The organism is Marinobacter nitratireducens (assembly GCF_000708045.1).
GTDB classification, from domain to species: domain Bacteria; phylum Pseudomonadota; class Gammaproteobacteria; order Pseudomonadales; family Oleiphilaceae; genus Marinobacter; species Marinobacter nitratireducens.
The window spans coordinates 113,412-344,097 of sequence record NZ_ANIE01000005.1; the positions used below are offsets into that span (position 1 = coordinate 113,412).

Annotated in this window: 203 protein-coding genes and 2 pseudogenes (2 of these 205 only partly in view); 100 read left to right on the plus strand and 105 right to left on the minus strand. The window is 57.2% G+C overall.

All coding sequences use genetic code 11. The features are described from left to right. On the minus strand, positions 1 to 1,514 hold the 5' portion of the coding sequence (locus tag D777_RS07655; protein WP_036130240.1) for a LemA family protein. The gene continues 691 nt to the left of window position 1, outside the view; 1,514 of the gene's 2,205 nt are visible here — the first part of the coding sequence; its start codon is at positions 1,512 to 1,514; the stop codon falls past the left edge of the window. Positions 1,515 to 1,604: 90 nt separating this feature from the next. On the opposite strand from D777_RS07655, the gene D777_RS07660 reads away from it, so the two are divergent. The 3 genes from D777_RS07660 (at position 1,605) to D777_RS07670 (ending at position 4,042) form a co-directional block, all read left to right on the plus strand. Next, entirely contained in the window at positions 1,605 to 2,108 is a 504-nt protein-coding gene (locus tag D777_RS07660) for an acyl-CoA thioesterase (RefSeq protein WP_036130243.1), read from the plus strand. A 71-nt stretch (positions 2,109 to 2,179) separates the two neighbouring features. Then, positions 2,180 to 2,746: an elongation factor P-like protein EfpL gene (gene efpL / locus D777_RS07665; RefSeq protein WP_036130246.1), complete on the plus strand. Its 567-nt coding sequence runs from the start codon at positions 2,180 to 2,182 to the stop codon at positions 2,744 to 2,746. 177 nt (positions 2,747 to 2,923) lie between these two features. Beyond that, positions 2,924 to 4,042, plus strand: a complete 1,119-nt coding sequence (locus D777_RS07670) for an HD-GYP domain-containing protein (RefSeq protein ID WP_036130248.1) — start codon at positions 2,924 to 2,926, stop codon at positions 4,040 to 4,042. A gap of 51 nt (positions 4,043 to 4,093) precedes the next feature. Here the strand turns inward: D777_RS07670 and D777_RS07675 are convergent, their stop codons facing one another. Next, on the minus strand, positions 4,094 to 5,890 hold the full coding sequence (locus D777_RS07675; protein WP_036130251.1) for a flavin-containing monooxygenase: 1,797 nt from the start codon (positions 5,888 to 5,890) through the stop codon (positions 4,094 to 4,096). A 339-nt stretch (positions 5,891 to 6,229) separates the two neighbouring features. Between D777_RS07675 and D777_RS07680 the strand changes: the two genes are divergently transcribed. Beyond that, entirely contained in the window at positions 6,230 to 8,200 is a 1,971-nt protein-coding gene (locus D777_RS07680; protein ID WP_036130252.1) for a sigma-54-dependent Fis family transcriptional regulator, read from the plus strand. On the opposite strand, the gene D777_RS07685 is transcribed toward D777_RS07680, so the two are convergent. After that, the gene (locus tag D777_RS07685; protein ID WP_036130255.1) at positions 8,201 to 8,653 is read right to left on the minus strand and encodes a winged helix-turn-helix transcriptional regulator; all 453 of its coding nucleotides are present in this window, start codon (positions 8,651 to 8,653) and stop codon (positions 8,201 to 8,203) included. Between the two features lie 158 nt (positions 8,654 to 8,811). Here D777_RS07685 and D777_RS07690 point away from each other — a divergent pair, with 158 nt between their 5' ends. Both D777_RS07690 and putA read left to right on the plus strand, forming a co-directional pair. Continuing rightward, positions 8,812 to 12,327, plus strand: coding sequence for an NAD-glutamate dehydrogenase (locus tag D777_RS07690; protein WP_051669007.1), 3,516 nt, complete (start codon positions 8,812 to 8,814; stop codon positions 12,325 to 12,327). Between the two features lie 175 nt (positions 12,328 to 12,502). Further along, positions 12,503 to 16,132, plus strand: coding sequence for a bifunctional proline dehydrogenase/L-glutamate gamma-semialdehyde dehydrogenase PutA (putA, locus tag D777_RS07695; RefSeq protein WP_036130257.1), 3,630 nt, complete (start codon positions 12,503 to 12,505; stop codon positions 16,130 to 16,132). Between the two features lie 32 nt (positions 16,133 to 16,164). On the opposite strand, the gene D777_RS07700 is transcribed toward putA, so the two are convergent. From D777_RS07700 to D777_RS07710, 3 genes are all read right to left on the minus strand, one after another. Then, positions 16,165 to 16,863, minus strand: a complete 699-nt coding sequence (locus tag D777_RS07700) for a lytic transglycosylase domain-containing protein (protein WP_051669008.1) — start codon at positions 16,861 to 16,863, stop codon at positions 16,165 to 16,167. A 137-nt stretch (positions 16,864 to 17,000) separates the two neighbouring features. Next, positions 17,001 to 18,341: a dicarboxylate/amino acid:cation symporter gene (locus tag D777_RS07705; RefSeq protein WP_036130259.1), complete on the minus strand. Its 1,341-nt coding sequence runs from the start codon at positions 18,339 to 18,341 to the stop codon at positions 17,001 to 17,003. Positions 18,342 to 18,377: 36 nt separating this feature from the next. Beyond that, positions 18,378 to 19,103: a pseudouridine synthase gene (locus D777_RS07710; protein ID WP_036130262.1), complete on the minus strand. Its 726-nt coding sequence runs from the start codon at positions 19,101 to 19,103 to the stop codon at positions 18,378 to 18,380. Positions 19,104 to 19,156: 53 nt separating this feature from the next. On the opposite strand from D777_RS07710, the gene D777_RS07715 reads away from it, so the two are divergent. The 3 genes from D777_RS07715 to D777_RS07725 all read left to right on the plus strand — a co-directional run bounded on the left by D777_RS07715 (position 19,157) and on the right by D777_RS07725 (position 21,341). Continuing rightward, on the plus strand, positions 19,157 to 19,396 hold the full coding sequence (locus D777_RS07715; RefSeq protein WP_036130264.1) for a TIGR02647 family protein: 240 nt from the start codon (positions 19,157 to 19,159) through the stop codon (positions 19,394 to 19,396). Positions 19,397 to 19,542: 146 nt separating this feature from the next. Next, positions 19,543 to 20,430: a DMT family transporter gene (locus D777_RS07720; RefSeq protein ID WP_036130266.1), complete on the plus strand. Its 888-nt coding sequence runs from the start codon at positions 19,543 to 19,545 to the stop codon at positions 20,428 to 20,430. 128 nt (positions 20,431 to 20,558) lie between these two features. Continuing rightward, positions 20,559 to 21,341: a substrate-binding periplasmic protein gene (locus tag D777_RS07725; protein WP_036130268.1), complete on the plus strand. Its 783-nt coding sequence runs from the start codon at positions 20,559 to 20,561 to the stop codon at positions 21,339 to 21,341. Here D777_RS07725 and D777_RS07730 read toward each other — a convergent pair whose 3' ends face one another. From D777_RS07730 to D777_RS07745, 4 genes are all read right to left on the minus strand, one after another. Then, a complete protein-coding gene (locus D777_RS07730) occupies positions 21,342 to 22,370 on the minus strand; it encodes a sterol desaturase family protein (RefSeq protein ID WP_051669009.1) in 1,029 nt (342 codons plus the stop codon). It lies immediately after the preceding gene. Positions 22,371 to 22,468: 98 nt separating this feature from the next. Continuing rightward, entirely contained in the window at positions 22,469 to 22,981 is a 513-nt protein-coding gene (locus tag D777_RS07735; RefSeq protein WP_036130271.1) for a DUF2244 domain-containing protein, read from the minus strand. Positions 22,982 to 23,055: 74 nt separating this feature from the next. Then, entirely contained in the window at positions 23,056 to 23,742 is a 687-nt protein-coding gene (locus D777_RS07740) for a response regulator (protein WP_036130272.1), read from the minus strand. Continuing rightward, positions 23,739 to 25,355, minus strand: coding sequence for an ATP-binding protein (locus D777_RS07745; protein ID WP_454544841.1), 1,617 nt, complete (start codon positions 25,353 to 25,355; stop codon positions 23,739 to 23,741). Before D777_RS07745 ends, D777_RS07740 begins: the two co-directional genes overlap by 4 nt. Positions 25,356 to 25,592: 237 nt before the next feature. Here D777_RS07745 and D777_RS07750 point away from each other — a divergent pair, with 237 nt between their 5' ends. The 4 genes from D777_RS07750 (at position 25,593) to D777_RS07765 (ending at position 29,343) form a co-directional block, all read left to right on the plus strand. Continuing rightward, positions 25,593 to 26,570 carry a Bug family tripartite tricarboxylate transporter substrate binding protein gene (locus D777_RS07750; protein ID WP_036130274.1) on the plus strand — a complete coding sequence of 326 codons (978 nt, stop codon included), beginning with the start codon at positions 25,593 to 25,595 and terminating at the stop codon, positions 26,568 to 26,570. Then, on the plus strand, positions 26,567 to 27,013 hold the full coding sequence (locus D777_RS07755) for a tripartite tricarboxylate transporter TctB family protein (protein WP_036130277.1): 447 nt from the start codon (positions 26,567 to 26,569) through the stop codon (positions 27,011 to 27,013). Before D777_RS07750 ends, D777_RS07755 begins: the two co-directional genes overlap by 4 nt. Further along, positions 27,013 to 28,539 carry a tripartite tricarboxylate transporter permease gene (locus D777_RS07760; protein WP_036130278.1) on the plus strand — a complete coding sequence of 509 codons (1,527 nt, stop codon included), beginning with the start codon at positions 27,013 to 27,015 and terminating at the stop codon, positions 28,537 to 28,539. The genes D777_RS07755 and D777_RS07760 overlap by 1 nt, the downstream gene beginning before the upstream one ends. Before the next feature lie 132 nt (positions 28,540 to 28,671). Beyond that, positions 28,672 to 29,343, plus strand: coding sequence for a Rossmann-fold NAD(P)-binding domain-containing protein (locus tag D777_RS07765; protein WP_036130280.1), 672 nt, complete (start codon positions 28,672 to 28,674; stop codon positions 29,341 to 29,343). Positions 29,344 to 29,346: 3 nt separating this feature from the next. Here the strand turns inward: D777_RS07765 and D777_RS07770 are convergent, their stop codons facing one another. The 3 genes from D777_RS07770 to D777_RS07780 all read right to left on the minus strand — a co-directional run bounded on the left by D777_RS07770 (position 29,347) and on the right by D777_RS07780 (position 33,258). Next, a complete protein-coding gene (locus D777_RS07770) occupies positions 29,347 to 29,967 on the minus strand; it encodes a LysE family translocator (protein ID WP_036130282.1) in 621 nt (206 codons plus the stop codon). An 89-nt stretch (positions 29,968 to 30,056) separates the two neighbouring features. Beyond that, positions 30,057 to 31,730 carry a GMC family oxidoreductase gene (locus D777_RS07775; RefSeq protein ID WP_036130285.1) on the minus strand — a complete coding sequence of 558 codons (1,674 nt, stop codon included), beginning with the start codon at positions 31,728 to 31,730 and terminating at the stop codon, positions 30,057 to 30,059. 16 nt (positions 31,731 to 31,746) lie between these two features. Further along, positions 31,747 to 33,258 (minus strand): CoA-acylating methylmalonate-semialdehyde dehydrogenase, encoded by a 1,512-nt coding sequence (locus D777_RS07780; protein ID WP_036131185.1) that lies wholly within the window; start codon positions 33,256 to 33,258, stop codon positions 31,747 to 31,749. A 215-nt stretch (positions 33,259 to 33,473) separates the two neighbouring features. On the opposite strand from D777_RS07780, the gene D777_RS07785 reads away from it, so the two are divergent. Beyond that, positions 33,474 to 34,382 carry a LysR family transcriptional regulator gene (locus D777_RS07785; protein WP_036130288.1) on the plus strand — a complete coding sequence of 303 codons (909 nt, stop codon included), beginning with the start codon at positions 33,474 to 33,476 and terminating at the stop codon, positions 34,380 to 34,382. Between the two features lie 2 nt (positions 34,383 to 34,384). On the opposite strand, the gene D777_RS07790 is transcribed toward D777_RS07785, so the two are convergent. From D777_RS07790 to D777_RS07810, 5 genes are read right to left on the minus strand one after another with little or no spacing between them, the layout of a single operon-like run. Continuing rightward, positions 34,385 to 34,666 (minus strand): SelT/SelW/SelH family protein, encoded by a 282-nt coding sequence (locus D777_RS07790; RefSeq protein WP_036130291.1) that lies wholly within the window; start codon positions 34,664 to 34,666, stop codon positions 34,385 to 34,387. Beyond that, positions 34,663 to 35,607, minus strand: a complete 945-nt coding sequence (locus D777_RS07795) for an alpha/beta fold hydrolase (RefSeq protein WP_227501709.1) — start codon at positions 35,605 to 35,607, stop codon at positions 34,663 to 34,665. Before D777_RS07795 ends, D777_RS07790 begins: the two co-directional genes overlap by 4 nt. Positions 35,608 to 35,632: 25 nt before the next feature. Continuing rightward, positions 35,633 to 36,085, minus strand: a complete 453-nt coding sequence (locus D777_RS07800; RefSeq protein ID WP_036130292.1) for a hypothetical protein — start codon at positions 36,083 to 36,085, stop codon at positions 35,633 to 35,635. Between the two features lie 54 nt (positions 36,086 to 36,139). Next, positions 36,140 to 37,120, minus strand: a complete 981-nt coding sequence (locus D777_RS07805; protein ID WP_036130294.1) for a c-type cytochrome — start codon at positions 37,118 to 37,120, stop codon at positions 36,140 to 36,142. Positions 37,121 to 37,135: 15 nt separating this feature from the next. Next, positions 37,136 to 37,795: a c-type cytochrome gene (locus tag D777_RS07810; RefSeq protein ID WP_036130296.1), complete on the minus strand. Its 660-nt coding sequence runs from the start codon at positions 37,793 to 37,795 to the stop codon at positions 37,136 to 37,138. A 225-nt stretch (positions 37,796 to 38,020) separates the two neighbouring features. Between D777_RS07810 and D777_RS07815 the strand changes: the two genes are divergently transcribed. Beyond that, positions 38,021 to 38,806 (plus strand): TSUP family transporter, encoded by a 786-nt coding sequence (locus D777_RS07815; RefSeq protein WP_036130299.1) that lies wholly within the window; start codon positions 38,021 to 38,023, stop codon positions 38,804 to 38,806. 8 nt (positions 38,807 to 38,814) lie between these two features. Here D777_RS07815 and D777_RS07820 read toward each other — a convergent pair whose 3' ends face one another. Continuing rightward, positions 38,815 to 39,480: an AbiTii domain-containing protein gene (locus tag D777_RS07820; RefSeq protein ID WP_036130301.1), complete on the minus strand. Its 666-nt coding sequence runs from the start codon at positions 39,478 to 39,480 to the stop codon at positions 38,815 to 38,817. Between the two features lie 194 nt (positions 39,481 to 39,674). Here D777_RS07820 and D777_RS07825 point away from each other — a divergent pair, with 194 nt between their 5' ends. Beyond that, positions 39,675 to 40,328, plus strand: coding sequence for a protein-L-isoaspartate(D-aspartate) O-methyltransferase (locus tag D777_RS07825; RefSeq protein ID WP_036130303.1), 654 nt, complete (start codon positions 39,675 to 39,677; stop codon positions 40,326 to 40,328). A gap of 10 nt (positions 40,329 to 40,338) precedes the next feature. On the opposite strand, the gene D777_RS07830 is transcribed toward D777_RS07825, so the two are convergent. Both D777_RS07830 and astA read right to left on the minus strand, forming a co-directional pair. Next, a complete protein-coding gene (locus D777_RS07830; RefSeq protein WP_036130305.1) occupies positions 40,339 to 41,148 on the minus strand; it encodes a DUF1338 domain-containing protein in 810 nt (269 codons plus the stop codon). Next, positions 41,138 to 42,220: an arginine N-succinyltransferase gene (gene astA / locus D777_RS07835; protein ID WP_036130306.1), complete on the minus strand. Its 1,083-nt coding sequence runs from the start codon at positions 42,218 to 42,220 to the stop codon at positions 41,138 to 41,140. Before astA ends, D777_RS07830 begins: the two co-directional genes overlap by 11 nt. Before the next feature lie 156 nt (positions 42,221 to 42,376). Here astA and D777_RS07840 point away from each other — a divergent pair, with 156 nt between their 5' ends. Beyond that, positions 42,377 to 42,814, plus strand: a complete 438-nt coding sequence (locus D777_RS07840) for an Lrp/AsnC family transcriptional regulator (RefSeq protein ID WP_227501710.1) — start codon at positions 42,377 to 42,379, stop codon at positions 42,812 to 42,814. Here D777_RS07840 and D777_RS07845 read toward each other — a convergent pair. Further along, a complete protein-coding gene (locus D777_RS07845; RefSeq protein ID WP_036130307.1) occupies positions 42,811 to 43,722 on the minus strand; it encodes a glutathione S-transferase family protein in 912 nt (303 codons plus the stop codon). The genes D777_RS07840 and D777_RS07845 overlap by 4 nt on opposite strands. 434 nt (positions 43,723 to 44,156) lie before the next feature. Here D777_RS07845 and D777_RS07850 point away from each other — a divergent pair, with 434 nt between their 5' ends. Then, positions 44,157 to 45,839 carry an AMP-binding protein gene (locus D777_RS07850; protein ID WP_036130308.1) on the plus strand — a complete coding sequence of 561 codons (1,683 nt, stop codon included), beginning with the start codon at positions 44,157 to 44,159 and terminating at the stop codon, positions 45,837 to 45,839. Positions 45,840 to 45,963: 124 nt separating this feature from the next. On the opposite strand, the gene D777_RS07855 is transcribed toward D777_RS07850, so the two are convergent. Continuing rightward, positions 45,964 to 46,158, minus strand: coding sequence for a hypothetical protein (locus tag D777_RS07855; RefSeq protein ID WP_036130310.1), 195 nt, complete (start codon positions 46,156 to 46,158; stop codon positions 45,964 to 45,966). A 128-nt stretch (positions 46,159 to 46,286) separates the two neighbouring features. On the opposite strand from D777_RS07855, the gene D777_RS07860 reads away from it, so the two are divergent. Beyond that, positions 46,287 to 47,189, plus strand: coding sequence for a LysR family transcriptional regulator (locus D777_RS07860; protein ID WP_036130312.1), 903 nt, complete (start codon positions 46,287 to 46,289; stop codon positions 47,187 to 47,189). A gap of 12 nt (positions 47,190 to 47,201) precedes the next feature. Here the strand turns inward: D777_RS07860 and D777_RS07865 are convergent, their stop codons facing one another. Further along, entirely contained in the window at positions 47,202 to 47,873 is a 672-nt protein-coding gene (locus tag D777_RS07865) for a transglycosylase SLT domain-containing protein (RefSeq protein ID WP_051669010.1), read from the minus strand. Between the two features lie 89 nt (positions 47,874 to 47,962). Here D777_RS07865 and D777_RS07870 point away from each other — a divergent pair, with 89 nt between their 5' ends. Beyond that, positions 47,963 to 48,793 (plus strand): DUF2059 domain-containing protein, encoded by an 831-nt coding sequence (locus tag D777_RS07870; RefSeq protein ID WP_036130315.1) that lies wholly within the window; start codon positions 47,963 to 47,965, stop codon positions 48,791 to 48,793. On the opposite strand, the gene D777_RS07875 is transcribed toward D777_RS07870, so the two are convergent. After that, positions 48,720 to 49,841, minus strand: a complete 1,122-nt coding sequence (locus tag D777_RS07875; RefSeq protein WP_051669011.1) for an MBL fold metallo-hydrolase — start codon at positions 49,839 to 49,841, stop codon at positions 48,720 to 48,722. The genes D777_RS07870 and D777_RS07875 overlap by 74 nt on opposite strands. 110 nt (positions 49,842 to 49,951) lie before the next feature. On the opposite strand from D777_RS07875, the gene D777_RS07880 reads away from it, so the two are divergent. Then, positions 49,952 to 51,130 (plus strand): M24 family metallopeptidase, encoded by a 1,179-nt coding sequence (locus D777_RS07880; protein ID WP_036130318.1) that lies wholly within the window; start codon positions 49,952 to 49,954, stop codon positions 51,128 to 51,130. Between the two features lie 9 nt (positions 51,131 to 51,139). Here the strand turns inward: D777_RS07880 and D777_RS07885 are convergent, their stop codons facing one another. After that, positions 51,140 to 52,063, minus strand: coding sequence for a VanZ family protein (locus tag D777_RS07885; protein WP_036130321.1), 924 nt, complete (start codon positions 52,061 to 52,063; stop codon positions 51,140 to 51,142). Further along, a complete protein-coding gene (locus D777_RS07890; protein WP_036130324.1) occupies positions 52,063 to 52,341 on the minus strand; it encodes a peptidylprolyl isomerase in 279 nt (92 codons plus the stop codon). Before D777_RS07890 ends, D777_RS07885 begins: the two co-directional genes overlap by 1 nt. 313 nt (positions 52,342 to 52,654) lie before the next feature. Here D777_RS07890 and D777_RS07895 point away from each other — a divergent pair, with 313 nt between their 5' ends. Genes D777_RS07895 through D777_RS07905 form a run of 3 tightly spaced genes read left to right on the plus strand, consistent with a single transcriptional unit; the run spans position 52,655 to position 54,878 of the window. After that, entirely contained in the window at positions 52,655 to 53,206 is a 552-nt protein-coding gene (locus D777_RS07895) for a DUF1415 domain-containing protein (protein WP_036130327.1), read from the plus strand. A gap of 19 nt (positions 53,207 to 53,225) precedes the next feature. Further along, positions 53,226 to 53,957: a polyamine aminopropyltransferase gene (locus tag D777_RS07900; protein ID WP_036130328.1), complete on the plus strand. Its 732-nt coding sequence runs from the start codon at positions 53,226 to 53,228 to the stop codon at positions 53,955 to 53,957. 15 nt (positions 53,958 to 53,972) lie between these two features. Next, a complete protein-coding gene (locus D777_RS07905) occupies positions 53,973 to 54,878 on the plus strand; it encodes an NAD-dependent protein deacetylase (RefSeq protein ID WP_036130330.1) in 906 nt (301 codons plus the stop codon). Here the strand turns inward: D777_RS07905 and D777_RS07910 are convergent, their stop codons facing one another. From D777_RS07910 to D777_RS07925, 4 genes are all read right to left on the minus strand, one after another. After that, positions 54,879 to 55,706, minus strand: a complete 828-nt coding sequence (locus D777_RS07910) for a metal-dependent hydrolase (RefSeq protein WP_036130332.1) — start codon at positions 55,704 to 55,706, stop codon at positions 54,879 to 54,881. A gap of 173 nt (positions 55,707 to 55,879) precedes the next feature. Further along, the gene (locus D777_RS07915) at positions 55,880 to 57,292 is read right to left on the minus strand and encodes a sodium-dependent transporter (protein ID WP_036130334.1); all 1,413 of its coding nucleotides are present in this window, start codon (positions 57,290 to 57,292) and stop codon (positions 55,880 to 55,882) included. Between the two features lie 90 nt (positions 57,293 to 57,382). After that, a complete protein-coding gene (locus D777_RS07920) occupies positions 57,383 to 58,483 on the minus strand; it encodes a Glu/Leu/Phe/Val family dehydrogenase (RefSeq protein WP_036130337.1) in 1,101 nt (366 codons plus the stop codon). Between the two features lie 70 nt (positions 58,484 to 58,553). After that, on the minus strand, positions 58,554 to 62,036 hold the full coding sequence (locus tag D777_RS07925) for an indolepyruvate ferredoxin oxidoreductase family protein (protein ID WP_150112629.1): 3,483 nt from the start codon (positions 62,034 to 62,036) through the stop codon (positions 58,554 to 58,556). 548 nt (positions 62,037 to 62,584) lie between these two features. On the opposite strand from D777_RS07925, the gene D777_RS07930 reads away from it, so the two are divergent. The 3 genes from D777_RS07930 (at position 62,585) to D777_RS07940 (ending at position 65,037) form a co-directional block, all read left to right on the plus strand. Next, positions 62,585 to 63,325, plus strand: a complete 741-nt coding sequence (locus D777_RS07930; protein ID WP_036130339.1) for an AzlC family ABC transporter permease — start codon at positions 62,585 to 62,587, stop codon at positions 63,323 to 63,325. Continuing rightward, on the plus strand, positions 63,322 to 63,630 hold the full coding sequence (locus D777_RS07935) for an AzlD family protein (protein ID WP_036130341.1): 309 nt from the start codon (positions 63,322 to 63,324) through the stop codon (positions 63,628 to 63,630). Before D777_RS07930 ends, D777_RS07935 begins: the two co-directional genes overlap by 4 nt. A gap of 87 nt (positions 63,631 to 63,717) precedes the next feature. Then, positions 63,718 to 65,037: a hypothetical protein gene (locus tag D777_RS07940; protein WP_036130344.1), complete on the plus strand. Its 1,320-nt coding sequence runs from the start codon at positions 63,718 to 63,720 to the stop codon at positions 65,035 to 65,037. 143 nt (positions 65,038 to 65,180) lie between these two features. On the opposite strand, the gene D777_RS07945 is transcribed toward D777_RS07940, so the two are convergent. After that, complete coding sequence (locus tag D777_RS07945) at positions 65,181 to 65,945, minus strand: DUF3750 domain-containing protein (RefSeq protein WP_036131203.1); 765 nt, start codon at positions 65,943 to 65,945, stop codon at positions 65,181 to 65,183. Positions 65,946 to 66,017: 72 nt separating this feature from the next. On the opposite strand from D777_RS07945, the gene D777_RS07950 reads away from it, so the two are divergent. Then, positions 66,018 to 66,233, plus strand: a complete 216-nt coding sequence (locus D777_RS07950; protein ID WP_036130346.1) for a dodecin — start codon at positions 66,018 to 66,020, stop codon at positions 66,231 to 66,233. Here D777_RS07950 and D777_RS07955 read toward each other — a convergent pair. The 3 genes from D777_RS07955 to D777_RS07965 all read right to left on the minus strand — a co-directional run bounded on the left by D777_RS07955 (position 66,220) and on the right by D777_RS07965 (position 68,534). Further along, entirely contained in the window at positions 66,220 to 66,876 is a 657-nt protein-coding gene (locus tag D777_RS07955; RefSeq protein WP_051669012.1) for a hypothetical protein, read from the minus strand. The two genes, D777_RS07950 and D777_RS07955, sit on opposite strands and share 14 nt — an antisense overlap. 77 nt (positions 66,877 to 66,953) lie before the next feature. Next, positions 66,954 to 68,111, minus strand: coding sequence for a GNAT family N-acetyltransferase (locus tag D777_RS07960; protein ID WP_036130348.1), 1,158 nt, complete (start codon positions 68,109 to 68,111; stop codon positions 66,954 to 66,956). A gap of 57 nt (positions 68,112 to 68,168) precedes the next feature. Further along, positions 68,169 to 68,534 carry a hypothetical protein gene (locus D777_RS07965; protein ID WP_036131210.1) on the minus strand — a complete coding sequence of 122 codons (366 nt, stop codon included), beginning with the start codon at positions 68,532 to 68,534 and terminating at the stop codon, positions 68,169 to 68,171. Positions 68,535 to 68,713: 179 nt separating this feature from the next. Between D777_RS07965 and D777_RS07970 the strand changes: the two genes are divergently transcribed. Beyond that, complete coding sequence (locus tag D777_RS07970; protein ID WP_036130351.1) at positions 68,714 to 69,400, plus strand: response regulator transcription factor; 687 nt, start codon at positions 68,714 to 68,716, stop codon at positions 69,398 to 69,400. Then, positions 69,397 to 70,716 carry a sensor histidine kinase gene (locus tag D777_RS07975; protein ID WP_036130354.1) on the plus strand — a complete coding sequence of 440 codons (1,320 nt, stop codon included), beginning with the start codon at positions 69,397 to 69,399 and terminating at the stop codon, positions 70,714 to 70,716. Before D777_RS07970 ends, D777_RS07975 begins: the two co-directional genes overlap by 4 nt. Here the strand turns inward: D777_RS07975 and D777_RS07980 are convergent. Then, positions 70,675 to 70,884, minus strand: a complete 210-nt coding sequence (locus tag D777_RS07980; protein ID WP_036130356.1) for a hypothetical protein — start codon at positions 70,882 to 70,884, stop codon at positions 70,675 to 70,677. The genes D777_RS07975 and D777_RS07980 overlap by 42 nt on opposite strands. A gap of 15 nt (positions 70,885 to 70,899) precedes the next feature. Here D777_RS07980 and D777_RS07985 point away from each other — a divergent pair, with 15 nt between their 5' ends. From D777_RS07985 to D777_RS17645, 6 genes are all read left to right on the plus strand, one after another. Then, on the plus strand, positions 70,900 to 71,505 hold the full coding sequence (locus tag D777_RS07985; protein WP_036130357.1) for a YigZ family protein: 606 nt from the start codon (positions 70,900 to 70,902) through the stop codon (positions 71,503 to 71,505). Between the two features lie 76 nt (positions 71,506 to 71,581). Then, the gene (locus tag D777_RS07990) at positions 71,582 to 72,112 is read left to right on the plus strand and encodes a DUF4136 domain-containing protein (protein ID WP_036130359.1); all 531 of its coding nucleotides are present in this window, start codon (positions 71,582 to 71,584) and stop codon (positions 72,110 to 72,112) included. A 35-nt stretch (positions 72,113 to 72,147) separates the two neighbouring features. Continuing rightward, positions 72,148 to 72,504 carry a translation initiation factor Sui1 gene (locus D777_RS07995; protein ID WP_036130363.1) on the plus strand — a complete coding sequence of 119 codons (357 nt, stop codon included), beginning with the start codon at positions 72,148 to 72,150 and terminating at the stop codon, positions 72,502 to 72,504. Between the two features lie 138 nt (positions 72,505 to 72,642). Beyond that, complete coding sequence (locus D777_RS08000; RefSeq protein ID WP_036130366.1) at positions 72,643 to 73,896, plus strand: D-amino acid dehydrogenase; 1,254 nt, start codon at positions 72,643 to 72,645, stop codon at positions 73,894 to 73,896. 145 nt (positions 73,897 to 74,041) lie between these two features. Then, positions 74,042 to 75,772 carry an alkaline phosphatase D family protein gene (locus D777_RS08005; protein WP_036130369.1) on the plus strand — a complete coding sequence of 577 codons (1,731 nt, stop codon included), beginning with the start codon at positions 74,042 to 74,044 and terminating at the stop codon, positions 75,770 to 75,772. Between the two features lie 12 nt (positions 75,773 to 75,784). Continuing rightward, positions 75,785 to 77,212: an alkaline phosphatase PhoX gene (locus D777_RS17645; protein ID WP_051669013.1), complete on the plus strand. Its 1,428-nt coding sequence runs from the start codon at positions 75,785 to 75,787 to the stop codon at positions 77,210 to 77,212. 57 nt (positions 77,213 to 77,269) lie between these two features. Here the strand turns inward: D777_RS17645 and D777_RS08015 are convergent, their stop codons facing one another. The 8 genes from D777_RS08015 to D777_RS08050 all read right to left on the minus strand — a co-directional run bounded on the left by D777_RS08015 (position 77,270) and on the right by D777_RS08050 (position 85,271). Next, positions 77,270 to 78,913 (minus strand): fatty acid--CoA ligase, encoded by a 1,644-nt coding sequence (locus D777_RS08015; RefSeq protein ID WP_036130371.1) that lies wholly within the window; start codon positions 78,911 to 78,913, stop codon positions 77,270 to 77,272. Between the two features lie 155 nt (positions 78,914 to 79,068). Beyond that, entirely contained in the window at positions 79,069 to 79,350 is a 282-nt protein-coding gene (gene ppnP, locus D777_RS08020; RefSeq protein ID WP_036130373.1) for a pyrimidine/purine nucleoside phosphorylase, read from the minus strand. Between the two features lie 108 nt (positions 79,351 to 79,458). Beyond that, positions 79,459 to 79,791, minus strand: coding sequence for a Na+/H+ antiporter subunit G (locus tag D777_RS08025; protein ID WP_036130375.1), 333 nt, complete (start codon positions 79,789 to 79,791; stop codon positions 79,459 to 79,461). A gap of 39 nt (positions 79,792 to 79,830) precedes the next feature. Then, a complete protein-coding gene (locus D777_RS08030; RefSeq protein ID WP_036130378.1) occupies positions 79,831 to 80,100 on the minus strand; it encodes a K+/H+ antiporter subunit F in 270 nt (89 codons plus the stop codon). After that, positions 80,097 to 80,585: a Na+/H+ antiporter subunit E gene (locus D777_RS08035; protein ID WP_036130381.1), complete on the minus strand. Its 489-nt coding sequence runs from the start codon at positions 80,583 to 80,585 to the stop codon at positions 80,097 to 80,099. The genes D777_RS08030 and D777_RS08035 overlap by 4 nt, the downstream gene beginning before the upstream one ends. Continuing rightward, on the minus strand, positions 80,585 to 82,102 hold the full coding sequence (locus tag D777_RS08040; protein WP_036130383.1) for a monovalent cation/H+ antiporter subunit D: 1,518 nt from the start codon (positions 82,100 to 82,102) through the stop codon (positions 80,585 to 80,587). The genes D777_RS08035 and D777_RS08040 overlap by 1 nt, the downstream gene beginning before the upstream one ends. Beyond that, complete coding sequence (locus tag D777_RS08045; protein WP_036130386.1) at positions 82,099 to 82,470, minus strand: Na+/H+ antiporter subunit C; 372 nt, start codon at positions 82,468 to 82,470, stop codon at positions 82,099 to 82,101. The genes D777_RS08040 and D777_RS08045 overlap by 4 nt, the downstream gene beginning before the upstream one ends. Further along, positions 82,470 to 85,271 carry a monovalent cation/H+ antiporter subunit A gene (locus D777_RS08050; RefSeq protein WP_036130388.1) on the minus strand — a complete coding sequence of 934 codons (2,802 nt, stop codon included), beginning with the start codon at positions 85,269 to 85,271 and terminating at the stop codon, positions 82,470 to 82,472. Before D777_RS08050 ends, D777_RS08045 begins: the two co-directional genes overlap by 1 nt. A 353-nt stretch (positions 85,272 to 85,624) precedes the next feature. Here D777_RS08050 and D777_RS08055 point away from each other — a divergent pair, with 353 nt between their 5' ends. After that, a complete protein-coding gene (locus tag D777_RS08055) occupies positions 85,625 to 87,679 on the plus strand; it encodes an NADPH-dependent 2,4-dienoyl-CoA reductase (protein WP_036130391.1) in 2,055 nt (684 codons plus the stop codon). Between the two features lie 43 nt (positions 87,680 to 87,722). Here the strand turns inward: D777_RS08055 and D777_RS18070 are convergent, their stop codons facing one another. Then, positions 87,723 to 87,887, minus strand: coding sequence for a hypothetical protein (locus D777_RS18070; RefSeq protein ID WP_201443352.1), 165 nt, complete (start codon positions 87,885 to 87,887; stop codon positions 87,723 to 87,725). Positions 87,888 to 88,006: 119 nt separating this feature from the next. Further along, the gene (locus D777_RS08060) at positions 88,007 to 88,990 is read right to left on the minus strand and encodes a GlxA family transcriptional regulator (protein ID WP_036130394.1); all 984 of its coding nucleotides are present in this window, start codon (positions 88,988 to 88,990) and stop codon (positions 88,007 to 88,009) included. Between the two features lie 120 nt (positions 88,991 to 89,110). On the opposite strand from D777_RS08060, the gene D777_RS08065 reads away from it, so the two are divergent. After that, positions 89,111 to 90,913, plus strand: a complete 1,803-nt coding sequence (locus D777_RS08065) for an acyl-CoA dehydrogenase (protein ID WP_036130397.1) — start codon at positions 89,111 to 89,113, stop codon at positions 90,911 to 90,913. Then, positions 90,913 to 91,692 carry a crotonase/enoyl-CoA hydratase family protein gene (locus D777_RS08070; protein WP_036130401.1) on the plus strand — a complete coding sequence of 260 codons (780 nt, stop codon included), beginning with the start codon at positions 90,913 to 90,915 and terminating at the stop codon, positions 91,690 to 91,692. The genes D777_RS08065 and D777_RS08070 overlap by 1 nt, the downstream gene beginning before the upstream one ends. 154 nt (positions 91,693 to 91,846) lie before the next feature. Here D777_RS08070 and D777_RS08075 read toward each other — a convergent pair whose 3' ends face one another. Further along, positions 91,847 to 93,097 (minus strand): alkane 1-monooxygenase, encoded by a 1,251-nt coding sequence (locus D777_RS08075; RefSeq protein ID WP_051669014.1) that lies wholly within the window; start codon positions 93,095 to 93,097, stop codon positions 91,847 to 91,849. A 217-nt stretch (positions 93,098 to 93,314) separates the two neighbouring features. Between D777_RS08075 and D777_RS08080 the strand changes: the two genes are divergently transcribed. Together D777_RS08080 and D777_RS08085 are read left to right on the plus strand one after the other, a co-directional pair. After that, positions 93,315 to 93,572, plus strand: coding sequence for a hypothetical protein (locus D777_RS08080; RefSeq protein WP_036130406.1), 258 nt, complete (start codon positions 93,315 to 93,317; stop codon positions 93,570 to 93,572). A 91-nt stretch (positions 93,573 to 93,663) separates the two neighbouring features. After that, positions 93,664 to 93,957: a hypothetical protein gene (locus D777_RS08085; RefSeq protein WP_036131217.1), complete on the plus strand. Its 294-nt coding sequence runs from the start codon at positions 93,664 to 93,666 to the stop codon at positions 93,955 to 93,957. Positions 93,958 to 93,999: 42 nt separating this feature from the next. On the opposite strand, the gene D777_RS08090 is transcribed toward D777_RS08085, so the two are convergent. Then, positions 94,000 to 94,971, minus strand: coding sequence for a cation diffusion facilitator family transporter (locus D777_RS08090; protein ID WP_051669015.1), 972 nt, complete (start codon positions 94,969 to 94,971; stop codon positions 94,000 to 94,002). Between the two features lie 213 nt (positions 94,972 to 95,184). On the opposite strand from D777_RS08090, the gene D777_RS08095 reads away from it, so the two are divergent. The 4 genes from D777_RS08095 to D777_RS08110 all read left to right on the plus strand — a co-directional run bounded on the left by D777_RS08095 (position 95,185) and on the right by D777_RS08110 (position 100,905). Continuing rightward, positions 95,185 to 96,882, plus strand: coding sequence for a PhoX family protein (locus D777_RS08095; protein ID WP_036130408.1), 1,698 nt, complete (start codon positions 95,185 to 95,187; stop codon positions 96,880 to 96,882). Positions 96,883 to 96,954: 72 nt separating this feature from the next. After that, positions 96,955 to 98,592 carry a hypothetical protein gene (locus D777_RS08100; protein ID WP_036130411.1) on the plus strand — a complete coding sequence of 546 codons (1,638 nt, stop codon included), beginning with the start codon at positions 96,955 to 96,957 and terminating at the stop codon, positions 98,590 to 98,592. A gap of 236 nt (positions 98,593 to 98,828) precedes the next feature. Further along, positions 98,829 to 100,469, plus strand: coding sequence for a methyl-accepting chemotaxis protein (locus D777_RS08105; protein WP_036130414.1), 1,641 nt, complete (start codon positions 98,829 to 98,831; stop codon positions 100,467 to 100,469). A 109-nt stretch (positions 100,470 to 100,578) separates the two neighbouring features. Further along, positions 100,579 to 100,905, plus strand: a complete 327-nt coding sequence (locus D777_RS08110) for a DUF4870 family protein (RefSeq protein ID WP_406564771.1) — start codon at positions 100,579 to 100,581, stop codon at positions 100,903 to 100,905. 12 nt (positions 100,906 to 100,917) lie between these two features. Here the strand turns inward: D777_RS08110 and D777_RS08115 are convergent, their stop codons facing one another. Further along, positions 100,918 to 101,283 (minus strand): DUF6316 family protein, encoded by a 366-nt coding sequence (locus tag D777_RS08115; RefSeq protein WP_036130419.1) that lies wholly within the window; start codon positions 101,281 to 101,283, stop codon positions 100,918 to 100,920. A gap of 393 nt (positions 101,284 to 101,676) precedes the next feature. Between D777_RS08115 and D777_RS08120 the strand changes: the two genes are divergently transcribed. The 3 genes and pseudogenes from D777_RS08120 to D777_RS18360 all read left to right on the plus strand — a co-directional run. Further along, positions 101,677 to 102,744, plus strand: coding sequence for an OmpA family protein (locus D777_RS08120; RefSeq protein ID WP_051669016.1), 1,068 nt, complete (start codon positions 101,677 to 101,679; stop codon positions 102,742 to 102,744). A gap of 43 nt (positions 102,745 to 102,787) precedes the next feature. Then, positions 102,788 to 103,309, plus strand: a pseudogene (locus D777_RS18355) (thrombospondin type 3 repeat-containing protein); the annotation flags it as partial. 69 nt (positions 103,310 to 103,378) lie between these two features. Next, positions 103,379 to 103,702, plus strand: a pseudogene (locus D777_RS18360) (thrombospondin type 3 repeat-containing protein); the annotation flags it as partial. A gap of 802 nt (positions 103,703 to 104,504) precedes the next feature. On the opposite strand, the gene D777_RS08130 reads toward D777_RS18360, so the two are convergent. From D777_RS08130 to D777_RS08155, 6 genes are all read right to left on the minus strand, one after another. After that, positions 104,505 to 104,795, minus strand: coding sequence for a hypothetical protein (locus tag D777_RS08130; protein ID WP_036130422.1), 291 nt, complete (start codon positions 104,793 to 104,795; stop codon positions 104,505 to 104,507). A 137-nt stretch (positions 104,796 to 104,932) separates the two neighbouring features. After that, positions 104,933 to 106,249, minus strand: a complete 1,317-nt coding sequence (locus tag D777_RS08135; RefSeq protein WP_036131228.1) for a hypothetical protein — start codon at positions 106,247 to 106,249, stop codon at positions 104,933 to 104,935. Positions 106,250 to 106,323: 74 nt separating this feature from the next. Continuing rightward, positions 106,324 to 107,433, minus strand: coding sequence for a DUF1513 domain-containing protein (locus D777_RS08140; RefSeq protein ID WP_036130424.1), 1,110 nt, complete (start codon positions 107,431 to 107,433; stop codon positions 106,324 to 106,326). A gap of 14 nt (positions 107,434 to 107,447) precedes the next feature. Continuing rightward, complete coding sequence (locus tag D777_RS08145; RefSeq protein ID WP_036130426.1) at positions 107,448 to 108,488, minus strand: imelysin family protein; 1,041 nt, start codon at positions 108,486 to 108,488, stop codon at positions 107,448 to 107,450. Positions 108,489 to 108,497: 9 nt separating this feature from the next. After that, positions 108,498 to 109,901 (minus strand): di-heme oxidoreductase family protein, encoded by a 1,404-nt coding sequence (locus D777_RS08150; protein WP_036130429.1) that lies wholly within the window; start codon positions 109,899 to 109,901, stop codon positions 108,498 to 108,500. Between the two features lie 6 nt (positions 109,902 to 109,907). Beyond that, a complete protein-coding gene (locus D777_RS08155; RefSeq protein WP_201443353.1) occupies positions 109,908 to 111,203 on the minus strand; it encodes an imelysin family protein in 1,296 nt (431 codons plus the stop codon). Between the two features lie 358 nt (positions 111,204 to 111,561). Between D777_RS08155 and D777_RS08160 the strand changes: the two genes are divergently transcribed. From D777_RS08160 to D777_RS08180, 5 genes are read left to right on the plus strand one after another with little or no spacing between them, the layout of a single operon-like run. Next, on the plus strand, positions 111,562 to 112,401 hold the full coding sequence (locus tag D777_RS08160; RefSeq protein WP_036130432.1) for a 23S rRNA (adenine(2030)-N(6))-methyltransferase RlmJ: 840 nt from the start codon (positions 111,562 to 111,564) through the stop codon (positions 112,399 to 112,401). Between the two features lie 34 nt (positions 112,402 to 112,435). Continuing rightward, positions 112,436 to 113,695: a hypothetical protein gene (locus tag D777_RS08165; RefSeq protein WP_036130437.1), complete on the plus strand. Its 1,260-nt coding sequence runs from the start codon at positions 112,436 to 112,438 to the stop codon at positions 113,693 to 113,695. A gap of 11 nt (positions 113,696 to 113,706) precedes the next feature. Then, a complete protein-coding gene (locus D777_RS08170; protein WP_036130440.1) occupies positions 113,707 to 114,510 on the plus strand; it encodes a mechanosensitive ion channel family protein in 804 nt (267 codons plus the stop codon). Beyond that, complete coding sequence (locus tag D777_RS08175; RefSeq protein WP_036130441.1) at positions 114,510 to 115,418, plus strand: DMT family transporter; 909 nt, start codon at positions 114,510 to 114,512, stop codon at positions 115,416 to 115,418. The genes D777_RS08170 and D777_RS08175 overlap by 1 nt, the downstream gene beginning before the upstream one ends. Beyond that, positions 115,408 to 115,686, plus strand: a complete 279-nt coding sequence (locus tag D777_RS08180; RefSeq protein WP_036130444.1) for a GIY-YIG nuclease family protein — start codon at positions 115,408 to 115,410, stop codon at positions 115,684 to 115,686. The genes D777_RS08175 and D777_RS08180 overlap by 11 nt, the downstream gene beginning before the upstream one ends. Here D777_RS08180 and D777_RS08185 read toward each other — a convergent pair. After that, positions 115,664 to 116,557: an alpha/beta hydrolase gene (locus D777_RS08185; RefSeq protein ID WP_036130447.1), complete on the minus strand. Its 894-nt coding sequence runs from the start codon at positions 116,555 to 116,557 to the stop codon at positions 115,664 to 115,666. The genes D777_RS08180 and D777_RS08185 overlap by 23 nt on opposite strands. 79 nt (positions 116,558 to 116,636) lie before the next feature. Between D777_RS08185 and D777_RS08190 the strand changes: the two genes are divergently transcribed. Together D777_RS08190 and D777_RS08195 are read left to right on the plus strand one after the other, a co-directional pair. Then, complete coding sequence (locus tag D777_RS08190) at positions 116,637 to 117,686, plus strand: alpha/beta hydrolase (protein ID WP_036130450.1); 1,050 nt, start codon at positions 116,637 to 116,639, stop codon at positions 117,684 to 117,686. Next, a complete protein-coding gene (locus D777_RS08195) occupies positions 117,683 to 118,339 on the plus strand; it encodes an OmpA family protein (protein WP_036130454.1) in 657 nt (218 codons plus the stop codon). The genes D777_RS08190 and D777_RS08195 overlap by 4 nt, the downstream gene beginning before the upstream one ends. 92 nt (positions 118,340 to 118,431) lie before the next feature. On the opposite strand, the gene D777_RS08200 is transcribed toward D777_RS08195, so the two are convergent. Then, a complete protein-coding gene (locus D777_RS08200; RefSeq protein WP_036130457.1) occupies positions 118,432 to 118,716 on the minus strand; it encodes a sll1863 family stress response protein in 285 nt (94 codons plus the stop codon). Between the two features lie 236 nt (positions 118,717 to 118,952). On the opposite strand from D777_RS08200, the gene D777_RS08205 reads away from it, so the two are divergent. Then, positions 118,953 to 120,227: a S8 family peptidase gene (locus D777_RS08205; RefSeq protein ID WP_227501713.1), complete on the plus strand. Its 1,275-nt coding sequence runs from the start codon at positions 118,953 to 118,955 to the stop codon at positions 120,225 to 120,227. A gap of 62 nt (positions 120,228 to 120,289) precedes the next feature. Here D777_RS08205 and serA read toward each other — a convergent pair whose 3' ends face one another. Continuing rightward, positions 120,290 to 121,519, minus strand: a complete 1,230-nt coding sequence (gene serA, locus D777_RS08210; protein ID WP_036130460.1) for a phosphoglycerate dehydrogenase — start codon at positions 121,517 to 121,519, stop codon at positions 120,290 to 120,292. 189 nt (positions 121,520 to 121,708) lie between these two features. On the opposite strand from serA, the gene D777_RS08215 reads away from it, so the two are divergent. Both D777_RS08215 and D777_RS08220 read left to right on the plus strand, forming a co-directional pair. Further along, complete coding sequence (locus tag D777_RS08215; RefSeq protein WP_036130462.1) at positions 121,709 to 123,112, plus strand: FAD-binding oxidoreductase; 1,404 nt, start codon at positions 121,709 to 121,711, stop codon at positions 123,110 to 123,112. Further along, complete coding sequence (locus tag D777_RS08220) at positions 123,112 to 123,786, plus strand: SIR2 family NAD-dependent protein deacylase (protein ID WP_036130465.1); 675 nt, start codon at positions 123,112 to 123,114, stop codon at positions 123,784 to 123,786. The genes D777_RS08215 and D777_RS08220 overlap by 1 nt, the downstream gene beginning before the upstream one ends. Before the next feature lie 62 nt (positions 123,787 to 123,848). Here the strand turns inward: D777_RS08220 and D777_RS08225 are convergent, their stop codons facing one another. From D777_RS08225 to D777_RS18005, 7 genes are all read right to left on the minus strand, one after another. Then, positions 123,849 to 125,012 (minus strand): choice-of-anchor P family protein, encoded by a 1,164-nt coding sequence (locus tag D777_RS08225; protein ID WP_036130468.1) that lies wholly within the window; start codon positions 125,010 to 125,012, stop codon positions 123,849 to 123,851. A gap of 159 nt (positions 125,013 to 125,171) precedes the next feature. Further along, positions 125,172 to 126,479, minus strand: a complete 1,308-nt coding sequence (locus D777_RS08230) for an ABC1 kinase family protein (RefSeq protein WP_036130470.1) — start codon at positions 126,477 to 126,479, stop codon at positions 125,172 to 125,174. Positions 126,480 to 126,525: 46 nt separating this feature from the next. Continuing rightward, positions 126,526 to 127,188, minus strand: coding sequence for a fumarylacetoacetate hydrolase family protein (locus D777_RS08235; RefSeq protein ID WP_036130473.1), 663 nt, complete (start codon positions 127,186 to 127,188; stop codon positions 126,526 to 126,528). Positions 127,189 to 127,210: 22 nt separating this feature from the next. Beyond that, positions 127,211 to 127,753 (minus strand): adenine phosphoribosyltransferase, encoded by a 543-nt coding sequence (locus tag D777_RS08240; RefSeq protein ID WP_036130477.1) that lies wholly within the window; start codon positions 127,751 to 127,753, stop codon positions 127,211 to 127,213. 29 nt (positions 127,754 to 127,782) lie between these two features. Continuing rightward, on the minus strand, positions 127,783 to 129,081 hold the full coding sequence (locus D777_RS08245) for an NCS2 family permease (protein WP_036130480.1): 1,299 nt from the start codon (positions 129,079 to 129,081) through the stop codon (positions 127,783 to 127,785). 167 nt (positions 129,082 to 129,248) lie between these two features. After that, on the minus strand, positions 129,249 to 129,860 hold the full coding sequence (locus D777_RS08250; protein ID WP_036130481.1) for a trimeric intracellular cation channel family protein: 612 nt from the start codon (positions 129,858 to 129,860) through the stop codon (positions 129,249 to 129,251). A gap of 94 nt (positions 129,861 to 129,954) precedes the next feature. Beyond that, positions 129,955 to 130,128: a hypothetical protein gene (locus D777_RS18005; RefSeq protein WP_160171432.1), complete on the minus strand. Its 174-nt coding sequence runs from the start codon at positions 130,126 to 130,128 to the stop codon at positions 129,955 to 129,957. Here D777_RS18005 and D777_RS08255 point away from each other — a divergent pair. Continuing rightward, on the plus strand, positions 130,127 to 131,107 hold the full coding sequence (locus D777_RS08255; RefSeq protein ID WP_036130483.1) for an NADPH:quinone oxidoreductase family protein: 981 nt from the start codon (positions 130,127 to 130,129) through the stop codon (positions 131,105 to 131,107). The two genes, D777_RS18005 and D777_RS08255, sit on opposite strands and share 2 nt — an antisense overlap. Positions 131,108 to 131,471: 364 nt before the next feature. On the opposite strand, the gene D777_RS08260 is transcribed toward D777_RS08255, so the two are convergent. From D777_RS08260 to D777_RS08295, 8 genes are all read right to left on the minus strand, one after another. Continuing rightward, the gene (locus D777_RS08260) at positions 131,472 to 133,301 is read right to left on the minus strand and encodes a long-chain-acyl-CoA synthetase (RefSeq protein WP_036130485.1); all 1,830 of its coding nucleotides are present in this window, start codon (positions 133,299 to 133,301) and stop codon (positions 131,472 to 131,474) included. A gap of 69 nt (positions 133,302 to 133,370) precedes the next feature. Beyond that, positions 133,371 to 134,198 (minus strand): SDR family oxidoreductase, encoded by an 828-nt coding sequence (locus D777_RS08265; protein ID WP_036130486.1) that lies wholly within the window; start codon positions 134,196 to 134,198, stop codon positions 133,371 to 133,373. Then, positions 134,198 to 136,165, minus strand: a complete 1,968-nt coding sequence (locus D777_RS08270) for an acetyl/propionyl/methylcrotonyl-CoA carboxylase subunit alpha (protein ID WP_036130489.1) — start codon at positions 136,163 to 136,165, stop codon at positions 134,198 to 134,200. The genes D777_RS08265 and D777_RS08270 overlap by 1 nt, the downstream gene beginning before the upstream one ends. A gap of 153 nt (positions 136,166 to 136,318) precedes the next feature. Continuing rightward, on the minus strand, positions 136,319 to 137,140 hold the full coding sequence (locus D777_RS08275; protein WP_036130493.1) for an enoyl-CoA hydratase/isomerase family protein: 822 nt from the start codon (positions 137,138 to 137,140) through the stop codon (positions 136,319 to 136,321). 9 nt (positions 137,141 to 137,149) lie between these two features. Then, positions 137,150 to 138,310: a citronellyl-CoA dehydrogenase gene (atuD, locus tag D777_RS08280; protein WP_036130495.1), complete on the minus strand. Its 1,161-nt coding sequence runs from the start codon at positions 138,308 to 138,310 to the stop codon at positions 137,150 to 137,152. Positions 138,311 to 138,344: 34 nt separating this feature from the next. Next, the gene (locus tag D777_RS08285; RefSeq protein WP_036130498.1) at positions 138,345 to 139,961 is read right to left on the minus strand and encodes an acyl-CoA carboxylase subunit beta; all 1,617 of its coding nucleotides are present in this window, start codon (positions 139,959 to 139,961) and stop codon (positions 138,345 to 138,347) included. 11 nt (positions 139,962 to 139,972) lie between these two features. Next, positions 139,973 to 140,839, minus strand: coding sequence for an SDR family oxidoreductase (locus D777_RS08290; protein WP_036130501.1), 867 nt, complete (start codon positions 140,837 to 140,839; stop codon positions 139,973 to 139,975). After that, a complete protein-coding gene (locus D777_RS08295) occupies positions 140,836 to 142,656 on the minus strand; it encodes an acyclic terpene utilization AtuA family protein (RefSeq protein WP_036130504.1) in 1,821 nt (606 codons plus the stop codon). The genes D777_RS08290 and D777_RS08295 overlap by 4 nt, the downstream gene beginning before the upstream one ends. Positions 142,657 to 142,802: 146 nt before the next feature. Here D777_RS08295 and D777_RS08300 point away from each other — a divergent pair, with 146 nt between their 5' ends. Beyond that, positions 142,803 to 143,426: a TetR/AcrR family transcriptional regulator gene (locus D777_RS08300; protein WP_036130507.1), complete on the plus strand. Its 624-nt coding sequence runs from the start codon at positions 142,803 to 142,805 to the stop codon at positions 143,424 to 143,426. A 63-nt stretch (positions 143,427 to 143,489) separates the two neighbouring features. On the opposite strand, the gene D777_RS08305 is transcribed toward D777_RS08300, so the two are convergent. Beyond that, positions 143,490 to 145,979 (minus strand): penicillin acylase family protein, encoded by a 2,490-nt coding sequence (locus D777_RS08305; protein ID WP_051669018.1) that lies wholly within the window; start codon positions 145,977 to 145,979, stop codon positions 143,490 to 143,492. 373 nt (positions 145,980 to 146,352) lie between these two features. Here D777_RS08305 and D777_RS08310 point away from each other — a divergent pair, with 373 nt between their 5' ends. The 7 genes from D777_RS08310 to D777_RS08340 all read left to right on the plus strand — a co-directional run bounded on the left by D777_RS08310 (position 146,353) and on the right by D777_RS08340 (position 157,685). Beyond that, positions 146,353 to 147,417 (plus strand): hypothetical protein, encoded by a 1,065-nt coding sequence (locus tag D777_RS08310; RefSeq protein WP_051669019.1) that lies wholly within the window; start codon positions 146,353 to 146,355, stop codon positions 147,415 to 147,417. 53 nt (positions 147,418 to 147,470) lie between these two features. Then, positions 147,471 to 148,481, plus strand: a complete 1,011-nt coding sequence (locus D777_RS08315; protein ID WP_036130510.1) for a putative solute-binding protein — start codon at positions 147,471 to 147,473, stop codon at positions 148,479 to 148,481. A 17-nt stretch (positions 148,482 to 148,498) separates the two neighbouring features. Beyond that, a complete protein-coding gene (locus D777_RS08320; protein ID WP_036130512.1) occupies positions 148,499 to 150,550 on the plus strand; it encodes a TRAP transporter large permease subunit in 2,052 nt (683 codons plus the stop codon). Positions 150,551 to 150,702: 152 nt separating this feature from the next. Continuing rightward, on the plus strand, positions 150,703 to 153,339 hold the full coding sequence (locus D777_RS08325; RefSeq protein ID WP_051669020.1) for a S8 family serine peptidase: 2,637 nt from the start codon (positions 150,703 to 150,705) through the stop codon (positions 153,337 to 153,339). Next, on the plus strand, positions 153,336 to 153,818 hold the full coding sequence (locus tag D777_RS08330) for a protease complex subunit PrcB family protein (RefSeq protein WP_081849506.1): 483 nt from the start codon (positions 153,336 to 153,338) through the stop codon (positions 153,816 to 153,818). Before D777_RS08325 ends, D777_RS08330 begins: the two co-directional genes overlap by 4 nt. A 67-nt stretch (positions 153,819 to 153,885) precedes the next feature. Next, positions 153,886 to 155,781 carry a DNA topoisomerase IV subunit B gene (gene parE / locus D777_RS08335; RefSeq protein ID WP_036130515.1) on the plus strand — a complete coding sequence of 632 codons (1,896 nt, stop codon included), beginning with the start codon at positions 153,886 to 153,888 and terminating at the stop codon, positions 155,779 to 155,781. A gap of 131 nt (positions 155,782 to 155,912) precedes the next feature. Next, complete coding sequence (locus tag D777_RS08340) at positions 155,913 to 157,685, plus strand: SLC13 family permease (RefSeq protein ID WP_036130518.1); 1,773 nt, start codon at positions 155,913 to 155,915, stop codon at positions 157,683 to 157,685. A 6-nt stretch (positions 157,686 to 157,691) separates the two neighbouring features. On the opposite strand, the gene D777_RS08345 is transcribed toward D777_RS08340, so the two are convergent. Then, complete coding sequence (locus tag D777_RS08345) at positions 157,692 to 158,969, minus strand: EAL domain-containing protein (RefSeq protein WP_036130520.1); 1,278 nt, start codon at positions 158,967 to 158,969, stop codon at positions 157,692 to 157,694. A gap of 524 nt (positions 158,970 to 159,493) precedes the next feature. On the opposite strand from D777_RS08345, the gene D777_RS08350 reads away from it, so the two are divergent. Together D777_RS08350 and D777_RS08355 are read left to right on the plus strand one after the other, a co-directional pair. Continuing rightward, positions 159,494 to 160,039, plus strand: a complete 546-nt coding sequence (locus D777_RS08350) for a cytochrome b (RefSeq protein ID WP_036130523.1) — start codon at positions 159,494 to 159,496, stop codon at positions 160,037 to 160,039. A 55-nt stretch (positions 160,040 to 160,094) separates the two neighbouring features. Next, a complete protein-coding gene (locus D777_RS08355) occupies positions 160,095 to 160,679 on the plus strand; it encodes a YceI family protein (RefSeq protein WP_036130526.1) in 585 nt (194 codons plus the stop codon). A 29-nt stretch (positions 160,680 to 160,708) separates the two neighbouring features. On the opposite strand, the gene D777_RS08360 is transcribed toward D777_RS08355, so the two are convergent. Then, positions 160,709 to 162,346: a methyl-accepting chemotaxis protein gene (locus tag D777_RS08360; protein ID WP_036130529.1), complete on the minus strand. Its 1,638-nt coding sequence runs from the start codon at positions 162,344 to 162,346 to the stop codon at positions 160,709 to 160,711. Between the two features lie 592 nt (positions 162,347 to 162,938). On the opposite strand from D777_RS08360, the gene parC reads away from it, so the two are divergent. Both parC and serB read left to right on the plus strand, forming a co-directional pair. Then, positions 162,939 to 165,233 (plus strand): DNA topoisomerase IV subunit A, encoded by a 2,295-nt coding sequence (gene parC / locus D777_RS08370; RefSeq protein ID WP_036130537.1) that lies wholly within the window; start codon positions 162,939 to 162,941, stop codon positions 165,231 to 165,233. Continuing rightward, on the plus strand, positions 165,226 to 166,458 hold the full coding sequence (gene serB / locus D777_RS08375; protein WP_036130540.1) for a phosphoserine phosphatase SerB: 1,233 nt from the start codon (positions 165,226 to 165,228) through the stop codon (positions 166,456 to 166,458). Before parC ends, serB begins: the two co-directional genes overlap by 8 nt. A 71-nt stretch (positions 166,459 to 166,529) precedes the next feature. On the opposite strand, the gene D777_RS08380 is transcribed toward serB, so the two are convergent. From D777_RS08380 to epmB, 3 genes are all read right to left on the minus strand, one after another. Further along, on the minus strand, positions 166,530 to 168,614 hold the full coding sequence (locus D777_RS08380) for an EAL domain-containing response regulator (protein WP_036130544.1): 2,085 nt from the start codon (positions 168,612 to 168,614) through the stop codon (positions 166,530 to 166,532). Between the two features lie 115 nt (positions 168,615 to 168,729). After that, complete coding sequence (locus D777_RS08385) at positions 168,730 to 170,538, minus strand: hypothetical protein (protein WP_036130546.1); 1,809 nt, start codon at positions 170,536 to 170,538, stop codon at positions 168,730 to 168,732. 254 nt (positions 170,539 to 170,792) lie between these two features. Beyond that, a complete protein-coding gene (gene epmB, locus D777_RS08390) occupies positions 170,793 to 171,827 on the minus strand; it encodes an EF-P beta-lysylation protein EpmB (RefSeq protein WP_036130548.1) in 1,035 nt (344 codons plus the stop codon). Between the two features lie 45 nt (positions 171,828 to 171,872). Here epmB and efp point away from each other — a divergent pair, with 45 nt between their 5' ends. Continuing rightward, complete coding sequence (gene efp / locus D777_RS08395) at positions 171,873 to 172,448, plus strand: elongation factor P (RefSeq protein ID WP_036130550.1); 576 nt, start codon at positions 171,873 to 171,875, stop codon at positions 172,446 to 172,448. Positions 172,449 to 172,455: 7 nt separating this feature from the next. Beyond that, positions 172,456 to 173,421: an EF-P lysine aminoacylase EpmA gene (gene epmA, locus D777_RS08400; protein ID WP_036130553.1), complete on the plus strand. Its 966-nt coding sequence runs from the start codon at positions 172,456 to 172,458 to the stop codon at positions 173,419 to 173,421. 14 nt (positions 173,422 to 173,435) lie between these two features. On the opposite strand, the gene asd is transcribed toward epmA, so the two are convergent. Next, on the minus strand, positions 173,436 to 174,290 hold the full coding sequence (asd, locus tag D777_RS08405; RefSeq protein ID WP_036130555.1) for an archaetidylserine decarboxylase: 855 nt from the start codon (positions 174,288 to 174,290) through the stop codon (positions 173,436 to 173,438). 177 nt (positions 174,291 to 174,467) lie between these two features. On the opposite strand from asd, the gene motA reads away from it, so the two are divergent. Further along, entirely contained in the window at positions 174,468 to 175,319 is an 852-nt protein-coding gene (gene motA / locus D777_RS08410) for a flagellar motor stator protein MotA (RefSeq protein WP_036130557.1), read from the plus strand. A 26-nt stretch (positions 175,320 to 175,345) separates the two neighbouring features. Further along, positions 175,346 to 176,302: a flagellar motor protein MotB gene (gene motB / locus D777_RS08415; RefSeq protein ID WP_036130559.1), complete on the plus strand. Its 957-nt coding sequence runs from the start codon at positions 175,346 to 175,348 to the stop codon at positions 176,300 to 176,302. An 11-nt stretch (positions 176,303 to 176,313) separates the two neighbouring features. On the opposite strand, the gene rsgA is transcribed toward motB, so the two are convergent. Next, complete coding sequence (gene rsgA / locus D777_RS08420) at positions 176,314 to 177,369, minus strand: small ribosomal subunit biogenesis GTPase RsgA (protein WP_036130562.1); 1,056 nt, start codon at positions 177,367 to 177,369, stop codon at positions 176,314 to 176,316. 247 nt (positions 177,370 to 177,616) lie between these two features. Between rsgA and orn the strand changes: the two genes are divergently transcribed. Further along, positions 177,617 to 178,159: an oligoribonuclease gene (orn, locus tag D777_RS08425; protein WP_036130566.1), complete on the plus strand. Its 543-nt coding sequence runs from the start codon at positions 177,617 to 177,619 to the stop codon at positions 178,157 to 178,159. Positions 178,160 to 178,165: 6 nt separating this feature from the next. Here the strand turns inward: orn and queG are convergent, their stop codons facing one another. Next, a complete protein-coding gene (gene queG / locus D777_RS08430; RefSeq protein ID WP_036130569.1) occupies positions 178,166 to 179,248 on the minus strand; it encodes a tRNA epoxyqueuosine(34) reductase QueG in 1,083 nt (360 codons plus the stop codon). Positions 179,249 to 179,396: 148 nt separating this feature from the next. Here queG and D777_RS08435 point away from each other — a divergent pair, with 148 nt between their 5' ends. The 11 genes from D777_RS08435 (at position 179,397) to D777_RS08485 (ending at position 192,380) form a co-directional block, all read left to right on the plus strand. Next, complete coding sequence (locus D777_RS08435) at positions 179,397 to 180,926, plus strand: bifunctional ADP-dependent NAD(P)H-hydrate dehydratase/NAD(P)H-hydrate epimerase (RefSeq protein WP_051669022.1); 1,530 nt, start codon at positions 179,397 to 179,399, stop codon at positions 180,924 to 180,926. Beyond that, the gene (tsaE, locus tag D777_RS08440; protein WP_036130571.1) at positions 180,926 to 181,423 is read left to right on the plus strand and encodes a tRNA (adenosine(37)-N6)-threonylcarbamoyltransferase complex ATPase subunit type 1 TsaE; all 498 of its coding nucleotides are present in this window, start codon (positions 180,926 to 180,928) and stop codon (positions 181,421 to 181,423) included. Before D777_RS08435 ends, tsaE begins: the two co-directional genes overlap by 1 nt. Before the next feature lie 33 nt (positions 181,424 to 181,456). Then, positions 181,457 to 182,809 carry an N-acetylmuramoyl-L-alanine amidase gene (locus D777_RS08445; RefSeq protein WP_036130574.1) on the plus strand — a complete coding sequence of 451 codons (1,353 nt, stop codon included), beginning with the start codon at positions 181,457 to 181,459 and terminating at the stop codon, positions 182,807 to 182,809. 20 nt (positions 182,810 to 182,829) lie between these two features. Then, positions 182,830 to 184,752, plus strand: a complete 1,923-nt coding sequence (gene mutL, locus D777_RS08450) for a DNA mismatch repair endonuclease MutL (protein WP_036130577.1) — start codon at positions 182,830 to 182,832, stop codon at positions 184,750 to 184,752. 6 nt (positions 184,753 to 184,758) lie between these two features. Further along, positions 184,759 to 185,802, plus strand: coding sequence for a tRNA (adenosine(37)-N6)-dimethylallyltransferase MiaA (gene miaA / locus D777_RS08455; protein WP_036130580.1), 1,044 nt, complete (start codon positions 184,759 to 184,761; stop codon positions 185,800 to 185,802). A 33-nt stretch (positions 185,803 to 185,835) separates the two neighbouring features. Beyond that, positions 185,836 to 186,087: an RNA chaperone Hfq gene (gene hfq / locus D777_RS08460; RefSeq protein ID WP_036130582.1), complete on the plus strand. Its 252-nt coding sequence runs from the start codon at positions 185,836 to 185,838 to the stop codon at positions 186,085 to 186,087. A gap of 116 nt (positions 186,088 to 186,203) precedes the next feature. Next, entirely contained in the window at positions 186,204 to 187,502 is a 1,299-nt protein-coding gene (gene hflX / locus D777_RS08465) for a ribosome rescue GTPase HflX (RefSeq protein WP_036130585.1), read from the plus strand. Positions 187,503 to 187,581: 79 nt separating this feature from the next. After that, on the plus strand, positions 187,582 to 188,766 hold the full coding sequence (hflK, locus tag D777_RS08470; protein ID WP_036130588.1) for an FtsH protease activity modulator HflK: 1,185 nt from the start codon (positions 187,582 to 187,584) through the stop codon (positions 188,764 to 188,766). 2 nt (positions 188,767 to 188,768) lie between these two features. Beyond that, entirely contained in the window at positions 188,769 to 189,644 is an 876-nt protein-coding gene (hflC, locus tag D777_RS08475) for a protease modulator HflC (protein ID WP_036130591.1), read from the plus strand. Positions 189,645 to 189,821: 177 nt separating this feature from the next. After that, on the plus strand, positions 189,822 to 191,003 hold the full coding sequence (locus D777_RS08480; protein ID WP_036130594.1) for an ATP phosphoribosyltransferase regulatory subunit: 1,182 nt from the start codon (positions 189,822 to 189,824) through the stop codon (positions 191,001 to 191,003). 81 nt (positions 191,004 to 191,084) lie between these two features. Continuing rightward, the gene (locus tag D777_RS08485) at positions 191,085 to 192,380 is read left to right on the plus strand and encodes an adenylosuccinate synthase (RefSeq protein WP_036130596.1); all 1,296 of its coding nucleotides are present in this window, start codon (positions 191,085 to 191,087) and stop codon (positions 192,378 to 192,380) included. Positions 192,381 to 192,464: 84 nt separating this feature from the next. Here D777_RS08485 and cmoB read toward each other — a convergent pair whose 3' ends face one another. From cmoB to D777_RS08510, 5 genes are read right to left on the minus strand one after another with little or no spacing between them, the layout of a single operon-like run. Then, positions 192,465 to 193,457 carry a tRNA 5-methoxyuridine(34)/uridine 5-oxyacetic acid(34) synthase CmoB gene (gene cmoB, locus D777_RS08490; protein WP_036130598.1) on the minus strand — a complete coding sequence of 331 codons (993 nt, stop codon included), beginning with the start codon at positions 193,455 to 193,457 and terminating at the stop codon, positions 192,465 to 192,467. Between the two features lie 12 nt (positions 193,458 to 193,469). Next, entirely contained in the window at positions 193,470 to 194,234 is a 765-nt protein-coding gene (gene cmoA, locus D777_RS08495; protein ID WP_036130600.1) for a carboxy-S-adenosyl-L-methionine synthase CmoA, read from the minus strand. Next, complete coding sequence (locus D777_RS08500; RefSeq protein WP_036130603.1) at positions 194,227 to 194,595, minus strand: hypothetical protein; 369 nt, start codon at positions 194,593 to 194,595, stop codon at positions 194,227 to 194,229. Before D777_RS08500 ends, cmoA begins: the two co-directional genes overlap by 8 nt. Before the next feature lie 51 nt (positions 194,596 to 194,646). After that, positions 194,647 to 195,663, minus strand: a complete 1,017-nt coding sequence (locus D777_RS08505; protein ID WP_036130606.1) for a serine/threonine protein kinase — start codon at positions 195,661 to 195,663, stop codon at positions 194,647 to 194,649. An 11-nt stretch (positions 195,664 to 195,674) separates the two neighbouring features. Beyond that, on the minus strand, positions 195,675 to 196,100 hold the full coding sequence (locus D777_RS08510; protein ID WP_081849518.1) for a hypothetical protein: 426 nt from the start codon (positions 196,098 to 196,100) through the stop codon (positions 195,675 to 195,677). A gap of 144 nt (positions 196,101 to 196,244) precedes the next feature. Here D777_RS08510 and D777_RS08515 point away from each other — a divergent pair, with 144 nt between their 5' ends. Next, positions 196,245 to 197,354 carry an NAD(P)/FAD-dependent oxidoreductase gene (locus D777_RS08515; protein WP_227501715.1) on the plus strand — a complete coding sequence of 370 codons (1,110 nt, stop codon included), beginning with the start codon at positions 196,245 to 196,247 and terminating at the stop codon, positions 197,352 to 197,354. Here D777_RS08515 and D777_RS08520 read toward each other — a convergent pair. Continuing rightward, positions 197,351 to 198,085, minus strand: coding sequence for a ComF family protein (locus D777_RS08520; RefSeq protein WP_036130610.1), 735 nt, complete (start codon positions 198,083 to 198,085; stop codon positions 197,351 to 197,353). The two genes, D777_RS08515 and D777_RS08520, sit on opposite strands and share 4 nt — an antisense overlap. A gap of 50 nt (positions 198,086 to 198,135) precedes the next feature. Here D777_RS08520 and bioB point away from each other — a divergent pair, with 50 nt between their 5' ends. From bioB to D777_RS08565, 8 genes are all read left to right on the plus strand, one after another. Beyond that, positions 198,136 to 199,209, plus strand: coding sequence for a biotin synthase BioB (bioB, locus tag D777_RS08525; protein ID WP_036130613.1), 1,074 nt, complete (start codon positions 198,136 to 198,138; stop codon positions 199,207 to 199,209). A 177-nt stretch (positions 199,210 to 199,386) separates the two neighbouring features. After that, positions 199,387 to 200,562, plus strand: a complete 1,176-nt coding sequence (gene bioF / locus D777_RS08530) for an 8-amino-7-oxononanoate synthase (RefSeq protein WP_036130615.1) — start codon at positions 199,387 to 199,389, stop codon at positions 200,560 to 200,562. Beyond that, positions 200,559 to 201,332, plus strand: a complete 774-nt coding sequence (bioC, locus tag D777_RS08535; RefSeq protein WP_036130618.1) for a malonyl-ACP O-methyltransferase BioC — start codon at positions 200,559 to 200,561, stop codon at positions 201,330 to 201,332. The genes bioF and bioC overlap by 4 nt, the downstream gene beginning before the upstream one ends. Before the next feature lie 35 nt (positions 201,333 to 201,367). Continuing rightward, positions 201,368 to 202,060 carry a dethiobiotin synthase gene (gene bioD / locus D777_RS08540; RefSeq protein WP_036130620.1) on the plus strand — a complete coding sequence of 231 codons (693 nt, stop codon included), beginning with the start codon at positions 201,368 to 201,370 and terminating at the stop codon, positions 202,058 to 202,060. 50 nt (positions 202,061 to 202,110) lie between these two features. After that, the gene (locus D777_RS08545; protein ID WP_036130623.1) at positions 202,111 to 202,356 is read left to right on the plus strand and encodes a flagellar hook protein FlgE; all 246 of its coding nucleotides are present in this window, start codon (positions 202,111 to 202,113) and stop codon (positions 202,354 to 202,356) included. A 9-nt stretch (positions 202,357 to 202,365) separates the two neighbouring features. Continuing rightward, positions 202,366 to 203,010 (plus strand): putative metalloprotease CJM1_0395 family protein, encoded by a 645-nt coding sequence (locus D777_RS08550; protein ID WP_051669023.1) that lies wholly within the window; start codon positions 202,366 to 202,368, stop codon positions 203,008 to 203,010. A gap of 269 nt (positions 203,011 to 203,279) precedes the next feature. Continuing rightward, positions 203,280 to 205,079, plus strand: a complete 1,800-nt coding sequence (locus D777_RS08555) for an acyl-CoA dehydrogenase C-terminal domain-containing protein (protein ID WP_036131262.1) — start codon at positions 203,280 to 203,282, stop codon at positions 205,077 to 205,079. A 207-nt stretch (positions 205,080 to 205,286) separates the two neighbouring features. Continuing rightward, positions 205,287 to 207,077 (plus strand): acyl-CoA dehydrogenase C-terminal domain-containing protein, encoded by a 1,791-nt coding sequence (locus D777_RS08565; protein WP_036130629.1) that lies wholly within the window; start codon positions 205,287 to 205,289, stop codon positions 207,075 to 207,077. Positions 207,078 to 207,146: 69 nt separating this feature from the next. Here D777_RS08565 and D777_RS08570 read toward each other — a convergent pair whose 3' ends face one another. The 5 genes from D777_RS08570 to leuS form a co-directional block, all read right to left on the minus strand. After that, entirely contained in the window at positions 207,147 to 207,782 is a 636-nt protein-coding gene (locus D777_RS08570; RefSeq protein WP_036130634.1) for an endonuclease, read from the minus strand. 185 nt (positions 207,783 to 207,967) lie between these two features. Further along, on the minus strand, positions 207,968 to 208,231 hold the full coding sequence (locus D777_RS08575) for a hypothetical protein (protein WP_036130637.1): 264 nt from the start codon (positions 208,229 to 208,231) through the stop codon (positions 207,968 to 207,970). 99 nt (positions 208,232 to 208,330) lie between these two features. Next, positions 208,331 to 209,335 (minus strand): DNA polymerase III subunit delta, encoded by a 1,005-nt coding sequence (gene holA / locus D777_RS08580; RefSeq protein ID WP_036130649.1) that lies wholly within the window; start codon positions 209,333 to 209,335, stop codon positions 208,331 to 208,333. Further along, complete coding sequence (locus D777_RS08585; RefSeq protein WP_036130652.1) at positions 209,332 to 209,898, minus strand: LPS-assembly lipoprotein LptE; 567 nt, start codon at positions 209,896 to 209,898, stop codon at positions 209,332 to 209,334. The genes holA and D777_RS08585 overlap by 4 nt, the downstream gene beginning before the upstream one ends. Position 209,899: 1 nt before the next feature. Beyond that, positions 209,900 to 212,485 (minus strand): leucine--tRNA ligase, encoded by a 2,586-nt coding sequence (gene leuS, locus D777_RS08590; protein WP_036131266.1) that lies wholly within the window; start codon positions 212,483 to 212,485, stop codon positions 209,900 to 209,902. A 186-nt stretch (positions 212,486 to 212,671) separates the two neighbouring features. Here leuS and D777_RS08595 point away from each other — a divergent pair, with 186 nt between their 5' ends. Next, positions 212,672 to 213,220 (plus strand): zinc ribbon-containing protein, encoded by a 549-nt coding sequence (locus D777_RS08595; RefSeq protein WP_036130659.1) that lies wholly within the window; start codon positions 212,672 to 212,674, stop codon positions 213,218 to 213,220. On the opposite strand, the gene lnt is transcribed toward D777_RS08595, so the two are convergent. The 5 genes from lnt to miaB are packed head-to-tail and all read right to left on the minus strand — an operon-like array spanning position 213,189 to position 218,411. Further along, positions 213,189 to 214,751 carry an apolipoprotein N-acyltransferase gene (lnt, locus tag D777_RS08600; RefSeq protein WP_036130661.1) on the minus strand — a complete coding sequence of 521 codons (1,563 nt, stop codon included), beginning with the start codon at positions 214,749 to 214,751 and terminating at the stop codon, positions 213,189 to 213,191. The genes D777_RS08595 and lnt overlap by 32 nt on opposite strands. Beyond that, positions 214,741 to 215,586, minus strand: coding sequence for an HlyC/CorC family transporter (locus D777_RS08605; RefSeq protein ID WP_036130663.1), 846 nt, complete (start codon positions 215,584 to 215,586; stop codon positions 214,741 to 214,743). Before D777_RS08605 ends, lnt begins: the two co-directional genes overlap by 11 nt. Continuing rightward, positions 215,583 to 216,056, minus strand: a complete 474-nt coding sequence (ybeY, locus tag D777_RS08610) for an rRNA maturation RNase YbeY (RefSeq protein WP_036130664.1) — start codon at positions 216,054 to 216,056, stop codon at positions 215,583 to 215,585. The genes D777_RS08605 and ybeY overlap by 4 nt, the downstream gene beginning before the upstream one ends. Then, positions 216,053 to 217,039 carry a PhoH family protein gene (locus D777_RS08615; protein ID WP_036130666.1) on the minus strand — a complete coding sequence of 329 codons (987 nt, stop codon included), beginning with the start codon at positions 217,037 to 217,039 and terminating at the stop codon, positions 216,053 to 216,055. Before D777_RS08615 ends, ybeY begins: the two co-directional genes overlap by 4 nt. Before the next feature lie 25 nt (positions 217,040 to 217,064). Next, entirely contained in the window at positions 217,065 to 218,411 is a 1,347-nt protein-coding gene (miaB, locus tag D777_RS08620) for a tRNA (N6-isopentenyl adenosine(37)-C2)-methylthiotransferase MiaB (protein WP_036130668.1), read from the minus strand. A 180-nt stretch (positions 218,412 to 218,591) separates the two neighbouring features. Here miaB and trmH point away from each other — a divergent pair, with 180 nt between their 5' ends. After that, on the plus strand, positions 218,592 to 219,323 hold the full coding sequence (trmH, locus tag D777_RS08625; protein ID WP_036130670.1) for a tRNA (guanosine(18)-2'-O)-methyltransferase TrmH: 732 nt from the start codon (positions 218,592 to 218,594) through the stop codon (positions 219,321 to 219,323). Between the two features lie 163 nt (positions 219,324 to 219,486). On the opposite strand, the gene D777_RS08630 is transcribed toward trmH, so the two are convergent. The 4 genes from D777_RS08630 to D777_RS08645 form a co-directional block, all read right to left on the minus strand. Beyond that, a complete protein-coding gene (locus D777_RS08630; RefSeq protein ID WP_036130673.1) occupies positions 219,487 to 220,503 on the minus strand; it encodes a nucleoid-associated protein in 1,017 nt (338 codons plus the stop codon). Between the two features lie 428 nt (positions 220,504 to 220,931). Beyond that, positions 220,932 to 222,590: a sulfate adenylyltransferase subunit CysN gene (gene cysN / locus D777_RS08635; RefSeq protein ID WP_036130676.1), complete on the minus strand. Its 1,659-nt coding sequence runs from the start codon at positions 222,588 to 222,590 to the stop codon at positions 220,932 to 220,934. 1 nt (position 222,591) lies between these two features. Next, the gene (cysD, locus tag D777_RS08640; protein WP_036130679.1) at positions 222,592 to 223,500 is read right to left on the minus strand and encodes a sulfate adenylyltransferase subunit CysD; all 909 of its coding nucleotides are present in this window, start codon (positions 223,498 to 223,500) and stop codon (positions 222,592 to 222,594) included. A gap of 167 nt (positions 223,501 to 223,667) precedes the next feature. After that, the gene (locus D777_RS08645) at positions 223,668 to 224,075 is read right to left on the minus strand and encodes a PilZ domain-containing protein (RefSeq protein ID WP_036131269.1); all 408 of its coding nucleotides are present in this window, start codon (positions 224,073 to 224,075) and stop codon (positions 223,668 to 223,670) included. Positions 224,076 to 224,380: 305 nt separating this feature from the next. Between D777_RS08645 and rimO the strand changes: the two genes are divergently transcribed. After that, the gene (rimO, locus tag D777_RS08650) at positions 224,381 to 225,727 is read left to right on the plus strand and encodes a 30S ribosomal protein S12 methylthiotransferase RimO (protein WP_036130682.1); all 1,347 of its coding nucleotides are present in this window, start codon (positions 224,381 to 224,383) and stop codon (positions 225,725 to 225,727) included. Positions 225,728 to 226,142: 415 nt separating this feature from the next. On the opposite strand, the gene gatB is transcribed toward rimO, so the two are convergent. From gatB to gatC, 3 genes are read right to left on the minus strand one after another with little or no spacing between them, the layout of a single operon-like run. Further along, on the minus strand, positions 226,143 to 227,594 hold the full coding sequence (gene gatB, locus D777_RS08655) for an Asp-tRNA(Asn)/Glu-tRNA(Gln) amidotransferase subunit GatB (RefSeq protein ID WP_036130685.1): 1,452 nt from the start codon (positions 227,592 to 227,594) through the stop codon (positions 226,143 to 226,145). A gap of 23 nt (positions 227,595 to 227,617) precedes the next feature. Next, entirely contained in the window at positions 227,618 to 229,075 is a 1,458-nt protein-coding gene (gene gatA, locus D777_RS08660) for an Asp-tRNA(Asn)/Glu-tRNA(Gln) amidotransferase subunit GatA (RefSeq protein ID WP_036130687.1), read from the minus strand. 29 nt (positions 229,076 to 229,104) lie between these two features. Beyond that, positions 229,105 to 229,392 (minus strand): Asp-tRNA(Asn)/Glu-tRNA(Gln) amidotransferase subunit GatC, encoded by a 288-nt coding sequence (gene gatC / locus D777_RS08665; RefSeq protein ID WP_036130690.1) that lies wholly within the window; start codon positions 229,390 to 229,392, stop codon positions 229,105 to 229,107. Positions 229,393 to 229,762: 370 nt separating this feature from the next. On the opposite strand from gatC, the gene D777_RS08670 reads away from it, so the two are divergent. Next, positions 229,763 to 230,686, plus strand: partial view of a rod shape-determining protein gene (locus D777_RS08670; protein WP_036131272.1) — the 5' portion only. The gene runs 117 nt beyond the window's last position; the window shows 924 of its 1,041 coding nt (coding positions 1–924); the start codon lies at positions 229,763 to 229,765; its stop codon lies off the right edge, out of view.

A 230,686-nucleotide genomic window follows, 5' to 3' on the forward strand; every position in this document is an offset into this window, starting at 1 on the left:
ATGGTGAGTCGATCAGATTGCTGGCGGTCGAGCCCGGCGAAACCCAGGCAGTACACATTCACCAGCGTGTCCAGTAGCCGCACGCTATAGCGCCGATCTCCGCGGATTTCCGAGTGATGCAAGGGGTAATCAATAGAAGCGCCATCCGGAGCCACCAGAACCTGACCTTCGTTATCTTCAAGCCAGAAAGGTACTTGCTCGGTCCGGTGCTCGACCACCTTCCATTTCTCATCTTTTCCGGACCCCCGCTTCTCTTCGACCTTGTAGTCGAACGCAACGCACTTCTGGTCGTTCAGTGGATCGCGAAGCGGGGGATACTGATCGTCTGTGTCCACCATGCCTTTGAGCTCGGATAGCCCGAAACTCAGACCGCGAGTGCTGCTGGTAGGCACTGCTTCAATCAGTCGCTTCAGCTTCACGGTGCGAATAGCGAAGATCAGGCAGATCAGAGCTAGCACCACACTCCCGGCCGCCAGAGCTCTGCTGGTCCAGGTGTGTTGATAACGGGCATCGGGTTGGTTTTCCACAATGGCTTGAGCCCGAGCTGTAGTTTCTGCATTCAGCTCTGGCAGTGGAAGACGGTTCTCGACTTCGTTTCTGAACATCCATCGGTCGAGCCAACCGCTGGTACTCAAACGGATTAGCTGTTTCAGGGCGGCAACGTCGGCCAGGGCAAGAGTTTGCTGTTTGGCGCTATCGAGCTGCTGATATCGGGTTTCATACAGTGCTGCTATAGCCTGCCATTCGTGTCTGAGCTTGGTAATGCCCAGCGTCGACAGCGTGCCGCCGACGGCCAGGGACATAATCACCACGTAGACCCAGAATCGGTGGATACGAATCAGCGGCAGCAGTAGGGCAAGCCCAAGCGCGAGCAGCCCGGTGGCGATGGAAATCCGCAGGGCGGCTCCGAATAGCCGGTCGCCGCTATCGCTGCCCTGTGCACTGGTGGATACCAGTGTGGGCAGGTTGAACTGGGTCATTTCCTGAAGATTGATAGACTGATCTACCTCTGAGTAGTTGCCGATCACCCGTACCGTGTCTCCGGGCCGCAGTGCCCATTCGGAATAGATCTTTGAGCCGGATTTCCGGCGATAGGTGCGATGGATATTCCATTCAGCGGTGGACAGATCAAAGCCTGGGGTGATGGTTGTGTTCCCGGATTGATCGTCGAGCACAAAGCTGGAACCGGATTGTCCGGAATCCAGAGTGCGCACACGCCGGTCACCGTCCGAATCCCTGTACTCTTCTTCGAGTTTGTAGCGGTAATACACGGCTTCCGTTGCGGAGTATGGCGTTTTTGTGGTGCCAAGGCGGCCATTCACGGTTCCGGCGACTGCGTAAGGGCCCTGTGTCAGCGCGGCGATGGGGGTTTGGGGGAGGCGTTCCATTTGCCGTGCCTCGGTTAACTGCTGAAGCCCTGCATTCATCAGGAAATAGCAGCCTGCAAGGCAGGAGAGTGCAATGACGGCCGTAAATACGCGGCCTGGAGTGCTGGCGATGTTGATGCGCCGCATGGCAATAATCCTTTTACCGATCCCGAAAACACACAGAGTATATCGGATCGTGGTAGCCTTCCGTCAGATCAAGCAAAGAGAGCGGACAACATGTCAGCAATGAACAGCAAACCGATTTCGGCGTCGGCTATCGAAAAGCATGTCTACAAGGTGTTTCCCAACGACATGAACGCCCACAATACCGTGTTCGGAGGTATGATCATGGCCAAGTGTGACCGCCTGGCCCTGGTGGTGGCGGAGCGGCATTCCGCCCATGTGTGTGTCACCGCGTCGGTAGACTCCATCCACTTCCGCGCCCCCGCAAAAGGTAATGACACACTGCTGTTCAGCCTGTCACTCAACCGCAGCTGGGGCTCATCCATGGAGATTGGGGCCAGGGTTGAGGCAGAGAACAGCTACACCGGAGACACCCGCCACATACTGTCCGCGTTCTTCACGTTTGTAGCCCTGGACGAGAACGACAATCCTGTTGACGTTCCAAAGGCCATTCCGGAGACGGAGGAGCAGAAGCGCCGTTACGAGAATGCGGAAATCCGGCGGGAAGGGCGGCTGAAAACCCGCGAGCAACTGGTGCGTGCCGAGGACAAGTCCTGAGGCTGGATCTCGCCAAGCGTCGCGAGTCGTGGTAAATAAGCAGCCCCAAGAGCAAAAATTCGGAGTTTCCAATGCCAAAAGCGAGTGAGATCAAAAAGAACCAGGCGGTTGAATACCAGGGCCGGGTCTATTTCGTAAAGGATATCGAGCGTTCCGTTCCCCAGGGCCGTGCCGGTGGCAGTCTCTATCGCATGCGCATGTACGATGTGGTGACCAAGCAGAAGCTGGACGAAACCTTCAAGGATTCTGACATGCTCAACCTGGCGGATCTGGTGCGGCGCCCGGCCACGTTCTCCTACGCGGATGGCGACGAGTATGTCTTCATGGATTCCGAAGACTACACCCAGTACATGCTCAACCGGGACGCGATCGAAGATGAGCTGCTATTCATCACTGAGGATACCGAAAACCTGATGGTGGTGCTGGTCAGTGATTCTCCGGTAGGGCTGGACCTGCCTCCCACCGTTGAACTGGTCATCGAGGAGACCGATCCATCGATTAAAGGCGGCTCCGCAACCGCTCGGACCAAGCCGGCTCACCTGACGACCGGCCTGGTCGTGCAGGTACCGGAACATATCTCCACCGGTGACCGTATCAAGATCAACGTTGAAGAGCGTAAGTTCCTGAGCCGGGCCTGATCACCGTATATGCTCCGGGAGGAGGTTCGTTCTCCCGGGGCCCATCTTCTGCTCCCTTCCAAAGGCCGTTCTGGGCCTCCAGTTCGCCGGTGGCTCTCACGAAATGTGGCAAGCAGCGGCCAGGCGTCTAATCTGTAACTAACAGCCAACACCGCCTTGTCCAGAGAAGCGCGAAAAATGCCCAGTAATTACGGAACTCTTGTGTCCGCGAACCAGAGCGGTTCCCTTGCCGATAAACTGGCCCATCTGCATCGGTCCACCCAAGAGCATTTTCCTTTCATCACCAGAGTCTCTCTTGCGCTCTACGATCAGGAAACCGATCTGATAAGAACGTTCGTCTACAGCGGCGATGTGTCGCCACTGAATCATTACCAGGCACGCCTGAGTGCATGCCATTCTCTGAACCAGCTGGCCATCAATAACACCGTGAGATTGGAGCAGGACCTTGCCGTGTTTTCGGATAGCAAGCACATTCATGCCCAGAAAATTTACGCCGCAGGTTACCGAGGCAGTTACACCGTACCGGTGAACTGTGCGGGGGAATTGGTCGGATTTGTGTTTTTTAATGCGGACAGGGAAGGCGCTTTCTCGCAGGAATGTATTGATCGGCTGGATCTGGTGGCGGACCTGATCGGTATGTTGATGCATACATCGCTGATCAGTATACGGACCCTGATGTCGACCGTTCAATCTGCAATCGATCTGACCCAGTTTCGGGATCCGGAAACCGGTGCCCACCTGCACCGGATGTCTCGCTATGCACGGACCATTGCCAGATCACTGATGCGTGAATCGGACAGCGACGATCAGTTCAGCGAATACCTTTACCTGTTTGCTCCCCTCCACGACATCGGCAAGATTACGATTCCGGACAATGTTCTCCTCAAGCCCGGCAAGCTGACGGAGGAAGAGTTCGAAGTGATGAAAACCCACCCAGAAAATGGGGGGGAGCTTGCCAAACGACTTGTCCGTAATTTCAAGCTCGACAAGCTCAAGTACCTTGATGTGTTGCTCAATATCATTGTTCACCATCATGAAGCCTGGAACGGCGAAGGCTATCCGGACGGCCTGGCCGGAGACGACATCCCTCTTGAGGCAAGGATCGTAGCGGTGGCTGATGTGTATGATGCGCTGACCAGCAAGCGTCCCTACAAGGAGGCCTGGTCGCAGGAAGAGGCGCTAAGCGAGATGAGGCGCATGTCGGGCGAAAAGCTTGATCCGAGCTGTGTGCAGGCTTTGATTGAGAATCTGGGGGAGATATCGAGGATTCAGAAGTCTTTCCCCGACAACACCTGACAGCCGTTCACCGCCTGCTTAAAGCAGCGGTGAACGAAGCCTTAACGGGTGTTATGAAAGGTGGTGTACCTCCTGCAGACCGTAAACCGGTGTGTGCAGACCTTCCATTCGTGCTTTCAACTGCAGGGCCAGGTAAAGCGAGTAGTGACGCGACTGATGCAGGTTTCCGCCGTGGAACCAGAGGTTTTCCTGCTGGGTCGGTTTCCACATGTTACGCAGTTCGCCTTCCCAGGGGCCCGGGTCCTTGGTGGTGTCTGAGCCCAGGCCCCAGCATTTGCCCACTTTGTCCGCGACCTCCTGGGAGATTATCCTGGCGGCCCAGCCGTTCATGGAACCAAAACCGGTGGCGTAGACAATCAGATCCGCGGGCAGTTCTGTTCCGTCTGTCAGTGTCACCGAGTTCGGGTTGATGCGCTCGATCGTCACACCGCTTTTGAGCTTGATTTCCCCCTGGGCCACCAACTCAGAGGCACCAACGTCGATGTAGTAGCCTGAGCCGCGGCGCAGATACTTGAGAAACAGTCCCGAGCCGTCGTCGCCGAAGTCGAGCATGAAGCCTGCCTTCTCAAGCCTGTTGTAAAAGTCGGCGTCCTGTTCCCGAGCCTGCTCGTAAACCGGTTTATGGAACTCCGGCATGACGCGGTAGGGCAGGGAGGCAAAGGTCAGGTCGGCCTTCTCGGTGGTAACGCCGTTTTGTACAGCCTCTTCCGAGTAGAGGCCGCCAAGCGCCAGGTCCATCAGGGTGTCGGACTTGATGATGTGGGTGGAGGAGCGCTGGATCATGGTTACATCCGCATCGTTTTCCCACAGGGCGGCACAGATATCGTGCGCGGAGTTGTTGGCCCCGAGGACAATGCACTTCTTGCCTTTGTAAGCTTCGCCTCCGGGGTGCTTGCTGGAGTGGTGCTGTTCACCCTTAAAGGTTTCCATGCCCGGGATATCCGGGATGTTGGGCATGCCTGACATTCCGGTAGCCATTACCAGTTGCGTCGGGCGCAGCGTGATGTGCTCGCCATCCCGTATTACGTTCACTACCCACTCCTGGTTGGCTTCGTCGTAGCTCGCACTGGTGCACTCGGTGGAACTCCAGTAATTCAGCTCCATGATTTTGGTGTACATCTCCAGCCAGTCACCGATCTTGTCCTTGGGGCAGAAGACGGGCCAGTGGTCCGGGAAAGGGAGGTAAGGCATATGGTCGTACCATACCGGGTCATGCAGGCAGAGGGATTTGTACCGGTTGCGCCACGAGTCGCCTGGGTTGGGGTTACGTTCGATGACAATCGTTGGCACATCCAGCTGGCGCAAGCGCGCTCCAAGCCCGATGCCACCCTGGCCGCCGCCGATGATGACGCAATAGGGTTGGCGGGTATAACCCAGCTCCCGCTCTTCCTGCTGGCGGGCCTCCAGCCAGGTCTGACGGGATTTGCTGGCACCATGTTGGGCTCCCTTCGGGCGCAGGAATTTGCGTTTTTCCGGAAATTCCCTGAGTTCCTGCATGGTGGTGAGCAGGGTCCAGGCTTTGCCGTCCCTGAGCCGGAGTTGGCCTTTGCCGAGCGCATCGGACGTTTCGAACGTAATCCAGGCTTCCACCACGCCGTCCTGCTCGGTGGCATCTTCCAGCAGCTGCCAGTTGTGTGGACGCCTGTCAGCGGCGGTTTTGGACAGCATATCCCGGATTTCTTCGTGGCCTTCCATGGTTTTGATGTTCCAGGTCATGGCGACCAGATCGCGCCAGAATCCACCTTCCTCAAAATGTTCGGCCGCCTGTTCCGGTGATTCCGACTGGAGGGTTTCAGAAAAGCTTGCCAGCCATTGCTCAACCTTCTGGTTGGGGGTGTATTGCGTCATTGCTGTTCTCCACTGTTGCATTGTTTTTGTTCGCAAGGGGGACTGAGCATGAGCTATGCCAAAGTGAGGGTCTGGCTATTGATGGCTCTTTATCTATCTGAATTAAATGCGGAAAAATCTTGTTCGTGCCTCTGGGTGTGTTGTTTTTCGGACCGCTGGGGCCCTGGAAATGATTACGGGTGTCACGGCTTTCAGGAGGCCGTGCTTTACAGGTGTAACATTCGTGACCGGTACCAAGGGAGGATGTTGAGGCCGGTTGAAAGGTATAAGGTGGTAGTCAGTTGCAGCAGGAACTCTGAAACATAAAAACAAAAGAACCGAACGGTTCTGGAGCTGTGTATGACCACCACGCAACTGGCGCAACACCATCATATTGATGCCATCCTCAGCTACGCAGAGGATGACCTGCGGACCGGAACCCTGCCGGGAGAGTTGATTGGCAGGTCCTGGAAGCGCTGTATTCAGCAATACGGTCTGGACCCGAGCCGCCCGCGAAGCGCCCGTATTGTGACTCACCAGACGCTTCGGGAGCACCAGGACTCTGTTGACGAGTTCCTGAACGTTGCCCGCGCCGGGGTTGAACAGCTTTACGGCATGGTTGCCCAGTTAGGCTATGTTCTGCTGCTGACGGACCACCGGGGTATCACCGTCCAGTATCTTGGCAACAAGCATTCGGACCGGAGGTTGCGTCAGGCAGGCCTCTATCTCGGTGCTGACTGGAGTGAACAGTACGCGGGAACCTGCGCCGTTGGTACCTGCATAGAAGAACACGAGGCGCTGACCTGTCACAGGGTGGACCACTTCGACGCCACCCACATTGAGCTGACCTGCACGTCTGCTCCGATTCGGGATCCTTCCGGAAAGCTGCTGGCGGTGCTGGATATTTCCGCTCTGGATTCGCCCCATGCGCGTCATAGCCAGACCTTTGCCCTGAATCTCACCCAGCTATACGCCAGGATGATTGAGGACGCGTACTTCCTGCGCCGGTATCGCAACCAGGTGATTTTCCGCTGTGACGCTTCCCGGGAATTTGTCCAGGTAAATGGCCAGTATCTGTTCGCGATTGATGAACAGGGGCGGGTTGAAGCCAGTAACACTGCGGGGCGCGATTTAATCGCAGACACCCCGTTTGATGCCGGGCAGGACGGCAAGCCGGCGCTCACCCAGTTGTTCGAGTGCCAGCTTGAGGATATCTGGAGTATTCCATTTGATCAGGACGATCAGGTTCGTGCCTTCCGCCACCAGGGAAGTGGAGCCACCTTTTTTGCAGCCCTGGTCCAGCCCTGTAATGCCAGGTCGAGGAAAACGGATGAGGAATCGCCGGATACCCGGGAGGCCGTTCCCGAACTGGACGCGCTGGCGGCGGATGATCCGGTCATGCGCCGCACACTGGGCCTTGCCCGGCGTTTGCGTAACCGGGATGTCGGGCTGCTCATCCTGGGTGAGACCGGGACGGGGAAGGAGGTTCTGGCCCGGGCGATTCACGACTCGAGTCATCGAAGCAAGCGGGGTTTTGTTGCCGTCAACTGCGCCGCCATCCCGGAATCGCTGATTGAAAGCGAACTGTTTGGTTACGTCAGTGGTGCCTTTACAGGCGCCAGGGCCAAGGGGATGAGGGGGCTGATCCAGCAGGCGGACGGCGGCACGCTGTTTCTGGACGAGATCGGGGATATGCCGCTTCAGCTACAGACGCGTTTGCTCCGGGTCCTGTCGGAAGGCGAAATACTGCCGATCGGGGCGGATGCACCGGTGCGAATCAATTGCCGGGTGATCGCCGCCACGCATCAGAACCTCGAGGAGCTCATCCGCACGGGGGAATTCCGGGCGGACCTCTATTACCGGCTGAATGGCGCAACCCTGCGCCTGCCCCCGTTGCGACAACGAGCCGACCGGCAGTATGTGATTCAATCGGTGCTCAATAAACTGGTGTCCGATGGAGGGTTGCCCGATATCAGGCTCAGGGCTGATGCCATGAGCGCTATGCTCGCCTATCGGTGGCCGGGAAACATCCGGCAACTGGTTAACGCCCTTGCATTCGCCGAAGCAACGTCCGAGGGGGCGGAGATCACGGCATCGGATTTGCCCGAGGAGTGTGTGGAGGGGCAGGGCTCACCCATCACGCTCGAGGATTCCCTTGCAGAGAGCAAAAGCCCCCTTGAGGAGGCCTTGCAGGAGTGCCACTGGAATATTTCGAGAGTCGCCCGGCGCTTTGGTGTGTCTCGCCCCACCGTCTACCGCTGGATGAGCCGGCAGGGGATTGAACTCCCCAGGTTCCTGGGTAAAGCAGAGGCGCCGGGTTCACAGGATTGATTACAGCCCGGCGTCTTTCACGCTCTCCATCACCACAAAGGTACTGGTCTGCAAAACGTGTGGCAGGCTGGATATCTGCTCTCCCAACACCTGTCGGTACTCGGCCATATTCCGGGTACGGATTTTCAGAAGGTAGTCGAAGTTCGCCGCCATCATGTGGCACTGGTCCACCGCCGAGATCTGGCGTACGGCCTCGTTAAAGGCCGCCAGCGCCTTGCTGCTGGTGTCGTTCAGAGTCACCTGGGCAAAAGCGACATGGCTGAGCCCGAGTTTGGTCTGGTTGACGAGGGTGGTGTAGCCGGTGATGTAGCCTTGCTCCTCCAATCGGCGCATCCGAACCTGGCAAGGCGTTTTGGACAGCCCCACCCGAGTTGCCAGTTCAGTTACCGTAATCCGGGAGTTTTTCTGCAATTCCCGGAGAATGGAGTGATCTATCCTGTCCAGTTCGACCATAAATCTGATGCCTGTCGAGATATGCGCCTGAAGGTGGCTATTAATATAATCAAAATAACTGATTTTTTAAACTATATGGTCAAAGCGACTTTCGGGGTTTCAGTATACTGAAGTGCACATCCATCAATATCGCCCTGTTGATCTCCCGGAGAAACCTGATGACCGATTCCCGCCCCATACAACAACAAAGTCTGCTGGAACAGCTCGCCGATGCCCTTGAACACAACAATATCGAGACCGATGAATCGCTGGACCTTCGCAAAGTGGTGGCAAGCATGATGGAGGAGTCCCGTTGCTGGGACGACGATCTTCATACGCGGCTTGTTGAGGAATTGGGCGTGGCCCAGGGTGGCCGGACGGCTCAGATGTTCAGCGGCAGCTTCCCCTCTTCGTACCGTGCCCGTTTCCCGGTGACAGAAGCACTGCATGATATTCAACAGATCCAGTCGATAGCCGTTGCCTCTGATGTGCCCATGTACTTCTATCAGGCCAAAGACGCCAAACCGGGCGAATTGTATTTCAAACTCTACAGTCAGGGCCGTCCTGTCATTCTCTCGGATGTGATTCCGATACTGGAAAATCTTGGGATGAGGGTTGTTGGGGAGCATCCCTACAGAATTACACGCAGGGATGGAGAGCAGTTCGGCGTCAGCGATTTTACGGTGACTTTCCAGTCCCGGGGTAGTGACGAGGATATCGGGGCTTATGTCGCGTTGATCCAGGAGGCCTTCCGGGAAATCTGGAACGGATTCGCGGAGAGCGACGAATTCAACCAGCTGGTCATGGCGGCAGGTCTTGGCTGGAGGCAGGTGGTTCTATTAAGAGCGTATGCACGCTATATCAAGCAGCTCCGCTTCGGATTCAGCCAGCCATTTATTGCCGATACCCTGCTGCGCCATCTGGATATTACCGTGAATCTTGTCGACCTGTTTGATGCCAGATTCCAGCCAGGTTCCATGACCATGGGGGAGCGCGAGGCGCGGTGTGCACAGTTGGAGCAGGGTGTTATGGCCGCTCTCGAGCAGGTCGACAGCCTTGATGACGACCGGATTCTGCGCCGGTTCCTCGCGCTGATCAAAGCGACGCTGCGAACCAACTTCTATCAGCCCGACGAGTCAGGGCACCCAAAGGGATATCTCTCGTTCAAGATTAATCCAACTTCCATTGCGGATATTCCAAAACCGAGACCCCGGTTCGAGATCTTTGTGTACTCACCCCGGGTAGAAGGCGTCCACCTCAGGGCTGGCCGGGTCGCCCGGGGCGGGTTGCGCTGGTCTGATCGAATCGAAGATTACCGAACGGAAATCCTCGGCCTGGTCAAAGCCCAGCAGGTGAAAAACTCAGTCATTGTGCCAGTGGGGGCCAAGGGCGGGTTTATTGTCAAAAAGACGCCAAAGGATGCTTCCCGGGAGGCACTGAGGGCGGAGGGTGTTGCCTGTTACCAGACCTTTATCCGCGGGCTCCTGGACGTTACCGATAACCTCGAGGGCGATGCGGTCGTGCCGCCGGTCAAGGTGGTTCGCCACGATGAGGATGATCCTTATCTGGTCGTTGCGGCGGACAAAGGAACGGCCACGTTCTCGGATATCGCCAACCAGCTGGCCGAGGAATACGGTTTCTGGCTGGGAGATGCGTTCGCATCCGGCGGCAGTGAGGGCTACGACCATAAGAAAATGGGCATCACGGCCCGTGGTGCCTGGGAGTCGGTGAAACGGCATTTCCTGGAAAAAGGCATCGACACCCAGGCTGAGGATTTCACCGTGGTCGGTGTCGGGGATATGGCCGGTGATGTGTTCGGCAATGGCATGCTGTTGTCCGAACACATCCGACTGATCGGGGCATTCAACCACCTGCACATATTTGTGGATCCGACTCCGGACGCCAGGGTGTCATTTGCCGAGCGCCAGCGTCTGTTTGCTTTGCCGGCGTCTTCGTGGACCGACTATGACCGATCACTGATCAGTGCCGGTGGCGGGGTATTTCCACGCTCTGCCAAGTCGATCCCGGTATCGGAGGAAATGCGTAAGGCTCTGGCGATTGATGCCCGGCAGGTAACGCCCAGTGAGCTCATCCAGGCTCTGCTCAGGGCTCCGGTGGATTTGATCTGGAATGGCGGTATCGGAACCTACGTTAAAGCGTACGGTGAATCCCATGAGTCAGTGGGTGACCGTTCCAACGATGCTGTTCGCGTGGATAGCAGCGCCCTGAGGTGCCGGGTACTGGGGGAGGGCGGAAACCTCGGTTTCACCCAGCTTGGGCGCACGGCCTTCGATCGGGCCGGCGGTTCCGCCAATACCGACTTCATTGACAATGCGGGAGGTGTGGACTGCTCGGATCATGAAGTGAATATCAAGATTCTTCTCAACCAGCAGGTTGCTGCAGGGCAGCTGACCCTGGCAGCTCGCAATCGACTGCTCAAAGCCATGACGCAGGAAGTGGCAGAACTGGTATTGCAGAACAACTATCGGCAGACCATGGCCCTCAGTCTTGCCTGCTCAGGAAAAGCCGGCTCTCAGGATAGCTACGAGCGCCTGATGCGTCGGCTTGAGGCCGATGGTCGTCTGGACCGGGCGCTGGAGTTCCTGCCAGACGATGACCAGTTGCGGGAACGTCGTGAGCGCAATGAAGGCTTCACTCGTCCGGAGTTGGCGGTGCTGTTGTCCTACGCAAAAATTGAGTTAAAACAGGCCCTGCTGGCTGCGCCGATCGTTCATGACCCGAAATTTGTAGCTGCCCTGTATTCGGCGTTTCCCGAGTCTCTGTGCGCCTCGTTTCCTGAGGCGATTGAAACCCATCCATTGCGGGCGGAGATTTCAGCGACCCAGATTGCCAATGACATGGTCAACCGCATGGGCATTACCTGGTTGGAGCAGATCCGAAATGCCACTGGCGCAGATCACGGGCGCATCGCCGCCGCGTACCTGATCTCGGTGGATATTCATGACGTAAACCAGCGTTGGGAGGCCATTGAGGCCCTCGATGGGAAAATTGCGGCAAAGGTTCAGGCTTCGCTGTTCGGTGACGTTATCAGCCTGGTGTCCCGGAGTACCAGTTGGCTCCTTTATAACCGCCACCTTGCGCTGGATCCGGCAGAGTGTATGGCTCGTTACCAGCCGCTGCTGGCCGGTGTTCTTGCCTCACCAGGGCGACTTTCGTCGGTGATACCTGAAAGTCGTTGGTTTGAGCACTATGCTGAGTACAGGGAGCAGAAGGTCCCGGAAACGCTGGCGGTGTACTGCGCTTCTGCCGAAAGCCGGTACTGGTTGATGGATATGATCGAGATATCCCTTCAGCTTGGTCAGGATCTGGAGTCGGTAGCCTGGGTCTATTTCAGGTTGGGCGAGAGCCTCAACCTGATATGGCTGGATCGTCAGATGCGGGCCTATCGGGCCAGCGGCCACTGGCAGTTGATGGCGACCGTACATTTCCGGGATGAGTTGGACCATCAGCTACGTCTGCTCACCGCGAGTGTCCTGACCTCAGGAGGAGGGGCTGAGGGTGAGGCTGCGGGAGAGCCCGCCCACAGGTTGGAAGCGTGGCGTGATGCTCGTCAACCAACGCTCGCGCGATGGCAGAAAATGCTCGGTGAGATGCAAATGACCAGCGACGTCGATTGCGCGGTATTTTCAGTGGCGCACAGCGTTCTCAGGGAGCTGTCCCTTGAAATTTGCTGATCAGCAATATGTTTAATGGCTAAAAAATACTGCAAGTAAAGTCATCATGTTTTAATTGAAGGATTAATAAAGTCTAAACGCACTGTCAGATTCTTTTTAATGGAGGAATCGTCTTTTTCATTCTCGGTAGAATGCGAAACAGAGAAGACTAACAGCTAAATAAGAGGGTACAACTATGAGACCGCAGCAATCCGTGAATCCGGACCTGAACTTTAATCGCCAGGCGATCCGTCAGAACTATCTGGCGGATGAGTACGAGGTGATTCATTCGTTGATTGCTGACGCTCAGTTGTCCCAGGCCGAGCGCGAAGCGATATCTGCTCGCGCCGCTGACCTGGTGCGTAGCGTCCGCAAGAACGCCCGCCCAACCATTATGGAAAAATTTCTGGCGGAGTACGGACTGACAACCAAGGAAGGCGTTGCGCTGATGTGTCTGGCTGAAGCCCTGTTGCGGGTGCCGGATAACCTCACGATACACGATCTCATCGAAGACAAGATTACCTCCGGTAACTGGGGGGCTCATGTTGGTAAGGCGCAATCTGGCATGATCAACACCGCTACCATGGCGCTGCTGATGACCAGCAACCTGCTTAAGGACTCAGAGCGTCAGAGCGTTGGCGAAACACTTCGCAAGCTGGTCAAACGAATGGGCGAGCCGGTGGTTCGAACCGTCGCCGGACAAGCCATGAAGGAAATGGGGCGTCAGTTCGTTCTGGGGCGGGATATTGAAGAAGCCCAGGATCGCGGTGAAGCTCAGGTCCAGCGCGGCTACACCTACTCCTATGACATGCTCGGTGAAGCTGCGCGTACGGATGCGGATGCCGTTCGTTACTTCAATGCCTACTCGAATGCCATCGACAGCATCGCCAAGAACTGTCAGGGCGATGTGCGCACGAATCCGGGTATTTCGGTAAAGCTTTCTGCCCTCCATGCCCGTTACGAGTACGGCAACAGGGATCGGGTCATGAAGGAGCTTGCACCGCGAGCCCTTGAACTCGCCAAAAAGGCCGCCAGGGCCAACATGGGGTTCAATATCGATGCCGAGGAGCAAGATCGTCTGGACCTGTCTCTGGATGTCATCGAGGCGGTCCTGTCTGACCCGGAACTGGCGGGCTGGAACGGCTTTGGAATTGTTGTTCAGGCCTTTGGCAAGCGCTCTGCACAGACTCTGAACTGGCTCTATGCTCTGTCTGAGAAGCTGGATCGTCGCATCATGGTGCGGCTGGTCAAGGGTGCCTATTGGGACGCCGAGATCAAGCGTGCTCAGGTGATGGGGCTCTCGGATTTTCCGGTGTTTACCCGCAAGGCGTGCAGTGACGTGTCATATCTGGCCTGCGCAAAGCAGCTGCTGGGCATGACCGACCGTATCTATCCCCAGTTCGCGACCCACAATGCCCATTCCGTGTCGGCAGTGCTTGAGCTGGCGAAGGATCTGGATCGATCGGCATTCGAGTTCCAGCGTTTGCACGGCATGGGCGAGTCCCTGCACGACCAGGTCATCGCCGACAGTGGTGTACCTTGCCGGATCTACGCCCCGGTGGGTGCTCACAGTGACCTGTTGGCCTATCTGGTGCGTCGCCTCCTCGAGAATGGCGCCAACAGTTCGTTCGTGAACCAGATTGTGGATACCCGCATCACACCGGAAGAAATCGCGAAGGATCCGATCGATGCCGTCAATGCCCTGGGCGAGAACATCTCCTCGAAGGCCATCGTGCGGCCTGAAAAGCTCTTCGGCGATCAGCGTCGTAACTCCAAAGGTTGGGACATCACCGATCCGGTGACCATTGCCGAGGTGGAGCAAGGACGTGGTCAGTACCGAGAGTTTCGTTGGAAAGGTGGCCCGGTGATGGCGGTCGATTCCTCCAGCGATAATATGGTAGAGGTTCGCAACCCGGCGAACCCCGATGACCTTGTGGGTGAAATTACCTTTGCTTCCGAAGCCGATGTCAGTGCGGCTCTGGACGCTGCCAGTGAGGGCTTTAAGAGCTGGTCTTCGGTGCCTGCGGAAGAGCGTGCAGCGATCATCCGGAGAGTGGGGGATCTGTATGAAGAGAATGCCCACGAGCTGTTCGCACTGACCACTCGCGAGGCCGGGAAATCCCTGCTGGATGCGGTGGCGGAAATCCGTGAGGCCGTCGATTTCGCGATGTTCTATGCCAACGAAGGTGTCCGCTACCAGAACGACGGCGAGGCGCGTGGCGTGATCTGCTGTATCTCACCCTGGAACTTCCCGTTGGCCATCTTTACCGGCCAGATTCTGGCGAACCTGGCGGCGGGCAATGCGGTGGTTGCGAAGCCTGCCGAACAGACTTCCTTGTTGGCCGTCCGTGCTGCTGAGCTGATGCTTGAGGCTGGTATTCCCCGGGCTGCCATGCAGTTGCTGCCGGGTACTGGTGCAACCGTTGGTTCGGCGCTCACCTCCGATCCTCGCGTGGCCGGTGTTTGCTTTACCGGATCGACTGCAACGGCTCAACGCATTAACAAAGTGATGACGGACAACATGGATCCGGATGCGCCCCTGGTTGCGGAAACCGGTGGCCTGAACGCCATGATTGTGGATTCCACGGCGCTGCCGGAACAGGTGGTGAGAGACGTGCTGGCGTCGTCATTCCAGAGCGCCGGTCAGCGCTGCTCTGCCCTGCGCATGCTCTATGTGCAGAAGGACATCGCCGATCACCTGCTGGAGATGCTCTACGGGGCCATGGAGGAGCTGGGCATAGGTGACCCCTGGTTGCTGTCTACGGACGTTGGGCCGGTGATCGACGAAAATGCCCGCAAGAAGATCGTGGATCACTGCAACAAGTTCGAGGCGAAAGGACAGCTTCTGAAGAAGCTTGATGTGCCGCAAAATGGCTTGTTTGTTTCGCCCGCGGTTCTCAAGGTGAACGGCATTGAGGACATGGAGGAAGAGATCTTCGGTCCGGTCCTGCACGTGGCTACCTTTGAAGCGAAAGACATCGACAAGGTGGTGGATGCGGTCAATGCGAAAGGTTACGGTCTGACGTTCGGCGTTCACAGCCGTGTGGATCGCCGGATTGCCCGTATCACCAGTCGTATCAAGGTTGGCAATACCTACGTTAACCGTAACCAGATTGGTGCGATTGTTGGCTCCCAGCCGTTCGGTGGTGAAGGTTTGTCCGGCACCGGGCCCAAGGCCGGTGGACCGCACTATGTGCGTCGGTTCATGAAGGGCGAGACGATCAGCAAGCCCGCCCAGTCCAGCGGTAAGGTACTGTCTGCGGATCGTGTCCAGAAACTGATCGGCAAGCTGGATTCCCTGACGGCTCCGCAGCCACAGGAACGTCAGCAAATCCTGAAACCGTTCTTTGGTGACGTGCCGGCTCCTCTGGATGCCGGGTACGAGGAGATGCCGGGGCCTACTGGTGAGCAGAACCATCTGTCTGACCATGCCCGTGGCGTGATCCTTTGCCTGGGGCCCGATGCCGAGTCTGCGATGGAGCAGGCTGCCACGGCGCTATCACAGGGCAACAAGGTGGTTGTGATTGCTCCGGATGTGGAAAAGCAGGCTGAGGGCGCGGTGAAGGCCGGGTTGCCGATTGTGGCAGCAAATGGCGTGTTGGACCCTGATGCACTGGCGACATTGACCGGATTCGAGGCCGTGGTCAGTGTGGCCGAGCGTTCGCTGCTGAAGCAGTATCGGGAAGCTCTAGCCCAGCGTGATGGGGCACTGCTGCCGATCATCACCGAGCACAAGCTGGACCAACGGTTCGTGATTGAACGCCACCTCTGTGTGGATACCACGGCGGCAGGTGGTAACGCCAGCCTGATTGCCGCTTCGGAGTAAGCGACCGCTGCTCGACGCTACGCCGTTCGGAATTACCGAGCGGCGTAGCGTTCGTGGAGAATGCCGACACGCTCTACGTAAGCTTTGGTTTCGGCGTAGGGGGGAACGGTGCCATAGCGGGTCACCGCACCGGGGCCGGCGTTGTAGGCGGCGGTGGCGAGTTTAATATCGCCATCGAATCGCTTCAGCATCCTGGCGAGATAGTTGACGCCGCCCCGGATGTTTTCGGCCGCGATCAGTGCGTTTTTTACGCCCAGTTCATCCGCCGTTCCCGGCATAAGCTGCATCAGGCCTTGCGCACCCACGGGTGAGAGAGCCTTTTCGTTGAAGGCGGATTCGGCGTGGATCACGGCCCGGACCAGCGCCGGATCGACGCCAAACTCACGGGCGGCCGTCCGTATTTCGTTCCGATAGGGCTTGGTGTACAAGGGAGTTTTGCGCCAGTCCACCTTCGAGTTGGGATCACAGGCGTAGCAGTGAAAACGGATCACCTCAAACTCTGCACCGCTGGGCCGGTCGCTGCTGTAGGCAATCACACCATGGTCATCGGTATAGCGGTACACCGTATCATTGCCGGTTGAGGCGCGCGGCTGATCACGTTTGACGTTGGTGAATTCTACCCGGCCATCGTCATGCACAATGCGTTGGATACTGTCGGCCCAGGCTGCGGCCGAACCCAGAAGCAGCGTCGTCGTGATCAATGAAATCAGGGATGTTCTTCCAGTCGCCATGCTTTGCCCGAACAGAGTCTCTTTCAGCCGTTTACGTTGATCCTGAGATTATACGGCCTTCGCTGGAGGAGAAAACGCCGCACTTTGTCTGAAAAGTGTTACGAAGTTAGCGTTTGCCAGCGGTGTCTCATTTCGCATCAGGTTTCGTCCAGTATCCGCTCCGAAGGTAACCTTTCTCCTGACCAGTTTTCCATCAGGCGGCAGGTAACCAGGTCTCCCGTCACGTTAATGGCGGTGCGGCACATATCCAGAATCCGATCGACGCCCATAATCAGGGCAATGCCGCCCGGAGGAACGCCGACCGTTTGCAGCACCATAGCCAGAATGACGATGCCCACACCGGGAGTTGCCGGTGATCCAATGGAGGCGCCCACGGCCATTGCGACCACCAATGCCATACTGCCCATGCTGAGATCAATGCCGTAAACCTGGGCCAGGAATATCGTGGCAACGGCCTGGTACAGGGCAGTGCCGTTCATGTTGATGGTGGCTCCCAGGGGGATGACAAACTGGGAAACCGATGGTCTGACCCCGAGTTTGTCTTCTGCCGTCCGAATGGACAACGGCATGACGGCGGCGGAACTGGACGTGGAGAAAGCAAGCAACAGGACGTCCCGGGTACTTTTCAGGAAACGTTTCGGGGATTCGCCGGCAAGCAGTTTGAGAATGACCATGTAAAAGCCGAGCAGAACCAGAAGCCCGGCAATCACGGTGGCCACATAAGAGGCCATGCCCAGCATCGCGGTAAAACCGATGGTGGTCGTCAGTTGGGCCATCAGCCCGAAGACCGCGAATGGTGCCAGCCTCATGGCCCATCGCACCACGGTCATGCAGATCTGCTGCAATGAGTCGAGCAGATCGAGCATGGGGCGCGCTTTCTCCGGGGCCATGCTGACCAGCGCAATCCCGACGATGATGGAAAAGATCACCACCTGCAGCATCTGGCCTTCCACCATGGCATCCAACGGATTGCCGGGGATCAGTCCCAGCAAGGTCTCGGGGAGTTCCAGTACGCTGGGCATGGTCGAAGTGGGTGTGTCGGCTTCGGGTGCTGTTGTCGCAAGCCCTTTCAGCATTTGCCCCGGGTTGAACAGTCCTCCGATCCATAGGCCAATACTGGCGGCAATGGCGGTGGTGATCACAAAGAAACCGGTAACCCGAACCCCGAGTTTGCGCAACTGCTCCAGGTTTTCGCTTGCGGCCAGACCGCGAACCACCGAAGCAATCACAAGAGGAATGACGATCATTTGGATCGAGGCCAGGAATAGCTGCCCCGGGAATGCCAGCCAGTTACCGATCAGGGTGCCGGTGGCGGGTTCGACAAGGCCCACCGAGGGGCCCAGCAGTGTGCCGACAACCAGCCCCAGGAACATGCCGACCAGAACTTTCAGCCACAGCCGTCCCTTGACCAGCCCTGAGAGATAAACGCTGAGGTGGCGAAGTGGCCGATTATAGTCGCCTGTTGGTGTCTCCGGCATGCTGAAACCTTCCGTGTTCCGGTAACGCGCTGTCAGTCAAGAATAGCTCATTTGGCTTGGCCGGGTGGGCTGTACCGACCTGATTTCCTCTCCGGAAAGGCGCCGGTATTGTCCCGGCGCCAGCCCCGAATCCAGCCGGATGGCGCCCATGCTCTCCCGATGCAGTGTTGTCACCCGATTGCCAACCGCGTGGAACATGCGTTTGACCTGATGGTAACGCCCTTCGTAGATGGTCACCCGGGCTTCGTGTTGTCCCAGCATTTCCAGCTTGGAAGGCGAGGTGGTCAGCTTTTCGAAGTCGAACCATATACCCTCGGCAAAGCGCCCTGCAGTCTCCGGGGACACCGGTTCAGCGGTGGTTACACGGTAGACTTTGGGGATCTTGATCCTGGGTTCCGTCAGCCGGCGGGACCAGTTGCCGTCGTTGGTGAGAATCAGCAGACCGGTGCTGGCCCGGTCCAGACGCCCGGCAATGTGCAGGCCCGGGTGAAGCTCAGGGGCAATGAGGTCCATCACGGTGGTGTGGGCGTCGTCTTCGGTGGCGCTGAGATAACCCGCAGGTTTGTTGAGCATAAGGTAATGGGCTTCTTCGCCCGCCTGCACAACCTGTTTGTTGATTTGAACCCGGCTAAAACGCGCAATATCACGTCCGGACTCTGTGCAAATCTGCCCATCAACGATCACCTGCCCGGAGGCGATCAGCGCGTTGGCCTGTTTACGGCTGATGTTGTGACAGTTGCTGAGAATTCGGGAGAGCTTCATGGGTTAATCAGCTATGCTTGAATGAGATTCCGACAATAATACGAGGAAATGCCATGCCATTCTCTGCTGATCGCCTTGCCGAACTCAACCTGCTTACCCAGTTTTCGTCAACCTCCAGTCAGGAAGGTATCAAGGTGCATGCCCATACCGCTGCGCCGGAGACGGTGAAGGCTGCCGAGAGCCTGTTTGCCAAGGGATTGATCAGTCAGAAAGACGGCGGTTACCTGACCCCGTTGGGGGCCGAGGCGGTGGACCTGACACAGAAGCTGCAATCGATTCTGCAAAGCGGCTGATCCGCCAACTTTCGCTGATTATTATGCCCGGGCCGGTGCAGGCATCTGTACTGGTCTGATTCCTGTTTTTCTGTGTCTGTTTTGTTTGCAGACTCGTTCTTAAAGTGGTTGGACATATCCATCGTCCTAACCACCAGTTGAGATTCATGCGGTCACTGTTTTTTTCTCTGTTTATTCCCGCCTTATTCGTGTGGCTCTGGAGCACCGGCTTCATTGGGGCAAAATATGGTTTGCCTTACGCCGAGCCATTCACGCTGTTGCTGATTCGGATGTTGCTGACGCTCTCGCTCTTGGTGGTTCTGGCCAGGATACTGAAGACCCGTTGGCCAGGCTGGCGGGGAGCGGGCCATTTGGCAGTGACCGGTATCCTTGTGCACGGGTGTTATCTGGGCGGGGTCTACTACGCCATTGATGGCGGAATGGCGTCCGGTGTCGTTTCTCTGATTGTTGGCCTGCAGCCACTGGTGACGGCTGCCGCTGCGGTTTTCTTTCTGAAAGAATCGGTGTCCGGCCGTCAATGGCTGGGCCTGGTGCTGGGCCTGTTGGGTGTGGCACTGGTGTTGGCGGAAAAATATGGTGGTCATGGCTCCGGTGTCGGGCTGACGATCTGGTCATTGCTCTGGTCGCTTCTGGCACTGGCCGGGATATCCATGGGGACTGTCTACCAGAAGCGGCACGGCACTGGCGCGGATTTGGTGGCGGGGACACTGATTCAGTATAGCGCTGCGGCTATGTTTTTTGCCGTGGGCGCATTCACCCTGGAAACCCGTGAGGTTGAATGGAGTCTGCAGTTGCAGTTGTCCATGGCGTGGCTGGTTCTTGGCGTATCGATCGGCGCGATCCTGCTATTGATGTGGCTGATCCGTCAGGGCGCCGCCTCGCAGGTGGCCAGTCTTTTCTATCTGGTACCCCCGGTGACCGCACTGGAGGCATTCCTGCTATTTGATGAGCGTCTTGGCGGGCTGGCAATGGCAGGGGGTATGGTGGCGATTACGGGGGTCGCCCTGTCGGTCACCCAAGGACAGAAAACCTGATTTTTTCGCGCATAGATACGATTTGTCACTGACATTTGTTCCCAGACGAGCAATCATATGCTGAATTGGCAGAATCGATCAGATTCATTGGCCAAAAACGCCAAATTTGAATCATTGGAAAGGACATAATGGTGTCAGTCATCACAGCATTGATGGGGAGCAAGAGAGCGTCCCTCCTGAAACGCAGCCTGGTCGGTCTGGTGTTGTCAGCCACGGCTGTTACGGCCATGGCGGCAGACCGACTCTATATCTTTACCGAGAACTACCCGCCTTATAATACATCGCTATCCGGCAAGAACTTCGCCCACAGTGAAGACGATATTTCCGGAATCTGCGGTGATATGGTCAAGGCCATGCTGGCCCGGGTGGACTACGACTATGTCATGAAAATGCGGGCCTGGAGTTTTGCTTACGACCGTGTCCAGAAAAAGGAAAACCACGGACTGTTCTGCACGGCACGCACAGACGAACGGGAAGACCAGTTCCAGTGGGTGGGGCCGCTGGCATCCATCAAGTGGACATTGTTCGCTGCCCCGGGATCAGATATCACGCTGGGCAGCCTTGACGATGCCAGGGAGCTCAAGATCGCCGGATACAAGGGCGATGTTATGTCGGAGTATCTGGTGGAGCAGGGCTTTGACGTCGTGATGGGCGTTTCCAGCGATGTGAACACTAACCGACTGAAGCTGGGGCAGGCAGATCTCTGGGTGACCGATGGGCTTGTTGGCCCCATGATGGCGGAAAAGCACGGGATGACCGGGCTCAAGCCGGTTCTGGTCTTCCGGGAAACGCCCATGTATCTGGCGTTCAGTAAGCAGACCTCCCCGGAGATCGTTCAAGACCTGCAAAAAGCTCTCGATGACGCCCGCAGTGCTGGCGATCTGAGCGAGATCGCCGCGCGTTACGAGTGATCAGGTGGATGGCCCCGGAGTTGATCCTTCGGGGCTGTCGGGTCGCCTGAGCCGTCTCGCCAGGTTGGTAAACGGTGTCACAATCAGGCTGTAAACCGTGAGGTAATGTTCGGCATCCCGCTGACCAGTGCCGAATCGTATCGGTTCAGGCGTGCTGCTTGTCACATAGAGGGTGCCGAACATCCAGTCCCACACCGACAGGTTGGTGCCAAAGTTCTTGTTGAAGTGGCGCTGTGCGTCGCTGTGATGGATCTGATGCTGCGCTGGGCTGTTCAGAAAGCGCTCAACCCTCGGGCCGAATGAGAGCCACACATGGCTGTGCCGCAGGTTGGCAGCCAGGCTGTTGAAGATGAAGGTCAAATAGGTCACGCCAAACAGCGTGTAGCGGCTGATCTCCCCGCCGCAGGCATACCAGAATGTCCCTGCGTAGGCACCGACCACGACCGCAGTTGCAATTCTCTCCACTATTTTTTCTACAAAGTGAATCCGGCTGGCGGTGGGCGGCACCAGAACCGGTGCCGAATGATGCACCTTGTGGAATTCCCAGAGCCATTTCGAGTGGAACGCGCGATGAACCCAGTAATGCTTGAAGTCGTAAACCAGGAAAAGGCCGAGGCCATACAGCAGGGACAGAGACAGGTTCTCGCCAGTTTGGGGGCGGGCACCCCAGAGATTGGTAAAGAACGCGATGTAGTCGCCTGACTGAAGAATATAGGGATCAACCAGGGCAACGACTGGCAACACCAGCGCAACCTTCAGGACGGCCCGGATCAGGTAGTAGCGATAGTCCAGCAATGCCGAGCGATGTAGATGGACCCGGGAGCCGCCCAGAAACTGCCAGAATGAACGGGTGTCTGTTTGCCCTGTGCGTAAGTTGACTCTGAACAGCGCAAAGGCAACCAGGAGGGATATGCCGAGAAACAGGATGCCCAGACGCCCATTCAGATCGAACAAGCCGAGAAACTGGTGAGTAACCGGTTCGAAAATGTACTGATCGAGGTGTTCGAGAAGCGTCGAAAAAGCGTCCAAAACGGTCGGCCTTCATTGAAATCGAGCCGAATTATAGGTGTATTTCTTGATCACTTCAATGAGATCGGTTATCAGCTGCAAATGCGAGTTGTTGGTGATCAAAACCAGAGCCGAATCTCCGGGCCAGGTCGGTGTCGGTCTATCGTGAATCCGAGGCCTTTGAGCGTATTGAGGAGCGCCTCGGTGTCTTCGACATTGAGGAAACCACCGACAGAAATGTGTTCGTTGCGGTGATGGAGATAAAGTCTCGCTGGCGCAAACGGGTGTGGTGCCTCGTCAAGTTCCAGGTGAGTCTGATGGCGAGGCAGTGTCCACTGGGCGTTGCGCCGCTGCCGGCCCTTTTCCAGGCGTATGGTATTGCCTTCCATTGTGAGCACTTCCTTACGCTGGCAGTCCCTGGAGGTTGTGTAGATTCCAGCCGCGACGGCAATCAATTCGATGCCGGCGAAGGGCAATATGACCCAGGCACCCACCAGGGCCCATCCGGTGGCGATGATGGCAGATAACAGGGTCAACGCCGCCAGGAACCGGAGATTGCCTCGCCAGCTTAATGAGCGATTGGGTGTCAACAGGAGACGGGTGCCTCCTGGGTGGTGCAGGGCCTGGACCATGGATCTTCACCTCGCCGATTCCATAGGGAATGTACGTGGCCTGTTTAATTATTGATCATAGTCAAGGATGACGCTCAGGTCTTGTGGGCATAGCGCCGTTCGGGCCGGCCAACGGAACCATAGGTCACCTCCGCCGAGAGTTCTCCGGTTCCGACCAGGTATTCCAGGTACCGTCGCGCGGTTGTGCGTGATGCTCCCATTTCAGCGCCCACTTCTTCTGCGCTCCACTGTCCGCCCCGGGCGGCTACCGCCCGGATTTTGTTCAGGGTCAGGGCGTCGATGCCTTTGGGCAGGCGTTCTTCCTTCGGCGTCTCGTCTTCACCACTGCTACGGGGGAGCAGAGCGTCCACTTCTTTCTGTGCCAGTTGATGCAGGCCCGACAGGCGGTTCAAGTGGTCACGGTATCGACTGATGGCATCCTGCAGACGTTCAAACACCAGAGGCTTGAGGATATAGTCGAATACACCACCACGCAGGGCGCTGCGAAGCGTTTCTACCTCCTTGGCGGCGGTGATCAGGATGACATCGCTGCTGCTGTCAATCGCCCGAAGTTCCCGTAGCAGATCCAGGCCGTTGCCGTCCGGGAAGTACACATCCAGCAGGATGAGGTCAGGCGACATCACCTCCACGAGATCCCGGGCATCGGCCATCGTGTGTGCGATGCCGCATAATTCCAAGCCTTCCAGACGCTCCACAAAGCGGCGCTGGATCTCAGCAATCTTGCGATCGTCCTCGACGATGAGTATGCGGATGGGTGTCACAGGCTTGTCCTCTCCTCCGGTCGTTTGGGCAGATAGAGGGTGAATCGACTGCCTTTTTCGGCCAGATTCTCTACCGTGATGGAGCCGCCCCAACGGTTCAGGAACTGCTGCACCAGGTGCAGGCCGATGCCGTGGTCCTCACCTTTGCTGCTGACGCCCCGTTCGAAGATTTTTCGCTGGGCTTCCTCGGGAACGCCAGGTCCTTCATCTTCTACCTCAAAGATTAGTTCCTCGCCCAGATCTGTCATGGACAGGCGAACCCGGCCTCCCTCGCCGGAGTGAAGGCGCGTTGCCTCCAGCGCATTGTCGATCAGGTTGCCAAGGATACTGACCAGCTGGTCCCGGGGCAGAAGTTCGGGAATATCGGTCATCCGGCTGTCAGGATCAATGTCCAGACGAAGCCCCATTTCCCGGGCGCGGTTGTACTTGCCCAGCAGGCACCCGGCAATCACCGGGTCGGGGACGGCCTCCAGTAGCAGGTGCAAGAGCGCCTGATGGTCGCTCACTTCGCTGCCGATCAGGTTCAGGGCTTCATCGTGGGCGCCAATCTGGATCAGCCCTGCAATGGTATGGAGCTTGTTGGAGTACTCGTGGGTCTGGCTGCGCAGAGTGTCGGCGTACTGCTGAATACGGGTGAGGCGTCGACTGACCTGATCCAGCTCATTACTGAGACGGAAACTGGCCACCACGCCGATGATGTCATTTCCCTGTCGGACCGGTAGTCGGTTGACCACCATCTGGCGGCCTCTCAACCAGATTTCCCGATCGAAATCCGGTTGCCCCGACTCGAGCACGGACATCAGGCTGCTGTCCGGGAGGATATCCAGAAGTGGGGTGCCCGCCAGTGATTCGTCTGGTGACAGGTTGAGAGTTTCGTGGGCGGCGCGGTTTGCGGTGGTGATGATCCCTTCGCGGTTGACCGCAATGATGCCTTCCCGAACCGATTGCAAGGTTGCGTCCCGTTCCTGGAAAAGACGGGCGATTTCTTCGGGTTCCAGCCCGAAAATGGCACGCTTGAACCGCCCGGCGATAACGATAGCCGAAAGGATCGTGAACAGAAGTGCGGCGCCGACAACGCTGTATAGCACAATGTTGTAGCGCTGAATGGTGGTGTCTACCTGATCCAGGCTGTAACCGACGGACACGATACCGATAATATCCCCGGAATCCGGGGCTTTCACTGGTGCTTTGCCGCGCATGGATTCACCCAGACTGCCCTTGGCCCGCCCGACGTAAGCATTGCCGTTGACCAGTGCTTCCCGCCCGTCGTCGCCATCATCATCGGCCATGGAGAAGCCGATGCGTGATGTGTCGGGGTGGGCCAGCCGGATAGCCTCGTGATCACCAATAACGATAAACAGTGCTTCGTTGGTGTCCGCCAGGCGTGCGGCCAGCCGGTTCAGGTCCGGAATATCCCGGGAGCGGATGCCATTGATGACGGCCGGGGTCGCCGCAACGGTTTTCGCCACCATCAATGCTCGCCGGGCGATCTCGTCATAGAGCGAGTCACTCAGGTAATAGCCAGCGAAGCCACCAATGAGGATGGTTTGGAAGGCGCCGAGAAATCCCAGGGTGAGGATCATTCGGGTTTTGAGTTTTGTCTTACGCAACACGGATCCGGTAAGGCTTATTGTCATTTTCTGATCAGGGTAATGCATCCATGGGGCAGATGCCCGTGATCTTTATGAACAAAATGGGTTTTAAAGCCAATAAAGGACTTACGTTCACAAGCTTCATTGTAGCGACTTGTGCCTATTAACCTGAGTCCATTCGCTCCTCTGGTCTGCCAACGCCAGGGACACGGTCCTGCCTCAGGAGTGATGACAAAAACAAGTTGATGAGGTGCAACAATGTTGATGAAACGAACTCTGTCCTTCGTGGCGGCCGCGGCCGTCTCCATGTCTGCCTTTGCCTGGCAGCCTTCCGGTAAAGTCGAATGCCTCGCGCCTGCAGATCCAGGCGGCGGTTGGGATTTCACCTGTCGCAGTGTTGGCAATGTCATGCAGCAACTCGACCTGGTTGATGGCAGCGTGCAGACCGTGAATATGGCGGGCGCCGGTGGCGGCGTCGCGTTTGCCCACACCGTGAGCAAGCGGGCTGAGGATGACAAGTTGCTGGTTGCCGCATCCACTGCGACGACGACCCGTCTGGCACAAAAACAGTTCCCTGGTATGAATGCCGATATGGTGACCTGGGTTGGTGCTTTGGGTGCTGACTACGGCATCATCGCGGTCGGTAAAGACTCGAAATACCAGAACCTGAATGAACTGATGGATGCCGTTAAAGCCAATCCAAAATCGGTCAAGTTTGCTGGTGGTAGTGCCCGAGGTGGCTGGGACCACCTGAAAGTGCTGATCGCTGCCAAAGCAGCGGGTGCTGGAAACCTGCCTCGTATCCCTTACCTGTCATATAACAACGGTGGCGAGGCCATGACTCAGGTAGTCGGTGGCCAGGTTGATGCCTTCACAGGGGATATTTCCGAAGCAACCGGTTTCATGGAATCGGGTGATCTGCGTGTCATCGCGGTGCTGGCGGACGAGCGACTGCCAGGAAAGTTTGGTGACCTGCCGACAGCCAAAGAGCAGGGTATTGATGCCGTTGGTCCCAACTGGCGTGGTTTCTATATGCCGAAAGGGGCTGATCAAGAGGCCAAAGAGTACTGGGTTGATGCTGTCGAGACTCTGTACGCCAGCGATGAGTGGCGCAAAGTCATGCTCAGCAACGGGCTGATTCCGTTCCATCCGCCTGCGGACGAGTTTGAAGCCTTTGTCCGTAACCAGGTGAAGGACATTGAACAACTGTCTCGCGAAATCGGGCTGCTGAAATGACCAGCCTTGGTGATCGTACTCTCGGCCTGGGCCTTCTGGTCCTCGCCGTTGCCTATGGCTGGGCCGCCCAACAGTGGCCCGAGCCGTTTGGTGGCGCCGAGGGTGTGGGCCCGGAAACCTTCCCCACCATTCTTTCTGTGGTTCTGGTGGCCGGAAGTCTCTACCTGATGATCAAGCCCGATCCGGATGCTCAGTGGCCTATGGGCAAATCCGCCCTCGAACTGTTGATCTCCGTCGTGGTGCTGGTGGTGTACGCCTTCCTGCTGGAGCCCCTCGGATTCATCGTGTCTACAACCCTGGCTGTGGGCGTTCTCAGCTGGCGAATGGGGGCCGCGCCCAAGCGAGCCTTCATCACCGGGCTCGTCAGTGCGGTTGTGGTGTTTGTCCTCTTTAACTACGGCTTGTCCCTGAGCCTGCCGGCTGGTCTGCTGGAGGTGCACTGATGGAAACGCTTGGATTCCTGATGGACGGGTTTGCGGTGGCCTTTACACCGTACAACCTCATGTTTGCCCTGTTTGGTGCCTTTGTGGGCACTCTGATCGGCTGTTTGCCGGGACTGGGGCCGGCCAATGGCGTGGCGATCCTGATTCCGCTGGCATTCACGCTCGGTCTGCCTCCGGAAACCGCGATGATTTTGCTGACGGCAGTGTATGCCGGTGCCATGTACGGTGGCCGTATTTCATCGATTCTGCTGAACATTCCCGGTGACGAGCCGGCCATGATGACGTGCCTGGATGGCTATCCCATGGCACGGAACGGTCGCGCAGCCGATGCTCTGGCCGCGTCGGCCATAGCCTCTTTTGCCGGCAGCCTGATCGGCACCATTGGCCTGATCATGCTTGCTCCGATACTGGCGAAATTTGCCCTGACCTTTGGTCCCGCGGAGTACTTTGCGCTATTCCTGCTGGCGTTCGCCACCCTGGGTGGTATTACCGGCAAGAATCCGATGAAAACCGTGATCGCGGCAACGCTCGGTATCATGATCTCAACCGTGGGTATTGATATCTCCACCGGCACCCAGCGTTACACCTTCGGGGTGCTGGAGCTGTATGAAGGCATCGACTTCATTCTGGCCATTGTTGGGCTGTTTGCTATCTCGGAACTGCTGTTTTTCGTAGAGCACCGGATGGGCGGCGGTCGCGACAAGATGACGGTGGGCAAACTGACACTGACCGCCAAAGAAGTCATTTCCACCCTGCCCACGCAGGTGCGTGGCGGCGTGCTGGGCTTCATTGCGGGGGTTCTTCCCGGCGCTGGCGCCTCCCTCGGCAGCTTCATCAGCTACACCCTGGAAAAGCAGGTGATCGGCAAGAAAGGCAAGTTCGGGGAAGGGGATATCCGCGGTGTTGCTGCGCCTGAAGCTGGCAACAACGGCGCCTCCTCGGGTGCCCTGGTGCCGATGCTGACCCTCGGTGTGCCGGGCAGTGGCACCACTGCGGTACTGCTGGCGATGTTGATCTCCCTGAACATCACCCCGGGGCCGCTGATGTTCACCCAGAACGCGGACATTGTCTGGGGGGTGATCGCGGCCTTGCTGATCGGCAATGTGTTGCTGCTGGTGCTGAATATTCCGCTGGTCGGATTCTTTGTGAAGCTGCTGTCCGTGCCGCCGATGTTCCTGTTGCCCATTGTGACCATGGTGGCCTTTGTGGGCATCTACTCCATCAGCCACAGCACATTCGATCTTTACTTCATGGTGGCCTTCGGTGTGGCGGGTTATTTCCTGCGTAAGCTGGAGATTCCGCTGGTCCCGATCATTCTTGGTCTTTTGCTGGGTCCGGAAATGGAGAAGAACCTGGGGCACGCACTGGTACTGTCCGATGGGGACTGGAGCATCCTCTGGTCCAGCTCGCTGTCCATCGGCCTCTGGGTGGTTGCCGGTCTCGGCCTCCTGCTTCCTTACATTGTCGGTCCGATCCTGCGTCGTCGTATGCACGCTGCGATGAAGGAAACACCTGTAAGCGATTGATGATCTTTTCAGCTCCCACTGACTCATCGTTGTCAGTCTTTGCACCGGGTTTTGCCCGGTGCTTTTTTTTGTCTGGCTGATAGACTCTACGCAGTACAACTTCCACCCGAAAACGAAGCAGGGATTTTAAGCATGGACATCATGGTGCTCGGCGCGACCGGATTGACCGGAAGCCTGGTAGTGAAAGGGCTTCTTGCCAGGCCCGAGGTCAAACGGGTTATTGTACTGTTGCGAACGCCCTTGGATGTAGAGCACTCAAAACTGGACCAGCGGGTTGTGAACTTTGAAGAGCTGGACCAGTCTCCGGATTTGTTTGCGGTGGATGGACTGGTTTGCTGTCTGGGCACCACCATCAAAAAGGCGGGGTCCCAGGAAACCTTTCGCAAGGTGGATTTTGGCTACCCGCTGACGGCAGCGAAACTGGCCAGGGAGCAGGGTGCCCGGTCCATGATCCTGATGTCGGCGATTGGTGCCTCTTCGGACTCCACCATCTTCTACAACCGGGTGAAGGGGGAGCTGGAGGACGCCGTTCGGGCCCTGGGGTTCCCCTATCTCTCCATCTATCATCCCAGCTTGCTGCTGGGCGACCGGCACGAAAACCGCACTGGCGAGGCGCTCGGGCAGAAGGCTATGCCGCTGGTAAACCGGTTTCTGGTAGGGCCCCTGGACAAGTACCGCGCGATTGATGCCGAAACGGTGGCCGGGGCAATGGTCAATGAAATTTGCGGACTCGCGTCCGAGACGGCTGCCGAGCAGGTGCTTCAGATACGCCAGTATCCCGAGATTGTCGCGCTCGCGGAGTAGGGATCATTTTCCGGTCAGAATGCCGGCGACCAGTCGCCCGGCCAGTGCAACCAGAACCGCGCCGAATACGCGCTCAAACCAGACCGCCCGGCGTCGCAGTGCGGCCAGCCATTTCGGATTCGAGAACAGCCAGACAACGATCAGGTACCAGCCGGTATCGATCATCAGCGCCGTAGCAGCATAGCCAGCCTTGGCCAGCAGGCTGGTGTCAGTGCCGATAACCTGGCTGAACAGGGCCAGGAAAAACACCGCAGCCTTGGGATTGAAAAAGGCCATCAGAAAGCCATCCCGCGCCGCGCTGGTGGTGGTCGGAATCTCCGGCATTTCGTTGTTCTGCGCGGGCTTTGCGGTTATGCCCTTGAATCCGATCCATGCCAGGTAGAGCGCCCCGCCCCATTGCAGGGCTGGAAACACTGTTGGCGATGTGGTGATCACCGCGGCCAGGCCGAGGATGCTGAGAAACGCATAAACTCCAATACCCAGACCATGGGAGACGGCGGTAATCATCCCGTTGCGCCGCCCCCCGCTCAGTGTCTGCTTAAGCACCAGTGCCAGAGAAGGGCCCGGAGACATGGCGCCCAGGATGCAGATGGTCACGACGGTCAGCCAGGTGGCGAGGGTCATCTCGATACAGTCCTTTGCAAATAAAACAGGCCGCTAATGGTAGCAGCCTGTTGCTTCTGGAAAACCTGTCAAATGCAACGGTCCCACACTCAGTGGCCAGCAAGGATCCAGCCGGCGGCTTTCTCGGCGATCATCAGGGTGGGTGAGTTGGTGTTTCCACTGGTGATGGTTGGCATCACGCCGGCATCTACAACGCGGAGACCGCTCACCCCACGAACGCGCAGGTGAGGGTCCACCACGGCCATTTCGTCTTCGGCGTGTCCCATGCGGGTGGTGCCAACCGGGTGGAAAATCGTTGTGCCGATATCGCCTGCCAGCTTGGCGAGCTCTTCATCGGTCTGGTATTGGGCGCCCGGTTTGAACTCTTCTGGCTGGTAGCGGGAAAACGCCGGTTGCTCAGCGATACGGCGAGTTACCCGAAGCGAGTCTGCTGCCACCTTTCTGTCTTCCGGGGTGCTGAGATAGTTCGGTGCAATGGCCGGTGCCTCGCGTGGATCCCTGCTGCGGATCTGCACGGTACCGCGGCTGGTGGGGTTCAGGTTGCAGACGCTGGCGGTAATGGCCGGGAAGTCGTGCAACGGCTGGCCAAAGGCCTCCAGGCTGAGGGGCTGAACGTGATACTCGATATTGGCGTGTTTATAGTCTTCCGAGCTGCGGGTAAACAGGCATAACTGGGACGGGGCCATGCTCATCGGACCGGATCGGGAAAGGACATATTCCAGGCCTATACGGGCCTTGCCGATCAGCGAGTTGGCCATGGTATTCAGGGTCTTGGCGCCTTTGACCTTGTACACCGATCGAATCTGCAAGTGATCCTGCAGGTTCTCGCCCACGCCGGGCAGGTCGGCAACCACCGGAATGTCATGCTCTGCGAGTAGCGCGGCTGGCCCGATTCCGGAAAGCTGCAGGATCTGTGGCGAGCCAATGGCGCCGGCCGAGAGAACGACCTCTCTCGCCGCCTGGGCAAGAATCTCACCGTAGCCGGCCCGTTCCACTCGAACGCCTGTGCAGCGGGGCTGTTTCCCGTCGATGGTTTCGGTTTCCAGCCCCAGTACCTGGCTGGAATGCCAGAGTGTCAGGTTGGGCCGTTTCTCGGCTTCCCTGAGGAACGCCTTGGAAGTGTTCCAGCGCCAACCGGATCGCTGGTTGACCTCGAAGTAATCAACCCCTTCGTTATCGCCACGATTGAAATCCCGGGTTCTGGGTACGCCTGCTTCGACGGCGGCCGTGGCAAAATCTTCCAGTACCTTCCATTTCAGGCGTTGGTGCTCAATGCGCCATTCGCCGCCATGACCGTGATACTTCTCATGGTCTGGGTCCGCATCGCCGCCTTCGTCCAGTCGGTAATGATCCTCGTGGCGCTTGAAGTCCGGCAGGCAGTTTTCCCAGCACCAGGCATCTTCACCCGTCACCGAGGCCCAGTGATCATAGTCTCTCGCCTGGCCCCGAATATAGAGCATGCCATTGATGCTGGAACAGCCACCCAGGGTTTTGCCCCGTGGATAGATCAGGGAGCGACCGTTCAGGCCCGGATCCGGCTCGGTGCGAAAGCGCCAGTCGGTTCGGGGGTTGTCGATGCAGTAGAGGTAGCCCACCGGAATATGTATCCAGTGGTAGTTGTCCCGGCCACCGGCTTCGATCAGCAGCACCCGGTTGGCGGGGTTGCCGCTGAGACGGTTGGCCAGCAGGCAACCGGCTGTGCCGGCGCCCACAATGATGTAATCGAATTCCGGATGCCCCGATGTCTTATTGTTATCGGACATGGCTCAGCCTCCAGTGTTATTTGGCCGTGGGCATGACAAATTCCGCGCCGGCGTCGATGGAGTCGGACCAGCGCTGCATGATCGACTTCTGGCGGGTGTAGAATTTCACGCCTTCTTCGCCGTAGGCGTGGGTATCGCCAAACAGGGAACGCTTCCAGCCGCCAAAACCGTGCCAAGCCATGGGAACCGGGATGGGGACGTTGATGCCAACCATGCCAACCTGGATACGGCGGCCAAATTCCCGTGCCACGTTACCGCTTTCGGTGAAACAGCTGACCCCATTGCCGAACTCGTGATCGTTGATCAGTTTGATGGCGGTGGCGATATCCGGCACCCGGACGCAGACCAGCACCGGGCCGAAGATCTCTTCCTTGTAGATGGTCATGTCCGGAGTAACGTTGTCGAACAGCGTGCCACCCATCCAGAAGCCGTCGGCACAGCCTTCGCCGGTGGTGCTGGTGTCAAAGTCCCGGCCGTCGACGACCAGGTCCGCACCTTCGGCCACCCCTTTTTCGATGTAGCCGGTAATCCGCTGATGAGCGCCAGCCGTGACGATCGGTCCCATTTCGGCATCCAACTCTTCGCCATTTTTGACCTTGAGAGACTTCGCGCGTTCAGCCAGTTGAGGAACGATTTTATCGGCCACGTCGCCGACCAGTACGGCAACGCTGATGGCCATGCAGCGCTCGCCGGCACTGCCGTAGGCGGCACCAATGAGGGCATCCACCGCTTTGTCCAGATCAGCATCCGGCATCACCACCATGTGGTTCTTGGCGCCACCCAGCGCCTGGATGCGCTTGCCGTGTTTCGCGCCTTTCTCGTAGAGCAGGTTGGCGATGGGTGTCGAGCCCACAAAGCTCAGCGCCTGCACATCCGGATGCTCGATCAGCGCCTCAACGGCTTCCTTGTCGCCCTGTACCACGTTGAATACGCCATCCGGCAGCCCTGCCTGCTTCAGAAGATCGGCGATCATCAGCGAGGCGCTGGGGTCCAGCGGGCTGGGCTTGAGAATGAAGGTGTTGCCCGCGGCGATGGCAACCGGGAACATCCACATGGGCACCATGGCCGGGAAGTTGAACGGTGTAACACCGGCAACGACGCCCAGAGGCTGACGAGTGGTCCAGTTATCAATGCCGGTGCTGACCTGCTCGGTGTAATCGCCTTTCAGAAGCTGCGGAATGCCGCAGGCAAATTCGACGATGTCGATGCCCCGGCTTACCTCACCCTGGGCATCGGTGAAGACCTTGCCATGTTCTGCGGTAATGGCGCGGGCGAGGTCGTCTTTGTGCTTGTTGAGCAACTCCAGGAACTTGAACATGACCCGGGCGCGGCGAATCGGCGGGGTGTCAGCCCAGGCCGGAAAGGCCGCTTCGGCAGCGGCCACGGCCTGGTCAACGTCGGAGCGGTTGGCCAGTGCAACCTGCCCGGATACTTTACCGGTCGCCGGGTTGTAAACGTCTTGATTCTGGCCGGAGTCGCCTTGTGACATTTGCCCATTGATATAATGCTGGATGGTTGCGCTGGTCATGTTGGCCTCGTTCTGCATTTGGTCAGATTTGTCGCTGGTGGCTTTCGGAGCTCCGTGAAATCCTGTGCTATGCCACTTTTTGTTCGACTGTTGATCAGATAATCTAGATTCAGGTGGGCGGCGAAGCAATTGAGTTTTTCAAAAGCAAGATATAAAAAATTATTATATCTATTGGGCGAGTGAGCCCCGGATCAACCACGTTTGGACATCTGGATATGCAGCAGTTACAGGGACTCAGAGCGTTTGTAACGGTGGCGCGGGAAGGCAGCGTGTCCAGGGCCGCGGAGAAACTGCACCTGACCCAGCCTGCGGTCAGCCTGAAGCTGAAACAGCTCCAGCAAGACATCGGGCTGAAACTGTTTTCCCGAAAGCCTCAGGGGCTGGACCTGACGGCGGATGGCCAGGCGTTATTGCCGGTGGCGGAGCGGGCCCTGGCGGGCCTTTCCGCGTTTGAGCAGAGTGCCCGGGCATTGCACAGTACCGTGCGCGGGCGGCTGCGGATTGGCACCATCGTGGATCCTGAATTCATCCGCCTGGGGGCTTTCCTGAATCGTCTGGTGGCCAGGGCTCCGCAGCTGGAAACCGAGCTGCATCAGGGCATGAGTGGCAGTGTTCTCGAACAGGTGCGTAAGGGTGACCTGGACGTGGGGTTTTACCTGGCGCCGCCGGATGCCGGTCCCGGGAAGGCGGCACCGGAACTGACCCACCGTGAACTGGCCAGGTTCGACTATCACGTGATTGCACCATCCGGGTGGGCGGCCAGGGTTGCGGACAACCGATGGGAGGTGCTGGCAGGATTACCGTGGATCGTAACGCCCGTGGATTCCGTTCATAACCGCCTGTTGAACGATGTCATGAGCCCCATGGGACTCGCTCCGAATGGCGTTGCCCAGGTGGATCAGGAGGCCTGCATGCTGGATCTGGTGCGCGCCGGGGTGGGGCTGAGCCTCGCACGGGACGCCCTGGCGATGGCCGAGCGCCAGGAACGGGGCCTGGTTGTTGTTGAGGGCGTTCGTTTGCCCTGCGCCCTCAGTTTTATCTGGCATCGGGATCGTAGCGGTGAGCCTATGCTGCAGGAGGCTCTGGAAGCGCTGGCCGGTGTCTGGGGTCTGCCTGCAGCCTGAGTTCAGTCGTTTTTTCGGTCTGAATGCCCCAGCGAGCGTTCTTCGTCGATTTCATCCCGGACCAGCTGTTTCAACTGGGTGATCTCCGGAAACCCGTTTTGCTCCTTGCGGGACCAGATACGTTTGTCATCCACCCAGACTTCAAAAATGCCGCCTGTCCCCGGGTGCAGGGTGAGTTCGCCGATGTCCCCTTCGAAGGTGGTGAGAAGCTCCTGTGCCATCCAGGCTGAGCGCATAAGCCAGCGGCAACCGGTGCAATAATGGATATCGACGTGATGTGTCATGCCTGATGTATCTCCTGTCTGGCGGTGCCATGTTCAAGTTGGTTGCGGATTCGGCGGAAGAGATCGTCCTGAAAGCTCTCCGAGAGCGGATACAGGTGTCCGGCCTCGGGCAGCAGTGTCAGGCTGGCTCTCGGAAGATGCTCTTTCAGGTGGCGGGCGTAGTCTACCGGAATAAACGGGTCCTGGCCGCCCTGGTAGATCCACACCGGCATCTTGACCTCGCCCAGGGTGAACCCCCAATCCTCGAGTTCGGTCAACAGGTCGGTGGCGATGGCCTGACCGCCGCTGGCAAGGCAGGCGAGCTGGTCTGCCCGGAAGTTTTCCCCTTTCAGGAAAGCTCGAAGGAGCTGCTGATCCTGCGTGCTGACAAGCTCCGTGGCCTCGCGCATGTAAAGACCGGGGTGGCGGCGTGATAACCAGGCAACCACCCTGACCATTAACCGCACCAGCGCTGGGCTCAGGCGAGCCAGTGCCGGGCCGGGCCATCGGGTGCCCTCAATCAGGTTGCGGGGGCCGGGGTACTCCGCGAAATGCGTGTATCCAGAAAGGCAGACTCCAATGTCCATGCGCGGTGAGAGCCGATAGCAGCACGCCAGAGTTCGGGATCCACCGCTGGACCAGCCAAGATGGCTGAACCGCTCGATTCCGAGGCTGTCAGCCAGTTGACGAATGTCGTCCGGGTAGTCCAACAGGGTTCGGTGTGGCTGGAATCCGGAGCCGCCGATGCCGGGTCGATCCGGTGTAATGATGCGAAAGCCATGGCGTCTGGCTCGGATGTGCAGGAAGCGGCCTTCAAGTCGGGAGCCCGGCATTCCGTGGGCAAAGAACAACGGGTACCCGTCTGGATCGCCCAGGTCGGTGAAGGCGAGCCTGCGACCATCTTCGAGAAGAACGGTGGAATCCGCAGGCCGTTTGGGTTGATCAGGTTCGGTGCGCAGCAAAGACCGGTGTCCTTTCCGGTGAATGTCAGTCTGTTTTGTATGTAGGGTATGTGGAACGAGAGAGCGTTGGCTTGCAGCCGATCACACCCCTGGCTTTTTCCTGGGCATGGAGGTACCAGCGCAGTCCGGGCTTGGTAAACGTCCGGTCGGTGATTCGAAACTCGGCCGTTTCCACGGTGAGGGGAATCGGGGTGCCGTCAGCGTGCCGATAGACGCAACTGGTTTCCAGTGTCAGAGCTCTGGCAACCGGCAATTCTATGAATCCGTCCTCCTGGACAACGGGTTTTTCGCCGTCCACCTCTGTAATCCTGAGGCAGGGGCCGTAATGTTCCTTGTCCAGATCGTCCAGGTACTCGCTCAGGCAGTGTTTTGCACTCAGCAGGATCGTATCGCCGCGAGTGGGTCGGGCGTCACCAGACATGGATTGGCACCCTGACAGGACAATGAGCATAAACAGGAAAGGCGCTGCTTGCCGCATAGTAGTCTCCGGTAGATCTTCGCTATGCGCCTTTCCTGCTGAGTGTGCCGCTGGTTAGTCGAACGTTCTCGGTCTCAGGGCGTCCGGTTTCAGGAAAGGCTTGCTTCCAGTGTTTTCGTGATCACCCAGAAGCTTACCATTCACAACCGTCCCGTAGTTGGTGTGTTTATGAAAGTTAAGGTATTTCTCCCGGGTTTCCTTTACATCGCCGGTGTATCGAGGATCCTGCGGACGCTCCTGGGAGTTGATGTAGTTGGCCACCTGCCAGGCCTCATCGTCGGTCAGGGATCCGGGTTTGCCCAGGGGCATGTTGTTCTTGATGAATGACGCGGCGGTAAATACCCGGGTCATACCGGCGCCCCAGTTGTAGGATGCGTCCCCCCAAAGTGGCGGAAAGACCACCTCGCCGTCCTTGTGTTGGCCCTGGCCATTATCACCGTGGCAGATCGCACAGTTTTCGGTATAGACCGCCTTGCCCCTGTTGTAGTCCAGTTCTGGCTTTTCCTTGCCCAGATGGCTAAAGCCCCGGCCACCAATGTTCTTTTCATACATCGGTGCGCCAGTCGCGAGCCACTTGTGGTAGGCCACCATGGCGAGCATGTCATCGCTGCCATAGGCCGGTGGTGTGCCGTTCATGGAGAATGAGAAGCACCCGGCAATTCGTTCTTCAAGGGAGTTCACGTGCTGGTTCTTGCCCCGGAAGTCGGGCAGCGTCGTGGCCGCGGGCCAGACCGGGGCGGACCAGTTCCGGCGTCCCTCGCCCATGTGGCAGGATTTGCAATTCATGTCATTGAATACATATTCGCCACGGAACTGCTGGGTGTTCATGAACATGTCACGGCCCCGGAGAATGACCTTTTTAAGCTCCGGGTGAATCTTGTCACTGTTCATCAGGTCTTCCACGGTCGGTGCCTGGTGAACATACTGGCCTTCCTTGAAATCCGGCAGCTTCACGGGCACCGCAGGTTCAGCGGATAGCACGGCATTGCTGACCAGCAGGCCGGCAAACAGGGAAGTAAAGAGTCTGATCTTCATGGCAACGTTCTCCTGTTATCGGGTGCTAGCTGACAGGCTGCCCAGGTAGGCTGCCACGGCATCGATTTGTTCAGGTGACAGCCGCTCAGCGACCGCGGTCATCAGCTGGTTCGGGTCGTTTGTGCGCTGACCGCTTCGCCAGGCTTCCAGTTGCTGCTTGATGTAGGACGGGTGCTGCCCCGCCAACGCCGGGAAGGCATTACCCACGCCCCGGTTTCCAGGCCCGTGGCAGGTGGAGCAGGGCGGGATGTTGTTGTCCCAATCGCCGCTTTCGGCCAACTTCTGTCCCATTGCCAGCGCTTTGTCGCCTGCGTTGGACGACGATGACGACATTGGAATCGGAAGCTCCGAGTAGTAGGCGGCGATATCCCGGAGTTGCTGATCACTGAAATTGTCCACATTGGGCTGCATCACCGCGTTGACTCGCCGGCCCGCGTTGTAGTCCTGCATCTGTTTGGCGAGATAATCCGCATCCAGTCCGGCCAGTCTCGGGAATCCGGCAGCGGCATTGCCACCACCATCGGGGCCGTGACAGGCCATGCATGGAGCACCGCTGCCGTCGCCCCGGGTTACGAGGCTTGCGCCTTGCTCTGGATTACCCTGCGCCTGGCTGGTTGGTGTGAGTAGCAACGCTGTGCAGCCTGCTATCAGCAGGCGGGAGAATTGACGCTTCATTGTTGACCTCCGCAGGATTGCGGTTCAGGAACGGTGACGGCGGATCTGTTGCCTTACCCTTCCAGTGTAGATCCTGTTGTTGTGTTTTATTGGGAATAACGATATTACACATAGGAATATATCGAATGCTAGCGCTTAACGCGAGCGTGATTCGTGGTAATGGGCTGGAATCCATTGGCCGGGTTGAGTACAGTGCCCCGGGTTTTCATCCCCCGCTAGGTAACCATGGCTGACCTGAACGCTGTCCAGTACATTCTCATTGCTCTGATCTTCGTATGGAGCGGCTTTGTACGCTCGGGTCTGGGGTTTGGTGGTGCCGTGCTGTCGCTGCCTTTTCTGTTGCTGGTACTGGATCAGCCTCTGGTGTTTCTGCCGATCATCGCCGTGCACCTTCTGGTGTTCTCGTCATTGACGATCTGGATGAATAACCGAAAACCGTCTAGCGCTCCCGGCGATGGGGATGCCGTGAGCGAGGGGACGGTGGACTGGCGCTACCTGTGGCGAATCCTCGGCATCATGATTGTGCCGAAACTGATCGGGGTATTTGGCCTGATCACCCTGCCGGGGAATATCCTGAGTGCCATTATTTTCGTGATTGTGGCGCTGTACTCCGTGTCTTACATCGTGAACAAACCTTTCCGAAGTAACAGCAAGGTGGTTGATGCGGTGTTTTTGATGGTTGGGGGTTATATCAGCGGCACGTCCCTGATCGGAGCGCCTCTGATTATTGCTGTGGCGGCTCAGCACCTGCCAAAGGAAAAGCTGCGGGATACGCTGTTTGCCCTTTGGTTCATTCTGGTGATGATCAAGATGGGCGCATTCGTGTGGGCAGGCATCGATCTGCAATTGATACATCACGTGTGGTTGTTGCCCTGCGCGGCCGTCGGGCATGTCATCGGGCTGCAGTTCCACGACCGGATCCTGAAAGCTGAGACGCCGATCTTTTTCCGGATTCTCGGTGCCGTGCTACTGGTAGTCAGTAGCATCGGCATGGTCTCGGTTCTCGGATGATTCCCTGGTTAGCTGGCGCGTCCGAACATGCGTTCAAAGAATCCGGCTGACTTCACATCGGGAATGGGGAGTTCGTTTACTTCCTCCATGGCCCGTCGCCAGAAACGCTGGGGGTCGTCCAGATCCGCTACGCTGCTGCGCTGGTCGGCGGTATAGTGATTGTGTTCGCCTTCCAGGCCACGGCCCATTAATTCAATCGTCCACAGATAAATGGCAGCCCGCACGGTTCTGAGTAGCTGGCTGTAAACGTCGCGACTCAGGTTAATGGCCAGCTCGGCGCTCAGGTTGATCTGCTTCTGCAGAGTTGCCATGGCTTCCTTTTCCAGCTGCACCCGGTTGCCATCACCCTTCTTGCAGCCAACACAGAATTTTTCCAGCACTTTGGTGCCGTCGACGAGGCTCAGGTGGCCATGTTCCCGTGTCTGATCCTCATTTACCGGTGCGGGGATCCAGCCATACTGTGGTGATCGGGCTACAATGTGTCCAGGCAGGTCTCGACGATAGGGTGGCGCTGCGGTTTCGTCTTCATAGCCATCCAGTTCGTTTCGCAGCCAGGCGGCCATCTTCTTCTGGCGCAGCATCATGGCGAGGGTAATGGCGGAGGGCATGATCTGCTCGAGCAGCTCTGCGGAATCCAGGGTGCGTTCCTGGAGATGATTCACGGATGCGGACATGGTTTCCTCCTCCGATAGCCAAGTCTCCGGTCCGCACCGGTGGCTATCAGTCTATTGTTATTGTTTGGATATCCACTGAGTGTCTGGTGACCCGGTGGAGGTGTCTAAAAACTAGACAACAGGTTCGTTTTTGGCTGTTGTAAAACCGTTGTCCTCTGTAACAAGACGTAACGGCAAGGCGGGGGAAGCTTGTTATGAAAACGGAAGAGTTTGAGGCCCGTCGTGCCTCAATGGTGGATGACCAGATTATTGCCCGGGGGATTACGTCTCCCCTGGTGATCGAAGCCATGCGGCGGGTACCGAGGGATCGGTTCGTCATTAACAGCATGATCGATTGCGCCTACGACGACGGCCCATTGCCGATTGGTGCCGGGCAAACCATTTCCCAACCCTACATTGTGGCCTTGATGGCTGAGGCGCTTGAGCTGGACGGGGGAGAAACCGTGTTGGATATTGGCACCGGATCGGGCTACGCCGCCGCTGTTATGGCCTGCATTGCCCGGCAGGTGTTCGGGATTGAACGCATCCCGGAACTTGCCCAGCGAGCCGGGCAGGTTCTGGCAGAGCTGGGCTATGACAATGTGACGGTCCGATGCGCCGATGGCACGCTCGGGTGGCCCGAAAAATCCCCGTTTGATGGCATCTGTGTGGCCGCTGGCGCCCCGGCTGTCCCCGAGGCACTGAAGGCGCAACTGGCGGTCGGAGGACGTCTGGTTATCCCTGTTGGGTCCGAGTACAGCGTGCAGTCATTGCAGCGTATTACCCGGTTGTCCGAGGCGGAATACCGCACGGAAGACCTGGGCGGCGTCCGGTTTGTGCCGCTTCTTGGCGAACAGGGCTGGTCCTGAACGTCTTCTTTTAGCCGGTGGCGTTTGTGCTCTCGAAAATCCGGTCGGCGGATGCCGCGACAAAACCTCTGTAGAGTTCGCCGGTATCGGGTTTGGGATAGCGAAGGGCGAATTCGTAAAAGCAGCTTGGGATCAGGTGTTCACCGTCGGCAAAAAGCATTGGCACCCTGTCAGCCATGGTTGATGACTGTTCCAGCAGATCGTCCGGCGAGCCTTTCACCTCTCCTCCTGACCCATTGATGGTATAGCCGTGAGCTTTCAGCAGGTCATTAACGGCCTGCACGCTATTGAACTGTTCGAGGTGATTAACGCTGACGGTGAAGTGGTTGGCCCGGTAGCCCCAGGCGGCGGTCCACGCAGCGTATTCACTTTCCTTGAGCAGTGCCTGGTAAGTCTCGTAGTTCAGTTCCCAGTGTCGCCCTGAATAGAGAAAATCTTTGGCCTTCACGTTCTCGGTTGATACGTGGGAGACCAACTCGTGAACGATGGTTTGCAGCGCCGGTGAGCATTGATCAACCAGAAGCTCGGAGATAAAGACTTTCGGGGCACCCGGCGCGGGGTGCTCGTAATGCCGTGCAAACAGTTTCTTTGCCTTGAAATGGTATTCGCCGCCAGGGTGATAGCCGAGTGCAAGGAAGTGCTGGGCCAGCGCATCCAGACCGACCGGATGGATGTTGAAGGTTCTCAGGGCGATGTGGTCATTGACGATTTCCCTGCCCTGGCTCTCACCCAGAAGCTGATGAATCTTCTCGGCGGATGGCGTGACCGTCCGGTACTGATTCCAGAGTTCTTCGAACAGGTTTTTCCAGTCAGTGTGCATAGTGTTTCTCCGGAGTCATGGCGATGTGTTCGGGGTGCGTAGCCGGCCGAGTGTTGCCCATGGCAAGTGCCCGGACCGGTGCGCCATTGTCTAGCCCGAGCTGTCGGGACAGGGTCGGAGACATGAGCACCGTCTTGCCTGCGGTGGTTGCATCTGAGGTCACCGTTGCCCGGAAATCTGCCAGCCCGGTATTCGCAACAAGTGTCGGAGTTCCAGCCGCTTCTGGTTGTCCGATTGCCACGGTGCGCAAGCCCCTTGATGTACGAACACTGCGAATGCTGGCCAGAGGGCATTCCACGGTCGGGCCACCATCAAAGACATCCACCAGGCCCCGGAATCGAAAGCCCTCGGCTTCCAGCATCGCAAGGGCCGGGCGGGTCTGTTCATGGACCTTTCCGACCACGCCACGGGCTTCAGCGGACAGCATTGAGGTATAAATCGGGTGATCCGGAATCAGGTCCTCAATGAACTCGGTGTGCCCGGCTCCCACAAGGCTGGTGACCGATGCAAACTCAAGATCTGCAAAGTGGGTCTTCAGGCAGTTCCAGAACGGTGATTGCCCGCCCTCGTCAGAGACACCGCGCATCTCGGCAATGACCGTATCGGAAAAGCGCTCCGGGTGCATCGCCATGAACAGGAAGCGAACCCGCGAGAGTAACTTTCCGGCCAAGGGGCGGCGGTATTCGGGGCGCAGATAGAGCGAGCAGATTTCTGTACAGCCCGTGTAGTGCTGGCAGCGGGTGAGCGTGTCAATCTGGCGGTGAAGCCCCAGATTTCTCGAATGCTGTACCAGCGTGCTGTGACGGAAATGGTAGAGCGGATGGATGCGCCCGACAGATGCCTGTATGCCCGTGGTTCCCATCACTGCGCCCGTTGCTGTGTCCTCCAGTACGAACAGGTAGTACTCGTCACCAGGGGCAGAGAGTGTGCGTTGGAAGCTGTCGACCGAGTGATCAATCTTGCGGGCCAGGGCGTCGCGATCGGGCATCAGCGACGTAAACCCCGGGCCGGACTCCTCGGCAATCCGGAAAAGCGCATCCAGGTCCTTCGGTGCAATGGGGCGGATGATCATGGGCGAGTTCCTGAAAGTGAATTGCCCTCAGTATGAAGATCTGTTGTGTCACTTTGCAGATTCATAATGATCGAATTGATCGGTAATATGATCAAAATGAGATAGATTGAGTTCAAAGTGACAGAAGTTCACTGTGACCGGAAGATAAGGTGATAGATGGATAAGGTGATCGCTAAGCAGGATCGGAAGCTGCTCATGCTCCTGCGGGACAATGCCCGGAGCAGTATCACGGAGCTAGCGCGGGCGCTGGGGGTTTCGCGCTCTACCGTACAGAATCGGATAGCGAAGCTTGAGTCGAGCGGAGTGATACGCGGGTATTCGGTGCAGTTGGGGGGCGCGTTTTCCGCAAACCAGGTCGAGGCGCATGTTTCAATCAAGGTAGTGCAGAAACTGACGGCTCGCACCAATTCGGCTTTGGAGAGTATCAGTCACGTTGCCCAGCTGTATTCTGTCAGCGGGGAATACGACCTCATCGCGATAGTACAGGCTCAGTCCCTTGAGGAGCTGAGCGCAGTACTGGACGACATTGGTAATCTGGAGGGCGTGGAGCGAACGAACTCCGCGGTGGTCCTTGAAACGAGGTTGCGACGCTAGGCGGTTTGCTCGACAACCCGGAATCCCTGTTTGGGGAAATGCAGATGCAACAGCCCGGTTTTTGGGGATGAGCGGGAGATCACCGTCTTTGTGTCATCGGAATAAACCAGGCTGCCCGACACGGGATCGCGTCCGTAATCGGACGGCGCGATGGTCACCGGTGTGCCGGACTCCGCGCCAGGTTCGAGGGGTTCTGGCGTTGCTGAGGCAGCCATTGCAATCGCGTCCTCTGGTGTGATCTCTCGGGGGCTACCATGCCCGAACGCCTTCATGCGTGCCATCCACGCTGACACCCTGGGCGCGTTCTCCAGCCAGGGTTTGCCTGCAAGATCGCACACGAACCACAAACCATGATACGCGGAAAAGTCTGCAATGCAGGGCGTTGGGCCGAACAGAAAATCCTGTGACAACCGGTTTTCGAGGTCTGCTATGTGATCAAGGACTTTTCGTTTCGCCTCCGCTCCGCGGACAGCTTTCACTCGGGCTTTACGACCCATGTTGATCCTGTCCTTGAGAAAGCGGAAGGTGTTGATCAGCGAGGTCTCGCGAATCAGCCTGCGGAGCATCCGGCCGTCGCTCGCGGCAATGACGCACGCGAGAAAAATGTCGAGGTCTGCCTTGCGAACGAACGCCTGAACTTCTTCCGGTTGATTTTCCAGAGCAAGCTCGGGTTTTCCACTGAGGCGGGCGATTTCGGACGCGATCGTACGGGTGTCGCAGAATATATCCGCACCCCGTTGTGCCACAGGAACCTTACGATAGCCCCCGGCGAGAGCTTCCAGCACGGGACGTGGGGGCATTTCGCGGACGGTCACTGACAGCCACGAAAGCTCTGAATAGCCAAGCATGGCCCTGATTTTTTCGGAAAAGGGGGAAAGTGCGTAATGGAACAGTGTCAATTCAGCCACGGAAGCGGGTCCTTCTGCAATTTAGTCAAGGGTACAGCAGAAGGGGGCTTATACGGACCTGTCAGGCCTGTCTTTCGGGGCCAGCTGTTCGGACGTCAGGCGCCGAGCAGACCCGCGTACGCGCAATAGAAAAACGCTGCCGATCCAACCAGAATCACGCCCCAGGCTGGAAAAACCAGAACAGATCGAGTCGTTGTTCTCATAGTCACCTCCTGCAGTGATGCTATCCGTTACGCCTCATTGGTCAATGTAGATCATTCTTGACGGATGTCACGGATCAATTGTTGAGATTGCGTTTGTGGTTTGTGACCAGGTTCCCAGTGATAACGAATTGGTCACTGAGCAAGGTGGATATTGCTATTGAGCTGACCGGGAATCTGTCTACTATGAACTCAGACCGATTAAGACCCACAAGAACAACAAAGGAGCCATTGATGGCCGTAGATCCGCAGAAGCAGACATCCGTCCATTGTCTTTATTACTGGGCCGCACAGAGCCCGGATACCGTCTATCTGACACAGCCTTATCCCGATGGCCGGGTTGAAGACATCACCTGGAGACAGGCCGCCGACCAGGTGTCCAGAATGGTGGCGCACCTGAACAGCCTTGGTTTGCCGGAGCGCAGCAATATCGCAATTCTTGGCAAGAACAGTGCCCACTGGATTCTCGCTGATCTGGCTATCTGGGCTTCGGGCCATGTGTCGGTGCCCCTGTATCCGACCTTGAATGGCGACACGGCGGCTTACGTCCTCGAACACTGCGAAGCAAAGCTGATGTTCCTTGGCAAGCTGGACGGGACCGCGGACGGATGGAACGACATCAAAGGCCATATTCCCGAGGATCTACCGCTCATTTCTCTGCCCATGTCACCGCGCGATGATACCCCTAAGTGGCAGGACATTGTTGCCCAGTCCGCACCTGCGGAACCGATACTTCCTGACCCGGACGATCTGGCAACCATGGTCTATACCTCTGGCAGTACCGGGCGCCCCAAGGGCGTCATGCATAGCTTCCGGACCATGATTTCGGTGGCGGACGGCCTTCAGCAGCTTTTCCCGGTGTCGTCCGAGGAGCGCATGTTGTCCTACCTCCCACTGGCCCATGTGGCGGAGCGGGCGGCGGTTGAAACCCAGTCGCTGTACTACGGTTTTCACCTGTATTTCGCCAATTCCCTCGATACCTTCCAGGAAGATCTTCAGCGGGCAAGGCCGACGCTGTTCTTCTCCGTGCCCAGGCTATGGATGAAATTCTATCTGGGTGTCAACGCAAAGCTGCCACCGAAGAAGCAGAAGCTTCTGTTCAAGCTGCCTGTGGTTAACTCCATCGTGAAAAAGAAAGTGCTCAGGCAACTGGGGCTTGATCACTGTCGGGCAGCGCTGACCGGGGCTGCGCCCCTGTCGGCCGACATTATCGACTGGTATCGGAATCTCGGGCTGGAGTTGCTCGAGGTTTACGGCATGTCAGAAAATTTCGGTTATTCCCACGCCAACCGACCCGGTCAGGCCAAGGTAGGCACTGTCGGTATGGCCAACCCTGGCGTACTGCACCGGATTGGCGAGGGCGGCGAAGTTCAGGTGAAAAGCCCGGGCCAGATGTTGGGGTACTACAAGAATGAAGAGAAAACTCGCGAGGACCTTACCGAAGACGGGTTCCTGAAAACCGGCGACATGGGTGAGATTGACAGTGATGGTTGCCTGCGAATCACCGGCCGGGTGAAGGATCTGTTCAAGACCGCCAAGGGAAAATATGTGGTGCCGGTGCCCATCGAAAACCGTTTCAACCATCCCAAAGCCGAGGTGGTGTGCGTGGCCGGGGCAAATCAACCGCAACCCTGCCTGATGGTTCTGCTGTCGGAAGAGGCACGGCAAGAGTTGGAATCGGGTGCGGAACGGTCTGAGCTGGAACAGGAACTGACCGCGGAACTGGATGCCGTCAATGCCGCCAGTGAGGCTCATGAAAAGCTGGCATTCCTGGTCATTGTCCGGGAGCCCTGGAGCATGGAGAACGGTATGCTGACGCCAACCATGAAGATCAAGCGTAACGTGATCGAGGACTACTACACCCGGAAGATGGATGAGTGGTTCGGGCAGAAGCAGAAAGTGATCTGGGAGTTCTGATACTCCGGGAGGTAAGCTCGCTTGCGGGTAACAAAAAACGCCGGCGCCTCATGTTGAGGTCGCCGGCGTTTTCGTATCCGATCCTGAAAGCTGATTGCCTGATGCAATCGCCCTGGCCGGGTAATCAGTGACCGCCCTGCATCTGGGTGAGGTCCTGGGCAACGGTCTCGGCCTTGCGGTTCCAGGACCGGAGCTTGCGGCTGATAAACTGTCCCACCTGCGCGGCGGCTGCGCGGGTATACTGGCTCCGCACGTCAGCACCATTGTGGAGGATGCTGGACGGCAGTGGGTTTACGGTTGCGGTACGGTTCTGAATCATGGAGCCTTCCCCCCTTGTCTGGTGGATTAGTTAGCGATCTATCTTTAATTTACACGATATTCTAAGGATACTTTTTTGCAGCTTAAATACGTTAAAATCCGTACTCATGTTGCAAATATGCAGTAATTATGGACTGGGATTATCTTCGATACATACGGGCTCTGGCAATAGGTGGAACGCTTGCCAAGGCCGGAGAATTGCTGGGCGTTCACCAAACCACTGTTTTACGTAGACTTGATCAGATGGAGGAGTCTCTCGGCGTTCAGTTTTTTGAGCGGAACCGGGACGGATTGCAGCTGACGCCGGTCGGTGAAACCGCTTTCAGAAAGGCGGAAAAGCTGGCGGTGGAAATGGAAAACCTGCAACGAAAACTGGTTGGACAGGACGATTCGGCGCCGGTTGGCAAGGTGCGGGTTGCGGCCGAAGACGCGATGATGAATACGTTACTCAGCCCGATTCTGGCGACACTGGTTCGGGAGTTTCCGGACATTGAGCTGGAGGTCCTCACCGACAACGATGTGGCTAACCTCAGCCATCGCGAGGCAGACCTGACCCTTCGGCCGGAAAACAAACCCCAGGCGACGTTGGAGGGCGAGCGAATTGCCGCCATCGAGTCCGCTGTTTACGGTTCTGCACTGTACTGCCGTCGAAACCGGAGTATGGACCTGGAGAATAGCCCGGAGGATGTCACCTGGATTGTTCCGGACGAAACCTTCAGCCATCTTGCCACCGGGCGCTGGTACCGCAAACAGTTGAAAAACGTGACCTCTGTGATTCGCTGCAATAGCTTGCAGTCCATGCACTCACTGGCCAGATCCGGTGCCGGTGTGGCGGTGCTTCCCTGTTATCTGGGAGATAGTGTAAAGGAGCTGAGACGGCTCTCGGACCCGCTGGAGGGAGAAAGTGTGGATCTGTGGCTGCATGTGAACCAGGACACCCAGCAGATGGCGCGGGTTCGCATTGTCATGGAATATCTCGTGGAGCGGCTCCAGGCACTGGAATCCTCTATCGAAATCAGCACAACCTTCTGACAGGGTTGAATATCAGGCTTCACAGAACGGCCAGAACTGATACCAGCGCCAGCATTGAAACTCCTGTTCACAGTTCTGGAGCTGGTTGTCATAGCGGAACGCCCGGTTCTGGACCCGCTGCGCCAGTGCCGTGACATCGGGTTTCTGTTTGTGGCTTCCACGTTGATAGCCGCCTCGCCCTTCATGATAGGCCAGGTAGAGATGACGCGGGTTATAAAAGCCGACACCAGCCTGTTTCCGGGTCAGGTGGTTGTACCAGCCGACAAAGTCGAGTGCGTATTCCATGTCCGTTCGGACGACGTACCACTTCCCGTTGTTGGCCTCCAGGTATTCCCGCCAGGCCGGGTCAAGGGCCTGGGCATAGCCATAGGCTGTCGTTGGGCGAGCCCAGGGTATGACCCCCCAGAGCTTTGTCCTGGGTGGCTGTGCGTGGCTGCGAAAGGACGACTCGTAATAGACAAAAGCCATCTGGGTGGCGATTGGCGTGCCCCATCGCTCCTGTGAATTCCTCGCATAGTCATACCATGCTGGGTGCTCGCGAAAGATTTCGCACAGGTTGTCCGGATTGGCGGGAGGCGAGGGTGCCAGCAGGCTGAATCTAAGGGTGGCCCAAATGCCAATCAGCAGGCCGACAACCGGAAACCCATACCAACTGAGCCGTGAACGCAGGATTTTTCCTACCAAACCGTCATCTCCGACAGCCGCCGATTGCTTGCCGAACCCGGGTCGACCGTGTCATAAACGAAATATCCATACCTCAGGATGATAGAGACATGATGCTTCGTACCCTAGTTAAACCTGTTTTAGTTGTCGGCCTGTTATTCAGTGTTCAGGCCTACGCGTCGCCGTCCGCCTCCGACGTCCTGGAAGTCTCCCCAGTTGACGACATTGTGGCCCTGTATCCAGCGATGATGAAGGAGGGGATCCGGGAGGGGCTTAAGCAGAGTGGTGGCGTCCCGCCCATGGTGGCCCAAACCATTGGCCATGTGGTGACCAGCAGTTTCACGGAGGCGGAGATTGAAAAGCAGATCGTGGACAACTTGGAAAGCGGGCTGTCTGAACATCAGCTCAAGGCCGTCCACGACTGGTATCAGACACCGGTTGCGAAGAAAATCTCCCAAGCTGAAATTGCCGCCTCGGATCCCGCGAACTGGCAGGGTATTCAGGCCAGGGCTTCCGAGCTGAACAAAAAGTATCAGGGCAGTGAGCGAGCGAAGAAGTTTGATCGCTTTGATCGGGCGGCCCGGGCGACGGAGAGTGCTGTCGATACCTCGATTGCTGTTCAATTGAGTATGGCGTCTGCTGTTTCTGCCCTGAGCGGGGAATCAGTGCATTACGATGCCATCAAGCAAAAGATCGAAGGCCAGCGCAGCATGCTTCGGGGGGTGGTTGGCCAGCAGGTGTATGACAGTTACCTTTACACCTATGAGAATATCAGCGACCAGGAGCTTGGCCTGTACCTGGACTTCCTGGAAAGCGGCCCGGGCGCGGCCTTTTCAGAGATCGTGACCGACAGTATCCAGCAGGCCATTACGGATCCGATCGAGTCGATGGGTGGCCAGATTGCGCGTTTTCTGGCTCCGGCACCAGCAGCCGGTCAGTAAAGCCGGCTAGTTCACGGTAAACCGCGTCGCGCTTGCGTGCATACCGATGGGAAAAGTGAAAGGCGATCAGCTGGCGGACTCCGGCCTGATTGGCGATGCGGGCAGTCGCGTCTGTGGTCAGATGATGGGTCCGTTTGGCCTGCTCGGTGTCGGCGACCATGAACGATGCTTCGCAGAACAGGGTGTGCGCACCGGCGGCGAGATTGGTGAGATTCCGGATGTTGCCTGGCGTGTCGGCAAAGTCGGTTGCGTAGACAATGGCTTGTCCGGCCTCCTGTTTCAGAATTTTCGAGGCCAGGGTGCCGGCCCGATAGGTTTCGCCATTCCCTGGGCAGATCAGCTTGTCAGGTTGTTTTTTCAGCACGGCCATCTTCAGGTCATGAAGCCAGGGCCCTGCTTTGGCATCTATGTCAGACAGACTGTTTTTGCGCACCTGTAGCTTCCCGAAAGGCTCCCAGGCATAAGCCAGTACTGGAGTGCCATGGTCGAGTTGTGTGGCGCGAACCCGGAACTCCGGTTCGTGCAGGAGTTCTCCATTCGGGGTCGGCTGGTCTTGCAATGGCTCGGGTGTCTCGCCTGAAACCAGCCGCCACCGCTTCATGTGATCACCGTGCCACTCATGAACGACAAACCTTGGAGCGCGGTCCTCCACCCGATCCCACAGAACCCCCTTGGTGATGCCTGAAATATGCTCCAGCAACCCCGGTGGGCCATAGAGCCGGCAGGCGGGAAAATGGCCAATCCGGCTGCGCATGAACCACATGAATCCGCCAATATGGTCAGCATGGCAGTGGGTAATAAATACGTCGCTGACCTGATGGGCAGAGCGCAGTGCCATTCGGCCACTGTCGCCCATGTCGAACAGCAGGCTCCGGGCCTCATGGATCAACCGGAGCTGAAGCAGGGGGTCTCCGCCAATACCATTCACCAGTGTTGCGATCGCCGGCCCGACCCGGACGGCAACCTGTGGATCTCCGGCGACGCTGGTGAGTGCTCCCAGCTCGACGCGGACTTCAAATGCGCGTTGGTCAGACTGTGTATGGGGCATACGTCGGACTCCGGGCGTGTGACGATCACGTTGCTCAGGTGTGATCAATATTTGTACATCCTGGGTTTTCGGTCCACTCTCCAAAGTATATGCAACCGAGGAGCTACGCCATGGATTTCAACGCCTATCAGAAAGCGTTGCCCAGGGAGCTTCGAGGCATGGAGTGCCCTTTTCCGGAGGATGAGTATGCCCGCCGCCTGACGAGAGTGCGTGACCTTATGGCGGTATCCGACCTGGATGCCTTGTTGCTGACTGATCCCTCCGACATTTTTTATCTGTGTGGCTACAGCACGTTTGAGGTGTCCGTTCACATCGCGCTGGTGGTGACGGAATCCTCTCTGATGCTTCAGGTGCCCTCCATTGAGATGGGGCCGGCGGTCATTACGACCCGGGTTGAGGTTGTTTCCGGTTATCGCTGGGAGGGTATCGGGGAAGTGCTTACGCCTCTGGTTGAAGCCCTGAACGATTCCGCGGATACCGTCGGAGTGGATGCCTGGCATGGATCGCTTCGTCAGGGCGTGTTGGAAGGGCTCAAGTCTCGCCTGCCGGGTGTGCGTTTTATCCACAGTGGAGGCCTGGTGAAAAAGGTCCGCATCGTCAAGTCACCGGCGGAGCTGGATTACCTGCGCCAGAGTGCGGATATTACCGCCACGGGACTGGCTGCCGCAGCCGCGGCCGTGAGGCCGGGAACAACCGACAACGAGGTGGCTGCCACGGGAGCGGAGGCCTTGTTGGCTGCTGGCAGTGAATTCATGAGTATGCAGCCTATTGTTACCAGCGGTCGGCGCAGCAGTGTCATTCACACCAATCACAATCGCTGCCGCATTGAAGAAGGGGAACCGGTGTTCCTGGAATTCGGATCGTCCTGGAACCGCTACACGGCTCCGATGATGCAAACCGTTGTCGCGGGGAGCCCGACGCCGGAGATGCGGGATGTATTCGATGGCTGCAGACGCCTGGTCGACACATTGCTCGACAGCGTAAAGCCGGGCGTGACCTTTGATGAGGCGGCTACCCGTGCCGAGGCCGCCATGTCAGGGTTGGCTGGCAAGGTGTTTTTCTCGGGAGTGTTTGGCTACACGGTGGGTGCCCAGTTCCCTCCATCCTGGGTGGAAGGCTCCGGCTTCATCGCACGGGGAGGCAATGCCGAGTTTCGGCCCGGCATGGTCTTCCATCTGCCGATTTGTCTGAGAATACCGGGGAAATGGGGGATCGGGAGTAGCGAAACGATTACGGTGACTGACCATGGGGCAGAGCCGATAACCCGAAACCCGTGGTTGCTGGGATGACTGTATGGACTATTGCAGCCGGAGTTCTTTGAGTATGACTGTGCGGGGCCTGGGCAAATGGGTAGCGAACAGCCCCAGGCGTCGAATCCGGCCCATATCCATGTCCCGGCTTTCCGGGGCTTCGCGGATTGTGTCCAGAGGAATGACAAACCGGTTGTCGCCTGTGGCGAGTAGTAGGCGCTGATTGAACCGGTCGGAATAGCGGTTGTTATCTTCATGGGCGACGTCGTGAATGCGGATGGTCATTTGCAGCGGGGCCTGCTCCGGGTTATACAGGCTCAGGATCAGTTGCTGATAGTCCCGCCAGTCGCCGGCAAGGTTTTGCAGCGTTGCCCCCGAGTATGTTTCGGTGCCCATGTGGATGGATAGCCCGCCGGAGGCGTCATCCACTTTCGATACCTGCCCACGCCAGAACAGGGAAGGATCGCTGCGGGTAAAATCGTAAAGTTGGGGGAGTTGCTGATGCACCTGAAACTGTTGCAAGGCGACTGTTGCTGTTGAGGCCAGCTCCAGGGCCGCCAGTAAGGCGGTAGACAGTTTCAGAACTCTGCCACCTGCTGGCGTTGGTCTGCTGGGAAACCAGGCCAGAACCAGCCACATACCGATCAGGTTGCGGAGCACATCGTGCCAATCCATGTCCCGTCCCAGTCCGGACTGGATTGTTTCTATTGCAAGCCCAAGGGCCAGTAGTATCGCCGTGGGGGCAAACCAGAGCCGCCAGCCCCGGAACCAGCGCCAGGGCTGAATACCGAGAGTGAAGAGCGCGAAAAGGCCAATGTGGCCGAGGTTCCAGACGGATCGAAGTAATGGGCCGGAGGAGTAGTCCGGGCCGCCGATGAAGAGCAGCGGGGTAATCAGGAAGGCGCCCAACAGGGCCAGCGAGCGCAGTCGCTGTCTTGTTTGGGCGCCTTTTGTCGCCGTGCTGGCGAGCATCAGCTACGGCTGGTGACTTCCAGCAAGTGGTAGCCGAATTGGGTCTGGATAGGACCAATCACGGTGTTCAGGTCGCTGCTGAACACGGCCTTGTCGAACTCGGGAACCATCTGGCCCGGGCCGAAAGAACCGAGGTCACCGCCGTTGCGGCCAGACGGGCAGGAGGAATGCTGCTTGGCAACTTCAGCGAAGTCCTGACCGCCTTCGATGGCTTTTTTCAGTTCTTCGCACTTGGCTTCGCTGTCCACCAGGATGTGGCGTGCTGTTGCTTGAGTCATGGTTCTGTTCCCATTGTTGGTTGGTAATTACTTCTGGGGAGAATGCTGCCCTGACAGGGCTGTGTAGGCAAGTGCTTTTTGTCTGCTGTCTCAATTCCGGTTGGTTCCCTGTAGTATGTTGGGCCTGCACCTGTGAGCTTGGCTTTGGGTGCGGTGAGAGTGCGGGTCGCCAGCTCAAAAAAACGCTCCTGGCGGCACATCCTTGTGGCGCTTGGGCTTCGCCATCCATGGCTTCGCACATTTTTTGAGCTGGCGACCCGCACTCTCAGGCACGCTTTGGAGTTGCCTTCCACTGGGTTACAGGAGACATCGTTTGGAGAATGTTCTGGTCGTTGAGTCGACGCGTAAATGGGTCGAGGACGTTGTGGTCGGCTACAACCTGTGTCCGTTCGCCAAACGGGAACTGGTCAGAAACCGGGTGCGCTTTGTGGTTTCGGAGGCCACAACCGAAGACGAGTTGCTTCGGGATCTGCATGCCGAATTGCACCGCCTCGATGACGAGCCTGAGATCGAAACCACGTTGCTGATCCATCCGCATGCGTTAACGGACTTCGGCGCGTACAACGACTTTCTGGACGCAGCCGATGGCCTGCTGGCGTTTCTGGAGATGGATGGTATTTATCAGATTGCCAGTTTCCACCCGGACTACCAGTTTGAGGGCACGGACCCGGAGGCGGCGGAGAATTACACCAACCGTTCGCCGTTTCCTATGCTGCACCTGTTGCGGGAGGCCAGTCTGGAAGCGGCGATTGAAAACTATCCGGACATTGATGCCGTGCCGGCCCGGAACATCGAGTTGATGAATGATCTGGGCGCGGAGAGGATGCGGGCACTTCTTGCCAGTTGCATGCTGGGCAAACAATAAACGACGTTGAGGTTATCTTTTGGGACTTCTTTTTGAGCAGATCGACAGCCAACCCTCGGCTATTGGTGAGATAACACTGCGGCGGCGCCGTATTCCGGCCATCAGTGACCGGGACGTATACGAGGTCAAGCTGGGTGAGGAATTCCTGATGTCCAGCATGTTTGTGGACGCTGAAATTGCGCTGTCAGATATTGGCCTGAATGCGGCCGAGGGTGAGTCCCTGAGAGTGGTGGTTGGTGGCCTTGGTCTGGGCTACACCGCGGTCGCGGCCCTGCAGCATGAGCGGGTGGATGAGCTGTTGGTGGTTGAGTATCTTGAGCCGGTCATACGTTGGCATCAGCAGGCGCTTGTTCCCCTCGGGGCTGATCTGAACGCAGACAGCCGGAGCCGGTATGTCCATGGTAGTTTTTTTGATCTTGCGGTTGCTGATCCGGAATCTGGTGGCTTTGATCCCGACGCTCCGGGAAGCACATTCGATGCGATTCTCCTTGATATTGACCATTCTCCGAGAGCCCTGTTGCACGACTCCAGCGCCAGTTTCTACACCACCGAAAATATCTCCCGGATGGCGCGACAGTTGAATCCTCGGGGGATCTTCGCCATGTGGTCCAACGAGGGTGAGGATGACGATTTTATGAAGGTGTTGCGGCAGGTGTTCATCGATGTTGAGTGTCACGTCGTAACCTTCTTTAACCCGTTCCAGAACAGGGAGTCGTTCAACACGGTGTATGTTGCCCGGAAGCCGGGCTGATTAGTCGGGGAGTGAATGAAGTCTATGACCCACCGAGTGCGTCCTTTCGCCAGCAGTCAGCGTCTGCCGGATATTGATGAGCCGTTGGCCAGACATGATCCGGAAGAGGCTGCTGATCAGTTGGCGGCGTTTATTCGTCGCCACCCCCGATTGATGATTCTTACTGGCGCCGGTGTCAGTACCGATTCCGGCATACCCGATTACCGTGACGGTGACGGCGCCTGGAAGCGCAAGCAGCCGGTTCAGCACCAGGCCTTTATGGGCAGCTTTGAAATCCGGCAACGATACTGGGGGCGGAGTCTGATTGGCTGGCCGGTGATGCAGAAGGCAGCGCCGAATCCCTCCCATCACTACATTTCGGAACTTGAGCAAGCAGGGCACAGTCGCCTCGTTGTGACCCAGAATGTTGACCGACTGCACCAGAGAGCTGGTACGCAAGCGGTCTTGGACTTGCACGGCCGGGCGGATGAAGTGCTGTGTATGGACTGCGGCTACCGCTGTTCCCGCGATGAAGTGCATGAGCGATGCGCGGACCTGAATCCGGGGTTTCTGAGTTATCAGGCTGGCGTGGCGCCAGACGGTGATGCCGATCTCGACGTGGATTTCTCGGATTTCCGTCTCGCGGACTGCCCGACCTGCAAGGGTATTCTCAAGCCGGATGTGGTGTTTTTCGGAGATTTTGTACCAAAGAGTCGGGTGCAAACCGCACTGGATGCCCTGAAGGCCAGCGATGGCTTGTTGGTGATCGGTTCTTCCCTGATGGTTTATTCGGGCTTTCGGTTTTGCCGGTACGGCAAAGAGTGGGAAAAGCCCATGGCGACCCTTAATCTGGGCCGCACACGGGCGGAGGATCTGGTTGATCTCAAACTGAATGCACGAATTGGCGAAACGTTGCAGGCAACGCTCCGGCAGCTTCGTTAATCAGGCGAATTTTAGGGTCTTCCGCCATTTGTGCAGCAGAAACTCGGTGTCGTGCTGCCACGGATGGAAGCTGGGTTTGAAGTAGTCCAGGTATTCCGGGATGATCGCCGTGAACATCCCTTTCGGACCCCAGAAACGATTTAGCCCGCTTGCCCAGGAGCGCAGGTTGGTAAGTTGCTTGTCTTCCCGCATAAGCTCAAAGATGAAGGCATGAATGGCCACCATGATCAGAACGGTTGCCAGCATCATGGTGCCCATGCGGATGGCGTAGTTCGCCGGGCCTTTGCCGTAGATTTCCTGGTAGGCATCAAACGCGACGGCTTTGTGTTCATTTTCCTCGACACAGTGCCATGCCCAGAGCGTGCGCATGGTCGGGTCAATCTTGCTGACCATGTCCTCGCGTTTCAGCAGTTGGGCGGAAAGAATGCCTGTGAAATGCTCCAGGGCGACGGTTGCAGCCAGGTGGGCGCGCTCGTTTTTCAATAGCGGCAGGTTTTTGACCGAAAGAAAGTTTCGAGTCCAGCCTTCCAGCCTCTTGATATCAAAGCCCTGATTGATTGCGCCCTCGTTGAAGTGTCCGTGCTCCTTGGCGTGCATGGCCTCTTGCCCGATAAAGGCGCTGATGTCTTTCTGCAGTTGCGGGTCCTCAACCTTTTCGCGTACCGCGCGAACGCTGGCCACAAAAAAACGTTCTCCATCCGGGAACAGAGCAGACAGAGCATTGAACATGTGGGTCATGAACGGGTCGTTATCGACCCAATGACGTGGAACATCGTCAAACCCGAAGTCCTGTCGGCGAACTGGAAAAGAAGCGGTTACTGCGGACATAGGAGAAGCCCCTCAATCATTGTTGTCTAACAATAATGCAGACTACGGGGTTTTCGCGGTGATGTCTGATCAGAATGGGACAGATGTTTGGCAGGAAAGACTTCTGCGCGAAAAAAGAAAAGGAGCGGCAATGCCGCTCCTTTCAACAATGTTTCAGATCTGGCAACAGTGCTTCAGATCAGGTTGTAGATAAAGACGATGGATACGGCAACTGGCGTGATGAAGCGAACGGTTGTTAGCCAGAGCTTGAAGGAGGAGTCGGACAGTGACAGTTCGTTCTTCATCGCCTGTTTCGACATAACCCAGCCAGCCATGACGGCAACCAGCAGGCCGCCCAGCGGCAACAGGATGTTGGCGGTGAAGAAGTCGAGCAGGTCAAAGATGGTCTTACCTTCCAGCATCGGGATAAAACTCAGCGGCGCAACGTCCGACCACAGGTTCAGGGACAGAATCGACGCAATACCGAGTCCCCAGCACACCAGACCAGCACCCAGGGTACTGATGGTGCGGTTCATGCCTTTCTGCTCTTCAAGCCACTCCACAATGGGCTCAAGTAACGAGATACCGGACGTCCAGGCGGCGAAAATCAGCAGAATGAAGAAGAGAGAACCGAACAGGCTGCCCATGGGCATCTGCCCAAACGCCAGCGGCAGAGTCTGGAAGATCAGACCCGGGCCAGCGCCAGGCTCCAGGCCATTGGCAAATACCACCGGGAAGATAGCGAGGCCGGCAAGCAGCGCGACACCGGTATCAATCACCGAGACCGTAATGGAGGTCTTGGCAATGGACACGTTCTTCGGCAGATAGGAGCCGTAGGCCATCATCACCGCCATACCGAGACTCAGGGTGAAAAATGCATGGCCAAGGGCAACCAGAATGCCCGAAGTGGTCAGCTTGGAGAAGTCAGGCTGGAACAGGAAGGAAACGGCTTGACCGAAGGCGCCGGTTGTCATGGCGTAGCCAACCATCACCAGCAGCAATACGAACAGGGCCGGCATCAGAATGCTGACCGCGCGTTCAAGACCGGCGCGAACGCCTTTGGCGACCACGGCCATCACCAGGCCCATAAACACGGTATGCCAGAGCAGAAGCGTGCCGGGGTCACTTAACAGCCCCGAAAAGATGGCGCCGACCGCTTCGGCAGACTGACCGGTTAACTGGCCACTGGCGGCGGTGCCGACATAGGAAACCGCCCAGCCACCAATGACAGAATAGAAGGAGAGAATCAGGAAGCCGGCGAGCACACCGACGGCGCCCACCAGTTTCCAGGCCGGGTTCAGGCCGTCTCTTTCGGTGATCAGGCGCAGGCTGTTGACGGGGCTGCGCCCTCCCCGGCGGCCAATCATGACTTCCGCCATCATGATGGGAATACCCACCACGGCGATGCAGGCCAGGTAAACAATGACAAAAGCCCCGCCACCATTTTCACCGGTGATGTACGGAAACTTCCAAATGTTGCCAAGGCCCACGGCAGAGCCGGTTGCGGCCAGAATGAAAGCGAGCCGGGAGGACCAGAGCCCCCGCTTGGCATTGGCTCCTTCAATGGCGCCATCGTATGTGGCGGATCCGGATGAAGTAACAGACATGCGTATCTCCTGCGATATTTGTTCTTGTATCAGGTGAAAAAGGGGAGCCGCGACCCCTCGCGGCTCCCAGGGGGAAGCACCGGTGTCAGGTTACCCGGCGCAAGCCAACCGCTCGGGCGCCAGCCCAGCACCTGCGGTATGCTTTCGGAAACGCTCTTCAGCCAGTTCGTTGGCGATCTCGCCTGTTGGCAAGCCCGTGCGGTCTGAGCGATTGAAAATCTCGGTGAGCGTGTCCCCGATCGTGTCCACATGGGCGCGGACCTGATCGGGGGAAGCGCCTTTGCGCTCGTAGAATACGTCGATGATGCCGCCGGCATTGATGGCAAAGTCCGGCGCATAGAGGATGTTGTGCTGTCTAAGCATGGCATCATGTTCCGGGCGATCCAGAAGGTTGTTGGCTGCACCGGCAACAATACCTGCCTTGAGTTCCGGAATACTGCGATCATTGAGTACGGCACCCATGGCACACGGGGCCACCACGTCCACAGGTAAAAACAGGATGTCTTCTGCCGAAGCCGGTTTGGCGCCCAGTTCATCAATGGCGCGTTGCATGTTCTCGGCATGAATGTCGTAGACCCAGAGATCAGCACCCGCCTCTTTCAGGTGTTTGGCGAGCCGGAAACCGACATTACCAATGCCCTGGATGGCCACTTTGAGGCCGCTCAGGTTGTCCTGCCCGAGCTTGTGTTTTACGGCTGCCTTGAGGCCGATGAATGTACCGTAAGCGGTCGCCGGGGAGGGATCGCCATTGCTTGGATTGCCATCGAAACCGATGCGGGAAGCGATGCCTGCTACGTGTTGGGTATGGCGCCCCATCACCTTGAGGTCCGGGACACTGGTGCCGGAATCTTCGGCAGCAATGTACTGGCCGCCCAGACCTTCCAAATGGCGTCCCATGGCTTCCAGCAGTGCGTCACTCTTCTGTTTTCTGGGATCGCCAATGATCACCGATTTACCGCCGCCAAGGTCCAGGTTGGCCAGGGCAGATTTGTAGGTCATACCGCGAGACAGGCGTAGCACATCACGCAGGGCTTCTTCGTCACTGGCGTAAGGGAACATCCGGCACCCGCCGAGCGCGGGGCCGCGGGAGGTGTTATGGATGGCAACAATGGCTTTGAGTCCGGTTTCCGGGTCGCAGAAAAAGGACAGGTGTTCGTGGTTATCGAACTCCGGATGGCTGAATACGTTCATGGCGTTTCACCTCATTTCCGTGACCGGCCGCTACCCTTGTGAGGCCTGCGGCGGTCGGTTGTTGTTTTAGTCAGACCGCGGCATTCGCGATTTGTTGATGTTCCCTGGCATCAGGGTTGAGCTCGGCCCGTAGTTGGCGACGCTCCTTTCGACTTGCCTCATAGGCGTGTTCTTTCACCGGGCCATAGCCACGGATCTTCTCAGGCAGATTGGCCAGCTTGCGAGCCGCATCCGCGTGGTCAGCGCTCAGGTGTTTGAGCAGGAATGCGATGTCTGTCTCGTACTCACGGATAAGCTTGCGTTCGAGGCGGCGATCCGCGGTGTAGCCGAACGGGTCCAGTGGGGTGCCTCGCAGGCCGCGGGCCTTAGCGAGCAGGGCAAAGACGGTTTCCATCCAGGGGCCAAACTTCAGCTTCCGGGGACGTTCGCCATTCCGGCTTCGGCTCAGCAGCGGCGGCGCCAGATTGAACTCCAGCTCAACCTCGCCTTCGAACTCTTCCTCCAACTGCTTGCGCAGGCTGCCATTGCTGAACAGACGGGCAACTTCGTACTCGTCCTTGTAGGCCAGCACCTTGGCGTAGTTCTCGGCAATGGCACGGAACAGCAGTGGGTCCCGCCCCAGCTTCTGGCTGATGGTCTGCTCGGCATTGCGCACCAGCTTTTCGTAACGACGTGCCAGTCCGGCATTCTGATACTCGGTCAGATGCGCCTTGTTGCGCTCGATCAGCTGGTCCGTGGTTTCCTGAATCTGAACCGGGCTGCCTTTGGGCTGGGGAAAGGCCAGTGCTTTGACCTTCTCCAGATCGTGGGCGGCGCGGCGGCCCCAGAGGAATGCCTGTTTGTTCTTGTCGATGGCGACATTGTTGAGCTCGATGGCCCGCTCAATCGAGTCAGCGCTCAACGGCAACAGGCCCTGTTGATAGGCAAAACCAACCGTGAACAGGTTGACGGCCATGCCATCGCCCATCAGCGCCTTGGCCAGACCACCGGCGTCGAGGAACCAGCTGCCGTCGGGACGGCAGGCTTCACGAACGCTCTGTTCCATGGATTCGCCGGGGAACTGAATGTCCGGGTCCCGGGTGAAAGCTGCCGGCATGGCAGCCTCGCTGTTAACCACGGCTCGGGAGAAACGGTTATCCATTTTGGCCAGGGCGTCATCGGTGGCGGCAACCATCAGGTCAAAGGCCATGATCAGGTCGGCCTCACCGGCGGGAATGCGAACGGCGTGAATGTCTTCCTGCCTGTCGCTGATTCGGATGTGGCTGACCACGGCGCCGAATTTCTGCGCCAGGCCGGTCTGATCAAGCACCGACACCCCTTTTCCTTCCAGATGCGCCGCCATGCCGAGCAGGGCGCTGACGGTGACGACACCGGTGCCACCCACGCCGGTGAGCAGGATGCCGTAGGGGTTATGGCCTTCCACCAGCACCGGCTCCGGCAATTCCGGGAAGTCTACATCGGAGCTTACACCTGCTGGCTTCTTGAGTTTGCCGCCTTTGACGGTCACGAAACTGGGGCAAAAGCCGCGTACACAGGAAAAGTCCTTGTTGCAGGCGGACTGATCAATGGTGCGTTTGCGACCGGCCTCGGTCTCTTTCGGCAACAGGGACAGGCAGTTGGACTGAATGCCGCAATCGCCACAGCCTTCGCAGACGTCGGAGTGGATCATTACCCGCTGATCCGGGTCTTCCATCGTTCCACGCTTGCGGCGGCGACGTTTCTCGGCGGCACAGGTCTGGTCGTAGATAATGACTGAGCAGCCCTCGATCTCCCGAAGCTCCCGCTGCAGGGCATCCAGATCATCTCGATGGTGGAACGTGGTGCGGTCCGCAAAGTCGGCCCGGGAGGGGTACTTGTCGATGTCGTCACTGACCACGGCAATGCGACGGACGCCTTCGCCGTACAGTTGATGGCTGATTTGTTGCACAGTCAAGGTGCCATCGACGGGCTGTCCACCGGTCATGGCCACGGCGTCGTTGTAGAGGATCTTGTAGGTAATGTTGGCGCCAGAGGCAATCGCAGCGCGGATCGCGAGCACGCCCGAGTGGAAATAGGTACCGTCGCCCAGGTTCTGAAACACGTGCTTCTGGTTGGTGAACGGTGCCTGACCCAGCCAGGTCACGCCTTCTCCTCCCATTTGGGTGAAGGTGTCCGTGCCCCGGTCCATCCAGGTCGCCATGTAATGACAGCCGATACCGCCAAGCGCACGACTGCCTTCCGGCACCTGAGTGGATGTGTTGTGCGGGCAGCCGGAACAGAAGTGCGGTGTGCGCTCCAGGCGTTCTTTGGGTTCGGCAAGGCTGTTCTCTTTTTCAGTAAGAAAGTCGAGACGCTGGCGAAGTGTGTCGTTGCAATAACGGCCATTGAGCCGGGATGCGATGGCCCGGGCCACCATGGCCGGGGTCAGCTCGGAAATAGAGGGCAGGAGCTCATGGCCCTGATCATCCAGTTTCCCGATCACCAGAGGACGCTGATGATCCTGCCATCCGTAGAGCTGGGTCTTGATTTGGTCTTCGATCAGACCACGCTTTTCTTCGACTACCAGAATTTCTTCCAGTCCCGAAGCGAACTCGAAAATGCCTTCCGGCTCCAGCGGCCAGGGCATGGCGACTTTGTAGACCGCCAGGCCAATCGCTTCCCGTTCCTCATCGCCGAGGCCCAGATCGGCCAATGCCTGGATGACGTCGAGATAGGCTTTGCCGGTGGTGATAATGCCAATTCTGGGCTGGCTGGCGCCGAGTACCGTGTGATCCAGCCGGTTGGCCCGGCAGAAGGCTTTGGCGGCTTCCAGCTTATAACGGTGCAGCCGCTCTTCCTGCTCCATGGGTTTGTCCGGCCAGCGGGAGTTGAGGCCGTCTTCCGGCAACCGGAAATCCTGAGGAATGCGGATGTTGATCCGGCTCAGATCCAGGTTCGCGGAGATGGACGAGTCCATGTTTTCTGCCAGGGCCTTGAAGCCGACCCAGCAACCACTGAAACGGGACATGGCCCAGCCATACAGCCCCATGTCCAGAATGTCCTGAATGCCTGCGGGGTTAAGCACCGGCATGGAGGCATCCATGAAACCATAATCGCTCTGGTGGGGCAGGGTTGAGGATTTGCACGCATGGTCGTCACCGGCGACTGCCAGGACACCGCCAAAGCGTGAGGTGCCTGCGGCATTGGCGTGCTTGAATACGTCACCGGTGCGATCAACGCCCGGCCCTTTGCCATACCAGAGGCTGTAGACGCCGTCGTACTTGGCGCCTTCAAAGATATTGACCTGTTGGGTGCCCCAGACGGCCGTTGCGCCGAGGTCTTCGTTGATGCCCGGCAGGAAGTGGATGTTCTGCTGCTTCAGGTAATCCCGGGCTTTCCACAGGACTTTGTCGAAGCCGCCCAGTGGTGAGCCGCGGTAGCCGGAGATAAAACCGGCTGTGTTCAGACCATTGGCTTTGTCGAGCTGGGCCTGGAGCAGGGGAAGCCGCGCGAGGGCCTGGCTTCCGTTCATGTAGACCGCCCCGGATTCTTTTTCCCAGACGTCGTTCAGGCTGGCATTTCGCAATTCATTCATGGTTATCACCGTTTCCAGAAACATCGGAGCACGGGCGCTGCCTGCGCCGGGCGTGCGGAATTCAGTTCGGAGTCAGACAGACACAGGGCGGCTTATCCGCTGATACAGAAACCTGGGGTCTGATATGACTGAATTGATGTTGTCTCAGGCCGAGTTGGCCGATGGAAACGGAGATGGCAGGCGCCAATGTCAGGGATGCCTGCGATGACGCGCAGTCTGCCCATGGGGCGTACTGAGTGTGACATGTTGAAATCCTCTCCCACCGTCGCCGGATCTCGGCGTTAGCGGTCGTCTTGTTGTTGTCGTCCGGCTTGTGGCCGGCGTTCTGATTTCATGGTCCATTTCCCGAATCGGGAGCACCCTTTTGGGGCGGGACGCAAAACAAATTAATCGCTCCGGTTGAGGGCGTCAATCACTAAAAGTAAGTTTCCGTAAACGTAAACTTTGCGGAAAATAGATGCAGGTGAAAAACTTCTCGGTAAATCAACAACTCAGCTCTTCGGAAACTACCTATACGCAGAAGCAGAAAATTTAAATAGCTTGCTTAGATGAAAAGTGCGTCGTACTCCTACCAATTGCAGCCCGCGAAAATTCGGTCAGAATTTTTTCGCCTGCTACCTATTTCCCTGTTTGTGGTGGCATTCGGCGCTGCATTCGGCCTGGCGGCTGCGCAGGCCGGATTGACCCCGCTTGAAACCCTGTTGATGAGTGGCGCCGTGTTTGCGGGTGCCTCCCAGTTTGCGGCAATTGATATGTGGGGCCCGCAGGTATCCACACTCCCGCTGCTTGCGGTGGTCTTTGCCATTAACTCCCGCCATCTCCTGATGGGGGCATCGCTGTATCCGATGCTTAAAAATGTCTCCCCGGGGAAGCGATACGGTCTTCTTCTGGTGCTAACAGACGCGAACTGGGCGGTATCTGCCCAGGAATATCAGAATGGTCGTCATAATCTGGAAGTGATTCTGGGCGGTGGCCTGGTGCTCTGGATGGCTTGGGTGATCGGGACTTTGCTCGGTGTTTATTTTGGCGGATTGCTTCAGGACCCGAAAAGTCTCGGGCTGGATATGGTTCTCGGCTGTTTCTTGTTGGCAATGGCCCTGGGAGGCAAACAGTCCCCGAGAATCCTGGTTTCCTGGACGGTCGCTGCAGTGGCTTCCCTGGCTGCCTGGAAATGGTTGCCTGCCAACATGCATGTGGTGGTGGGAGCTCTGGCTGGCGGCGTGATTGGCTATTTCTGGCTGGAAAAGCATGCCGACAGTGAACAGGTACAGGAAGAGGCGACGTCATGATTGAAACCACATCGACCGGCGTGCTCGCCCTGATTGGCCTTATGACGCTGGTCACCCTGGTTACCCGATTCGGCGGCGTATTTGCGATGTCGTTTGTACGCATCAGCCCGCGCATTGAAAGCTTCATCAATACCATGGCCAGTTCCGTATTGATCGCGATTATTATGCCGTTGGCGTTCTCGGGTGACGCCGGAGCGATTGCGGCACTGTCGACCACAGCCGCCATCATGCTGGCCACCAAAAAGCCACTGCCATCCATCGCAGCCGGTATCATTGCCGCGGGGCTTGTTCGCTACTTCCTGTGATCTCACAGGTCGTTTGTGGTTAATATTTGTTCAAGAAATCCGGCGGGGAGCCGATACGCAATTAACGCGTACAGAGGTTCCCCCGCCATGATTTCGTCCAGTCAGATTTCCTTGTTCCAGGAGAGCAGCCGCCAGGTATCGGCCGTTGACAGCACCCAGTTGCGAATCAACCAGCAGACGCCCCGGGGCGTCGGCAATGACGGGGAGAATTCGAGGGGCTCGGAACTGACCCTGTTCCGGGAAGCCGCGTATCACTACAGCAGCCAGGAGCAGTTGGCGTTCAGCAGCTCGACTCAGGTAACCGACAACAACCGATCCGCGGTGTTCACCACCGATCAGCTGGTGGAGAAAAGCTCGGAACTCTTCCTGATGGGCCAGCAGGCCATCACCGTCAGCCGTGCTGCGCTCGGTGGTGACGCCGGCGTTCAGGGCCAGGGCAGCCTTTTGGTAACGGCCGGGAAGTACATGTTCTACTCGGAAAGCGAATCCCGTTCCTTCGCCTCCACGGGCTCTATCGAACTGGATAGCGGAGAAACCGTCGACTTCACGCTGTCCCTGCGCCAATCCCAGTCCCGCAGTTACGAATACTCCGAAGTGGTCAAGATCCAGGAGCGGCCAATGACCGATCCCCTGGTGATCAACTTCGGTGCCACCACCGCACAACTCACAGACACCCTGTTTGAATTCGACATGACCGGCAATGGCGATACAGCCCAGTTTGCAACGTTGGGCGGTGGAAGCGGGTATCTGGTGTTCGACCGTAATGGCAACGGAACGGTCGACGATGGTTCGGAACTGTTCGGCCCCCAGAGCGGTTCCGGTTTCGCTGAGTTGGCGGCCTTTGATGATGACGGCAACCGTTGGATCGATGCCGGTGACGAAGTCTTCCAATCGCTGTCCGTGTGGGTTCAGACGGCCGATGGTAACGATGAACTCCGTTCTCTCAGTGAGGTTGGTGTTCAGGCGTTGTACGTGGATAGCGCTGAAGATCGTTTTACTCTGGCTAATGGACAGGGCGTTCCTTTGGGCCAGATCAAGTCTTCCGGAATCTACCTGACCACCGACGGCGACGTTCGTACCCTCGAGGAAATTGATCTTGCCGAACAGAACACGGAGCAGGCCCCGGCCGCAGAAGAGGTTCTGTTCACCACCGAGCCGCAACGCGCCCGCGGCAACAGTGGTCTTGCGGAAGTTCGCGTGGAAGCGATCCGTTCGGCTCTCGAAAAGCTCAATGAAATCCGCGAAAAGCAAAAGGCGTTTATCGAAGAATCCAAAGAGGCAGGTAAATCCGAATCCCCCCTCGATGATTACCTGAAGATCATCGACAAACTCCGATTGGAGCTCTTGAACAGTCAGGACGAGAAGAAACAGGCCGCCAGCAAATACCTGGAATTCGCCAACGTTTGAGGATAAGTACCTCTCAGGCCGGGGCGGGGGAAGGGACTCCCCAAAAACGCTGTGAATACGTCCGTGTACGCTTGGCTCCGCCATCCATGGCTCCGCACATTTTGGGGAGTCCCTTCCCCCGCCCCGGCCGTCTGGTCAGCACCTCAATCCTCAGTCATGGGGTTTGGGTTGAGCAGCGCCAGGTCTCCTATTCCAGGCAATTTGATACCAAGGGCCATCGGGTTTAGTCCAATCGACAGCCCCAGAAGATTTAGTTCAAGCCCCTCTTTGACCCCAGCCATCAGTCCGAAATAGCCACCCAGAGAAAGCTGGTAGCCGGCGCCTCCTGGCACTTCGGCCACCACGCTGTCACCGAGGTAGTCTTTGCCAATGGCATGGCCGGGGAGTGCGATATCAAGTCCCGGAACTTCCTTGATCACCCAGGCCGTGAACGTATTGCTGTTCGGTCCCGGCCAGGCTTCGTAGGTTGTCGCGTAAGGATAGCTGGCAACGGCATCGTAAATCCGGGGAATCAGCGCCTCAGCTTCCGGGCCACGGATATCGGCATACAGTTCCGGTCGGGCGCCATACCAGTGGCGATCAGGTTCGCCCGGTTGGGAATTGACCACGTATCGGCGCCATCCGGTCACCTCATGCACGCGATACTCCTCGGCGCCTTTTTCCTTGGTGGCAAGCCAGGTGTGAACCGCAAAATAACCGCGCCAGCCCCAGGTTCTCGCACCGTAGACCTGTACCACCGCGCCCTCGTATTGCTCTGGTCGTGGGGCAATGCCCGCGCTTTCCCGGCTGGCGGTTCGCCAGCTCTCGGCGCCCTGCAGTTGGCCGCTGACGGCAAGAAGCAGTGGGCCAGCCATCAGTACGAGTAGGCCGAGCAAAGGCCAGCGCGCGTATCGGAATGCTTTCTTCATTGGTGGTTTGCCCGTCGTCTGGTTGTCTTCTAGGCTCAGAATATCAGGCATCTCCGAAAAAGGAGTATTACCATGTCAGATCATCACGTGTACAAGAAAGTCGAGATCGTGGGCTCCTCAAAAAAGAGCATCGAGGACGCCATCGAAAATGCCCTGTCCGAGTGCGGCAAGAGCGTCAACAACATGGAATGGTTCGAGGTGCAGGAAACCCGTGGACACATCGTTGACGGCAAGGTGGGGCACTACCAGGTCGTCCTGAAGGTGGGGTTCCGCATTACGAATAGCTGACGTTCAGCATCCGTTGCCGGATGGCACTGACCAGCCGGTTCATCAAATCCCTCGCCTCGCCCTCATACAGGGCGTGGCACTTGTCGTGAAGAACCCGCCGGTCATGCCCTGAGGGCTCGATACTGGTATCTTTGACCAGATCGAGATACTCGCAGGCTGTCAGGTGTGCCTTGATCTCGGTGTCGATCAACCGGGTTGTCAGTTCCTCTACATTCTGATCGCAAAACGGTCGGTTACGATTCAGCAGTTGTCTGGCATCCAGTGCGGCATTGCGGGCATCAAGCCTCAGGTCCCCGGCGGGCTCGTTGTGCTCGACGGCTCGCAGAAACGCTCCCAGGCTGTCATGCAGCTTCCACAGCTGTGGCCAGATCTGATCGTAAGCCGCTTTCTCTGACTGGTACTGAGGTTCCGAGGTATCGCTGTGAATGGGCGGGCGGGGCGTCTGCTGGGCGTCGAACTGTTGAACGCGCAGATCGTCCAGTTCACGACTGAGTGTGCTGGTTCTCTGCCGGAGTGTTTCCGTTTCCCGCAAAATTCGTCGTTTGCTGACCGATGCCAGTAGCAACGCCCCTAAAGCAATCGCCAGGCTGAGAGCCGAGATCAGATCGTTCCCGGGCACGGTCAAGAATGTGGCCAGTTCCATGGGGTAAGCCTCCGTTGGATACGCCCGCATTGCTCCTTCAGTATAGGTGGTCGATCAAGGCCCTGTGGGCGGAAAGTTCAGGTCTGTCTGAATGGCAGCAGTGTTCTGGCCTCCTCAAGATAGGATTGAACCTGTTCCGACTCTTCCGCGATAAAGTCGGCGATGGCATCCCGAAACCCAGGATGAGCGATGCCATGCCAGGAGTGGGTCAGCAGGGGCTCGAAGCCACGTACCAGCTTGTGTTCTCCCTGGGCGCCAGCGTCGAAGTGTTTCAGCCCGAGGTCGATAGCCAGCTCAATGCCCTGGTAATAGCACGTTTCAAAGTGCAGGTGGTTGTATTCTTCCAGGCAGCCCCAGTAGCGACCGTACAGCGTATTCTCACCGTTCAGAAACAGAGCGCCGGCAATCATCTGGTCATCCTTGTCGGCGATGATCAGGTGCAGATGCTCGGGCAGACGGTCCCGTAGCCGGGTGAAAAAATCCCGATTGAGGTAGGGCCGCTGGCCGCGTTTCAGGTACGTGGCCTGGTAAAACACGAAAAAGGCGGCCAGCGCATGATCGGTGATATCAGTGCCGCTAACACGGCGAAACCCGATGCCCTGATCGATAACCTGGCGCCGTTCCTTGCGGATGGACTTTCGTTTTCGGGAGGTCAACTCTGCCAGAAATCCCTCGAAGTCTTCGTAATGCCGGTTGTGCCAGTGGAACTGACAGCCAATTCGGTGGAGCTGATCCTCACCTTGCAGCAGTTCCTGATCCCGGGCATCCGGAAACAGCAGATGCCAGGAGTGGGCGCCCAGCCGGTTGATCAGGGTGTCCAGCAGATCGTGAAGCTGAGCGGGTGTCAATTGGTTCCTCAAGGAGTCCGAAAACAGCAATCGAGGCCCCTGGGAAGGGGTAAATGGCACCGCCATCAACAGTTTGGGGTAGTACTCCATGCCGTAGCGCTGGTATGCGTCGGCCCAGGCCCAGTCAAACACATACTCGCCCATGGAGTGGGACTTCATGTAGGCCGGTGCCAGCCCTGCAAGACGGCCATCAACGCGAAATACGAGATAGCAAGGCCGCCATCCGGTCTGCACCGTGGTGCAACCCGATTCTTCGAGGGCCTGAAAAAATTCATGACGCAGGAAGGGGGTGGCAGTGCCGGCCAGGTGATTCCAGTCGGCACGGGGGATCTCGTCGATGCTCTGGACCGTTTCCACGGTCAGGGACGGTGTTCCGGGGTCTGGCATGGGTCGGAAAGCTCCTTTCGGTTGTCCCGATACCATACGCCAGATTCCCGTTGTTGATCACTTCTCTTCGTTGTTATCCAGAACGCGGTCGCAGCGTTTTTCCATCTTGCCGCGATACTTGTCCATGCGTTTCTGATGCTTTTCGAACTGCTCCTGCTGAATCTCCTGCCAGATTTCTCGTTGTTCATCGGTCAGCTGCAGGCGATCGGCCATCGCCGCGCGACGTTCCTGCATTTCAGCCCTGCGTTGCTCACGGTTGAAGGGCCCATTGCCTTCCCGAAACTGTTCGCACATCTGCTCGATGTCGTGCTTGCCCCGGGAGTGATCGCCATTACGCTCGTGCGCAAAGGCGAACGGGCTTGTGGCAGCCAGGGTGGATGCCAGTATGCCGGCGGCTATGAGGGCGCGTTTACGAGTAGTCATGATCGGTACCTCTGGGTGAGTGACCCGGATGGGGTCGGTTGTTAAGACAACACCATGGTACCGCTGGCTTTCGTCAGCGAGCGTCAGTGCTTTGTAAAGGTTCTGCAAAGGAAATTGACTCGCGCCGGCGGGTTTGCGGGCGCGTGATAGACTGCAGGCATCGGCATGGGAGGTAGAGAATGCAGAATCGGGTGCTGCTCATTGAAGATGATGAAGAACTGCGTCAGTTGCTGGCCCGTTACCTCAGCAATCAGGGGTTTACGGTGCGTGAAGCGGCCAATGGCCGTGATGGTCTGAGGCTGGCACTGGGGCAGGACTGCGACATCGTGATCCTCGATATCATGCTCCCGGATATCAGCGGCCTTGACGTGCTGCGTGAGCTGCGGGCGCAGACCCATCTTCCGGTGGTACTTCTGACCGCCCGGGGCGATGAAACCGACCGGATTGTCGGTTTCGAAGTCGGCGCCGATGACTACATTCCCAAGCCCTGCAATCCCCGGGAACTGGTCGCGCGTCTGCAGGCGCTTTTGCGGCGAATCGCCTGGGATCAGAAGAACGAGGTCGATGGGGCGCGGGTCTACGGCGACTTGCGGGTAGAGCCAGCGCATCGCCGGGTCTATCAGGGCCAGGCGCCGGTTGAGTTAACGGCGACAGAGTATGAAGTATTGCTGGTCCTGCTCGCTCATGCCGGCAGCGTAGTGCGCAAGACCGATTTGATGCAATGGGCCCTCGGAAGGCGGCTGGAAGCCTATGACCGGACCCTGGATATGCACATCAGTAACCTGCGCAAAAAACTGGGGAATGACGATCCGCCGAGAATCGAAACCGTGCGCGGATTGGGCTATAGCTATCGGGTGCCCGTGTGAAAAAGCGATTCATGTTTCCGCTGTTCTGGCGGATATTCCTGCTGATCTGGCTGGCCATGGCCATTACGGTGTTGGTGGGCAATCTTGCGACCCACGCATTGCTTGAACGTGAGCGAGAAACCATTGAACGCCAGGTCGGGCTTCGCGACATGGGGTATGAAGCGATCCGTATCCGTGCAACAGAGGGACGAAGGGCAGCCTTCGGTTTTCTGCGGGAACAGGGCCGGCAGATGGACCTTCACGTGCTACTGATCGAGAATCGGGAACAGGACGGCCGCCTGCCACCGGCCATTCGTGAGCGCATCAAATCAGGCTGGTATCGACATCAACCGGCCGTGATTGATCTGTCTGACCAGTATCAGCTTATCGCTTGGCCCCGCGGCCACGGCAGTGGTTGGCTGGATCCGGATGTGTTCCGGCTGCTCGAGTTAGTTGTCGGCTTCGTGATGATCACGCTGGCCTGCTGGTTGATCGCACGGGTTGTGTCCCGTCCGCTCAGACATATGGAGCGGACCGCCAGACTGATTGCAGGGGGCCGAACCGGTTTAAGGGTAAATGATCGAATCGCGAACCGGCGGGATGAGGTCGGTCAGCTGGCCGTTGCCTTTAACGCCATGACCGACCAACTCTGTGACCTGCTGGAACGTCAGCGACACCTGCTGCGGGATATCTCCCACGATCTGCGCACCCCTCTGGCGCGTCAGCGGGTCGCGATTGAGCTGGCCAGTGAGAGTGGGGCGGACGAAGAACTGATGGCCAGTATTCTTCGTCAGAACGAACGTCTTGAAACGATGACGGCCCAGATTCTGACGCTCTACCGGGTTACCGAACAGGGTAATGAAATCGAGCGGGAGTCTGTGAGACCGGTCCATCTGATCAATCACGTACTGCAGGATGCGGCAGACTACGCAGAACAGCAGGGCGTGGATTGTCACCTGCAGGCCAGGGGCGACGTGTCCGATGTGACGGTGCTTGGCGATGCCACGCTGTTGCAGAGAGCTCTGGATAACATTGTCCAGAATGCCCTGGATCACACCCCGCCAGGGAGAACCGTTCAGGTGGGGCTGAGTCGTGATGATCGTTGGGTCCGGGTGGATGTCCGGGACGAAGGTGAGGGGGTGGACGAGGCTCTGCTGTCACAATTGTTTGAGCCGTTCTTCCAGGCAGACAAGTCCCGCGGAGGCTCGGGATGGGGATTGGGCCTGGCCATTGCCCGGGATATTGTCAGGGCGCACGATGGTAAGATCAGCGCCACCAATGACACTGACGGCGGCTTACGGGTTACCGTCCTGTTGCCGCTGTTTACCGCGGGCTGATGGGGTCGGGGCCTGAAGATTCTCGTCGTCTGGTTTAAGATCAGCGGCTCCGGAAAAATCGATCCCTTCCTGAAGTTCGTCTTCTTCGAAACGGATGCCGCAGGCCGCTTTGCGGATCTTCGCGGGTTGGGCAGTCCCGGGGCTGCCATTTTCTTGGTTATCTGACATAAGGCACCTCACAATATGAGCAAAGATTACCCGGTTCCCGCAGGATACCTTGAGCGGGAAACGGAAGTGAAGAAAAGCCGCTTTATTGCCCGGGTGGTGCCGGTCGGTTCTCGTGAAGAGGTAAAGACCTGGGTCGAAAAGGCGCACCGGGAGCATCCGGATGCACGCCATGTGTGCTGGGGATATCAGATTGGACGCCCCGGCTCCGCCGCCGAAGCCGCAATGAACGATGATGGCGAGCCATCCGGAACGGCCGGAAAGCCCATTCTCAATGTGATTCAGCACAAGGATATGGGCGATGTGCTGGTGATCGTGATTCGCTATTTCGGCGGCATCAAGCTGGGCGCTGGCGGGTTGGTCCGGGCGTATGCCGGTGCCGCAGAGAGCGTGTTATCGGCCGTTGAACGTGTGGTTCAGCAGCCTGTGGTCGAGACTGTCGTCACCATGTCGTTTGCCGATGAGCAGCCCGTGCGACACTGGTGTGAGGTCCATGGAGCGGTTGTGGAATCGGTGGATTACGCAGCCTCTGTGACGGCTCACCTTCAGGTGCCGGAAAACGGTGTGGATGACTTCGTGGCATTTTGTGAGGCCCAGAAGCTCGATTACAGTTTGGAAAGGTGAGGGAATAAACGGGCATCGTTGATCGTAGGCTGTGCGTATACTGGTTTTGAGGATGTAGGCAAATAGGGGGAACACCATGATACGTATTCTGTTGATGTCGTTCGTTGTTCTGGCGATGGCTGGTTGTGCCAGTAACGTGGTCACGGACTACAGTTCGACGGCTGTCTTTGGCAACTATTCAACCTGGGCGTTTGCCCCGGAGGCGGGTGAGTCCTCGTTTGTTTCTCTGGATGGAACGCGGGTCCAGGCTGCCGTAGAACGAGAGCTGAATCGAAAGGCCATGAGAAAGGCGCCGGATAACGACGCTGATTTGCTGGTTAACTGGCAGATCGTCGAAGAAGACAGGCTGGATCGCACTGGCGTGGGGCTTGGATTTGGTTTCGGCAGTGGTAATTTTGGTTGGGCGCTCTCGTCGGCTCCGCCGATCCGTGAGGTTAAAGAAGGCAAGCTGGTCGTAGAGCTGGTTGATACCTCGACCAAACAGGTTGTGTGGCGAGCGGCCAGTCGCCGTTACCTGACGGAGAGTCAGTCCCCTGAGAGCCGGCGGGAGTTGATCGATGAGGTGGTCGCGGAGATGTTTTCGAAGTACCCTCCGGGCCTTGATTGATTCATCTGAAGGAATTGACGGTTAGCAGAATGGGAATGAAGAAACGTGCGGAAGGCGGTCTGGTATTCTCGACAGAACAGGGCCGCATGTGTCCGGGTTGTCGCAATCCGGTATCTGATTGCACCTGTGGGCAACCTGAGCGCCCCCAGGGTGACGGTGTGGTGCGTGTCAGCCGTGAGACGAAAGGTCGTAAGGGCAAGGGCGTTACCCTGGTGACAGGCATTCCCATGGATGACAAGGAACTCAAGGCCTACGCGAAAGTCCTGAAAGCCAAGTGTGGCACCGGCGGAACCGTCAAGGACGGTGTCGTCGAGATTCAGGGCGACCAGAGAGATATCCTGGTTCCGTTGCTTGAGGCCAAGGGGTGGACCGTAAAACGCGCTGGTGGCTGATGGTATTACACACAAGCCATTGATCCACGCGTTACAATACCCCGTGTGGCAACTCCCCAAATTTCAAACTGATGGAATCCTCAAGAGGCGGCAGCCCATCTGTCACCCCGGCAGGAGCTCCTTTGACCGGAGGAAAACATGCATATACTGGTTCTTGGCGCTGGCGTCGTCGGCATTACCACCGCCTGGTTTCTGCAAAAACAGGGGCACCAGGTTACGGTGATCGACCGGCAGAACCTCGCAGGCGTTGAAACCAGTTACGCAAACGGTGGGCAGATTTCGGTATCCCACGCGGAGCCCTGGGCCAACCCGTCGGCGCCGCTCAAGGTTCTCAAATGGCTGACCCAACCCGATGCGCCCCTGCTGTTCCGCCCCAAGCTGGACCCGGCCCAGTGGCGCTGGGCACTGTCTTTCCTCGGTGAGTGCACGTCGGCCAAGGCGGCGCACAACATTCGCCAGATGGTGAACCTCGGGACCTACAGTCGTGACCAGTTGCAGGCTCTCAGGAAGGAAACCGGCCTTCAGTACGATCACCTTGAGAAAGGCATTCTGCATTTCTACACCAACCCGGCAGAATTTGACGGCGCCAGAGAACCGACCCGAATCATGCAGGATCTCGGGTGTGACCGGCAGATCATTGATGCCAATCGGGCGGTAGAGTTGGAGCCCGCACTGAAACCGATCCGGGACCGGATTGCCGGTGCGACCTACACCGCAGAGGACGAGTCCGGCGACGCCCGTAAGTTCACCCAGAACCTCGCGAAGCTCTGCGCCGAGGCTGGCGTTGAGTTTCGATACGGTACGGAGGTCGTCGGTTTCGATCAGGCCGGAGACCGGATACTCGGGGTCAGAACAATCCATGAAGGGCACCACGAAACGCTGAGAGCCGACTCCTACGTGCTCAGCCTGGGTAGCTTTAGTGCCATTCTCGCCCGCAAGATCGGGTTATTTCTGAACATCTATCCGGCCAAGGGCTATTCCATCACGGTGCCGGTCAGGAACGAAGAAGCGGCCTTCAATGTCAGCCTCACGGATGACGAGTATAAGCTGGTTTACTCTCGCCTGGGCGACCGCCTAAGGGTTGCGGGGACTGCTGAGCTCAGTGGCTACGGCAGGGAACTCGATATGACCCGGTGCCGGGCAATTGTGCGTCGCTCGGCGGAGGTGATGCCTGAGGCTGCCTACTGGGATCAGGCCGAGTTCTGGACCGGTTTGCGGCCGGCGACACCGTCCAATGTGCCGTACATCGGGAAGAGCCATTTCGCCAACCTCTACCTGAATACCGGTCACGGTACATTGGGCTGGACCCATTCGTGCGGATCGGCCGCGGCGCTGGCCGACATTGTGTCAGGCCGTAAACCAGGCGTGGATTTCACCTTTACCGGCCTCTGACCCTGCCTTTTGAAACCGTGGTTCTTCTGGCCTGAAAAGCCACGGTTTTGTCATCTGAAGTACATAAACTGTCCTCAACCTGTGATCTCCATCACGAAATTGCGGCCGCTGATTCGGGCCCTGAACAATAACTACGGAGAGCAGAATGGACAGGCAACGCCGTGCAGTCGTTAAAGGACTTGCTGCTACGTCTTTTACTGCGCTGACCGCTTGTGGCGGCAGCAGTACTTCGAACACCGAAACCGGTATTTCAACGAACGATGCAGGTGTGGTTGCCGGCGACAACGCGAATGTCCCGCAGGTTGCCTTCAACCATGGGGTTGCATCCGGTGATCCCTTGAGCGATCGAGTCGTGCTCTGGACTCGGGTAACGCCAACCGCCACCTTGCCCAGGGATGTCGAGAGTGTTCCTGTGCGTGTCACTATCGCCAGAGATCGCGATATGACTGACAAAGTCGGGCAGCTGAGTGTAACCACCAGCCCTGAAAACGACTTTTGTGTGAAGGTCGACGTGGCCGGCCTGAAGGCGAATACCTGGTATTACTATCAGTTTTCGGTTGGTAACCAGTCCTCACCCGTCGGTCGAACAAGAACCTTTCCCGAAGCGTCTGTTTCCAGTGAACGTGCCCGCTTTGCGGTCGTGTCATGCTCCAACTACGCCTATGGCCTGTTTTCGGTGTACAAAGCCGTCAGCGAGCACAGCGACCTGGATTTTATCCTGCACCTGGGGGATTACATCTACGAGTACGGTGCTGGTGAGTATGGAGATTTTCCCGGTCGGGAACCACTTCCAGCCCATGAAATCATTGGACTGTCTGACTACCGTCAGCGTCATGCCCAGTACAAGTCGGACGAAAACCTGCAGGCGGTTCATCAGCAATTCCCGATGATCTGTATCTGGGATGACCATGAGTCAGCGAATGACAGTTACGTTGATGGGGCAGAAAACCATGACGAAGCGACGGAGGGGGCGTGGACCGATCGGAGGGCATCGGCGGTCAGAGCTTATTACGAATGGCTTCCCATTCGTGAAGGAAACACCGAGACCCGACATCTGTGGCGTAGGTTTCAGTTTGGCAACCTGATTGATCTCTTTATGCTGGACACTCGCCTGGAAGGCAGGAATGCCCAAGTCTCGTCGGCGGCTGATCCGGCACGATTCGATGCTGAACGCAGGATCATGAGTGCACAGCAGTTGGAATGGCTGACGGATGGACTTTCAACGTCAGTCGCTCACTGGCGCATGATCGGTCAGCAGGTCATGTTTGCTGAACTCAATATCCTTCGGGTTCTGGACGCTGCTCGGACTTTGGGAATGGAGGATGTATCCGCATTCAACGGACAGCTGCTGTCGCTGAATATGGATCAGTGGGACGGCTACGTTGCCGACCGTGAACGTGTGCTTCAGGCGCTGGCGGAAGGCGTCGGGAATACCGTTATTTTTACGGGTGACATTCACACCTCCTGGGCCAATGAGGTGTACGCCGATTCTGCAAACCTCGTCGAAAACGCGCTGGCAAGCCCGTTGGCAACAGAGTTTGTAACACCCTCGGTGACATCGCCCGGATTTCCTGAGGAGATTGCCGATCTTGCCGCCGCGGCGGTTCGTTTGGCCAACCCTCACATGAAGTATGTCGAACTCAAATCGCCAGGATTTATTCTGGTGGATGTTACCCGGGAGCGGACCCAGTCCGAGTTCTATTACGTTAGAAGCATCTCCAGCGCTGACAGCCTGGGCGACATCGACCCGGCCAAGACGAAGGTCGTCGGTATCGAGAGCGGTGGACGCGGGATCTATGAGGATTACCCCGCATCCGAACCCAGAGCTGTCCGCACGGCACTGCTCAATCCTCCCGTGCGTCAAGTTGTCAGTTAAGGAGTTGTATTCATGTCTCATCCTTTTTTCCCCCAGGGTAACCGCTGGAAGCGTCGGGACGTTCTTCGGACCCTGTTCTTCACCGCCGGCGCTGTCGGCTCCGCTTCGTGGTTAAGCGGGTGTGGAGGTTCAGAGGGCGGAGGAGAATCTCTTCCAGCTGTTGGTGGGGGCGCTGACGTCACCCCTTCGCCAGACGACGTTGAAAAGCTCGTCGGTCGATTTCAGGACATTGGTCCATTGCGGGACGCGGATATACACGGTGTCCGGACGCCCGAGGGCTTTGCCACAAGGGTTGTAGCGATCAATAGCGAGCTACCACAGCCAGATGGCATGGCAGTCAGCGGCCCTCAGACGGGTGGAATCGGCAATCGTCCCTGGCATATTTTTCCCGACGGAGCGGGCGTTGTGCCCCGGGATAATGGGGGCTGGATCTACATCAGTAACAGTGAGGTGCCAGGCGCGGGTAGTATCGGATTTACGTTTCCACAGCTGAGTGGCCTGACCAACGTCATTGAGGAGTTTACCCCGGGACTGGCACAGGTGGGCACGCTTGTATTTGATCCTGACGGTACGATTGTGGATTCCTACACCATTCTCAGCGGAACGACCTTCAACTGCGCAGGGTGCGTCACCCCCTGGAAAACCTGGCTGTCCTGTGAAGAATTCCCAAACGGGCAGGTTTGGGAGTGTGATCCCTACCAGGCGGGAGATGGGGTTCCGAGGCCAACGCTGGGGTTCTTTTCCCACGAGGCCATTGCAATCGATCCTGGTGAGCGACTTCTGTACCTGACTGAAGACATGCCGGATGGCCGTTTCTATCGATGGGTGCCAGACCCCGCCGACTGGCCGGAGGGAAGTGATCGCGCCGCTCTGCAGGCTGGGCGACTCCAGGTGCTCTGTGTAGGCGGTGAGGGCGTCGACGCGGCGCTTGACGCTCCGCAGCCGATTGAATGGATGGACGCATTGAACCCACATGAGCCCCAGGATCAAAACCGGTTGCAGCAATCCACCGCGTTTGATGGTGGAGAGGGCGTCTGGTTCTTCAAAGGCATTGTTTACTTCGCGACCAAGGGCGACAACAGAATCTGGGCTGTTGATACTGCGGCCCAGACTATCGAGGTCGTCTACGACCTGGCAACGGCTGAGGCCCCAAACGATATTCTCTCCGGTGTTGATAATCTGTTCGTGACCGATCAGGGGGATATTCTCGTCGCCGAGGACGGTGGTGATATGCAGGTGGTGGTGATACTACCGGATGGGACGTTGAAGCCGCTGTTGCAAATTGAAGGACAGGATGCTTCGGAAGTGGCGGGCATTGCGTTCTCTCCCGATGGGCAGAGGATGTACTTCACGTCCGATCGCGGTGGTCGAAACGGGTTTGGTGGTTTTACCAACGGGCTGGGAATGGTTTACGAGCTCATACTGCCTGACGATCTGTAAGCGGTCTGGCGTTGGCTAACGGGCCAGAGGGTTTATGGCCCGTTAGCCGTAGCGGTATTATTTCAGCTGGTCGCGAATCAGCTTCTTGTTGATCTTGCCGACGCTGGTTTTTGGAATGTCGTCGACAAAGTTCATCTGCTCCGGAATCGCCCATTTGTTGATGTCACCTTTATCAACAAACTGCTGGAGGTGCTTCTGGATGTCCTCCAGGCTGGCATCTTCACCCGGCTTGAGGGTGACCAGAGCGAACGGCCGCTCTCCCCACTTCTCGTCCGGTACCCCGACCACGGCCGCACCAGCAACGGCCGGATGCTGGCTGATCAGGTTTTCCAGGTCCAGTGACGACAGCCACTCGCCACCCGTCTTGATGACATCCTTGATGCGGTCCTTGATGGTCAGGGTGTTGTCCGGCTCCATGCTGGCAACATCCCCTGTGTGCAGCCAGCCCCCTTCCCAGAGTTCCTCGCCTTTGGCTTTCTCCTTGAAGTAGCTCTGTGTTAGCCAGGGCGCGCGTGCAACGACTTCACCTTTGGCTTCGCCATCGTGGGGAACCGGGTTGCCGGACGGATCGACAATTTCAATTTCCACCATAGGTACCGCGATTCCGGTTTTTACTCTCAGGCTAGTCTGCTGTTCCAGAGGCAGCTCAAGGTCTTCCGGTTTCAAGTGCGTGGTGCTCAGTAGCGGACAGGTCTCCGACATGCCGTATCCGGTGTACATCCTGATGCCCAGCTTGGCGCCCGCATCACACAGGCCCTTGGTCAGTGCGCTGCCACCGATCAGAACGTGCCAGTTGCTGAGGTCTGCGGTTTTAATGGACTCTGTGGCCATCATCATTTGCATGATGGTTGGTACGCAGTGGGAGAAGGTCACGTTATGAGTCTTCAGCAAGTCGACCAGTAGCTCGGGCTCATAGCGACCCGGGTACACCTGTTTGATGCCCATGAGCGTCGCTGCATAGGGGACGCCCCAGGCATGAACGTGAAACATGGGGGTAACCGGCATGTAAACCGATGACGAGCGCAGCAGGGGCATCTCATCGTTGGCTGACAGCGAACCAGTCATACCCAGTGTATGCAGGACCAGTTGGCGATGGCTGAAGTAGACGCCCTTCGGATTTCCAGTGGTACCGGTGGTGTAGAACGTGGTGGCGACGCTGTTTTCGTCAAAGTCCGGGAAGTCGAAGGAAGTGGCAGCCTTACCCAGCAGCGCCTCGTACTCGCCTGTGCTATCCAGGCTGGTGTCCTTTGCTGAAGCGTCGTCAGTCAGTTGAATGTAGGTTTTAACGGTTTTGATCTCGTCGCGAACGCTTTCCAGAATTGGCAGGAAGTCATCGTGCACCAGTACTACGTCGTCTTCAGCGTGGTTCATGGTGTAAACGATCTGCTCTGGGGAGAGTCGAACATTCACGGTGTGCAGGATGGCACCGATCATGGGTATCGCAAAAAAGCATTCAAGGTAACGAGGTGTATCCCAGTCCATGACTGCGACGGTGTCGCCCGGTTGTACGCCCGCATCGGTCAGGGCATTGGCCAGACGATGGATACGCTCAACCAGATCTGAGTAGGTGTACTTGCTGCGATTGGCGTACACGATCTCCTGGTCCGGATTGTAGCGAGGCCCGGAAAGCAGCAGTTGCTTGATCAGAAGCGGGTACTGATAGGCATTGTCAGCCGGGGGGAGAATGCGGGTTTGTGCCATCACGGTTTTCCTCTGTCTCGGTTGTTGATGTTATTGCGAGATACAGAGGTAAATCTGACACAGATTTGTTGAAACGGGAACCTCGAATAGCGAAAAAATACAGAGCGAATCCGGGCTTATATTGAAAGCCTTGGACCGCTCTGCGAATCATGGTGTTATTCGTAGGTGCACAGGTAGGCGGTGTCGATATCGGTTTTTGCCTTGAAGCTGGCTTGGGCCGCGATGTCAAAACTCTCGCCTGAGCCATAGGTCATCCACTCATCCATGCCGGGGAGCAGAACGGTCAGTGCGCCGCTGATCACCGTCATGGTCTCTTTCTGGGTTGTGCCGAACTCGTACTCACCCGGGCTGATCACACCGACGGTTGCCGGCAGAGTCGCAGTCTGGAATGCGATGGACTTGGCGTTGCCGTCGAAGTATTCGTTGACTTTCAGCATGCGTTCACGCTCCTGTAGAGGTTTGGGGCGCCTACTATACGGCAATTTTCTTCAAGTCCAATGACAAATTTCACGACAGTGTGGAAGCCGTTGATTTCACTGGCTGACTCACTGCTCCCAGGGTTGACCCTCGGTATTCTCGGCGGTTTTGACGCCAATGTGCATGGCGGCCTTGGCCAGGATGTTGGCGCTTACCGGCGCGGTCATGAACAGGAATACCGTGATCAGTATTTCCGATATGCCGATGGATTCGCCCTGACTGCTGAAATAGATCACTGAACTCAGCATGATGGCGCCCACGCCAAGGGTAGTGGCTTTGGTAGGGCCGTGCAGTCGGGTAAAAAAATCAGGCAGCCGCGCCAGGCCAATGGCGCCAACCAAGGTAAAGGCACCGCCAAGCAGGAGCAGAAAGCAGATGGTGTATTCAGCGAGCTGGCTCATGGGCGAGTTCCTCCAGATGGCTTTGTAAGTGGGCTGAGGTTATTCAATGACGCTCCCCCGTTTCAGGTATTTCGCCAACGCGACAGTGCCAACAAACCCCATCACGGCAATCAACAGGGCCGACTCCAGGTACATGCGGGTTCCCAGCGTAATGCCGAGAAGAATGATCAGGGCAATGGCATTAATGTACAGGGTATCCAGTGCCAGCACGCGATCCGGTGCGTCCGGACCTTTAATCAGGCGATAGACGTTAAGCAGGGCCGCGAGTGTCACCATGCCGATGGTGAGGTAGAGAACAGTGTCGATCATTGGAACATCTCCAGCAGCGGTTTCTCGTAACGAGTGCGGATGGCGTCGATGACTTCCTCGTCGCTGGCTGCATCCAGTGCATGAACCAGCAGGAGCTTGTTGTCGTCACTGATGTCGGCGCTCACGGTCCCCGGCGTCAACGAAATGGTGCTTGCCAGAATGCTGATGGCAAGGGGGTGCTCCAGCTCCAGTGGGTAGCATACAAATACCGGCCTTGGTTGGCGGGGGCTGAGAATCAGCTTCGCCACCTGAAAGCTGGCGACGATGATGTCTTTGATCACCCGGAGCAGATACGCAGGCATGCGCCACGGGCTGATGAAGGCCGGGCGCTCAGGCCAGAAACCATGGGTTATCTGGGGAATGGCCCAGGCCAGGACGATACCCATTACCACGCTCCCGCCAGAGACACCCTCACTCAGGAGCTGCCAGGTGAGGAACAGGATCAGACTAAGCCATGGCTGGGGAAAACTGAGGCGATCCAGCATTATTTATCCTCCGACACGACCGGGGCTTCCAGAATCTGGAGGTAGCCGTCGGGATTGAAGAGTTGTGCCGCGGTTGCATCTGTATAGTCGCTGATCGGACCCGCCAGGGCGACGATAATCACGCTCAGGGCCACCAGGGCGCCGGCGGCGACGGAAACATTGCCTCCCAGCGGCTCTGGTTTTTCGATGTGGCCTTCCACGGTCCGCCAGAACACAATGCTACCGGCCCGGCTATAGGCAATCACGGTGAAAAAGCTGCCAATGAGGATGACGGACCAGAGCCAGGCCATTTCCGGACCCGGGGTAGTAGACTTCAGGATAAGCAGCTTGGCAAAGAAACCACTCAGCGGTGGTAAGCCCGCCGCTGCCACGGCTCCGATGAGGAAGAGCACACTCAGGAACGTCCGGTTACGCATTTTGGGCGCGGTGATGATCCTGTCACCCGCTGTACCACGCTGGTTGGCCACCAGTTCTGCCACCAGAAACAGGCCGGCGACCGTCCATGTGGTACTGAGCAGGTAAAACAATGCTGCCGATATGCCGGCTTCTGAACCCAGCGCGATGGGCGCAAGTAATGTGCCGACGGAAATGATCACCTGCCACGCCACCAGTGTTTTCAGGTTGTCTGCACCCAGGGCTCCGATCACGCCCATAGTGAGGGTAATCAGGGCTAGTGGGAACAGCCAGTCCATACCCAGATTTGCCAGCTCGCCGGCATCGTCGCCGAAGACCAGCAGGTAAACCCGGAGAATGGCGTAGATGCCGACCTTCGTCATAACGGCAAACAGCGCTGCGACCGGCGCAGTGGCCTTGGCATAGGCCTTTGGCAGCCAGAAACACAGGGGAATCAGGGCCGCTTTCAGGGCGAACACCACCAGAAGCATCATGCCGCCGGCTTTCACCAGGTTCAGGCTTTCGCCTTGTATCCGGGGGATCTTGACGGCCAGGTCCGCCATGTTCAGGGTGCCTGTGACGCTGTAGATCATACCGACGCTGATCAGGAACACGGCGGAGCCGATCAGGTTCAGAACCACATAGTGCAGCCCCGGAACCGTGCGGGCTGTTCCTCCGCCATGCATGAGCAGGCCATAAGAGGCAATCAGCAACACCTCGAAGGCAACGAACAGGTTAAACAGATCCCCGGTCAGGAAGGCGATGTTCAATCCCATCAGTTGGAACAGGAACAGCGCATGGAACTGCCGGTTGCCTTCATCAGCGCCGCCGATGGCGAACAGGTGGCAGAACAGGGCCAGAATCGCCGTCAGAATCAGCATCAGAGCGGCGAGGCGGTCCAGAACCAGCACAATACCAAAGGGTGGCTGCCAGTTGCCGAAGGCATAAAGGCGATAGCCGTCATCGCTGGCAAGCACCAGCAGTACGATGGTTGAAACCAGCAACAGCACGGTGGTAGCGATGGCGATGGTACGTCGCAGGCTGATCGGAGCGTAGCCCATGAATACCTGCAATATGCCTCCGAGCAGCGGGATCAGGATAGGAGCGGTAAGCCAATGGTTCATTTACCGGTAACCTCCTTTTCCCGGGTTAGCTGGGTTTCGTTGTCTTCCCCCTGGTGCCCATCGACATGGTCGTCATCGTTGTCTGCCAGGTTGCGCAGGGATAGAACGACCACAAACGCGGTCATGGCAAAACCGATCACAATGGCCGTCAGGACCAGTGCCTGTGGCAGCGGGTCGGAGTAGCTGGCGGTACTGCCGATGATGGGTTGGCCGCCTGTTGCCAGGCGTCCTGTGGAGAACAGGAAGAGGTTCACGGCATAGGACAGTAGTGTCAGACCCACCACAACCGGAAAGGTCCGGGCGCGCAGCAGGAGGTAGACGCCGGACGATGTCAGTACGCCAATGGTCAATGCAAACAGAAGCTCCATTACGCCCCCTCCTTCTTGCTCTTGATGGCTGAGTGTGGCGATAGCCGGCCAATGCTCACCAGCGCAAGTAGCGTTGCACCAATGACGGTCAGGTACACTCCGAGGTCAAAGATCATGGCCGAAGCCACCTCGAACTTGCCGACGACGGGCCATGTGATATAGCCAAAGGTGGAGGTGAGGAACGGATAGTTGAAGGCCAGGCTACCGGCACCAGCGATAACCGCGAACAACAGGCCCAGTCCAATCACATTGTGATACTTGAAGCGCACGCGGTCCTGGGTCCAGATCATGCCGCTGGCGATGTATTGGAGGATCAGGGCGACGGAGGTTATCAGGCCCGCAATAAAGCCGCCTCCGGGCAGGTTGTGGCCGCGCAGGAAGATGTAAACGGAGACCATAAGGGCCAGGGGCAACATCGGCCGGGCGATTAGCTTCAGCATGAGCGGGTGGCCGTCCCGGCTCCAGGCGTGACCCTGACCATCTCCGGGGGGCGGCGTCAGTGCCGTGTTTTTCAGCATGGCGTAGATGCCCAGTGCGGCGATTGCCAGTACGGTGATTTCGCCAAGCGTATCAAAGCCACGGAAATCCACCAGGATGACATTCACCACGTTGGTGCCACCGCCGCCGGGTTTACTGTTTGCCAGGAAGAAGTCGGAGATCGACGTGAAAGGTTGCGTCAGCATGGCGAGGGTAACCAGCGTCATGCCTCCGCCGGCGATCAGGGCAATGACCACGTCCCGGACTCTGCGAGGTGTGGTGGTTTCAATCGGTGTCCAGGACGGCATGTAGTAAAGCGCAAGCATCAGCAGGACAATGGTTACGACCTCGACGGACAGTTGGGTCATAGCGAGGTCCGGTGCGGAAAAGCGGGCGAACGCCAGAGCGACCACCAGCCCGACGACGCTGAGCAGAATCAGGGCGTAGAATCGATCACGGTGAAATGCAGCGGTCGCCAACGCGCAGATACCAAGAACCGCAGCGGCAAGCCCTGTCGGCCAGTCTACCGGGCTCAGCCCGTTCTCACCGACGAAGATGCCGAGGTTTGCCAGAGGCACGAAGGAGACGGCAACAACGCTGATGACCAGCCAAAGGGCATAGCGCTGCAGTGAGCCGTTCTCAATCCAGGCGGTGAGCGCCTGTGCTTTGGCGACCACTCGTGAGACCACGGCTTCGAAGACCGCTTTCTCATCTATTTCCTTGAACCGGGCGTGGAAATCGAAGAACCGCTGGCGCTGGCTGTACATTAGCAGGCCACCAAAAAACGCCACGAAACTCATCAGCAAGGGCAGATTGAATCCGTGGGCAATGGTCAGGTGGTACTCCGGCACGTCGCCTCCCAGGGTTGCGGATGCAGCGGCATAGAGCAGTGGTCCGACGGAGACTGCCGGGAATATCCCCACCATGATGCAGGCGAAAGCCAGTATTTCCACCGGGATTTTCATGTACCGGGGCGGCTCATGGGGCGGGTAGATCGGGAGGTCTACCGGCTTGCCATTGAAGAAGACGTCGTGGATAAAGCGCGCCGAATAGGCCACCGCGAAGATACCGGCCAGAGTGGCGATCACCGGTGGCAACCAGGCCAGCAGGCCCGGCAGGTTCAGTTCCAGGGATTCGGCAAAGAACATCTCTTTGCTCAGGAACCCGTTGAGCAGCGGAACCCCCGCCATGGAAGACGCAGCAACCATGGCCAGCGTGGCAGTATGTGGCATGTAGCGCCAGAGACCGTTGATGCGGCGCATGTCCCGGGTGCCGGTCTCATGGTCAATGATGCCGGCTGCCATGAAGAGCGATGCCTTGAAGGTGGCGTGGTTGATTACATGGAACACCGCCGCAACCGCCGCAAGCTTGGTCCCCATGCCGAACAGCAGGGTGATCAGGCCAAGGTGGCTGACGGTGGAGTGCGCGAGCAGTCCTTTCAGGTCATGTTTGAACATGGCGGTGTAGGCGCCCAGAAGCAGTGTCGCCATTCCGGTAAAGCTGACCATGTAGAACCACTGTTCAGTCCCTGCCAGGGCCGGGTACAGTCGGGCCATCAAGAACACCCCGGCTTTGACCATGGTCGCCGAGTGCAGGTAGGCGGAAACCGGCGTCGGGGCCTGCATGGCGTGTGGCAGCCAGAAATGGAAAGGGAACTGCGCCGATTTGGTGAAGGCGCCCAGCAAGACCAGGGTCAGTGCCACAGGATAGAGTGAATGGGCCTTGATGAGGTCGCCGGCGGCCAGCACGTCATCCAGCTCAAAGCTGCCGACGATGTTGCCGATCAGCAATATGCCGGCCAGCAAGGCCAGGCCACCGCCGCCGGTCACGGCAAGGGCCATACGGGCGCCGCGGCGAGCGTCCTGCTTGTGGGTCCAGAAGCTGATGAGCAGGAACGAGGTCAGGCTTGTCAGTTCCCAGAAAATCATCATCAGCAGCAGGTTGCTGGAGAGAACGATGCCCAGCATGGAACCTTTGAAGCACAAAAGCAGAGCGTAAAACTTACCGACGTTTTCTTTCGCCTTGAGGTAATAGCGTGCATAGAGAATGATCAGCAAACCGATGATCAGAATCAGCAGGGCGAACAACAGAGAAAGGCCGTCGAGACGGAAACTGAGAGAAATTCCCAGCGCCGGCAGCCATTCAAAGCTGTGCAGAACTACGCCTCCATCGGCCAGGGTTTGCCAATGGGGGAACAGTGCGGCCAGGGCAATCAGGGCGGGCACAGAAGACGCAATGGCAATTGCCGTGCGGCCACCCTGCGCAAACAGGGGCGCGGCGATAGCACCCAGGAATGGCAGTAACACAACCAGCGGTAGCGACATCGCAACCTCTTTATTTGGTTCTTCTTTTACGTGTGTAGAAACAGGCGTTTGCCTGAGTTTAGTCGCCGGTCAGCGCTCGTGCACACACTCAGAGGGCGTTATGACCAGCGTGAAGAGAGTCTTCAGAGGTGGTGGGCGGGTGGGTCCGGGAAATAGGGAAGACGCCCCCGATGCCGTGCGATGTCGGCAGTGATGGGAAAACGATGATATTGCATGCAGCCGAAGGACCTTGCGGTCATGGTTGCTCCGTTAGTCAGACTTGACAGCAGATGATACGTGGAGCGTCCTGAAGGTCAAGTCAACTTGTGATTGATCAAGGATATACTCTCAATAAATCTTTGCGAGGCCAGAACATGAGCAACCCATACCCGAACCTGCTGAAACCACTCGATCTTGGCTTTACCGAGCTGAAGAACCGCGTGCTGATGGGGTCGATGCATACCGGCCTGGAAGACCGGTTCTGGAACATTCACAAGTTTGCCCGTTATTTTGCTGAACGAGCCGAAGGCGGTGTTGGGCTGATGGTGACGGGTGGCTACTCTCCGAATCTTTCTGGCCAGCTTTCACCTCTGGCCTCGACCATGAATAACCGGGGTACCGCCATGCTGCATCGGCATGTGACCGGTGCTGTGCATGAGGCTGGCGGCAAGATCTGTCTGCAGTTGCTTCATGCTGGCCGCTACGGGTATCAGCCGCTCATCGTCTCAGCATCGGCCACCAAGGCGCCGATTAGCCCGTTCAAGGCAAGGGCGTTGTCCACCAGAGCGGTCGAGAAACAGATAGACGACTTCGTCAGTGCGGCAAAGCTTGCCCGTCTTGCCGGATACGATGGTGTCGAGGTCATGGGCTCCGAAGGTTACTTCATTAATCAATTTCTGTGTGAACGCACCAACAAGCGAACGGACAAGTGGGGTGGTCCCTACGAAAACCGCATGCGCCTGCCGGTCGAAATTGTCCGTCGCATCCGGGAAGCGGTCGGTCCCGACTTCATCATAATCTACCGCCTGTCGATGCTGGATCTGGTTGACGGAGGCCAAACGTGGGATCAGGTTGTCATGCTTGGCAAGGCCATAGAGCAGGCCGGCGCCACCATCATCAATACTGGCATTGGCTGGCACGAAGCCAGGGTGCCCACCATTGTGACCTCAGTGCCGAGGGGCGGTTTTGCGGATGTCACCGGCAAGTTCTACGGCGAAGTTGATATCCCCGTCTGTACGACCAACCGCATCAATACACCGGAAAAAGGCGAGGAAATCCTCGCGGCAGGCAAGGCCGATATGGTGTCAATGGCTCGCCCGCTTCTCGCGGACAGCGAGTTTGTGCGCAAGGCCGAGCAGGACCGCGCGGATGAAATCAATACCTGCATCGCCTGTAATCAGGCCTGCCTGGACCATGTCTTTAAAGCAAAAAGGGCGTCCTGTCTGGTTAATCCCCGTGCGTGTCATGAAACCGAGCTGGTGTTGACGGTTGCTCCCGTTGCCAAACGAGTTGCGGTTGTTGGAGCGGGGCCTGCTGGGTTGGCTGCGGCAACCACCGCCGCACGTCGCGGTCACAGAGTCACGCTTTATGAGGCCGATGAACGGATTGGTGGTCAGTTTAATTACGCCAAGCGGATTCCCGGCAAGGAAGAGTTCTACGAGACTCTCCGGTATTTTCAGCGCCAGATTGACCTGCTCGACATTGAACTGCGGTTGGGCACTCGTGTCGACGCTGATCATCTGCTGGCAGAAGCCTATGATGACGTCATCGTCGCCACGGGTGTGAAGCCGAGAACACCCGAGATCGAAGGAATTGAACATCCAAAGGTTCTTGGCTACCTGGATGTATTGCGGGAAAACAAACCCGTGGGCTCGAGAGTCGCGGTCATTGGTGCAGGCGGCATTGGTTTCGATGTTAGTGAATTCCTGACCCACGACTTCGCCCGGCACCCGGAAGGGCAGCAGATCAGCGTTGCCGAGTGGCAAGCCGAATGGGGTGTGGACGCTGGGTTTGAGGGGGCTGGAGGGTTGGCTGAACGCCAGCCGATGGAGTCTCCGAGAAAGATCTATTTGATGCAGCGTAAGTCCGGAAAGGTGGGTGCCGGACTGGGCAAGACCTCGGGGTGGGTGCATCGCAGCAGCCTTAAGCATCGGGACGTTGAGATGATTCGGGGTTGTCGCTATGACCGAATTGATGACGCTGGCCTTCACATCTCAATACTGGACAAGAATGGAAAGGTCTCCAATACCCGGGTGCTAGACGTGGATAATGTCGTTATTTGCGCCGGTCAGGAATCGTTTCGTGAGCTGTTCGATCGAATCAGTGCCAATGGGGTGAAGGCTCACCTCATCGGTGGCGCGGATGTGGCCGAAGAGCTTGATGCAAAGCGCGCCATACGCCAGGGGACGGAAGTGGCGGCTGCACTGTAAAGTGGACCAATATGGTACGTGGGTGACGCTTTTCGTCACCTGCTTACCGGATTGCTTTCAGGGCCTCTGAGATAGCCTGGGCTTCGGCTTCAAGCACCTGGCAGCGAAAACTGTTGCCTTGCTGCGCAGCCTGAGCCAGCTGTTTCTGCTTCATGTCATACAGGCGGCTTAATATGTCGGCCTGGCTTTGTCTGATCGGTGCGTTCATGGCGAACCTCCCCACTTTTACACCTGTGTCCAAATTATTTACGCAAAGAGGTCAAAACTGGCCTTTTACTGTTAATCCAGCATATTCCATACCAGCGGCCATCATGTAATCCGATCTGACTATCGAAAGCGGGCTCTGTAGTCACTGGGGGACAGACCTGTGTGACGGCGTATGAGTCGTGAAAAGGAACTGACATCTTCGTAGCCGACGTCCCGGGTAATCGTCTCGATGGACGCGGTGGAGGACTCCAGCCGCCTCCGGGCTTCTTCTACCCTGAGGAGTTGCAGGTAGGTTGTGGGGGAGTCGCCGGTCGCCATTTTGAATCGGCGTATCAGCGAGCGAGCGCTCAGGCCGGCCTGGTCTGACATGTCGGTCAGGGTGATTTTCATCGTGTAATGCTGATCCAGCCAATCCTGGAGTTTCAGAATGGCTTTGTCGCCATGGTATCTCCTGGCTTGCAGGGCGCTGTAGGGTGCCTGGCTGGTCCGGCCAGCGTCGATGACAAACGCCTTGGCCAGTTGCCTCGCCACTTCCGGGCCAGCATGGCGTTCAACCAGATATATCCCCAGATCCCACCAGGCCATACCGCCCCCCGCACAGGCGATGGGGCCATCTACCGTAACCAGCTTCTCCGGGCGGCAGCGTACGGCCGGATAGCGAAGCTGGAACTGGTTGCTGAACCCCCAGTGAGTGGTCGCTTCCCGGCCGGCCAGTAGCCCGGCCTCGGCAAGCATGAAGGCGCCTGTGCAGTTGCTGGCAAGTTGCGAACCTTCACCGGCACGCTCTGATAGCCACGACACCAGCTCCCGGTTCTGTTCGAGCACTGGCAGTATCGGGCCGCCTATGGTGGGGACAATAATGAAATCGTCGGGGCCGAACGCCAGCCCGGGCTCGTCCCAGGCGCCATCGGCGAGCAGGGTTAGCCCGTTGATGCAGCGGCAAGGTGTTGCCCCTTGGGTCAGCAGCCGGGTCTTGAAATACGGGTGAGGGGTGTCGTTCTGGATGCGGGCCCAGGTAACACCGGCTAACCGGAAAAGATCGACGATGCCGGTAATGGCGCTGGCCAGAGCGCCGTTGAATCCGATCACAAAAACGTTATGCATAAACCGTCTTGGGTCCGCTGGGTGAGTAGATGGCGATATTCACCATGATTATGTCATATATGCCGGTTTTCTCATCCCGATTCCTGTGACACTCTTTGTAACATCAACAGGAGACCAATAATGACCGATACCTTGATCGACCGCCGCGACCTGGCATTCCAGCTATACGATGTCCTTGATACCGAGAGCCTGACCGGGCGCGAACGCTTCAGCGAACACAGTCGTGACACGTTTGATGCGGTCATCGAAACCGCCGACAAGATGGCCAGGGAAAAGTTTGCAACCCACAACAGTGCAGCCGACAAAGACGAACCAAAGTTCGTTGATGGCAAGGTGGAGATGCTTCCTGAGGTTAAGGAAGCCTTTGATGCCTATGCTGAGGCCGGGTTTATCGCGGGCCGGTACGATTACGATCTGGGCGGCATGCAATTGCCGGAATCGGTCATGGCGGCCTGTAATGGTTTTTTCACCGCGGCCAACCCGGGTACGGCGGGCTATCCGTTCCTTACCACCGCAGCGGCAAACCTGATCCGGGTATTTGGAAATGAAAAGCAGAAGGCGACCTTCCTGCCCCACATGCTCTCTGGCCGGTTCACCGGCACCATGGCGCTGACTGAGCCCCACGCGGGGTCCTCGCTGGCCGATATCCGAACGTCAGCAACGCCGACAGACGACGGCCATTACCTCATCAAGGGAGCCAAGATCTACATCTCGGGCGGCGAGCAATCCCTTACCGAGAATATCGTTCATATGGTGCTTGCCAAGATCAAAGGCGCACCAGCCGGGGTGAAAGGGATTTCGTTGTTTGTGGTGCCCAAGTTCCTGGTTGATGACGAAGGCAACGCCACCGAACGCAACGGTGTCAGCCTCGCTGGGTTGATTCACAAACTGGGCTACCGGGGCACGACTTCCACCGCCCTGAGTTTTGGTGATGACGCACCCTGCCATGGTTATCTGGTAGGTGAGCCGCATCAGGGGCTGAAGTACATGTTCCAGATGATGAACGAAGCCCGGGTGGGCGTGGGTTTTGGTGCCGCCGTGATTGGCTACCGCGGGTACATGCACAGCCTTGAATACGCAAAAGACCGCTTGCAGGGCCGCAAGCCATCGGAAAAGAACCCGGAAGCACCGCAGGTGCCGATCATCGACCACGCCGATGTGCGCCGTATGCTGCTTGCCCAGAAAGCCTACAGCGAGGGAGGCCTGGCGCTGTGTCTCTACGGTGCAAGGCTGATGGACGATCAGCACACCCATCCGGATGAACAGAAACGCCTGGAAGCCGGGAAGCTGCTTGACCTGTTGACCCCGGTCATCAAGGCCTGGCCCTCGGAATTCGGCCCCAAAGCCAACGATCTGGCCATTCAGGTTTATGGCGGTGCGGGTTACACCCGGGAGTATCCGGTGGAACAGTGCTGGCGGGATAACCGTCTCAACCCGATTCACGAGGGCACCAATGGCATCCAGGCCCTGGATCTGCTGGGGCGCAAGATCTGGCAGGATCAGAGCCACGGCTTGCAGTTGCTGATGCAGGAAATGCAGGTGGATCTGCAGGCGGCCACCAGCGACCGCTGCCAGCAGTGGGCCCTTTCCCTGAGCGAAACCCTTCAGCAGGCAGTGAAGGTTACCCAGAGCCTGGGTAAATCCCTGATGAGCGAGAATCCGGACAACGTTCTGGCAAATGCCTCCTGCTACCTCCATCTGTTCGGGCACATCATTGTGTCCTGGATGTGGCTGCGCCAGGCCAACGTTGCGGAAAAAGCACTGGCCGCCGCCAGCAACGACGATGACCGCAACTTCTACCAGGGCAAGCTGCAAGCCGCCCAGTACTTCTTCCACTGGGAACTGCCGACCGTTGCTCAGGATCTGGTGCTGTTGAAGAACCAGGACGATACCTGCCTGAACATGAAAGCGGAGTGGTTCTGATGGCTCTGGTTAACGTTGAAAAAAAGGGCCACATACTCCTCATTGGCCTCAATCGTCCGGACAAAATGAACGCCATGAACCGGGCCATGTACCACGAAATCGCCGCTGCCTATTACCAGCTGGAGCATGACGACGACTTGCGTGTCGGACTGATGTATGCCGAGGGCGATCACTTCACCAGCGGCCTGCAACTGGACGACTGGGCCGGCGTGTTCGCCAACGGAAAAGGCATTGAACCCGGAGACGGTGAACTTGATCCGTTCCACATAACCGGCCCCGGCCTGAGTAAGCCTGTGGTGTTCGCTGCCCAGGGCATCTGCTTCACCTGCGGCGTGGAGATGATGCTCAACACGGATATCCGGATCGCGGCCAAAGGCACGCGTTTCGCCCAGCTGGAAGTAAAACGCGGCATCTTTGCCTGCGGTGGCGCCACCATCCGGTTGCCTCGAGAGATTGGTTGGGGCAACGCCCAGCGCTACCTGCTCACCGGAGACGAGTGGACCGCAGAACAGGCCTACGATTGGGGCCTGGTCCAGGAGTTGGTTGAGCCGGGGGCACAATTTGATGTTGCGATGACTATTGCCGAGAAAATTTCAAAAGCGGCGCCCCTTGGCGTTCGCGGAAGCCTTAAATCCTCAAAGATCTCTGTGAGTGAGGGGCAGGAGGCTGCAAAACAGAAGCTGTTTCCGGAGTTGCAGCCTGTAATGGCCAGTGAGGACGTCAAAGAGGGAATTCAGTCTTTCCTGGAAAGGCGGGACGCTGTTTTCAGAGGTAAATGAAACCGATGCAGGCGTTCACTCCAAACATCTGATGCGCCCGACGCTCATGCTCCCCCAAGACTGTGTGCAGCAGGGAAGCTGCACACAAGCCTACATGGACGTATTCACGGCGTGTCTTGGGGGAGCATGAGTGTTGGGCGCTTGCACCTGTTCCTCAGGCTGCCTGCTCCCCGGACTCATCAGCATGGCGAGCCGCCACCTCAGCCGCATAGTCGGCATACTTCGCCATCAGCTCTTCCTTGCGGTCCGGGTCCCAGTTGATCTTGCTCAGGTCGCCCTTGTAGTGATCAATCACCCGCTTGTCCATTTCCTCGTACCACCACTTGGGAACGTACGCCGGCAACAGCATAGAAGCGTATCCGCCGGGCAGTTGGGGCGCGTTCTCGAAGTGGCGCAGTGCCTGGAAACTCCGGGTCGGGTGAGCATGATGGTCCGAATGGCGCTGTAGCTGGTACAGGAACAGGTTGGTCACGATGTGATTGCTGTTCCAGCTGTGCTCCGGCTGAGTGCGCTCGTACTTGCCATTCTTGTCTTTCTGGCGCAGCAAGCCGTAATGCTCGATGTAGTTCACGCTCTCCAGCAAACTTGCGCCATAGACCGCTTGCGCGGCCAGGAACGGCACAGCTCGGGGGCCGCACACCAGAGTGGTTGCGCCGAAGAAGCCAGCGCTCATGGCCCAGCCCTGCAGCAACTCATTGTCGAGACTCCAGAAGCCTTTACCCTTGCGGGCAAGCCTCGCCTTCTCAATCTTGATGGACGACTTGATCCCGCCAACCACCGTCCGGGGCAGGAACTTCCAGAAGCTCTCACCCATGCGGCTGCTTGCCGGGTCTTCGGGGGTTGCCACGCGCTTGTGATGACCAAAATTGTGCTCAACCACAAAGTGGGTGTAGCCGGTCGGCGCCAGCGCTGCCATGGCCATCAACTTATTCAGCTTGTTCGACTTGTGACCCAGCTCATGCGCGGTGTTGATGCCGACACCGTTAATGGCACCCACGGTGAGTGTCAGTCCGATCTTGTCTTCCAGAGGCGTCTTTTTCCGGCTGGCCAACCAAGCGCCCATGAAGGTCATAGCATATTGGGTGGGAATGAAGGCCTTTACGATTCGCTCGTAGTACTTGTCCTGCTCCAGAGGCTTGACGGCCGACTCCGGCGGGTTGCTTTTGTCCTCGCCGATTGCACGATCCAGCGCCGGGATGATGCCGTGAACCAGGGCCGGTCCGGTCCAGGCCAGGGCCTTGAGCTTCTTGGGCGCCAGTGCATACCCGGTCAGCGCCGCCAGGCCAATACCTGGAAGAGCCGGGCCCAGTAGCCACATATACCGTTTGGGGTCCTTCCAGTCCGTTTCAGGAGCCGATTGCTGTACCGACTGTGCAATGTTGGGATCGCGGGTCTTGGCATTCATCTCTTGTTCTCCGTTGCTGTGCCTGTCTAAAATTTATGTCGGACAATCTGGCAATGCAACAAGTTATGGGTGGAATTAGGCGCGTTGGCACTAAATGACATGATTTCCCGGGTTGGCGAATCTCGCGATTTTGGACCAGACTTTCCATATCCGTGTGTTGAAGCGGCTCGGCATCAGTGGATAACAAGAAAAAACGCAAGCAGAAGGATCAATAGCCATGACCGCCTCAAATCCGCCGGCCCGGACGGCTGACTGCCTGGTTCAGCGAATGCTGCGTGAGTACCTGATGTCAGGACGTTTGGCCGAGGTAATCTACCGCGATGGTGCGGGCCAGATCTGTACCGTGCATGATGTCATCCAGGACCTTTTCAGCCGGGCAGGAGAGGATTTCATCCTCCTCGGCCGGGGTAACCTTGTGGGTATTGACCACGTGGTCATGATCGATGGCCGCCAACTCTCGGCCGGCGGGTGTTAACCAAAGGGTAATTTCCGGGTAATTGTATGTGTCGGGTGCCAGTCGTACCCTTGTGGCCGTCGTAAATACGGACCAACTGAGGGACATGGTTATGAAAAAGCTCACATTAGGCACACTGGCATTTGTCATGGCATTGGGACTGGCCGCATGCAGTTCTGAAGAAAACGAAGGTGTGGATGTCGAGCAGGCCGCCGATAACGCCGGCGACATGATGGATGATGCTGGCGATTCGATGGAAGAGACATACGAAGAGGCAACCGGCCAGGATGAGGGCGCACTGGGTGAGCTCCAGGAAGGGGCCGAAAATGCGATGGACGAAATGGAAGACGCGGCGGACGATGCCGGAGATTCCATGGAAGAAGGTTATGAGGAAATGACCCAGTAATAGCGGGCGAGTACCGGCAGGGATACCCTGCCGGTATTGCAGTTACTCCCTTGTGGTAGACGGTGTGTCTGCTTCCACTCTGACTGCAAACTCCCGTATTTCGGGGAAGGTGTTCAAGACCTGGTTTGTTATCGTCGCGATGTATTGCTGGCTTTGAGCAATCGTGAACGTTCCGGGCAGAACCAGTGAACAGTCAACGAGGTAGTGGTTCCCCATTCGTCTGCTCCGTAGACTGGCAACATTTTTCACGTCAGCAAACCCTTCAACCAGTGTAAGCAAACGAGAGCGTTTGTCGGGGGCCAGCGCAGTATCCACCAACTCCTTGATGTTATCGGTCATCATCCCCAGACCGATTTTCCCAATGGCGAAGGCCACCGCGATTGCAGCCGCCAGATCCAGCCATTCAATACCCGTTGCCGCACCCACGATGGCCAAAAGCACGACGATGGATGAGATCGCATCTGTCCGGCTGTGCCACGCATTGGAGATGATCAGTTCCGACTTGATCTTTTCGCCCACAGATTTTGTGTAGCGGAACAGCCACTCTTTTACTGCAATGGAAATCAGCGCTGCCGCTATTGCCAGCCAGCCGGTCTCGATCTGCGAGCCGTCGGTCAAAAGTGTAAAGAGACTATCCCAGACCATTCCCGCCGCAATCAGCATCAACAGGCACCCCATGAGGACAGTCCCGAGCGTTTCGAATCGTTCATGACCGTAGGGGTGATCATCGTCGGCTGGCTGGCGGGAGTAACGCATCATGACGATCACAAGAACATCCGTCATGGCGTCAGAAAACGAATGAATGCCGTCTGCGATCAACGCATGGCTGCCACTCATAGCCCCAGCAACCACCTTGAGGCCGCCGAGGCCGATATCGATAGCCATCCCCAGCAGAGTGACCTGCACACCCTCGCGAGGCGTTGATCCGACGATGTCCGTGGGCGCGCAATCCTTGAATTTGTCCGCTTCCCGCAATGCGTGCTGGTGGGACTGAGCATTGAAGACTTGTTGCATGGCTGGGTCTTGCCTTGAGTTCTCACTTAATCCGTCACTATAACGGCGCAAATGTGACCGTTTTATTTCGCTTTCGGCGAGTTTGGGGCTTGTCTCGGAAAGGTCATCGTCTGTTCATGAGGTCGAAACGGAGCTGAAACATAGTTTGGCCAGTCTAGGGGCTCCGAAAATCTCCTTAAAACTAACGCTTGGAAAAAGCAAAGGATGAGAGACATGTACCAAAAGAACGGAAAGTCTGTGTTCAAACTGTCAGCGCTGGCGATGGCTGTCGCGGGCGTTGCTCTGGTGGCGGGCTGTTCTGACGACGATGACAACAATAGCGCAGCATCCTCGTTTGACACAGATAGCCAGGCTCTGACTCGTATGGCAACGGTCCCCCTTGGAGCGGAGGTCACAGGCCTGTTTCTGACCGAAGAGGGCGATCTGTTCTTCAACGTTCAGCATCCGTCAGACAGCAACACAACCGCCGACGATAACGGCAACGTCTTCTCTGCTGCGGCAGTGGGTGTTGTTGAGGACGCAGACCTTTCCGCTGATGGTTTCGGTTTCAACGCTCTGGCAGCGCCGAGCACCACTGAGGAAAAAGAGCTGGTACGCACGGCCGTCGGCTCCTACAAGGTGCTGGCTCAGAATGGTGATTCCTGGGCGGGGGCGCCCGTCGGTGGCATGGGCGCGATTGTCGCAACAGACGCTGCAAAGACCGTTATCAAGGTTTCCAACGATCCTGACTTTAACGCCTTCGTGAGCACCGGTGCCGGAGAGGGTTACCTGTTTACCAACTGGGAAGACCGCCCGGGCGGTATGAGCCGGATGAAAGTCCGCAAGAACGACGCTGGCGAGTGGAATGTCGTTGATAACGACGTCATGATGATCGACTTCGGCGCTGTCGGCGGCACCTGGGTTAACTGCTTCGGTACACTGTCTCCCTGGGGTAACCCGCTCACCTCTGAAGAACTCTACTTCGACAATACTTCAGACTGGAACAACCCCAACTACAACTACTTCTACCAGGCGGAAGATCTCAAAACATACCTGGATGGCACCTTCCCGAACCCGTATGACTACGGCTACATCGTAGAAATCACCAACCCGACAGCGGCTACACCGACCCCGGTGAAAATGCATGCCATGGGACGTTTCTCCCACGAGAACTCGGTTGTTATGCCGGACGAAAAGACCGTTTACCTGAGCGACGATGGTACCGGTACGGTGTTCTTCAAGTTTGTGGCTGATACTGCTGGCGACCTGACGGCCGGTACTCTGTACGCCGCAAAAGCGACTCAGGATGCATCCTCCGATCCTGCGGTTGCCGGATTCGATATCCAGTGGATCGAGTTGGCTCACGGTACCAACGCCGATATCGAAGGCTGGATCAGCGATTACGATGGCATCGACGAGACTGACTACGTCGATGGTCAGACCAGCTACATCTCCGATGCAGACGTTGCTGAATGGGCCGCCGGTAATGCTGCTGATGACCGTGTAGCGTTCCTCGAAACCCGCAAAGCCGCAGAAGCACTGGGTGCAACGGCTGAATTCCGCAAGATGGAAGGTGTGAACATCAACCTGGAAAGCGCCAAGAATGGTTCAGTTCCATACGCTTACATGGCGATGTCCAGCTACGACAAAACCATGGCAGACGACATGGGTGATATCCAACTGGATGGCACCAATGGCTCGTGTGGCGTGGTCTACCAGATGAAGCTTGATGCGAGCTTTGATATTTCCCGCATGGAGCCCGTCATCGTTGGCGGTGCGTATGACGGTGCCGCGACAGCAAACCAGTGCGACGTAGACAACATCTCCAACCCGGACAACCTCCTGGTTCTGAAAGATGGTCGTGTGGTGATCGGTGAAGATACCGGCAACCACGAAAACAACACGGTATGGCTGTTTGATCCGGAAGCCTGATTGGGTACCGGATAGATGCAACAAGTGGGGAAGCCGTGAGGCTTCCCCGTTTTCTATTGAACGAGTAACGTCATGAATCGCTCTATTTATTCTCTGGTTATTGGTGTCAGTGTATTGATGTCCGGGTGTGGCGGTAATAATGATCTGCCTTCCGTCGTCGTCCCGGATGACTATGTCTATGAAGGTCAGGAACCGGATCGGCCTGCCATTGCTGCGGACACCCTCTACAACCGGGAAGCCGTTATCCCTCCTCAGTGCTACACCAAGACTGAGGGAGTGAATAACCCCTGTTACACCTGCCATCAGACATACTCGGACCCGGATCGTCCCAATAGCATGTCCGACGGATTCCTGCAGGGAGACTACAACTTCTCTGAGCTGGGAACCCACAATCACTGGACAAACCTGTTCGTTGATCGGCGTGACGAGATTGCCGATATCAGCGATAGCGAAATCGAGAGTTACATAGACACGGATAATTACTCGGACTTTATTGAACGTCTGAAAGACGACGAGGAATGGTCCGGGCCAATACCGGAAATCCAGGACCTCGCCGAAGGGGCCGAGGCCTTTGACGAGCGAGGTCTCGCCCGGGATGGAAGTGGTTGGGTCGCCTTCAATTACAAGCCACTGCCAAGTACCTTCTGGCCGACCAACGGCTCGACCGATGACGTCATGATCCGCTTGCCCGAACCGTTTCGTGTTGCAGCATGCGGTACCGATACGGATGAATTTTCCCAGGATGTGTATTTTACCAACCTCGCACTGCTTGAAATGGCCATGGGGGACATGGACACGGTGTCGACACCGCCGATTGACGAGAACAACGTCTGCGCGGATCTCAACCATGACGGCATGCTTGGAGAAGTCACCCGAATTCAGCGCAGGGAAAAGTATGTGGGCGGTGCTGCCGGAGAATCGGTTGAGAGAATGTCTTACCCCGAGGGGACACAGTTTATTCATACCGTTCGTTACGTGGGTATTGAAGGAGATGAGATTCGTCCGTCCCGACGCATGAAGGAAGTGCGCTACATGAAAAAAGTCACCTCGTATTCGGTGGCTGAGCTTTCATCTCTGTATGGCAACGAACACCAGGAAAAACTGGACGGCAACCTTCCGGCATATTCCGATCACGGGGATAAAGGATTGAATAATGGCATGGGCTGGGAGGTGCTGGGCTTTATCGAAAACAGTCAGGGCGAACTCAGAAAACAGACTTATCAGGAACAGATGTTCTGTATGGGATGCCACGCGACGATCGGGACCACGATTGACCAGACGTTTGCGTTTCCGAGGAAGGTGGCAGGTGCTGAGGGGTGGGGCTACATCGATCTCCGGGGCATGCCAGACGCTCCCAGTCTTGGTCAGTTGAAAGGCGAAATTCTCGAATATCTTGAGCGTGCGGGTGGCGGCAATGAGTTCCGGGAGAATCCGGAAATGCGAGCGCGCTGGTTTAACGATGATGGCTCAGTCAAAGTAGACGATGTTGCCGCAGCAGATGTCTATACCCTGATTGCCCCCAGCAAGGAGAGGGCGCTTGCCCTGAACAAAGCCTATAAAGTTATTGTTGAAGAAGAGAGCTACGTCTACGGGCGGGACGCGACGGTCGTGCCTGCTGTTAACGTCTACCGGGATGTTGACCCGGACGGCGTGCCGCCTCTTGAAAGTGCCAGCCGGGTTCAGAATCGGGATATCCGTCTGGACTGGTAAACCGGGGCAGCCCGGTTATCCCTGGCCGGGCGCCATGATCAAACCGCACACCGTCCCTATTCTGTAACGGAATGGGTGAGGTTTGCGGTTTTTTTGTTTCAGATCATTCCAATCCTGCCGATATAAGGAATAAATGCACTAAAGTATGAGTTAAGAACTCATGCGGATTCTTTACTCTCCCCAATAGCCTTGCGTTGAACGATGGTTGTACATAAAACAAGAATGATGAGGTTATTATGGCTCTGCTTACTAGGGCGACGATTGTATGGGGGATTGCGAGTGCTGCCGCTGTTGCACTTACATGCGGCTTGGTGGCACCGGTGCTAGGCCTTGATCCGGGCTCTCTGCTGATCGGGCTCGCCATTGGATTGATCGCTGCTGTTATCTTCTTCGTTGCCCGCGTTCTGGAGCCCGTGGAACGGAGTATCCGTGAACTCAATGACGGCTCTCTTCCGGAAGACCACCCGCTTCACAAGGAATGTCATCAGCTTCTGTCCGAGGCCAAAGCCGGCCGCGCGCTGGTCGAGAGCCTGTCGGGGAGTGCTGACCAGAACGCCATCTCCGCCGCCCAGGTATCCTATGCGGCTGACCAGCTGAAGTTGCGCCTTGACCGGCAAGTGGAAGAAACCGCTCAGATGGCGGAGTATGCCGGCGAGATTACCGAAACCGTCCGGGAGTCCTCAGAACAGGCCACGGAAGCTGCGACCATGGCGCACCAGGCCAGCGCAACCAGTGCAGAAGGTCGCCAGGCTCTCGTGGATGCGATTGAGCGTATTCGCATTGTGCATCAGCAGTCCGGCGAAAACCTTCGCCTGATTCAGGAACTGAATGAGAAATCCAACAAGATTCAGGGTGTAACCACCACCATTGAGGGCATCGCTGAGCAGACCAACCTGCTTGCCCTCAACGCTGCCATTGAAGCAGCCCGGGCAGGTGAGCAGGGGCGTGGATTCGCCGTGGTTGCAGATGAAGTGCGGCAGCTTGCGGGGCGAACCGCTCAGGCGACTGGCGAAGTGGCCGAGACTCTTCAGGAAGTTCGTTCCGACACCACTCTGATTGTTTCCCGGATTGAGGACCTTGCCCGCAGTGTCGAGGAAGGGCTGGTGTCCGTGGAGAGTGTGGGGGAGCGGCTCGATCAGATTCGTGATCAGTCCGATCGGGTACAGCAGCAGGTTGCCAGAATTGCCGAGATTGATCAGAGCAACGAACAAAGCCTGCAACAGGTCTTCTCTGCCATCGAAACCGTTCGCGATCAGATATCCGAGAGCGACTCCAGTGTTGCGTCCCTGGCCGAGCAGGCGGGCACGCAGATGGAGCTGGCAGAGAAAGCAAATGCGGCGTTTGCCCTGAACAGTGAGGCCAGTTACCACCGCTTCTTCTACGATCAGGCCAAAGCGGGAGCTGAGCAGATAGGCAAGCTTTTCGAGCGGGCCATCAGTGAGGGCAAACTCTCGGAGTCGGCGTTGTTCGACCGGAATCGTGAAGCAATCCCCAATACTCATCCTCCAAAGTATGGAAGCCGATTCGACACCTTTACCGATCAGAATCTGCCCTCCATTCAAGAATCAATCAAGGATTCCCATTCTGCATTGGTGTTTGCCATTTCCTGCGCCCCGGACGGCTATGTGCCTACTCATAACCGGGAATTCGCCAATGCGCCCACGGGTAAACCGGAGGTCGATCTGGTGAAGAGCCGCAGCAAGCGTCTGTTCAATGACCGCACCGGTATTCGCTGTGGCACGCATACCGAGGATATGCTGTTGCAGACGTATCGCCGGGATACCGGTGAGATCATGCATGACCTGTCGGTGCCGATCTACGTGAACGGAAAGCATTGGGGTGGGTTCCGCCTCGGATACCGTCCGGACAACCACTGATGTCCCGCTCTGGCGGCGATTGTAAGCCTGTGTGTTAGACTTGGGCGAGATATTCGTAAGGAGAATCGCCTTGGCTGACCAGGACTACATCCCTGCCGATCCGGATCCGATGGCGCAACGCTCGGACTCCGCCCGAAACTTGGCCGTTGCCGTGTACATTCTGCAAGCGCTATCGTTCTTCGTCGGGGGGATCACGGGGTTGATCGGTGTGATCATCAATTACGTCAAGTTGGATGATGTCCGGAACACGTGGATTGAGCGGCACTTCCGTTGGCAGATAAGAACGTTCTGGATTGGTCTGCTCTGGACCGTCATTGGTATCGTGACCACGCCGCTGATCATTGGATGGTTCTTTCTGTTGGGGATCTCCATCTGGATCATCTATCGAATTGTGAAGGGCGCTCTGGCGCTCAACGAGGGCAAAGCACCGGTCTGACTTGACCGGTGCTCAGCTCTGCTGAGATTCCCACTGTTCTACCTCGGCACATAATGCACAGCGTTCCTTCGGGCAAGTCGCCGTGTCGTGTATCTGTATGCCATAAAACTGCGTCGGCTGAAATCGGCGAACCGAACTGACATCCGTGTTCCCGAGGTATACCTGAAGCGCGACAAACGCCTCTTCTTCGCTGGCGAAGGGCCCCAGGTCATTGCTCTCCCGAGTGCGGATATACCATCCCTGTGGTGTTTTCAGAAAACGGTTCGATTTTACCGGGCCTGTCGGAATGTGGCCGGGATCGTCTCCCGGGCGTTTGGCAGTGTGGGCTCCGGTTATCGCCGTTCCACGGCCGATAGACCGCTTTACCTTTCTAATCATCAGGCGCGCTGTTCCCTCATGCGAATTGTGGTTCTCTCTGTATAACGTTAAAACCCGGCAATCGGTTGCATGGCCAGTTGTACCGGGGTGGCTGGTGCCACAATGTTATGAAATGTAAAAGCTTGGAGTTTGTGCCTGCTCTGCGGGAACTTTGAGCTATTTCAAGCGTGTAAAGATATGGCATTGCAACATTATGTAAATGCAGTGTTTTTCAGTTGCGGCCAGAGTCGTCTGTGCTACGTTTTAAATGCCTGCATCTGTATTTTGTGACGCAGATCAATGAAGTTTCGGCCAAGTGCATTCTAGCTAAATTGGCCTAATCTGAGAACTACTACAAGCGGTTATAAGCTTGTAGCTCGTGTGAGTGGAAGACAAAAAAAGGACTAACAAATCATGAGCAGCAGGGCGCGACGACTGGTTGGGCAGTTATCGGCAGGGTGTCTGGTTTTTGCAGCAGCCGGACTTCAGGCAGATACCATTCAACACAACAGTGAATTTTCCCTTCTGGGCACCTACATCGTGCCCGACGACGAACGGACTGACGAGTATGGAACCGCCGTCAGAGCAACCTACGGTGTGCGTCTGGATGAATACTGGTGGCTGGAACCTACATTTTTTTCCGGTGTGATTGAGACCGGCCGTACCGGCGTGACGGATTACTACCAGCAGGGACTGGGTGTCGATCTCGCCTACCGCCTGTTTGGCAACTCGGATATCACGCCCTTCGGTCTGGCTGGTGTTGGCGTGTCGAGAAATGATGTTGCCAACAACACGTCCAATGAAATCGGTGGCTACGCCAATTTGGGGATCGGTCTGCTGACGGGGCCGGTGACAGATTCAGGTCTTCGACTCCGGGCAGAAGCCCGCTACCTCTATGACACTTTCGACGATGGTCTGTCGGATTTTCACCTGTCGCTCGGCGTCACCGTTCCAATCGGTGCGACTCGCCGACAGATTGTGGAAAAGGTGAAATACGTCGAGAAAGTCGTCGAGAAGGAGCGGGTTATTGAGGCTGCCGATTCTGACAACGACGGCGTGGTGGATGGCGTCGATCAGTGCCCGAACACACTTGAGGGCTTGCAGGTCAATGCGGTTGGCTGTGTTGAAACCGACAAGGAGCAGAGCGTTGTGCTCCAGGGCGTCACCTTCGAGTTCAACTCTGATCGCCTGACTGCAAACGCACGGGACATTCTGGTCAAGGCCGCGGACGCGCTCAAGGGTCAGGAAGATCTGCAGGTTGAATTGGCGGGCCACACCGACAGTGTGGGTGGTGCTGACTACAACCAGAAACTATCACAGAAACGTGCGGAATCGGTTCGAAATTACCTGGTGGATCTGGGTGTTGCATCAGACCGTCTGGAAGCGAACGGCTATGGCGAATCCAAACCGGTTCGCAGTAATGACACGGAAGAAGGCAGAGAGCGCAACCGGCGGGTTGAGTTCAACGTGATCTCGAAATGAGATGGGAGAAGTCGCAATGAACACAAACACAATAAAATGGTCTATGGCGCTGTTGCTGGCGCTGGTTGTTGGGCTCACTGGTTGCCGATCAGATAGCGCCCCGGGCGGAACTTCAGGCGGCGGTGCCGTCGGCGGTGACACTCAGGTTTTCGATGAAGACGGTGATGGCATTCCCGATAATGAGGATTCCTGTCCGACAGTTGTCAATTCTGGCGTTGATGCGGACGCAGATGGCATTGACGATGCGTGTGACACTGACATCGGCTCGACGTCTGATGAGGACGGTGACGGTGTGCCTAACGGCGATGATAACTGCCCAACGGTTGCCAATGCTGATCAGGCAAACAAGGATTCAGACCTTGTTGGGGATGCCTGTGACACCGACGCTGACGGTGATGGCGTTGCCGATAAGACTGACAACGGTGATGGCACCTTCAGTGCGATCGATCCAGCGAGCGGTGGCGACAACTGCCCACTGACACCGAACGAAAGTCAGTCTGACTTCGACAGCGATAACGTTGGCAACGCCTGTGACACCGATGCCGATGGCGATGGTGTTGCTGATAAGACGGATAATGGTGATGGAACCTTCACCACTATCGACCCGGCTAGCGGCGGCGATAACTGCCCGCTCGTGGCGAATAACAGTCAGGCAGATGCGGATGGCGACAATATCGGTGATGCCTGCGATACCGATAACGTAGCGGACAGCGACGGCGATGGCATCCCTGATTTCGAAAGCGATGGCACCACGCCGCTCGACAACTGTCCGAATACGGTAAACCCCGACCAGGAAGACCTGGACGGTGACGGTGTTGGTGATGTGTGTGATGCAGACACTGACGGAGATGGTATTGACGATGAAAACCTGCTTGGGCAACCGAATGACAACTGCCCGCGCGTAGCCAACCCCGACCAGGCAGATTCTGATGGTGACGGTATCGGCGATGCCTGTGACCTGGTTGACGATGCCGCCTACGCCTGCGCTGTATCCGGTGAACAGTTCTCACCAATGCTTGCCAGTGACACCGATCTCAATGCCACAGCAACCGCCGATACGTCGGGTTGTTTGCTTGGACTCGGGCTGATCTGTGATGTGCAGAACGCCGGTAATGTCGTCGACGATGATCTGACGAACCAGGCCACCATGCGAAATACCGATCTGTTGGGCCTCTCTACCGTGAAACTCCGCGTGGCGGCGACATCCGGTTTCGCATACCCTGCCTCCAATGCCGTGGGCATCGCATTCAACGAGAGTCCGCAGTTGCTGCAGGCTGATCTTCTCGGCGGCGACCTGATCGTTCGTACGGTGCTGAATGGCGTGACCCAGGAAGAAAGTAACGGAGAGGGCATTCTGGACCTGGATCTTCTGGGTGCCTCCGGTGTGCTGGATGGCTCAGATACCAGTTTCCTGGTGTTCCAGACCGACAAGCGTTTTGACAGTGTTGAGGTGGAGTTTGCGCCGTCGCTGCTGTCATTGCTGAATGAAGTGAATGTGAATGCGGTATGTGCGAGCAAAACCGACGTGCCGTTGCTCTAAACGCTCATATGCGGCCCCCCAGGGCCGCCCATAAACATAAAAAAAGAGCCGCAATTGCGGCTCTTTTTTTCTTTCCCTTCCCGCTTTCAAAGCGAACTTACAAAATGCAATGCCGCCAGGCTGGCCGCGCAGAACAGAATCGCTCCAAAAACTCTCAGCCTGCGTTCTGGAGGGATCAGGCTGCAACGCTGGGGTTCGTAGGAAGACTCTTGTCGCTTCATTAGCCCACAGCCTCCGCTGACCAGTGAATGGACAGTGTTTCGGCACAGAGACCGCAGTTATCTTTCAGGCAGTTCGATGAATCATGGATGTGAATCTGCCGCAGGGGTTGGTCGCTGCGTCTGTTAACGCCCTTATAGGCCTTGATATGGCGGGTCAGTGCCTCTGAGGCCAGTGCCGGATTCGGGAAGGGGCCAAGGTCGGAGGCTTCTCTGGTCAGAGCGAACCAGCCGATGGGAGTCTCAATGAGGCGTGTCAGGTGTTCTTTGGGTATTGCCGTGTCTGTCGTCATTTCTCCACCTTCGGTTAGAGAATACTACTGGTTACGAGACACTTCCCTGTTTGGTTTTGTTGTCGTCCACTAACTCGTACATTGGCGATAACGGAAAAGTTGAATAATGGTTCCGTCTTTGACGTGGCATTTGGGGCCTATTCGTCTGTAGTGACCTCCCTCAAACGAACGGCACTCACCATGCCCATTGCCCCCATCAGTCCGAGCACCAGGATAACGAAAATTTCGGAGAGGGTGGATAGCCAGGCGGTGAGGCCGCCGACCACGAGTAACAGGATGCCGATCACGGTGTTGCTGACGGCGGTGTAGTCCGTTCGCTTGTTGCCGCCGGCCATATCCACCAGATAGGTTTTCCGGCCCAACCGGACGCCGGCATGGGCGATGCCCAACACAAAGAAAGCGATCGGGTAGAACCAGGTACCACCGGCGTCGGTTCCCCATATCAGGGCGATTATTCCGACGACCAGACAGACCCCGCTGGCCATGGCCGCGCCCCGGATCATGACGCTCCGGCTTGAGGCATCGGCCATCCATCCCCAGAAGCTGGCGCTGAGGGAACTGGCCAGGCTGCTGGCGAGGAGGAACACGCCGAGCATCCAACCCACATCGGACGCCTTCTGGGCCAAAACCACGAAATAGGGCGATGCGAGGGCGGAGCACAGAAGCAGGGCGCGGGTAATCACGAAGTGTCGGAAGGGCGCGTCGTTCTTTAACAGGGACAGGCTGTGGAAAGCCTGGCTCAGCGCATTGCTGCCGCCACCGGTTTCACCTTCGAACTCCTGCACACCCGCGAACAACAGGCCGGCAATGATCCAGAGTCCACCCGCAAGAAGCAGAAGTACGGTATAAAACTCAAGTCCCGGGTCTCCCCTGTCCCAAAACAGGAGAGCGGTCATGATCACGGTCAGTGTGCCGCCGATGGTCGTTGCCAGACCGGACAGCCGACCGCGCCGCGTTTTAGGAATGCATTTGCCCTGAACGTCTTTCATCGCCACGGAGCAGAATCCTCGTGCCAGGGAGAAGGCGATCAGCGCGATGATAATTCCACTACCGGCCGCATACCCCTCAAGGAACCTGACACTTGCCGCCATCGCGACCACACTGGTGGCCTGGCCAACGCTGCCGAGAGTCCAGAACCACTTGCGAACGGCTTTGCGCCTGACCCAGGCCGCAATGACCATTTGCGGCACCATGGAGCCGGATTCGCGAATCGGTACCAGCCAGGCAACAAGGGCTGGTGCCCCCACGGCGCTCATCAGCCAGGCGAGAACCGTTTTCGGGCTGATCAGAAGGTCGCCTAGCTTGGTAAGAACATTGCTGGCCAGAATCAGGAAGAAATTGCGAGGCACTTCCCGGCAGGCTTCCTCAGGAATGTCCTTGCAGACCCGGGCGTCCTCCTCGTTGGCGACGAGGCTGTATAGCTGATCGATGGTGTCCCCACGGTTATCCGGCAAGTTCCAACCCTCCACTGATTTGAGCGCCAAGGATAACAGCTGCTCCAGTGTTACTTAAGGGTGCAGGGGCCGGGCTACACCAGATGGTGGTCCCATTGGACCGGCAATTGGGCCAACTCTTCAGGCGTGTCTTTTGCGCCGAACCGCACGAGCTGTCCGCGACCCGATGACAGCATAAAATCACCGCCTTTCAGGGCGTGGACGCCGGCGCAGTCAGGGATGGCTGTACTGGAAATCAGTTTCCCCGTGCTTCCTTCGAAGATCACCGCTGTGCCGCCCACCGGTGATGCGGCTGCAACCAGATCATTCTCCGGGTGTGCCGCCACACTGGAAATGTAGTTGCCGAGCCCTTTCTGGGTTGCATCGTCGAAACGGATTTCCCGCAGTTTGCCGTCTTGCAGGCGAGCTAGAAGGGGCGGGTTCTCATAGAGGGGGCCCTGATATTGGTACGCGGCATAAATCCGTCCGTCGCGATTCACGCTCACATGCCGGGTGCTTTGCTGATGGTGAGACGGTTTGAACCGGCCGACGATGGAGCCGGTGCGCCTGTTCATCAGAACCAGAGCCGGCTGCATGGTGTCCAGATTCAGTTTGATGCGGTCGTAATCCGGGTGAGTGAGAATGCCACCGAGGCCGATGATCAGTGTTTCTCCATCCGGGTGGATTGTCAGCTCATGGGGTCCGATTCCGGCCAGTTCATATGTGTTCGACCGCTTGAACTCGTTTTCGGCATCGTAGACCGCGATGATGCCTTCACCCTGTTCATAACGGCTGGCTGTTGCGTAGAGCCAGCGCCCGTCCGGTGAGAATATGCCGTGGCCGACAAAATGCTCGCCCTGAGCGGCCTGGACTCGGGCTTGCCTGCGGCCAGAGGTTCGATCAAAGACACAGAAAGACCAGCCAGGCCTGCGCTCGAAGAATACGACCTGCTTGCCTCCGGGACGGTTGCAGCCGCTGTGACACCGGGTTTCGACAGGGGATTGCCAGACCGGCTGGCCGGAACGATTGATGGCCTCAACGGCAAACGTGCCATCCGGCAGGGCAACGGCTGCGGTGTACTGTTCCGGGTGTCCTGAATTCATGTTCGGCAATAGGCTGCACCCTGTCAGGGTAGCTGCAACGGACGTTGCAGCGCCGGCTTTCAGAAGCGCCCGTCTGCTTAAATCGGGATACTGGTCACTCATGGGTTCTCGCTCGCTCAATCGCCATCGCTTGAGTTGAATCCCCGGGCCACACCGAGCTCAACCGCTGCCTGGTCGGTTACCAGCACGACCAATTGCGAGACATCCACGTAAAGCCCCTGCAGTTGGGCGAAGGAATCGTCCTGTAGCATGACTTCCATGGGCGCTCGCATCTCCGGGAAGTGCTCCAGAACCTCATCAAACTGGCGCTTGATTGACTGTGATAATGCCGGTTTGTCACTGTTATCGAGGAGCAGGGACAGCCCGGGCAGGAAATACGTCCGTAGGCCATTAAGTGAGGCCTCGACGGCCATCAAGCTTGAGCCGCTGCGCCATGCGTCGGCGTCGTATTTCGAGCGCTTGCCATTACCTCGCATGCCCATGGGTTGAGCCAGACGACGCTCTTCGAGGATTTCGAGGCCCGCCATCCCTGCCTTTATGGTGGCGTCGCTGTACTGATCGGTATCCAGGAAGTGCTCACGAAGTGATTGCCATTCCGATGAAAGCGTGTCGCTGTTTGCGGCGATGTGATCTGCCACCGCAACCAGAAGCTCACAGGTGTTGGTTGCCGGAAGCGCCTTGTCCGAGGCGTTCATCTGCTTGTCGTACAGCAGGTATTCGGCCATCGGGAAGCCCTGGACGGCGACACCAGATTGCGCCACCAGTTCTTGTGTAACGCCATCCTCTGACTTCACCAGGTATCGGGCTTTCTTGGCAATCAGGTTCTTCGGGTCCGGCCAGAACTGGAACTGCCAGGCAAGGTTGTTGTTCTCGACCGGGCCAAAGTCAACAAAGCGGACCTTCTGCCAGGCGAGAAACGCCCTCCGCCAGGCTTGTTCTGCGTTGCGGCGGGATGCCTGGTCGGGTGATTCGCAGTAGTTCTGTGCCGCCCTCGAGAAATCGGCAGCATTGGTGGCGAGTGACTGGTAACCTGCAAGAATCGCGTCGTGCCAGAGGTTTCTTGCCTGGCGATCAATGTCGAGGTCTGTATTCGCGCCGACAGCGGCAGATGCCAGTGCCAGTGTTGCGGCGCCGATCAGCTTCGTGAATTTGCGCATGACTCTCCCTCAGAGTGATTCCAGAAATTCGACCAGCGCTTTGCGCTCGGTCGTGCTCATGGCGCGGTACCTGTCCGCCGCTGGCTGGGCTTCACCGCCATGCCAGAGGACGGCTTCTTCCAGCGTACGGGCACGGCCGTCGTGCAGGAAACCGGACTTGGGATTAACGATCTGTGCCATACCGATTCCCCACAGGGGCGGCGTGCGCCATTCATTACCATTGGCCAGAAATTCGTCGCGTCCGTCCGCCAGGGCCGGGCCCATATCGTGCAGCAGGAGATCGGTATAGGGCCAGATGGTCTGGTTGCTCAGGTCCGGACGGCCCTCGGATGTTCCGGTTTTATGGCGCGGGGTGTGGCACCCTGCACAGCCCAATTCATTGAACAGACGGGCGCCGTGCTGAACCGAGGTTGAGTCCATGTTCCGACGGGCTGGCACGGCGAGGCTCTTGGCATAGAAAGTGACGAAGTTGGACACCTTGTCACTGACCTCTGGCGAGCCGCCATTGGTGAAACGGTCGCACTCCTGCTCAGCGGTGCAGTCAGTGGCAGACTTAAGCGTTGAGGTCAGCCCCATGTCACCGGCGAAGGCACCCATACTTTGCTGGCGAACGTTGGGCTCTGCGGCTTTCCAGCCAAATCGCCCAGGCACGGTTTGATTACTGGCCAGATCCCAGACCAGGTTGAGCTTTCCGGAGATGCCGTCGCCATTATGGTCTTCGGGATCCGCGATGGCCCTAATGTCTTTGATGTCGATCGCTTCCAGCAGACCCATGCCGATCATCTGGGGGGCAACGCGAGGAGAGATCAGAAGATCCTCGGGCAGCGGCCCGTAGTTCGGGTTCTCGATTCGATATTGGGGCTTGCGCAGGGAAATCTCGGTACCATCGGCCAGGGTTTCTGTGATCGGCTCCCAGGTCAGAATCATGTCTGCTTCGGGTTTTGCAGCCGGTAACGCTGCTGTCTGTAGTTGGCTGCCATACACGGGCGCTGGCTTGAAACCGTGCTTCTTGAGCAGGTCGGCGTCCTTTTCGGGATCTGCCGGCACGGCAAGGCGCAGGAACAGGGAAACCGGTGGTTCATCGACGCCCGGCGGGTGTCCCCGGCCATCCTTGATGTGACAACCCTGGCAGGAATTTGTGTTGAACAGCGGGCCAAGGCCGTCCCTGGCATCGGTACTGGCCGGCGCTTCAACCCATGGGTTACGGAAAAAGCTGTTGCCGACGCTGAAGTCCAGACGTTTGGTCATGGACAGGTTGCCCTGGGGGAGGGAGTAGGCATTGGTATCCGCCTGTTCGACCGTTCCGTCGCCGCCAGTTGCAGGGGTGGTCTGGACGGGATAACCCGCGTGGGTCTTTGCAAAAACGGGTGCGCTGGCAATCGCCAGGGCACCCAGAAAGGTAATTGATTTCATTTCGCCTCAGAAAGAGTGGCCAGCGTCGTCCGGAGACAGAGCCTCGATACCCAGTTCGCGGGCGGCCTGTTCGATGGAGCCGGTCTGTTCAACCAGAGCCATAATGGCGCCATTAACGATGGTTGCGCCTTCAGCATTGCCCGGTGCGATCATCATATCAAAAGGCATCGGATTCTTGCTGGCCTCGGCCTTGTCCTTCATCAAGCCCAGAGCTTGCATTGAGGCGACAAGTTGGGCATTGAGGCGAACATCCAGTTCCGGATCGACTTGCGCGACCAGATCGGACAGGGACGGCCCGCTTACTTCACTGCCGTCAACACGCTGGTATGTGCCGGTGTAGACATTCTGGATGCCCTGGCCATTGTAGTAATGGGAGTTGTGGGTGTTGTCGCTGAAGCAATCGTGTTCGTCCTCATAGGAATTGGCTTCCAATGCAACTTTCATGCGCTCGCCCGCCAGCTCGCCCAGAGACAGCGAGCCCATGCCAAACAGCATTTTCTGAACAGCTTCGTTGGCATCGGCCGAGGTCAGCTTGGCGCGGTAGTTGCCGCTCTGACCCGGAGCCCATTGGTCTACCATCCACTCGAGATCCGAAACAAGCAGGTCGGTGACCGCATCCAGATATTGTGCTCGACGGTCACAGTTTCCGTTGGTGCAGTCGGCGCCTTGGCCATAGTCCGTTGCCGGGCGCTCACCAGCACCACTCTCGAAACCGTGCAGGTCCTGGCCCCAGAGCAGGAATTCGGCGGCATGGTAGCCGGTTGCAACGTTCGCTTCGGAGCCACCGATTTCGTTCAGGTCCGCTAAGAGGTCCGGGGTTAGGGTGGTGACGTCCAGGGTTTCACCGCCGATGTTGATGCGGTTGCTGGCAACAATGTTTGCGGTCGCACCGGCGTTACCAAGCTCGTACTGATAATCGTCGGCTTTCACGTAGTCGATCAGGCCCTCGTCGAGGGGCCATGCGTTCAGTTGTCCTTCCCAGTCATCCACCACCGTGTTGCCGAAGCGAAAAACTTCTGTTTGCTGGTAAGGAACGCGGGCAGCCAGCCAAGCCTTTTTGGCCGCCAGTAGGTTTGCTTCACTGGGGTTGGCGATCAGGCGATCGGTTGCTTCATCCAGTGCCTTGGCGGTGATTAGCGCATCTTCGTAGTTTGCATGCGCGAGATCCGCGTAATGTTCTACGACAGAGGCCTTGGTTGCAGGTTCAGAATTGTCGGAAGACCAGGGGGTGTTTGCGCAACCGGTTGTTGCTACAGCTGCAATCGTCAGCGCCAGCGGGGCTGGGCGGAACATGGCTTTCATTATGCGCTCCGTTTCCAATGTTGATCCGTAATAGGACGTATTATCGTTACGATTATGTTGGCTAATTCCATGCAAAGCAAGGGGGCTTTCAAATTGCAGGGGCCAGCCGATGCTGATCATAAATAACAATGAGAACCATTTGCAAAAATGCGGTGGAATGCTAAGTTCTATCCAGGTCCCACTTATATCAATGGAGGAATGGCCATGAGTGGATCGGTTGTGCACCTGGCTGGCTCACCCAGACATATCTTCTCGGCCTGGCAGTCGCTGCGAAGGTCCGTGAAACAGGAAGCCGCCCCCACTTGCACGAACAGGGCAGTGTCGGGCTTAATGGCCCCCGGAAACCGGGAGCCTGATCATGCTGAGTTATCTACACGCCTTCCACGCCGGCAACTTTGCCGATGTCCAGAAACATACGACGCTGACACTGTCCCTGTCGATGATGCAGGCCAAGGCGTCGGGCATAGCCTGTTTTGATACGCATGCTGGCAGTGCCGTCTATGATCTTGAGAGTGACCGGGCGCGAAAGACCGGGGAGTCCGACCGTGGTATTCAAGCTCTGTTGGCCAGGAGGCCGGAGCTGGCCTGTGAGGACTGGAAGCCACTTCTGACATTGCTGAATGAATTGAATGCCGGCCGCGACCGTCTCAGGGTTTACCCGGGCTCGCCGGCCTGGTTCAGGCATTTCCTGCGGCCTGTGGATTCCCTGACCACGTTTGAGCTGCACCCTTCCGAGGGGGAGCAGCTGGCGGATTGGGCAACGGGTGCGGGCGTTCGAGCGGTCAAGGGGGATGGACTGCGGGGGCTGTTGAAACAGCTCCCGCCGAGTCAGCCCCGGTTGTTGACGCTGATCGATCCATCCTACGAAATCAAATCTGATTATGTCGCTGTGGCCGAAACCCTGCACAAGGCATGGCGAAAGTGCCGTCATGGCGTCTATCTTGTCTGGTATCCGATACTGACGAGCGGGCTCGAGCAGGCGCTATTATCGGCCGTTCGGGAGTCGGGAATCGTCAAGGTATTGCGCAGTGAGGTCCATCTCAAGCAGCCTCCGGAGCGGGGCATGACCGGCTCTGGTATGCTGGTCGTCAACCCGCCTTGGGGCTTGGGTGAGAGATTGTTCTCCATGTTGGATGAGGTGTCCGGCCATGACTGCCTGAACCTGTCTCATCGGCTGGATTGGCTTGTCTCCGAATAGCCAGCCTGGTTCATGGACCGCAGGAGCATAGTGTTTGACTGAATCACAGAAGCCCGCTATCGAACCGTCGATCCTACCCGGCGGGCTGATCGCGCCGGATCAATGGAAACTGCCTGAGACTTCCGTTCGCCGTTCCATGAAGGGTGGTGTAAGGCATCTTCTCGATCAACTGAGAGCCGGTATCTCGGTGGAAGAGGAGCCCTTTCGGAGCCTTGATGATCTGCCGCTGTTGTCTCCCTCCCGGCGTCAGCGTCTTGCTCCGGAGCCCGACTATTCCACACTTTCCGAAAGCATTCTGACAGACCTGGACGCCAGTAAATCCGAATCATCGGATCCGAGATCGGTCGCGTTTCTTGTGGCGCCCCCGTTTTCCGGTTTTCGTGAGGCGCTTGTCCGGGTGCCGATCGTTTCAGGTACCCGCGACAACGACGATTGTGAATGGCGGGTGCTGGCTCCGCCGGATTCACTGTTGATGGACGATGCTCGGGCTCGCCAGTGGTGGGACAAGCAGGACCTTTCACAGCCTTGGGTGATTCCGGAGCTGGCGGATTTCTGGCTGCGGCATACGTCCGGTCTGGCCTTGGTCCGGGAATTGTTGAGGCGGATATCGGCGGGAGAGGCAGGGCAGGGCATTGTCGGCTGTTCCAGCTGGTGTTGGCAGTTCTGGCAGAGCTATTGCCCGGATATGTATCTCTCCCCCCGCTGCCCAGCGCCCCTGGATGCGACGAGTCTTGGTCGTTGGCTTGAGGGGTTAGCCTGTCAGTCTGGCGACATGGTGTTGACCGCGCGAATGACCCATGACGGTCAGTATGTGTTGCCGCTTGATGATGGCAAGGACGGGCAAAAGCAGAAACACAGCGCCTTTCTGAGAGACCTTGCGGCTACGTCACGAGGTATTCACGGGGTCGCGCTGGCGATCTGGCAACGATCGCTCAGGGCGAGGCCAGAAGATGACGCGGATCAGAAAGAAGAGGCTTCGAGAGAAGGAAACGGTCCCCATTGCTGGGTGGCGCCGCTGGAGCAACTGAGCTTTCCGATTATGCCCCAGAGCCAGGGGCGCTCCCTCGGTTTTGTTCTGCATGCGCTGCTGCTGCATGATGGCCTGGATGAGAACTCACTTACGCTGGTTACCGGGCTCTGGGAGCATGAGGTTGTGCATATCCTGGCGCGACTTTCGCGGGCCGATATTGTGGTCAGATCTGAGTCCGCGCCGACCTGGCACGTGACCGCCCTGGGGTATCTGACGGTGCGGCGTCATCTGCAGAGCTGGGGGTTTCCCGTTGATGGTTTCTGAAGGAGTTCGCCATGGGTGATCTGGGCCTGAAGGAAGCGTTTGCCTCGATAACGTCCGGGGCGATTCTTAACGCTCTGCTGGTGGTGGTGGTCGCTTCGGCCATTATCGTTGCGATTCAGAAAGTGTTTCCGAAACTGGCGGGAAAGGTGGGTGGAAAGCCCCGGCTCTACCTGCTTGCACTCGTGCCGTTGCTGCGTTTGCTGATCATCGTGGTGACCATCGTTATCGTCGTGCCAATCCTGATTGAGCCAACGTTCGAGAATATGGTGGCCATCTTCGGTGCCTTGGGGCTGGCCATCGGCTTTGCACTGAAAGACTACGCGAATAGCCTGATTGCGGGCATTGTTACCCTGTATGAGATGCCGTATCGGCCCGGTGACTGGATTGAGGTCGATGGCCAGTATGGCGAGGTGCGCTCGATAGGTGCCCGAACGGCGGAAATTCTCACGCCGGACGATTCGATTGTCATCATCCCCCACAGCAGGCTCTGGAATGCGCTGATCTCCAATGGCAACGACGGCACCGATAACCTGATGTGTGTGGCGGAGTTTCATCTGAAGCCGGGTCATGACGTCAGCGCTGTGCTGAGCCTACTTCGGGATGTCGCGTTCACTTGCCCAATGACCCGAACCTGGATGCCGGTATCCGTTGTTGCCGCCAACGAGCCCTGGGGGATGCGTTACAGGGTTAAAGCGTATCCACTCGAGCCACGGGATCAGTTCCGGTTTGTCACTGACCTGACCGCTCGGGGAGCCCGGGTACTTGCCGCAGAGGGTATCGGATTCACCCCTTATGTCGTTCAAGGAGTGTCCTGATGTCCAACCAGAAGCAGGCGATGCTGTTTGGCCTCGCCACCGTCCTGCTTTGGTCAACGGTTGCCACGGCCTTCAAGCTGGCATTGCGGGAGCTTGCCCCGGTGCAGATGCTGCTGATTGCGGTTGTCTCCTCGGTTGTTGTCATGGCGGCCATACTGATGGTGCAGGGTCGGTGGTCCATGGTGTTCCAGTTGAGCCGTGGGCAATACGCCCAGTCGTTCGGTATGGGGCTGATCAATCCCTGTTTGTACTATTTCGTGCTGTTCGGGGCATTTGATCGTTTGCCGGCCCAGGAGGCTCAGCCCCTCAACTACACCTGGGCGCTGGTCCTGGCCTACCTGTCGGTGCCCTTTCTCGGGCAGCGTCTGCGCAAACTGGACATTCTCGCGGGGCTGATCTGTTATGCCGGTGTGGTGGTGATTGCAACCCGCGGAGCTGTCACCTCCCTGAGTTTTTCCGATCCTCTCGGTGTCGGCCTGGCCCTTGGCAGCACCGTCATCTGGGCGTCCTACTGGATCATTGCGACGCGGGATACCCGGGATCCTGTGGTTGGGCTGTTTCTGAATTTCCTGTTTGGCCTGCCAGTTATTGCCCTGATCTGTTGGTGGACCGAAGGCCTTGAAGTGGGCTCGGGAACCGCCTTTGGCGCAGCGGTTTATGTCGGTGTGTTCGAAATGGGGGTTGCCTTTGTTCTGTGGTCCTACGCCATGAAAAAAGCCGAGAACACGTCAAAGGTCAGTAACCTGATTTTCATATCGCCGTTCCTGTCCCTGGTGTTTATCTACTTTATTCTCGGCGAGCAGATTCTGGCTTCAACGTATGTGGGTCTGATTCTGATTATGGGCGGGCTCTGGTTGCAGCAGAAAAAAGTGCGACGCCGGCAGGAGGTCGTGGTTAGTGGCGGCTGACTGGTATCTCTATATCGTAAGGACGGCGCAGGGCGCTCTCTACACCGGTATAAGCACGGATGTGGCACGGCGTTTCAGTGAGCATCAGGCTGGTGCGCCGAAGGGTGCCCGAAGCCTCCGAGGCAAGGGCCCCCTGACGCTGGAATTCCAGACGGCGGCAGGGGATCGTCGACAGGCCTCCAGATTGGAGTGGCGGGTCAAACAGTGGCCACGTTCCAGAAAGGAGGCGCTGTTGCGTGGGGAAATCAGTCTGTCAGACGAGATTTGATGTGAGTCCCGGCCGCCTCTAGTGCAGATGTTGATCGTTCGAGTTGGCCGGCGTGAACCTGAAAAACGTGCCACAGGCTGTTGTACACTTCCAGGCGAACGTCCACGTCGTCCCGGTTCGCGGTCTGGGCCAGACGCTCTGCATCATTGAGCAGAATCTCTTCGCTTCCAACCTGTATCAACAAGGGTGGTAGCTTTGCCAGGTCACCATAGACAGGCGAAATGTACGGCGTTGTCAGGGCATTGTCGGCAGCGTACAGCCGGGCTGCCTTTTCTGTCCATCTGGCCTGCAGGACGGGCTCTCGCTCGGGCTTGTAAAGGTTGGACTGGGTGAGATCTACCCACGGAGAGAATACGGTAAGGCTCGATGGCAGTTCCTGACCACTGTCTCTCAACTTCATCGCCAAAGCTATCGTAAGGCCTCCCCCTGCGGAATCACCGGCAACAGCAATGTGCTTCGGACTGTGTCCCTCGGCCAGCAGGGCACAGTAAACCGCTTCAGCGTCTTCGAGTGCTGCGGGGAACGGGTGTTCCGGTGCCAGGCGATAATCCGGTGTAATGATTTCGCAACCGGAGGCTTTGGCCAGGTGCCCGGTCAGCCCCCGGTGGGTCGTGCTGGAACCGATGATGTATCCTCCACCGTGAAGGTAAAGGATAACGCCCCGGGTACTCTTACCATTCTGGCATCGGGTAACGGGAACGCCGGCCAGCGAGTCGCTGGAAAACCGGGTTGCCTTCGGGGGAACGGAGCTGCGGTAGGCTTGGGCGATCAGGGTTCTCTGGAGTGATACCGGTATGGACGGGCTGAGCATTGGTCGCACGAGGCGCGTCATGGTCTGCCGAAGACCGGCTTCCAGAAGGTGTTGCAGCATCTGTGTTCTCCCTACGTGATGGGTTAGGATTGGAGACCCATCAACTTATAAATCAATCATGACAGGCGTTTAACTCTACGTGTACTGGAAAACAGATACCATAGAAATACCCGATTGGGACAGGCATTCGCTGCTGGAAAGGCTGGAACGCTTTGACCCCGGCCGCTCCGATGATCTTGGTAGTGAGATGATTGGCTATTGCCGGTTCTATGGACTGGATCTCTGGGTGGAGCATCCGGAGGTGTCGTACCATCAGGGCTACGTCGATGCTTCGGGGCATCAGGTGATGGTGCATTACTACCGCCTTCCGGAAAGTGCCGGCACACGGGGGACGGTGTTTATTTTTCATGGTTATTTTGATCATGTTGGGCTTTACAGTCAGTTGATCGAGAAATGCCTGGGGGCTGGCTTCGATGTGCTGGCCTATGATCAGCCGGGGCATGGTCTGTCCAGCGGAACGCCGGCTGCAATTGGTAGTTTCCTGGAATATCAGGATGTACTGACGGAAGTGCTGGCCCAGGTCCAGGGCAAAGTGAGGGGCCCCTGGTTTGCGGTAGGTCAGAGTACGGGTGGCGCTATACTGATTGATTACCTGCTGTCGCATCAGCATTCGCAGGCGACATCAGACTTCCGTAACGTGGTGCTTCTGGCACCACTGGTAAGACCAGCGGGATGGCTTGGCGCGAAAATATTACATAGTGTTATGAAACCATTCATCACCCGCTGGCGTCGGGTATTTGGTGCAAACAGTGGTAATACCCGGTTTTTGCGGTTCCTGAGGGACCATGATCCTCTCCAGGCGAGGGCGGTTCATGTGGACTGGGTAAGTGCCTTGAGAAAATGGGTCCCCCATATCGAGTCTGCGCGGCCAGTGGATTTTCCGGTAACGGTGGTCCAGGGAGAAAAAGACCAGACTGTTGACTGGCAACACAACCTCCGGATTATCCGGAACAAGTTTGCCTCGGTGGAGGAAGTGCGCATTCCTGATGGGCGCCATCATTTGGTGAATGAAGCACAGGATTTACAATCGACGGTATTCAATACCATTATTGACACGTTCATGAATGCAGCAGTCAGCTCCCCGGAAAACGGAGCGTCTGTTAACAATCGGCACAGGAGAATGCTGTGAAAAAGACTATTCTTGCGCTCACCATGGCTACCGTAACCCTCGGCGGCTGTATGACTTATGATCCGTACACCGGGGAGGAGAAAACCTCCAATGCTACCACCGGTAGTATTATTGGTGCCCTCGGCGGTGCGGCTATCGGTGCTGCGACGTCCAGTAAAAGTGACCGCGGTAAGGGCGCCCTGATCGGTGCCGCCAGTGGTGCAGCGATCGGTGGTGGTATCGGCTACTACATGGACAAGCAGGAAGCCGAGTTGCGTCGCAAGCTAGAGGGCACCGGTGTGCGTGTGGTCCGTAACGGCGACCAGATCGAGCTGGTCATGCCCGGCAATATCACTTTCGACCTGAACCAGGCATCTATCAAACCGTCGTTCACTGGCACTCTGGAATCCGTTGGCCTGGTACTTGCCGAATACGACAAGACCATCATCCAGATTGAAGGGCACACTGACAGCTCCGGCTCCCAGAGCTATAACCAGTTGCTGAGTGAGAAGCGTGCCGGTTCAGTGCGGGATTTCCTTCTTAACCAGGGAATCCAGGCAAACCGTACTCGTGCGGTTGGTTACGGCGAGCGGTACCCCATCGCTTCCAACGACACGGCCGCCGGGCGGGAGCAGAACCGTCGTGTTGAGCTGACTCTGGTACCAATGCAGTAATTCTGGATATCGCTGCCATAAAAAAACGCCGGGCAAGCCCCCGGCGTTTTTTATGGCTCGATTACTCCGTTTGAGAACGGGGCATCCCTGCCTCAGTTCGTATTACTGGGCAACCACTCCTCGATACGTTTTTTCAGGTCGTCGAGCTGGTCTTCCCCTGATGTCCTCAATTCGCCCAGTTTGGTTCGGGCCGTCTCGACCTGGTCCTCGAGAGACTGGATTTTCTCAGAGAACTCTTTTTCAATTTCGGCCTCGGCCTGATCGTCCTTGGCTTTTGCAATCTTCTGATCGGCCTCGGCCCGGAGCTGTTCGATCTGCTTGCTCCAGTGTTCGGTCTGGGTTTGCAGCTTGTTCAGTAGCGAATCTTTCAACGACATATAAACGCTCCTCCTGGTGATTGTTGCCTGTCTCTGGTTCAGATCTACACGTTACTACAATGGATGAAATACTCCCGTTGGCAAGGTGAGGGTGCAAAATCGGGAGTAAATGTCATTGTTGGCCCGTTATGCATGAAAATCGTTGGGTTCGTGCGAAACTTTTTACCTGTCTACACGTTGTTCATTGAGGCTTCATTCAACACTCTTCAACCCTGAAGCCAAAAGGAGCAGAAAACGTGAAAACAAAAACGCTTATTGCGAGCTGCTTAAGTGCCTGCCTTCTGTCGCCCCTCTCAGTGCAGGCTGGCCTGTTCGATGGTCTGTCGGAATCTGACACCACATCCGTCCAGGAATCCGCGCTGCAGCCCGGCGATGTTATCGCGGGTCGCTATATCGTGACCTTGAGCGAAAACCTGCCTGCAATGATCGGTGTTTCTGGACTTCGGAATTCGGTGGAGGCTTTGCTGCAAGGTGTAGGCGGTGGTGGCATTATTCACTTGTACAAGACTGCCATGACTGGTGCCGCAGTCTCTTTGACTGATCAGCAAGCATTGATGCTGTCAGCTTTGCCGGGGGTCCTGGCTGTTGAGCCAGACCGGGTTCTGGGCACGAGCGCTCAACAGGCGAACGCAACCTGGGGGTTGGATCGCTCAGACCAGGCATTCCTGCCACTGGATTCCTCCTACGATTATCCGAATCAGGCCGGGGCCGGAGTCACGGTGTATGTCATCGATACCGGGCTTCGTTCCAGTCATGTCGAGTTTTCGGGGCGAGTTGGGCCGGGCAGGAATTTTGCCGGTTCCGGTTCTGGGCTTCTGGGAGGCCTGCTGCCGGGACTCTTTGGTGGCGGAGACGTTGATCCGGCCGACACTGACGACTGCAATGGTCATGGTACTCATGTCGCGAGCACAGCGGTTGGGACGACCTACGGGATAGCCAAGTCCGCGTCTGTGGTTCCGGTGCGAGTACTGAATTGCAGTGGAGCAGGAAGCAACGCTGATGTGATCGCTGGTGTTGACTGGGTAGCGGCCAATCATGCTGCACCGGCGGTGGCAAATATGTCGTTGGGCGGCGGCAATTCCAGCGCTCTGGATGACGCCGTTGAGGGTGCCATTGCGGAGGGTGTTGCATTTGTGGTGGCTGCCGGGAATTCAGACCAGGATGCCTGTAACGGGTCGCCCAATCGCGTGCCGGCTGCAATCACGGTTGGGAGTACAACAAGGGCGGATGACCGGTCTTCATTTTCCAACTATGGCGCATGCCTGGATCTGTTTGCGCCGGGTTCGGAGATTACCGGTGCCTGGATAGGGGACGACACAGATACCAACACGATCAGTGGTACCTCGATGGCCTCTCCCCACGTTGCCGGTGCTGCGGCTTTGCTTCTCGGGGCAAACCCGTCTCTGTCGCCGGAAGCCGTAGACGCTGGTCTGTCCGGGCTGGCCACGACCAACGTCCTGTCTGACATTGAGTCTGGTTCTCCGAACCGTCTATTGAGGGTGCCCGAGTAAGCGACACAGGAATTAAAAAAGCCAGGACCGGGGTCCTGGCTTTTTTGTGTCTGCCCGTCGCCTCAGAACAGTACGCGGCAACGAATGGTGCCCTTGACCTGGAGCAGCTTCTCCAGCGCCAGTTCGCCATAGGCCTTGTCGACATCAACCACCACGTAGCCGATATCTTCCTTGGTTTGCAGATACTGGCCACACACGTTGATGCCATTCTCTGAGAACACCTGGTTGATTTCGGACATTACGCCCGGCACGTTCTCGTGGATGTGCAGCAGTCGGTGCTGGTTCGGGTGCGAAGGCAGTGCTACTTCCGGGAAGTTCACGGAAGAGACCGAGGTGCCGTTATCACTGTACATGGCCAGCTTTTCGGCGACTTCACGACCGATGTTTTCCTGCGCTTCCATGGTGGAGCCGCCGATGTGCGGCGTCAGGATGCAGTTGTCGAACTCACGCAGCGGAGAGACGAACTCTTCGTTGTTGGACTTGGGCTCGACCGGGAATACGTCCACAGCAGCGCCCAGCAACTTGCCAGAACCCAGCGCTTCGGCGAGGGCGTCAATATCGACAACCGTGCCACGGGAGGCGTTCATCAGAATGCTGCCCGGCTTCATTTGGGCGAACTGCTCTGCCTTGAACATGTACTTGGTGGCAGGCGTTTCCGGAACGTGCAGGGAAACTACGTCTGCCATGTTCAGCAGTTCCTGCATGGTGCCGACCTGTGTGGCGTTACCAATCGGCAGCTTGGAGACTACGTCGTAGAAATAGACTTCCATGCCCAGGGCTTCGGCAAGCACGCTGAACTGGGTGCCGATGTTGCCATACCCGATAATGCCAAGCTTCTTGCCACGGATTTCGTAGCTGTCCTTGGCGGACTTGATCCACTCGCCCCGGTGCGCCTTGGCGTTCTTCTCAGGAATGCCACGCAGCAGCAGGATGGCCTGTGCCAGCACCAGTTCCGCAACGGAACGGGTGTTGGAGAAGGGCGCGTTGAATACAGCGATACCGCGGCGAGTAGCTGCCTTCAGATCTACCTGATTGGTACCGATACAGAAGCAGCCCACAGCCACCAGCTTCCTGGCGGATTCAAATACCTTCTCGGTCAACTGGGTACGGGACCGGATACCGACGAAGTGTGCGTCGGCAATCTTCTCGATCAGGTCTTCCTCGGCCAGTGAGTGAGTGAGGTACTCAATGTTGGTATAGCCTGCCGCATTCAGCGTATCAACCGCAGATTGATGAACACCTTCCAGCAGCAGGATCCGGATTTTGCTCTTTTCAAGAGACGTATTTGACATGGGCTTGCTTCCGAACCTTTCGTCACGTGAAACGACCCGTGGCCAGCGATCGTCAGGGCTGGCTCACAGAACAGGGGCGGTATGATACCATAAACCCAGACTTTCACAGTGCACCGGTTTACTTGAGTCAATTCCGTGTGAATTCCGTATCACGTAACCGGCCCAACCCTGACGAGACAGACACATCCCATGAATTCCGAACAGATCATTGCTGCCCTCAAAAACCTTCTGGCTACCGGTGACGCGCCGGGCAAGGTATTGACGGACCCGGACGACCTGGACACCTATGGCAAGGACTGGACCAAGATCTATCCGCCCAAGCCACTGGCCATCGCACTTCCAAAGACGACCGAACAGGTGCAGGCGCTGGTGCAATTTGCCAATGAACACCGGGTGGCCCTGGTTCCTTCCGGTGGCAGGACAGGGCTGAGTGCCGGTGCGGTCGCGGCAAATGGTGAAGTGGTCGTGGCGTTCGATAACATGAATCAGGTGCTCGATTTCAACGCCAGTGATCGTACCGTACGCTGTCAGGCCGGTGTGGTGACAGAACAGCTGCAGAATTTTGCCGAGGAGAATGGGCTGTATTACCCGGTGGACTTTGCCTCCGCGGGATCCAGCCAGCTCGGTGGTAACCTCTCTACCAATGCTGGTGGCATCAAGGTGATCCGATACGGTATGAGCCGGGACTGGGTTGCGGGCCTGAAAGTGGTGACCGGCAAGGGCGATATTCTCGACCTGAACAAGGATCTGGCCAAGAACAATACCGGCTACGACCTGCGTCATCTCTTCATCGGTGCCGAGGGGACCCTGGGCTTTATTACCGAAGCCACCATGAAGCTGACGCGGCAGCCGGATGATTTGACCGTGCTGGTGCTGGGCCTGAATGATCTCACCAACACCATGGATGTGCTCGAAACCTTCCAGAAGAAGCTGGATCTGACCGCCTACGAGTTTTTCTCCCATCAGGCCATGGGGCATGTGCTGGCTCATGGCCAGGTTCAGGCGCCGTTCGAGACCGAAGCGCCGTACTATGCACTGCTGGAATTTGAGGCAGTCTCCGATCAGGCGATGGACGATGCCATGGCGCTGTTCGAGCAGTGCATGGAGAATGGGTGGGTGCTGGACGGTGTCATCAGTCAGAGCGAAACCCAGGCCCAGAACCTGTGGCAGCTTCGCGAGCGGATCTCCGAGTCCATTGCACCGAGAATACCCTACAAGAACGACATTTCCGTTGTTGTGTCCAAGGTACCTGGTTTCCTGCAGGAAATTGATAACGTGGTCACCGAGCATTATCCGGACTTCGAAATAATCTGGTTCGGCCACATCGGTGACGGCAACCTGCACCTGAATATCCTCAAGCCCGAGGATATGGCGAAGGAAGACTTCTTCGAGAAGTGCCAGCAGGTGAACAAGTGGGTCTTCGAAATTGTCGAGCGCTACCAGGGCAGTGTGTCCGCCGAGCATGGTGTCGGCATGACCAAGAAACCCTATCTGCAGTACACCCGCAGCGAGGCTGAAATTGCTTACCTCAAAGGCATCAAGCAGGTATTTGACCCTAACGGTGTCATGAACCCGGGCAAGATTTTCGACTGATGACGGACCATATCGTAGTGCTGACTGGCGCTGGCATCAGCGCCGAGAGCGGGCTCTCCACCTTTCGTGATAACGGCGGGTTGTGGGAGCAGCATAGCGTCTACGATGTGGCGACTCCGGAAGCTTTTGCCCGAAACCAGGAGCTGGTGCTGCGCTTTTACAATGAAAGGCGGCGTCAGCTTCAAGAAGCGGAGCCAAACCCGGCTCATCGGTTGCTGGCCAGCCTGGAGGAGCGCTTTCGGGTCACGGTGGTGACGCAGAATGTGGACAATCTGCATGAGCGGGGTGGTTCCAGCAACGTGATCCACCTCCATGGTGAGCTGACCAAAGCCCGTAGCTCTGGCTACCCTGATCTTGTCTACGATATCGGGTACCGCGACATCAACCCCGGCGATACCTGCGAGCGCGGCGCCCAGCTGCGCCCTCATATTGTCTGGTTTGGCGAAGAGGTACCGATGCTTGCAGCCGCGGCGGATGTTGTGTCCACGGCCGATCACCTGCTGATTGTGGGTACGTCTTTGCAGGTGTATCCGGCGGCGGGGCTGGTTCACGAAGTGGGTCTCGATGTGCCAATCACGGTGATTGATCCCGGAGAGCCGGCGTCTGTCTCCCGTGCCAACGTGATCCGGAAAGGGGCGTCTGAGGGCCTGGCGGACTGGATTGCGCAGCTTTGAAAAACAGAGAGTTGACCGCTTGGGTCAACTCTCTGTTCCTGTCTTATCCGTAAACTCCCGGTTTATTTTTTCTTCTTGCCATTGCCTCCGCCTTTGGTGCCGTCCGAAGAGCTCGGGCATGCTTTCGGTTGATGTAACTGGAAATTCCCGCCCTGAGTTAGTGTGAAGCTGGTGTTCGGGCCGGAATCACAGGCGATCGCGAAGGTGTCATCGCGCCCGGGTTCGCCATTATCCGCGACGGTAACCTTACACTCGCCACTGTCTTCATCAAGGAAGTACAGGATGCGGGTGGTCGGGGTGTCCCCCATCTCGTAGCCCGCAATCATACGGGTATTGATGTGGCTGCCTTGCTTGTCATTGAAGTTCAGACCTCCCTTGAGCTCTCCGTTGGGGAATATGCCGCCGTGGACCGTAGCGGTTACATTGTCGTGGCGGGCGCCACCGGTAATAAAGTCCGCCGCTGGCGGGCACTCACCGTCCGGGCCGGAGCCGCAGTCCAGGCCTCCACGGGCCTCGGAAATGATGACTTCGGCGACCGGGGCACCCAACAGGTTCAAGACTTCTACGTGTAATGCCCTGACCGTCATGCCGTAGTCGTCAGTGAACTGTTCGTTCACGGTAATTTGGGCGACGCCACTGAGTAGGCCGCTCAGGGGCATTGGCGGAATGACCTGATTGGGGGAGGTATCGAGATCGAGGATTTCCTGCCCGTTGACGTTGAGCTCGACGATGTCGGAGTAGCCTTTCAGGACTTCAGAGCCGTCCGTGCACAAGGCCGTTACGCCGGACTCGAGAACGCTGGCGCCAATGGTCAGCGGGATCCCGAGGCTTGATAGGTCCAGTTGCAGGCCCAGGGTCTGGGCCATAGAGTCCACCTGATTTCCGGAGCCCACGGTTGTGGCCTTCAGAACCGCTGCCTGCACGATGTCCTCATTAACTTCGATCAGGGATTCGTCCTTGCTGCCCCCGGTGGAATTAAGCTCTCCAGTGTCCGATATGATGATGGGAGTGGATGTGCCCAGCAGATTCACTGTGACATCCAGCGCCTTGGCGCTGCCACGATAGGATGGCATCACAGAGGATTCCGAGGTTGTCGTCTGACCGCCCCCTCCGCCGCCTTTGCCATTTCCCTTGCCTGCGAGACTCTGGGATGCCAGAAACAGTCCCAAAGCCAAAATAACGATCAATCGTAACGAACGACCGATCCTTGCCGTGCTGCTAATCATGGTGCAAACCCTCCTGAATATTCGTCACAGCCTCCAGAACTGCAGTGAAAGGAGACGTATTTGAGTATGGAAGGGTCTACTGAATAGATAAAAGACTGTTTTCTGCTAAAAAGGCGGATTTGTGTTCAGGAAAGCATAATTAAATCAATTGGTTAGCAATTATCCTCCGTGCAGATACTTTTCCAGTTCCGCGCGGAATGCAGCTTGCACTCCCAGTCGTTTCAGCATCCAGTAATGGCCAGCAATCATGCGGTCAATGAAGATGCTCTCCACGGGAGGTTTGAATCGATCCAGATACTTGAAGACAGTGCTTGTTTTGGCCGCTACCTGTTTGTGTATCTCGGCGTCGGCAAAGTCATAGAATCCCTCCTGTTCAAACGGCACGATCAAAATGTCTCGCCACATGGCGTAGTAGGCTTCGTCCACCGCAGGCTGGTTGCTGACGCGGGCTCCGAGATCGATCAGATACCGATCAAGGGCTTCGTAATCTTCGTCGAGCGCAGCATTCAGAGCATTGCGGTATGCCTCGACAATCTCCGGCTTCAGTTTCTTCACACAGCCGAAGTCGTACATGACGATGGATCCATCGGGCCGATACGCGAAATTTCCGGCGTGTGGGTCACCGTGAATGCACTGAAAGCGGAACAGCTGATCCGCCATCAGTTCGAATATCCGGTGCCCGATCAGGTTGATGGTGTCCTGGTCATATCGGTCACTGCATACCTTGCTCACGTGATCGCCTTCAATTAGTTCCATCGTGAGCACGCGTCGGGTGGAGTGGTCAGGTATGACCCGGGGGATAAGAACCCATGGCTGGTCCTTGTGGAACTCGTGGAACATCCGGAGGTTGTTGGCCTCGTTTTCGTAATCCAATTCTTCTCTGAGCCGCTCCCGGATTTCGCCAAACAGCTGGTCGACCGATTCCTTCGGCATTTTCAGCAGCCCTCCGAGCTTGAGGGCCATTCGAAGCTGTTTCAGGTCGGAGTCGCAGGACTCATCGACCCCGGGGTACTGCACCTTAACGATCACATCCGTACCGTCGTGCAGCCGCCCGCGATGAACCTGTCCAATTGAAGCAGCCGCATAGGGCGTGTCCTGGAGATACTCGAACAGTTCGGGAATGGGCTTGCCCAGTTCTGACTCGATTTGCCCGACGATCACGTCGAACGGCATGGGAGGGGCTTCTTTCTGGAGTTTTTCCAGAGCTTCAGAGAACTCCTTGGGAAGGAAGTCCTGAGTCTGGGATGCGATCTGACCGACCTTCATGACGGCACCCTTGAGTTCGCCCAGGGTGTCTGCGATCTGGCCCGCCATTCGGGTGTAGCTCTCGCTCTGAGCGCCCTCGTCGTTTTCCGAGCGAAACATTCTGCGGGCTTTCTGGCCGGCATATTGCCCCGCGACGGAGGCCGTCATGCCCGCCAGCTTGAAAAATCGTCCACTGCGAGAAGTAACCGGTTTCTTAGCCATGCCTGATGTACGCTCTCACTGCCAGGAAGGATTGCCAGCAGACACGTTAAGCTACTTTCGTCTCCACGAAAAGCAGATCGTTCAGCTCTAGTGAGAGGGTCTGTCCGGACTTGAGAGGACCAACGCCCTTTGGCGTTCCGGTGAGCACGACATCGCCCGGAAGCAGGGAAAAATGACAGCTCATATGTGCGATCAGCGGGACCACAGGGTTGAGCATATCACCGACATCTCCGGTCTGCTGCCGTTGTCCATCAATATCCAGGGTAAAATGTATGTTGTCCCGGGTAAACTTTTCGGCAGGAACGAACGGGGACAGCGGACAGGCCCCGTCGAAGGCTTTGGCTCGCTCCCACGGCTGCCCTTTGGATTTGAGCTGGCTCTGGACATCCCGGAGGGTCAGGTCCAGTGCCAGACCATAGCCCAGAATGGCCGCTTCCGCTTCGCTGGCTGAGGCATTGCTGAGGGGGCGTCCTATGAGCACAGCCAGTTCTGTTTCGAAGTGAACCTCACCGCGGTCTTTAGGGACGTCCAGAGGCCGGGTAAGGTACACCGCTGATGTAGAGGGTTTGATGAACAACAGCGGCTCATCGGGGACAGGGTTGTTCAGCTCACGGGCGTGCTCAGCGTAGTTACGGCCGATGCAGACGATCTTGCCAAGGGGGAGATGAACCGGTGTGCCGTCTTTCCAGTGATGTTGGTAATCCTGCATCAATCTCCCCTCCAGCCGCTTTTTACTCGCCTTCAAACGAACAGACAGTATAAACCTCTAGCCCTTCATCCTGCAGCTTGCCTGATCCGCCCAGATCCGGGAGATCAATCATGGCCGCGACTTCCACTATATCGGCACCAATGCGACGAATCAGGCGCGAGGCCGCCAGCATGGTTCCGCCCGTTGCAATCAGATCGTCGACGAGGACAACCTTGTCTCCGGGTTTGAAGGCATCTTTGTGGAGTTCGACTGAGGCTGTTCCGTATTCAAGCTCGTAATCCTCGACCAGCGTATCGAAGGGCAGCTTGCCCTTCTTGCGAACCAGGACCAGTGAAGCGTTCAGCTCGTAAGCGAGGGCAGAGCCAATGATAAATCCGCGGGCATCGACCGCTGCAACCGCATCAATGTGCTGGCTATGGTAACGATGGACGAAGGCATCAATCAGCTTCCGGAAAGCGGTTTTATCCTGCAGGACGGTGGTGATGTCTCGGAAGGCAACGCCCGGTTTGGGCCAGTCGGGCACGGTGCGAATGGCTTTCTTGATATTCTCGGAGAAATAATCCATGGCAGATCCGGATCGGCGCAGGGCGCGGCTTACGCCGCGTCCAGGAAGATGAATTTCAGGATGAAGATAACGGCAATAACGACCACGCTGGCGTTCAAATCAGACCAGCGGCCACTGAGAGCCTTGACGATGGCGTAGGTGATGAAGCCAAGGGCAATGCCGTTGGCGATGGAAAAGGTCAGCGGCATCATCAGCGCGGTGACCACCGCGGGTGCGGCATCGGTAATATCATCCCAATCGACAAGCTTGAGGCCACTGGCCATCAGCACGGCTACATACAGCAGGGCCGGTGCGGTGGCATACGCCGGAATAATGCTGGCAATCGGAGACAGCAACAGGCAGGCGAGAAACAGGGCAGCCACGACAACAGCCGTAAGACCGGTCCGGCCGCCGGCCGAAATACCGGCGGTCGATTCAATGTAACTGGTTGTTGTTGATGTGCCGAGTGCCGCACCGGACATGGTGGCCACAGAGTCGGACATCAGAGCCCGGCCAAGACGGGGCAACTTGCCGTCCTTGTCCAGCAGTCCGCCACGCTGGGCCGCACCGATCAGGGTTCCGGAGGTATCGAACAGATCTACGAACAGGAACGCAAAAACAATGCTGATCATGCCAACGTTCAGGGCGCCGGCGATATCCAGCTCAAGGAAAGTGGGAGCCAGGCTCGGTGGTGCTGCAATGAACCCATCGTATTCCACCATGCCCAGCGTCATAGCCACAGCCGTAACCGCGATGATGCCGATCATCACCGCGCCGGTGATCTGGCGAAAGGAGAGCGCACAGATCAGCACAAAGCCACCGAAGAACAGCAAGCTCTCGGCGACTTTCAAGTCTCCAAGGCCAACGAGGGTGGCCGGATGATCGACAACGATGCCGGCATTCTTCAGGGCAATCAGTGCCAGGAAGAACCCGATGCCGGCGGAAATACCAAAGCGCAGGGACATGGGAATGCTGTTGATGATCCATTCCCGCACCTTGAAGATGCTGAGAAGAAAGAAAATCAGACCTGACAGGAAAACCGCACCCAATGCTACCTGCCAGCTGTAGCCCATGCTGCCAACGACAGTGAACGAGAAAAAGGCGTTCAGGCCCATGCCCGGTGCCAGGGCGATTGGGTAGTTTGCCCAAAGACCCATGATCAGCGTGCCGATCGTTGCCGCAAGACAGGTGGCTACGAATACTGCACCAAAGTCCATGCCGGTGGCTGACAGGATGCTTGGGTTGACCACGATGATGTAGGCCATGGTCAGGAAGGTGGTAATACCCGCGACCACTTCTTTACGAACAGTGGTGCCGTGGGCCTGGAGTTGGAACAATCGCTCGAGCATGACGTGCCTGCCTTTCAGGGGTCAAAGTGTGAAAGTTTGGGAATCTGGACTGAACGGAATTCGAAATTGCGTGAAAAAACGGCAATGTTACCGGCTGACGGGCCTCAGGCCAAGGGATGATCCTTCGTTCAGTATTCGCCCAGGACTAGGGGAATACCGAACCTCGTTCAGCCATGATCCCGTTGCAGTCGGATATCAAACCGCACGGCAGCCATTCGGACAATCACGATGAATAGCAGTCCGATGGTCAACGGTACCGTTTCATTGTGGAAATACCACTGGGAGACAAAATACAGCCAGCAACCGGCGAATGAGATGGAGGCGTAGATGTGGTCTTTGCGAAAAATGTAGGGAACCTCATTGCACAGAGTATCCCTCAGAGCACCGCCGAAAGTGCCGGTCATCACGCCAAGTAGAGATGCGATGAACCAGGAGTGGCCCAGGTCCAGAGCCAACTGAGCGCCAAGGATCGAGAAAATGCCCAAGCCGATGGCGTCCGGGAATACGATTCTTGATTCCCTGATCCGCTCGGCACGATGCCAGTAACTGAACACAAGAGCCATGCACAGAATCAGAATCGGCTGCTCCTGGTGTTTGATCCAGTACAGCGGATGGTTGTCCATCATCAGGTCTCGCAGAGTACCGCCGCCAAGTGCCGTGATAAATCCAATGGTGAAAACACCCACCGGGTCCATGTTCTTGGAGCGCGCCACAATCATGCCGGATATGGCAAAGGCGACAACGCCAATCATTTCAAGCAGGTAGATGATGTCGAACATGACGTGCTCTGGAGATTCAGTGAAAAAGGATATGTCTGAGGCGCTGCCGGGCCCCACTCAGGTGCGCGAAGGATAGCGAAAAACGTTACCCAATTCATCTTTCCGATTGGTCAGCGCTCATGGGTTTATGTGTTTTGTTGATCCGGTTCAGAGACTTCATAAACAACGCTAATAAAGTTCGATAAGAGAGGATGATTTGCTTCATGGTGAGCCAGCCGTTAGCGTCAACGACATAGATCAAGAACAACGTTGATTCAGGAGAATCCATGAAAGCAATCCTCTGCAAGGAATACGGTCCAGCGGAAAAGCTGGTCATTGACGAGATCGCCAGCCCGGAAGTGAAAGGGCGTGGTGTGAAAGTCCGGGTCAAGGCCGCCGGTCTTAACTTTCCAGACACCCTGATCATCGAGAACAAATACCAGTTCAAGCCACCGCTGCCTTTCTCCCCGGGTGGGGAAATGGCTGGTGAGGTTGTGGAAGTCGGTGAGAAAGTCACACGTTTCAAGCCGGGCGACCGGGTGGCGGGGCTGACCGGTTACGGCTCTTTTGCCGAGGAAGTTGTTGTCGCCGAGGACAACCTGCTGCCGGTTCCGGATGGCATGTCTGATGAGAAAGCCGCGGCGTTCACCATGGTGTACGGCACCTCCTACCACGCTCTGAAACAACGGGCCAACATTCAGCCCGGTGAGACGCTGCTGGTGCTGGGCGCGAGTGGCGGTGTGGGCCTTGCGACGGTTGAACTGGGCAAAGCCATGGGTGCAAAGGTTATCGCTGCCGCAAGCTCCGCCGAGAAGCTGGAGGTTGCCAAAGCAGCCGGCGCCGATGAGGTGATCAACTATTCAGAGGAGTCCCTCAAAGAAGCGGCCAAAAAGCTGACCAAGGGTAAAGGCGTGGATGTCATCTACGATCCGGTCGGCGGGGACTTCACCGAGCAGGCACTGCGCGCCATGGGCTGGAACGGCCGCCACCTGATCGTTGGCTTTGCCGCCGGTGATATCCCCAAGGTTCCGGCAAACCTCACTCTGCTCAAGGGCTGTTCCGTGGTCGGTGTTTTCTGGGGCGATTTCACCCGTCGCGAGCCGGAAGTGAATGCCCAGAACATGATTGAGCTGATGCAGCTGTTCGCCGAAGGCAAAATTGATCCGAAGATCAGCCAGGTGTTCGAGTTTGACGAATACGTGGAGGCTTTGGGGGCCCTGACTGGCCGGACGGCTACCGGGAAGGTGGTGCTTAAGGTTGGTTCCTGAGTTTCTGGCTGCTTAGCCTGATAGGGCAGGGGCTGTGAGAGCGGGCGGCCCCTCCCAAAAACCGCTTCAAGCACGTCCGTGTGCGCTTGGCTCCGGCCATCCCTGGCCTCCGACATTTTTGGGAGGGGCCGCCCGCCCTCACGAGATTTAACTCCGGCAGGTGTCTCCAGGGAACGATGGGTTCTAGCGACTTTATCTGAGATGTCTGCTCGCGCTGTTGGTTGTTTCCGCCCAAAAATGTGCGGAGCCATGGATGGCGGAGCCCAAGCGCACATGGATGTGCTCGTAGCGGTTTTTGGGCGGAAACAACCAACAGTGCAGCCCCCATATACGGCAGGCCAGGAACAAGATAAAACTCCCAACGTCAGAAATTGACCTTCCCGGCATCAATGTCACCTACCAGCGAGTCGGTCAGCCGCGTGTAGCCGTCGGTTCGTGGCAGCCAGGCGTAGACCTCTTCATTGGGGCGTTCCAGTGAGTAACCCAGTTTCTGGATATCCACCTTGCGGTACTTGAACGTACCCGTCTTCTCAATGGCATGGGTCACGCGCACGAAGACCGGGATTGCGTAGGGTGGCAAGTTGTCTTTCAGGTACGCGAACAGCTTGTTGATATCGAAGTTTTCCACATCGCCCTGAGGCACGAGGGTTACCATGCCCGCTTTGCCGTTGGTGTTTGGAATCTCGATGCCGTAGACAATGGCTTCCTCGACCAAGCCGGAGCCATCGATGATGTTTTCCACTTCGGTCGTCGAGACGTTCTCGCCTTTCCAGCGGAAGGTGTCGCCCATGCGATCGACGAATTGCAGGTGGCGGCAGCCGATTTCGCGGAGCACGTCGCCGGTGTTGAACCAGGAGTCGCCTTTTTTGAAGCCATCCCGGAGGATCGATTTCTCGGTGGCTTCCTTCTGGGTGTAACCCTCAAAGGCCCACTTCTTGGTGATTTCGCCGATCAGCAGGCCGGGTTCGCCTTTGGTAACCTCTTCCATAAAGCCTTTATCGTTCCGGATCGGATCCCGGGTGCCCTCATGGAACTTCACCAGCTTGTACGGAGCAGTGGAGAACCCGACCGTGTTATCCATATTGAAGAAGTTGCTAAAGCCGATGTTGCCCTCACTGGAAGCATACAGTTCGGCGACCTTTTCGATGCCAAAGCGTTCCTTGAACTCCTTCCAGATGGATGGGCGCAGGCCGTTGCCGATCATTTTGGTCAGGCTGTGGTTTCTGTCCTGATCGCTTGCAGGTTGGTTCAGCAGGTAGCGGCACAGTTCGCCCACGTATCCGAAGGTGGTGGCGTGGTAGCGTCGGATATCGTCCCAGAATGCGCTGGCGGAGAATTTCCGGCGGATAGCAATGGCAGAGCCACCGGCAAGTACCGAGCCCCAGCAGACAATAAGGGCGGTCGCATGGTAAAGGGGCAGGGTGCAATAGAGTACGTCGTCAGGTTCCATGGATAGTGACATCAAGCCAAAGCCGCCATAGGCCTTGATGAACTTTCGGTGTGACCCCGGGGCGGCTTTGGGAAGCCCGGTTGTGCCGGATGTGTAAATGTACACGGCGGTGTCGCCCATCCTGGGGGCATCACTTAGCACCGGGTTTTCGCGGTTATAGGTGCTGACTGCCTGAGCCATGTTTAGGTAGCCCTCAGGCTCATCACCGAACACGGCCTGGGTATTTGCATCGGCAAAGAACAGGAACGGTGTCGCGTGTCCTGTCTTTATGTCATCACGGACATCATTGAAGGCGCTCAGGTGTTCTTCGCCAACGACTACCATGGCGGGTTCGATCAGGTTGATGCTGTGGGTGAGTACTTTGCCCTTTTGGGAGGTGTTGAGCATGGCGCAGGCCACGCCGAGCTTGGCAGCTCCGGCAACCACCGCAAGCAGTTCCGGACGGTTATCCAGAAGAACGGCGATGGCGTCGCCTTTCCTCAGCCCCTGGGCCTGAAGAAAACGGGCGATCTGGTTTGCCCAGCTGTTGAACTCGCTCCAGCTCAGAGACCGGTCTTCATACATAATCGCCGGGCGCTGGCCATATTTTTCGGCGTTTTGCTCAATCAGCGTACCGAGCGTCAGTTCTTTGTTCTCGTTATCAACCGCATAGTAGTAGAAGCCCTTGGCAATGGAGGGTAGGCGCCGAAGCACGTCTGGGATGCTGCGGGCGATATCAAGGGCTGATACGTTGTTGTCACTCATAGTTGCTCCCGTGGGCAATCGGATTTGTTGTCTGTGTATCCTGTCCCTTGCCCCGGAAACAACGGGGGCTTATTCCAGGAACAGATCCGGCATCAGGGATTTTTCACCCTGTTCATACCGGTAATGTTCGAAGTCGTCGATGCCTTCGGCCCTGAGCACGTCTTCATCGATCAGGTTTTCACCGCTTAGCTCGCTGGCGCTTTTGCCCAGGATGCTAACGGCGGCATCCGCCATAATCTCGGGTTTTCGCCCATGTGCCATCATTTGCGGGCCTCCGGCCTCGAATTCGATGGCCGATGTGGCGATCAACGTCTTTGGCCACAGCGTGTTGACGGCTATGCCGTAGCGTCTGAATTCTTCTGCCATGCCAATGCTCAACATTGTCATGGCGTATTTTGTCGTGGTGTATGGCCCATATTGGGCAAACCACTTCTTGTCCAGGTTCAGCGGTGGCGACAGGCTGAGAATATGGGCCTGTTCTGAGTCCTTCAGGTAAGGCAACGCCGCCTGGCTGCAGTTGAACACGGCCCGGGCATTGACCTGGTGCATCAGGTCGTAGCGACTGATCTTGAGATTTTCTACGCCCGTCAGCCGGATCGCGCCTGCGTTGTTCACCAGGGCGTCGATGCCTCCAAACTGGTCGGCTGCTTCGTCCATCCGTTGTCGGACTTGTTTCTCATCACGGACATCCAGCACCAGCGGTAAGGCATTTCCCCCGGCGGCCTGTATCTCCTCCGCAACGGAGTGAATCGTGCCCGGCAGTTTGGGGTGTGGGGTATCGGATTTGGCCGCAACCACCACGTTGGCGCCTTGTCTGGCGCAAGCGATGGCAATGGCTCGGCCGATACCCCGGCTGGCACCGGTAATAAATACGGTTCGGTTGTTCAGTGTGTCCATCAGGCGTTCTCCGGCTCGGCTGTCTCTGTCGCGGTTATCTCCACCAGGAGCTGGTTGCGATGCACCTGGTCACCACTCTTGACCAGCAGCTGCCCCACGATACCGTCGCGCTCGGCTTTGACTGGATGCTCCATCTTCATTGCCTCCAGTATGACCAGTGTATCGCCCTGTTTTACTGTCGCTCCGGGCTCGACCAGTACATCGATGACCGCGCCGTCCATGGTCGCCTGCACTCGGCCGCTACCGGCTCCCCCTGCGCCTTCAGGCGGCTGGTGGGTCACATCCTGAACAGTCCATGCCATGCCAGACGACTGCAAATATAGGTAATCGCCTGCTCGATGGTATTGGCAACGCTGACGAATGCCGTTGTCGATCATGCACAGCTGATCCGGCTCTGCTGAGATCACCTCGAGGCTGTGGGTTTGGTCTTCCGTACTGGCGGTCCAGCGGTTTCCGGTTCTGTTGAGCTTTACCTCGACCGTTTGTTCACCCGTCGACAGTTTGATGGGGGTGGTGGTGGACAGGGCATTGCCCCAGGCCGCTTGGCCTGAAATGCCATGATCAAGGATGCAGCCGGCGATGGCTAGCTCGCGGATGCCCGGCTTCATGGGATTGACGGAAGGGTCATCCCGGAAGTGCTGCTGGAGGAAGGCGGTGGTTGCCTCGCCTTTGCCGAATACGTCATTGCTGATAATGCGGCTCAGGAAGTAACGGTTGGTGGTCACGCCAAAAATCGCGGTGTCATCAAGTGCGCGGACCAAGCGTCGGCGGGCTTCATCCCGATTGCTACCCCAGGCAATGACTTTGGCCAGCATGGGGTCGTAGTGTGGGGTGACATCGTCACCGGAGCGTACACCGGTATCAAAACGGATGCCGTCACCTGCGGCAGGGCTAAACTGATGCAGGGTACCGGTTTGCGGGGTGAATTCCATCGCCGGGTCTTCTGCGTACAGGCGTACTTCGATGGCGTGACCCTGAAGCTGGATCTGGTCCTGTGCAAGCGGCAGGGGCTGGCCTTCGGCGACTGCCAGCTGCCAGGCAACCAGATCCTGGCCGGTAATGAGCTCGGTCACCGGGTGTTCCACTTGCAGGCGGGTGTTCATTTCCAGGAAGTAGAAGTTCCGATCTTTATCGACGAGGAATTCGACGGTACCTGCACCTTCGTACTGGCAGGCGAGGGCGGCTTTGACAGCAGCCTCGCCCATGGCAGCCCGGAGCTCGGGTGTCACGAAGGGAGACGGTGCTTCCTCGACGACTTTCTGGTGCCTGCGCTGAACCGAGCAGTCTCTTTCGCCCAGATAAACGGCGTTGCCGTGGCGATCTGCGAAGACCTGGATCTCTACGTGTCTCGGCTCAATGACGGCTTTTTCAAGGATGAGCTCGTCATCGCCGAAAGCCTGTTTGGCTTCGGATCGGGCGCGCTTGATGTTGTCGGCCAGCTCGCTTTCGTTCTGCACCAGGCGCATGCCGCGACCGCCCCCGCCGGCGGAGGCTTTGATCATGAGAGGGTAACCAACATCGGCCGCGGCTGAGGTCAGTTCCTCATCGCTGGCGTTATTGCCCTCATAGCCGGGGACCACGGGAACGCCGGCTTCCTGCATGGCAATTTTGGAGCGACGTTTGCTGCCCATGAGTTCAATGGCCCCCGCGGGTGGACCGACAAATACCAGACCGGCAGCCTGGCAGGCCTCTGCAAATGCGGCGTTTTCCGAGAGGAATCCGTAACCGGGGTGGATGCAGTCTGCGCCAGTTTTTTGGGCGGCGTCGAGAATGGCTTCGGCATTGAGATAGGAGGCGGATACCTGGGCCGGTCCGATGCAGACAGCTTCATCGGCCATGTCTACATGCAGCGAATTGGCGTCTGCCTCGGAATAGACGGCGACGGTGCGGTAGCCCAGGGATTTTGCCGTGCGGATCACCCTGACGGCAATTTCGCCGCGGTTGGCTATAAGAAGTTTACTGAGCATGGTTATATCTCATTCTTGCATGGGAGTTAGCCGCAGGCGGACCGGATTCTTGGGTCAGAAAACCGCTACGAGCACATCCATGTGAGTTTGGGCTCCGCCATCCATGGCTCCTCACATTTTCTGACCCAAGAATCCGGTCCGCCTGCTCCGCAATCAATGTTCTTCGCCTGCCCAGGCTGGCGGGCGCTTTTGCATGAATGCCAGGGTGCCTTCTGCGCCTTCATCGCCTCGTATGGCTTTGGCAAATTTCTCCGCAGCGCTGTCCAGCAAACCGCTCATGGATTCGTGGCCAACGCGATGCAACAACGCTTTGGTTTCGGCGGTTGCCACAGGCGCGCACTGGCGGACCCGGTCGATGGCACGATCGATCTGTTCCCGGAGTTCACCGTCGGAACCGGCGGTCTGATGAACGATACCCAGACGGCACGCTTCCTCGGCATCGATCCGAAGACCCAGCAGAGCCAGCCGGCGGGCCTGGGTCAGTCCGATGCGTTCGACCACAAACGGCGCGATCTGGGCGGGTATGACGCCCAGCGTGGTTTCCGGCATGCCGAATTTGGCGGTCGCTCCTGCGATGGCCACGTCGGAGACACAGGCAAGGCCAAACCCTCCGCCCATGACCGCGCCTTCAGTGACGGCGATGACCACTTTGCTCGATTCGTTGACCTGCTGGATCATCTGACCGAAGGCCCGGTTGAGCCGGTAGAACGGATCGGCTTCGCCATCTCCGGCCTTTTGTCCCCGTGCTCCAGCCATGTCCTTTATGTCGCCACCGGCGCAGAAATGCCCTCCAGCACCGCGAATGACGACGGCCCGGATGTGCAGGTCCGATTCGATCTGGCTGAACACGGTTGAAAGTTCAGCCACCATTTGCAGGCTCATGGCGTTGCGGACGTCCGGGCGATTGATGGTGACGTGCAGCGCCGGGCCGTTCTTCTCGAGTAGCAGTGTTTCGCAATGAGGAAGTGATTCCATAAACAGATTTCAGCTCTTTTGCTTACCGGGAAGGGTGCCCATCATCTTGCAAATAATCCCAAGCATGATTTCGTCGGCCCCGCCGCCAATGGAGACAAGTCGCACATCCCGGAACGCCCTGGACAGCGGGTTATCCCACATGTAGCCCATGCCGCCCCAGTACTGCAGGCAGCTGTCGGTGACTTCCCGGCCGAGTCGGCCGGCCTTGAGCTTGGCCATGGAGGCCAGGCGGGTCACATCTTTGCCTTCGATATGCAGCTCACAGGCCTGGTAGGTGAGGGCGCGCAGGGCTTCGATTTCGGTTTGAAGCTCGGCCAGGCGGAAATGAATTACCTGGTTGTCGATCAGCGGCTGGCCAAAGGTCTTGCGCTCACGGCAGTACTCGATGGTTTTGTTGATGCAATTTTCCAGCGCCTTGATCACGTTAGCCGCACCCCACATGCGTTCTTCCTGGAACTGCAGCATCTGCATCATGAACCCGGTGCCTTCGGCGCCAATGCGGTTGCTCTGGGGAACGCGCACATCATCAAAGAAGATTTGGGCGGTCTCGGAAGAGCGCATGCCGAGTTTGTTCAGGTGAGGGCTGAAGGTGATACCGGGAGAGTTCATTGGCACCACAATCAGGGATTTGTTCTTGTGGGGCTTGTCGTCACTGGTGTTGGCCAACAGGCAGATGAAGTCTGCTTTGGGGCTGTTGGTGATCCACATCTTGGAGCCGTTGATGACGTAGTCATCGCCGTCCTTACGGGCGGTGGTTTTCATGCCCGCCACGTCGGAACCGGCGCCAACTTCACTGACGCCAATGCATCCCACCATGTCGCCGGCAATGGCTGGTGCCAGGAAATCCCGTTTCAGCTCGTCTGAGCCAAAGCGAGCCAGGGCTGGGGTGCACATGTCGGTTTGCACTCCGACCGCCAACGGAACACCGCCGCAGTGGGCCATGCCCAGTTCCTCGGCGACCACCAGATTGTAGCTGTAGTCGAGCCCCATCCCGCCGTATTCCTCGGGTTTCTGAACGCCGAGCAGACCGAGGTTGCCGAGCTTTTTGAAGACATCATGGATCGGGAATTCGCCGGCCTCTTCCCACTCGTCACAATGCGGGTTGATTTCTTTTTCAACGAAATCCCGGACGGTTTTTCTTAGTGCTTCGTGTTCGGGTGTGAACTTCATTGTTTTTCTCCGTTAAAGATCTACGATCGGCCGCCTACAGACGAGCCACACCAAATGAGTTAGGCCGCAATTGACGAATTTCGGCTTCCCGGCAGACATCCAGAACCATGGCGACTACCCGACGGGTGTCGCGGGGGTCGATCAGTCCGTCATCCCACAGTCGTGCCGTTCCGAACAGTGCGGTTGAACCATCTTCCAGTTTCTTGGCGGTTGCCTGCTCCAGGAAATCCAGCGTTTTGGCATCCGGCTCCAGGCCATTACGTCTCTGTTTGTCCTCCGCCACGATGCGCATCACCTTGCCCGCCTGGGCCGGGCCCATCACGGCGGTGCGGCTGTTCGGCCAGGCAAAGATGAACCGTGGGTCCAACCCGCGACCACACATGGCGTAGTTGCCAGCGCCGTAGGATCCGCCGATAACAACGGCAATCTTGGGCACCCGGCAATTGGCCACCGCCTGAATCATCTTGGACCCGTGTTTGATGATGCCGTTCTGCTCGGAGTGTGTGCCCACCATGAAACCGGTGGTGTTGTGCAGGAATAGCAGAGGCGTTCCCGCCTGGTCGCACAGCTGGATAAACTGCGCCGCCTTGGCGCTGCCCGCCGGGGTGATCGGGCCGTTGTTGCCGATGATCCCGACGGAATGGCCTTCGATACGGATGGTGCCGCATACCGTCTGGTCATCGAACTCGTCCTTGAAGTCCATGAACCTGGATCCGTCAGCGATGCGGGCCAGGATCTCACGGACGTCGTAGGGCTTTTTGGAATCCGAAGGGATCACGCCCAGTAACTCTTCTGCCGGGTAGCGGGGCTCTTCCCACTCGAGCTGTTTGATCGGAGGCAGTTGTTCGTTCCATGGCAGTGCTTCGAGAATGTTGCGGGCCTGGCGGATACCGTCGGCGTCGTCTTCTGCGAGGTATTCTGCCGTTCCGGCCACCTGGGCGTGCATTTCGGCGCCACCCAGCTCTTCGTCTGTTGCGACTTCGCCGGTTGCTGCTTTCAGCAGGGGTGGGCCCGCCAGGAACATCTTGGCTTTGCCGCGTACGGCCACCACATAGTCTGACAGGCCTGGCTGATAGGCTCCTCCGGCGGTCGCATTGCCGTGAACCACGGTGACCTGGGGGATGCCAGCGGCAGACATTCGTGCCTGGTTGGCGAAGCCTCGGGCACCCTGCACAAAAATGTCGGTGGCGTAGTTCAGGTTCGCGCCACCACTCTCGGAAAGGGACACAACCGGGAGTTTGTTCTCCATGGCGATCTGCTGCAGTCGCAGGGTCTTGTCCAGCCCGGCGGGCGTGATGGTGCCGCCCTTGATGGCGCTGTTGCTGGCGACCACGAGACAGCGGATGCCGCTGACCACGCCAATGCCCGCAATGATGCCTCCGCCGGCCTGGCTGCCGTCTTTGTCATCGTGCATCTGGTAGCCGGCGAGGGAACAAAGTTCCAGGAACGGGCTACCGCGGTCCAGCAAACGATTGATCCGGTCCCGAGGCAACAGCTTGTCCCGTTTGGTGAATTTCGCCCGGGCGGCCTCGGCGAGGTCGAGCACCTTCTGCTCGACGTCCCTGAAGGTGGCGATGTGAGCCTCCATGGCGTCGACATTGGCCCGGTAATCGTCAGAGTTCGGGTTGACGGCTGATTCGAGTACCTGCATGCGCGTATCCCTCAATCCTCACTCAACACTTTCGGGGTGACGGCCCGGTGAAAGCCGTTGAAGGGTTCATTGTTCTTGGCTTTGGGTAGCGGCCAGACCCGCCCGCCCTGAGAGCCTCCTCCGTCAATCCGCAGGCAGTCGCCGTTCACGAATGACGCGCCGGGGCTAAGCAGGAAACAGATCGCGGCACTGACTTCCGATTCGGTGCCCATACGTTTGATCGGCACGTTGTCTCCGAGGCTGCGAATCCATTGCTTCATGTGTTCCGGGTAGTTGTCCATGCCACTGGAGGCGATCCAGCCCGGTGCGACGGCGTTTACCCGAACCCCGGAAACGCCCCATTCCACGGCAGCGGTCTGGGTAAAGTTGACCATGCCCGCCCGGGCAGCACCAGAGTGCCCCATACCTGGCATGCCACCCCACATGTCCGCGACGATATTGACGATGGCGCCACCGGTTTTGGACAGGGCCTGGGTGTAAGCTTCCCGGGCCATGAGAAAACCGCCGGTCAGGTTGGTGCGCACGACCGTTTCCCAGCCTTTCTGGTTGATGTTGGTCAGTGGCGCGGGGAACTGGCCGCCAGCGTTGTTGACTACGCCGTGCAGGTTGCCATGTTCGCCGATGATGGCTGCCACGGTGGCCTTGACGGATTCCTCTTCCCGGATGTCGCACACGTGCGCAGACGCGATACCGCCGTCTTCCAGAATTTCGGCTTTGACGTGTTCCACCTTTTCGGCCTTGCGGCCAACCAGAGCAACGCGAGCGCCCAGGGCAGAGAGTTCGTGGGCGGTGCAGCGACCGATACCGGAGCCCCCGCCGGTGACAATAAAGACCTGGCCGTCGAACAGACCGGGGTGAAAGATCGATTGATAACTCATGATCGGTTTCCTTTATCCAGAATGGCCTTGCTGACCGGAATGGGGAATTCAAGCAGCTGCTGGGCAAACGCCTTGCCCTGGGGGTCGATTCGAAGGCTGGCAACGCCGCCTCCGCCAAGGCTGTGTTCCAGCAGGAAATTGAAGGCGTGCAGTCCCGGCATCGGCCAGCGGGTGACCTTGCCGTTTGTGGGATCAAGCGTGTGAGCCATCCAGTCGGCGACCGCCTCTTCGGTAAGCGCGGCGGCGATAAACGGAACGTATTCAGGGTGCCGGGCGATGACGCCAATGTTGCTATGATCCCCTTTGTCGCCACTGCGGGCCCAAGCCAGTTCGATCAACGGCACGGTGGTGTCTGTCTCGACCGATTCCGCGCTACTTGACGGAGCCTCGAGATTACCGGGTTCGAAGCCACCATCGGCCGCCACCACGACCGGGAGTGTCTGATCACCCATGACAACGGCAACGTCGATTCCGGTTTTGGGAACCAGGCACGAATAGAGCCGGATCTTTGGCCATACGGTTGGCCGGCCTCCGACAATACCGGTGATCCCCGGGGCCATGCCTGTCGCCGCCTGGGCAATTTCACGGGAGAAAAGAACCAGGGCCTCCTTCTTGGGGTGCGCGGTGCTGATCTTTACGACCACTTCACGAGTGTCCTGACGGGTCCCGTGTGGGCCGTAGGTGGATTCGGTGCCGAGGAGTTCAACGCTGGTCTCGGTGTACTCCGGCAGGCCTCTTTCGGCGAACATCCGGCTGGTTTTAGTCAGGATTGCGTCGGCAACTGTTTGGGCTTTGGCGGATGCGTTGATGCCGGCCATCAGGAAGGTGACGGTGCATTTGAAGCCGTCAGGCCAGGTGCCGGAGACTTTGTAGCTATCCGTCGGGGCCATGCCTCTGGCGCCCTCGACAAGCACCCGATCGTTCCCAAGTTCTTCCAGGCAAACTCCGGTGAAATTGCAGGTAACATCTGGAAGCAAATAGGCGCGAGGATCACCGATTTCGTAAACCAGTTGTTCGGCCACAGTCCCTCGTGTGACCTGGCCCCCGGTGCCCTCCGGTTTCGTGATGACAAAGCTGGCATCCGGCTTGATCTCGGCAATCGGGAAGCCCATGTCGGCAAAACCGTCAGCGACGTCTTCCCAGTCGGTAAAGTTACCGCCAGTTGACTGCGCACCGCACTCCAGGAGATGGCCGGCGAGGCTGCCCTGGGCCAGTTTGTCGTAATCGGTCCAGCTCCAGCCGAATTCATGTACCAGTGGAGCCAGCACCAGGGCGCTGTCCGCTACCCGCCCGGTGATAACGATGTCAGCACCCTGTTCCAGAGCGGCAACCAGCCCGGGTGCGCCCAGGTAAGCATTCAGGCTCACCATCATTGGCGGCATCGCTTGGCCGGTGGTCATTTCTGAGATGCCTGAGTCGCTTAGCTTTTTCTTTTGCGGGAGCAGGTCGTCACCGAGGACCAGGGCGATTTTCAGATCCACGCCGGCCTTTTCGCAGACAGCCTGCAAAGCGTCCCGACAGGCGATGGGATTGACGCCGCCGGCGTTGGCCAGTACCCGTATTCCTTTCTCCTGGATGTCGACAAGCAGTGGCGCCATGACGGTCTGGACGAAGTCCCGGGCATAGCCCTGGCTTGGGTCTTTCATTTTCTGGCCCGCCATGATCGACATGGTGATCTCGGCCAGGTAATCCGCTACGAGGTAATCAATATTGCCTTTGCGAACCAGTTGCGCGGCGGCGGTTTCGGTATCGCCCCAGAAGGCGGCGGAGCAACCGATGCGGACGGGTTCGGTCCTGCGAATAGTGGAGTCTTCCATTGTGTCTGCCTTGCTTCAACGGATGGTCGTTGTTTTGTTCGGGCCGGAGCCAAGGTTGAAATGACAATACCAAGCAAGCGCTTGGTTTGTAAACAGGCAAATGTCAGGTAGAATTGTTGGCCTGATTCGACTGCTGGAAATTGCCTGTGAACCAACCCGACATCCTCCAAGCCCTCATTAGTGAGAACCTTGTTTCCGATCCCGCAGGGGCTCGGGGACGATTGCTTCACGAAGCCGCCCGGTTATTCCGGGACAAGGGCTATGAAAGGACGACGGTCAGGGATCTGGCTGCCGCAGTAGGCATTCAATCCGGCAGCCTGTTTCATCACTTTCGCAGCAAGGAAGAGATTCTCAAGGCTGTGATGGTGGAAACCATTCGCTTGAATACGGCCCTCATGCAAGCGGCGGTCGAGGAGGCCGAGACGCCAGAACGGAAGCTCAGGGCGTTGGTTCGGGCGGAACTCGAGTCCATTAACGGCCAGACTGGAGAGGCCATGGCCGTTCTTGTTTTTGAATGGCGCAGCCTTTCCGAGGCCTCGCAGAAAGAGGTTCTGGAGCTGCGGGATATCTACGAGTCGCTGTGGCTTGATGTGCTCGGGACATTGAGGGAGCATAGCAACCTCCAGGCCGACCCGTTCGTGGTTCGTCGTATGCTGACTGGAGCTCTGAGCTGGACGGTGACCTGGTATCGCCCGGAAAGGGGAGGGCTGTCGTTGGATGGACTGACAGACCAGGTGATGGCCATGCTTGGTTTTGCGGTGCCTGCCTGATCCGTCGTCGTTAGTGATTGTCTGCGGGGGCTCTTCCCTGAGCGCCCCGTTCACTTCAGTTTTTTAGTTGGCTATCCGATCAAAAAGCCGGTATTGCACCAGATTCTCGTCTGAGCGAATGGCCTCTTCCGTGTAGGGGAAGGATATCCACTGTTTCTGGGAGTATGCCTTGGTCATATCCTTGTAGTAGGGCGATGCCGGGTCCGTTGACTGCGAATAGGTAATAAATCCCTCCGCAACAGGGTTGCCATTGTCATCCCAGGTTACGGTCTGGATATAGCTGTTGCCGTAGGTGACATCGTAGGTGCCGTCGCTAAGATCGTTCGGTCGGGTGCTGGCAATGGTAAAGCTACCGGTGAAGCCCTCGCCGCCGAAGACAGGGATCGATTCGTCGTGAATGCCGGACTGCTGAATCTCACCCATGGTTGCGTCCATGGCGATGGGGGAATCCTGGATTCGCTTCACGCCATCTGCAAACGCAGTCTGAATCAGCGGGCTGGCGACGTTGAGGCCGGCTGGGGTATTAACTGGGTCGTTGGCATCAAACGGAACCAGCCATTTCTCGGGTGAGGTGATGGGTAGCGGGTCGATTCCACGCCAGAACTCCCGCCAGATATGTCCGCCGGCGGATTCGAGATTGTTGGTTCCATCCCATTCGCGCAGTACCAGGCAGGCCTCGGTAATATCCACGGCTTCTCCACTTGAAGACAGCAATGTACCCAGCGGGCAGTAAGTATCGAGGACCGACTGCCGTGCCAGTTGCTCGGATTGCACGCTGCTGCCGAGAACAACCTCCTGCAGGTTCGCGAGATCAAAACCAACCGAGCCAGGCAAGCCATCTGCACCGCTCAGGCGATCCTGGACCTGCTGAATGCACTTGCGGGTTCTCAGGGTTCGCTGGGTTTCTTCGTCACCGATGATGCCTGCAAAGCCGGTCAGCGGCTCCTCGGGGTTCGTTACCCAGTAACTGTCGTTACAGTTATGAACCCAGTCATCTCGGGTCAGCGTTGGCAGATTTCCCGGGCCGAAGATACCGGGAGCGGGCGCGTCTGCATCGGTGTCCCACTCACAATCGGCCCTGGAGCCATCAAGGATTGGAAGGCCTGGCGCGAGTTGCTCAAAGACCGGAGACAATGCCGTGGCGCAGCTGGAGGCTTTTGCGTCGCTGACATTGGGAACGACGGTGACGTCACCATAGTAGGCCTTCTGTCCGGGGCCGGTCGCCACCGTGTTGACCCAGGGAACGCCAAGAACACTGCCGTGGAGCTCAATGAATTCATCCAGACTCTCTGCCTGGTTCCAGCGGAAAAACTGGTTTAGCAAGCGATCATTCTCCGCGTTGGCGTCGCGCAGTGTGTAGGCCTTCAGCGACGTCCAGTTGAGCACCGGTACGCCTGCCGCTTCAAAGGTCAGCATGGGGCCGAACTTGGATCGATAGAGAGTGCGGGTGCGCTCACCAATGCTGCCGTCGTCTTCGAGCACTTCGATTGAAATGTCGGTGCTTTCCATATCCCGGAATTCCCCCTCGTAAAGATATTGTGTGGGATCGGCCGGGTTCAGCGTCAGCTCATAGAAGGTAAACCGATACGCGGTTGAAACCGTGTGGCTCCAGGCAAAGTTCTCGTTGAAGCCGATGAGTACCGCAGGCAGTCCGTAGAGCGCGGCGCCCATGATCTCTGTGCTGTCACCCACCTTGAGATGCGCGAGATACAGGCGCTCCGTTTCCTGCCAGGGGAAGTGGGGGTTGCCAAACAGTATCGATTCGCCCGTACGGGTGGCGCCCGATGAAAGCCCATACATATTGCTACCGATCGGCAGCTCGTCCCCGAGTGGGAACGGCAGGCTGTCTGCTCCGGCGTCGGACAACGTTGTCAGCAGGTCCTCGGCACTGGTGTCGTTCAGGTTCAGTGACGACGGCGGTTGGGCGGTCGCGATGCCGTCGACAAAGACGGAAGAACTGGCCAGCACTGAAAGTCTCAGGTAGCGACGGTACATGTCACTTTCTTCCAGTGCGAAGAGCCAGTCGGCACTGCGACATTCTTCATGGCGTCCGGGGTGTTCGCCTGCCTTGATCTCTTCCACATAGCGGTTGAAGCCGGCGACATAGCCGCTGGATGCCTCGAGCACTTCGGGATCACTGTTGGCCTTGAATGGCGCAATCGCGTCGTCTGTCAGGGTTGTCCGCCAGAAAAAATCGGCATTCAGATTGGTGGTGGATGTACCGTTCGAGGGGATTGTGTAGTTCCCGTTCACGCCAAGGTAGCGGGACCGGAGACCCCGAACAGTGAGCGTATCCCGGGCGAGCAAGCAAAGGTTGTCCTCGGCCTGGGCATAACCGTAAGCATAGCCCATGCTGGTGAAATCCTTCGCCTCAATATGGGGAATGCCGAATGAGGTGCGACGGAGAGTAGCCTGGACGTTTGATAGTTGATCGCCGGCTACGGCCCCGGTCTTCGGGGTGTTCGTGGCATCTGTTGAGGATGAATTTGACAGGCAGCCAGAGAGGAAAAAGGAGCCAAGGAGTACAGAAATGAGTGGTTTGGAATGAACCATATTATCAGCCTTGTTTTGTTGTTGTAATGACGTTGGAGGAAACGGAGTCGGGCTGAAAAAGGTTCCGACAAACTGTCAGATTGGCAGTTGGTGAGTTGATTGGTACAAATGTTCCAGAAGCAGCTATATTTAGAAGTCATTGATAAAAATCAGAAAAAATAGATACGCCCGGTTTCCGAGCGGGCCATTGGCCTCATCGGCATATCTGTTTCGGCATTCCTGCCATTTTTGTCCGACAGGTTTAAACGCATTCTTTAGCCATGGGGAACACCGGGCGGGGAAACCTTTTTGGGTCTGATACGTGTTCTCCATCGACAAGGGCGCCAAAGACGGTATCCCAGATACATAAAAACAATGCACAACAGGGCGAACTATGACTTCCTCACTGATGAACACACTGGTGCGCAAGTTAAGCACCATTCCTCGAATCATCTCTCTTGCTGTGATTGCCTTGCTTGCAGGCTGTCAGGCAAACCCGATCTACACGACAACCGGTGTCGTGCTTTCAAACTATTCCGAAGGCGAGGCAACCCCCTACGTGCTGCAGATGTCAGATGCGAAAATGGCGTGTGCGCTGGGCGAGGGCATTGACCCGCTGCTGTACTCGTTTTCACGGGTAACGGATGCGCCGGATACCACGGGCTCCCTGCTCATGCTTCTTGCGGGTAACTGTATGGAATACCGGGCCTGGGAAGCCGAGCTTGAGTATCTCAGTGCCGATTATCAGGGCAATGTACCTGCCGCCAAGGACGCCCGGGAGCGCGCCAAGCGGCTGAACGCTCAAACCGCCCAACGCCGCTACGCATCCTTCCAGCGCGCGATGACCGCATACGAATTTGATCCTGCCATGGAACCTATGGAGTGCCCCTTCCTGTTCGACGATCAGGATGAACTCACGTTCCTGCTTGGACTGCTCACTGGAATGCAGGCGATTGTAAACGATGCCAACTCCGGCGCCATGGCAGGTGTTCCCAGAAACATTGCACCGCAGGCGGAGCGTGCGGCTCAGTGCGTGGATAACGAGAAGTGGGGTGGTCTTCCAAATGCGATTCGCGCGTTGGTTTGGCTGCTGTTGCCTGACACCCGCCCGGCACTTTCGCCGGACCCATGGATGGTGCTGGAAAACAGCTCGGAGATGGGTATAGAGAAGGGGATACGGGCATCAATGGCTCTGGAAGCCGTGGCTGCGGAAACCTTTGGGCGCCCGGATGTGCTTGAGAAAGTCATCGCCCGGTTTGCAGAGTCGAATGCAACCATTGATGTCTGGGAAGAGTATCGTCTGGTAGACATGGTCGCCCACGATGTTATCCAGTTCTCGTCTGACAAACACTGGATTGCCAATTACGGCTATCGGACACCACAGAGCTTCTTCGGAAAAATGTCGCCGGAGCGTGACACCGAAAGCGTCGAAACCATGAGCCTGGACGACCTGCTTTGAGCAGGTCACCACGTGACTGAATCTAAAATCACAATAATGACCCGGAGGTCGCTATGATCCGCAAATCCCTTGCTGCTCTCACTCTCGCTGCCGTTGCGCCGATGGCATCCGCGCAATCTGTTCCAACCTGTGTCTTTGACGTTATTGGTGCCAACGGGGACCTGTTCAACGTTGCCAAGGACTATGCGCTTGAGCTCAAGGCTCACGGTATGGACCTTGATCTGAAGCCTTATACCGATGAAGGCGTTGCAGTGGGTGACTTCAACGCCGGCCAGTGTGATGTGGTGGTTGCTACCGATCTGAGAACGCGTCCGTTCAACCGCTTCACCGGCAGTATCAGCGCCGTTGGTGCGTTGCCGACCTACGATGACCTGAAAACGCTGCTGGCAACGCTGTCACAGCCTAAAGCTGCGCCTTTGATGAAGAATAACGGTTATGAGGTCCTCGGTATTTTCCCCGTGGGTGCGGGCTATCTCTTTGTGAACGATCGCAGCATCGACACTGCAGGCGAGCTGGCCGGTAAGCGAATGGCCACTCTGGACTATCAGAAAGACGCCATTCACATGGTGAACTACGTGAAGGCGACCGTTGTGCCGTCGGACATTACCAATTTCGCGGGCAAGTTCAATAACGGCTCAGTCGATACTGCCTACGCGCCGGCTTTCGCCTACGAGGCGCTGGAACTTTACAAAGGGCTGGGCGACAAGGGCGGCGTTGTGGATTATCCACTTGCCCAGCTGACGATCCAGGTTATTGCAAAGGACGATGTGTTTGATGATGCGACGGCTCAGAAAGCCCGTGAGGTTGCCTGGGGCATGTACCCGCAAACCATGAGCCTGATTGAGAGCCAGGAAGCTGCTATTCCGGACGAGAAGTGGATCAAGATTTCGGAAAAGGACATCGAGGGTTACCAGGAAATGTTCCGTCAGAACCGTCTGGAAATGCGTGACGGCAAGAACGGCGCTCCAGATGTCTACGACCCGAAAATGTTGAGCCTGCTGGCCAAAATCCGTTGTGCCAGCAACCCTACTGCGTCTGAATGTACTGCAGGCAACCGGGAATAATACGAGGCTGATCAATCATGAACTGGCGCGCTATGGCGGCGACAGGAGCAAAAACCCTCTACCCCGTGCACAAGATGCACGGGGCAGTTCTGCTCCTGCTCCTGATGTTTACCCTGTTGTTAGGTATGGGGAACTCTCTTCACTCACGTCTCTTGTGGGTTGGTGAGCAGACCTGGCCCAACTACTACCTGCTCAATCCCGATGCGACGGAGCCAACGTGTCAGCTGGAAATGGATGTGGATGCTGAAATCCAGAAACGGATTGATGCCTACAAACCGGATCCGGATGATCTGTTCAGCTCGCCGCCCAATCCTGACGCCATCCGAACCTCTCTTGAGAGAAACATGGCTCTGTGCGAGCAAGAGTACGCGCTCTACGAGCAGAACATGGCGAATGCGACACCGGCATTGGGGGTGTTTAAAAGCGTCGAGCAGGGGCTCGCAAAATTCCTGCTTGATAACATAGACCTGACCAAATTCCTGTTCATGGCAATGTTCGCCATGGCTGCGGCGATTGCTGCGCTGGATGCCGACCACATTTCGCTCAGGTTGCCCCGCAATCGTGCGGAATGGCGCCTGAGTCAGGGGACCCAGTTCGTGGTCAATGGTTTGATGGTCGCTTCGCTGTATTCGTACCTTGGTAAGCTGGCCACATCGCCCGGTGCCGAGACCACGATGAGCCTCCAGTATGGCTGGGCGGCGGTGTTTGGACTGTTTATGGTGATCAACGCGATTCGGTTCGTTAACGTGCCGTCTCGTGTCAAAGCCGGCAAGCTGGCGTTGTCATCCGGCCTGGTGGTCCCGCTCTACTGCGCCATGGGCCTGATTGCCATGAGTTACTTCTTCCTGGTGGATGGTTACGCCTCGGGGCTGGCGATCTACTTTGGCATGATGTCGAACCTGTCCTCCATGTTTATCAATATCGGCCTTTACGTTCTGGTCGGTATGGTACTCAAGCAGACACGCCTGCCGGAACTGCTGCTTGGGGTGATCAAGCCTTTCAATCTGCCTGCCCCGATGCTCGCGTCGGTGATTATCTTTGCAACCGCGTTCCCAACCGCATTCACTGGTGCTTCGGGGATTTTCATTCTTGCCGTGGGCGGCGTCGTTTATGACGAGCTGCGCAGGGCAGGTGCTGGAAGGCAGCTTTCATTGGCAACAACCGCCATGTCCGGCAGTCTGGGTGTGGTCCTTAACCCCTGCCTTCTGATCGTGGTCGTGGCGGCGCTAAACAAAGAGGTCACAACCACCGAGATGTATGGTTGGGGCTTCTGGATTTTCATTATGTCAGCGACGTTGTTCTCCGTGATTGTCTGTAAGACGGAAGGTAACTGGAAACCGCGTCCCGCTCCGGGTGCTTTCCGGGAGTCTCTGTCCCGGCTGAAGCCCCTGGCTCCCTATGTGATTGTCGGAGCGGTTGTGATCCTGGCGATCTGGATTATTCTGGGACTCAAGTTCAATGAATACAGCGCGCCTCTGATTCTTCCGCTGGTGATGCTGGCCCTGGTCTACCTGGATGCCGGCAAAGACAGCCGCGAAGACGGTGAATCGCGTTTGCAGGCGTTCTGGTCTCGCAGTGCTTCAGCAGCCAGCGATTCGGCTGTACACATTGGCGCTCTGCTGGCGCTGATCGGTTTCTCGATCTGCCTGGGCGGTATTCTGGAGCGTTCCGACATCGTCCACGCGCTGTTCCCTGAGCACCTGACCAGCCCGTGGATTGCGATGATGGTGATCGTTGTCATGCTGACCTTTATCGGTATGGTCATGGACCCGTTTGGTGCCGTTATTCTGGTGTCGGCCACCATTGCCCAACCCGCTATTCAGCTGGGCATTGACCCGCTGCACTTCTGGCTGGTGTGTCTGGTAGCGTTCGAGCTTGGGTACCTGAGCCCGCCGGTTGCGTTGAACCACCTGCTTACGCGCCAGGTGGTGGGCGAAACCGAGGTGCTGGCGGCCGAGCGAACCGGTTCTTTCTGGCACAAATACGAGCGCCTGTTGCTGCCGCTGGCGGTGATGGGGCCAACGCTTCTGTTGGTGGCCTTCATACCAATGCTGTTCTACGCCCTCTAGAGTGGTATGAACACGACGAGCCGCCTGCAGGTAATCCCTTCAGGCGGTTTTTCGTATCTGTCTCCAGACGATGTGCACGGGTTAACAGTCGGTAAAAAACGAGTCACGTCGAATGTTGTATCCTTGGGGTGTCGATCACTGGAGCTCAGAGTATGCGGTTCAAAGGCAAGGCAGTAGGGCAGGCAAAATCGACCGTTGTGATGGCGCTTGCCGGCATTGTCGCAGCGTGTGGCGGTGGTGGGTCCGGGGGGAGTTCGACCCCCGAAAACATCGCGCTTGCCGGAACTATTGATATTGAGGCCGGAACCCGCGTCGATTCGGACAGCGCGGATGTTCTCTGGCTGAATGATACGCCGCTGGATTCCCCGCAACGCTTGCCGCCAGAATTCTTGCTCGCGGGCTACGTCAGCCAGGCAGGGGGGAATTATCCAGCTCTTTCCGGACTGCCCGCGACCGAGTACTTCGCTGATCCGTTCGATGAGTTCTCAATGAGCCTGCAGAGCGGGCAGACAGTTTACCTTCAGGCCTTCGGGACCCGTGCGGGAAGCTCCCAGTTGGAGCTTGCATTGCTGGACGGGAGTACCGTGCTGGCGAGTGATACCACGGCAACCACGGGCCAGATCCGTGTGGCGGTGCCCGATACCTCGGCTGATGGCACCTATCAGATCAAGGTGTCGGCGATCGGTGATACACCGATGCTGTATGTTATGTCGACTTCGGCATCAGGAACCACCAGCGGTTTGTCGTTTTCATGGCCCGACTATCCGTTTCGAGAAGGGGAGGCTATTGTTGCCCTGGCCGATACGGGCCCGGGTGCCTCGGCAGCGGCATTGGACGGCTTGTCTGTCGCTGACTCCAGGCGAGAACTGGCACCGGGGCTGTGGCACCTTCGCATGAATCGGTCTTTCGCCCGGGAACACGCGAGCGAAAATGCGACGCTTCAATGGATTGAGCAACTGAGATCGTCGCCTGGCGTCGTGTCGGTGACTCCCAATTACGAAATGAAGGCCCTGTCGCCGGTCAGTGAGCCGCTGTATAACGACCCGACCCTGGGGCAGCAGTGGCATTACAGCCTCATCAATGCACCAACGGCCTGGCAGGTCGTCGGTGATGGCGGGATCGGTCAACGAGTGGCAGTGATGGATACCGGTCTGTTTGCCAGCGGCAGCGGCTGGCACTCCGAGATTGTGGGCAACTTACCATCCCCGCTGCCAGGTGGCCTGGATTTCGTTGACGATGACAGCATTCCCCAGGATCCGGGGGATGAACTCGGAAGCAGTGTCTATCACGGTACCCATGTGGCGGGGACTGTGGCAGCTGCCGTCAACGGCTCTGGAGGCGCTGGTGTTGCCTATGAGTCAACGTTGTTACCGGTCCGAGTGCTGGGCGAAGGGGGAACGGGTTCCTCTGTTGATCTACTGGAAGCCTTGCAGTGGGTAGCCGGGCCATCAGGCGGGGAGCGTCGTGCGGATATCGTGAACCTGAGTCTGGGTGGCCTGCCTGAAATCAGCTCTATGCAGTCGGCAATTAACACCGCCACTGGCAAAGGCGTCATATTTGTTGCAGCTGCCGGCAACTCGGCCACCAGTGAAAAGTCCTACCCTGCGGCATTTGATAATGTCTTTTCAGTGAGCGCCGTCGATGGCGCCGGGCGTCTGGCGTCCTATTCGAACTTTGGCAGTTGGATCGACCTGGCGGCACCAGGCGGCGACGCCAGTCGTGACGGCAACGCCGACGGTCGTGGCGACCTGGTCAGCAGTACCAGCGCCAGCTTTATCGACGGATCTCTGAAAGAGTCCTATATCGGTCTGCAGGGAACCTCCATGGCGGCGCCCCATGTATCGGGTGTTATAGCGCTGATGAAAAGTGTGAATCCAGCGCTGGATTACGGTGCCATCGATGGTTTTCTCAGAAGCGGGCAGTTGACGGAGTGCGGCGAGTCAGGGTGTGTGAAAACTGATAGCCTTGGCTGGGGCTTGATCGACGCTGGCAAGGCGGTTATGGCCGCGTCTGACGGATCTATTCCGGCTCTGCTGGTTGCCTCTCCGGCCATTGTCAGCCTTTCCTCCGAGGGGACGCTCCAGCAGACAGTGACGGTTTCGATGCTGAGTTCCAGCAGTGGAACGGCAACAATCGATTCGATCTCCGAACAGGCTGACTGGTTGTCTGTCAGTGGTATCCCGGATGCCAGCGCGACGGTTAGCAGCTTTGAGTTGACGATGACGCTGGATCCTGACGCGCTCGATAGCGGGATCTCAGAGCGGGAAACGGTCACCGTAAGCTACACGACGGACGAGGCCCGCACCCTGGACATTCCCGTAGTAGGGCAGACTGTGAGTGATCAACAGGCCCGGAATGCCGGCCGGCATTTCGTATTGTTGGTGAATCCTGAACCCGTTGGCGGGTTCTACGAAGCGGTGGCGCAAACCAGTGCCACCGCGAGCAATGGGCGGTATTCCTTTGCCTTTGTGCCCGATGATGGTGAGGAACCCCGACAGCTCAACGAGGTTTCACCGGGAAACTATATTCTGGTGGCGGGCACGGATCTCGATAACGATGGCCTGATCTGCCACGCGGGCGAGGCCTGCGCGGAATACCCGGTTGCAGGCTTACGACAGGAGATCACCATAACCCGTGGTGAACCCCTGACCGGGATCAACATGACAACCAGCTACACCCGCCCCACCATTTCGGCCAGTTCCCCCGATCAGTTGCCGCGACCGGACTTTACTGGTTACCGCCTGATGAGTGCTGACCAGGAATCCCGTAAGGCGATAGCGACTCCATGATGACTCATCCAAAAGCAGCATTACTGGCCGTTTTTTTTGGTGGTGCGCTGCTAGGCGGCTGTGCGGCCACGGCGAAAACCGAAACCGCATCTGGCGCCCCGCTAGCGCGACAAATTGCCCAGTCCGCCCATTGCGGGCTGGTTGCCCCCGGCCATCTGCTCATCCGAAATGAAGCGGAACTGGCTCGGCTTTCGTCCTTGCCCGGACGGAATCTTTCGCTGGCACCGTTCCGCCAGATCGACTTCCGCCAGGAAACCCTGGTTCTCGTAGCGCAGGGGCAGAAGCCTACGGGTGGTTACGCCATCACTCTTGAGGAATCGGCCATCCTGGATGAGGAGTTGGTGCTCACGGTGTCGGAGCGATCGCCAGAGCCAGGCTCTATGGTGACACAGGCTTTGACAACACCGTGTGCCGCAATTGCCGTCACAGCCGAAGGCTGGAACGATATTCGAATCACTCACCGGGAAAACAACCGTTGATCTTTGCCGCCGATTCCCTAAGCTATGGCTCAGCTTATTATTCCAAATTCGGAGTCACTTCCAGTCTATGAGCCAGCAACAATACAACGCCGATGCCATTGAAGTTCTGAGCGGCCTTGATCCGGTCAGGAAACGTCCGGGAATGTACACCGACACCAGTCGGCCGAACCACCTGGCTCAGGAAGTGATCGATAACAGTGTGGATGAGGCTCTGGCGGGCCACGCGCGCCGGATTGATGTTGTGCTCTACAGCGACGGTTCGCTCAGCGTTGAGGACGATGGTCGTGGTATGCCGGTGGACATTCACAAGGAAGAGGGCGTGCCCGGGGTCGAACTGATCCTGACCCGTCTGCATGCGGGTGGCAAGTTCTCTCAGGGTAACTACAACTTCTCAGGTGGCTTGCACGGGGTGGGGGTTTCCGTTGTAAACGCCCTGTCCACGCATCTGGAAGTCACCATCAAGCGGGATGGTCAGCTCCACCGGATCACCTTTGCCGACGGCGAGAAGGCGAGTGAACTGGAAGTCATCGATACCGTCGGGAAGCGTAACACCGGAACCCGGCTCAAGTTCTCTCCGGATCCCAGCTATTTCGACAGCCCCAACTTTTCGGTCAGCCGCCTGCGTCACAACCTGAGGGCGAAGGCGGTTTTGTGTCCCGGCCTGACAGTCACCTTTGTCCAGGAAAAGACCGGTGAAAAGGACGAGTGGTACTACGAAGATGGCCTGCGTGATTACCTGCGAACGGCTCTGACGGACATTGAAGCCGTGCCGTTTGATCCGTTTACCGGATCTTTCTCCGGAAACAAGGAGGCCGTGGACTGGGCGATACAGTGGTTGCCGGAGGGCGGTGAGGCGGTCATGGAGAGCTATGTAAACCTCATTCCAACGGCGCAGGGCGGAACCCACGTTAATGGTTTGCGAACCGGGCTGCTGGAAGCCATGCGGGAGTTCTGTGAATTCCGAAACCTGTTGCCTCGGGGCGTAAAGCTGTCACCGGAAGATATCTGGGAAAGGGCCGCGTATGTGCTGTCGTTCAAGATGCAGGAGCCTCAGTTCTCCGGGCAGACCAAGGAGCGGTTGTCTTCGAGGGAAGCGGCGGCTTTTGTTTCCGGCGTGGTCAAGGATGCCTTCAGCCTGTGGCTGAACCAGCATACGGATGTTGCTGAGGCTCTTGCCGAACTGTTTATTTCCAATGCCCAGCGTCGCTTGCGTGCGAGCAAGAAAGTGGCGCGCAAGAAGGTGACGTCAGGTCCGGCCCTGCCGGGCAAGCTGGCCGACTGTTCCGGTGGTGATACCGCCCGCTCGGAGCTATTTCTGGTAGAGGGTGACTCCGCTGGCGGTTCCGCCAAGCAGGCTCGTGACCGGGAATTCCAGGCTGTGATGCCGCTGCGGGGCAAGATCCTCAATACCTGGGAAGTGGACTCCGGAGAGATCCTGGCTTCTCAGGAAGTCCATGATATCGCCGTCGCCATCGGTGTGGATCCGGGCTCAGATGACCTGGACGGCCTGCGTTACAACAAGGTCTGCATCCTCGCCGATGCCGACTCTGACGGCCTTCATATCGCAACGCTTCTATGTGCCTTGTTCGTCAAGCACTTCCGCCCGCTGGTAGCGGCAGGGCATGTCTTTGTGGCGATGCCTCCGCTCTACCGCGTGGATCTGGGCAAGGAGACCTTTTACGCGCTGGATGAACATGAGAAGCAGGGCATTATTGATCGCCTGGCGGCCGAGAATCGTCGCGGCAAGATTGCCGTTACCCGCTTCAAGGGCCTCGGTGAGATGAACCCGCTGCAACTGCGGGAAACCACCATGGCTCCCGATACCCGTCGTTTGGTGATGCTGACACTTGAGGAAGGCGACCAGACTGATGAGCGCATGGACATGCTTCTGGGTAAGAAGCGTGCGTCGGATCGACGTGCGTGGCTGGAAACCTATGGAAACATGGCGGATATTGCGGTTTGACCGCGGAGCCGGCCGGGGCCGGCCTTGAATCTTCTATATGCTCTACAGTGATTTAAAAATCACTCTTTATTCTTTTTCTGTATTCCGAAAACTCGTTATGCTGCCGGTTTTACTCGCGGAGAATACCGTAAATGGACTGGCAAGGCTGGTTTTCGCTGGGATTGGCCGGCACCGCACTTATTCTGATGAGTTCCGGACGGTTCGCGCCCCACATGGTGATGATGGGTGTGTTGGTCGTGCTGAGCGTCAGCGGTGTGGTTTCACCTGACCAGGCCTTATCCGGTTTCAGTAACAGCGGGCTGATTACGGTGGTCGCTCTGTTCGTGGTGGCAGCCGGCATCCATCATTCCGGTGGTGTTGATCTGCTAGTTCATTATCTTTTGCGTTCGCCAAAAACCGTTCGCAGTGCCCAGGCCCGCATTGCACTTCCGGTGTCCTTTCTCAGTGGATTTTTGAATAACACGCCCGTCGTGGCGACCATGATTCCGGCCGTGCACGCCTGGTCCCGGAAAATCGGGGTGTCGCCCTCAAAGCTCATGATTCCCCTGAGCTACTCAGCGATCCTGGGTGGCACACTTACCCTCATTGGGACAAGCACCAACCTCGTCGTAAATGGTCAGTATCAGCAACTGACCGGGTCCGAGGGATTTTCCATCTTTTCCATTACCTCCGTGGGCCTGCCTGTTGCTGTTATTGGTGTTGCGGTAATGCTGCTGGTGTTACCCAGGGTGCTGCCAGATCGGAAAGATCAGCAGAAATTCGGTTCCATGAGGGAGTTCACTCTGGAAGTGGCGGTTTCCTTTGATGGCCCGTTGGTCGGGAAAAGTGTCGGTGAGGCCGGGCTCAGGGAACTTGAACGTCTTTATCTGGTGGAGATCGAGCGCGATGGCAGTGTGGTTACTGCCGTGCCTTCCGAGGAGCGCCTGCGGGGTGGGGATAGGCTGGTCTTTGCCGGTGATACCCAGGCGATCTCTGATCTGTTGCGCATCAATGGCATCGTGCCATCGGTTCATGAGGACGAGCCCAGTCTGAGCAAAGACAGAGCAGAGAGGCGATTGGTTGAGGCGGCTCTTTCGCCACAGTCTGATGTGCTGGGTCTGACTATCCGGGATGCCCGCTTCCGGGATCGGTATGGGGCGGTTGTCCTTGCGGTCGCTCGAGGTGGGGAGCGGGTGTCCGGAAACCTGGGCAATATTCGTCTGAAGCCGGGCGATGTGCTGCTCCTGGAGGCGCGCCCCGCGTTTGTCAGCCGCCAGCGCTATAACAAAGACTTCCTGTTGATCAATGATCTCGACACCGAGACACCCAGGCATGACCGCGCCTGGCTTTCCTGGGGTGTGCTCGTAGTGCTGGTCGGGCTTGCTGCTTGTGGGGTGCTTTCCATGCTCAACGCAGCACTTTTAGGTGCGACATTGATGATTCTGCTAGGTTGCTGCTCGATCATTCAGGCCCAGAAGGCGGTCGATATTCCGGTGGTTCTGACCATTGCGTCGTCGTTTGCCCTGGGGGCTGCGTTGCAGCAAACCGGGGCCGCCACCTATGTCGCCGAGGGTATCCTTGGTATGAGTCACGGCCATGTGCTGCTGGCGATCTTGCTGGTGTATTTTGCTGTTTCGATCCTCACTGAGGTAATCACCAACAATGCGGCGGCCGTGCTGGTGATTCCTATCGTGCTGTCGATGACAGCCACCATGGGGGTGTCCCCGGAGCCGTTCGTGATTGCCGTCATGATGGCAGCGTCGGCCAGCTTCGCGACTCCGCTGGGGTATCAGACCAATATGATGGTGTTCGGGCCCGGTGGGTATCGGTTCAGTGATTTCCTGCGGGTGGGGCTGCCGATGAATCTGTTTATCGGCCTGATGACGGTGCTGGTGATTTCGCTGGTTTACGAAATCGGTGTCTAGTAGCGCTCAGTTTTCGGTATTCGCCAGGATGTCGCAGCACAGAACCCGAAGCTTGCCCTGATAGTAAAAACCTTGTGAGAGGGTGACGCACATATAGGCTCCGCTCACACACAGATAGGGGGCGGTAACCTGTAGCTGCTCTGGCTGAGCGAGGGCTTGCCGAAGGTACTGCTGCCGAAACCAGTCGGCGCTGGTGGTGCTCTCCAGGGGCCGGAAGCGAGGATCGAGCGCGCGCGCCCGGCTATCTGATATCACGGTATCCTCAAGCTGGATTCCCTTGTTGTCTACCAGGTAACAGCGGGAGACAGCGGGGTGATTCAATAATTCGAAACAGGCCTGGTGCATGTTCGAATCTTGGCAGAGCCTGTCAATCGTGTGTTTGAACAGGTCCCCGAAAAAGTTCGTCAGTTGCTGAGTGGGATCCAGGGTCACCCGTCGTCGGTTTTTGTATTCTCTCAAAAGCTCATCAAGATTGGTGGATGCCTGAGCAACCTGCTCCAGTTCAATGCTTGGCCGCTGAAAATAGAAGCCCTGAACAAAGTCCACTCCCGCGTCAATGGCAATCAGAGCCTGATCTCGGGTTTCCACTCCCTCCAATAGAACCAGGCACCCCGATTGATGGAGCAGTGACACAATGCCGTTGAGTATTTGTCTGGCTTTATGATCTTCGGTGGCTCGGGTGAGAAGGGTCCGATCAAGCTTTACGATATCTGGCGACAGGTTCCAGATTCGCTCGAAATTGGAGTGGCCTGCACCGAAATCATCGATAGCGGTCAGGCATCCCAGTTTCTTGTAATAGGCGACGGTTTCTTTGAGCCTTTGGGCATCATCGGTCGGTTGCTCGACAATCTCCATAACGATGCGATGAGGCGGAAGGCCCGTTCTCTTGAGCAACTGACCGAAAAACGAATCAGCTTGGCTGCCGCTGGTAACAACGCGAGGGGAGACATTGAGGAACAGCCAGTTGAGTTGGTCCTCGATACCGCTGTAGTTCTGGATATGGAGATAACGACAAAGCCTGTCGAGTAGAAGGTTTTCTGCGTCTGATGCAGGAAGCTGAAACAGGTGTAGAGGTAATACAGCGGAGTTATCCGTATCAAATGCCCGGATAAGTGCCTCGTAACCGACAATGCGTTTGTGAGAGATGCTGTATATGGGCTGTAACGCGGTTTTCAGCTTTAAACCGCGGAAGTCTGCGGTCCAGCAAGTCCCATCCTGGTTAAGCATGGGCGACAGCAAATCGAGCTCAGGCGCTGCCAGCTTTTCTGGGAGGGATGTGGACATAAACGGTTCTGATTGGTTAAACGAAAACAACAGCCGCCTCAGAAGGGACGCCCGTACTGTCTGCAACCAGGCACATACTACTTTAGAAGTAAAAATGCTCGATGCATGTGCGGAGATTGCCAAAAAATGACAATCATTACCACTGTTTCATGTTAAAACAGAGAAACCGTTTGTATCTTTAGCGGGCTGTGGCCCAATCAGATAGAGTGCGTGGCCAATTAAGGCCGCAGCACTCAGTTGTTGCTTGGTACAACAACGTTCTCGTCAAACTCAAGTTCCATGATGTTTTTCCTTTTATGGATAAGGCCCCGCAGCGGGGCGATTAGTCATGGCTAATTATTGTCACTGCTATATTTTTGAACAATCCGTAAAACCCGTATTCGACCAAAGGCTTGGGAACTGATTCCGGGGAACTTGGTCAATTATTCTGATGTTGCCCTGCAAAACATTTCGATTGGTTTCGGCCCGTGGGGTTTTTAAACTCGACAGCTCACTGGATTCAAGGAATGAGGTCTTTCCCGACGATGTCACTCAAGAACACTCCCGCGCACTACGGAACGGTGATGGTAGCGATTCATTGGCTTGTCGCGTTTGTCGTCTTCGGACTGTTTGCGCTCGGCGCCTGGATGGTCGATCTGACCTACTACAGCGAGTGGTACAAGACGGGCCCGGACATTCACCGAAGTGTTGGTGTGTTGCTGTTTTTTCTGATGCTGTTCCGGGTTGTCTGGAAATTCGCTAACACAGGGCCCCGACCGGTCCCGTCCCACAAGCGCTGGGAGACGGTTGCGGCCCACGCTGCCCATGGCGTCCTGTATGTTCTGTTGTTCATCGCTATGGTTAGCGGCTACCTGATTTCCACCGCAGACGGTTCAGCCATCAGCGTTTTTGGTTGGTTTGATGTGCCTTCAGTTACCGGACAGATCAAGGGTATGGAGGATGTGGCCGGCTCAGTCCACTACTGGTCAACCTTAGGTATCCTCATACTCGCGGTCATCCACGCTCTCGGCGCGTTGAAGCATCATTTTCTCGACCGGGATGAAACTCTGACGAGAATGCTCGGTCACTGATCAATTTCTGTTTCTGTTACAGCCCCCTGGGGCCTTCAATGAAAAGGAGAGGTTCATGAAAAAGGTTTTGCTCGCTTCTGCAGTATCCATGGCGCTAACGGCTGGTACTGCCTTTGCGGATAATCACAGCGGTACCTACGCATTTGACAGCAAGGGCACACATCAGTTTATAACCTTCAAAATTTCGCATCTGGGTTACAGCTGGCTGTATGGTCGTTTCAACGATTTTGATGGTGAGTTCGTGTATGACGCGTCAAATCCGGAAAACAGCTCGGTCAACGTCAGCATCGATACCAGCAGCGTTGACTCCAACCATGCTGAGCGTGACAAGCACCTGCGTAGCGAAGATTTCCTGTTCGTTGATGAGTTTCCTGAAGCCAGTTTCAAGAGCAAGCGAGTGGAGCTTGATGATGAGGGCGAGGCGGATATCGTAGGGGATCTGACGCTGCGAGGTGTAACCAAAGAGGTGACGCTTGATGCCGAGATGATCGGTCATGGCGAAGACCCGTGGGGCGGCTACCGGATGGGCTTCGAGGCAGAAACAGAGCTTCGCCTGAAAGACTTTGGTATTCCCATGGAGCTTGGCAAAGCTTCCGAAACTGTGGAAATTATTATCTCCGTTGAAGGCATTCGACAGTAAAATGCCCGGGTGAAGGCGCAGATTCCGGGCTAAACCCGGAATCTGCCTGTCTGATCCCGCAATTGGCTCGCATAACCTTCCAGCGAGCGGCTGATACCATCGATATCTCTGGATCGTTCAGCACTGGTTTCTGCCAGGTCGTTGATTTCAGTAATACTTCGGTTTATCTCGTCAATTACCTGAGTCTGTTCTTCAGTGGCGGACGCGACACTGGTGTTTACATCGCTGATATTGGTCATCGCTTCAAGAATTCCCTGGATCTGCGATTCGGCCTCGGTGGCCAGTTTCTCGGTCTCTGCCGCCTCGGAGCTGCCGCTCTCCATAACTGAAACAATCTCGGCGACGCCGGTCTGCAACGTCGTGATCATGGTCTGAATGTCTTCGGTCGACTGCTGGGTTCGTTGGGCCAGAGTTCGAACCTCGTCTGCGACTACGGCGAAGCCTCGTCCCTGTTCACCCGCTCTTGCTGCCTCAATGGCCGCGTTCAGCGCCAGCAGATTTGTCTGTTCAGCAATGCCACGAATTACATCCAATACCGAAGTGATGTTCTCAGAGTCTGACGCCAGTTTGCGGATGACTTCGACCGCTTTGCCGATTTGGGTGGCAAGCCGATGAACCTGTTGTGACGAGTTGCGGATAATCTCGGCACTGGTTCGACCGTTGTTTTCCGCTTCCTGGGTGCTTTCCGCCGCCCGAGTTGCATTTCCGGCCACTTCCTCAATGGCGCTTTGCATCTCGTTTATCGCGGTCGCCACCATGGAAATAGCGTCGGTTTGTCTGGCGACACCATCGTGGTTGTCGTTGGCGGCTGTGGCGAGGTCGCTAGCACCCTGGCTGAGCTCTTGAGTCAGGGATTGGATGTTGCCAATCATCCCCTGGAGGTTCTGAAGAACAAGATTGAAACTCTTGGCCAGCTCCCCAAGATCGTCCTCCGTCCTGACGGGAACTCGTTGAGTCAGGTCGCCTTCGCCTTGAGCGATGTTGTCCAGCTGAGATCGAAGCGTCTGAATGGAGTTGATGATGACTTTGAGGAAGAGCATGAACAGCAGTACCGAGGCCAGCACGGATACAATCGTGATGATCAGAATGGTGTAGGAACTGCTCTGGCCCTCGGCAGAGGCGTATGATGCCCGCTGGTTGGCTTGTTCATCGGCGTGGGCGCCGACCTTGTCAAAATAATCGCGGAGTACTGAAAAAAGCGCGCTGGTTTCTTCCTGCTCCAGATTTCTCGCGCCGCGGATGTCTCCGGACCGGGCCAGGTCCAGTACTTTTCTGGCTGATGCCAGCCAGTTTTTGTAGGCCGAATCAAACCCTTCGATGGCGTCTTCAACGCCGGTGCCCTGAAGCCTGTTTGAAGCCTGCTTGAAGCGATCGAAGGCTTGTTGGGCGTTCTCATCAAAGTCTTGCAGGAGTTCACGGCCATCCCGGTTGTTGGCAGCGGTGTCGATATACGCCATCTGGGCAACCAGGGCTTGGTAGAGGTCCCGGTCAGCATTCAGAACCTCGCTGACGGAGGGCAGATATATGCTGGAGAGTCTATCGGTGCTTTCAACCAGATCTGTTGTTGTTCGCACGCTGTACAGCCCAATGAAGACGAGTGCGATAGCCGAGATGATAAAAGGTAGTGCGATTTTCGTACGTAAGCCCAATCGTGCAAGAAATTCCACGATTTACCCCTTTTTTGTTGTGCTGTTTTCCAAGAAGGATAGCAGGGATTGGCGGTCGGTGAACGGGGTTTGGGAAGGTTTTCGGAAACGCTTGCCCGGGTCAAGAACCGGGGATGGGGGGCTCGGTTTATGTCAGTGTGAGGGCCTGGATGATTTGGTCGGTTCCTCGCAGGATCTACAAAGATGGCGTTGGCGCCAGAACTGGCCGGCAAATATAACCAACCAGATCAGCAAACCGGCCCAAAGGTAGGGCTCTGGTACTTGGAAGCTGCCGCTGATGGCAAACTCCACCAGGAGCATCAATGCAACGGCCAATACTGCGTTCACCATAGCTGTTGCCATAGCCTGCCCGCAGGCTTTGAGGTTAGGTCTCATAGTGTTCCGCTTGTTTAAAAGGTAAAACGGCCTTCTATATCGCTGATGGTGAGGATACGGCGCACATTACAGCCTCTCCATTCGGGAATTCCGCTATTGGAAATTGGTGTATCCGGGCAAGCGTCCATATAATGTGCCCTCGCGACCACGTCCGTGAATATTTGCGGCGCAGAGGGTAGCATCACCGGCGAATTCAAAACAGGCAAAAGAGGCATCCATGCCAGAGTTCCAGACAACGGATGAAGGTTTTGAGCGGGTTTCACTGCGGGATTACACGGAAAAAGCGTACCTGGACTACTCCATGTACGTCATCCTGGATCGGGCATTACCGAATGTTGGGGACGGGCTGAAACCGGTACAGCGGCGAATTGTCTACGCCATGTCGGAGCTCGGATTGAAGTCCACCTCCAAGTACAAAAAGTCAGCTCGTACCGTAGGTGACGTGCTGGGTAAGTTCCATCCTCATGGCGACAGCGCCTGCTATGAGGCCATGGTCTTGATGGCCCAGCCCTTTTCCTATCGTTACCCTCTGGTTGATGGGCAGGGTAACTGGGGGTCTCCGGATGATCCGAAATCCTTTGCTGCCATGCGATACACCGAATCGCGCCTGGCCCCGTTTGCCGATGTGTTGCTGGGCGAGCTGGGCCAGGGTACGGTGGATTGGGTGCCGAACTTTGACGGAACCATGGAAGAACCTTCTGTGCTTCCGGCACGCCTGCCTCACGTTCTTCTTAATGGTACCACTGGCATTGCCGTTGGTATGGCCACTGATATCCCACCCCACAATGTCCGGGAAGTAACCGCGGCGAGCATTCGTTTACTGGATCAGCCGGATTCGACGGTGGACGACCTCTGTGAGCATATCAAGGGACCTGATTTCCCGACCCGTGCCGAGATCATCACCCCCCGAAAGGACATTCGCCAGATGTACGAAACTGGCCGGGGTTCTCTACGGATGCGGGCCCGGTGGATTCGCGAAAATGGTGAAGTGGTGGTGACGGACTTGCCGCACCAGGTGTCCGGGGCCCGGGTTCTGGAGCAGATTGCCCAGCAGATGCAGACCAAGAAGCTGCCCATGGTGGCTGACTTGCGGGACGAATCTGATCATGAAAACCCGACCCGCCTGGTGATTGTGCCACGATCCAATCGTGTGGATCTTGACGGCCTGATGGCTCACCTGTTCGCCAGTACGGATCTGGAAAAGACCTACCGGGTCAATATCAATGTTATCGGCAACGATGGCCGCCCGGGTGTAAAAGGGCTTGTGGAGGTTCTAACCGAATGGCTGGCGTTCCGGAAGGAGACCGTAACCCGTCGGCTTCAATACCGGCTGGATAAAGTGCTTTCCAGGTTGCACATCCTGGAAGGTCTGTTGATTGCCTATCTGAACATCGACGAAGTCATTGAAATAATCAGAACCGAAGACAAGCCGAAGCAGGAATTGATGGCACGCTTTGGTTTATCCCCGGAGCAGGCCGAAGCGATCCTTGAGCTGAAATTGCGGCACCTGGCCAAGCTTGAGGAGATGAAGATCCGTGGCGAACAGGACGAACTGGCGGCCGAGCGGGATGAATTGCAGGCCATCCTCGGATCAGAAGAGCGCTTGCGTGAACTGATCAAGGACGAGCTGCGCGCAGACGCCGAGACTTTCGGTGATGATCGCCGATCCCCCATCGTCGAGCGTGAAGAAGCTCGTGCATTCAGCGACGCAGATCTGGTGTCCAATGATCCGGTGACGGTTGTACTGTCGGAGAAAGGCTGGGTGCGGGCCGCCAAAGGGCACGACATTGATGCACAAGGCCTGAACTACAAATCCGGTGACCGTTTTGCCCTGGCGGCCAAGGGGCGCAACAATCAGCAAGCGATCTTCCTGGACTCCACGGGGCGGGCCTATTCGTTGATGGCGCACTCACTGCCTTCGGCAAGAGGGCAGGGGGAGCCGCTGACCGGGCGTATTAACCCGATTGCCGGGGCTACGTTTGCGGGCGTACTCATGGGTGAGCCTTCCCGAAAAGTCCTGCTGGTGACCGACGGAGGATACGGATTTGTTACCTCTCTCGGAGAGATGGTCAGCAAGAATCGTAACGGCAAGGCGGTAGTGTCGGTGCCCAAGGGCGCAAAAATCATGGCGCCCGTTGAGATTCCAGACACCGAGAAGGAACTGTACATAGGTGCAGTGTCCAACGAGGGCCGCATGCTGGTCTTCCCGCTGAGCGAGTTGCCGCAGCTGGCAAAAGGTAAGGGGAACAAGATCATCAGTATTCCCTCGGCCAGGGTGATGAACCGGGAGGAGTTTGTTGTGGCGCTTGCGGTCTTCGCCCAGGACGATCAGCTGGAAATACGAGCCGGCAAGCGCAAGATGGGTCTCCAGTTCAGTGATCTGGAGCATTATCTTGGCGAGCGCGGTCGGAGAGGTCACAAATTGCCAAGAGGCCTGCAGCGTGTCGATGCCATTGATGTGATTCCATCCGCGGCCAGAGTTCAGGAAGAGGAGAGCTCCGAGAGTGAGTGAACTGGTACTGATTAACGTATCCGGCCGCGACAAGCCGGGACTGACCTCTGAAATAACCGGCATCATGGGCCAGTACGATGTCAGGATTCTCGATATTGGCCAGGCGGTGATTCATGATCACCTGACCTGGGGCATCCTGATCGAGATCCCTGACGAGTCCAAGTCGTCACCGGTGATTCGCGATTTGCTGTTCCGGCTCCATGCACTGGACCTCCAGGTGCATTTTGCGCCGATTACCATGGAGGAGTATCAGGCATGGGCTGCCGGCCGTAACCGTGCGTGTTACATCGTGACGCTGCTGTCCCGGGACATCAAGGCGGAGCAGATTGCCCGGGTCTCGGCGATTACCGCACGCCACGGGCTGAACATCGATAACATCACCCGCCTGTCTGCCCGCCCCTCGCTGAATCCGTCCGAGAACCGGATTGCCTGTGTCGAATTTTCTGTTCGGGGCACCCCCTCGGATCTGGAAACGCTTCGGGCCGACTTCCTCCACATCGCTGGCGAGATGAATGTGGATATTGCGTTCCAGGAAGACTCGATTTTCCGCCGCAACCGCCGTCTGGTGGTTTTCGATATGGATTCGACGCTGATTGAGGCGGAGGTCATTGACGAACTGGCTATGGAGGCTGGCGTTGGCGAGCAGGTTGCCGAAATCACCGAGCGTGCCATGCAGGGCGAGCTGGACTTCAGTCAGAGCTTTGCGGAGCGATTGGCGTTGCTCAGGGGGCTGGACGAGTCTGTGCTGGAGGGTATCGCGGCGAGACTGAAAATGACCGAGGGCGCGGAGCACCTGATTCGCAGCCTTAAGGGGCTTGGCTACCGGACAGCCATACTCTCCGGCGGTTTTACTTACTTTGCGCGACACCTGCAGAGCAAGTTGGGTATTGATTACGTCTATGCCAACGAGCTTGAGATCGAGAATGGCAAGGTCACCGGGCGAGTTGCGGGCCAGATTGTGGATGGCAAGCGAAAGGCCGAGTTATTGCAGGAAATCGCAAAGAAAGAGCATATTTCCCGTGAACAGGTCATCGCTGTTGGTGATGGTGCCAATGACCTCCCAATGTTGAGTCAGGCCGGCCTTGGCGTGGCATTCAGGGCCAAGCCCCTGGTGAAGGAATCGGCTCGCCATTCCATCTCGACTCTGGGCCTGGACGCCATTCTTTACCTGATTGGTTTCCGCGAAAGCGAGACCAATCAGAGTCTCGAAAAGTCCGGCTTTTAGTCCATCCACAAAAAACGGCGCCAAGATGGCGCCGTTTTTATTGTTTCTGAACCTGACTCTGGCTCCCGGGGTTACTGATCCCCGAAATCGTAGTTCATTTCCGGTACCGGAGCCTGCAGGTAGTAACCCTGAATGTAGTTCACCCCGGCCTGCCATAGCGTTGCCAGCACCCCGGCATTTTCCACCAGAGGGATAATGGTCAGCTTGCCAGCGCTTTGTAGGCTCTTGACCATCTCTTTTACCTGTTCTTTCGCCTCGTCGTTCTTCTGTATTTCTTCGGTGAACGACCCATCGATCTTTACGTAATCTGTCTCGATGTGTTTGAGGGTATTGAACGGATTAAGCGCGCAGCCGAACTGACTGATGGAGAGCTTGCAGTGGAGTTCATGGATGGACTTGGTAAACTCCTTCGCCTGCTTCATGAAGTTATTGGCGTCTCCCTCCCGGATCTGGAAAATCAGGGAGTCACCCGGCAAGCGGGCTGCTTTGAGAGCAACGCTGAGCCACGGAGTGAAGGTTTTGTCCTGAAGAGTTTCCGCGGTAATGTTCAGGAACAGCCGGGTATCGTGTCCCCGGGAGCGGTGGCTCGAAAGTTGTTTGATGGTTTGCAGGATGACCCAGCGGTCGATCTTGATCGCGGTGTCGGAAGGCCCCATCGGAGGCAGGAAGTCGTACGGCGACACTTCCTGATCGTCCTTGTCGAGCATTCGCACAAAGGCCTCGTAGTGCTCCTCGCCTTCGCCGCGCAAGTTGATAATCGGCTGGAACAGCAGTTTGAAGCGGTTTTCCTCGAGGGCCTTCTGGATCGCTTCGACGGAATTATTTTCGTCCAGGGACTCGTGGTCTGCCGGGTTGTATACCAGTACGCCGTTGCCCTGGGCGTGCCCCTCCTGCTTCCGAACTTCCGAAGACGCCATATGCGCTCGGCCCATGAGCTCTTCTGCTTTCGGGGAGTTCTCTGTTATCGCCGCGACACCGATGCTGACGGTGAGTTGCACGGTGCGGTCATTGATATCGAACAGATGATCCTCGATGGCCTTCCTGACCTTCTCGCACAGAGCGGCCATGGTCTTTTCATCACTGGGCTGGGCCATGAAACAGAACGCATCGTCGCTCAGTCGTGCAAGCGTTACGTCTTCGCCCGCCTGTTCCTTGAGAAGGTTGGCCAGGTCGCCGAGAAGAAGGTCGGCGCCGGCAATGCCCACCTGGCCTTTCATGCTGATGAAGTTGTCCAGTGCGATGTAAGCGAGAGCACCGGATTCGTTGTCTTTGCCGGCCTTGGCGATGTTCTCCGCCAGAGCCGTCATAAGATGCTGGCGGTTGTAGAGTCCGGTTAGGAGGTCCTGGCTACTGATCTGGCGCAGCTTTTCTTCCAGCTCTGCATCGCTGTGCTCGGGTTGCAGTACAATCTGGGTGCAGGCCTCGCCATCATAGGTGGCTGCCGAAACGGACATGGTGACGCTGAGTTCCTGGTCATCGCTGCGGCGCGCGGTGCAGTTGAAGCTCATGCCATCCTCGCGCTTTTCCGCGAATGACTTCATGAATTCCTTGTACTTGTCCTGGCTCTCGGGAGTCAGCGTGTCAAGCACCGGAATGCAGATGAGGTCGTCAATATCATCGTAGCCAAGAAACTCCATGTAGGACTGGTTGGCGTAGATATGCATGCCGTCATTGATGTAGGCAATGGCGTCCTTGGAACTCTCCAAAAGAAGCTGGCAGCGTTGTTCTGCTTCCCTGAGATGTGAGTCCAGCGCGCGCCGCCGCCGGCGTTCATCCAGTGCCGCCAGTTCCCGGTTAACCACGAGGACCAGGAGGTCCGTGTAGTCGGCCGGAACGGTATCCTGAGCCCCTGCCTTGATGACCGACACTTTGCGCTCACGGCTCTGATCTTCTGTGAGCAGAATGAAGGGAATATCCTTGTCCATGCGTCGAATCATGGCCAGGGCGTCATCGGCGGTGAATTCCTGCTCAATGTCCCGTGCCAGCAGCAAGTCCCAGTTGCCGGCTTTCAGGGTTTCCTCAAGATCTTCTTCTGAGGTAATTCTGTGGGCCCTGGTCGCCTTGCCAGAGTTGCGGAGCAGGCTGACCAATGATTCAGCATCATTCTGGGATGGGTCAAGAATCAGCAGGTGTACGGTCGCGTTCTTCTTCTGCATTCGTTGGGTGTCTCGTAAAGTACTCGTTCACTTACGCTGAATGATGAAGGGGTTGTGTTGCAATAACAACCCTGGCCGCAAGCCGAATGCTCTGAATTTGATGTCAGTTCGATCTTTACAGGGATGGCCAGAGCGAGTCGAATTCGTCTTCGCTGGCGCCTGAGGGTCCTGCCGGGGTTGGTGTCGGGGTCAGAGCTTGTTCGTTCTGCAGCTTAAGCTCGAACTGGCTGACGCTGCCGGTGGCTGAAACCTTCTTGGAAAGCTGTCCTTGATCTTCGCGCCCGTCGTGGAGCATGGAAATCCTGCTGCCTGATTGGAATGGCAGTCTCGGAGTGATCAGTGTTGCCGACTGGTTCACCACGCTGATTTCCGGTAAGAGCAGCCCCCGCAAGTACTCGCTACTGTTGCCAACTTTCTGGATTAGTCTGACACCGCAAGGTGATGCGCTGGGTGCCAGCAGTTCGATACCGACATGGGTGCCCTGATTCTTGATCTGGCGGATCCAGCGCACAATAGCAACGCTCCAGGGGTGGGTATTCTGTTCCCGGACGCCAAGCACTTCACCTGCCTGCAATGAAGCAGGCACATTGGTCTCCCAGGCGACGCAGTAACCTCCGGGGCTGGTATTGATCAGCAGGGCATGGTGCGAGTTTGGCTTGTTCTTCTCTGCAACCTCGCTCGGTGCTGTTCCCATGGCTCCGTGGAAGTTGATTGGGGTATCAGCGGCCTGTCTGGGGCTGTCGCTGGGGCCTGCATCATGGGCGCCGGCCCACGCATCCTCTTTCTTCCGGGAGGCGCGCATAAAGAGATTATCATCGTCCGTATGGTTGCTGTCGTTTCCACTGACGAACTCGGTGAATGTTTTCTCACCGGCGATAAAGTAGTGGGCGGCAGTGAGACCCACGCAGATCTCCAGGGTGCCCTGGCTCGCGATGCGATTAAAGTTCCGTTTGGCCAGAATGCCCAATGCCTGGCTCAGGTGAGTCAGGAGAGTGTCACTGACCTTGGCAGGAATCTGAAGCTCATTGGCCTGATCCGTGCGATTTCGACGTGCGTGCAGTGCGTCAGAAACCCTGGAGGACAAATCCCGTGTATCAAATCCAAAGCTTTCTTCACCGGGTTGCTGATCAAGCAGGCTGCGGTAGACCGGTGGGGTATCTTTCTCCAGGTTGACGACAAACAGGCTGTCGGTGCTGTTATCGGGACCACAGCTGGTGAAATCAGTCCAGTTTTCGAACAACTCATAGGCCTGGATGAGCTCGGGCTGACGAAGTTGATTGGGGCGCGAGCACCCGAGCAACAGAACCCGTTTGTAGCTGTCTGAGACGGAGCTTGAACGACGGTACTGGAGTGTGTCGTCGTCTACCTGAAGGTTGCCGAGCTTGTTGCGATGGGCAAACCGGAACAGCCGATGACATTCCAGCCAGCTCTGTGCGGGGCTCGGGCAGTAGAGTTGGTGGGACCGAAGTATCGTCGCACCAAGCTCTGAGATCGCTCGGTGGGTCACCGTGGCAATCGGTTTTCGGTTTTTCTCCAGGCCACCGTTGTCCAGAAATTCCAGAACGCAAAGCTTGTAACCGGATGCAAGGTGTAACTGCAGTGCCTGGGCCAGGTTGGCAATCTTGCGTTGCTTCTCCGGGAGTGCAACGGCGAGGCCCAGATAGTGCCGCGACAGTTCATTGCATACGAAGTGAATCTTTTCCCGAACCAGCTCCAGGAGCTGCAGGCGTTGCTGGGGGGCAATGAACAAATGGTTAAGCTCAATAATGGCATGGTAGAGCTGGCGCGAGACTTCACCGATGTTGGCCATGGGGAGCTGGTCAACCCATCCTCGAAAGGCTTTCGGCGTGGTGTCGCAAAACGACAGGCTTGCCGTCTTCTGTTCTGGGACTCGCAGTTCTGGTTTAAGAGTCATGCCTTCCATGCCTTCCTTGAGTTCACGCCATTGACAACTGTTCGGGACCTTGGAGCACACTTAAGTTGTCCTGGCGATGAACCTTTGTGCGGACCCATATCCCGAAAACTCCGTAAATACATATTTTTATCGCTGTATATTACTGAACTTTAAAATAGCAAACCTGTCGCAAAAAGCGAAAAGTTCACCAGTTGACAATGTTTGACATGTTGACTGGAGCCGTTCTGAGAACGAGATCACGAGATGCACCGAATGTTCTCGTCTCAGGGGAACAGATTGATCGGTGTCTTGCTAGGTTCGCCGGGAATTTCCCTGACGAGCTTCGGGACCAGAAAGCCGGGCAGTCTCGCGAGCATGCCCCGGACGAGTTGTCGTGCCTCCTCGTCTGATACGTCGTAGTGATGTGCGCCGCTGACGGGATCGAAGGCATGTAGGTAGTAGGGTAACACGCCCGCATCAAACAGACTCTCGCTCAACGCTTCGAGAACGTCGACCTTGTCGTTAACTCCCCTGAGAATGACGCTCTGGTTCAGCAGCGTAACACCAGCTGCACGCAGATAGCCCAGGGCACGTCGGGTATTGTGATCAATTTCGGCGGCGTGATTGATATGCAGCACCATGATGATCTTGAACGGCGCCCTGGAAACCCATTTGAGCAGGCTGTCGCAAACCCGCTGGGGAATCACGACCGGGAGCCGGCTATGGATTCGCAGCCGGCGAATATGGGGCACGGAACCCAGGGCTTTTACCCATTGTTCGAGCAGGCGATCATTAACCGCCAGAGGATCTCCCCCACTGAAAATCACCTCATTGACTTCAGGACTTGACCCGAGAGTATCGATAACGGCTTGACGATCCTCCGGCGAGAGGCGTTGCTCCTCGTAGGGAAAGTGACGACGAAAGCAATATCGACAGTTGATGGCGCATTGTCCGGTGACCATTATCAGAGCCCGGCTTCTGTATTTTCGGATCAGTCCGGTTGACTGAATGGCCACATTTTCACGGAGAGGATCGTTGACAAACCCGGGGGCGACCTCGGTTTCCTCTGTCAGGGGCAGGATCTGCCTGAGAAGGGGGTCGGAGGGGTCGCCTTTGTTTATTCTCGCCAGAAAGGGCTCTGGCACCCGGATGGGGAAGAGCTTGTTACCCGCTCTGGCGCCCTCCAGCAGGGAGGCAGGAAGGTCGAGCCGACGCAGCAATTCCTCGGGTGACGTTACCGATTCGGAGAGCAGTTGTTGCCAGTTGGTGGTGTCGTCTGCAAGGTGGGCTTCTATACGAGCAGGGGTTCGCTGTATCATAGCGACCTTTCATTTTTTAACAGCATTTTGTCAGGTGGACATTTCATGGCTTCATATTCTACCAATGAATTCCGCGGTGGTCTTAAGGTTTTGCTGGATGGCGATCCCTGTATCATCCTCGAGAACGAGTACGTCAAACCGGGCAAAGGGCAGGCCTTCAACCGCGTGAAACTGCGTAACCTGAATTCCAACCGGGTATGGGAACGCACGTTCAAATCCGGTGAGAGCCTGGAAGCCGCAGACGTTGTCGATCTGGATATGGAATACCTCTACACCGACGGTGAGTTCTGGCATTTCATGATGACGGACGGTTCCTTTGAGCAGCACGCGGCTGATGCCAAGGCTGTTGGTGATACCGTCAAATGGCTCAAGGAGCAGGACGTATACACCGTCACTCTCTACAACGGCGCGCCTCTGAGTGTTACCCCGCCGAACTTTGTCGAATTGGAAGTTGTTGACACCGATCCCGGGATGAAAGGTGATACTGCCCAGGGTGGTTCCAAGCCTGCCACTCTGTCCACCGGTGCGGTCGTAAATGTACCGCTGTTTATCACCATCGGCGAAGTTCTCAAGGTGGATACCCGCTCCGGTGAGTATGTCGGCCGCGTGAAAAGCAGCTGATCCGGTTATGACCTTACCTGTCTGGCGGCCAACGGCTGAACAGACTGCGCTGAAAGGCCGTGCACGGCAACTTGCCTATGTGCGCGGCTTTTTTGCTGATCGCGACGTGCTTGAGGTGGAAACCCCGGTGCTCGGTCGGCATGGCGTTACTGATCTCAATCTCGACAGTATTTCCGCCGATGTGTCTGTGCAGGGCCAGAGTGGTGGCTGGCTGCAGACGTCCCCCGAATATCACATGAAGCGCCTTCTTGCGGCCGGCTCTGGGCCGATCTTTCAGGTCTCGAAGGTCTTCCGTGATGGCGAGAGGGGGAGTCGCCACAACCCTGAATTCTCCATGCTGGAATGGTATCGGCCGGGATTCGACGATCAGGCGTTGATGAATGAGGTGGCGGATCTGGTCTGTGGTTGGCTCGACTGTGACAGACCGAAACAGCTGACCTATCGGGATGCCCTCATCACGTTGGCCCAGGTAGATCCGTTTGAAATCTCCGACGAGGCGCTGAAGCAACGTTGTGAGGAATGGCTTGATCCGGCGCAATTGGCAGATATGGGCCGAGATGGCTGCCTGGATCTGATCATGAGTTTTGTGGTGGAGCCGAATCTGGGGCGTGCCTGTCCGGAATTTCTTACCGCTTACCCGGCTTCACAGGCAGCCCTGGCCCGGACCTCTGAGCACAACGGTGAGCGAACGGCTCACCGTTTCGAGCTGTATATTGATGGTCTCGAGCTTTGCAACGGGTATTGGGAGTTGACGGATTTCTGTGAGCAGCGTCGGCGGTTCGAGGTTGATAACCACTTGCGTGAGCAAGCCGGAAAGCCAGCGATGGCAAAGGATGAGGCGTTTCTGGCAGCCATTGAAGCTGGCCTGCCCGATTGCGCCGGTGTGGCCCTGGGGCTGGATCGCCTACTGATGCTCAAGCTTGGCACCCGGGATATTGCCGAGGTTTTGAGCTTCCCGTTTGAAAGGGCCTGACGGCCCCTGACCGATCAGTCGAGACGGCCGAATGCCTCGCCCATGCGGACAGACTTGCCAGCGATCTGATCGTCGTTCCAGCGAACACTGCCTTTAGGCATGACCATGACCACGGTCGATCCCAGCCGGAATCTGCCCATTTCCTCACCCTTGGCGAAGGTTCTGGCGTCTTCCCCCTGGTAGCGGGTGGCTGTGACCTGATTGCCGCTGGGGACAACGACCCCATTCCAGACCGTTTCCACGCTGCCCACAATCATTGCGCCGACCAGCACAAGGGCCATGGGCCCGGCGGCCGTGTCAAAAATGCACACCACACGTTCATTGCGGGCAAACAGGTTGGGGACATTCTCTGCGGTGACCGGGTTAACCGAAAACAGTTTGCCGGGGATATGAATCATTTCCCGCAGGGTGCCGGCCATCGGCATGTGAATGCGATGGTAGTCTTTGGGGGAGAGGTAGATGGTGGCAAATTCGCCCTCCGCAAACTCCCCGGTCAGGCGCTGGTCGTCTCCGAGAAGCTCGTTCAGGCTGAACGACTGTCCCTTGGCCTGGAAGATCCGATCCTCGTTTACCTGGCCCAACTGACTGATGGCCCCATCCACCGGACTGACAAAGGTCTCGTCGCCACCAGCAAGCGGGCGCAGGCCCGGTTTCAGCTCGCGGGTAAAAAACGCATTGAAGCTCGGGTAGGCTTCCGGATTCGATTCCAGGGCCTCGCTCATGTTGACGCCGTACCGGTCGATAAACCATTTAACGACGCGATTTTTCAGCGCCGGTGTTCTATCGTAGTCAGCCAGACGGCCGGCAAGGCGGGATACCGCCAGCTGCGGAGTAAGGTACTGGCTCAGAACAAACAGTTTATCTTTCATTAATGGGTGACCCTTTGCGCTTGAAGGCGCGAAGTTTAGCAAAGACTGGCCAGTGTATAGAAATTGTTTCATGGCTTCGCGGTTGAGCGGGAGCCTTGCTATTATCTGGACATATTTCCGGAGAATCTGTCCGGCTTCCGTCGATAACCAGAAATTACAAGGGCGTTAGTTCTTTTCATGCTTCTCATTATTGGTGCAGTTGTCGTTTTTGCCTGTGTGATGGGCGGATACGTTCTCCACGGCGGGAATCTCCTGGTTCTCTGGCAGCCGACGGAAATACTGATTATTTTCGGCGCGGCTGCGGGGTCCTTTGTTATCGCGAACCCTGTGCATACGATCAAGGAAGTGTTCAAGGCCGGCATGCGGCTGCTGACAGGATCGCCTTTCAACAAGTCCTACTACATGGATCTGCTGAGTCTCCTCTACGAAATCTTTGATAAATCCCGGAAGCAGGGCGTGATGTCGATTGAGGAGGATATCGACAACCCCGAGTCCAGCCAGATTTTCAGTCGCTACCCGGCTATCATGAAATCCAAAGAATTGTTGGCCTTCATTACGGATTACCTGCGAATCATCAGCGCCGGCAACATGGCGACCCATGAACTCGAAGGCATGATGGAGAATGAGATAGACAGTCGGCAGCACGAACTGGAAGAGCCGGCCCACGCGGTAAACAAAATTGCCGATGCCCTGCCGGGGTTGGGGATAGTGGCCGCGGTGCTGGGCATCGTAATCACGATGAACTTTCTTTCGGAGGGGCCCGAGCGAATTGGTCTGAGTGTTGCGGCGGCTCTTGTGGGTACCTTTCTGGGTATTTTCATGGGGTATGGCTTTATCGGACCGATGTCGATATCGATGGAACACACCGCCAAATACGAGCTTAAAGCCTATGAGTGCGTGAAGTCCTCGCTTGTGGCAACGGTGTCCGGGCAGGCGCCGCAGATGGCTATTGAGTTTGGCCGGAAGGCTCTGCCGACGGACAAGCGTCCCGGTTTCCAGGAGCTCAACGACCACGTTCGCTCAAAGTAACTGGTTAAACGAACCGGAGCTGACCCTTGGAAGACCAGCCGATCATCATCAAGCGCAAGAAGGTGGTTGCAGGCGGCCACCACGGTGGCTCCTGGAAAGTCGCTTTTGCGGACTTCGCGACCGCCATGATGGCGTTCTTCCTGGTGCTTTGGCTCACGGCCACTGCGTCTCCGGAGCAGAAGCGCGCAGTGGAGGGCTATTTCAAGGACCCGGTTGGGTTTACCGAAGGCGGTTCGCCTAACCCCGTGGATCTGGAAGGCAGCGCGTCCGTCGTGAAAGAATCGTCGATGGACATCGAGCGTAGCCAGATCCAGATTGAGGATGAGGTTGTCGATGAGCTGTCCGAAACCCTTGAGCAGCGTCGGATGCAGGAGCTGTTTCAGGAATTGAAGGATCGTATCGAGCAGAACCAGACGCTTCAGGAGTTCAAGGATCAGCTGCTGATCGACATCACCGATGAGGGGCTGCGAATCCAGATTGTGGACCGATCGGGCCGTCCCATGTTCGACAGCGGTCGGGCAGAGCTCAAGTACTATTCCCAGAACATCCTGTTCGAGCTGGCCAAGACTCTGGGCTCGGTGGATAACAAACTCAGCATCACCGGCCATACGGACTCAACGCCATTCAGCGGGCGCCCGGGCTATACCAACTGGGAGTTGTCAGCGGATCGCGCGAACACCGCCCGCCGGGCGCTGGTGGCCGGTGGTGTGCGGGCTCCCCAGATTGCGCGGGTTGTGGGCTTGAGTGATTCGGTGCTGTTCGATAAGGAAGATCCGAATGCCCCGGTCAATCGCCGAATTTCCATCATTGTGCTGAATAAGAAAACCGCTCAGGGCATCCGCTCAAGTGCCGGTGGTGGCGAGCCTCTGATTGATCTCACGAAGCCGTCTGAGGCGGAGCAACAGCAAGCCAGAGACAAGCTGGAAAGCGGAGATTGGCTGGAGGAGAAGCCGGAGCCGCAGCCCGGCGAGTTGAGTTGGTGAGTCCAGCAGTTTCAGTCTATTTTCAGTCCCCGAGCCTGCTGCTCAGCCATGTCCTGAAGGATACGGTGGAAGCTCCGTAGCCTTTCCGGGCTGATTCTTCCCGCCTTGGCGGCAGCGTCAATTGCACATCCGGGATCCCCCATATGACGGCAGTTGCGGAACTTGCAGTGGCCGATCTCCTCCCGGATTTCCCGGAAACCATATTCAATCTCCTGGGGCGTCATGTGCCAGAGACCGAACTCCCGTATGCCCGGCGAATCAATCAGCTCGCCGCCAATTGGGACATGGAACAGCTTCGCTGTGGTTGTGGTATGAACGCCTTTGCCAGTGGCCTCTGAAACTGCACCGACACGAATCACTTCATCTGGCATCAGGGTCTTGATAATTGACGATTTGCCAACACCGGATTGCCCCACGAACACGCTCGTTTGCCCCTTCACCAGAGCCTCGACCTCGGGCGATGGTTTGTCACCGGACTCTGCGGCAGAGGTGCGTACAATCTGGTAGCCCAGGGCCTCATAGCGGGCGAGCAGGGCGTTTATCTGCTCGCGGTTGTCATCGTTTATCAGGTCGGTTTTATTGAGCAGGATCACCGCCGGAATGTCCGTTATCTCAGACGAAACGAGATAGCGGTCAATCAGGCTATCGTGAGGTTCCGGTTCTGGTGCGATCACCAGAATGATGTGGTCGATGTTGGCGGCAACTGGTTTCAGGGCGCCAAAGTTATCCGGGCGTTGCAGTAGATTCTGTCGGTCACAGCGAGCGACAATTACCCCGGTTTCATTCTGCCCGGGGCGCCAGACTACCCGATCACCGGTGACCAGGCTGTCGATGTTGGCGCGGACAAAACAGCGCACGACTTTCCCGGCGTTTTCTCCTTCCAGACCTTCAACATCAAGCTGCTGGCCGTAGTGAGCAATGACTAACCCTTCCTGCTCCGGCCCGAGCTCGCCCGCTTCGGCCTGGGCCTGAATGGCTTTCTCCTTGCGGGCTGCGCGGGCGGCCCGTTCTTCCTGGACTTTCCGGATGCGGAATTGCTGCTGCTTGTTGAGTCGACGCTTCGCCATAAACTGGTCAGATAACCTGATGAAAGTTTTACCGTTGGTGTGCCATCATACGCGAAACTCCAATGTTCGGCGCGCTATACCACTCGGCAAGCAACGCCAAACGTTTGAGTGGCGCTGGGGACCGTTCTTCCGAGAATGTCGGAGGCCATGGATGGCCGGAGTCAAGCGCACATGGATGTGCTCGTAGCGGTTCTCGGAAGAACGGTTCTCAGTGCCACCTCCACCCAAGTTTAGAAGGCAACAAACCATGGCAGAAAACGATCGTCTGGTCTGGATCGACCTCGAAATGACCGGCCTAGATCCGGAAAAAGAGCGGATTATCGAGATAGCAACCATCGTCACCGATTCAGAGTTGAATCTCGTAGCGGAAGGCCCGGTGATCGCCGTGCATCAGCCCGACAGTCTGCTGGATGCGATGGACGAATGGTGCACCAACACCCACGGTGCCAATGGGCTAACCCAGCGGGTGAAAGAGAGTTCAACCTCAGAGGCAGAAGCGGAGCAGCAGACTCTGGACTTCCTTGCCAAGTACCTGGAGCCGGGTAAATCACCGCTGTGCGGTAACAGCATCGGTCAGGATCGGCGCTTCCTGGTGAAGTATATGCCGAAGCTGGAGGCCTTCTTCCACTACCGGAACCTGGATGTGTCCACCATCAAAGAGCTGGCGCGGCGTTGGCGGCCGGATGTTCTGGCAGGTGTCAAGAAGCAGGGCAGTCACCTGGCATTGGATGATATTCGGGATTCCATCAACGAGTTGCGTCATTACCGGGAGCAGTTTTTCAAGCTGTAAGTGCGGCTAGTTGATGCCGTGGCGCTTCAATGCCCACAGCACGTGTTCGCGGACCATCTCTGACGGATGGTCTGCTCTTTTCTTCAAGGCTTCTATCACAGGGATGGTGGATGGGGCATTGCCAAGGCCGACCGCGAGATTTCTTAGCCAGCCTTCGTAGCCTGTCCGGCGTATTGCCGAACCTTCTGTACGTTTCAGAAATTGCTCCTCAGTCCAGAGAAACAGCTCCGCCAACGAGCTGTTTTCGAGCCTGTGTCTTGGTTGGAAATCTGTTTCCCGGGTGGGTTTGCTGAATTTCTGCCACGGGCAGACCAGTTGGCAGTCGTCGCAGCCAAACACGCGGTTGCCCATCAAAGGGCGTAGTTCTTCCGGGATAGTGCCCTTCGATTCGATGGTGAGGTAACTGATGCAGCGTCTGGCGTCCAGCAGGTGGGGGCCGACGAAAGCGTCAGTCGGGCACAGATCCAGGCAGGCTGAGCAGCTGCCGCAGTGGTCTGTGTCGAAAGGGGTGTCGATTGGCAGCGGTGCGCTGGTGAAGATCTCGCCCAGGAAGAAAAATGAACCGGCCTTTGGGTGGATCAGCATGTTGTTCTTGCCTATCCAGCCGAGTCCTGCTCGCTGAGCAAGAGCTCGCTCCAGTACAGGCGCGCTGTCCACAAAGGCGCGGTAATCGAAACCACTGACGGCTTCGTCAATTCGACTGGCCAGTGTGGCTAACCGTTTGCGAATCAGCTTGTGGTAATCGCGGCCGAGCGCGTAGCGGGTAACGTAGGCTGTTTCCCGGTTAGTGAGTGCTTGTTTCGGGCTGTCTGGAGCGGGCAGGTAATCCATGCGTACCGAGATGACACGAGCGGTTCCGGGTACCAGTGAGGTCGGGGTGTAGCGTTTGTCGCCGTGGTGACCCATGTACTCCATATCACCGTGATAACCTTTGCTCAGCCAGTCCTGGAGACGCCGGGCATGCACGCCAGTATCAGGCAGAGTGATTCCGATATCCGAAAATCCCAGTTCCCTGGCCCAGGTACGGATTTCGGCGGTCAGTTTTTCCAGCCGTTGGTCTGGGAGCGTTGTATTGGAGGGTGCTGTCATCTGGCCTAATGAACGTGGCTGCTGGGGTGGCATCCACCCTGCTATTAATTAATCTGATTAAGTTATGACCTTTTTGCCTGTTTTGCTATGCTTTACAGGTATCTGGCCATTTTTCTTAAACCGGTTTCTGTAACGGGAGCACAGGCGCATGGCGTCGTCCGCTGTGAGCAGTTTACCAGACGCGTTGTTTTCCGCCGATGCCGTGCGCGCAATTGATCGATATGTCATTGATCAGCAAGGTGTTGACGGTTTTGAACTGATGCAGGCCGCGGCCCGGGCGGCGTTCCGCAGGCTCGTGCAGACGTGGCCGGAGTGTGGGCCCATGCTGGTTCTCTGTGGTGCCGGGAACAATGGTGGTGACGGTTATCTGGTGGCAGCCAATGCCCGGCGACATGGGCTTGATGTGCGCTGTATTGCCGTGGCAGCGGTGGAGAAGTTGTCCGGTGATGCTCGCAAAGCCTGGCAGAGGGCCGTGGACGATGGTGTGGCTGTGTCAGCCCTGGGCGAGCTTGATGAGGCGGTGCTGGATGAATTGTTTCTCGACGCCGGTGTTATCGTCGATGCAATGCTGGGAACTGGGGTCGCAGGCGCGCCGAGAGAACCGTTTGCCGGTCTCATCGTACGCTGCAATCGTTCGTCAGCACGGGTTTTGGCCGTTGATCTGCCGTCAGGGTTGAACGCGACAACCGGAGCAGCCGAGGGCGACGTTGTTAACGCCGATATGACGGTCACATTCATCGGCCTCAAGATTGGTCTTTTTACCGGGCAGGGGCCAGCAGTCACCGGTTCGGTAGAATTTGACAGCCTTGGTGTGGAAGACGGAGCAGCCCAAAGCGGCGAACAGTCTGCAGGAATTCGTCGGGATTGGTCATCAACCATGACATGGCTGCCCGCAAGGCCAGCGAATGCGCACAAAGGGCGTTTCGGCCATGTGTTGGTGATCGCCGGTGACCGGGGGTTTGGCGGTGCCGGATTGATGGCCGCAGAGGCGGCCGGTCGTTCGGGGGCGGGTCTTGTGTCGCTTGCGACGAGACCAGAGCATGTATCAGCAGCTCTGGCGCGGTGTCCCTCTGTCATGGTTCATGGCGTGATCCATGGCTCGGAACTGCCGCTTCTGCTGGAGAGTACTGATGTCGTAGTTTGTGGCCCGGGTATCGGGAGAGGCGCCTGGGGGCAACAGATGCTGGAGCAGGTTATCGCCAGCGGCAAGCTTCGGGTTCTGGATGCTGACGCACTGAACTTGATGTCGTCCCGGGTGCCGGTTCGCGCAGATGAGCATATCCTGACACCTCACCCGGGAGAGGCAGCGAGGTTGTTAGGGTGTCTGGTGCCGGAGGTGGAGGCGGACAGAGTAGCGGCAGCTAAAAAGCTGCAGTCGCTCTACGGTGGAACGGTGCTCCTGAAGGGAGCGGGAACCGTGGTTGCCTCGGGAGCCGACGCCGTGGATATTGTCAGTGGCAGCAATCCTGGCATGGCGACGGGGGGCATGGGAGATGTCCTGGCTGGTATGATCGGTGCGCTGTTCGCGCAAACCGGGGAACCCACCCGAGCTGCCGTCATTGGTGCTTGTGCGCACATTGAGGCAGCCTGTCGTGCTTCCGGGGAAAAGGGATACATGGGATTGCTGCCGACCGATGTGATTGATGCGCTTCCTTCGGTCTTTAAGGAGTCTGAATAATGACGATTTTCGGGAATGAGCGCCGGCTCTACCTCGAAGGCGAAGGTGAGACCGAGAAGCTCGGCCGCGAACTGGCACAGCTGATCAGCAAATCCGGCCATGGTCTGATTATTTACCTGGATGGTGATCTGGGTATGGGTAAAACCACGTTAAGCCGTGGGATCATGCGTGGTCTGGGGCATGAAGGTGCGGTCAAAAGCCCGACTTACACGCTTGTTGAACCATACGAGGACCTGCAGCCGCCGGCCTACCATTTCGATCTTTATCGTCTGGGAGACCCGGAGGAGCTGGAATACATGGGTATTCGTGATTATTTCTCTGGTGAAAGCCTGTGCCTGATTGAGTGGCCGGAACGGGGGCACGGACTATTGCCTGAGCCGGATCTGGAGATTCACCTTGATCGTGAAGGGCAGGGGCGGTCTGCTGTTTTGCGTGTCCATTCCGAGCGCGGTGTGGCAATGCTCAATGAACTCGAACTGTTCGGGCCGGAAAAATAGAGGTCCGGGAAAACGATAAGACGGAAGTTCCGTATGACTACACAGAATTTTAGCATCAGGGCTGTTACGGTTCTCATCGCGTCCTTGTTGCTGCTGGTTTCGGTGGCGGTTGAGGCGGGTAGCCGGGTTGAGGGTGCCCGAGTCTGGCCCGCACCGGATCACACAAGGCTCGTCCTCGATGTCGCCAATCGGGTCGATCACAACATTTTTTCACTGAGCGGTCCCGCTCGGTTGGTGATTGATCTCAAGAATACGGATCTGAAAACGGACTTTGGCAATCTGGATCTTTCCGGTAGCCCGATCCGGCGCATCAGAAGCGCGCCCCGAAATGGCACGGATCTTCGTGTTGTTCTTGACCTGAAAACGGATATCAAGCCCCGAAGTTTTCAGCTTGATCCTAACGGGCAATATGGCCACCGGTTGGTGGTGGATCTGGTGGACGAAAGTGGTCGCCGAGTCGACAAGCCTGCCAAACCCACGGTCACCCAGGAGGCCGCCGGAAAACGGGACATTGTGGTGGTTGTCGACGCTGGACACGGTGGTGAAGACCCGGGAGCGACAGGTCCGAGGGGGACCCGTGAGAAAGACGTCGTCCTGAAAATGGCGAAAAATCTTGCCAGCCTGATCAACAAACAGCCGGGATATACCGCCAAGCTGACCCGTACCGGCGATTACTACATCGGACTACGCAACCGGACGCTGTTGGCCCGAAAGCATAATGCGGATCTGTTCGTGTCTGTGCATGCCGACGCCTTCCGGACGCCGCAACCAAAGGGTGCCTCCGTCTTCGCACTTTCCCAGCGTGGAGCCACCAGTGAGACTGCCCGTTGGCTGGCGCAGTCTGAGAACCGGTCGGATCTGACCGGTGGTGTTTCACTTGATGGGCGGGACGACACGCTGGCGGGCGTACTGCTTGATCTGTCCATGACCGCGAGCATTAATGCGAGTCTCGGTGTGGGCAGTTCCGTGCTGGGAAATCTGGGTAAGGTTGCCAAGCTGCACAAGTCCGGTGTTGAACAGGCGGCTTTTGTGGTGCTGAAATCGCCGGATATCCCGTCAATTCTGGTAGAAGCCGGTTTTATCTCCAACCCGCAGGAAGAAAAGAACCTGTCAACTCAGTGGTACCGCAACAAGCTGTCAAAAGCGATCTTCAGTGGTATCGAAGAGTACTTCCAGAAGACGCCTCCCCCGGGAACATTGCTGGCCTGGAAGAAACAGCAGCGTCGTGGCAGTTCGTCGGTCAGCCAATACCGTATCCAGCATGGAGATACGTTGTCGGCGGTGGCGCGGGAGAACGAAACAACGGTCAGCGAGTTAATGCGGTTTAACGGCTTGAGGGATGACCGTGTTATGGTAGGGCAAACCATTCGTATTCCCGCATCCTGATCAAGAGGTTTTTCCGTAACATGCCCCACATCCAATTGCTCTCGCCGCGGCTCGCGAACCAGATTGCCGCGGGTGAGGTGGTTGAGCGTCCCGCATCGGTCGTCAAGGAACTGGTTGAAAACGCCCTCGACGCCGGAGCTAACCGGGTTGATGTGGACGTGGAACAGGGCGGCGTCAAACTGATCCGGGTTCGGGACGATGGCTGTGGTATCAATGAGAATGACCTGCCGCTGGCCCTCAGTCGACACGCCACCAGTAAGATCTCCAGTCTTGATGACCTTGAAGCCGTTGCCTCGCTCGGGTTTCGGGGGGAGGCGCTGGCCAGTATCAGCTCTGTATCGCGGCTGTCCCTGACCTCCCGGACGATTGAGCAGGAGGCGGCTTCCCGGGTTGAGGTTGAGGGGCGTGATATGGATGCCCGGATTTCACCGGCGGCCCATCCGGTGGGTACCACCGTGGAAGTCCGGGACCTGTTCTTCAATACCCCGGCTCGGCGCAAGTTCCTCCGAACCGAGAAAACCGAGTTCAATCACGTCGAGGAATGTGTCCGACGTCAGGCCCTGAGCCGGTTCGATGCGGGCTTTACCCTGCGGCATAACCAGCGCACGGTGCAGAGTCTGCGGCCTGCCGAAACCCCGCTGGATAAAGAGCGCAGAATTGGTTCTTTGTGCGGCCAACAGTTTATCGACAACGCTGTGGTGATTGATGCCGAGGCGACCGGGCTTCGGCTGTGGGGGTGGGTAGCTTTGCCTACGTTCTCCCGCAGTCAGGCGGATCTCCAGTATTTCTTCGTGAATGGTCGGGTGATTCGCGACCGCCTGGTGGCCCACGCCGTGCGTCAGGCCTATCGGGATGTGCTCTATAACAACCGCCACCCCGCCTTTGTGCTCTATCTTGAGGTGGACCCGGCCACGGTGGATGTGAATGTCCATCCGACCAAGCATGAAGTGCGTTTCCGGGACGGACGGCTGGTTCATGACTTTATATTCCGTACCTTGCACAAGGCGCTGGCCGACGTGCGACCGGATGATCATCTTCGGGGCGCAGTGGCGCAATCATTTGGTCGGGAAGCCGCGACACCGGGTGCTGTCGGGACCGGTCAGGGAGCACCGGAGTCAGCCGGGGCATGGGCTTCGCCACAGTCCGGGCAGATCAATCACCAGGCAGTACCTTCCGGGGTCGTCTACGGCGAACAGTCCGGGGCGAGTGCGCCGCAGCAGGAGTGGCGTGCAAGCGATCAGATGGCGTTTTACCAGTCGCTGAACTCGGGCGGCGGTGTCGATCATGGGCAGCCACAGCAACCGACACCTGCTCCGATCACCACGCCGGAACTGACGCCCCCTGTCAATGGTGATGAGGAGCCGCCGCTGGGCTACGCGATTGCCCAGCTACACGGCATCTACATTCTCGCGCAGGGCAAGGCGGGCCTGATTGTCGTCGATATGCACGCGGCCCATGAGCGCATCACCTATGAGCGTATGAAGCGGGCGCTGGCTGAACAGGACCTGAAGAGTCAGCCTTTGCTGGTGCCGCTGTCTCTGGCCGTCAGTCAGAAAGAGGCGTCGCTGACCGAAAGTCATGCGGATGAATTGCAGAAACTTGGCCTCCAGATCGAGCGGATAGGTCCGGAAACCCTGGCTGTCAGGCAGGTTCCGGCGCTGCTGCGAGGCGCTGACAGCGAGCAGCTGGTGCGGGATGTACTGGCAGATCTGATCGAGCACGGTCAGAGTGACCGGGTCGAAGCGGTTACCCACGAGTTGCTGGGAACCATGGCCTGTCATGGCTCGGTTCGTGCCAATCGGCAGCTGACGATTCCGGAAATGAACTCCCTGTTGCGGGATATGGAAGCCACTGAGCGCAGTGGGCAGTGTAATCACGGACGCCCGACCTGGACCCTGGTCACCCTGTCCGAGCTCGATAAGCTGTTCCTGCGAGGGCGGTGATCGACAATGACTGAGCAGTCGCAGCACCCGGGGGAGCGCCCGCCAGCGATCTTCCTGATGGGGCCCACGGCGTCCGGAAAGACCGATCTGGCTATCGAATTGTGTGAACGTCTGCCCTGCGACATTATCAGTGTCGATTCGGCGATGATCTATCGGGGAATGGACATCGGGACAGCCAAACCCTCAGCCGGGGAGTTGGCGAAAGCGCCTCATCGCCTGATTGATATCTGTGACCCGTCAGACACCTATTCAGCAGCGGATTTCCGACGTGACGCGCTGGCTGAGATGGCAAAGATCAGTGCAGCCGGGCGGATTCCCCTTCTGGTGGGCGGCACCATGATGTATTTCAAAGCGCTGCTGCATGGGATGTCCGGATTGCCGTCGGCAGATTCCGCACTGCGGGCGCAACTGGAGAATGAGGCGCGGGACCGGGGTTGGCCGGCACTGCATCGTGAGCTTGAAGACAAGGACCCGGTGGCCGCCCGCCTGATTCATCCTAATAACCGGCAGCGACTGATGCGCGCTCTGGAAGTGATTCGCCTGACTGGAAAACCGATATCGTCGTTTTGGGCGTCGGACGCGTCGACGCAGACCAGCGCCAGGGAGGATGGAGTCGAGGATTACACCTATTTCACCCAATGGCAGGCAGACGAAACTGATTCGCTTCCGTATACTGTAATGCAGCTTGCCATGGCACCATCCGAACGGCGAGTGCTTCACGAAAGAATTGAGCTGCGCTTCCTGAAGATGCTGGATGCCGGGTTTCTTGATGAAGTGCGTGCTTTGATGGTCAGGGGAGACTTACACCCTGATCTACCCTCCATGCGTTGTGTCGGTTATCGCCAGGCCTGGGGTTACCTCGCCGGCGAGTATGACTATGACACATTTGTAAGCAAGGGCGTTGCTGCCACGCGCCAGCTGGCCAAACGGCAGTTAACCTGGTTGCGGAAATGGTCCGATGTTGAATGGCTGGGCAGTGATGCCAATATTATCACTAAGGTAGCCTTGAAAAAAATCGAACAACGCACCACATTTAAAGCTGGATTTTGACGATCTGCATCTACTAAAAACAGGAGAAAACACATGTCAAAAGGGCACTCATTACAAGACCCTTACCTCAACGCCTTGCGCAAGGAACGCATCCCGGTTTCGATCTTTCTGGTCAATGGCATCAAGCTGCAGGGCCAGATAGAGTCTTTTGACCAGTTTGTGATTTTGCTGAAAAACACTGTCAGCCAAATGGTCTACAAGCACGCAATTTCAACTGTGGTTCCTGCGCGTAATGTGCGCGTCCCGCAGCAAAACCCGGCAGGTGAAGGTGAGTCGGAAGACTGATCTCCCCGGCATTGATGGTTTGACACCCGCGTTTCCGAAGAGCCTCAGGGTTCCGAGGGGCGCGGGTGTTTGCTTTAGGGGAACTCAATCCAGATTACTATCGGAGTTTATTCCACTTGTTTGAACGTCCCGATGTCGGTGAACGGGCGATACTCGTCCATATCGATTTCACATCCCACGACGAAAGCGAAGATCCCGATGAATTCCAGGAGTTGGTCAGCTCGGCTGGCGTTGAAGCCGTTGCGGTTGTCACTGGAAGTCGCAAACAGCCCAGCCCCCGCCTGTTCGTAGGTGAGGGCAAGCTTGATGAAATCCGGGATGCCATTTCGGCCTATGAGGCCGATGTTGTTCTTTTCAATCACGCCCTGAGTCCCAGCCAGGAGCGCAATATTGAACACGAGCTGAAATGCCGTGTGCTTGACCGCACTGGCGTCATTCTCGATATCTTTGCCCAGCGGGCCCGTACCCACGAAGGTAAGCTGCAGGTAGAGCTGGCTCAGCTGGAGCATATGTCGACTCGACTGGTCAGGGGCTGGACGCACCTCGAGCGCCAGAAAGGCGGTATTGGTTTGCGCGGGCCGGGTGAAACCCAGCTCGAGACGGACCGGCGCCTGTTGCGCGAGCGCATCAAATCAATCAACAAACGTCTTGATAAGGTTCGGCGGCAGCGAGACCAGGGTCGGCGAGCTCGGAAGCGTGCGGACATTCCCACCGTCTCCCTGGTCGGCTATACGAACGCGGGCAAGTCCACGTTGTTTAATCGTGTGACGACATCCACGGTCTACGCGGCGGACCAGCTCTTTGCTACATTGGATCCGACGCTGCGCAGGCTGGAACTTCCTGATATTGGTCCGGTCGTAATGGCCGACACGGTCGGCTTCATCCGGCACCTGCCCCACAAACTGGTGGAAGCGTTTCGCGCAACCCTGGAAGAATCCACGGAGGCATCGTTGCTGCTTCACGTGATCGATTGCCATGATGATCGCCGAGACGACAACATTGAGCAGGTTGAATCGGTGCTGGCAGAGATTGGTGCCGACGAAATACCTGTGTTGCAGGTGTTTAACAAGATTGATCTGCTGGAGGACTTTGCACCTCGGGTTGATCGGAACGAAGAAGGTATCCCGGTCAGGGCCTGGGTTTCGGCGGTCAGTGGCAAGGGGCTGGATGAATTGTTTGACGCCATCGTTGAACGATTGGCGGAAGACGTCGTACATCACTTTGTACTGCTCGGCCCGACCGACGGCAAGCTGCGAGCACTGTTGCATGAAGCAGGCTCGGTGTTGAGTGAAACATACCGCGACACAGGTGATACTGTGTTGGAGATTCGATTGCAGAACCGCGACTGGCAACAGATACTCAGTCGTGCGGGGGCTAACGAAGACTCTTTGCGTCTTGAGCAGGGCCCGGCCTGAAAAGGGTCAGCTATTGCCGGGGGGCGCAATAATCCCTAGTATTTGCAGCCATTATACTAAGTCAGGAACGGAGAGAACTATGGCCTGGAACGAACCGGGTGGAAATCGCAACGACAATGATCCCTGGGGTACCGGTGGTGGTCGTCGTGGCAACGATCAGGGGCCACCAGACCTTGATGAGGCGCTGAAGAAAGGCCTCGACAAGCTCAACAAGATGTTGGGCGGTAAAGGCGGAAACTCTGGTGGTAGCGGCGGCTCCGGCAGCAGTGCTGGCGGCTTTGGCGCCATACTCGCACTCGCCGGTATTCTGATCGTCGGTTATGTTGTGTTCCAGTCGTTCTACACCGTGGACGAACAGGAGCGCGCCGTTGTCCTCAGGTTCGGTGAATACAACCGCACTGAAAGCCCGGGTTTGCGATTCAAAGTGCCTCTCATTGACGACGTCACCAAAGTGCGTGTGACCAACGTGCGCACAGCGGAATCGACCGGCCAGATGCTGACCCAGGACGAAAACCTGGTTACGGTGGATCTGCAGGTGCAGTATCGCGTGTCCAACGCCCAGGCGTACGTGCTGAATGTACGGGATTCAAACCAGGCACTGGCGTTCGCCACCGACAGCGCACTGCGCCACGAGGTGGGGAGTTCCTCGCTGGACGATGTGCTGACCGAGGGACGTGCCGAACTGGCTGTACGGGTTGAGCAGCGCCTTCAGAACTTCCTGGAGGAATACGGAACCGGACTCGAAATCGTGCGGGTAAACGTCGAGAGCACGCAGCCTCCAGCGCCCGTTCAGGACGCTTTCCGTGAGGTTCAGCGCGCTCGAGAAGATGAGCAGCGTGTGAAGGAAGAGGCTGAGACCTATCGCAACAAGGTTGTGCCGGAGGCCCGGGGTAAGGCTCAGCGAATGATTGAAGAAGCCAACGCCTACAAGGCCGAAGTGATTGATCGCGCTCGTGGTGAGTCCGCTCGATTCCTCGAACTGTTGTCGGTTTACGAGAATGCACCGCAAGTCACCCGTGACCGTATGTACCTGCAGACGCTTGAGTCTGTGCTGTCGAACAGCAGCAAGATCCTGGTGGATACGGAAAGCAGTGGCAACATGATGTACTTGCCGCTGGATCGCCTGACCCAGGGTGCTCTGTCGCGGTCGCAAAGCCAGATGTCCTCAGGGTCCAGCGACTCAGTGGATATCCAGAATCTGGCGGATGAGGTGATCCGGGAGATCAACTCCCGACAGTCCAGCAGTACTAGGAGGAGCAGATAATCATGGGACCTAAAGGTGTAGTGGGTCTTGCAGGCGCCCTCATTGTTGTCCTGCTGGTGTTGTCGAGCGTTTACATCATTCCGGAAACCCACCGGGGTGTCCTGCTTCGGTTCGGCGAGCTGGTTGAAACGGATATCCAGGCCGGTATCCACTTCAAAGTCCCGGTCATTGATCAGGTACGCGAATTCGATATCCGGGTGCTGACCATGGATCTGCCGTCGAGGCAGTATCTGACCGTTGAGAAGAAGCCGCTGGACGTGGATTCCTACATTGCCTGGAAGATTCGGAATGTGGATCAGTTCTACCGGGCAACCGGTGGTGACGAATACCGCGCTCAGTCCCTGCTGCTGTCCCGTGTGGACAATGGTCTGCGGGATGAGTTCGGTGTGCGCACCATGCATGAGGTTGTCTCGGGGCAGCGTGATGAACTGATGCATACCCTGCGGGACCGGGTGAATGAAACCTCGGTGGATGAGTTCGGCATTGAAGTTCTGGACGTTCGGGTCAAGGCCATTGAGCTTCCGGGGCAGGTCAGTAACAACGTCTATCGCCGGATGGCCACAGAGCGTGAGAAGCTGGCCCAGGAATTCCGCTCACGGGGTAAGGAGTTGGCCGAGGGTATCCGTGCAGATGCTGACCGTCAGCGCACGGTGGTCCTGGCGGAAGCCTTTGCTGAGTCTGAGCGGACGCGCGGTGAAGGCGATGGTCAGGCGGCCAAGATCTACGCTGATGCGTATGGTTCGAACGCTGAATTCTACAGCTTCTACCGTAGCCTCCAGGCCTACGAGAAAACCTTTGCCAATAAGGACGATATCATGGTCATTGATTCCGACAGTGACTTCATGAAGTTCCTCAAAGACCCTCAGGGCGCGCGCTAACCCCCGCCCCGGAGATGGTTAAAACCGGAATACCTTGGTATTCCGGTTTTTTTGTGCCGGCCAACCGTGTAGAATTCTGGCGGTTTTGTTCCGGGTTTCTCGGCCCGGATTGTGCCCTAAATCCTGTAATCCCCACGGCCTTGCAGCCGGAGCGGGCCTGACGGACAACGATATCTCATGACAGTATCTGATCGCTGGTTACTGCCGGACGGTGTGGAAGACATTCTGCCGCCGCTGGCTGGACGGATCGAATCCCTGCGCCGGGATGTAATGGATACCTGCCAGCGCTGGGGCTACCAGTTAGTTATCCCACCGCTGATTGAATACCTCGAATCCCTGTTCACCGGAACCGGGCATGATCTGGAGCTGCAAACGTTCAAGCTCACCGATCAGCTGACCGGTCGGATGATGGGTGTGCGGGCGGACATGACCCCCCAGGCGGCACGTATTGATGCCCATACCCTCGGGCAGGACGGTATCACCCGACTATGCTATGCCGGGCATGTGCTGCACACCCGTCCCCGTCATATGCTGACCGGTCGAACTCCGATCCAGGCGGGCTGCGAATTGTTTGGCAGTGATTCCGAAGCCGCGGATCTGGAAGTGATCAGCCTGATGCTGGAGACCCTGCGCGTAGCGGGACTCCCGAGAGTCCACCTGGATCTGGCTCATGTCTCGATCTACGAGAGCCTCATTGGCGAGGCCAATGTCGATCGGAATACCGAGGAAGCCATTTTTGATGCCATGGCCCGAAAATCGGTGCCGGAACTGGATGAATTGCTCGGCGATTGCGCTGAGGGTTCGGCCGGGGCACGGCTGAGGGCGTTGGCCCGGGTCAGCGGTGGCCCCGAGGCGCTGGACGAGGCGCGGCGTATTCTTCAGGGAGCATCTGCAGATCTGGATGCAGCACTGGATAAGCTGGGTCGCGTCTCCGACATGTTGGCGAGAGACTTCCCGGAGGTTCGCTACGGTTTCGATTTCTGCGAGCTCCGGGGTTACAACTACCACACTGGTCTGGTCTTCGCCGCTTATGTGCCCGGGCACGGTGATGCTGTCGCCAAGGGTGGTCGTTATGACGCCATCGGCAGTGATTTTGGCAGGGCTCGTCCCGCCACCGGTTTCAGTCTTGATATCCGGGCGCTGGTTTCTCTGGGCGAACGTGTTCAGCATCGCTCGGGCTCGGTTTGGGCCCCGGCCGATCAGGATCAGGCCCTTGAGGGTGTGATTTCCGGCCTGCGGATGACGGAAACGGTCATACGCGCGCTGCCCGGCGAAGAGGATTGTGACCCGGCCGAGCGAGGCTGTGACCGAAAGCTGGTCAAGCAGGATGGTCAGTGGGTGGTAAAGGCTTTGGACTGATTCCCTGCGGGGGTCGTTAACAGTATTTCAGGTAAACTTGCGAAACGGGCGTCCGCTGGGCTGCCGTATTGAGAGAGAATCATGGGTAAAAACGTAGTTGTGCTGGGCACCCAGTGGGGTGATGAAGGCAAGGGTAAGATCGTTGACCTGCTGACGGACAAAGTGGCGGCAGTCGTCCGCTTTCAGGGTGGTCACAATGCCGGCCACACACTGGTGATTGAAGGCAAGAAAACGGCCCTGCACCTGATTCCCTCCGGGATCCTCCGTCAGGATGTCCAGTGCCTGATTGGTAATGGCGTGGTCCTGTCTCCGGAAGCTCTGCTCAAGGAAGTCCGTGAGCTGGAAGCGAATGGCGTTGCCGTGCGTGAGCGCTTGAAGATCAGCCTGGCATGCCCGATTATCCTGCGTACCCATGTGCGTATCGATCAGGCTCGCGAACGCGCTCGCGGCAATGACAAGATCGGAACCACGGGGCGGGGCATTGGTCCTGCCTACGAGGACAAGGTCTCCCGTCGTGGCCTCCGTCTTGGTGATCTGTGTAATCCTGCCGATTTTGAGGCCAAGCTCCGGGAAATTATGCAGTACCACAACTTTGTGCTGACAGAGTATTTCAAGGAAGAGGCCGAAGATATCGACTCTGCACTGGCAGAGTTAAAGGAAATGGGTGAGGAAATCCTGCCCATGGCTGCCGACGTTACTGACATGCTTCATGACTACCGCAAGCGTGGCGAGAACATCCTGTTCGAGGGCGCTCAGGGCTCGCTGCTGGATATCGACCTCGGCACCTATCCGTTCGTAACATCTTCCAATACCACGGCTGGCGGCACCGCGACGGGGTCCGGATTTGGTCCGTTGTTCCTGGATTACGTTCTGGGTATTACCAAGGCTTACACCACTCGTGTTGGTTCCGGGCCATTCCCAACCGAGCTGTTTGACGACATGGGTGAGCATCTGGCAGTCAAAGGCAATGAGGTCGGAACAACAACCGGTCGTTCCCGCCGCTGTGGCTGGTTTGACGCGGTCGCTCTGCGTCATGCCATCCAGATCAACAGCGTTTCCGGTATCTGCCTGACCAAGCTGGATGTCCTTGACGGCCTGGAAACCGTGAAGGTGTGCGTGGGTTACAAAACGCCTAATGGCGAAATTACCCGTCCCCCTATTGGCTGCGACAGTTACAAGGACATTGAGCCGGTTTACGAAGAGCTGCCGGGCTGGAGCGAGAGCACCTTTGGGCTGAGCAGCATTGATCAGCTTCCGGAGAATGCCAAGGCTTACATCCGCTTCCTGGAGGAGCAGATCGAAGCGCCGATTGACATCATTTCCACTGGGCCCGACCGGGTTGAGACCATCACTCTGCGCCACCCCTTCGGTGAGTGAGATCCGGATAAGCCTGACAGTTTGATGGTCAGCTTCCAGAAAAGCCGCTGAGATTAATCGCAGCGGCTTTTCTGTATCTGGCGGTCAGGGTTTTTCCGCGATGACCGTTGCCCGCTTGGGGCCGGGGTAGCCCTCAATGGTCAGGCTCGGATTGTCCGGATCAAGGAAGTCCTCCAGAGAGTTGAAACGCATCCAGTCGGTGGAGCGCTGCTCATCTGTGGTGGTGTCGGTGACGTCGACAACCCGTGCGTTCCGGAATCCGGTTCGGTCCAGCCATCGCAGTAGTGTGTCACAGCTTGGCAGAAACCAGACGTTTCGCATCTGTCCGTAGCGATCTTCTGGCATCAGGCTGTAGCCCTCAGGGCCGTCGACCACCAGGGTTTCCAGAACCAGCTCTCCGCCTTTCCTCAGGGTGCCCTTGAGCTCCAGAAGATGATCAAGAGGTGATCTCCGGTGGTACAGAACACCCATGGAGAAAGTTGTATCAAAGGCTTCCAGGTTATCTGGCAAGTCTTCCATCCTGATGGGCAGGAGATCGACCGGGACGTCCCCAAGGTATTGTTTGACGCTCAAGAACTGGAACATGAAGAGCAGCCCGGGGTCGATGCCGATCACTCGTGCGGCACCTTCCCCCCGCATGCGCCAGCAGTGATAGCCCGAACCGCATCCCACATCCAGAATTCGGCGGCCCTGCAGGTCTGACAGATAGGGGGCCACCCTGTCCCATTTCCAGTCAGACCGCCATTCGGTATCAATATAAGTGCCAAAGAACTGAAACGGGCCTTTTCGCCAGGGCATCAGGCCTCGAAGCCCCTTCTCGAGTTTGACCTGATCCTGCTTGGCCAACGGGGTCGATGAGCTGAGTGTGATCGCGGATGTATCGAGTCGGGCTTCGACCTCCGAGCGTGCAGGCAACGTTTCCAGTGCTGCCAGCCAGCGCGCCATGTCGCCATGGGGGTTGTCATCGAATCGCTGTTTCAGCTGTTCTTCTATCAGGTCAGTCCAGTCCTGGTAGCCGGCCTCGTGAAGCGCTCGAAACAGGGAGGCAAAGTGTGTTTTCCAGTCAAAATATTTCATGGTTGGATCGATCTATTTTGGCTTGATAGCCAGGATGGAGACGAAGTTGAAGCACTGATACCAGAGAAAAACCTCACTGAACCCGGCGGTGAGCAGACGCTGTTTGTGGGTGTCGAGTGTTTCCGGAATGAGAACCTGCTCAATGGCAGCGCGTTTCTGGCTGATTTCCAGGTCGGAATAGCCGTTAGCGCGTTTGAATTCATGGTGCAGGCGGGTCTGGATCTCCTGTTCCTGCTCAGATTCAAAGCGTACCTTCTCGGACAGAATGAGCGCGCCTCCGGGGCGGGTGGCGTCAGCAATGCGTCGCAGGAGAGACTCGCGCTTTTCTGGTGGCACAAACTGGAGAGTATAGTTGAGCGTGGTGACCGACGCGTCGCTCAGTTCGGTATCAAGAATATCCTCGCAGCGCAGGGTGACCGGCAGCGGGTGATCGTCGAGGGCCACATAATGCCTGCAGCGTTCAATCATGGCTCCGGAATTGTCCACGCCGATAAGCTGACAGTCATCGTGATGAATGCCATGGCGCATCGCGAGCGTGGCGGCGCCCAGGGAACAACCAAGGTCGTAACAGTTAGTTCCGGGCTGGACGTATTGCTCCGTAATCACCTCGATCATCGGGATAACCGTGGTATATCCCGGTACCGAGCGCCGGATCATATCCGGGAAAACGCGGGCGACCGAGGCATCGAAACGAAAGTCCTCGGGCTTGCGTTCGGTCGCGAAGAGTCTGTCGGTCAACTGTTTGGGTTGCTTCGGTGATTGCTTGGCATCAGTCATTATCAGTGGTGTCCGGTGCTTTATCGGCTTCCGCTTTGCTTTCCGGAGTGGGGCGATGGCAGCGCACACCCCGATTCTTGTAATCCACCAGAATCCCGAGGAAAGACGGGTCAGCATCCGCGGCGATGGCCAGATAGCCACCTTCGCAGACAGCGTGGAGTTCAGACGACTTGGGAGACATCCGGAACGGCTCGTCTGGGTTGATGTGAACGGCCTGGAAATCGCCAACCGGAACAAAGTCCTTGTTATCGGAATGATCGATTCGTCCATTTGCCTCAAGGACCAGTATGGTGCCAATGACAGCAGCCACGGCGGTGATGATCAGACTGCGAATGGTAAAGCGGGCATCATTCTGGCTCATGGGTACCTCTGGAGAGTTGTCGAATTTGGAGAGTTGTCGAATTTCAGTGATTCAGTACTGACCGGGAAGCGAGATGGCCGGTTCCTGCAGTGCCGCAAGTTGTTCGCGCAGGGACAGGATCTGATCCGACCAGAATCGTGGCTGGGCGAACCAGGGGAAGAAACGCGGGAATGCGGGATCATCCCAGCGCCGTGCCAGCCAGGCGCAATGGGCAATTTGTCGGTAGCAGCGGAGTGGTTCGATCAGGTGACGTTCCCGGCGATTAAAGTCGCGAAACATCTCATAGCCTTCGAGGAGTTCGCCGAGTTGCGCGCCCCGTTCCGCATCTTCGCCGTTGAGCAGCAGCCACATGTCCTGGATGCAGGGGCCTGAGCGACAATCATCCAGGTCGACAAACAGCATCTGATCCTCTCGGCAGAGGATGTTTCCGGCGTGGCAGTCGCCATGGATTCTCTGAATGTCCACCGGGCCGGCTTCGTCGACCCTGGCCGCGCTGTGCCGGAGCAGATCGGGAATCAGGCTGTCCCATGCCGGGCGGAGGTCCTCGGGAATCCAGTTGCCCTCAAGCAGTTCCTGGTTGTGGGCTTCTATGCCGCCAAGTATGTCGATGGCCGGCCGATGCTGGAATGGTTTTTCCGCGCCGATGTTATGGATCTGGCCCAGCCACTGTCCCAATCGGTATAGGGTGTCTGTGACACTGGTATCCGGCGCCTGCCCACCCCGTTGCGGGAACACCGCAAAGTGGAACCCCCCATACTGTGCCAGTGTGTCGCCGGAGGGCATGGCGATAGGAGCTACCACGGGTACGTCTGCGCCCAGAAGCTCCAGGGTGAACTCATGCTCTTCGCGGATCTGGTCCTCAGACCAGCGGCCCGGTCGATAAAACTTGGCGATCACCGGGGGTTGGTCATCCAGGCCGACCTGATAGACGCGATTTTCGTAGCTGTTAAGCGCAAAAAGTCGCCCGCTGGCTGGGAAGCCGGCAGACTCCATCGCGTCCAGGATCAGATCTGGTGTCAGGGCGTCGTATGGGTGAGGAGATGGGGTGGTTGTGGCATCGGTTATCATGGACGTTTTGGTCAGAGCCCTGTGTCGTACTTGGATTTCATGGTTTGGAGGTGGTACCAGTTCCGATCCAGCTCCCAGCGGATACGGTCAATTCCCGGTGATTCGAGAACAATCTCTGCAGACCGGGCCTGAAGCTGGGCCAGTTCACGCTCAGCGCGTTGCCACTCACGGTTGTTATCGCCCAGATTTTTCATGCTGGGAAACACCGCCTCCAGAGCCTGCTGGGTCGATGTGGTCAGGGATCGGAGGGAGCTCATGATCGCAGTGTTGCCCTCAACTCTCAAAACCCGGTGCTGGTACGGATAGCTGCTTACAATCTCGTCGGCCTTCAGGCGTTCATTCAGGCTGATAACTTCAAAACCGCGCCAGCCGAGCCAACCAACAAACAGGGTGGCTACAACCATAACCAGAACGAACTGCTTGCTGTCTGACATCATTCCTTTCGCTCCCGATTCCATCCAAGGCGTTCATTATAACGGTTATGGCTGTAGGAGTAATGTCGAATGGAAGGCAGTCTTTCGTCACCATGCTTGGGATCGGTTATGCTCTGGCGGTCGGTCGGGGGTGTAGAGGAGAGCAAAGTGTCAGGGGAAGTGCTGCATGCGCAGACGGTAGTTATCGGCGCGGGCGTCGTTGGGCTGGCTGTGGCCAGGGAAATGGCATTGGCCGGTCAGGAAGTACTGGTGCTTGAAGCCGGGCCGACGTTTGGCGAGGGGATCTCATCCCGAAACAGCGAAGTCATCCACGCTGGCATCTACTATCCAGAGGGTAGCTTGAAGGCCCGATTATGTGTCGACGGTCGCCAGCGCCTTTATGATTATTGCCGGAGCCGGCGGGTGGCGCACAAGCGCTGTGGGAAATGGATTGTCGGAGCCGGCACAGAACAGATTGCGGATCTGGAGGGTATTCAGGAAAGGGCGGGGAAAAACGGAGTTGATCTTCAGTTTCGGGATGGCAAATGCGTAGAGCGAGCGCTCCCTGGCGTGCGGGCTGTGGCAGGCTTGTGGTCACCCGAAACCGGAATAATCGACAGCCACGGTTTGATGCTGTCGTTGCTCGGGGAGCTTGAGGATGCTGGCGGCCAGCTGGTGTGCGGGGCTCCTGTGCTGGCAGCGAGCGTTGAGTCCTGTGGTCATGCATTGACGGTGGGCGGCAGGGAACCGTGTACGCTGGTTGCCCGGCAAGTTGTTAACTGTGCCGGACTGGGGGCCGTGCCTCTCGCTCAGATATGGGAGGGATTACCGGATTCGCAAAGGTTGCAGCAATGGCTCGCCCGGGGCGTCTATTTCAGCTACAGCGGTCGCCACCCGTTTAATACGCTTGTCTACCCGATTCCTGAGCCGGGCGGTCTCGGCGTTCACCTCACTCTGGATCTTGGCGGGCAAGCGCGCTTCGGACCCGACGTGGAGTGGATAGAATCCGAGAATTACAGCGTTGATCCTGGGCGAGCCAGTCGGTTTGCTGCAGGTGTCCGGACATGGTGGCCCGGGCTCGACGAATGCAGGTTACAGCCTGCCTACGCAGGCATTCGCCCGAAGCTGAGTGGTCCGGGCAGCGGTTTTGCCGATTTTCGGATAGACGGCCCGGGAAATCATGGTGTCGAGGGGCTCGTAAACCTGTTTGGTATTGAGTCGCCGGGTCTGACATCCAGTCTTGCCATTGCGGCCTATGTTGCTGCAATGCTTTGTTAGGCCGGGGTTCGTGCCAGCGCCCACACCTCGACATCAAGCGCCCCGGCTTCTTTCAGTCGGCTTGCGAGTAATCGCGCGGTAGCGCCGGTTGTCACGACATCATCAACGATGGCGACGCGTTCTGGCACCTTGCCCTTCACAGCGAACACATCGGCCAGGTTGGCCAGTCTTTGGGCTCTGTTCAAGCCCTGCTGCGCCGGTGTATGGCGAGTTCGATAGACCAGGTTGGTGTCCAACGGGATGCCCAGAGTGCGGCTCAGGTGTTCTGCAATGTCTCTGGCTTGATTGAACCCTCGTTTGCGCCTTTTGGCAGGATGCATCGGGGCTGGCACAAGAAGGTCAGGATGACCTCGTTCGCAACCGTCCAGCTGCTCCTTCAAATAGCCGCACATATCCTGAATAAGAGGGCGGGCGAACTTGCGTTGGCCACTGTACTTGTACCGGCTGATCATGCCATCGATGGGGTACTGGTACCGCCAGGGAATTCGCGAGCGGTCATAGGGTGGCGGCGCTTTCAGGCAATCTCCGCATGTCAGCTCCTGGCTCTGTGTCGCCAGGGGTAGGCAGCATAAGCGGCAGCACCACCGGTTTATCGGCAGGTCGCTTCGGCAGGCATGGCAAAGACCGTCGACACTGTTTGAATCCAGGCAGGCAACGCAGGCGCCAGCCTGCCGGTTTCTGTTAACCATTAGTCCTTTAATGGTTGACAGGGGCATCAGTCCCTTTATCATCTGTTTCATCCGTAAACCCCGAGACCGGAAAAGGTTAACAGGACTTTCTCATGACCGCTACCCAAGCTGCTGCTGGCTCAATTCGTCACGACTGGACATTGCAAGAGGCCCGTGAACTGTTCGAGCTGCCCTTCAATGATCTGATGTTCCGCGCCCAGACCGTTCATCGCCAGCATTTTGATCCTAATGAGGTGCAGGTCAGCACATTGCTGTCAATCAAGACCGGTGCCTGTCCTGAGGACTGCAAATACTGTCCCCAAAGCGGTCACTACAATACCGGGCTGGATAAAGAAAAGCTTCTGGAAATCGAGAAGGTCGTGGCGGAAGCGCGTGCCGCCAAGGATAAGGGCGCCTCACGCTTCTGCATGGGGGCTGCCTGGCGCAGCCCGACCAAGAAAGACATGCCGTATGTGCTCGATATGGTGCGTCAGGTTAAATCACTGGGTATGGAAACCTGCATGACCCTTGGCATGCTGAAAGAGGAACAGGCGAAGGAGCTGGCCGAAGCAGGGCTGGACTATTACAACCACAACCTGGACACCTCTGAAAAATACTACAGCCACATTATCACCACACGGACCTATCAGGATCGTCTGGATACCCTCGACAACGTTCGCAAGGCCGGCATGAAGGTATGCTGCGGCGGCATCATGGGGATGGGCGAGGACGAAGACGACCGTGTTGGCCTGCTGGTTCAGTTGGCTAACCTGCCGCATCACCCGGAAAGTGTGCCGGTCAATATGCTGGTGAAGGTCAAGGGAACGCCGATGGAGGATGTGGAAGACCTGGATCCGTTCGACTTTGTCCGCATCATCGCCGTTGCCCGCATCATGATGCCGGAGTCTCACGTGCGTCTGTCTGCGGGACGTGAACAGATGAACGAACAGATGCAGGCAATGTGCTTCATGGCCGGCGCCAACTCCATTTTCTACGGCGAGAAGCTGCTGACCACCTCGAACCCGGAGGCTGACGCGGATATGCAACTGTTCCGCCGGCTCGGAATCCGTCCTGAACAGCGGGAGCAGTGCGCAACCGAGGAACAGGAAGAAGAGGCGATTGCCGAAGCCGTTGAGTACGAGGCGACGCGTCACATGTTCTATGACGCGACGCGGGAATCTGCCTAGGAATTGCAAACTTCGGGGGAGTGAAAGCCGGCACGTGGGTTCCAGGACACGCTACGAGCACATCCATGTGCGCTTGTTTCGGGCCGTCCCTGGCCCTCAACAGTCCTGGAACCCACGAGCCGACTTTCACCCGAACTTTGGTGTTGCCTGGAACATTCAAGCGGTGGTAATGACCGGATGAGAAACTTTGCCGAAGAAATAGAGCAGCGGAAGCAGTCTGGTTTGTATCGCACGCGCCGGTTGGTGTCAGGCCCTCAGCAGCCGGAGCTGATGGTAAATGATCAGCCCGTGTTGTCATTCTGCAGCAATGACTACCTGGGACTTGCCAATCATCCGGGTAATATCGCCGCACTCCAGAATGCGCTGCCTGAAACCGGTCTGGGTGGCGCCGCTTCCCACCTGATTTGTGGTCACCATACAGCTCATCACCAGCTGGAAGACCGGCTGGCGGAGTTTACCGGCCGCAGCGCTGCGTTGTTCTTTTCAACGGGTTACATGGCCAATATGGGAGTGATCTCAGCGTTGGCGGGGCGGGGCGATACAATATTTTCCGACCGCCTCAATCATGCCTCGATTATTGACGGCTGTGTCCTTAGCCGGGCCCGCATCCGCCGTTATCCCCATAGTGACATTGCTGCTCTGGACGAGATGCTGGCTCAGACCAGCGGGCATAAGCTGGTGGTGACCGACGGCGTGTTCAGCATGGATGGCGACATCGCACCTCTGAAGGAGTTGGCCAGAGTCTGCAAGCGTCATGATGCATTGCTGGTTGTGGATGACGCTCATGGTATTGGTGTCCTGGGGCCAGAGGGGAGAGGTAGCATTGCCGAATGTGGTTTGAGCGAGTCCGATGTGCCGGTACTGATCGGAACCCTGGGTAAGGGGGTCGGGACTAGCGGAGCCTTTGCCGCAGGGCCTGCGTTACTCATGGACTACCTGGTGCAGAAGGCTCGCACCTACATCTACACGACGGCGATGCCGCCGGCCATTGCCGCTGCGACCTGCGCAAGTATTGATCTTATCGAGCGTGATCAGCCTCGGCGTGAGCATCTTGCTCGGCTGGTTTCCGTGTTTCGCCAGCGCGCTTCGGCGATGGGCTACACCCTGATAGACTCCCGCACCCCCATTCAGCCGATTATGGTTGGGGATAATGAGGCTGCCATGGCGCTCAGTGAGGCTCTGGAGCAACAGGGAGTGCTGGTGACGGCAATTCGCCCACCGACGGTCCCCGCCGGTGAGGCCCGCCTGAGGGTGACCTTGAGTGCTGCTCATACTGTTGAGGATCTCGAACGCCTTTTGGTGGCGCTGGAGCGCTGTCGCCATTTACTGGACAAAACGGATTTGGCGGTATGATTGCTCTGAAGCCGGATATCGCTCGTGAATTCGGCAGTGCGAGCAAGACCTATGAGAGAGTCTCGCGCCTTCAGCGCCTGATGGGCGATGACATGATTCAGCGGTTGGGGAGAATCGCTCCGGCCGGGCATGTGCTGGACCTGGGGTGCGGTACGGGCTGGTTTACAAGACAATTGGCGGACATGCTCCCGGACTCTGCAGTGACGGGTATGGACCTGTCGCCGGGCATGATTGACCACGCCAGTCAGACCAGCAAGTGTGTTTCCTCCTGGCTGGTTGGTGATGCGGAACACATTCCTTTCCCAGACGACAGCGTTGATCTGCTGTTCAGCAATCTGATGCTGCAATGGTGTGCTGATCCAAGGGTTGTCTTCCGGGAGTGCCGGCGGGTGCTCCGGCCCGGCGGCCGTTTGATGATCTCGTCCCTGCTGGATGGGACCCTTGCCGAGCTGCGGCAGGCCTGGGCGGCTGCGGATCATGGGGTAGAGCACGTCAATCAGTTCCTTCCTGAAACTGACTTTGTCCGCTATGTCGATGAGGTTTTGCCTGGCGCCAGAGTAGACGCTCGGTCGTTGCAATTGGAGTACGACTCGCCAATGGGCCTGGTGGGTGAGCTAAAGAAGCTGGGAGCAGGCTATAAAGGCGGGCAACGCCGCATGTCTTTGACTGGGCCTGGTCGCTGGCGCAGGATGTGCGATCAATATCCGTTGGCGGATGATGGGCGAGTGCTTGGGACTTATGAGGCCGTCTGGGTCGATTGGAAGGCGTAAACTTTGAATAGCTGTTTGGATGGCGTGAACCGAATATGGCAAAAAAAACGTTCTTTGTGACCGGAACCGACACCGGTGTCGGTAAAACCATGGTATCCGCAGCCATTCTTGAGGCCGCCAAGGGCTCGGGTAGGCGTACCATTGGCATGAAGCCAATTGCGTCTGGCTGCGACGTGACCCCGGATGGTCTTCGCAATGAAGACGCGCTTATGCTGCAAAAGGCGATGACCGAGTCGCTTCCATATGAGCGGATCAATCCGGTGGCGCTGGAGCCAGCGATTGCTCCGCACGTTGCCGCCCAGCAGGCGGGAATAACCGTGACAGCCCAGCGGCTGGTGGGGTTTTGCCGTGGCTTGCAGATGCAGCCAGCCGACCTGATGCTGATCGAGGGGGCGGGGGGCTGGCGGGTGCCGTTAAACGACCGGGAAGTATACTCGGCCGTTCCGCGGGAATTGGATATTCCGGTCATTCTTGTGGTATCCCTCAAGCTCGGCTGTATAAACCATGCAATGCTGAGTGCCGAGGCAATCCGCGCTGACGGTTTGAGGGTTGTTGGATGGGTCGCCAATCGCTCAGAGCCGGAACCGATGAGTTGTGAATCAGAAACATTGAATTACCTGCTCGAACACCTGGGTGCGCCGTGCCTTGGTGTGTTGCCCTGGAGTGAAGCGGCAGACCCTGGCCTCTTGTCGGAATCGCTGGATCTTCAAGCTTTGTTTGAAAATTGACCAATTTTGTGGCTTACTGGAGTCCATTAGTGGTCGCTGGGTAGCTGGATATGATCAACAATACACTTGGGATTGGCATTCAGGGCATGCAGGAAGGCATCGCCGGTATGGAGAATGCTGCTCGCAAGATCGCTCGCGGCGGTGTCGATGGCCCTCAGGGTTCGTCCGACGGCGCCGGTGGCCTTGTGGAGCCGATTGTTGAGCTGAAGGTCTATGAGCGCAGCGTTGAAGCCTCCGCGCAGGTTGTAAAGACGGCGGACGAGACATTGGGCACGCTGCTGGATGTTATGGCCTGAGTACCGGTCATGAACGCGCTTTCTTCAATTTCCCCTCCGAATCCATTCGCCACCTCCCCAAGCGGTGGTGCCGGTCGTTCTGACACGGCTTCCGCCAACGCTTCTGTTAGCGGACGTCCTGCACGGGATGCCGAAGCGTCGACATCTGGCAACGCGGTTGAGCAAGGGCTGTCTCCGGATGAGCTGAAGCAGCTTACCAAACTGAAAGCCCGGGACCGCGAGGTCAGGGCGCATGAAGCCGCTCATCAGGCAGCGGGTGGCCAGCATGCTGGTGCGATGTCGTTTACCTATCAGCGTGGCCCCGATGGCGCCCAGTATGCCGTTGGTGGAGAGGTGTCTATCGATGTCGGTGCGGTTGAAGGCGATCCTCAGGCCACAATAGAGAAAATGCGCACGGTTCGTGCTGCTGCGCTGGCTCCCGCCGAGCCCTCGGGCCAGGATCGTGCGGTTGCTGCCCAGGCAATGCAGACGATGCTTCAGGCCCAGTCTGAGTTGGCCGCTGAGAAGTCCCGAGAGTCGGGTTCCGAAGCCTCTGAACCCGAACGGGAAATTACCCGTTCCGGACAGAGGGCCTCCGAGACCTACCAGTCTGTTTCCGGAATGTCTCCGTCATCTGAACAACAGGCTTCGGGGTTCGTCCCGGTCTCAGCCTGAATTTCCTTATTTCCGATCCCCTTCAGAACGTTATTTCGGTTGATGTCCAAGTCCTTGTATTTCAGTGTCCAGAGCTGTTGTGTGGGGGCTTTGGCGGTGCCGGGGAGCACAAATTTTTCATCCGGCTATTGACAATTCTGTGCCAGTAAACGTATGTTTCAAACAAGTGTTTAATTAAGGCTGTGGCGCAGTGCGCTCCAGTGACTGAGCAAACCAAGGCCAAGCTGGCAATTCCGTATCAGCTGAGACCGATTTTAGAGGTGGATTCCATGCCTGAGTACAAAGCCCCCCTGCGTGATATCAAATTCGTAATGAACGAGCTGCTGAACAGTGAGCAGCACTACAGCAGCCTGGAAGGTGCGGAAGACGCAACTCCAGATATGGTGGAAGCCATTATCGGTGAAGGCGCCAAGTTCTGTGAGCAGGTGCTGTCTCCGCTGAATCAGGTTGGTGACCAGGAGGGTTGTACCTGGAGTGAAGACGGCGTTACAACGCCCAAGGGTTTCAAGGAAGCATACCAGCAGTACGTTGAGGGCGGCTGGCCGTCCATGACGGCTGACGTTAACTACGGTGGTCAGGGTCTGCCGCACTCCATCGGTCTTGTTATCAGCGAAATGGTCGGTACTGCCAACTGGTCCTGGGGTATGTACCCTGGCCTGAGCCACGGCGCAACCAACACCGTTGAAGCCCACGGCACCGAAGAGCAGAAGGAAACTTACCTGACCAAGCTGGTCAGCGGTGAGTGGACCGGCACCATGTGTCTGACCGAGCCGCACTGCGGTTCTGATCTGGGGACGCTGCGCACCAAAGCTGAGCCGAATGCCGATGGCAGCTACAGCATCACTGGTACCAAGATCTTCATCTCCGCTGGTGAGCACGACATGGCCGATAACATCGTCCACATCGTTCTGGCTCGCCTGCCAGGTGCTCCGGAAGGTACCAAGGGTATTTCCCTGTTTATTGTTCCCAAAAACCTGCCGAACGAAGACGGTTCAGCTGGTGAGCGCAACGCCGTGTCCTGTGGTTCCCTGGAGCACAAGATGGGTATCCACGGTAACGCGACCTGTGTCATGAACTTTGATGGCGCCAAAGGCTGGTTGATCGGGCCAGAGAACAAGGGCCTGAACTGCATGTTCACCTTCATGAACACTGCTCGTATCGGTACTGCTATCCAGGGTCTGGGTTCTGCAGAACTGGGCTTCCAGGGTTCCCTGGCCTACGCCAAAGAGCGTCTGGCAATGCGCTCCCTGAGCGGTCCGAAGAATCCGGAAGGAATTGCGGATCCGATCATCGTTCACCCGGACGTTCGTCGCATGCTGTTGACCCAGAAAGCCATCGCTGAAGGCGCCCGTGCCCTGATTTACATGGCTGGCCAGCAGGTTGACGTGGTTCACGGTGGCAAAACCGAAGAAGAGCGTAAGGCCGCCGATGCGCTGCTCGGGTTCCTGACGCCGATTGCCAAAGCGTTCCTGACCGAAGTCGGTTATGAGTCTGCAAACCTTGGTATGCAGGTATTTGGTGGTCACGGTTACATTGCTGAGTGGGGCATGGAGCAGAACGTTCGTGATTCCCGTATTTCCATGATCTACGAGGGCACCACCGGTATTCAGGCGCTCGACCTTCTTGGTCGTAAGGTTCTGATGACCCAGGGTGAGGCTCTGAAGGTCTTCACCAAGCAGGTTCACGTGTTCTGCAAGGAAAATGCGGATAACGAGCAGCTCAAGGAGTTTGTTGAGCCGCTGGCCGCCATCAACAAGGAGTGGGGCGATCTGACCATGAAGGTTGGTATGACCGCCATGAAGAACCGTGAGGAAGTGGGTGCAGCTTCTGTCGACTACCTGATGTACTCCGGTTACGCCGTATTTGCATACCTGTGGGCCCGTATGGCCAAGGTTGCTCTGGACAAGATGGCTGATGGTACCTCCGAGGAGTTGTTCTACAACGCCAAGGTTCAAACGGCGCGCTTCTACTTCAAGCGCCTGCTGCCGCGTACCCGTACCCACGCTGAAACCATGCTGGCCGGTGCGGACACTCTGCTGGATATGCCGGAAGAAGCTTTCGCCCTGTAAGGCGCTGGCTCTGAAGGAAATTCATGCAGAAAGAAAGCCCGCGCTCCAAGGAGGCGGGCTTTTTTCATGAGTTGAGGTCCGCTTTTGAGGTAGAATACGCGCCCATAAAAAAAATATTCAGCGGACACATAGCCCGATCAGGTGCGCCGGCCAATATAGGCCCTTTGCCACCTGCACAGACTGACTGGATTTTTTGGAGAGTTATAGATGGCTGATTATCAGGCACCCCTGCGTGACATGCGATTTGTTCTTAATGAAGTGTTCGATGCGCCTGCACTCTGGGCCTCACTTCCCAAAGTAGCAGAAAACGTCGACCCCGAGACGGCCGACGCCATTCTTGAGGAAGCCGGCAAGATTGCGGGTGGCGTTCTTGCTCCGCTCAATCGAGAAGCGGACGAGCAGGGTAGCAAGTGGAATGATGGCGAGGTCACTGCGCCAGAGGGCTTCAAGGAAGCCTACCAAACTATCGTGGAAGGTGGTTGGAACGGCTTGGGGGGTAACCCCGAGTTTGGTGGCATGGGTATGCCGAAAACCCTGGTTGCTCAGTTTGAGGAAATGATTCAGGGGGCCAACATGGCTTTCGGTCTGGCCCCCATGCTGACTGCTGGCGCATGCCTGGCGATCAATGCCCACGCGAGCCAGGAGCTGAAGGAAAAGTACCTGCCGAACATGTACTCTGGCGTATGGTCCGGTGCAATGGATCTTACCGAGCCGCATGCTGGTACGGATCTGGGCATCATCCGCACCAAGGCGGAGCCGAATGATGATGGGTCTTTCAACGTCACCGGAACCAAGATCTTCATCACCTGGGGTGAGCACGATATGGCGGAGAACATTATCCACCTCGTGCTGGCCAAGCTGCCGGATGCACCGAAGGGACCGAAAGGCATTTCCCTGTTCCTGGTGCCGAAGTTCCTGGTCAATGATGACGGCTCCCTGGGTGAGCGCAACAGCTTCAGCTGTGGCTCCATCGAGAAGAAAATGGGCATCAAGGGTTCTGCCACCTGTGTCATGAACTTCGACGGAGCCAAAGGCTGGCTTGTTGGCGAAGAGAATAAGGGCCTGGCTGCGATGTTCACCATGATGAACTATGAGCGTCTGGGGGTGGGCATCCAAGGTATCGGTGCCGCTGAGGCGTCTCTGCAAAGTGCCCGCGAGTACGCTTTGGAGCGCATTCAGAGCCGCGCGCCGACTGGTGCACAGGAGCCTGAAAAAGCAGCTGATCCGATCATTGTGCATCCGGACGTGCGCCGTATGCTGATGACGATGAAGAGCTATGTGGAAGGTGGGCGTGCGTTCTCAACCTACGTGGCCCAGTGGCTGGATATCTCCAAGTACGCGGAAGATGAAGAGCGCCGCAAGCATGCAGAGGGGATGGTTGCTCTGCTGACGCCTGTTGCCAAGGCATTTCTGACGGATCGTGGCCTGGATGCCTGTGTCATTGGTCAGCAAGTCTTTGGTGGCCACGGTTTCATCCGTGAGTGGGGCCAGGAGCAGCTGGTTCGTGACTGCCGTATTACGCAGATTTATGAGGGCGCCAATGGTATTCAGGCACTCGACCTGATGGGCCGCAAAGTTGTCGCCAGCAAGGGCAAGCTCTATGAGCTGTTTGCTCAGGACGTTGCAAACTTCCTGGAGGAGAACAGCGGCAATGAGCAGTTGCGCCCCTACCTGGAGCAGCTTGCTGCTGCGGTAGAGCGCCTTGATGACGTGACGGAGCATGTGCTCAAGGCGTCTGCCGAGAACCCGAACGAAATCGGTGCCGCCTCTGTGGACTACACCGACATGTTTGGTCTAACAGCTCTCGCCTATATGTGGGCCAAGATCGTGAAGGCGGCGTCTGCCAAGGCAGAAGGCGATACCTCCGGTTTCTACACTGGCAAGCTCAAGACCGCTCGCTTCTACTTTGACCGCCTGCTGCCGAAGACCGTGTCTCTGGCAGAGGGCATTCGTAGCGGAAGTGATTCAATGATGGCTCCGACTGCCGACGAAATCTGATCCGGATTTCTGGCACAAAAAAGCAGGCCCTCGGGCCTGCTTTTTTATTGCCTGACTGGTCGCCCTTGCTCAGAGGCGTTCCAGTCGTTCAGCGTCTGTCACGAACGGGTTTTCGTTGCCTTGTATTTCGGCGATGCGGCGGTGTCGCGTGAGTTCCGTGTCATCCGGTGGGTCCAGGCGATTCCATCCCTTAAAGACGGGCTTGGCTCCCAACCAGGGGAGTCCGTAAGTGTCAACCATGTAGGCGACAGTCCGAGCCACGTCGCCCTTGACTCTCTTCGGTGGTTCGAAGAAGCCGGCGCTTTCCCGCATGCCGCATTCGTCTGTGCTCACTGACTCGCCAAGATCTTCGTAGCGAACGTTTCTGCGCGCCATTTCTGTTCGGGTTCGAACCGGCACCATGTTATGAAGATCAGAAGCGATCTGCCGATAGCGGTTGTCCTGCTCACATTCCCGGGAGGTGCCGCAGTCGAGAGCGGTTCTGACGTCGGCCAGAGGATAGACATAGCCATCTGTCAGCACGAATCCCTTACTGGAAAACTTGGTGTTGCAGAAGAAAGAGTGACCGCCTTGGGCATACAGATTACCCCAGAACTGGTCTTTGATGACGGTATCAGGGTCACTGAAGCGGGTGTTCTGGCCAATCACCAGGCCGGCTGCGCATAGCAGCAACAGGGCAGAGGATAGTTGAAGGATATTTTTCATGCGCCTTTTATACCTCGCAGCGTATGAGTGCGCCTTGGCCAATCGGGCCCATAGGGGCGAGCCTGACTAGAGCGGTCAAGGAAATGACGCTTCGTTCACTTATACTGTGAAGTATGGCACAGAGGCTCTTGTTGCAAGAGCCTCTCGGCAATAAATTTGTGCCTTTGTGTTAACCAATTAACACTTTACTTGAGTTTGTTGCGGATGTTTTCGTATCCGGATTTCAGATCCTCTCCGAGCTTGTGGGCGGTCTGCCGGGCTTCCTGAGAAGCATTTTCTGCGTCGTGCAGGACCTGATCCAGCTTGGTCCGGAACCGGTCCCAGTCCTGCTCGAGATCATCCCACTCATCTTTCACGTCTTCCTGTGCCAGGTGAAGCTGAACACGAGCTTCGTCCCGGTACTGTTTGATTTTCTCAGACAGCTTCTTGAGATCTTCTTGAAGATTCATTCCAGGCTCCTCCTTGGAGTGACGGTGAACTTACAATGCGCCGGAACGCGCATACCGTCAAGAGAGAGGAGGGGTAAGCCGAAGCGGTTTTGATCCAGGTCAGGATCGGCTGGCGAGAAGCGTCGAGAGGTCCCGCAGGTAATGCCAGGGTGAGCGGTCGCCGAAGCCTTTGGCAGCTCTGTCGATCGTTCCGCAAAGCTCCAGCGCTGAGTGAAGCTGGGGGCGATTGAGCCGGCGATTGGCCTGCTCGATTGCCCTCGCTCTTTGTGGTTGGAACACACCACGTTTCTTCAGGAATGCGGATGGACTGTCACCACCGGAAGAAGCCTTGAGCTCGAGTATGAGGTTGAGATCCCGGCTCAGCACGGTCAGCAATCCCAGTGGATTCTCTCCTTCCTGCTGGAGTACGCCGATGATTTTGCTGGCATGGCTGGCTCTGCCCGCCAGGAGTTCTGTGACCAACTCGAAACCATTGAACCGGGAACTGTCCTGAACGGCCTGCTCAATCGTTTCTTCGTCAATGGTACCGCCATTGGTCAGGAGAGACAGTCGATCCAGTTCCTGGCTGGCGGCAAGAAGATTGCCCTCAAGTCGCTCGGCAAGCATCGACAGCGCGCCGCGGGTCAGTTGCAAGCCATGGTTTGACGCGCGTTGTTGCAACCAACCCTGGAATTTGTCGGCATCAATTGGCCAGACCGGAACATGCACGCCTTTGCTTTGCAGATCCTTGTACCATTTACGTCGGGTCTCTGCTGCGTCCAGCCTCGTGCTGATCAGCAACAGGATGATGTCATCTGGCGGGTTCTGGAGAACGCGTTCCAGCGTGGTTCTGCCGTTACCTAGCTTGCCGTTGGGCAGGTGGATTTCGATGCGCCGCTTTTCTGCAAACAAAGACATGGCGCCGAATTCGTCTGCGACAGAGTTCCAGTCAAGATTGTTGTCGGCGTGGAATGTGAGCCGATCATGAAAGTCGGCGTCTCGTGCGGCCTTTCGAATCTGATCGCAACACTCCTGAACCAGAAGCGGTTCGTCGCCGGACACCAGGTACACCGGTGCCAGCCCCTTTTTTAACAGCTGTGGTAATTGCGCCGGCTGCGTTTTCATGGGGAGTTGGTACTGGTTCCTGACGTGGCGTGTTCTTTCCGGATCGCGCTTATACGCGCTTCTGAAAGCGGAGCCAGGCGGAAAATGATCTGTTGGGCCAGGCGGTCGCCCAGTTGCTGTCGGAGCGTATCTTCCTCGCGCTGCTTGGCAAGCACGTTGGCCTCATCGTACCGATAGCTCTCGCTCGTACTGAGGCGGGTCTTGCCGACGACCGGGATGTTGTCCGCGCTGATAACTTCCAGATCGACGGACTGCCGCAACGTATATTCGGCTGCAGCCGCCTGACTGCTGATCGCGGAGGCCCGGCGATCCTGCTCGAATCCGGACAATTTGAGGCTGTAATTGGCCGTATGAGCGTCACCAAGTCTGACGCCCCCGAGCTTCAGTTGTTCCCGTACAGCTTGGCACAGGGTGTCGGGAACCTGGGAGGCGCAGTCCAGGCTCAGAGGCTGTAGCGCATCTGAAACGGGAGGAGCGCCACGCAGCTGAAAGCCACAACCTGCCTGTAAGGTCACCAGGAAGGCAACCGCCAGAGAATAGGTTGTTGCTCTCAATCCTGGCATATCAGTTCGCCACCACGTTCACCAGTTTGCCGGGAACGACGATCACCTTGCGTACCGTTGCATCCTCGATGAAGCGCTTCACGTTCTCGTTTTCCAGGGCCAGTTTCTCAAGGTCGTCCTTGGAGATGTCGGCGGGAACGTTTTCTTTGCCGCGGACTTTGCCATTGACCTGCAATACTACCTGGATTTCGCTGCGGACCATGGCTTTCTCGTCTGCGACCGGCCAGTTGGCGTCCACCACCGGTTCTTCGTGTCCCAGAGCCTGCCAGAGCGTGTGGCTGATATGAGGCACGATCGGAGAAAGCACCAGGACGGCCGTGTTCAGGGCTTCCTGGCGGACGGCGCGGGACTGCGGTTCGTCACCAGAAAGCTTGCCGACGTCATTCAACAGTTCCATGACCGCTGCGATGGACGTGTTGAATGTCAGACGGCGACTGATATCGTCACTGACCTTGGCGATGGTCTCATGAGTCTTGCGACGCAGGTCTTTCTGGGCATCGTTCAATTCGGCCACGTTCAGTGTGGGGGCCGGCCCCTGGGCTGTATGCTCGTTGACCATCCTCCACAGGCGCTTGAGGAAGCGATGGGCACCCTCAACGCCGCTGTCAGACCACTCCAGGGACTGCTCGGGGGGAGCTGCGAACATCATGAACAAGCGCACGGTGTCAGCGCCATACTCGTCAATGATGGCCTGCGGGTCGATGCCGTTGTTCTTGGACTTGGACATCTTGGTGACGCCACCGATTTCGACCGGTTGACCATCGGATTTCAGTGCGGCGCTGATGACCTGACCCTTGCTGTCTTTTTCGGTCGTGACGTCGGCTGGATTGAACCAGGTCTTGCCGCCGTTTTCCTCTTCGCGGTAATAGGTCTCGGCCAGAACCATGCCTTGGCACAGCAGCCGGTTAAAAGGCTCAGAACTGTTGACCAGACCAACGTCCCGCAACAGCTTGTGGAAGAAGCGGGCGTAGAGCAGATGCAGGATGGCGTGCTCAATGCCGCCGATGTACTGATCCACAGGCAGCCAGTAATTTGCGGCCGCCGGATCCAGCATACCCTTATCATAGTTGGGGCTGCAGAAACGGGCGTAATACCAGGACGATTCCATAAAGGTGTCGAAGGTATCGGTTTCCAGGGTCGCCGCCTGCCCGCTGTATTCGCTCTTGCACCACTCTGGGTCGGCCTTGATTGGGGACTGGACGCCGTCCATTTCCACGTCTTCCGGCAGGCGCACCGGCAGCTGGTCATCCGGTACCGGCATTTCGGTGCCATCTTCCAGCGTCATCATCGGAATCGGGGCGCCCCAGTAGCGCTGACGGGAAACGCCCCAGTCACGCAGGCGATAATTGACGGTGCGTTTGCCAATGCCGGATTGCTCCAGGTGATCAGCGATTTCCTCAAAGGCATCTTCGCTGCTCAGGCCGGAATACTTTCCGGAAGAGACCAGTACGCCTTTTTCGGTGAATGCTGCTTCCTGGACGTCGATATCACGGCTGTCGTTCGGAGAGATAACCTGCTTGATGGGCAGCCGATACTTGCGCGCAAACTCGTGGTCACGCTCATCATGGCCGGGAACGGCCATCAGGGCGCCGGTGCCGTAATCGGTCAGCACGAAGTTGGCGATCCAGACCGGAATTTCTTCGTGTGTCAGAGGATTGATTGCCTTGAACCCGGTGTCGATGCCTTTCTTTTCCATGGTGGCCAGTTCAGCTTCGGCCACCTTGCTGTTGCGGCATTCGTCAACAAACTCGGCCACATCGAGGTGACGCTCAGCCGCGGCTTTCGCCAGCGGATGTTCAGCCGCGACAGCCATATAGCTGACACCCATCAGGGTGTCCGGACGGGTGGTGTAGACAGTAAGGCCATCATCGCTGTCCTTGAGCGGGAACGTCAGCTCGGTACCCACCGATTTGCCGATCCAGTTGCGCTGCATGGTCTTGACCTGATCAGGCCAGTCCTCAAGGTCATCCAGATCATTCAGCAGCTCGTCCGCGTAATCGGTGATACGGATGAACCACTGGGGAATCTTTTTCTGTTCAACCAGTGCGCCCGAACGCCAGCCTCGACCATCAACAACCTGCTCATTGGCCAGAACGGTCTGATCTACCGGGTCCCAGTTGACGGTGGACATCTTCTTGTACACCAGACCCTTTTCATACAGGCGGGCAAAGAACCATTGCTCCCAGCGGTAATAATCCGGATCACAGGTCGCCAGCTCACGGCTCCAGTCATAACCGAAGCCCAGCTGTTTGAGCTGCTTCTTCATGTAATCGATGTTGGAGCGGGTCCATTTGGCGGGCGCCGTCTTGTTGGCAATGGCGGCATTCTCGGCAGGTAGCCCGAACGCATCCCAGCCCATGGGCTGCATGACATTCTTGCCCTGCATCCGCTGGTAGCGGGAGATTACGTCGCCGATGGTGTAGTTGCGGACGTGGCCCATATGCAGCTTGCCACTGGGGTAGGGGAACATGGACAGGCAATAGTATTTGGGCTTGCCCGGTTCTTCCTTTACCTTGAAGGTGTCATTTTCTTCCCAGAAACTGCGGGCCTTCTGTTCTACGCTGCCTGGATTGTATTGCTCGTCCATTCCTGCCATTACCAAAGTTACCCTGTATCAAAATGATGTTCGGAGCGGCCGGACATTCTAACGCACAGAAGGCTTAACAGGTAGTCTGCCAATCTGCGATTCCTGTGCCATGATTAGAGTTATGGGGGCGGTCGCTGGCGGGCAAGGCCTTGCCGCCACCTCCCCGAACATCATAGAGGAGTCGTTATGACAGAACCCGAACGTAATCATCTGTCCGGCAAGGCGCTGGAAGTTTACAACCGTATGCTGGAAAAAGTGCAGGCAGGTCTGAAGGCTGCCCCTGAGGCGACACTCAAAACGCTGGAGGATGAGATCGTCCAGGCGGTGGAGTTCGAGTATGAGCTGGAGGAGATGACCCGGGAGGAAGCTGATCTTCTCGGAGCCTATGTTCAGCGGGACATGGAGCATCTACTGCACTTTGTCGATGAAACCGGAGAAGGCCTGGCAGAGTGGTTGCAGCTGGACATTTCGCTGCTTGAGCACCAGTTGGCGGATCAGTTGTTGTCCGTTGCGGATAGAACTCTGGTCGACAATCTGGAGCTACGCCAGAAGCTGGCGAATGAAGATGCCGGCCATTACATCTCCGGAGAAGTGGCAACCGCCGGCATGTTCCGGTGCCTGAACTGCAGTCATATGCTTTGCCTCACCGCCACCAGCCACCTGGAACCCTGTGAGGCATGCGGTTCCCACTATTATGAGCGGGTTACGAGCCGGTGGCCGAGGAAGGAGGAATAGTCCGTTCCCTCACGAACACAATGAGGATCAGGGCCAGGGTCAGCACAGGCCAGGATCCGGTTTCCATATAGGGCGTGTTACCTGACGCGGTAAAGACGTTTCCAGTCATGGTGGCACGCTTGAAGTGCGGGATGGTTTCCGTGATTTGACCGCGGTTGTCGATGATGGCGGTGACGCCGTTGTTGGTTCCGCGCAACATGTAACGCCCGGTTTCCAGGGCGCGCATGCGGGCGATCTGGAGGTGCTGAAGCGGGCCGATGGAATCCCCGAACCAGCCATCGTTGCTGATGGTCAGCAGCAGGTCCGTTCCCCGGCTATTGAATGCCACGAAATCAGGGTAGGCCACTTCATAGCAGATAAACGGCATGACCTTCAGGCCGTTGGCGATCAATGGTCCCTGGTTTTCAGGACCGCGGGTAAAATCGCTCATGGGCAGATCGAAGAAGCCAATCAGGCCCCTCAAAATGCCTTGGAGCGGAACATACTCTCCGAAAGGCACCAGCCGTTGCTTGTGGTAGATCCCCTCGCCGTTACCAATAGCCATGATGCTGTTATGGAATGTGAAGTCCTCAATCCGGTCACTGAAGCCGTACCAGGGAATACCGGTGATCAAGGTGCTGTTGTCGCCAAGTTCCTCACTGATGTGCTCGATAATCTTGCCGGCCTGATCGTGTGGGATGGGGATGGCCGTCTCCGGCCAGAGGATCAGATCGGTTTCCCAATAGGCTTCGGTCATGCCGAGATAGGCGACGATCTGATCTTTCAGGAATTCCGGGTCCCACTTGATCAGTTGCGGGATGTTGCCCTGCATGGCGGCAACCGTTGTGGGCTCATCGCTCAGTTCGGTCCAGTCCAGACGGCTCATCGCCGGAGCTGAGAGCCAGGGAATCAGGGCAATCAGCAGGGTCATTATCGCGGCCACGTGCCTGAGATGGCGAATCATCCACCAGGCGGCATAGAGCGCCACGCCGGTGGCGGTAATCCAGAAGGTTATCCCATGGACGCCGACCAGCGGCGCCAGCCCGGCAAGCGGTCCGTCGGTATGTGCTGTGCCGAGATACAGCCAGGGAAAGCCGGTCAATAGCCAGCCACGGAGCCAGTCTCCGAGAATCCAGATGGCGGGGAACAGAATCAGCCTGCGAACGGCACTGTGCTTTGCCAGCTTTCCCCAGAACCAGAAGGCGATCCCGTGAAAAAGGGCAAGGCCGGCAACAAAGCCGATAGTCAGGAGGACGGAGACCGGGACAGAGGTGTTACCGAACTCGCTGATGCTGATATAGACCCAGCTGGCCCCACTGCCGAACAGGCCTAGCCCGGTGAGCCAGCCAGCTCTGAACAGCTTCTCCGCGGCCAGGGGCACGGTAACGAGCAGGATCAGAACCACCGAGACCGGTGCCAGCCACCATAAGTAAAATGGTGAAAAGGTCAGGGTCTGCAAGGCACCCGCTATTAGGAGCGCTGTCACGCTCAGCCAGCGGTGGTTGGACAGGGGAGTGCTCAGACCCTGACGATGGTCGGTGTTATTGCTCACTTCGGGTTACCTGCAGCAGACGAATGACACGGTTATCGGCGTTGGCAATAGTAAAGCGCAAACCACCGAATGCAACCGTCTCCCCCCGTCTGGGCAGGTGGCCGAATTCCTTGAGTACCAGACCACCGATGGTGTCGAACTCTTCCTCATCAAGGTCGGTCTGGAAAAACTCATTGAAGTCATCAACCGAGGTAGCCGCTTTGACCGCGTAGCTGCCGTCATCGCGAGCCTTGATCTGGGTTTCTTCGTCGATGTCGTGTTCGTCTTCGATCTCCCCAACGATCTGCTCAAGCACGTCTTCGATGGTAATCAGGCCCGCCGTGCCGCCATATTCGTCAACCACGATGGCCATGTGGTTACGGTTGGCCTTGAACTCCTTGAGAAGCTGGTTCAGGCGCTTGCTCTCGGGAACAAACGTGGGCGGACGCAATACTTCCCGGATATTCGACCAGTTGAGGTCGTTGTTCAGGGCAAGTGGTAGCAGATCTTTTGCGAGCAGTACGCCAATGACGTCGTCCTGACTGTCGCCAATGACCGGAAAACGGCTGTGGGCAGAGGAGATGATCTCACCGAGAAACTCTTTCGGTTCCTGGGACGCCTTTACGGTGACCATCTGTGAGCGGGGGATCATGATTTCATCAGCGCGCATGTCGATGACCTGCATGGCGCCTTCGATAATGCTCATGGCATCGGTATCAATGATGCTCTGGGATTCGGCATCCCTCAGGATTTCCAGTACGTCCTCGACGGACTCAGGCCCACTGGAAAAGGCCTGTGATATGCGTTCCAGCCAGGACTTGTTGCCCTGACTGCGACTCGACTGATCGTCGCTCATGAGTCTGTTTCCGTTTCCTCTGCGTCGTAAGGATTATTGAATCCAAGTTGGCTCAACAGCCGGATTTCGAGGGCTTCCATGACCTCGGCATCGTTATCTTCAATGTGGTCGTAGCCCTGCAGGTGCAGCATGCCGTGGATCACCATGTGTGCCCAGTGAGCTTCACTGGTTTTGTGCTGCTCGTGGGCCTCTTTTTCAACAACTGGCGCGCAAATGATGAGATCTCCGGCCAATGGAACCGTTATACCGGCTGGCGCCTCAAATGGGAAGGACAAAACATTGGTCGGTTTGTCCTTGCCGCGATACTCGTGATTAAGAGCCTGGCTCTCCAGGGCGCCCACAATCCGGATCGTCACTTCCGAATCCTGTTCGCCCTGCCATGCCGCCTGAGCCCAGGTCTGGAAGAGTTTGCGCTCGGGGACGCCCGATCCCTCATAGACATTCTGAAGATCCACCGTGAGTTCGCTCACCGTTTGGCTCCACTCCCATCGTCAAAGGAATCGTAGGCCTCAACAATACGTTGGACCAGAGGGTGGCGTACCACATCTTTGGCTTCAAAGCGGGTAAAGCCAATGCCTGCCACTTTGCTCAATACGCCTGCAGCGTGAATCAAGCCGGAATCCTGGCCGCGAGGCAGGTCGACCTGGGTGGTGTCGCCGGTGATGACCGCGGTTGAGCCAAAGCCGATCCGTGTCAGGAACATCTTCATCTGTTCCCGGGTGGTGTTTTGGCTCTCATCGAGGATGATGAACGAGTTGTTGAGCGTGCGGCCACGCATAAAGGCCAGCGGTGCAATTTCGATCACGCTTTTCTCGATCAGCCGGGTCACCTGGTCAAAGCCAAGCATCTCGTAAAGTGCGTCGTACAAGGGGCGGAGATACGGGTCTACTTTCTGCGCCAGATCACCAGGCAGGAAGCCCAGCTTTTCGCCGGCTTCAACGGCTGGCCGAACCAGAAGAATCCGTTTGACCTGTTCGTCCTTCAGCGCCTCAACGGCGCAGGCAACCGCCAGCCAGGTCTTGCCTGTGCCGGCAGGGCCGATGCCGAAATTGATGTCGTGGGTTCGGATGTTGTGCACGTACTTTTGCTGGTTCCGGCCCCGGGGCTTGGCGGTCAGTTTCGGTGTCTTGATGACCGTTACTGAGCCTTCGTCATAGGGGACATCGTCCGGCAGGCGTTCCAGGCCCGTTTCACGGATGTACAGGTGCACGGTGTCCGGGGAAATATCGTGGGTGGCTTCGGTTTCCCGGTAAAGGTGTCGAACGACCTCTACTGCGGCCGCGACGTTCTCAGTGGCACCTTCCACACGGAAGTGGTGTCCGCGCCGCCCGACTTTAACCTCAAGACGTTTCTCAATCATCTTGAGGTTTTCATCGAACTGGCCGCAAAGCGTGGCCAGCCGACGCTGGTCGACCGGGTGCAGGTCAAATTGTCTGCTGTCGTTTGTGTTCAATCTTGCTCCGTTGTGAAAGGCGGATTCAAAGTAGATCTGAGTTAATGGGTAACCCGCGCAGGGAATTGGGGAATGCTTCAACGATTTCGACGTCGATAAAGTGCCCAATCACGTCCGGATTATCATGCCGGAAGTTTACAATTCGGTTGTTCTCCGTGCGCCCTGCATATTCACCAGGATCTTTCTTGGACAAACCGGTCACCAGAATCCGCTGGGTGGTTCCCACCATTTTCCGGCTGATATCCATGGCCTGCTGGTTGATGCGCTGCTGCAGAATACTCAAACGCTGTTTTTTGACATCCATTGGCGTGTCGTCCGGCAGGTCCGAAGCCGGTGTCCCCGGTCGGGCGCTGTAGACAAAGCTGAAGGATACGTCGAAGCCGATGTCGTTGATCAGCTTCATGGTGTCCTCAAAGTCCTTCTCGGTTTCGCCCGGGAAGCCGATGATGAAGTCAGAGGAGAAACTGATGTCCGGGCGGATTTTTCGCAGGCGGCGGAGTTTGGATTTGTACTCCAGTGCCGTGTGACCCCGCTTCATGGCAGCGAGAATGCGGTCTGATCCACTCTGGACCGGTAGGTGCAGGTGGCTGACCAGTTCCGGCACTTTTTCGTATACGTCGACCATCGCATCGGAGAATTCGACCGGGTGTGAGGTGGTGTAACGGATCCGGTCGATGCCGTCGATGGTGGCGATCATTTCGATCAGCTCGGCCAGGTCCATGGTATCCCCGTCGTGGGTTTCACCACGGTAGGCGTTCACGTTCTGACCCAGCAGATTTACTTCCCGAACGCCCTGTTCCGCGAGGTGCGCGACTTCAGCGATGACGTCGTCCACCGGGCGGCTGACTTCTTCGCCGCGGGTGTACGGAACAACACAGAAGGTGCAGTACTTGCTGCAGCCTTCCATGATGGAAACAAATGCTGAAGGACCATCTGCGCCGGGTTCGGGCAGGTTGTCGAATTTTTCAATCTCCGGGAAGCTGACGTCAACCACGCCCACGCCGTTACCCTTTGCACGAACCTCGGTAATCATGTCTGGTAATCGGTGCAGGGTTTGCGGACCGAAGACCATGTCGACGTAGGGTGCGCGGTCGATAATTGCCTGGCCTTCCTGGGAAGCCACGCAGCCGCCGACACCGATAATGAGATCCGGCTTGCTGTTCTTCAGGGACTTCCAGCGGCCAAGCTGGTGAAATACCTTTTCCTGCGCTTTTTCGCGAATGGAGCAGGTGTTTAGCAGCAGTATGTCGGCATCGTCCGGAGTGTCGGTCATTTCAACCGTCTCGCCGGTTTTGAGCAGGTCTGCCATGCGGGCAGAGTCGTACTCATTCATCTGGCAGCCGTGGGTTTTGATGTACAGCTTCTTGGCCATGGGTCTCACGTTATCTGATGTATGGTGCGCCGGGGTTGCATCTGGTTTTCTGCGGGCGCTGGCAAAAAGGAACTGCGTATTATAACGGGGTGATTATTCTGCAACCACCTTTGTCTCGGCTTGTTGCTAGTTATCGTGTGGTATTATTCGCTGACTTCAATAAATAACCATCAATCAATCATGACCCCCGAACGCCTGGCCCGAATCAAACACATCCTGGATACCCGCCAACCAGACCTGCGAGTCCTGACGGATCAGGTTCATAAACCCCGTAACCTGTCGGCTATCATTCGCTCCTGCGATGCTTTTGGTCTGGCCAACATGCACGTAGTCTGGCCGAAAGAGGGCTTTCGGGCGTTCCGGAAAACGGCGGGCGGGAGCTATAACTGGGTAACGACCCACACCCACCCGACCATGGTCGACGCGGTGTCTGATCTCAAAGCCCAGGGGCACAAACTGTACGCCGCGCAGCTTTCAGATAGGGCCGTTGATTACCGTGATGTCGATTACACCGTGCCCTGTACCGTCATCATGGGAAACGAAGTGGACGGTGTTAGTGCTGGCGCCGCGGATGAGGCCGATGAGCATATCGTGATTCCCATGATGGGCATGGTTGAATCCCTGAACGTCTCAGCCGCCTGCGCCATTATCCTCTCCGAAGCCCAGCGCCAGCGGAAACTGGCCGGTATGTTCGAGAATCAGCGGTTACCGCAGGACGAATACGATCGGCTCTTTTTCAGCTGGTGTCAGCCCACGGTCAAACGCTACTGCGATGATCGCAACCTGCCTTACCCACCCATTGACCACGAAACCGGGGATCTCGTCGATGGCGTAGGTTGGATGCGAGAGGTGAGGGTGCAGAGGGCGAATCGTCCCAGGTGGGATGATGAGGTAGAAGTCCCGACGGTATAAGGCATTGAGGGACCATAACTCTCAATGTTTGTTCGGCTTGGTGGTGGGAGTCCTTTTCTGCCGGAAAAAGATGTCTGAGCAAGGCGAGTTGTTTTTCCAGAAGAAAAGGACTCCCACCACCGAGCCAGCCCGCAATCCAGGAGGCTGCTAGCAAGGAGGCTGGTTACTCCTCACGAGCCTCCAGATATCGCTGCAACTGCTCCCGCAACGCCTTGGGCAACCGCGTAATCGTCAGCGCATCCTTGTCGCGGTCATAGTAAACCGCCTGATTCACCAGATCCGACGAAAACGACACACTCATTCCACCACCAGACCCCGCAATCCGGACCAGCTTCTTCACCTTGCGGTGATCCGGATGCAGCACGCCGCTTTCCGGCAGCTCGGCTGTCTGCGAGGCAAATTCCTTGAACCTCTGCGGCTCGTTTTCATCAAGGTAGCCGGACAGGGCTTCAATCTCTACCGGCTCACCCAGCGAATGCTGCTCCTTACAGAATTCATAAGCCCGGCTGCGAACCTCGCCTGCCTTCTCGGGCTCGGATGTTTTGGCAAACGCTTCCACGGCATCAAGAAATGTCATGGTTTCTTTTTCAACGTCAACCTGGTTAGTGAAACCTGAGAGGCGGATAAACAGTTCACCGGGCTCGCCGGTACCGCGGCCGTGAACCAACGTCAGGTAGTTTTCTCCGGTGTTGTCGCTATTCCAGTCGTCCAGCTCAATACGAACAGCCAGATTCAGTCGTGACAGGCTCAGCACGTCGATGGCATCCAGAGATTCATTGCCGTCAAAGCGCATGGCACTGTCGGTTTCCAGAATAAACAGGTAGACCACTTCAGCATCAGCCAGTGCATCGTGAACGATCATCAGGTGGCCGTCGAATTCTTCCTGGCAACCGGTCAGTAACTCTTGCCACTGCCCGAACAGACGATCGGTCATCGCACCGAAGCTCTGTTTATCTTCCAGATAATCCTTCAGCCAACTGCTGAAAGGGCACTCCCCAAGGTCCTCCGAGAAGCGACCGTACTTCTTGCCCGGCTTGCTGTTGAACAGCCGCTTCATCTGCTTGTGCAGGCCCTCGTAATCGCCACCGGGCTCCTGCAGGGCTTCGCCGGCAACAAGGCGGGCCGGTTGTCCCGGTTGGTACTGGCTGGCAAAGGCGGTGCGCAGGTGTTTGATGGCCATTTAGTGCGGCTCCTGTTGGTGTTTTCGGTTTGGCTTAGAGGTGCGGGATTTTGACATGAATTGGTGTTCGGTTCATGTATTGCCTGGAAGCCCGGTGGAGGGCCGCGGGGTAGGTAGGTCTTTTTCTTACGAAAAAAATAACTCGCTGCGCTCAGACATCTTTTTTTCTAGAGAAAAAACCTACCTACCCCACGGCCACGGAAGTCGGCATGACCTGCAAAGTGAGTGAATTTAATACTCTGTAGATACAAGCCGTTGATAAGCCAACAAAGAGGTCAGCAGGCGGTGGGGTGGGGGTATTTATTTCTGCCGGAAAAAAATGTCTGAGCGAAGCGAGTTGTTTTTCCAAAGAAAAAAATACCCCCACCCCGGCGCCATACACCAAAGGTGGAGGTATCTCCGCTTTTACCCGAAGGTAATGCCCGGAATCAGATCCGCTGAGAACGAACCAGATCCTGGACCAGCTGATTCACCGCAGAGGGAATGTCCTCTTCGCTATCAGCCGAAGCTGTCGCGGTCGCGATATCGGAACCAAGGTTCACGGCAACGGCGACCAGGCCATGGGCAGTCAGCAGCTGTGACACGCGGCGGCGCTCGTCGGCGTCTCCGGTGTTTTCCTCGGATACCACAACGGCGGTCTTGCCCTGATCGAACAGCGCTCGTTCGACCGCCAGGGCCAGCGCCGGCGCCTGCTTGCCGTTGCAGGCAATGATGGCGGGCTTCTGGGCCAGGCGACGTTCGCGTTCTTCGGCGGTGACCGGATCCAGCGATTCGTTGCCGTCGGCAAGTCCTGCGATCATGCCGGCGCCGATGGTGACGTTGGTCAGACGGTCGATCACGATGAAGCTACCGGTGGCGTGATTGCGCTGATAGGCGTCAAACGCGATGGGCTGGTTCAGTGTCAGCTCGCACAGACCGATCTCGTTCAGTTGCAGGCTGCTTGGATTAGCCTGCTGCTCCAGGGTGTTGACGTCGGTCTGGTGGTGGATAGCCTTGACGGTACCTGAGGTGAACGTCGGCCCAAGCTTGATGTCGTAAAGACGACCGGTTTCCAGCGGTGCATCGGTCATCCAGACAATGTTGGCATTGAAGCGGTTCGCCACTTCCGGCTCGTCTTCGACCTTCACCAGCATGTCGCCACGGCTGACGTCGATCTCGTCGTTCAGCGTCAGCGTCACGGCCTGGTCGATGTAGGCTTCTTCCAGTTTGCCGTCGAAGGTGACGACCTCTTTCACGGAACTGGTGCGCCGTGAGGGCAGGGCCATGACCTTGTCGCCCGGGCGGATAACGCCGGACGCGATGGTGCCGCAGAAGCCGCGGAAGTTGAGGTCCGGGCGGGTGACGTACTGCACCGGGAAGCGGAAATGCTCCAGGTTCTTGTCCCGGGAAACTTCAACCGTTTCCAGGATTTCCATCAGCGGCTGGCCGGTAAACCACGGAGTGTTCTCGCTGCGGTTCACGACGTTGTCGCCTTCCAATGCGGACAGCGGTACAAAACGGATGTCTTTCAGGCCGAGCTTGGCAGCAAACGCCAGGTACTCGTCCTTGATTTCGTTGAAGCGCTCTTCGCTGAAGTCCACCAGGTCCATCTTGTTTATCGCAACCACAATGTGTCGGATACCCAGGAGGGACGCGATATACGAATGGCGGCGGGTTTGGGTCAGTACGCCGTGGCGGGCATCGATCATCAGGATCGCCAGCTGCGCCGTAGAAGCGCCGGTCGCCATGTTACGGGTGTACTGCTCATGGCCCGGGGTATCCGCAATGATGAACTTGCGCTTGTCGGTGGAGAAGTAGCGATAGGCAACATCAATGGTGATGCCTTGCTCACGCTCCGCCTGCAGACCGTCAACCAGCAGTGCCAGGTCCAGCTTTTCGCCGGTGGTACCCATCTTGGCACTGTCGGTTTTCAGGCTGGCCATGTGATCTTCGTAAATCATTTTGGTGTCATGCAGCAGGCGGCCGATCAGGGTGCTCTTGCCGTCATCGACGCTACCGCAGGTCAGCAGGCGCAGCAGTTCTTTGTTTTCATGCTGTTTCAGGTAGGCCTGAATATCTTCAGCGATCAGATCAGACTGGTGTGACATCTTAGAAATACCCTTCCCGCTTTTTCTGTTCCATGGACCCGGCTGAGTCGTGGTCGATCACTCGGCCCTGGCGCTCTGAGCTGGTCGCCAGGAGCATCTCCTGGATAATCTCGGGCAGGGTATTGGCTTCGGATTCGATGGCTCCGGTCAGCGGGTAGCATCCCAGGGTTCGGAAACGAACCGATTTCATCATCGGCTCCTCGCCTTCCTTCAGTGGCATGCGGTCGTCGTCGACCATGATCAGCGTGCCATCGCGCTCCACAACGGGCCGCTCGGCCGCGTAGTACAGAGGAACGATATCGATGTTCTCAAGGTAGATGTACTGCCAGATATCCAGCTCGGTCCAGTTCGACAGGGGGAACACGCGAATGCTCTCGCCCTTGTTGATCTTGCCGTTGTAGATGTTCCACAGCTCGGGGCGCTGGTTCTTGGGGTCCCAACGGTGGTGTTCGTCGCGGAACGAATAGACCCGCTCCTTGGCACGGGACTTTTCTTCATCACGGCGAGCGCCGCCGAAGGCTGCGTCAAACTTGTACTTGTCCAGTGCCTGCTTGAGCGACTGGGTTTTCATGACGTCGGTGTGCTTAGCACTGCCGTGGGTAAACGGGCCGATACCCTGCTTCACGCCTTCCTCGTTGATGTGGACGATAAGATCAAGGCCGTACCGTTTGACCTGCTTGTCCCGGAATTCAATCATATCCCTGAATTTCCACGTGGTGTCCACGTGCATCAGGGGGAAGGGAGGTTTGCCTGGATAAAAAGCTTTGAGTGCAAGGTGCAGCATGACGGCTGAATCCTTGCCAACGGAGTAGAGCATGACCGGGTTGTCGAACTCGGCTGCCACTTCCCGGATGATGTGGATGCTTTCCGCTTCCAGCTGCTTCAGGTGAGTGAGGTTGTATGAGGTCATGATGATCCAACTGCCGCCGTGCGGACATTGATGACTATGAAAATGATGAGACAACTATACCAGAGGCGAGGAGGGAATAAGAAGGTGGTCAAGTATAGTTTGGGGTTATAATAATATAGCACCAAAACCGAACCGTTCAGCCCGGTTTTGTCTTGTGTCAGATAGGCTCAGGCGGGATTTCGGGCGTCGGACAGAAGTTTGCCAACGTAGCGATCGACGTAGTCGAACCCATTCCCTTCAAATTCCGCAAACTGGATGCCAACCTGAAACTCGTCCCGGGCAATCCGGCGCATGTGTACGATGTTTCCATCTGCAATGACAGAGACGGGTTGCGTGGGAATGACTGGAACGGAAAAACGCGTCTTGACAGAGATCCAGCTGCCGGGCGCTGGAGCCCGCTGGTCGGGAATCAATTCCTTGATCGTTTCCTGATCGCAGGACACCATCACTCCGGTGCGGGACATGTTGGAAACCGAGCAGGTGAGGCAGCAACCGTCCGGCTTCTCGATCGTGATCTTTGTGGCTACGTCAACGCGCTGCTGGTTGCGCAGGTTCGGTTTCGCAACGGGTTTCATGTTTACTCTTCTGGCCTTGTTTGTTTGGAATACAGCTGCCTTTCCCATAATTTACATCCAGAAAAACACTTAAACATCTGAAAGTTTAGTTGTTTAATTAGTGAACAGCAAGAGCCTGTCGTCCATTGTGTCAGATTCGATACTTATTTCTGAACATGGCGTCACAAAAATTTGATGCGGGTCATTTTCGGGTGTCTCGACGGATGCCGACGGATTTGCTGTCAGGGGGCTCTCAACTGCGATAAAATGCGCGCCATTCATTCATCGCAGGCCGGCTCAGGCCCCAGGAATTTCGTAGCCTTCTTATGACAGAGAAAACCTCCAACACTGCAGCAGACAACGGCAAAGTCGGCTTTATCAGTCTCGGTTGCCCCAAAGCTCTGGTTGATTCCGAGCGTATACTCACCCAGTTGCGACTGGACGGCTACGATGTTGTGCCCACCTACGATGATGCGGACGTGGTTGTGGTGAATACCTGCGGTTTCATCGACGCGGCCAAACAGGAATCGCTGGATGCCATCGGCGAGGCAATCAATGAAAACGGTAAGGTGATTGTGACCGGCTGCATGGGTGTCGAGGCAGATAAAATCCGGGACACCCATCCAGGCGTGTTGGCAGTATCCGGCCCCCACGCCTACGAGGAAGTTGTCGGTGCGGTGCACCAGTATGTGCCGCCGAAGCCCAAAGAGCACGATCCCTTTACGGATCTGGTTCCGCCGCAAGGAGTGAAGCTGACCCCGCGGCACTATGCCTACCTGAAGATTTCCGAGGGCTGCAACCACCGTTGTACCTTCTGCATCATTCCATCAATGCGTGGCGATCTTGTTAGTCGACCCATTGGTGACGTGATGGATGAGGCGCAGCGCCTCGTGGATGCCGGCGTAAAAGAACTTCTCGTCATTTCCCAGGATACCTCCGCGTACGGGGTCGACACCAAGTACCGCACCGGTTTCTGGCAGGGACGGCCACTGAAAACCAAAATGCAGGCTTTGTGCGAGGCCCTCGGTGAGCTGGGTGTCTGGGTGCGCCTGCATTACGTGTATCCGTACCCTCACGTTGACGACATTATCCCGCTGATGGCCGAAGGCAAAATTCTGCCTTACCTGGATATCCCGTTCCAGCACGCCAGCCCGACTGTCCTCAAGGCCATGAAGCGCCCGGCGCACGACAGCAAAACCCTTGAGCGGATCAGGAAATGGCGTGAGATTTGCCCCGAGCTGACCATTCGCTCCACGTTCATCGTCGGCTTCCCGGGTGAAACCGAGGAGGATTTCCAGTACCTGCTGGACTGGCTTGACGAAGCGCAGTTGGATCGTGTGGGGGCCTTCACCTACAGCCCGGTTGAGGGTGCCAAGGCGAATGAGCTGGAAGCTGCGGTTCCCGAGGATGTGAAGGAGGAGCGCCTTGCTCGTTTCATGGCCAAGCAGGCGGAAATCTCAGCGGCTCGCTTGCAGGCGAAGATTGGCAAGACGATTGACGTGTTGATCGACGAAGTCGACGAAGAAGGCGCGATTGGTCGGTCCAAAGCCGATGCGCCAGAGATTGACGGCATGGTTTACCTCAATGACGAGACCGATCTACAGCCGGGGCAGGTTGTTCAGGCGGTTGTCGAGCATGCTGATGAGCATGATCTCTGGGGCCGGTTGGTCTGACTTCTGAGTTAGCGTTCGTTCTTTTGGGGGAGTCGCGAGGGTGAGCTTGGCGACCCAAAACCCGCTCCTTGCGGCACGTCCGTGTGACGCTTGAGCTCCGCCATCCATGGCTCCGCACAGTTTTGGGTCGCCAAGCTCACCCTCGCTAGCCTGCCAATCAAGCTAGCCGCCAGTTGTTTGAGCCGATCGACGGTTTTTCTAGGGTTGGTCAAAGGACGGCAGGTGACTCTGGAGGTTGGGGCCTTGCCAAGAGGTGATTCCCAAAAATGTTGGAGGCCAGGGAAGGCCGGAAACAAGCGCACATGGACGTGCTCGTAGCGGTTTTTGGGAATCACCTCTTGGCAAGGCGTACTCCCAAGCCCGAAGGCCGGGGCCATAACCCTCAGGCTAAAGCCCCTAGCCCGCGATACAGGCATTAACCCTCGAGCTTCTTCAGTAGGATCTCATTGAACAGCTTCGGGTTACCTTGTCCCTTGGAAGCCTTCATCAGCGGCCCCATAAAGCCCCCGAGCATTTTCTTGCGCTTCTTCGGGTCTTCTTCATTCTGGAACTGGGCGACCTGATCCGGCATGCCGGCCAAAACCTCGTCGACCATCTTTTCCAGAGCACCGGTATCGGATACCTGCTTCAGTCCCTTGGCGTCGATAATGGCGTCCACGTTATCGTTTTCACCCGTCCACAGGGCATCGAAGACCTTTTTCGCGCCTGCAGAGGAAATGGTGTTGTCGCTGATGCGGATAATCATGTCGCCGAGCTGTGCTCCGGTGATCGGGGAATCCGCTACGGTCTTCTCCTCGGCATTCAGGCGTGCAGAGAATTCGCCCTGAATCCAGTTGGCGGTCAGCTTGGCGTCTTTACCGTGGGACGCTGCCTCTTCGAAGAAAGAGGCCAGTTTGGCGTCGCCCGAAAGCAAGCCGGCATCGTAGTCGTTCAGGCCGTACTGATCCTTGAACCGGGTTTTGCGCGCATCCGGCAGTTCCGGCAGGCGACTTCTCGCGTCCTCGATGAATGTGTCATCAATTTCGACCGGCAGCAGATCCGGGCAGGGGAAGTAGCGGTAGTCGTTGGCTTCTTCCTTGGTGCGCATGGAGCGGGATTCGTCCCGGTCGCCGTTGTACAGTCGGGTTTCCTGCTCAATAACGCCGCCGTCTTCCAGGATGTCCATCTGCCGCTCAACTTCGTGGGCAATGGCCTGCTCCATGAACCGGAAGGAGTTCAGGTTCTTGGTTTCGGTCCGGGTGCCCAGGGTGTCAGAGCCCTTGGGTTTCAACGAGATGTTGACGTCGAAGCGCATGGAGCCCTGGGACATGTCGCCGTCACAAATGCCGAGGGAGGTAACGATGCTGTGCAGCTTTTTGGCGAAGGCAACGGCTTCCTCAGCGCTGTTCATGTCCGGCTCTGTGACCACCTCGATCAGCGGGGTACCCGCGCGGTTCAGGTCGACGCCGGTCATGCCATGGAAGTCTTCATGCAGGGATTTGCCTGCATCTTCCTCCAGGTGAGCGTGGTGGATGCGAACCCGCTTCGACTCGCCATTAGCCAGATCGATGTCTACATAGCCAGGGCCCACGATGGGGCGCTCCAGTTGCGTAGTCTGGTACCCCTTGGGCAGATCCGGGTAGAAGTAGTTCTTCCGTTCGAACACAGAACGACGCTCGATTTCGGAATTCACCGCCAGGCCGAACATCACCGCGTAGCGGAATGCCTGTTCGTTGGGAACAGGCAGGGTGCCAGGCATTGCCAGATCAACGGCGTTGGCCTGGGTGTTTGGCTCGGCCCCGTAAGCGGTGCTGGAGCCGGAAAAGATCTTGGTTTTGGTGGCGAGCTGAACGTGAATTTCCAGCCCGATCACAATATCCCATTGCATGATGTTTCTCTCCTCTCTCGGGCTTATTGCGGTTCGCGCTGGTGCCAGTCGGTCACCTGCTGGAACTGATGGGCGGCGTTCAGCAAGCGGGCTTCGGAGAAATAGTCACCGATAATCTGCAGGCCAACGGGAAGTCCGTCGATGAAACCGGCGGGTACCGACATGGCGGGAACGCCAGCCAGGTTGATCGCAATGGTGAAAATGTCCTCAAGATACATAGTGACCGGGTCGTTGGTCTTTTCGCCCTGGATAAAGGCCGGGGACGGGGAAGTGGGACTCATCAGCACGTCCACTTCCTTGAAGGCGTTGATGAAATCCTGCTGGATCAGGCGGCGCACCTTCTGAGCCTTGAGGTAATAGGCGTCAAAGTAACCGGCAGAGAGCGCATAGGTGCCCACCAGGATCCGGCGTTTGACCTCGGTGCCGAAACCTTCCGCGCGGGTGCGGGTGTAGAGGTCCAGCAGATCTTTGGGCTCTTCACAGCGATAGCCGTAACGGACGCCATCAAAGCGGGACAGGTTGGCGGACGCCTCTGCGGGCGCGATAACGTAGTAAGCCGCAATCGCAAGCTTGGCATTGGGCAGGGACACTTCCTTGACCGTGGCGCCGAGTTTCTCGTATTCCCGGATCGCAGCACGAACCTGTTCTTCCATAGCCGGGCTGAGCTGATCCGAGAAGTACTCTTTCGGCAAGCCAATGCGAAGTCCTTTCAGTGGCTCATTCAGAGTAGCGGTGTAATCCGGGACTGCCCGATCCAGTGATGTAGAGTCTTTTGGGTCGAATCCGGCCATGACGTTCAGCATCAGCGCGTTATCTTCGGCGGTTCGAGCCATGGTGCCGCCCTGATCCAGACTGGATGCGAAGGCGATCATGCCGTAACGGGATACGCGGCCGTAGGTGGGCTTGAGACCCGTGACTCCGCAAAGCGCAGCGGGTTGGCGGATAGACCCACCGGTGTCTGTTGCGGTGGCCGCTGGGACCAGGCGGGCGGCCACGGCGGCAGCGGAGCCGCCGGATGATCCACCGGGAACGCGCTTTTCACCTTTGCTGAGCCCCCAGGGGTTGGTGACGGCGCCAAAATGGCTGGATTCGTTGGAAGAGCCCATGGCGAACTCGTCCATGTTGGTTTTCCCGAGGCTGACAGCGCCCGCCTTGCGGAAATTCTCGGTCACGGTGGCGTCATAAGGTGGGACAAAGTTCTCCAGCATCTTCGAGCCGCAGGTGGTACGGACGCCGTTGGTGCAGAATATGTCCTTATGGGCAAACGGTACGCCGGTCCACGGCGTGGCGTTGCCAGCGGCGCGCTGCTCGTCCGCAGACCGGGCGTCAGCCAGCGCCTGCTCTTCAGTAACCGTGATAAAGCTGTTGTACTTGCTGTCTTCCTGCTTGATGCGACTGAGGAAGTCCTGGGTCAGCTCGACGCTGGAAACCTTCCCGCTGTCCAGTTCCCGGGAAAGCTCTGCTACAGATTTGTTATGCATGATAAATCCTGAAATCGCTGTTCGTCAGATCATTCGATAACGCGAGGGACGAGATAGAGCCCGTTCTCGGTCGCCGGAGCGATGGCCTGGAATGCGGCCCGCTGATCCGTTTCGGTCACTTCATCCGCGCGCAGGCGCTGAACCGCATCCAGCGGGTGTGCCATGGGCTCGACAGAGTCGGTATCTGCAGCGCTCAATTGATCTACCAGGTCAAGAATATTGCCCAGATCCTTCTCCAGAGCCGAAACCTGCTCCTCGTCCACGCGGATGCGTGCGAGCACAGCGACTTTCTCAATGTCCTCACGGGAAATGGTCACGCATTGCCTCCCAGGTGTATGAAATGTCTGTAATTAACTGTTTGGCCGTGCGGGCGAACTGCGGGGTTCGGGGCGTTCGGAGAGTGCCTGCCAAAACTGTGCGGAGCCATGGATGGCGGAGCTCAAGCGCCACATGGACGTGCTTGAGCGGGTTTTGGCAGGCACTCTCCGAACGGCCTCCCGCATGGCCGAATCAAATAAAGGGCGTATGGTAACAGATTCGAACCGGTGCGGGAGGGGCCAAAACATTTGTAAAGTGTGCGAACTGTAAGGCCTCACGCCCGTTCGTGCCTTGCCTGCACCGGTGCTCACTGCTAAAGTTGCCGCATCCTTTTGCAACCGCAACTCTCAGGTTGAAACTACACGAATGTTGATAAAAAGACTCCGAGGCTTATTTTCGAGCGATCTGTCCATTGATCTGGGCACCGCAAACACCCTTATTTATGTGCGTGAACGCGGCATCGTTCTGAATGAGCCTTCCGTGGTGGCTATCCGTACCAACAATTCCCAGAAAATGGTCGCGGCGGTCGGTTCCGAAGCCAAGCGGATGCTGGGCCGTACACCGGGCAACATTACCGCCATCCGCCCGATGAAAGACGGCGTGATTGCCGATTTTGTAGTCACTGAAAAAATGCTTCAGCACTTTATCCATAAAGTGCATGAGAACAGCTTTATCACCCCGAGCCCGCGGGTTCTGGTGTGTGTCCCCAGCAAATCGACACAGGTCGAGCGCAAGGCCATCCGGGAATCCGCTCTTGGCGCTGGTGCTCGTGAGGTGTTCCTGATTGAAGAGCCCATGGCGGCTGCGATTGGTGCTGGGCTGCCCGTGGAAGAAGCCAGCGGTTCAATGATTGTTGATATCGGTGGTGGTACCACTGAGATCGCCATTATTTCCCTCAATGGCATCGTATACGCCGAATCTGTTCGGGTGGGGGGGGACAAGTTTGATGAAGCCATCGTGACTTACGTCCGTCGCAACTACGGCAGTCTCATCGGTGACACTACCGCCGAGCGTATCAAACACGAGATTGGCTGTGCCTACGAAGGTTTGGAAATCCGTGAGATTGATGTTCGCGGTCGTAATCTTGCAGAGGGTGTGCCCAGGGCATTTACTCTGAACAGTGAGGAAATCCTCGACGCGCTTCAGGAGTCTCTGGCCCAGATCGTCCAGACCGTCAAGAGTGCGCTTGAGCAGTCCCCGCCTGAACTGGCCTCGGATATTGCCGAACGTGGCATTGTGCTGACCGGTGGCGGTGCCTTGTTGCGGGGACTGGATAAACTGATCAGTGAGGAA

Bases quoted from the DNA above. Each gene is read 5' to 3' on its own strand.
- rsgA (WP_036130562.1), bottom strand. From the start codon at position 177,369: ATGGCGAAGCGTCGACTCAACAAGCAGCAGCAATTCCGCATCCGGAAA.
- D777_RS08575 (WP_036130637.1), bottom strand. From the start codon at position 208,231: ATGAATCTTCAAGAAGATCTCAAGAAGCTGTCTGAGAAAATCAAACAG.
- holA (WP_036130649.1), bottom strand. From the start codon at position 209,335: ATGAAAACGCAGCCGGCGCAATTACCACAGCTGTTAAAAAAGGGGCTG.
- D777_RS07810 (WP_036130296.1), bottom strand. From the start codon at position 37,795: ATGAAGCGTCAATTCTCCCGCCTGCTGATAGCAGGCTGCACAGCGTTG.
- D777_RS08005 (WP_036130369.1), top strand. From the start codon at position 74,042: ATGGACAGGCAACGCCGTGCAGTCGTTAAAGGACTTGCTGCTACGTCT.
- serA (WP_036130460.1), bottom strand. From the start codon at position 121,519: ATGTCAAATACGTCTCTTGAAAAGAGCAAAATCCGGATCCTGCTGCTG.
- D777_RS07700 (WP_051669008.1), bottom strand. From the start codon at position 16,863: ATGGCGACTGGAAGAACATCCCTGATTTCATTGATCACGACGACGCTG.
- D777_RS08255 (WP_036130483.1), top strand. From the start codon at position 130,127: ATGAAAGCAATCCTCTGCAAGGAATACGGTCCAGCGGAAAAGCTGGTC.
- D777_RS08215 (WP_036130462.1), top strand. From the start codon at position 121,709: ATGAATTCCGAACAGATCATTGCTGCCCTCAAAAACCTTCTGGCTACC.
- D777_RS07705 (WP_036130259.1), bottom strand. From the start codon at position 18,341: ATGCCGGAGACACCAACAGGCGACTATAATCGGCCACTTCGCCACCTC.
- gatA (WP_036130687.1), bottom strand. From the start codon at position 229,075: ATGCATAACAAATCTGTAGCAGAGCTTTCCCGGGAACTGGACAGCGGG.
- D777_RS08570 (WP_036130634.1), bottom strand. From the start codon at position 207,782: ATGAAAAATATCCTTCAACTATCCTCTGCCCTGTTGCTGCTATGCGCA.
- D777_RS07755 (WP_036130277.1), top strand. From the start codon at position 26,567: ATGACCAGCCTTGGTGATCGTACTCTCGGCCTGGGCCTTCTGGTCCTC.
- D777_RS07920 (WP_036130337.1), bottom strand. From the start codon at position 58,483: ATGAACGTATTCAGCCATCCGGAGTTCGATAACCACGAACACCTGTCC.
- D777_RS07735 (WP_036130271.1), bottom strand. From the start codon at position 22,981: ATGGTCCAGGCCCTGCACCACCCAGGAGGCACCCGTCTCCTGTTGACA.
- D777_RS07690 (WP_051669007.1), top strand. From the start codon at position 8,812: ATGACCGATTCCCGCCCCATACAACAACAAAGTCTGCTGGAACAGCTC.
- D777_RS17645 (WP_051669013.1), top strand. From the start codon at position 75,785: ATGTCTCATCCTTTTTTCCCCCAGGGTAACCGCTGGAAGCGTCGGGAC.
- D777_RS08445 (WP_036130574.1), top strand. From the start codon at position 181,457: ATGACTACACAGAATTTTAGCATCAGGGCTGTTACGGTTCTCATCGCG.
- D777_RS07675 (WP_036130251.1), bottom strand. From the start codon at position 5,890: ATGACGCAATACACCCCCAACCAGAAGGTTGAGCAATGGCTGGCAAGC.
- D777_RS07910 (WP_036130332.1), bottom strand. From the start codon at position 55,706: ATGTCCGCAGTAACCGCTTCTTTTCCAGTTCGCCGACAGGACTTCGGG.
- D777_RS08105 (WP_036130414.1), top strand. From the start codon at position 98,829: ATGGCTCTGCTTACTAGGGCGACGATTGTATGGGGGATTGCGAGTGCT.
- D777_RS07955 (WP_051669012.1), bottom strand. From the start codon at position 66,876: ATGGAACTGGCCACATTCTTGACCGTGCCCGGGAACGATCTGATCTCG.
- D777_RS07930 (WP_036130339.1), top strand. From the start codon at position 62,585: ATGAAAAGTGCGTCGTACTCCTACCAATTGCAGCCCGCGAAAATTCGG.
- D777_RS07875 (WP_051669011.1), bottom strand. From the start codon at position 49,841: ATGCCCCATACACAGTCTGACCAACGCGCATTTGAAGTCCGCGTCGAG.
- D777_RS07785 (WP_036130288.1), top strand. From the start codon at position 33,474: ATGCAGCAGTTACAGGGACTCAGAGCGTTTGTAACGGTGGCGCGGGAA.
- D777_RS07915 (WP_036130334.1), bottom strand. From the start codon at position 57,292: ATGTCTGTTACTTCATCCGGATCCGCCACATACGATGGCGCCATTGAA.
- bioD (WP_036130620.1), top strand. From the start codon at position 201,368: ATGGCAAAAAAAACGTTCTTTGTGACCGGAACCGACACCGGTGTCGGT.
- D777_RS08045 (WP_036130386.1), bottom strand. From the start codon at position 82,470: ATGGAGCTTCTGTTTGCATTGACCATTGGCGTACTGACATCGTCCGGC.
- D777_RS08565 (WP_036130629.1), top strand. From the start codon at position 205,287: ATGGCTGATTATCAGGCACCCCTGCGTGACATGCGATTTGTTCTTAAT.
- D777_RS08095 (WP_036130408.1), top strand. From the start codon at position 95,185: ATGTACCAAAAGAACGGAAAGTCTGTGTTCAAACTGTCAGCGCTGGCG.
- D777_RS08555 (WP_036131262.1), top strand. From the start codon at position 203,280: ATGCCTGAGTACAAAGCCCCCCTGCGTGATATCAAATTCGTAATGAAC.
- D777_RS07775 (WP_036130285.1), bottom strand. From the start codon at position 31,730: ATGTCCGATAACAATAAGACATCGGGGCATCCGGAATTCGATTACATC.
- miaB (WP_036130668.1), bottom strand. From the start codon at position 218,411: ATGGCCAAGAAGCTGTACATCAAAACCCACGGCTGCCAGATGAATGAG.
- D777_RS08200 (WP_036130457.1), bottom strand. From the start codon at position 118,716: ATGTCGTTGAAAGATTCGCTACTGAACAAGCTGCAAACCCAGACCGAA.
- D777_RS08220 (WP_036130465.1), top strand. From the start codon at position 123,112: ATGACGGACCATATCGTAGTGCTGACTGGCGCTGGCATCAGCGCCGAG.
- D777_RS08120 (WP_051669016.1), top strand. From the start codon at position 101,677: ATGAGCAGCAGGGCGCGACGACTGGTTGGGCAGTTATCGGCAGGGTGT.
- D777_RS08000 (WP_036130366.1), top strand. From the start codon at position 72,643: ATGCATATACTGGTTCTTGGCGCTGGCGTCGTCGGCATTACCACCGCC.
- D777_RS08015 (WP_036130371.1), bottom strand. From the start codon at position 78,913: ATGGCACAAACCCGCATTCTCCCCCCGGCTGACAATGCCTATCAGTAC.
- D777_RS07715 (WP_036130264.1), top strand. From the start codon at position 19,157: ATGCCATTCTCTGCTGATCGCCTTGCCGAACTCAACCTGCTTACCCAG.
- D777_RS08290 (WP_036130501.1), bottom strand. From the start codon at position 140,839: ATGAGTTATCAATCGATCTTTCACCCCGGTCTGTTCGACGGCCAGGTC.
- D777_RS08065 (WP_036130397.1), top strand. From the start codon at position 89,111: ATGACCGATACCTTGATCGACCGCCGCGACCTGGCATTCCAGCTATAC.
- D777_RS07860 (WP_036130312.1), top strand. From the start codon at position 46,287: ATGGACTGGGATTATCTTCGATACATACGGGCTCTGGCAATAGGTGGA.
- D777_RS07680 (WP_036130252.1), top strand. From the start codon at position 6,230: ATGACCACCACGCAACTGGCGCAACACCATCATATTGATGCCATCCTC.
- D777_RS08585 (WP_036130652.1), bottom strand. From the start codon at position 209,898: ATGCCAGGATTGAGAGCAACAACCTATTCTCTGGCGGTTGCCTTCCTG.
- D777_RS08100 (WP_036130411.1), top strand. From the start codon at position 96,955: ATGAATCGCTCTATTTATTCTCTGGTTATTGGTGTCAGTGTATTGATG.
- D777_RS07840 (WP_227501710.1), top strand. From the start codon at position 42,377: ATGGATAAGGTGATCGCTAAGCAGGATCGGAAGCTGCTCATGCTCCTG.
- D777_RS08480 (WP_036130594.1), top strand. From the start codon at position 189,822: ATGACAGTATCTGATCGCTGGTTACTGCCGGACGGTGTGGAAGACATT.
- D777_RS07950 (WP_036130346.1), top strand. From the start codon at position 66,018: ATGTCAGATCATCACGTGTACAAGAAAGTCGAGATCGTGGGCTCCTCA.
- D777_RS08070 (WP_036130401.1), top strand. From the start codon at position 90,913: ATGGCTCTGGTTAACGTTGAAAAAAAGGGCCACATACTCCTCATTGGC.
- cmoB (WP_036130598.1), bottom strand. From the start codon at position 193,457: ATGAAATATTTTGACTGGAAAACACACTTTGCCTCCCTGTTTCGAGCG.
- D777_RS08080 (WP_036130406.1), top strand. From the start codon at position 93,315: ATGACCGCCTCAAATCCGCCGGCCCGGACGGCTGACTGCCTGGTTCAG.
- D777_RS08325 (WP_051669020.1), top strand. From the start codon at position 150,703: ATGCGGTTCAAAGGCAAGGCAGTAGGGCAGGCAAAATCGACCGTTGTG.
- D777_RS08155 (WP_201443353.1), bottom strand. From the start codon at position 111,203: ATGAAAGCCATGTTCCGCCCAGCCCCGCTGGCGCTGACGATTGCAGCT.
- epmB (WP_036130548.1), bottom strand. From the start codon at position 171,827: ATGATACAGCGAACCCCTGCTCGTATAGAAGCCCACCTTGCAGACGAC.
- D777_RS07945 (WP_036131203.1), bottom strand. From the start codon at position 65,945: ATGAAGAAAGCATTCCGATACGCGCGCTGGCCTTTGCTCGGCCTACTC.
- D777_RS08110 (WP_406564771.1), top strand. From the start codon at position 100,579: ATGGCGCAACGCTCGGACTCCGCCCGAAACTTGGCCGTTGCCGTGTAC.
- D777_RS07935 (WP_036130341.1), top strand. From the start codon at position 63,322: ATGATTGAAACCACATCGACCGGCGTGCTCGCCCTGATTGGCCTTATG.
- D777_RS07685 (WP_036130255.1), bottom strand. From the start codon at position 8,653: ATGGTCGAACTGGACAGGATAGATCACTCCATTCTCCGGGAATTGCAG.
- D777_RS08265 (WP_036130486.1), bottom strand. From the start codon at position 134,198: ATGGACACACTGAACAACCGAACCGTATTTATTACCGGTGCCAGCCGG.
- D777_RS07870 (WP_036130315.1), top strand. From the start codon at position 47,963: ATGATGCTTCGTACCCTAGTTAAACCTGTTTTAGTTGTCGGCCTGTTA.
- astA (WP_036130306.1), bottom strand. From the start codon at position 42,220: ATGATCATCCGCCCCATTGCACCGAAGGACCTGGATGCGCTTTTCCGG.
- D777_RS07800 (WP_036130292.1), bottom strand. From the start codon at position 36,085: ATGCGGCAAGCAGCGCCTTTCCTGTTTATGCTCATTGTCCTGTCAGGG.
- D777_RS08060 (WP_036130394.1), bottom strand. From the start codon at position 88,990: ATGCATAACGTTTTTGTGATCGGATTCAACGGCGCTCTGGCCAGCGCC.
- D777_RS08025 (WP_036130375.1), bottom strand. From the start codon at position 79,791: ATGAGCCAGCTCGCTGAATACACCATCTGCTTTCTGCTCCTGCTTGGC.
- ppnP (WP_036130373.1), bottom strand. From the start codon at position 79,350: ATGCTGAAAGTCAACGAATACTTCGACGGCAACGCCAAGTCCATCGCA.
- D777_RS08035 (WP_036130381.1), bottom strand. From the start codon at position 80,585: ATGCTGGATCGCCTCAGTTTTCCCCAGCCATGGCTTAGTCTGATCCTG.
- D777_RS08285 (WP_036130498.1), bottom strand. From the start codon at position 139,961: ATGCAGGTACTCGAATCAGCCGTCAACCCGAACTCTGACGATTACCGG.
- miaA (WP_036130580.1), top strand. From the start codon at position 184,759: ATGACTGAGCAGTCGCAGCACCCGGGGGAGCGCCCGCCAGCGATCTTC.
- D777_RS08260 (WP_036130485.1), bottom strand. From the start codon at position 133,301: ATGAGTGACAACAACGTATCAGCCCTTGATATCGCCCGCAGCATCCCA.
- bioC (WP_036130618.1), top strand. From the start codon at position 200,559: ATGATTGCTCTGAAGCCGGATATCGCTCGTGAATTCGGCAGTGCGAGC.
- D777_RS08175 (WP_036130441.1), top strand. From the start codon at position 114,510: ATGTCCAACCAGAAGCAGGCGATGCTGTTTGGCCTCGCCACCGTCCTG.
- D777_RS07970 (WP_036130351.1), top strand. From the start codon at position 68,714: ATGCAGAATCGGGTGCTGCTCATTGAAGATGATGAAGAACTGCGTCAG.
- D777_RS08115 (WP_036130419.1), bottom strand. From the start codon at position 101,283: ATGATTAGAAAGGTAAAGCGGTCTATCGGCCGTGGAACGGCGATAACC.
- D777_RS08340 (WP_036130518.1), top strand. From the start codon at position 155,913: ATGGACTGGCAAGGCTGGTTTTCGCTGGGATTGGCCGGCACCGCACTT.
- trmH (WP_036130670.1), top strand. From the start codon at position 218,592: ATGACCCCCGAACGCCTGGCCCGAATCAAACACATCCTGGATACCCGC.
- D777_RS08310 (WP_051669019.1), top strand. From the start codon at position 146,353: ATGACTTCCTCACTGATGAACACACTGGTGCGCAAGTTAAGCACCATT.
- D777_RS08520 (WP_036130610.1), bottom strand. From the start codon at position 198,085: ATGATAAAGGGACTGATGCCCCTGTCAACCATTAAAGGACTAATGGTT.
- mutL (WP_036130577.1), top strand. From the start codon at position 182,830: ATGCCCCACATCCAATTGCTCTCGCCGCGGCTCGCGAACCAGATTGCC.
- D777_RS07760 (WP_036130278.1), top strand. From the start codon at position 27,013: ATGGAAACGCTTGGATTCCTGATGGACGGGTTTGCGGTGGCCTTTACA.
- bioF (WP_036130615.1), top strand. From the start codon at position 199,387: ATGAGAAACTTTGCCGAAGAAATAGAGCAGCGGAAGCAGTCTGGTTTG.
- D777_RS08230 (WP_036130470.1), bottom strand. From the start codon at position 126,479: ATGGCTAAGAAACCGGTTACTTCTCGCAGTGGACGATTTTTCAAGCTG.
- D777_RS07815 (WP_036130299.1), top strand. From the start codon at position 38,021: ATGGCTGACCTGAACGCTGTCCAGTACATTCTCATTGCTCTGATCTTC.
- D777_RS08240 (WP_036130477.1), bottom strand. From the start codon at position 127,753: ATGGATTATTTCTCCGAGAATATCAAGAAAGCCATTCGCACCGTGCCC.
- D777_RS08345 (WP_036130520.1), bottom strand. From the start codon at position 158,969: ATGTCCACATCCCTCCCAGAAAAGCTGGCAGCGCCTGAGCTCGATTTG.
- D777_RS08380 (WP_036130544.1), bottom strand. From the start codon at position 168,614: ATGCAGAAGAAGAACGCGACCGTACACCTGCTGATTCTTGACCCATCC.
- D777_RS08245 (WP_036130480.1), bottom strand. From the start codon at position 129,081: ATGCTCGAGCGATTGTTCCAACTCCAGGCCCACGGCACCACTGTTCGT.
- D777_RS08355 (WP_036130526.1), top strand. From the start codon at position 160,095: ATGAAAAAGGTTTTGCTCGCTTCTGCAGTATCCATGGCGCTAACGGCT.
- D777_RS07825 (WP_036130303.1), top strand. From the start codon at position 39,675: ATGAAAACGGAAGAGTTTGAGGCCCGTCGTGCCTCAATGGTGGATGAC.
- D777_RS08225 (WP_036130468.1), bottom strand. From the start codon at position 125,012: ATGATTAGCAGCACGGCAAGGATCGGTCGTTCGTTACGATTGATCGTT.
- D777_RS08320 (WP_036130512.1), top strand. From the start codon at position 148,499: ATGAACTGGCGCGCTATGGCGGCGACAGGAGCAAAAACCCTCTACCCC.
- D777_RS08140 (WP_036130424.1), bottom strand. From the start codon at position 107,433: ATGAGTGACCAGTATCCCGATTTAAGCAGACGGGCGCTTCTGAAAGCC.
- D777_RS07985 (WP_036130357.1), top strand. From the start codon at position 70,900: ATGAGCAAAGATTACCCGGTTCCCGCAGGATACCTTGAGCGGGAAACG.
- parC (WP_036130537.1), top strand. From the start codon at position 162,939: ATGCCAGAGTTCCAGACAACGGATGAAGGTTTTGAGCGGGTTTCACTG.
- D777_RS18070 (WP_201443352.1), bottom strand. From the start codon at position 87,887: ATGAACGCACCGATCAGACAAAGCCAGGCCGACATATTAAGCCGCCTG.
- D777_RS07780 (WP_036131185.1), bottom strand. From the start codon at position 33,258: ATGACCAGCGCAACCATCCAGCATTATATCAATGGGCAAATGTCACAA.
- D777_RS07890 (WP_036130324.1), bottom strand. From the start codon at position 52,341: ATGACTCAAGCAACAGCACGCCACATCCTGGTGGACAGCGAAGCCAAG.
- D777_RS07830 (WP_036130305.1), bottom strand. From the start codon at position 41,148: ATGCACACTGACTGGAAAAACCTGTTCGAAGAACTCTGGAATCAGTAC.
- hflC (WP_036130591.1), top strand. From the start codon at position 188,769: ATGGGACCTAAAGGTGTAGTGGGTCTTGCAGGCGCCCTCATTGTTGTC.
- D777_RS08235 (WP_036130473.1), bottom strand. From the start codon at position 127,188: ATGCAGGATTACCAACATCACTGGAAAGACGGCACACCGGTTCATCTC.
- D777_RS08435 (WP_051669022.1), top strand. From the start codon at position 179,397: ATGGCGTCGTCCGCTGTGAGCAGTTTACCAGACGCGTTGTTTTCCGCC.
- bioB (WP_036130613.1), top strand. From the start codon at position 198,136: ATGACCGCTACCCAAGCTGCTGCTGGCTCAATTCGTCACGACTGGACA.
- D777_RS08270 (WP_036130489.1), bottom strand. From the start codon at position 136,165: ATGCTCAGTAAACTTCTTATAGCCAACCGCGGCGAAATTGCCGTCAGG.
- D777_RS07965 (WP_036131210.1), bottom strand. From the start codon at position 68,534: ATGACTACTCGTAAACGCGCCCTCATAGCCGCCGGCATACTGGCATCC.
- D777_RS07670 (WP_036130248.1), top strand. From the start codon at position 2,924: ATGCCCAGTAATTACGGAACTCTTGTGTCCGCGAACCAGAGCGGTTCC.
- D777_RS08500 (WP_036130603.1), bottom strand. From the start codon at position 194,595: ATGAGCCAGAATGATGCCCGCTTTACCATTCGCAGTCTGATCATCACC.
- D777_RS07765 (WP_036130280.1), top strand. From the start codon at position 28,672: ATGGACATCATGGTGCTCGGCGCGACCGGATTGACCGGAAGCCTGGTA.
- D777_RS07885 (WP_036130321.1), bottom strand. From the start codon at position 52,063: ATGCTCGCCAGCACGGCGACAAAAGGCGCCCAAACAAGACAGCGACTG.
- efp (WP_036130550.1), top strand. From the start codon at position 171,873: ATGGCTTCATATTCTACCAATGAATTCCGCGGTGGTCTTAAGGTTTTG.
- D777_RS07770 (WP_036130282.1), bottom strand. From the start codon at position 29,967: ATGACCCTCGCCACCTGGCTGACCGTCGTGACCATCTGCATCCTGGGC.
- leuS (WP_036131266.1), bottom strand. From the start codon at position 212,485: ATGGACGAGCAATACAATCCAGGCAGCGTAGAACAGAAGGCCCGCAGT.
- hfq (WP_036130582.1), top strand. From the start codon at position 185,836: ATGTCAAAAGGGCACTCATTACAAGACCCTTACCTCAACGCCTTGCGC.
- D777_RS08305 (WP_051669018.1), bottom strand. From the start codon at position 145,979: ATGGTTCATTCCAAACCACTCATTTCTGTACTCCTTGGCTCCTTTTTC.
- D777_RS08545 (WP_036130623.1), top strand. From the start codon at position 202,111: ATGATCAACAATACACTTGGGATTGGCATTCAGGGCATGCAGGAAGGC.
- D777_RS08645 (WP_036131269.1), bottom strand. From the start codon at position 224,075: ATGAAACCCGTTGCGAAACCGAACCTGCGCAACCAGCAGCGCGTTGAC.
- rimO (WP_036130682.1), top strand. From the start codon at position 224,381: ATGACAGAGAAAACCTCCAACACTGCAGCAGACAACGGCAAAGTCGGC.
- D777_RS18005 (WP_160171432.1), bottom strand. From the start codon at position 130,128: ATGGATTCTCCTGAATCAACGTTGTTCTTGATCTATGTCGTTGACGCT.
- D777_RS08275 (WP_036130493.1), bottom strand. From the start codon at position 137,140: ATGGAATCACTTCCTCATTGCGAAACACTGCTACTCGAGAAGAACGGC.
- D777_RS08160 (WP_036130432.1), top strand. From the start codon at position 111,562: ATGCTGAGTTATCTACACGCCTTCCACGCCGGCAACTTTGCCGATGTC.
- parE (WP_036130515.1), top strand. From the start codon at position 153,886: ATGAGCCAGCAACAATACAACGCCGATGCCATTGAAGTTCTGAGCGGC.
- D777_RS07750 (WP_036130274.1), top strand. From the start codon at position 25,593: ATGTTGATGAAACGAACTCTGTCCTTCGTGGCGGCCGCGGCCGTCTCC.
- D777_RS07925 (WP_150112629.1), bottom strand. From the start codon at position 62,036: ATGAATGAATTGCGAAATGCCAGCCTGAACGACGTCTGGGAAAAAGAA.
- D777_RS07940 (WP_036130344.1), top strand. From the start codon at position 63,718: ATGATTTCGTCCAGTCAGATTTCCTTGTTCCAGGAGAGCAGCCGCCAG.
- motA (WP_036130557.1), top strand. From the start codon at position 174,468: ATGCTTCTCATTATTGGTGCAGTTGTCGTTTTTGCCTGTGTGATGGGC.
- D777_RS08030 (WP_036130378.1), bottom strand. From the start codon at position 80,100: ATGATCGACACTGTTCTCTACCTCACCATCGGCATGGTGACACTCGCG.
- D777_RS08350 (WP_036130523.1), top strand. From the start codon at position 159,494: ATGTCACTCAAGAACACTCCCGCGCACTACGGAACGGTGATGGTAGCG.
- atuD (WP_036130495.1), bottom strand. From the start codon at position 138,310: ATGAAGTTCACACCCGAACACGAAGCACTAAGAAAAACCGTCCGGGAT.
- D777_RS08630 (WP_036130673.1), bottom strand. From the start codon at position 220,503: ATGGCCATCAAACACCTGCGCACCGCCTTTGCCAGCCAGTACCAACCG.
- D777_RS08090 (WP_051669015.1), bottom strand. From the start codon at position 94,971: ATGCAACAAGTCTTCAATGCTCAGTCCCACCAGCACGCATTGCGGGAA.
- D777_RS07960 (WP_036130348.1), bottom strand. From the start codon at position 68,111: ATGCCAGACCCCGGAACACCGTCCCTGACCGTGGAAACGGTCCAGAGC.
- D777_RS08330 (WP_081849506.1), top strand. From the start codon at position 153,336: ATGATGACTCATCCAAAAGCAGCATTACTGGCCGTTTTTTTTGGTGGT.
- D777_RS08040 (WP_036130383.1), bottom strand. From the start codon at position 82,102: ATGAACCATTGGCTTACCGCTCCTATCCTGATCCCGCTGCTCGGAGGC.
- D777_RS08385 (WP_036130546.1), bottom strand. From the start codon at position 170,538: ATGGAAGGCATGACTCTTAAACCAGAACTGCGAGTCCCAGAACAGAAG.
- queG (WP_036130569.1), bottom strand. From the start codon at position 179,248: ATGACAGCACCCTCCAATACAACGCTCCCAGACCAACGGCTGGAAAAA.
- cmoA (WP_036130600.1), bottom strand. From the start codon at position 194,234: ATGACTGATGCCAAGCAATCACCGAAGCAACCCAAACAGTTGACCGAC.
- D777_RS08315 (WP_036130510.1), top strand. From the start codon at position 147,471: ATGATCCGCAAATCCCTTGCTGCTCTCACTCTCGCTGCCGTTGCGCCG.
- gatB (WP_036130685.1), bottom strand. From the start codon at position 227,594: ATGCAATGGGATATTGTGATCGGGCTGGAAATTCACGTTCAGCTCGCC.
- cysD (WP_036130679.1), bottom strand. From the start codon at position 223,500: ATGACCTCATACAACCTCACTCACCTGAAGCAGCTGGAAGCGGAAAGC.
- D777_RS07710 (WP_036130262.1), bottom strand. From the start codon at position 19,103: ATGAAGCTCTCCCGAATTCTCAGCAACTGTCACAACATCAGCCGTAAA.
- efpL (WP_036130246.1), top strand. From the start codon at position 2,180: ATGCCAAAAGCGAGTGAGATCAAAAAGAACCAGGCGGTTGAATACCAG.
- D777_RS08130 (WP_036130422.1), bottom strand. From the start codon at position 104,795: ATGACGACAGACACGGCAATACCCAAAGAACACCTGACACGCCTCATT.
- D777_RS08185 (WP_036130447.1), bottom strand. From the start codon at position 116,557: ATGCTGCAACACCTTCTGGAAGCCGGTCTTCGGCAGACCATGACGCGC.
- D777_RS08510 (WP_081849518.1), bottom strand. From the start codon at position 196,100: ATGATGTCAGACAGCAAGCAGTTCGTTCTGGTTATGGTTGTAGCCACC.
- D777_RS07790 (WP_036130291.1), bottom strand. From the start codon at position 34,666: ATGACACATCACGTCGATATCCATTATTGCACCGGTTGCCGCTGGCTT.
- D777_RS08595 (WP_036130659.1), top strand. From the start codon at position 212,672: ATGACAGAACCCGAACGTAATCATCTGTCCGGCAAGGCGCTGGAAGTT.
- D777_RS08605 (WP_036130663.1), bottom strand. From the start codon at position 215,586: ATGAGCGACGATCAGTCGAGTCGCAGTCAGGGCAACAAGTCCTGGCTG.
- D777_RS08485 (WP_036130596.1), top strand. From the start codon at position 191,085: ATGGGTAAAAACGTAGTTGTGCTGGGCACCCAGTGGGGTGATGAAGGC.
- orn (WP_036130566.1), top strand. From the start codon at position 177,617: ATGGCAGAAAACGATCGTCTGGTCTGGATCGACCTCGAAATGACCGGC.
- hflK (WP_036130588.1), top strand. From the start codon at position 187,582: ATGGCCTGGAACGAACCGGGTGGAAATCGCAACGACAATGATCCCTGG.
- D777_RS08550 (WP_051669023.1), top strand. From the start codon at position 202,366: ATGAACGCGCTTTCTTCAATTTCCCCTCCGAATCCATTCGCCACCTCC.
- D777_RS08295 (WP_036130504.1), bottom strand. From the start codon at position 142,656: ATGGAAGACTCCACTATTCGCAGGACCGAACCCGTCCGCATCGGTTGC.
- D777_RS08145 (WP_036130426.1), bottom strand. From the start codon at position 108,488: ATGCGCAAATTCACGAAGCTGATCGGCGCCGCAACACTGGCACTGGCA.
- D777_RS07990 (WP_036130359.1), top strand. From the start codon at position 71,582: ATGATACGTATTCTGTTGATGTCGTTCGTTGTTCTGGCGATGGCTGGT.
- D777_RS08505 (WP_036130606.1), bottom strand. From the start codon at position 195,663: ATGATAACCGATGCCACAACCACCCCATCTCCTCACCCATACGACGCC.
- D777_RS07880 (WP_036130318.1), top strand. From the start codon at position 49,952: ATGGATTTCAACGCCTATCAGAAAGCGTTGCCCAGGGAGCTTCGAGGC.
- D777_RS08050 (WP_036130388.1), bottom strand. From the start codon at position 85,271: ATGTCGCTACCGCTGGTTGTGTTACTGCCATTCCTGGGTGCTATCGCC.
- D777_RS07905 (WP_036130330.1), top strand. From the start codon at position 53,973: ATGAAGTCTATGACCCACCGAGTGCGTCCTTTCGCCAGCAGTCAGCGT.
- D777_RS08150 (WP_036130429.1), bottom strand. From the start codon at position 109,901: ATGAAATCAATTACCTTTCTGGGTGCCCTGGCGATTGCCAGCGCACCC.
- D777_RS08085 (WP_036131217.1), top strand. From the start codon at position 93,664: ATGAAAAAGCTCACATTAGGCACACTGGCATTTGTCATGGCATTGGGA.
- D777_RS07805 (WP_036130294.1), bottom strand. From the start codon at position 37,120: ATGAAGATCAGACTCTTTACTTCCCTGTTTGCCGGCCTGCTGGTCAGC.
- cysN (WP_036130676.1), bottom strand. From the start codon at position 222,590: ATGTCACACCAGTCTGATCTGATCGCTGAAGATATTCAGGCCTACCTG.
- D777_RS08075 (WP_051669014.1), bottom strand. From the start codon at position 93,097: ATGAATGCCAAGACCCGCGATCCCAACATTGCACAGTCGGTACAGCAA.
- D777_RS07660 (WP_036130243.1), top strand. From the start codon at position 1,605: ATGTCAGCAATGAACAGCAAACCGATTTCGGCGTCGGCTATCGAAAAG.
- epmA (WP_036130553.1), top strand. From the start codon at position 172,456: ATGACCTTACCTGTCTGGCGGCCAACGGCTGAACAGACTGCGCTGAAA.
- D777_RS07725 (WP_036130268.1), top strand. From the start codon at position 20,559: ATGGTGTCAGTCATCACAGCATTGATGGGGAGCAAGAGAGCGTCCCTC.
- D777_RS08170 (WP_036130440.1), top strand. From the start codon at position 113,707: ATGGGTGATCTGGGCCTGAAGGAAGCGTTTGCCTCGATAACGTCCGGG.
- D777_RS07855 (WP_036130310.1), bottom strand. From the start codon at position 46,158: ATGATTCAGAACCGTACCGCAACCGTAAACCCACTGCCGTCCAGCATC.
- tsaE (WP_036130571.1), top strand. From the start codon at position 180,926: ATGACGATTTTCGGGAATGAGCGCCGGCTCTACCTCGAAGGCGAAGGT.
- D777_RS07980 (WP_036130356.1), bottom strand. From the start codon at position 70,884: ATGTCAGATAACCAAGAAAATGGCAGCCCCGGGACTGCCCAACCCGCG.
- D777_RS08250 (WP_036130481.1), bottom strand. From the start codon at position 129,860: ATGTTCGACATCATCTACCTGCTTGAAATGATTGGCGTTGTCGCCTTT.
- D777_RS08055 (WP_036130391.1), top strand. From the start codon at position 85,625: ATGAGCAACCCATACCCGAACCTGCTGAAACCACTCGATCTTGGCTTT.
- asd (WP_036130555.1), bottom strand. From the start codon at position 174,290: ATGAAAGATAAACTGTTTGTTCTGAGCCAGTACCTTACTCCGCAGCTG.
- D777_RS07995 (WP_036130363.1), top strand. From the start codon at position 72,148: ATGAAGAAACGTGCGGAAGGCGGTCTGGTATTCTCGACAGAACAGGGC.
- D777_RS07720 (WP_036130266.1), top strand. From the start codon at position 19,543: ATGCGGTCACTGTTTTTTTCTCTGTTTATTCCCGCCTTATTCGTGTGG.
- D777_RS07820 (WP_036130301.1), bottom strand. From the start codon at position 39,480: ATGTCCGCATCCGTGAATCATCTCCAGGAACGCACCCTGGATTCCGCA.
- putA (WP_036130257.1), top strand. From the start codon at position 12,503: ATGAGACCGCAGCAATCCGTGAATCCGGACCTGAACTTTAATCGCCAG.
- D777_RS07850 (WP_036130308.1), top strand. From the start codon at position 44,157: ATGGCCGTAGATCCGCAGAAGCAGACATCCGTCCATTGTCTTTATTAC.